205 protein-coding genes, 1 tRNA gene and 1 pseudogene (1 of these 207 cut by a window edge) are annotated in these 224,884 nt (G+C 71.3%); 102 read left to right on the forward strand and 105 right to left on the reverse strand.

Annotated elements, in window-relative coordinates; genetic code table 11:
* Positions 1-206: 206 nt before the first annotated feature.
* From VO99_RS14665 to VO99_RS14675, 3 genes are all read left to right on the forward strand, one after another.
* Complete coding sequence (locus VO99_RS14665; protein ID WP_052736343.1) at positions 207-959, forward strand: class I SAM-dependent methyltransferase; 753 nt, start codon at positions 207-209, stop codon at positions 957-959.
* 69 nt (positions 960-1,028) lie between these two features.
* A complete protein-coding gene (locus VO99_RS14670) occupies positions 1,029-2,291 on the forward strand; it encodes a phospholipase D-like domain-containing protein (protein WP_052736344.1) in 1,263 nt (420 codons plus the stop codon).
* A gap of 37 nt (positions 2,292-2,328) precedes the next feature.
* Positions 2,329-4,416, forward strand: a complete 2,088-nt coding sequence (locus VO99_RS14675; protein ID WP_046113645.1) for a hybrid sensor histidine kinase/response regulator — start codon at positions 2,329-2,331, stop codon at positions 4,414-4,416.
* A gap of 10 nt (positions 4,417-4,426) precedes the next feature.
* Here the strand turns inward: VO99_RS14675 and VO99_RS14680 are convergent, their stop codons facing one another.
* Genes VO99_RS14680 through kdpF form a run of 6 tightly spaced genes read right to left on the reverse strand, consistent with a single transcriptional unit; the run spans position 4,427 to position 12,463 of the window.
* Positions 4,427-5,131, reverse strand: a complete 705-nt coding sequence (locus tag VO99_RS14680; RefSeq protein WP_046113646.1) for a response regulator — start codon at positions 5,129-5,131, stop codon at positions 4,427-4,429.
* Positions 5,128-7,878 carry a DUF4118 domain-containing protein gene (locus VO99_RS14685; RefSeq protein WP_046113647.1) on the reverse strand — a complete coding sequence of 917 codons (2,751 nt, stop codon included), beginning with the start codon at positions 7,876-7,878 and terminating at the stop codon, positions 5,128-5,130. The genes VO99_RS14680 and VO99_RS14685 overlap by 4 nt, the downstream gene beginning before the upstream one ends.
* 58 nt (positions 7,879-7,936) lie before the next feature.
* Positions 7,937-8,536 (reverse strand): potassium-transporting ATPase subunit KdpC, encoded by a 600-nt coding sequence (gene kdpC, locus VO99_RS14690; RefSeq protein ID WP_046113648.1) that lies wholly within the window; start codon positions 8,534-8,536, stop codon positions 7,937-7,939.
* Positions 8,537-8,556: 20 nt separating this feature from the next.
* Complete coding sequence (gene kdpB / locus VO99_RS14695) at positions 8,557-10,647, reverse strand: potassium-transporting ATPase subunit KdpB (RefSeq protein WP_046113802.1); 2,091 nt, start codon at positions 10,645-10,647, stop codon at positions 8,557-8,559.
* An 11-nt stretch (positions 10,648-10,658) separates the two neighbouring features.
* Positions 10,659-12,371 (reverse strand): potassium-transporting ATPase subunit KdpA, encoded by a 1,713-nt coding sequence (gene kdpA / locus VO99_RS14700; protein WP_046113649.1) that lies wholly within the window; start codon positions 12,369-12,371, stop codon positions 10,659-10,661.
* Positions 12,368-12,463 carry a K(+)-transporting ATPase subunit F gene (gene kdpF, locus VO99_RS14705; protein ID WP_083440609.1) on the reverse strand — a complete coding sequence of 32 codons (96 nt, stop codon included), beginning with the start codon at positions 12,461-12,463 and terminating at the stop codon, positions 12,368-12,370. Before kdpF ends, kdpA begins: the two co-directional genes overlap by 4 nt.
* Before the next feature lie 491 nt (positions 12,464-12,954).
* On the opposite strand from kdpF, the gene VO99_RS14710 reads away from it, so the two are divergent.
* The gene (locus VO99_RS14710; protein ID WP_046113803.1) at positions 12,955-13,962 is read left to right on the forward strand and encodes an LLM class flavin-dependent oxidoreductase; all 1,008 of its coding nucleotides are present in this window, start codon (positions 12,955-12,957) and stop codon (positions 13,960-13,962) included.
* A 19-nt stretch (positions 13,963-13,981) separates the two neighbouring features.
* Here VO99_RS14710 and VO99_RS14715 read toward each other — a convergent pair whose 3' ends face one another.
* A complete protein-coding gene (locus tag VO99_RS14715) occupies positions 13,982-14,914 on the reverse strand; it encodes a sigma-70 family RNA polymerase sigma factor (protein ID WP_046113651.1) in 933 nt (310 codons plus the stop codon).
* Between the two features lie 129 nt (positions 14,915-15,043).
* Here VO99_RS14715 and VO99_RS14720 point away from each other — a divergent pair, with 129 nt between their 5' ends.
* Positions 15,044-15,907, forward strand: coding sequence for a hypothetical protein (locus VO99_RS14720; RefSeq protein ID WP_046113652.1), 864 nt, complete (start codon positions 15,044-15,046; stop codon positions 15,905-15,907).
* Here VO99_RS14720 and VO99_RS14725 read toward each other — a convergent pair.
* On the reverse strand, positions 15,904-16,473 hold the full coding sequence (locus VO99_RS14725; RefSeq protein WP_046113653.1) for an NADPH-dependent FMN reductase: 570 nt from the start codon (positions 16,471-16,473) through the stop codon (positions 15,904-15,906). The genes VO99_RS14720 and VO99_RS14725 overlap by 4 nt on opposite strands.
* Positions 16,470-17,366: an intradiol ring-cleavage dioxygenase gene (locus VO99_RS14730; RefSeq protein ID WP_046113654.1), complete on the reverse strand. Its 897-nt coding sequence runs from the start codon at positions 17,364-17,366 to the stop codon at positions 16,470-16,472. Before VO99_RS14730 ends, VO99_RS14725 begins: the two co-directional genes overlap by 4 nt.
* A 112-nt stretch (positions 17,367-17,478) precedes the next feature.
* On the opposite strand from VO99_RS14730, the gene VO99_RS14735 reads away from it, so the two are divergent.
* From VO99_RS14735 to arsH, 10 genes are all read left to right on the forward strand, one after another.
* Positions 17,479-18,381 carry a LysR substrate-binding domain-containing protein gene (locus VO99_RS14735; RefSeq protein ID WP_046113655.1) on the forward strand — a complete coding sequence of 301 codons (903 nt, stop codon included), beginning with the start codon at positions 17,479-17,481 and terminating at the stop codon, positions 18,379-18,381.
* Between the two features lie 82 nt (positions 18,382-18,463).
* Complete coding sequence (locus tag VO99_RS14740; RefSeq protein ID WP_046113656.1) at positions 18,464-19,273, forward strand: citryl-CoA lyase; 810 nt, start codon at positions 18,464-18,466, stop codon at positions 19,271-19,273.
* Between the two features lie 34 nt (positions 19,274-19,307).
* On the forward strand, positions 19,308-20,297 hold the full coding sequence (locus VO99_RS14745; RefSeq protein WP_046113657.1) for a Bug family tripartite tricarboxylate transporter substrate binding protein: 990 nt from the start codon (positions 19,308-19,310) through the stop codon (positions 20,295-20,297).
* Complete coding sequence (locus VO99_RS14750; protein WP_046113658.1) at positions 20,297-21,265, forward strand: Bug family tripartite tricarboxylate transporter substrate binding protein; 969 nt, start codon at positions 20,297-20,299, stop codon at positions 21,263-21,265. The genes VO99_RS14745 and VO99_RS14750 overlap by 1 nt, the downstream gene beginning before the upstream one ends.
* A gap of 17 nt (positions 21,266-21,282) precedes the next feature.
* Complete coding sequence (locus tag VO99_RS14755) at positions 21,283-22,434, forward strand: CaiB/BaiF CoA transferase family protein (protein WP_046113659.1); 1,152 nt, start codon at positions 21,283-21,285, stop codon at positions 22,432-22,434.
* Between the two features lie 33 nt (positions 22,435-22,467).
* On the forward strand, positions 22,468-23,553 hold the full coding sequence (locus VO99_RS14760) for an ArsO family NAD(P)H-dependent flavin-containing monooxygenase (RefSeq protein ID WP_046113660.1): 1,086 nt from the start codon (positions 22,468-22,470) through the stop codon (positions 23,551-23,553).
* 38 nt (positions 23,554-23,591) lie between these two features.
* Positions 23,592-24,089 (forward strand): arsenate reductase ArsC, encoded by a 498-nt coding sequence (locus tag VO99_RS14765; protein ID WP_157039587.1) that lies wholly within the window; start codon positions 23,592-23,594, stop codon positions 24,087-24,089.
* A 23-nt stretch (positions 24,090-24,112) separates the two neighbouring features.
* Complete coding sequence (locus VO99_RS14770) at positions 24,113-24,601, forward strand: arsenate reductase ArsC (RefSeq protein ID WP_046113661.1); 489 nt, start codon at positions 24,113-24,115, stop codon at positions 24,599-24,601.
* A gap of 1 nt (position 24,602) precedes the next feature.
* Positions 24,603-25,682, forward strand: coding sequence for an ACR3 family arsenite efflux transporter (arsB, locus tag VO99_RS14775; RefSeq protein ID WP_046113662.1), 1,080 nt, complete (start codon positions 24,603-24,605; stop codon positions 25,680-25,682).
* Complete coding sequence (gene arsH / locus VO99_RS14780) at positions 25,679-26,395, forward strand: arsenical resistance protein ArsH (RefSeq protein WP_046113663.1); 717 nt, start codon at positions 25,679-25,681, stop codon at positions 26,393-26,395. Before arsB ends, arsH begins: the two co-directional genes overlap by 4 nt.
* Positions 26,396-26,405: 10 nt before the next feature.
* On the opposite strand, the gene VO99_RS14785 is transcribed toward arsH, so the two are convergent.
* Complete coding sequence (locus VO99_RS14785; RefSeq protein WP_046113664.1) at positions 26,406-27,644, reverse strand: NAD(P)/FAD-dependent oxidoreductase; 1,239 nt, start codon at positions 27,642-27,644, stop codon at positions 26,406-26,408.
* 159 nt (positions 27,645-27,803) lie between these two features.
* Positions 27,804-28,793: a LysR family transcriptional regulator gene (locus VO99_RS14790; RefSeq protein ID WP_083440610.1), complete on the reverse strand. Its 990-nt coding sequence runs from the start codon at positions 28,791-28,793 to the stop codon at positions 27,804-27,806.
* Positions 28,794-28,912: 119 nt separating this feature from the next.
* Here VO99_RS14790 and VO99_RS14795 point away from each other — a divergent pair, with 119 nt between their 5' ends.
* Both VO99_RS14795 and VO99_RS14800 read left to right on the forward strand, forming a co-directional pair.
* On the forward strand, positions 28,913-29,929 hold the full coding sequence (locus tag VO99_RS14795) for a Bug family tripartite tricarboxylate transporter substrate binding protein (RefSeq protein WP_046113665.1): 1,017 nt from the start codon (positions 28,913-28,915) through the stop codon (positions 29,927-29,929).
* 15 nt (positions 29,930-29,944) lie between these two features.
* Positions 29,945-31,501 carry an amidase gene (locus tag VO99_RS14800; protein WP_046113666.1) on the forward strand — a complete coding sequence of 519 codons (1,557 nt, stop codon included), beginning with the start codon at positions 29,945-29,947 and terminating at the stop codon, positions 31,499-31,501.
* A gap of 16 nt (positions 31,502-31,517) precedes the next feature.
* On the opposite strand, the gene VO99_RS14805 is transcribed toward VO99_RS14800, so the two are convergent.
* A complete protein-coding gene (locus VO99_RS14805) occupies positions 31,518-33,992 on the reverse strand; it encodes a penicillin acylase family protein (RefSeq protein WP_052736345.1) in 2,475 nt (824 codons plus the stop codon).
* A 190-nt stretch (positions 33,993-34,182) separates the two neighbouring features.
* On the opposite strand from VO99_RS14805, the gene VO99_RS28850 reads away from it, so the two are divergent.
* Positions 34,183-36,198, forward strand: a complete 2,016-nt coding sequence (locus VO99_RS28850; RefSeq protein ID WP_198156951.1) for an ATP-binding protein — start codon at positions 34,183-34,185, stop codon at positions 36,196-36,198.
* Here VO99_RS28850 and VO99_RS14815 read toward each other — a convergent pair.
* Positions 36,195-36,413, reverse strand: coding sequence for a hypothetical protein (locus tag VO99_RS14815; RefSeq protein ID WP_046113667.1), 219 nt, complete (start codon positions 36,411-36,413; stop codon positions 36,195-36,197). The genes VO99_RS28850 and VO99_RS14815 overlap by 4 nt on opposite strands.
* 418 nt (positions 36,414-36,831) lie before the next feature.
* Between VO99_RS14815 and VO99_RS14820 the strand changes: the two genes are divergently transcribed.
* Together VO99_RS14820 and VO99_RS14825 are read left to right on the forward strand one after the other, a co-directional pair.
* On the forward strand, positions 36,832-37,815 hold the full coding sequence (locus VO99_RS14820) for a tripartite tricarboxylate transporter substrate binding protein (protein ID WP_046113668.1): 984 nt from the start codon (positions 36,832-36,834) through the stop codon (positions 37,813-37,815).
* Positions 37,812-38,711 carry an HpcH/HpaI aldolase/citrate lyase family protein gene (locus tag VO99_RS14825; protein WP_046113669.1) on the forward strand — a complete coding sequence of 300 codons (900 nt, stop codon included), beginning with the start codon at positions 37,812-37,814 and terminating at the stop codon, positions 38,709-38,711. Before VO99_RS14820 ends, VO99_RS14825 begins: the two co-directional genes overlap by 4 nt.
* Here the strand turns inward: VO99_RS14825 and VO99_RS14830 are convergent.
* On the reverse strand, positions 38,683-39,453 hold the full coding sequence (locus VO99_RS14830; RefSeq protein WP_046113670.1) for an IclR family transcriptional regulator: 771 nt from the start codon (positions 39,451-39,453) through the stop codon (positions 38,683-38,685). The two genes, VO99_RS14825 and VO99_RS14830, sit on opposite strands and share 29 nt — an antisense overlap.
* A gap of 122 nt (positions 39,454-39,575) precedes the next feature.
* Here VO99_RS14830 and VO99_RS14835 point away from each other — a divergent pair, with 122 nt between their 5' ends.
* Genes VO99_RS14835 through VO99_RS14845 form a run of 3 tightly spaced genes read left to right on the forward strand, consistent with a single transcriptional unit; the run spans position 39,576 to position 42,810 of the window.
* Complete coding sequence (locus VO99_RS14835; RefSeq protein ID WP_046113671.1) at positions 39,576-40,844, forward strand: CaiB/BaiF CoA transferase family protein; 1,269 nt, start codon at positions 39,576-39,578, stop codon at positions 40,842-40,844.
* 26 nt (positions 40,845-40,870) lie between these two features.
* Entirely contained in the window at positions 40,871-41,956 is a 1,086-nt protein-coding gene (locus VO99_RS14840) for a TauD/TfdA family dioxygenase (RefSeq protein ID WP_046113672.1), read from the forward strand.
* Positions 41,953-42,810 carry an alpha/beta fold hydrolase gene (locus VO99_RS14845; RefSeq protein WP_046113673.1) on the forward strand — a complete coding sequence of 286 codons (858 nt, stop codon included), beginning with the start codon at positions 41,953-41,955 and terminating at the stop codon, positions 42,808-42,810. Before VO99_RS14840 ends, VO99_RS14845 begins: the two co-directional genes overlap by 4 nt.
* Before the next feature lie 16 nt (positions 42,811-42,826).
* Here VO99_RS14845 and VO99_RS14850 read toward each other — a convergent pair whose 3' ends face one another.
* The 5 genes from VO99_RS14850 to VO99_RS14870 all read right to left on the reverse strand — a co-directional run bounded on the left by VO99_RS14850 (position 42,827) and on the right by VO99_RS14870 (position 48,252).
* Positions 42,827-44,470 carry an MFS transporter gene (locus tag VO99_RS14850; RefSeq protein ID WP_046113674.1) on the reverse strand — a complete coding sequence of 548 codons (1,644 nt, stop codon included), beginning with the start codon at positions 44,468-44,470 and terminating at the stop codon, positions 42,827-42,829.
* A complete protein-coding gene (locus tag VO99_RS14855; RefSeq protein WP_046113675.1) occupies positions 44,460-44,879 on the reverse strand; it encodes a DoxX family protein in 420 nt (139 codons plus the stop codon). Before VO99_RS14855 ends, VO99_RS14850 begins: the two co-directional genes overlap by 11 nt.
* On the reverse strand, positions 44,879-46,783 hold the full coding sequence (locus VO99_RS14860; protein WP_046113676.1) for an amidohydrolase: 1,905 nt from the start codon (positions 46,781-46,783) through the stop codon (positions 44,879-44,881). Before VO99_RS14860 ends, VO99_RS14855 begins: the two co-directional genes overlap by 1 nt.
* A 42-nt stretch (positions 46,784-46,825) precedes the next feature.
* Positions 46,826-47,479, reverse strand: coding sequence for an isochorismatase family protein (locus VO99_RS14865; protein ID WP_046113677.1), 654 nt, complete (start codon positions 47,477-47,479; stop codon positions 46,826-46,828).
* A gap of 71 nt (positions 47,480-47,550) precedes the next feature.
* Positions 47,551-48,252 (reverse strand): pirin family protein, encoded by a 702-nt coding sequence (locus tag VO99_RS14870; protein ID WP_046113678.1) that lies wholly within the window; start codon positions 48,250-48,252, stop codon positions 47,551-47,553.
* A 46-nt stretch (positions 48,253-48,298) separates the two neighbouring features.
* Between VO99_RS14870 and VO99_RS31975 the strand changes: the two are divergent.
* The 3 genes and pseudogenes from VO99_RS31975 to VO99_RS14880 all read left to right on the forward strand — a co-directional run.
* A pseudogene (locus VO99_RS31975) lies at positions 48,299-48,370 on the forward strand (hypothetical protein); the annotation flags it as partial.
* Positions 48,354-49,313 (forward strand): LysR family transcriptional regulator, encoded by a 960-nt coding sequence (locus VO99_RS14875; RefSeq protein WP_046113679.1) that lies wholly within the window; start codon positions 48,354-48,356, stop codon positions 49,311-49,313. The pseudogene VO99_RS31975 and the gene VO99_RS14875, both read left to right, overlap by 17 nt.
* A gap of 126 nt (positions 49,314-49,439) precedes the next feature.
* Positions 49,440-51,479 (forward strand): 3-hydroxybutyrate oligomer hydrolase family protein, encoded by a 2,040-nt coding sequence (locus VO99_RS14880; RefSeq protein WP_083440612.1) that lies wholly within the window; start codon positions 49,440-49,442, stop codon positions 51,477-51,479.
* Here VO99_RS14880 and VO99_RS14885 read toward each other — a convergent pair.
* From VO99_RS14885 to VO99_RS14895, 3 genes are all read right to left on the reverse strand, one after another.
* Complete coding sequence (locus VO99_RS14885; RefSeq protein ID WP_046113680.1) at positions 51,442-52,446, reverse strand: helix-turn-helix transcriptional regulator; 1,005 nt, start codon at positions 52,444-52,446, stop codon at positions 51,442-51,444. The genes VO99_RS14880 and VO99_RS14885 overlap by 38 nt on opposite strands.
* Positions 52,447-52,526: 80 nt before the next feature.
* A complete protein-coding gene (locus VO99_RS14890; RefSeq protein ID WP_046113681.1) occupies positions 52,527-54,098 on the reverse strand; it encodes a cation:proton antiporter in 1,572 nt (523 codons plus the stop codon).
* Between the two features lie 50 nt (positions 54,099-54,148).
* A complete protein-coding gene (locus tag VO99_RS14895; protein ID WP_083440613.1) occupies positions 54,149-54,676 on the reverse strand; it encodes a GAF domain-containing protein in 528 nt (175 codons plus the stop codon).
* A gap of 110 nt (positions 54,677-54,786) precedes the next feature.
* Here VO99_RS14895 and VO99_RS14900 point away from each other — a divergent pair, with 110 nt between their 5' ends.
* Entirely contained in the window at positions 54,787-55,530 is a 744-nt protein-coding gene (locus VO99_RS14900; RefSeq protein WP_198156952.1) for a DUF6683 family protein, read from the forward strand.
* Between the two features lie 26 nt (positions 55,531-55,556).
* Here VO99_RS14900 and VO99_RS14905 read toward each other — a convergent pair whose 3' ends face one another.
* Entirely contained in the window at positions 55,557-55,802 is a 246-nt protein-coding gene (locus VO99_RS14905) for a hypothetical protein (RefSeq protein ID WP_046113684.1), read from the reverse strand.
* A gap of 76 nt (positions 55,803-55,878) precedes the next feature.
* Positions 55,879-56,748 carry a helix-turn-helix transcriptional regulator gene (locus tag VO99_RS14910; RefSeq protein ID WP_046113685.1) on the reverse strand — a complete coding sequence of 290 codons (870 nt, stop codon included), beginning with the start codon at positions 56,746-56,748 and terminating at the stop codon, positions 55,879-55,881.
* 137 nt (positions 56,749-56,885) lie between these two features.
* On the opposite strand from VO99_RS14910, the gene VO99_RS14915 reads away from it, so the two are divergent.
* From VO99_RS14915 to VO99_RS14930, 4 genes are all read left to right on the forward strand, one after another.
* Positions 56,886-57,431, forward strand: a complete 546-nt coding sequence (locus VO99_RS14915) for a carboxymuconolactone decarboxylase family protein (protein WP_046113686.1) — start codon at positions 56,886-56,888, stop codon at positions 57,429-57,431.
* A 151-nt stretch (positions 57,432-57,582) separates the two neighbouring features.
* Entirely contained in the window at positions 57,583-59,169 is a 1,587-nt protein-coding gene (locus VO99_RS14920) for a methyl-accepting chemotaxis protein (RefSeq protein ID WP_157039577.1), read from the forward strand.
* Between the two features lie 56 nt (positions 59,170-59,225).
* A complete protein-coding gene (locus VO99_RS14925; protein WP_046113688.1) occupies positions 59,226-59,834 on the forward strand; it encodes a response regulator in 609 nt (202 codons plus the stop codon).
* A 126-nt stretch (positions 59,835-59,960) separates the two neighbouring features.
* Positions 59,961-60,836, forward strand: a complete 876-nt coding sequence (locus VO99_RS14930; RefSeq protein WP_052736348.1) for a sensor histidine kinase — start codon at positions 59,961-59,963, stop codon at positions 60,834-60,836.
* Positions 60,837-60,851: 15 nt separating this feature from the next.
* Here VO99_RS14930 and VO99_RS14935 read toward each other — a convergent pair whose 3' ends face one another.
* Both VO99_RS14935 and VO99_RS14940 read right to left on the reverse strand, forming a co-directional pair.
* A complete protein-coding gene (locus VO99_RS14935) occupies positions 60,852-61,271 on the reverse strand; it encodes a BLUF domain-containing protein (protein WP_198156953.1) in 420 nt (139 codons plus the stop codon).
* A gap of 30 nt (positions 61,272-61,301) precedes the next feature.
* Positions 61,302-62,198: an AraC-like ligand-binding domain-containing protein gene (locus VO99_RS14940; RefSeq protein WP_198156954.1), complete on the reverse strand. Its 897-nt coding sequence runs from the start codon at positions 62,196-62,198 to the stop codon at positions 61,302-61,304.
* Positions 62,199-62,491: 293 nt separating this feature from the next.
* On the opposite strand from VO99_RS14940, the gene VO99_RS28855 reads away from it, so the two are divergent.
* Together VO99_RS28855 and wrbA are read left to right on the forward strand one after the other, a co-directional pair.
* Positions 62,492-63,226, forward strand: a complete 735-nt coding sequence (locus tag VO99_RS28855; protein ID WP_083440616.1) for a response regulator transcription factor — start codon at positions 62,492-62,494, stop codon at positions 63,224-63,226.
* A 65-nt stretch (positions 63,227-63,291) separates the two neighbouring features.
* Complete coding sequence (gene wrbA / locus VO99_RS14950; protein ID WP_046113690.1) at positions 63,292-63,894, forward strand: NAD(P)H:quinone oxidoreductase; 603 nt, start codon at positions 63,292-63,294, stop codon at positions 63,892-63,894.
* Positions 63,895-63,919: 25 nt separating this feature from the next.
* Here wrbA and VO99_RS14955 read toward each other — a convergent pair whose 3' ends face one another.
* The 8 genes from VO99_RS14955 to VO99_RS14990 all read right to left on the reverse strand — a co-directional run bounded on the left by VO99_RS14955 (position 63,920) and on the right by VO99_RS14990 (position 70,474).
* Complete coding sequence (locus VO99_RS14955; RefSeq protein ID WP_310733658.1) at positions 63,920-64,438, reverse strand: flavin reductase family protein; 519 nt, start codon at positions 64,436-64,438, stop codon at positions 63,920-63,922.
* A 58-nt stretch (positions 64,439-64,496) separates the two neighbouring features.
* The gene (budC, locus tag VO99_RS14960; protein ID WP_046113692.1) at positions 64,497-65,264 is read right to left on the reverse strand and encodes a meso-2,3-butanediol dehydrogenase; all 768 of its coding nucleotides are present in this window, start codon (positions 65,262-65,264) and stop codon (positions 64,497-64,499) included.
* Positions 65,265-65,298: 34 nt separating this feature from the next.
* Entirely contained in the window at positions 65,299-66,132 is an 834-nt protein-coding gene (locus VO99_RS14965; protein WP_046113693.1) for an oxidoreductase, read from the reverse strand.
* Positions 66,129-66,452 (reverse strand): putative quinol monooxygenase, encoded by a 324-nt coding sequence (locus VO99_RS14970; protein WP_046113694.1) that lies wholly within the window; start codon positions 66,450-66,452, stop codon positions 66,129-66,131. Before VO99_RS14970 ends, VO99_RS14965 begins: the two co-directional genes overlap by 4 nt.
* Before the next feature lie 34 nt (positions 66,453-66,486).
* Positions 66,487-67,233: an SDR family oxidoreductase gene (locus VO99_RS14975; protein WP_046113695.1), complete on the reverse strand. Its 747-nt coding sequence runs from the start codon at positions 67,231-67,233 to the stop codon at positions 66,487-66,489.
* Between the two features lie 157 nt (positions 67,234-67,390).
* A complete protein-coding gene (locus VO99_RS14980) occupies positions 67,391-68,296 on the reverse strand; it encodes an AraC family transcriptional regulator (protein WP_046113696.1) in 906 nt (301 codons plus the stop codon).
* A 141-nt stretch (positions 68,297-68,437) separates the two neighbouring features.
* Positions 68,438-69,394, reverse strand: coding sequence for an AraC family transcriptional regulator (locus VO99_RS14985; RefSeq protein ID WP_083440617.1), 957 nt, complete (start codon positions 69,392-69,394; stop codon positions 68,438-68,440).
* A 105-nt stretch (positions 69,395-69,499) separates the two neighbouring features.
* Complete coding sequence (locus VO99_RS14990; protein WP_083440618.1) at positions 69,500-70,474, reverse strand: AraC family transcriptional regulator; 975 nt, start codon at positions 70,472-70,474, stop codon at positions 69,500-69,502.
* Between the two features lie 347 nt (positions 70,475-70,821).
* On the opposite strand from VO99_RS14990, the gene VO99_RS14995 reads away from it, so the two are divergent.
* Entirely contained in the window at positions 70,822-71,115 is a 294-nt protein-coding gene (locus VO99_RS14995; RefSeq protein WP_046113697.1) for an Atu4866 domain-containing protein, read from the forward strand.
* A gap of 260 nt (positions 71,116-71,375) precedes the next feature.
* The gene (locus VO99_RS15000; RefSeq protein ID WP_046113698.1) at positions 71,376-71,813 is read left to right on the forward strand and encodes a nuclear transport factor 2 family protein; all 438 of its coding nucleotides are present in this window, start codon (positions 71,376-71,378) and stop codon (positions 71,811-71,813) included.
* A gap of 89 nt (positions 71,814-71,902) precedes the next feature.
* Here VO99_RS15000 and VO99_RS15005 read toward each other — a convergent pair whose 3' ends face one another.
* A complete protein-coding gene (locus tag VO99_RS15005; protein WP_232315369.1) occupies positions 71,903-72,646 on the reverse strand; it encodes a pirin family protein in 744 nt (247 codons plus the stop codon).
* A gap of 383 nt (positions 72,647-73,029) precedes the next feature.
* Here VO99_RS15005 and VO99_RS15010 point away from each other — a divergent pair, with 383 nt between their 5' ends.
* The 4 genes from VO99_RS15010 to VO99_RS15025 are packed head-to-tail and all read left to right on the forward strand — an operon-like array spanning position 73,030 to position 76,023.
* The gene (locus VO99_RS15010) at positions 73,030-73,779 is read left to right on the forward strand and encodes an SDR family NAD(P)-dependent oxidoreductase (RefSeq protein WP_198156955.1); all 750 of its coding nucleotides are present in this window, start codon (positions 73,030-73,032) and stop codon (positions 73,777-73,779) included.
* 25 nt (positions 73,780-73,804) lie between these two features.
* Positions 73,805-74,236 carry an ester cyclase gene (locus VO99_RS15015; protein WP_046113701.1) on the forward strand — a complete coding sequence of 144 codons (432 nt, stop codon included), beginning with the start codon at positions 73,805-73,807 and terminating at the stop codon, positions 74,234-74,236.
* A gap of 17 nt (positions 74,237-74,253) precedes the next feature.
* Entirely contained in the window at positions 74,254-75,027 is a 774-nt protein-coding gene (locus VO99_RS15020; protein ID WP_046113702.1) for an SDR family NAD(P)-dependent oxidoreductase, read from the forward strand.
* 39 nt (positions 75,028-75,066) lie between these two features.
* Positions 75,067-76,023, forward strand: coding sequence for a quinone oxidoreductase family protein (locus VO99_RS15025; protein WP_046113703.1), 957 nt, complete (start codon positions 75,067-75,069; stop codon positions 76,021-76,023).
* Positions 76,024-76,055: 32 nt separating this feature from the next.
* Here the strand turns inward: VO99_RS15025 and VO99_RS15030 are convergent, their stop codons facing one another.
* On the reverse strand, positions 76,056-76,694 hold the full coding sequence (locus VO99_RS15030) for a TetR/AcrR family transcriptional regulator (protein WP_083440619.1): 639 nt from the start codon (positions 76,692-76,694) through the stop codon (positions 76,056-76,058).
* Positions 76,695-76,708: 14 nt separating this feature from the next.
* On the opposite strand from VO99_RS15030, the gene VO99_RS15035 reads away from it, so the two are divergent.
* Positions 76,709-77,005 (forward strand): DUF1330 domain-containing protein, encoded by a 297-nt coding sequence (locus VO99_RS15035; protein ID WP_046113705.1) that lies wholly within the window; start codon positions 76,709-76,711, stop codon positions 77,003-77,005.
* 45 nt (positions 77,006-77,050) lie between these two features.
* On the opposite strand, the gene VO99_RS15040 is transcribed toward VO99_RS15035, so the two are convergent.
* Positions 77,051-77,962, reverse strand: a complete 912-nt coding sequence (locus tag VO99_RS15040) for a YicC/YloC family endoribonuclease (RefSeq protein WP_083440620.1) — start codon at positions 77,960-77,962, stop codon at positions 77,051-77,053.
* 27 nt (positions 77,963-77,989) lie between these two features.
* On the opposite strand from VO99_RS15040, the gene VO99_RS15045 reads away from it, so the two are divergent.
* The 5 genes from VO99_RS15045 to hemW are packed head-to-tail and all read left to right on the forward strand — an operon-like array spanning position 77,990 to position 82,493.
* On the forward strand, positions 77,990-78,958 hold the full coding sequence (locus tag VO99_RS15045) for a serine/threonine protein kinase (RefSeq protein WP_046113707.1): 969 nt from the start codon (positions 77,990-77,992) through the stop codon (positions 78,956-78,958).
* 10 nt (positions 78,959-78,968) lie between these two features.
* A complete protein-coding gene (locus VO99_RS15050) occupies positions 78,969-79,880 on the forward strand; it encodes a PP2C family protein-serine/threonine phosphatase (RefSeq protein WP_046113708.1) in 912 nt (303 codons plus the stop codon).
* A gap of 10 nt (positions 79,881-79,890) precedes the next feature.
* Entirely contained in the window at positions 79,891-80,634 is a 744-nt protein-coding gene (gene rph, locus VO99_RS15055) for a ribonuclease PH (protein WP_046113709.1), read from the forward strand.
* Between the two features lie 2 nt (positions 80,635-80,636).
* Complete coding sequence (locus VO99_RS15060) at positions 80,637-81,275, forward strand: non-canonical purine NTP pyrophosphatase (RefSeq protein WP_046113813.1); 639 nt, start codon at positions 80,637-80,639, stop codon at positions 81,273-81,275.
* A gap of 15 nt (positions 81,276-81,290) precedes the next feature.
* Positions 81,291-82,493, forward strand: a complete 1,203-nt coding sequence (gene hemW, locus VO99_RS15065; RefSeq protein WP_046113710.1) for a radical SAM family heme chaperone HemW — start codon at positions 81,291-81,293, stop codon at positions 82,491-82,493.
* On the opposite strand, the gene VO99_RS15070 is transcribed toward hemW, so the two are convergent.
* Complete coding sequence (locus VO99_RS15070) at positions 82,462-83,364, reverse strand: LysR substrate-binding domain-containing protein (protein WP_046113711.1); 903 nt, start codon at positions 83,362-83,364, stop codon at positions 82,462-82,464. The two genes, hemW and VO99_RS15070, sit on opposite strands and share 32 nt — an antisense overlap.
* 117 nt (positions 83,365-83,481) lie before the next feature.
* Between VO99_RS15070 and VO99_RS15075 the strand changes: the two genes are divergently transcribed.
* On the forward strand, positions 83,482-83,793 hold the full coding sequence (locus VO99_RS15075; protein ID WP_232315370.1) for a hypothetical protein: 312 nt from the start codon (positions 83,482-83,484) through the stop codon (positions 83,791-83,793).
* Positions 83,794-83,821: 28 nt separating this feature from the next.
* On the opposite strand, the gene VO99_RS15080 is transcribed toward VO99_RS15075, so the two are convergent.
* The 3 genes from VO99_RS15080 to VO99_RS15090 are packed head-to-tail and all read right to left on the reverse strand — an operon-like array spanning position 83,822 to position 86,594.
* Positions 83,822-84,943, reverse strand: coding sequence for a protein-glutamate methylesterase/protein-glutamine glutaminase (locus VO99_RS15080; protein ID WP_046113814.1), 1,122 nt, complete (start codon positions 84,941-84,943; stop codon positions 83,822-83,824).
* A 36-nt stretch (positions 84,944-84,979) separates the two neighbouring features.
* Positions 84,980-85,711, reverse strand: coding sequence for a chemoreceptor glutamine deamidase CheD (gene cheD, locus VO99_RS15085; protein ID WP_083440621.1), 732 nt, complete (start codon positions 85,709-85,711; stop codon positions 84,980-84,982).
* A gap of 13 nt (positions 85,712-85,724) precedes the next feature.
* Entirely contained in the window at positions 85,725-86,594 is an 870-nt protein-coding gene (locus VO99_RS15090; RefSeq protein WP_046113713.1) for a CheR family methyltransferase, read from the reverse strand.
* A gap of 134 nt (positions 86,595-86,728) precedes the next feature.
* On the opposite strand from VO99_RS15090, the gene VO99_RS15095 reads away from it, so the two are divergent.
* From VO99_RS15095 to VO99_RS15105, 3 genes are read left to right on the forward strand one after another with little or no spacing between them, the layout of a single operon-like run.
* On the forward strand, positions 86,729-87,511 hold the full coding sequence (locus VO99_RS15095) for a GGDEF domain-containing protein (protein WP_232315371.1): 783 nt from the start codon (positions 86,729-86,731) through the stop codon (positions 87,509-87,511).
* Between the two features lie 6 nt (positions 87,512-87,517).
* The gene (locus VO99_RS15100; protein WP_046113715.1) at positions 87,518-88,288 is read left to right on the forward strand and encodes a MinD/ParA family protein; all 771 of its coding nucleotides are present in this window, start codon (positions 87,518-87,520) and stop codon (positions 88,286-88,288) included.
* Positions 88,288-88,689, forward strand: a complete 402-nt coding sequence (locus VO99_RS15105) for a group II truncated hemoglobin (protein ID WP_083440622.1) — start codon at positions 88,288-88,290, stop codon at positions 88,687-88,689. Before VO99_RS15100 ends, VO99_RS15105 begins: the two co-directional genes overlap by 1 nt.
* A gap of 93 nt (positions 88,690-88,782) precedes the next feature.
* Here VO99_RS15105 and VO99_RS15110 read toward each other — a convergent pair whose 3' ends face one another.
* Positions 88,783-89,412 carry a Smr/MutS family protein gene (locus VO99_RS15110; protein ID WP_046113716.1) on the reverse strand — a complete coding sequence of 210 codons (630 nt, stop codon included), beginning with the start codon at positions 89,410-89,412 and terminating at the stop codon, positions 88,783-88,785.
* Positions 89,409-90,086: a RadC family protein gene (gene radC / locus VO99_RS15115; protein ID WP_046113717.1), complete on the reverse strand. Its 678-nt coding sequence runs from the start codon at positions 90,084-90,086 to the stop codon at positions 89,409-89,411. Before radC ends, VO99_RS15110 begins: the two co-directional genes overlap by 4 nt.
* 56 nt (positions 90,087-90,142) lie before the next feature.
* Between radC and VO99_RS15120 the strand changes: the two genes are divergently transcribed.
* The 8 genes from VO99_RS15120 (at position 90,143) to VO99_RS15155 (ending at position 97,373) form a co-directional block, all read left to right on the forward strand.
* Positions 90,143-90,586, forward strand: a complete 444-nt coding sequence (locus tag VO99_RS15120) for an FKBP-type peptidyl-prolyl cis-trans isomerase (RefSeq protein ID WP_046113718.1) — start codon at positions 90,143-90,145, stop codon at positions 90,584-90,586.
* Positions 90,586-91,560: a 4-hydroxy-3-methylbut-2-enyl diphosphate reductase gene (gene ispH / locus VO99_RS15125; RefSeq protein ID WP_046113719.1), complete on the forward strand. Its 975-nt coding sequence runs from the start codon at positions 90,586-90,588 to the stop codon at positions 91,558-91,560. Before VO99_RS15120 ends, ispH begins: the two co-directional genes overlap by 1 nt.
* A gap of 106 nt (positions 91,561-91,666) precedes the next feature.
* A complete protein-coding gene (serS, locus tag VO99_RS15130) occupies positions 91,667-92,962 on the forward strand; it encodes a serine--tRNA ligase (RefSeq protein ID WP_046113720.1) in 1,296 nt (431 codons plus the stop codon).
* A gap of 57 nt (positions 92,963-93,019) precedes the next feature.
* Positions 93,020-93,110: transfer RNA gene (locus tag VO99_RS15135), tRNA-Ser, on the forward strand.
* 116 nt (positions 93,111-93,226) lie between these two features.
* Positions 93,227-94,183, forward strand: coding sequence for a CvpA family protein (locus tag VO99_RS15140; protein WP_046113721.1), 957 nt, complete (start codon positions 93,227-93,229; stop codon positions 94,181-94,183).
* Positions 94,184-94,288: 105 nt separating this feature from the next.
* Entirely contained in the window at positions 94,289-95,788 is a 1,500-nt protein-coding gene (locus tag VO99_RS15145) for a PAS domain-containing sensor histidine kinase (protein ID WP_046113722.1), read from the forward strand.
* Positions 95,788-96,567, forward strand: coding sequence for a response regulator (locus VO99_RS30835; RefSeq protein ID WP_198156956.1), 780 nt, complete (start codon positions 95,788-95,790; stop codon positions 96,565-96,567). Before VO99_RS15145 ends, VO99_RS30835 begins: the two co-directional genes overlap by 1 nt.
* Positions 96,567-97,373 carry an enoyl-CoA hydratase/isomerase family protein gene (locus VO99_RS15155; RefSeq protein ID WP_046113723.1) on the forward strand — a complete coding sequence of 269 codons (807 nt, stop codon included), beginning with the start codon at positions 96,567-96,569 and terminating at the stop codon, positions 97,371-97,373. Before VO99_RS30835 ends, VO99_RS15155 begins: the two co-directional genes overlap by 1 nt.
* On the opposite strand, the gene VO99_RS15160 is transcribed toward VO99_RS15155, so the two are convergent.
* From VO99_RS15160 to VO99_RS15185, 6 genes are all read right to left on the reverse strand, one after another.
* On the reverse strand, positions 97,360-98,562 hold the full coding sequence (locus VO99_RS15160) for a tetratricopeptide repeat protein (RefSeq protein WP_052736352.1): 1,203 nt from the start codon (positions 98,560-98,562) through the stop codon (positions 97,360-97,362). The genes VO99_RS15155 and VO99_RS15160 overlap by 14 nt on opposite strands.
* Positions 98,563-98,666: 104 nt before the next feature.
* Positions 98,667-99,584 (reverse strand): hydroxymethylglutaryl-CoA lyase, encoded by a 918-nt coding sequence (locus tag VO99_RS15165; RefSeq protein ID WP_046113724.1) that lies wholly within the window; start codon positions 99,582-99,584, stop codon positions 98,667-98,669.
* Entirely contained in the window at positions 99,581-101,584 is a 2,004-nt protein-coding gene (locus VO99_RS15170) for an acetyl/propionyl/methylcrotonyl-CoA carboxylase subunit alpha (protein WP_046113725.1), read from the reverse strand. Before VO99_RS15170 ends, VO99_RS15165 begins: the two co-directional genes overlap by 4 nt.
* 22 nt (positions 101,585-101,606) lie before the next feature.
* On the reverse strand, positions 101,607-102,401 hold the full coding sequence (locus VO99_RS15175) for an enoyl-CoA hydratase/isomerase family protein (protein WP_046113726.1): 795 nt from the start codon (positions 102,399-102,401) through the stop codon (positions 101,607-101,609).
* A 17-nt stretch (positions 102,402-102,418) separates the two neighbouring features.
* On the reverse strand, positions 102,419-104,026 hold the full coding sequence (locus tag VO99_RS15180) for a carboxyl transferase domain-containing protein (protein ID WP_046113727.1): 1,608 nt from the start codon (positions 104,024-104,026) through the stop codon (positions 102,419-102,421).
* Between the two features lie 3 nt (positions 104,027-104,029).
* A complete protein-coding gene (locus VO99_RS15185) occupies positions 104,030-105,205 on the reverse strand; it encodes an isovaleryl-CoA dehydrogenase (RefSeq protein WP_046113728.1) in 1,176 nt (391 codons plus the stop codon).
* Between the two features lie 63 nt (positions 105,206-105,268).
* Between VO99_RS15185 and VO99_RS15190 the strand changes: the two genes are divergently transcribed.
* Positions 105,269-106,318, forward strand: a complete 1,050-nt coding sequence (locus VO99_RS15190) for an AraC family transcriptional regulator (protein WP_046113729.1) — start codon at positions 105,269-105,271, stop codon at positions 106,316-106,318.
* Positions 106,319-106,612: 294 nt separating this feature from the next.
* Here VO99_RS15190 and VO99_RS28860 read toward each other — a convergent pair whose 3' ends face one another.
* Entirely contained in the window at positions 106,613-111,391 is a 4,779-nt protein-coding gene (locus VO99_RS28860) for a PAS domain S-box protein (protein WP_052736353.1), read from the reverse strand.
* A gap of 58 nt (positions 111,392-111,449) precedes the next feature.
* On the opposite strand from VO99_RS28860, the gene VO99_RS15200 reads away from it, so the two are divergent.
* The 4 genes from VO99_RS15200 (at position 111,450) to VO99_RS15215 (ending at position 115,382) form a co-directional block, all read left to right on the forward strand.
* Positions 111,450-112,364 (forward strand): hypothetical protein, encoded by a 915-nt coding sequence (locus VO99_RS15200; protein ID WP_052736354.1) that lies wholly within the window; start codon positions 111,450-111,452, stop codon positions 112,362-112,364.
* Positions 112,365-112,475: 111 nt separating this feature from the next.
* Positions 112,476-113,051 (forward strand): Spy/CpxP family protein refolding chaperone, encoded by a 576-nt coding sequence (locus VO99_RS15205; RefSeq protein WP_052736355.1) that lies wholly within the window; start codon positions 112,476-112,478, stop codon positions 113,049-113,051.
* Between the two features lie 137 nt (positions 113,052-113,188).
* Positions 113,189-113,899: a winged helix-turn-helix domain-containing protein gene (locus VO99_RS15210; RefSeq protein WP_046113821.1), complete on the forward strand. Its 711-nt coding sequence runs from the start codon at positions 113,189-113,191 to the stop codon at positions 113,897-113,899.
* 52 nt (positions 113,900-113,951) lie between these two features.
* Positions 113,952-115,382, forward strand: coding sequence for a sensor histidine kinase (locus tag VO99_RS15215; protein WP_046113731.1), 1,431 nt, complete (start codon positions 113,952-113,954; stop codon positions 115,380-115,382).
* Between the two features lie 15 nt (positions 115,383-115,397).
* Here VO99_RS15215 and VO99_RS15220 read toward each other — a convergent pair whose 3' ends face one another.
* Genes VO99_RS15220 through VO99_RS15230 form a run of 3 tightly spaced genes read right to left on the reverse strand, consistent with a single transcriptional unit; the run spans position 115,398 to position 118,549 of the window.
* On the reverse strand, positions 115,398-116,789 hold the full coding sequence (locus tag VO99_RS15220; RefSeq protein ID WP_232315373.1) for an MATE family efflux transporter: 1,392 nt from the start codon (positions 116,787-116,789) through the stop codon (positions 115,398-115,400).
* On the reverse strand, positions 116,776-117,225 hold the full coding sequence (locus VO99_RS15225) for a DUF3717 domain-containing protein (protein ID WP_046113732.1): 450 nt from the start codon (positions 117,223-117,225) through the stop codon (positions 116,776-116,778). Before VO99_RS15225 ends, VO99_RS15220 begins: the two co-directional genes overlap by 14 nt.
* A gap of 13 nt (positions 117,226-117,238) precedes the next feature.
* Positions 117,239-118,549 carry a tryptophan--tRNA ligase gene (locus VO99_RS15230; protein WP_046113733.1) on the reverse strand — a complete coding sequence of 437 codons (1,311 nt, stop codon included), beginning with the start codon at positions 118,547-118,549 and terminating at the stop codon, positions 117,239-117,241.
* 73 nt (positions 118,550-118,622) lie between these two features.
* On the opposite strand from VO99_RS15230, the gene purN reads away from it, so the two are divergent.
* On the forward strand, positions 118,623-119,195 hold the full coding sequence (purN, locus tag VO99_RS15235) for a phosphoribosylglycinamide formyltransferase (protein ID WP_046113734.1): 573 nt from the start codon (positions 118,623-118,625) through the stop codon (positions 119,193-119,195).
* Here the strand turns inward: purN and VO99_RS15240 are convergent.
* Positions 119,192-119,890: a DUF1345 domain-containing protein gene (locus VO99_RS15240; protein ID WP_046113735.1), complete on the reverse strand. Its 699-nt coding sequence runs from the start codon at positions 119,888-119,890 to the stop codon at positions 119,192-119,194. The genes purN and VO99_RS15240 overlap by 4 nt on opposite strands.
* Between VO99_RS15240 and VO99_RS15245 the strand changes: the two genes are divergently transcribed.
* Together VO99_RS15245 and VO99_RS15250 are read left to right on the forward strand one after the other, a co-directional pair.
* On the forward strand, positions 119,885-121,147 hold the full coding sequence (locus tag VO99_RS15245; protein ID WP_046113736.1) for an RsmB/NOP family class I SAM-dependent RNA methyltransferase: 1,263 nt from the start codon (positions 119,885-119,887) through the stop codon (positions 121,145-121,147). The genes VO99_RS15240 and VO99_RS15245 overlap by 6 nt on opposite strands.
* A 169-nt stretch (positions 121,148-121,316) precedes the next feature.
* Complete coding sequence (locus VO99_RS15250) at positions 121,317-122,540, forward strand: DesA family fatty acid desaturase (RefSeq protein WP_046113737.1); 1,224 nt, start codon at positions 121,317-121,319, stop codon at positions 122,538-122,540.
* Positions 122,541-122,760: 220 nt separating this feature from the next.
* Here VO99_RS15250 and rpmG read toward each other — a convergent pair whose 3' ends face one another.
* From rpmG to trxB, 3 genes are all read right to left on the reverse strand, one after another.
* A complete protein-coding gene (gene rpmG / locus VO99_RS15255; RefSeq protein WP_046113738.1) occupies positions 122,761-122,931 on the reverse strand; it encodes a 50S ribosomal protein L33 in 171 nt (56 codons plus the stop codon).
* 23 nt (positions 122,932-122,954) lie between these two features.
* Complete coding sequence (gene rpmB, locus VO99_RS15260; protein ID WP_046113739.1) at positions 122,955-123,188, reverse strand: 50S ribosomal protein L28; 234 nt, start codon at positions 123,186-123,188, stop codon at positions 122,955-122,957.
* A 66-nt stretch (positions 123,189-123,254) separates the two neighbouring features.
* Complete coding sequence (gene trxB, locus VO99_RS15265) at positions 123,255-124,214, reverse strand: thioredoxin-disulfide reductase (RefSeq protein ID WP_046113740.1); 960 nt, start codon at positions 124,212-124,214, stop codon at positions 123,255-123,257.
* Positions 124,215-124,389: 175 nt separating this feature from the next.
* Between trxB and VO99_RS15270 the strand changes: the two genes are divergently transcribed.
* The 3 genes from VO99_RS15270 to lolA are packed head-to-tail and all read left to right on the forward strand — an operon-like array spanning position 124,390 to position 128,109.
* A complete protein-coding gene (locus tag VO99_RS15270) occupies positions 124,390-125,058 on the forward strand; it encodes a Crp/Fnr family transcriptional regulator (protein ID WP_046113741.1) in 669 nt (222 codons plus the stop codon).
* Positions 125,059-125,104: 46 nt separating this feature from the next.
* Positions 125,105-127,474 carry a DNA translocase FtsK gene (locus VO99_RS15275; protein WP_083440624.1) on the forward strand — a complete coding sequence of 790 codons (2,370 nt, stop codon included), beginning with the start codon at positions 125,105-125,107 and terminating at the stop codon, positions 127,472-127,474.
* Positions 127,471-128,109, forward strand: coding sequence for an outer membrane lipoprotein periplasmic chaperone LolA (gene lolA / locus VO99_RS15280; protein ID WP_232315375.1), 639 nt, complete (start codon positions 127,471-127,473; stop codon positions 128,107-128,109). Before VO99_RS15275 ends, lolA begins: the two co-directional genes overlap by 4 nt.
* 6 nt (positions 128,110-128,115) lie before the next feature.
* Here lolA and VO99_RS15285 read toward each other — a convergent pair whose 3' ends face one another.
* Positions 128,116-128,628 carry a chemotaxis protein CheW gene (locus tag VO99_RS15285; protein WP_046113743.1) on the reverse strand — a complete coding sequence of 171 codons (513 nt, stop codon included), beginning with the start codon at positions 128,626-128,628 and terminating at the stop codon, positions 128,116-128,118.
* Positions 128,629-128,725: 97 nt separating this feature from the next.
* On the opposite strand from VO99_RS15285, the gene VO99_RS15290 reads away from it, so the two are divergent.
* The 5 genes from VO99_RS15290 to VO99_RS15310 all read left to right on the forward strand — a co-directional run bounded on the left by VO99_RS15290 (position 128,726) and on the right by VO99_RS15310 (position 133,887).
* Positions 128,726-130,093 (forward strand): replication-associated recombination protein A, encoded by a 1,368-nt coding sequence (locus VO99_RS15290; RefSeq protein WP_083440625.1) that lies wholly within the window; start codon positions 128,726-128,728, stop codon positions 130,091-130,093.
* 243 nt (positions 130,094-130,336) lie between these two features.
* Positions 130,337-131,260, forward strand: a complete 924-nt coding sequence (locus tag VO99_RS15295) for a branched-chain amino acid ABC transporter permease (protein ID WP_046113744.1) — start codon at positions 130,337-130,339, stop codon at positions 131,258-131,260.
* Positions 131,261-131,275: 15 nt separating this feature from the next.
* Complete coding sequence (locus VO99_RS15300; RefSeq protein WP_046113745.1) at positions 131,276-132,358, forward strand: ABC transporter permease subunit; 1,083 nt, start codon at positions 131,276-131,278, stop codon at positions 132,356-132,358.
* A gap of 20 nt (positions 132,359-132,378) precedes the next feature.
* On the forward strand, positions 132,379-133,155 hold the full coding sequence (locus VO99_RS15305; protein ID WP_046113746.1) for an ABC transporter ATP-binding protein: 777 nt from the start codon (positions 132,379-132,381) through the stop codon (positions 133,153-133,155).
* Positions 133,156-133,170: 15 nt separating this feature from the next.
* Complete coding sequence (locus tag VO99_RS15310) at positions 133,171-133,887, forward strand: ABC transporter ATP-binding protein (protein ID WP_046113747.1); 717 nt, start codon at positions 133,171-133,173, stop codon at positions 133,885-133,887.
* A gap of 38 nt (positions 133,888-133,925) precedes the next feature.
* Here the strand turns inward: VO99_RS15310 and VO99_RS15315 are convergent, their stop codons facing one another.
* Positions 133,926-134,930 (reverse strand): Bug family tripartite tricarboxylate transporter substrate binding protein, encoded by a 1,005-nt coding sequence (locus VO99_RS15315; protein WP_046113748.1) that lies wholly within the window; start codon positions 134,928-134,930, stop codon positions 133,926-133,928.
* Positions 134,931-135,072: 142 nt separating this feature from the next.
* On the opposite strand from VO99_RS15315, the gene VO99_RS15320 reads away from it, so the two are divergent.
* Positions 135,073-136,029 carry a CsgG/HfaB family protein gene (locus VO99_RS15320; RefSeq protein WP_232315376.1) on the forward strand — a complete coding sequence of 319 codons (957 nt, stop codon included), beginning with the start codon at positions 135,073-135,075 and terminating at the stop codon, positions 136,027-136,029.
* Positions 136,030-136,050: 21 nt separating this feature from the next.
* On the opposite strand, the gene VO99_RS15325 is transcribed toward VO99_RS15320, so the two are convergent.
* Entirely contained in the window at positions 136,051-137,112 is a 1,062-nt protein-coding gene (locus VO99_RS15325) for a CDP-6-deoxy-delta-3,4-glucoseen reductase (RefSeq protein ID WP_046113749.1), read from the reverse strand.
* A gap of 137 nt (positions 137,113-137,249) precedes the next feature.
* Between VO99_RS15325 and VO99_RS15330 the strand changes: the two genes are divergently transcribed.
* Complete coding sequence (locus VO99_RS15330) at positions 137,250-138,125, forward strand: SDR family oxidoreductase (RefSeq protein ID WP_157039579.1); 876 nt, start codon at positions 137,250-137,252, stop codon at positions 138,123-138,125.
* A 9-nt stretch (positions 138,126-138,134) separates the two neighbouring features.
* Here the strand turns inward: VO99_RS15330 and VO99_RS15335 are convergent, their stop codons facing one another.
* A complete protein-coding gene (locus VO99_RS15335; protein WP_046113751.1) occupies positions 138,135-138,653 on the reverse strand; it encodes a 3'-5' exonuclease in 519 nt (172 codons plus the stop codon).
* Between the two features lie 114 nt (positions 138,654-138,767).
* On the opposite strand from VO99_RS15335, the gene VO99_RS15340 reads away from it, so the two are divergent.
* Positions 138,768-140,480, forward strand: coding sequence for a long-chain fatty acid--CoA ligase (locus tag VO99_RS15340; protein WP_046113752.1), 1,713 nt, complete (start codon positions 138,768-138,770; stop codon positions 140,478-140,480).
* Here the strand turns inward: VO99_RS15340 and VO99_RS15345 are convergent.
* Positions 140,477-140,764 (reverse strand): GNAT family N-acetyltransferase, encoded by a 288-nt coding sequence (locus tag VO99_RS15345; RefSeq protein WP_046113753.1) that lies wholly within the window; start codon positions 140,762-140,764, stop codon positions 140,477-140,479. The two genes, VO99_RS15340 and VO99_RS15345, sit on opposite strands and share 4 nt — an antisense overlap.
* Entirely contained in the window at positions 140,761-142,899 is a 2,139-nt protein-coding gene (locus VO99_RS15350; protein ID WP_046113826.1) for a prolyl oligopeptidase family serine peptidase, read from the reverse strand. Before VO99_RS15350 ends, VO99_RS15345 begins: the two co-directional genes overlap by 4 nt.
* A 187-nt stretch (positions 142,900-143,086) precedes the next feature.
* Between VO99_RS15350 and VO99_RS15355 the strand changes: the two genes are divergently transcribed.
* Entirely contained in the window at positions 143,087-145,219 is a 2,133-nt protein-coding gene (locus VO99_RS15355) for a putative bifunctional diguanylate cyclase/phosphodiesterase (protein ID WP_198156957.1), read from the forward strand.
* A 31-nt stretch (positions 145,220-145,250) separates the two neighbouring features.
* Positions 145,251-145,676 carry a VOC family protein gene (locus VO99_RS15360; RefSeq protein WP_046113754.1) on the forward strand — a complete coding sequence of 142 codons (426 nt, stop codon included), beginning with the start codon at positions 145,251-145,253 and terminating at the stop codon, positions 145,674-145,676.
* 5 nt (positions 145,677-145,681) lie between these two features.
* Here the strand turns inward: VO99_RS15360 and VO99_RS15365 are convergent, their stop codons facing one another.
* A complete protein-coding gene (locus VO99_RS15365; protein ID WP_046113755.1) occupies positions 145,682-146,242 on the reverse strand; it encodes a YaeQ family protein in 561 nt (186 codons plus the stop codon).
* Between the two features lie 157 nt (positions 146,243-146,399).
* On the opposite strand from VO99_RS15365, the gene VO99_RS15370 reads away from it, so the two are divergent.
* Genes VO99_RS15370 through VO99_RS15380 form a run of 3 tightly spaced genes read left to right on the forward strand, consistent with a single transcriptional unit; the run spans position 146,400 to position 149,259 of the window.
* On the forward strand, positions 146,400-147,434 hold the full coding sequence (locus VO99_RS15370; RefSeq protein WP_052736359.1) for a TRAP transporter substrate-binding protein: 1,035 nt from the start codon (positions 146,400-146,402) through the stop codon (positions 147,432-147,434).
* A gap of 11 nt (positions 147,435-147,445) precedes the next feature.
* Positions 147,446-147,940: a TRAP transporter small permease gene (locus VO99_RS15375; RefSeq protein ID WP_046113756.1), complete on the forward strand. Its 495-nt coding sequence runs from the start codon at positions 147,446-147,448 to the stop codon at positions 147,938-147,940.
* On the forward strand, positions 147,937-149,259 hold the full coding sequence (locus VO99_RS15380) for a TRAP transporter large permease (protein ID WP_046113757.1): 1,323 nt from the start codon (positions 147,937-147,939) through the stop codon (positions 149,257-149,259). Before VO99_RS15375 ends, VO99_RS15380 begins: the two co-directional genes overlap by 4 nt.
* Here VO99_RS15380 and VO99_RS15385 read toward each other — a convergent pair.
* The 4 genes from VO99_RS15385 to hutC are packed head-to-tail and all read right to left on the reverse strand — an operon-like array spanning position 149,256 to position 152,802.
* Positions 149,256-150,656: a formimidoylglutamate deiminase gene (locus VO99_RS15385; protein ID WP_052736360.1), complete on the reverse strand. Its 1,401-nt coding sequence runs from the start codon at positions 150,654-150,656 to the stop codon at positions 149,256-149,258. The genes VO99_RS15380 and VO99_RS15385 overlap by 4 nt on opposite strands.
* A complete protein-coding gene (hutG, locus tag VO99_RS15390) occupies positions 150,653-151,453 on the reverse strand; it encodes an N-formylglutamate deformylase (RefSeq protein WP_046113758.1) in 801 nt (266 codons plus the stop codon). Before hutG ends, VO99_RS15385 begins: the two co-directional genes overlap by 4 nt.
* Positions 151,454-151,478: 25 nt before the next feature.
* A complete protein-coding gene (locus tag VO99_RS28865) occupies positions 151,479-152,054 on the reverse strand; it encodes a HutD/Ves family protein (RefSeq protein WP_052736361.1) in 576 nt (191 codons plus the stop codon).
* 22 nt (positions 152,055-152,076) lie between these two features.
* Complete coding sequence (hutC, locus tag VO99_RS15400) at positions 152,077-152,802, reverse strand: histidine utilization transcriptional repressor HutC (RefSeq protein WP_046113759.1); 726 nt, start codon at positions 152,800-152,802, stop codon at positions 152,077-152,079.
* Between the two features lie 49 nt (positions 152,803-152,851).
* On the opposite strand from hutC, the gene hutH reads away from it, so the two are divergent.
* Genes hutH through VO99_RS15425 form a run of 5 tightly spaced genes read left to right on the forward strand, consistent with a single transcriptional unit; the run spans position 152,852 to position 158,237 of the window.
* On the forward strand, positions 152,852-154,399 hold the full coding sequence (gene hutH / locus VO99_RS15405) for a histidine ammonia-lyase (RefSeq protein WP_046113760.1): 1,548 nt from the start codon (positions 152,852-152,854) through the stop codon (positions 154,397-154,399).
* 23 nt (positions 154,400-154,422) lie between these two features.
* Entirely contained in the window at positions 154,423-155,385 is a 963-nt protein-coding gene (locus VO99_RS15410; RefSeq protein WP_375136396.1) for an ABC transporter substrate-binding protein, read from the forward strand.
* A gap of 3 nt (positions 155,386-155,388) precedes the next feature.
* Positions 155,389-156,168 carry an ABC transporter permease gene (locus VO99_RS15415; RefSeq protein ID WP_046113761.1) on the forward strand — a complete coding sequence of 260 codons (780 nt, stop codon included), beginning with the start codon at positions 155,389-155,391 and terminating at the stop codon, positions 156,166-156,168.
* A 14-nt stretch (positions 156,169-156,182) separates the two neighbouring features.
* Positions 156,183-156,968, forward strand: coding sequence for an ABC transporter ATP-binding protein (locus VO99_RS15420; protein WP_046113762.1), 786 nt, complete (start codon positions 156,183-156,185; stop codon positions 156,966-156,968).
* 54 nt (positions 156,969-157,022) lie between these two features.
* Complete coding sequence (locus tag VO99_RS15425) at positions 157,023-158,237, forward strand: GGDEF domain-containing protein (protein ID WP_046113763.1); 1,215 nt, start codon at positions 157,023-157,025, stop codon at positions 158,235-158,237.
* Here VO99_RS15425 and VO99_RS15430 read toward each other — a convergent pair.
* Positions 158,228-159,292, reverse strand: coding sequence for an asparaginase (locus VO99_RS15430; protein WP_046113764.1), 1,065 nt, complete (start codon positions 159,290-159,292; stop codon positions 158,228-158,230). The two genes, VO99_RS15425 and VO99_RS15430, sit on opposite strands and share 10 nt — an antisense overlap.
* Before the next feature lie 136 nt (positions 159,293-159,428).
* Here VO99_RS15430 and VO99_RS30285 point away from each other — a divergent pair, with 136 nt between their 5' ends.
* The 6 genes from VO99_RS30285 (at position 159,429) to VO99_RS15455 (ending at position 166,037) form a co-directional block, all read left to right on the forward strand.
* Positions 159,429-159,566, forward strand: a complete 138-nt coding sequence (locus VO99_RS30285; RefSeq protein WP_157039581.1) for a hypothetical protein — start codon at positions 159,429-159,431, stop codon at positions 159,564-159,566.
* A gap of 200 nt (positions 159,567-159,766) precedes the next feature.
* Positions 159,767-160,669 (forward strand): DUF429 domain-containing protein, encoded by a 903-nt coding sequence (locus VO99_RS15435; RefSeq protein WP_046113832.1) that lies wholly within the window; start codon positions 159,767-159,769, stop codon positions 160,667-160,669.
* Between the two features lie 8 nt (positions 160,670-160,677).
* Positions 160,678-163,260: a ligase-associated DNA damage response DEXH box helicase gene (locus tag VO99_RS15440; protein ID WP_046113765.1), complete on the forward strand. Its 2,583-nt coding sequence runs from the start codon at positions 160,678-160,680 to the stop codon at positions 163,258-163,260.
* A gap of 251 nt (positions 163,261-163,511) precedes the next feature.
* Positions 163,512-163,904, forward strand: a complete 393-nt coding sequence (locus VO99_RS15445) for a RidA family protein (RefSeq protein WP_232315378.1) — start codon at positions 163,512-163,514, stop codon at positions 163,902-163,904.
* A gap of 121 nt (positions 163,905-164,025) precedes the next feature.
* Complete coding sequence (locus VO99_RS15450; protein ID WP_046113767.1) at positions 164,026-165,441, forward strand: aminotransferase class V-fold PLP-dependent enzyme; 1,416 nt, start codon at positions 164,026-164,028, stop codon at positions 165,439-165,441.
* A 44-nt stretch (positions 165,442-165,485) separates the two neighbouring features.
* Complete coding sequence (locus VO99_RS15455) at positions 165,486-166,037, forward strand: PEP-CTERM sorting domain-containing protein (RefSeq protein ID WP_052736362.1); 552 nt, start codon at positions 165,486-165,488, stop codon at positions 166,035-166,037.
* A gap of 45 nt (positions 166,038-166,082) precedes the next feature.
* Here VO99_RS15455 and VO99_RS15460 read toward each other — a convergent pair whose 3' ends face one another.
* Positions 166,083-166,799, reverse strand: a complete 717-nt coding sequence (locus tag VO99_RS15460; protein ID WP_157039582.1) for a hypothetical protein — start codon at positions 166,797-166,799, stop codon at positions 166,083-166,085.
* Positions 166,800-166,971: 172 nt separating this feature from the next.
* Between VO99_RS15460 and VO99_RS15465 the strand changes: the two genes are divergently transcribed.
* Positions 166,972-169,143 (forward strand): FUSC family protein, encoded by a 2,172-nt coding sequence (locus VO99_RS15465; protein ID WP_046113769.1) that lies wholly within the window; start codon positions 166,972-166,974, stop codon positions 169,141-169,143.
* A 24-nt stretch (positions 169,144-169,167) separates the two neighbouring features.
* Here the strand turns inward: VO99_RS15465 and VO99_RS15470 are convergent, their stop codons facing one another.
* Both VO99_RS15470 and VO99_RS15475 read right to left on the reverse strand, forming a co-directional pair.
* On the reverse strand, positions 169,168-169,827 hold the full coding sequence (locus tag VO99_RS15470) for a Crp/Fnr family transcriptional regulator (protein WP_052736363.1): 660 nt from the start codon (positions 169,825-169,827) through the stop codon (positions 169,168-169,170).
* Between the two features lie 64 nt (positions 169,828-169,891).
* Positions 169,892-170,638: a helix-turn-helix transcriptional regulator gene (locus VO99_RS15475; protein ID WP_052736364.1), complete on the reverse strand. Its 747-nt coding sequence runs from the start codon at positions 170,636-170,638 to the stop codon at positions 169,892-169,894.
* 266 nt (positions 170,639-170,904) lie between these two features.
* Here VO99_RS15475 and VO99_RS15480 point away from each other — a divergent pair, with 266 nt between their 5' ends.
* Positions 170,905-171,276, forward strand: coding sequence for a DUF4148 domain-containing protein (locus VO99_RS15480; RefSeq protein WP_046113770.1), 372 nt, complete (start codon positions 170,905-170,907; stop codon positions 171,274-171,276).
* Positions 171,273-171,566, forward strand: coding sequence for a hypothetical protein (locus VO99_RS15485; protein WP_198156958.1), 294 nt, complete (start codon positions 171,273-171,275; stop codon positions 171,564-171,566). Before VO99_RS15480 ends, VO99_RS15485 begins: the two co-directional genes overlap by 4 nt.
* Positions 171,567-171,654: 88 nt before the next feature.
* On the opposite strand, the gene VO99_RS15490 is transcribed toward VO99_RS15485, so the two are convergent.
* The 5 genes from VO99_RS15490 to VO99_RS15510 form a co-directional block, all read right to left on the reverse strand.
* On the reverse strand, positions 171,655-173,268 hold the full coding sequence (locus tag VO99_RS15490) for a gamma-glutamyltransferase family protein (protein ID WP_046113772.1): 1,614 nt from the start codon (positions 173,266-173,268) through the stop codon (positions 171,655-171,657).
* A gap of 3 nt (positions 173,269-173,271) precedes the next feature.
* Positions 173,272-174,267, reverse strand: a complete 996-nt coding sequence (locus VO99_RS15495; protein WP_046113836.1) for a Bug family tripartite tricarboxylate transporter substrate binding protein — start codon at positions 174,265-174,267, stop codon at positions 173,272-173,274.
* Between the two features lie 117 nt (positions 174,268-174,384).
* Entirely contained in the window at positions 174,385-175,296 is a 912-nt protein-coding gene (locus VO99_RS15500) for a LysR family transcriptional regulator (RefSeq protein ID WP_046113773.1), read from the reverse strand.
* 25 nt (positions 175,297-175,321) lie between these two features.
* Positions 175,322-176,236: an arginase gene (gene rocF, locus VO99_RS15505; RefSeq protein WP_046113774.1), complete on the reverse strand. Its 915-nt coding sequence runs from the start codon at positions 176,234-176,236 to the stop codon at positions 175,322-175,324.
* Between the two features lie 37 nt (positions 176,237-176,273).
* Positions 176,274-177,191 carry an LOG family protein gene (locus VO99_RS15510; RefSeq protein WP_046113775.1) on the reverse strand — a complete coding sequence of 306 codons (918 nt, stop codon included), beginning with the start codon at positions 177,189-177,191 and terminating at the stop codon, positions 176,274-176,276.
* A 103-nt stretch (positions 177,192-177,294) separates the two neighbouring features.
* On the opposite strand from VO99_RS15510, the gene VO99_RS15515 reads away from it, so the two are divergent.
* Positions 177,295-178,308 (forward strand): Ldh family oxidoreductase, encoded by a 1,014-nt coding sequence (locus VO99_RS15515; protein WP_046113776.1) that lies wholly within the window; start codon positions 177,295-177,297, stop codon positions 178,306-178,308.
* Positions 178,309-178,313: 5 nt separating this feature from the next.
* On the opposite strand, the gene VO99_RS15520 is transcribed toward VO99_RS15515, so the two are convergent.
* The 3 genes from VO99_RS15520 to VO99_RS15530 all read right to left on the reverse strand — a co-directional run bounded on the left by VO99_RS15520 (position 178,314) and on the right by VO99_RS15530 (position 181,795).
* A complete protein-coding gene (locus tag VO99_RS15520) occupies positions 178,314-179,072 on the reverse strand; it encodes a HesA/MoeB/ThiF family protein (protein ID WP_046113777.1) in 759 nt (252 codons plus the stop codon).
* Between the two features lie 77 nt (positions 179,073-179,149).
* Positions 179,150-180,586, reverse strand: coding sequence for a S41 family peptidase (locus VO99_RS15525; protein WP_046113778.1), 1,437 nt, complete (start codon positions 180,584-180,586; stop codon positions 179,150-179,152).
* 72 nt (positions 180,587-180,658) lie between these two features.
* Positions 180,659-181,795 carry an ABC transporter ATP-binding protein gene (locus tag VO99_RS15530; RefSeq protein WP_046113779.1) on the reverse strand — a complete coding sequence of 379 codons (1,137 nt, stop codon included), beginning with the start codon at positions 181,793-181,795 and terminating at the stop codon, positions 180,659-180,661.
* 79 nt (positions 181,796-181,874) lie between these two features.
* On the opposite strand from VO99_RS15530, the gene VO99_RS15535 reads away from it, so the two are divergent.
* Complete coding sequence (locus tag VO99_RS15535) at positions 181,875-183,500, forward strand: ABC transporter permease (RefSeq protein WP_046113837.1); 1,626 nt, start codon at positions 181,875-181,877, stop codon at positions 183,498-183,500.
* Here the strand turns inward: VO99_RS15535 and VO99_RS29550 are convergent.
* A complete protein-coding gene (locus VO99_RS29550) occupies positions 183,386-184,540 on the reverse strand; it encodes a GGDEF domain-containing protein (RefSeq protein ID WP_083440631.1) in 1,155 nt (384 codons plus the stop codon). The two genes, VO99_RS15535 and VO99_RS29550, sit on opposite strands and share 115 nt — an antisense overlap.
* Before the next feature lie 60 nt (positions 184,541-184,600).
* Positions 184,601-186,613, reverse strand: coding sequence for a sensor domain-containing diguanylate cyclase (locus VO99_RS15540; protein WP_046113780.1), 2,013 nt, complete (start codon positions 186,611-186,613; stop codon positions 184,601-184,603).
* 154 nt (positions 186,614-186,767) lie between these two features.
* Here VO99_RS15540 and VO99_RS15545 point away from each other — a divergent pair, with 154 nt between their 5' ends.
* Entirely contained in the window at positions 186,768-187,031 is a 264-nt protein-coding gene (locus VO99_RS15545; protein ID WP_046113781.1) for a hypothetical protein, read from the forward strand.
* A gap of 25 nt (positions 187,032-187,056) precedes the next feature.
* On the opposite strand, the gene VO99_RS15550 is transcribed toward VO99_RS15545, so the two are convergent.
* Genes VO99_RS15550 through VO99_RS15560 form a run of 3 tightly spaced genes read right to left on the reverse strand, consistent with a single transcriptional unit; the run spans position 187,057 to position 190,568 of the window.
* On the reverse strand, positions 187,057-188,811 hold the full coding sequence (locus tag VO99_RS15550; RefSeq protein ID WP_046113838.1) for a putative bifunctional diguanylate cyclase/phosphodiesterase: 1,755 nt from the start codon (positions 188,809-188,811) through the stop codon (positions 187,057-187,059).
* Between the two features lie 19 nt (positions 188,812-188,830).
* A complete protein-coding gene (locus tag VO99_RS15555) occupies positions 188,831-190,174 on the reverse strand; it encodes a sensor domain-containing diguanylate cyclase (protein WP_046113782.1) in 1,344 nt (447 codons plus the stop codon).
* Between the two features lies 1 nt (position 190,175).
* Positions 190,176-190,568 (reverse strand): PAS domain-containing protein, encoded by a 393-nt coding sequence (locus tag VO99_RS15560; protein ID WP_046113783.1) that lies wholly within the window; start codon positions 190,566-190,568, stop codon positions 190,176-190,178.
* Positions 190,569-190,707: 139 nt separating this feature from the next.
* On the opposite strand from VO99_RS15560, the gene VO99_RS15565 reads away from it, so the two are divergent.
* Both VO99_RS15565 and VO99_RS15570 read left to right on the forward strand, forming a co-directional pair.
* On the forward strand, positions 190,708-191,463 hold the full coding sequence (locus VO99_RS15565) for a DUF6321 domain-containing protein (RefSeq protein ID WP_046113839.1): 756 nt from the start codon (positions 190,708-190,710) through the stop codon (positions 191,461-191,463).
* 73 nt (positions 191,464-191,536) lie between these two features.
* Positions 191,537-191,785: a hypothetical protein gene (locus VO99_RS15570; RefSeq protein WP_157039583.1), complete on the forward strand. Its 249-nt coding sequence runs from the start codon at positions 191,537-191,539 to the stop codon at positions 191,783-191,785.
* Positions 191,786-191,803: 18 nt separating this feature from the next.
* On the opposite strand, the gene VO99_RS15575 is transcribed toward VO99_RS15570, so the two are convergent.
* Together VO99_RS15575 and VO99_RS28870 are read right to left on the reverse strand one after the other, a co-directional pair.
* Positions 191,804-192,490: a response regulator transcription factor gene (locus VO99_RS15575; RefSeq protein ID WP_046113785.1), complete on the reverse strand. Its 687-nt coding sequence runs from the start codon at positions 192,488-192,490 to the stop codon at positions 191,804-191,806.
* Positions 192,491-192,547: 57 nt separating this feature from the next.
* On the reverse strand, positions 192,548-195,076 hold the full coding sequence (locus VO99_RS28870; protein WP_198156959.1) for an ATP-binding protein: 2,529 nt from the start codon (positions 195,074-195,076) through the stop codon (positions 192,548-192,550).
* Between the two features lie 75 nt (positions 195,077-195,151).
* Here VO99_RS28870 and VO99_RS15585 point away from each other — a divergent pair, with 75 nt between their 5' ends.
* On the forward strand, positions 195,152-195,754 hold the full coding sequence (locus VO99_RS15585; RefSeq protein ID WP_375136397.1) for a helix-turn-helix domain-containing protein: 603 nt from the start codon (positions 195,152-195,154) through the stop codon (positions 195,752-195,754).
* A complete protein-coding gene (locus VO99_RS15590) occupies positions 195,754-196,305 on the forward strand; it encodes a GNAT family N-acetyltransferase (protein WP_046113786.1) in 552 nt (183 codons plus the stop codon). Before VO99_RS15585 ends, VO99_RS15590 begins: the two co-directional genes overlap by 1 nt.
* Here the strand turns inward: VO99_RS15590 and VO99_RS15595 are convergent.
* The 18 genes from VO99_RS15595 to VO99_RS15680 form a co-directional block, all read right to left on the reverse strand.
* Positions 196,277-197,272 carry a DUF72 domain-containing protein gene (locus VO99_RS15595; RefSeq protein ID WP_046113787.1) on the reverse strand — a complete coding sequence of 332 codons (996 nt, stop codon included), beginning with the start codon at positions 197,270-197,272 and terminating at the stop codon, positions 196,277-196,279. The two genes, VO99_RS15590 and VO99_RS15595, sit on opposite strands and share 29 nt — an antisense overlap.
* Positions 197,273-197,363: 91 nt before the next feature.
* A complete protein-coding gene (locus VO99_RS28875; protein WP_083440633.1) occupies positions 197,364-197,861 on the reverse strand; it encodes an FxDxF family PEP-CTERM protein in 498 nt (165 codons plus the stop codon).
* A gap of 196 nt (positions 197,862-198,057) precedes the next feature.
* The gene (locus VO99_RS28880; RefSeq protein WP_052736367.1) at positions 198,058-198,558 is read right to left on the reverse strand and encodes an FxDxF family PEP-CTERM protein; all 501 of its coding nucleotides are present in this window, start codon (positions 198,556-198,558) and stop codon (positions 198,058-198,060) included.
* A 162-nt stretch (positions 198,559-198,720) separates the two neighbouring features.
* A complete protein-coding gene (locus VO99_RS28885) occupies positions 198,721-202,401 on the reverse strand; it encodes an Ig-like domain-containing protein (protein WP_052736368.1) in 3,681 nt (1,226 codons plus the stop codon).
* Positions 202,402-202,419: 18 nt separating this feature from the next.
* Positions 202,420-204,627 carry a hypothetical protein gene (locus VO99_RS15615; protein ID WP_046113788.1) on the reverse strand — a complete coding sequence of 736 codons (2,208 nt, stop codon included), beginning with the start codon at positions 204,625-204,627 and terminating at the stop codon, positions 202,420-202,422.
* Positions 204,627-207,410: a putative baseplate assembly protein gene (locus tag VO99_RS15620; protein ID WP_046113789.1), complete on the reverse strand. Its 2,784-nt coding sequence runs from the start codon at positions 207,408-207,410 to the stop codon at positions 204,627-204,629. Before VO99_RS15620 ends, VO99_RS15615 begins: the two co-directional genes overlap by 1 nt.
* 210 nt (positions 207,411-207,620) lie before the next feature.
* Positions 207,621-210,026: a baseplate J/gp47 family protein gene (locus VO99_RS15625; protein ID WP_052736369.1), complete on the reverse strand. Its 2,406-nt coding sequence runs from the start codon at positions 210,024-210,026 to the stop codon at positions 207,621-207,623.
* Positions 210,023-210,382, reverse strand: a complete 360-nt coding sequence (locus VO99_RS15630) for a GPW/gp25 family protein (protein ID WP_046113790.1) — start codon at positions 210,380-210,382, stop codon at positions 210,023-210,025. Before VO99_RS15630 ends, VO99_RS15625 begins: the two co-directional genes overlap by 4 nt.
* Positions 210,379-210,723 (reverse strand): PAAR domain-containing protein, encoded by a 345-nt coding sequence (locus tag VO99_RS15635; RefSeq protein WP_046113791.1) that lies wholly within the window; start codon positions 210,721-210,723, stop codon positions 210,379-210,381. The genes VO99_RS15630 and VO99_RS15635 overlap by 4 nt, the downstream gene beginning before the upstream one ends.
* Positions 210,724-210,735: 12 nt before the next feature.
* The gene (locus VO99_RS15640) at positions 210,736-211,257 is read right to left on the reverse strand and encodes a phage baseplate assembly protein V (protein WP_046113792.1); all 522 of its coding nucleotides are present in this window, start codon (positions 211,255-211,257) and stop codon (positions 210,736-210,738) included.
* A gap of 10 nt (positions 211,258-211,267) precedes the next feature.
* On the reverse strand, positions 211,268-212,419 hold the full coding sequence (locus VO99_RS15645) for a hypothetical protein (RefSeq protein WP_046113793.1): 1,152 nt from the start codon (positions 212,417-212,419) through the stop codon (positions 211,268-211,270).
* Positions 212,412-212,699 (reverse strand): hypothetical protein, encoded by a 288-nt coding sequence (locus VO99_RS15650; protein ID WP_046113794.1) that lies wholly within the window; start codon positions 212,697-212,699, stop codon positions 212,412-212,414. Before VO99_RS15650 ends, VO99_RS15645 begins: the two co-directional genes overlap by 8 nt.
* A complete protein-coding gene (locus tag VO99_RS15655) occupies positions 212,699-213,352 on the reverse strand; it encodes a hypothetical protein (RefSeq protein ID WP_046113795.1) in 654 nt (217 codons plus the stop codon). The genes VO99_RS15650 and VO99_RS15655 overlap by 1 nt, the downstream gene beginning before the upstream one ends.
* 22 nt (positions 213,353-213,374) lie before the next feature.
* Entirely contained in the window at positions 213,375-214,676 is a 1,302-nt protein-coding gene (locus VO99_RS28890; RefSeq protein ID WP_052736370.1) for an eCIS core domain-containing protein, read from the reverse strand.
* Between the two features lie 71 nt (positions 214,677-214,747).
* Complete coding sequence (locus tag VO99_RS15665) at positions 214,748-222,061, reverse strand: eCIS core domain-containing protein (RefSeq protein WP_083440634.1); 7,314 nt, start codon at positions 222,059-222,061, stop codon at positions 214,748-214,750.
* Positions 222,058-222,312, reverse strand: a complete 255-nt coding sequence (locus VO99_RS15670; protein ID WP_046113797.1) for a hypothetical protein — start codon at positions 222,310-222,312, stop codon at positions 222,058-222,060. The genes VO99_RS15665 and VO99_RS15670 overlap by 4 nt, the downstream gene beginning before the upstream one ends.
* Positions 222,312-224,321, reverse strand: coding sequence for an ATP-binding protein (locus VO99_RS15675; protein ID WP_083440635.1), 2,010 nt, complete (start codon positions 224,319-224,321; stop codon positions 222,312-222,314). The genes VO99_RS15670 and VO99_RS15675 overlap by 1 nt, the downstream gene beginning before the upstream one ends.
* An 18-nt stretch (positions 224,322-224,339) precedes the next feature.
* A protein-coding gene (locus tag VO99_RS15680) for a Pvc16 family protein (RefSeq protein WP_046113798.1) crosses the window boundary here: on the reverse strand, positions 224,340-224,884 show its end. 766 nt of this gene lie beyond the right edge of the window; 545 of the gene's 1,311 nt are visible here — the last part of the coding sequence; the start codon falls outside the window, past its right edge; it ends in the stop codon at positions 224,340-224,342.

A 224,884-nucleotide genomic window follows, 5' to 3' on the forward strand; every position in this document is an offset into this window, starting at 1 on the left:
CCTGCGCGGCAGCGCCGGCGCAGGCCAGGGCGCCGGCCAGCAGGCAGGCCGCCAGGCGCGCGGTGGGAAGAGCTTGCGGCATCGGTCAGTCTCCGTCGTGGTGCTGTGGGAGGCCAACCTAACCAAGCGCTGCAGCCTGCAACAGGGAAAATTTCCCGGGAATGCGGCTTGCAACCGCGCTGCCCACACCCCTGGGAGCCGTGCCGATGACATCACCCGGCGACAACCGCCTGCACGAGCCCGCTGCCCCGCCTGCGCCTGCCGCCGCGCGGCTCGACCCGCCCGCGGCAACCGGGGTGGAGCGCACCTACGACCGCATGGCCGGCCTGTACGACCTGATGTTCGGCCAGGTGCTGGCGCCCGGCCGCCGCGCGATGTGCAGCGCCGCCGCGGCGCTGCAGCCCGCGCGGCTGCTGGAGGTGGGCGTGGGCACCGGCCTGACGCTGGCCCACTATCCCGCGGCGACGCAGGTGGTGGGCATCGACGTGTCGGCCGACATGCTGGCCCGCGCCCGCCAGCGGGCCGCCGCGCTGCCCGGCCGCCAGGTGGAGCTGCACCGCATCGACGCCGAGCACATGCCGTTCGACGATGCCAGCTTCGACTGCGTCACCGTGCCCTACGTGCTGTCGGTCACGCCCGATCCGGCGCGGCTGGTGCGCGAGATCCGCCGCGTGTGCAAGCCCGACGGCACGGTGCTGGTGGTCAACCATTTCAGCGGCAGCCGCTTCTGGTGGCTGATGGAGCGGGCCGTGCGGTCGCTGGCCGACCACGTGGGCTTCCGCTCCGATTTCCGCTACGACGAGCACATCCTGGCGCATGACTGGCAGGTGCTGTCCGTCAAGCCGGTGAACCTGTTCGGCCTGTCGCGCCTGGTGGTGCTGCGCAATGCCGCGCCCGGGCCCGCGGGTGCCAGGGTGCTGCCGTTCCCTGGCGGCGGACGCGCCGGCCGCGCCCCGTAACAAGGGGCCCCTCCGCGGCGCGGGCTCGCCAGTTGCAAGCCGGGTGGCAAACAACCGGCGGAGGCGGGCATGGGTGGTGCGTTCTGGGGTGGTCTGCTGGCCGCCATGGTGGTGGTGCAGCTGCTGGTGATCTGGTCGATACGCCGCCACCGCGATCCTTCGCTGAAGATCGAATGCGACAGCCCCATCGACGAGTTGATGCCCACGCTGGCCGGCCTGACGCTGGGCACCGCGCTGCCCGGCAACCGCGTGGAGGTGCATGAGAACGGCGCCTTCTTCGACGTGCTGCTGGCGCGCATCGCCGCGGCGCAGAAGTCGGTGCACTTCGAGACCTTCCTATGGAAGGACGGCGTGCTCGGCCGGCGCCTGGCCGCCGCGCTGGCCGAGCGGGCCCGCGCCGGCCTGAAGGTGCGGGTGCTGCTGGATGCGCAGGGCTCCAAGAACGCCGGCAAGGAGGTGGTGGACGCCATGCGCGAGGCGGGCTGCCGCGTCACCTTCTTCCACAAGCGGGCGCTGCGCAACATCGGCGTGTTCAACGACCGCGACCACCGCAAGATCGTCATCCTCGACGGCCGCGAGGCCTTCGTGGGCGGCCACTGCATCGTGGACGACTGGCTGGGCGACGCGGAGGACGGCCAGCACTTCGCCGACGTGAGCCTGCACCTGCACGGCCCCATCGTGCACAGCCTGCAGGGCGCCTTCAGCGAGAACTGGGCCGGCGAGACCGGTGAGCTCTTCGTGGGCGAGGCGGTGTTCCCGCCCCTGCAGCCGGCCGGCGACCTCACCATCCATGCGGTGTACGCCAAGCCGGAGAACTCGTCGCCCGCGGTGAAGATCCTGCATCACACCGCCATCTGCCTGGCGCGCAAGCGGCTGTGGATCCAGAACCCCTACTTCATCCCGGAGCCGGAAGCCATCGACGCCTTCGGCTCGGCCGTCAAGCGCGGCGTGGACGTGCGGGTGCTGATGCCTTCGACCAGCGGCTCCGACAACCCCATGGTGCAGCATGCCGGCCACCGCAACTTCGAGAAGCTGCTGCGCTGCGGCGTGCGGCTGTTCGAGTACCCGCACACGCTGCTGCACCAGAAGATCATGACGGTGGACGGCGCATGGTGCGCCATCGGCTCCAGCAACTTCGACGACCGCAGCTTCGAGATCAACGACGAGATCAGCCTGTCCATCGCCGACCGCGCGCTGGCCGAGCGGCTGGACGCCATCTTCGAGCGCTATGCGCAGCGCGCCGTCGAGATCGACCTCGAGACCTGGACCCGCCGCGGCACCTGGCACAAGCTGAAGGACAACACCTTCTACCTGCTCAACGAGCTGCTGTGAGCCGCGCGCCGGGCCGGGCCGGGCAGAATCGGCCCGCATGAGCCCGCCGTCCCGCCCCGACCCCTCGATCTTCCTGAGCGACGGCGGCGAAGTGGGCAGGCTGATGCGCGGCATGGACTGGGCCGCCCATCCGCTGGGCCCGGTGGCCGGCTGGCCGCCGGCGCTGCGCAGCATGGTGGCCGCCTGCCTCAACTCGCCGATGCTGGGCACGGTGCTGTGGGGGCCGGAGCTGCGCATGCTCTACAACGACGCCTACATCCCGTCGATGGGCGAGCGCCATCCCTGGGCCCTGGGCCGCCCGGTGGCGCAGGTGTGGGGCAGCGCCTGGGAGGCGGTGTCGCCCGCCTTCTTCGAGGTGCTGCGCACCGGCCGCGGCATGCAGCAGCAGCGGGTGCCGCTGCCCATCGAGCGCCATGGCCGCCGGGTGGACACCTGGTGGGATTTCACCGCCACGCCCATCCGCGACGAGAGCGGCGCCATCGTCGGTCTGCTGAACCAGGGCAGCGAGATCACCGACCGCGTGCTGGCCGAGCAGCGGCGCGACGCGGCCGAGGCCGACCTGCGGGCCCTCACGCGGGAGCTGGCGGCGCGGGTGGAGGAGCGCACCCGCGACCGCAATGCGCTGTGGACGCTGTCCTCCGACCTGATGCTGCGCTGCCGCTTCGACGGCGAGATGGTGGCGGTGAACCCGGCCTGGACCGACCTGCTGGGCTGGACGCCGGAGCAGCTCGTCGGCCACTCGGTGTTCGAGCTGATCCACCCCGACGACGTGGCCCCGACGCGCGAAGGGGCGCAGGCCGCCTCGCAGGGGCGGCCGCTGGTCGCGCTGCGCAACCGCTACCGCCACCGCGACGGCAGCTACCGCCACATCGAATGGAACACCCGCTCCGCCGACGGGCTGATCAATGCCGTGGGCCGCAACGTGACCGAGGTGGAGGCCCAGGCGGCCGCGCTGGCGGCTTCGCAGGAGCAGCTGCGCCAGTCGCAGAAGCTGGAGGCCATCGGCCAGCTCACCGGCGGCGTGGCGCACGACTTCAACAACCTGCTGGCCGGCATCACCGGCAGTTTGGAGCTGCTGCGCCGCCGCGTGGCCGAGGGCCGGCTGCAGGACATCGACCGCCTGGTGATCATGGGCCTGGGCGCGGCCCGCCGCGCCGCCGCGCTCACCCACCGCCTGCTGGCCTTCGCACGGCGGCAGACGCTGGCGCCCAAGGCGCTGTCGGTGAACCGGCTGGTGGTGGGCATGGAGGAGCTGGTGCGCCGCGCGCTGGGCCCCGGCATCACGCTGCGGGTGGTGCTGGGCCCCGAGCTGTGGACCACGCTGGCCGACCCGCACCAGGTGGAGAACGCGCTGCTCAACCTGTGCATCAACGCGCGCGACGCGATGCCCGGCGGCGGCACGCTGACCATCACCACGGCCAACCGCCACGTGCTGCCGGGCGAGCCGTCGGGCGCCGACGTGGCACCGGGCGCCTATGTGTGCCTGAGCGTGGCGGACGACGGCATGGGCATGCCGCCGGACGTGGTGGCCCGTGCCTTCGAGCCCTTCTTCACCACCAAGCCGATGGGCATGGGCACCGGCCTGGGCCTGTCGATGATCTACGGCTTCGCCAAGCAGTCGGGCGGCGGCGTGGAGATCCGCTCCAGCGTGGGCCAGGGCACCCGCGTGTGCCTGTACCTGCCGCGGCACGAGGGCCTGGCCGCCGAAGATCCGGCGCCCGCCGAGGCGCAGCCGATGCCGCGCGCCCGCGGCAGCCGCACGGTGCTGGTGGTGGACGATGACGCCCCGGTGCGCGGCCTGGTGGCCGAGGTGGTGGAGGAGATGGGCTACCACGTGCTGCAGGCGCCCGAGGCCGCCGCCGCCCTGCAGCTGCTGCGTTCCGACGCCGCCATCCACCTGATGGTGACCGACGTGGGCCTGCCCGGCGGCATGAACGGCCGCGAGCTGGCCGATGCCGCGCAGGCGCTGCGGCCGGCATTGAAGGTGCTGTTCATCACCGGTTATGCCGAGAACGCGGTGTTCGGCGGCCTGCAGCCGCAGCCGGGCCTGCAGGTGCTGACCAAGCCCTTCGAGCTGGCGGCGCTGGCCGCGCAGGTGGACGGCCTGATAGCCGGCGCCAGCTGAGGCCGCGGCCTCAGGGCAGGAAGCGGTAGCCGATGCCGGCCTCAGTGACGAGGTGGGCCGGCATCGACGGATCGGCCTCCACCTTCTTGCGCAGGTTGGCCATGTGCACCCGGACATAGTGGGTGTCCTGCGCATGGCCGGGGCCCCACACGGCCTTGAGCAGCTGCTGGTGCGTCAGCACGCGGTCGGGCTGGGTGGCCAGCAGCGTCAGCAGCTTGTATTCGATGGGCGTGAGGTGCAGCGCCTGGCCCTCTCGCTGCACCGTGCGGCGCGCCAGGTCGATGCTCACCGCGCCGAAGGCGATGGTGGTGGCGCCCTCGGCCGTCTGCCGGTAGTGGCGGCGCAGCTGGGCCCGCACGCGCGCCAGCAGTTCGCCCGCGCCGAAGGGCTTGGCCAGGTAGTCGTCGGCGCCGGCATCCAGCGCGGCGATCTTGTCGGCCTCGGCGCTGCGGGCCGACAGCACGATGATGGGCAGCGCCGACCAGCCGCGCAGCGCCTGGATCAGCGCCACGCCGTCGCCATCGGGCAGGCCCAGGTCCAGCACCAGCAGGTCGGGCCGCCGGGTGGCGGCCTCGATGCGGCCGCGCTCGATGGTGTCGGCCTCGAACACCTCGTGGCCTTCGCCTTCCAGCACCAGGCGCACCACGCGGCGGATCTCGGCCTCGTCCTCCACGACCAGGATGCGGGGGCGGGGCGCTTGTTCGGCGGTGGTCATGGCGTGGTGGTGTCGGAGGGGGAGGCCAGCGCGGCATCGCGGCCGTCGTCCTGCGGCGGCTGGCCCAGCGGCAGGCGGATGGTGAAGCGGGCGCCCCGGGCGTCCGGCCCGGTGCCGGGCCGGGCACCGGCGTGGATGCTGCCGCCATGCGCCTGCACGATGGCACGGCACAGCGCCAGGCCCAGGCCCACGCCGGGGGTGGCGCTTTCCTTGCTGCCACGCTCGAACTTCTCGAACAGCTGTTCCTCGCGGCCGGCGGGCAGGCCGGGGCCGTGGTCGTCCACGGTGATCTCCAGCCGGCCGTCGGCCAGCCGGGCGCCGATCTCGATGGCGCTGCCGGCGGGCGTGTACTTGGCCGCGTTCTCCAGCAGGTTGGCCAGCACGCGCTCGAACAGCACCGCATCCAGCAGCACCAGCGGCAGCCCCTCGGCCAGCTTCACGGCCAGGGGCCGGCCGGCCAGCAGCGGCGCGCAGCCGGCCAGCGCCGCGCCCACCACTTCCTCCAGCGGCTGCCAGGCGCGATTGAGCTGCACCGCGCCGGCCTGCAGCCGGGCCATGTCCAGCAGGTTGTTGACCAGCGCGCCCATGCGCAGCGCCGACTGGCGGATGGCCTGGGTGATCTCCGCCTGCACCGAGGGCGGCTGCGGCGGCTGCAGCGCCAGCGCATCGGCCAGGCCCACCAGGGCCGACAGCGGCGTGCGCAGGTCGTGCGAGATGGCCGACAGCAACGAGTTGCGCAGCCGCTCCGATTCGATCTGCACCGTGCTGGCCTGCGCCACGTCGATGTAGTGGATGCGCTCCAGCGAGATGGCCAGCAGCGAGGCGCAGGTCTCCAGCAGCCGGCGCTGCTCCGGCCCCGGCGGATGCGGGCTGGGCGTGTGCACCGCCAGCACGCCGCGCACGCGCATCGGCGCCTTCAGCGGCAGCACCAGGCAGGCGCTGGCGGGCAGGGTGTCGGTGCCGCGGCCGGCCGGGCTGGCGCGGTCGAAGGCCCATTGCGCCACGCCCGCATCCACCTGCGCGGTGGCGCCGGGCAGCACCACCAGGCGGTCGTCGGCATCGGCGGCCAGCACCGCCGAGCCGGCATCGAACTCGGCCTTCAGGAAGCGCGCCCCGATCTCGGCCACCTGCTCCGGCAGCAGCGCGGCGGAGAGGTCGCGCGCCATCTCGTACAGGCCGCGCACCCGGTGCTCGCGCTGGCGGGCCGCCTCGGCCTGCGCCTTCAGCCCGGCGGTGAGCTGCCCGATCACCAGCGCCACCACCAGCATCACCCCGAAGGTGACCAGGTACTGCACGTCGCTCACCGCGAAGGAGAAGCGCGGCGAGACGAACAGCAGGTCGAACAGGCCCACGCCCACCACCGCGGCCACCACCGCCGGCCCGCGGCCCCAGCGCAGCGCCACGCCCACCACCACCAGCAGGAACAGCATCACGATGTTGCTCAGTTCCAGCCGGCCCAGCAGCGGCGTGGCCAGCAGCGCGGTGAGGGCGCAGGCCGCCACCGCGGCCGCATGGCCGCGCCAGCGCAGCGGTGCCGCCGGTGCGGCGCCCCAGGGGCTGGACGGCATCGCGGCCGGGGCGGGCAGTGCGGGCCCGGCCACCTGCAGCAGCTCCAGTTCCTGGCCCAGCGCGGCCAGGCGGGCGGCCAGCGGCGGCTGCCAGGGCCAGTGCCGCCGCGCCGGCCGGCCCAGCACCAGGCGCACCAAGTTGTGCTCCCGGGCATGACGCACCAGCGCGGGCGCGGCCTCGGGTGCGGTGAGGGTCGTGGTGCTGGCCGCGCCCAACTCGTCGGCCAGCCGCAGCACGCGCAGCACCTGCTGGCGGCGGGCTTCCGGCAGCGCCTGCACCGCGGGCGTTTCCACGTGCACCGCATGCCAGGGCACATCCATCTGCGCGGCCTGGCGGGCACAGCTGCGCACCACGGCCTCGGCCTGCGGGCCGGTGCCCACGCAGGCCAGCAGCGCCGGGCGGTTGGGCCACACGGCAGGGCCCGCCTCGCTGCGGCGCCAGGCCTGCATCTGGCCGTCCACGCGGTCGGCGGCGCGGCGCAACGTCAGCTCGCGCAGCGCCAGCAGGTTGCCCTTGCGGAAGAAGTGGGCGGCCGCGCGCTCGGCCTGGGGCGGCAGGTACACCTTGCCGGCCTTCAGGCGCGCCAGCAGCTCGTCGGGCGGCAGGTCGACCACCACCACTTCGTCCGCCTGGTCGAACAGGCGGTCGGGCACCGTCTCGCGCACCCGCACGCCGGTGATGCCGCCGACGATGTCGTTCAGGCTTTCCAGGTGCTGCACGTTCATCGTGGTCCACACGTGCACGCCGGCGGCCAGCAGCTCCTCCACGTCCTGCCAGCGCTTGGGATGGCGGGCACCGGGCGCATTGCTGTGGGCCAGCTCGTCCAGCAGCAGCAGCGCGCCCGGATGCCGGGCGGCGAAGGCCAATGCCGCATCGAGGTCGAACTCGGCCAGCGTGCGGCCGCGGTGGGCCACGGCCTGCAGCGGCAGGCGCGGCAGGCCCTGCAGCAGCGCCTCGGTCTCGGCGCGGCCATGGGTCTCGGCCAGGCCCACCTGCAGCGGCATGCCTTGCGCCAGCGCGGCGTGGGCGGCCTGCAGCATGGCGCAGGTCTTGCCGACGCCTGCCGAGGCGCCGAAGAAGATCTTCAGCCGGCCGCGGCGGGCGCCGGCCTCCTCGCGCTGCACCCGGGCCAGCAGGGCATCGGGATCGGGGCGCTGCGGGTCACCGGCACGGCTCATCGGGCGGTGGTGTTGCGCATGCTCATGGCGCCATGTTCCCACGCACGGGCCGCCCGCCTCAGCGGCGCGCCAGTTCGTCCAGCGCCAGGTTCAGCGCCAGCACGTTCACCCGCGGCTCGCCCAGGAAGCCGAGCACCCGGCCCTGGGTGTGGGCCTGCACCAGGGCCTGCACCTGCGCCAGCGGCACGCCGCGCAGCCGCGCCACGCGCGGCGCCTGGTAACCGGCCGCGGCGGGGCTGATGTGCGGGTCCAGCCCGCTGGCGGAGGCGGTCACCAGGTCCACCGGCACCGGCTGCGTGTTGCCGGGATCGGCCGCGCGCAGCGCTGCGATGCGAGCCTGCACCGCCTCGCGCAGCGCCGGGTTCAGCGGGCCCAGGTTGGAGCCGCCGGATGCGCCGCCGTTGTAGGGCTGCGGCGCGGTGGCCGATGGCCGGCCCCAGAACTGCGCCGGACTGGCGAAGTGCTGCCCGACCAGCGCCGCGCCGACGACGCGGCCATCGCGCTGCACCAGGCTGCCTGCGGCCTGCGCCGGAAAGGCCGCCTGTGCCACGCCGGTGACGGCCAGCGGATAGACGATGCCGGTGACGAGCGACAGCACGAGGAACAGCACCAGCGCAGGCCGCAGCAGGCCGGGGGTGGAGAGGGAAGTCTGGTTCATGGCAAGAGGAGGTGAGGGGTTCAGGCCAGGCCGGCGGCTGCGATCAGCAGGTCGATGGCCTTGATGCCGATGAAGGGCACGACGACGCCGCCCAGGCCGTAGATGGCCAGGTTGCGCCGCAGCAGCGCGGCCGCGCCCACCGCCCGGTAGGCCACGCCGCGCAGCGCCAGCGGAATCAGCACCACGATCACCAGCGCGTTGAACACCACCGCCGACAGGATGGCCGACGACGGGCTGGCCAGCTGCATCACGTTGAGTGCCGACAGCTGCGGCCAGGTGCCCACGAAGGCGGCCGGCACGATGGCGAAGTACTTGGCCAGGTCGTTGGCGATGCTGAAGGTGGTGAGCGCGCCGCGGGTCATCAGCATCTGCTTGCCCGTCTCCACGATCTCGATCAGCTTGGTGGGATTGCTGTCCAGGTCCACCATGTTGCCGGCCTCCTTGGCGGCCTGGGTGCCGGTGTTCATCGCCACCGCCACGTCGGCCTGGGCCAGGGCCGGCGCATCGTTGGTGCCGTCGCCGGTCATGGCCACCAGCCGACCGGCGGCCTGGTGCTCGCGGATCAGCGCCAGCTTGGCCTCGGGCGTGGCCTCGGCCAGGAAGTCGTCCACGCCGGCCTCGGCCGCGATGGCGGCGGCGGTCAGGCGGTTGTCGCCGGTCACCATCACGGTCTGGATGCCCATGCGGCGCAGCTCGGCAAAGCGCTCCTTGATGCCGCCCTTGACCACGTCCTTCAGCTCCACCAGGCCCAGCACGCGGGCGCCCTCGGCCACCACCAGCGGCGTGCTGCCGCGGCGCGAGACCTCGTCCACCGCGGCCTGCAGCGCCGGCGGAAAGCTGCCGCCCAGCGATTCGACATGGCGGCGCACCGCGTCGGCCGCGCCCTTGCGCAAGCTGCGTGGCGCCAGGCCGGCGCCCGCGGGCAGGTCCACGCCGCTCATGCGGGTCTGCGCGGTGAAGTGCACGAAGCTGGCGCCCTGCGCCGCGCCGTCGTGCTCGCGCAGGCCGTGCTGCTGCCGGGCCAGCACCACGATGCTGCGGCCCTCGGGCGTCTCGTCGGCCAGCGAGGCCAGCTGCGCCGCCTCGGCCAGCGCAGCCACCGTGACGCCCGTTGAGGGAATGAACTGGTGCGCCTGGCGGTTGCCCAGCGTGATGGTGCCGGTCTTGTCCAGCAGCAGCACGTCCACGTCGCCGGCGGCCTCGACCGCGCGGCCGGAAGTGGCGATGACGTTGGCCTGCAGCATGCGGCTCATGCCGGCCACGCCGATGGCGCCGAGCAGGCCCGCGATGGTGGTGGGGATCAGGCACACCAGCAGCGCCACCAGCACCACCAGGCCCACCGGCTGGCCGCCGCCGCCCGACACCGCCACGCCGAAGAGCGAGAACGGCAGCAGCGTGGCCACCACGCCCAGGAACACCAGCGTCAGCGCCACCAGCAGGATGGTGAGCGCGATCTCGTTGGGCGTCTTCTGCCGGCTGGCGTTCTCCACCATCGCGATCATGCGGTCGACGAAGGTCTCGCCCGGGTTGACCGTGACGCGCACCACCACCCAGTCGGACAGCACCCGCGTGCCGCCGGTGACGGCGCTGAAGTCGCCGCCCGACTCGCGGATCACCGGGGCCGATTCGCCGGTGATGGCGCTCTCGTCCACCGAGGCCACGCCGTCGATCACCTCGCCGTCGGCGGGCACCGTCTCGCCGGCTTCCACCAGCACCACGTCGCCCTGGCGCAGCTGGTCGGCCTCCAGCGGATGCCACTGCATCGCCTCGCGCGGCGTGGTGCTGCGCCGCCAGTCGCCCTGCAGGCGCTTGGCCCAGGTGGTCTTCTTCAGCCCGCGCAGGCTGGCGGCCTGGGCCTTGCTGCGGCCTTCGGCCAGCGCCTCCGCGAAGTTGGCGAACAGCACGGTGAACCACAGCCACAGCGCCACCGCGGCGGTGAAGGCCGCGGGCTCGGCGATGGCCAGCGCGGTGGTGAAGGCGCTGCCCACGTACACCACGAACATGACGGGGTTGCGCCACTGCACGCGCGGGTCCAGCTTGCGCAGCGCCTCCAGCAGGGCCGGCCGCAGCAGCACCGGATCGAACAGGGTGGGTTGGGTCTTGCGACTCATCGACAGGTCCTTCACCGTGCCGGCAGCAGCAGCTGCTCGGCCACCGGGCCGAGTGCCAGTGCCGGCACGTAGTTGAGCAGCCCGACCAGCAGCACCGTGCCGATCAGCAGCACGACGAACAGCGGGCCATGCGTGGGCAGCGTGCCCTCGCCGGCAGCGATGCGCTTCTTGGCCGCCAGCGCGCCGGCCATGGCCAGCACCGGCAGCAGCACGCCGAAGCGGCCCAGCCACATGGCCACGGCCAGCAGCACGTTGTAGAAGGGCGTGTTGGCCGACAGGCCGGCGAAGGCGCTGCCGTTGTTGTTGGCGGCCGAGCTCAGCGCGTACAGCACCTCGGTGAAGCCGTGCGGGCCGGGATTGAGCACGCCGGCGCGGCCGGCGTCGGTGAGCACGGCCAGCGCGGTGCCGGCCAGCACCAGCAGCGGCGGCACCAGGATGGCGATGGAGACCATCTTCATCTCGTGCGCCTCGATCTTCTTGCCCAGGTATTCCGGCGTGCGGCCGATCATCAGGCCGGCAATGAACACCGCCATCACCGCGAACAGCAGCATGCCGTACAGGCCCGAGCCCACGCCGCCGAACACCACCTCGCCCAGCTGCATCAGCAGCAGCGGCACCGCGCCGCCCAGCGGCGTGAAGCTGTCGTGCATGGCATTGACCGCACCGCAGCTGGCCGCGGTGGTGATGGCTGCGAACAGCGTGGAGGCCTGGATGCCGAAGCGCAGCTCCTTGCCTTCCATGTTGCCGCCGGCCTGGGTGGTGCTGGCGGCATCGTCCACGCCCAGGCCGGCCAGCACCGGGTTGCCCTGCTGCTCGAAGGCGGTGGTGGCCACCACCGCCAGCACCAGCAGCAGGGTCATCGCGGCCAGCACCGCCCAGCCCTGGCGCAGGTCGCCCACCATGCGGCCGAACACGAAGCACAACGCCGCCGGGATGGCCAGGATGGCCAGCATCTGCACGAAGTTGGTCAGCGCGTCCGGGTTCTCGTAGGGATGGGCCGAGTTGGCATTGAAGAAGCCGCCGCCATTGGTGCCCAGCATCTTGATGGCGAGCTGGGAGGCCACCGGCCCGCCCGCCAGCACCTGCGGCGGCCCGCCGGCCAGCGGCTGCTGCACCACGGCATCGGCCGCCAGGTGCTGCACCACGCCCTGGCCGGCCATGAACAGCGCCAGCACGAACGACAGCGGCAGCAGCACCCACAGCGTGGCGCGGGTGAGGTCCACCCACACGTTGCCGATGCCGCCGGCACCATGGCGCGCAAAGCCGCGCACCAGCGCCACCACCACCACGATGCCGGTGGCCGCGGACAGGAAGTTCTGCACCGCCAGGCCGGCCATCTGGGTGAGGTGGCTCATCGTGGTCTCGCCACCGTAGCCCTGCCAGTTGGTGTTGGTGACGAAGCTGATGGCGGTGTTGAAGGCCGAGTCGGGCGACACCGCCGACAGGCCTTGCGGATTGAACGGCAGCCCGCCTTGCAGGCGCTGCAGCGCATACACCGCCAGCACGCCCAGGCCGTTGAACACCAGCAGGCCGGTGGCGTAGGGCAGCCAGCCGGTTTCCTGCCCGGGCTGCACGCCGGCCAGGCGGAACAGCGGGGCCTCCAGCCGCCGGCCCATGGCAAAGCGGCCGGCCATCACCGCATCGATCATGCGGCCCAGCGGCCAGGCCACGGCCAGCAGGGCGGCGAGGAAGGCGGCCAGTTGCAACCAGGCGGCGCCGCTCATGAGAATTTCTCCGGCCGCAGCAGGGCGGCCACCAGCACGACCAGCAGGCCGGCCGCCAGCGCGGCGGCCACCCAATACCACAGCATGTTCATGGCCGCTGCACCTGCGGCGGCTGCAGCGCCTGGCAGCCATGCGCCAGGGCCAGCATGGCCAGCCAGAGGGCGGCGGCCAGTGCGAGATAGACAAGGTCCATGAGGTCCTCCTTAGAGGAAGACGATGCTAGGCAGCAGGGTGTCAAGACGGTGGCAAGAAGCGGGGGGTGGGTGTCAAGAACGCATCAAGAGGGTGGTGCCTGCTTGTCTAGACAGGTTCTGGCCTGGTTCGCCGTGTGGTGGCTTGCTGCGGGCGGCTTGCGCAGGGCCGTGCGGGCAGGCCCGGGGGCTTAGCTTCCGCGGTCCGTGCTGCGCACGGACTGCCCCGCGCGGCGGCCGAACAAGAACAGCACCGACAGCCGCGGCACAAGCATCCGCCTGACCTAGAGCGCACCGTCCAGCACAAGGCAGCCGAACAAGACACTTCCGACGGCTTACCCGGCAGGAAGGTCAACACTTGCCATTCCCACCCGAGACCCCAAGTGCACCAGATGTCTACCGTCCTGTCCGTCCTCGACCTCGCCCCCATCACCGAAGGCAGCGACGCCGCTGCCTCCTTCCGCCACTCGCTCGCGCTGGCCCAGCATGCCGAAGGGCTGGGCTATCGGCGCTACTGGCTGGCCGAGCACCACGGCATGCCCGGCATCGCCAGCGCGGCCACGGCCGTGCTCATCGGGCACATCGCCGGGGGCACCCAGCGCATCCGGGTGGGGGCGGGCGGCATCATGTTGCCCAACCATTCGCCGCTGGTCATCGCTGAACAGTTCGGCACGCTGGAGGCGCTGTATCCGGGCCGCATCGACCTGGGCCTGGGCCGCGCGCCGGGATCGGACCAGGCCACCTCGCGGGCGCTGCGCCGCGACCTGGCGACCGATCCCGATGCGTTCCCGCAGGATGTGCTGGAACTGATCGACCTGATGTCCGACGAGCCGCAGCAGACCGTGCGCGCCGTGCCCGGGCGGGGCAGCAAGGTGCCGGTGTGGATCCTCGGCTCCAGCCTGTTCGGCGCGCGGCTGGCCGCGATGCTGGGGCTGCCGTATGCGTTCGCCTCGCACTTCGCGCCGGCGCAGATGATGCAGGCCATCGAGGTGTACCGCAGCGGCTTCCGGCCGTCGGAGCACCTGGACAAGCCGCATGTGATGCTCGGCTTCAATGTGTTCGCCGCCGACACCGACGAGCAGGCCCAGCTGCTGGCCACCTCCATGCAGCAGGCCTTCGTCAACCTGCGCACCGGCCGTGCGGGCCGGCTGCAGCCGCCGGTGCCGGGCTACCTGGAATCGCTGCCGCCGCCGCTGCGCGCCATGCTGGACGACGTGCTGTCGTGCAGCGCCATCGGCTCGCCGCAGACGGTGCAGCGCCAGCTGCAGGCCTTCATCCAGCGCACCCAGGCCGACGAGCTGATGGTCACCTGCCAGATGTTCGACCCGGCCGCGCGCCTGCATTCGTACACGCTGGCCATGCAGGCCATGCAGGCCATGCAGCCGATGCAGGCCGCCTGAGCCGGCGGCGGCGGGCCGGCTACCAGCGCGTGCCCGGTCCCACCACGATGCGGTCGGGGTCGTCGCTGCGGCTGCTGAACACCGCCTCGCCGCCCAGCGCGTTCTGCAGCAGCGCGCCCCAGTTGCCATGGGCTTGCTGACGCTCCAGCGCGGCTTCGCGGGCCTGCACCAGCTGCTGGAACCCGCGCGAATCGTCGCCGCCCACGCGGTCGGTGGCACGGGCCGGTGCGGTGCCCATGTGCACCGCGATGCGCCGGCAGATGGCGCCGTACATCTGGGCGATGCGTGACGGCGTGAGCTGCCGCGAGGCGGCCAGCTGGCCGGGCGTCATGCCCACGCCCAGGTAGGCGTCGATCACCTGGCGGTCGCCCTCCGGCAGCGCCGCGAAGATCGCCTCCAGCCGCTGCATCAGCAGCCCGGTGTCCACCCGCGCCTCCACTTCCTCCTGCGGCGTGGCCGGTTCGCGGTGGGTGCGCATGGGGGCGTCGTCGCCGGGGTCGGTGGGCGTCAGGCTCTCGGTGCGGGCCATGGCGGCCGACTGGTCGAGCTGCGCCACCTCTTCCACCGTCAACCCGCAGGTCTCGCCCACCTCGGCCATCGTGGCCGGGCGGCCATGCAGCGCCAGCCAGCGTTCACGCGCGATGTCCACCGCCTTGATCTTGCGACGCTCGGCCCGCGGCAGCACGTCCATCGCACGCAGCTCGTCGATCATCGCGCCGCGCACGCGGGAGCGGGCATAGCGCACGAAGGCCTCCCGCGCTTCCTCCGTCTCGTGGCTGCCGCCGAACTCGAAGGACAGTGCGGCCTGCGCCACCGCAATCAAGCCGGCCTGGATCAGGTCGGCCCGTTCCACGTTCGAGGGCAGCTTGCGCGCCAGCGTGGCCGCTTCCTGGCGCACCCACGAGGTGTTGCGGGCGATCAGGGAGGACGGCACGCCGTGCATCGAGATCATGGTGGTCCTTGCGACATGCCTTCTGTTGGCAATCGCCGTTCCGGCATGTGGCGGCATGCAGGACGCTGCCGACAGCCCTCCACGGCCGCCGCCGATGGCCCGCGCCCACCGCCTGGGCAGACTGGCGTCATGAGAACGAGCAGTCTTGCAGCCGCCGCCCTGCTGGCCCTGGCGGCCGCGGCCGGCGCGGCCACGCCAGCGCCGCTGGCACAGCGCCACGAGGCGCTGCGCGCCGAGCTGGAACGCAGCCCCTTCGGCCGGCCGCTGCTGCTGCAGGCCAGCGCCCGCGATGACGCACCCAGCGGCGAGGTGCTGGCGGTGCTGCAGCAGCCTTTCGCGCGCGTGGCGCGCACGCTGGGCCAGCCCGAAGGCTGGTGCGCCCTCATGCTGCTGCAGACCAACGTGAAGGCCTGCAGCGTGCAGGGCGAGGCGCCGCGCCGGCAGCTGGTGGTGGCGGTGGCGCGCCGCCATACCGACAGCGTGGACCAGGCCGAGCGCATCACCTTCGAGCACCGCACCGAGGCCGCCGACGGCCAGCGCCTGGCCATGGCGCTGGTGGCCGACCAGGGGCCGGTGGGCACCGCCGACTATGCGCTGCGCTTCGAGGCCGTGCCGCTGCCCGACGACCGCACCGTGGTGCAGCTCACCTATGCCTACCGCCCGGGCCTGATGGCCCGCATGGCCACCTCCGCCTACCTGTCGACCGCCGGTCGCAACAAGGTGGGCTTCACCGTCACCGGCCAGGACGAGCAGGGCCGGCCGCAGCGGGTGGGCGGCATCCAGGGCATCGCCGAGCGCAACACCATGCGCTACTTCCTGGCGATGGAAGCCGTGCTGCGCACCGCCGACCTGCCGCCCGACCAGCGGCTGGAACGCCGGCTGCAGGGCTTCCATGCGGCGCTGGAGCGCCATCCGCAGCAGTTGCATGAGCTGACGCTGCAGGAGTACCTGGCGCTCAAGCGCCGGGAGCTGGGTGAAGGCGCAGCCTCCTAGGCAGCCAACCTGAGCTCCGGCAGCACCCGCGCCCAGCGCTCCAGCTCGGCCAGCATGCCGTGGCATGCGGTGGCCGCATCGGCACTCGCGGCCAGCTCGCCGTCCTTCAGCTGCTGCGCGATGCCGGGAAAGGCGACCGCCTCCAGCATCGGCACCATCTTGAAGGTGGTGAGCACCTGCCGCGCCAGCTGCACCGCGCGCACGCCGCCACCGGCGCCGCCGTAGCTGACGAAGCCGGCCGGCTTGTACTGCCACTCGTTGACCAGGAAGGTCATCGCATTCAGCCAGGCCGAGGGCGGCGCGTAGTTGTACTCGGGCATCACGAACACGAAGGCATCGGCCGCGGCCACGCTGCGGCTCCAGCGCCGGGTGTGCTCATGCTGGTAGCGGCCGGTGCGCGGATGCTCCGGCTCGTCGAACACCGGCAGGCCGAAGTCGGCCAGCTCCAGCAGCTGCGCATCGAAGCCGCCGTGCGCCTGGGCCACGCCGTGCGCCCAGCGGCCCACCGCGCTGCCCACGCGGCCCGGCCGGGTGCTGCACACGATGGTCTGCAGCACCGGCTTCATGCGGACGGCCCCGGTGCCAGCCGGAAGTCGTAGTGCGCCGACCAGTACGGTTTGCGCATCGGCCGGCCGTCCACCGCGGTGCCGGGCTCATGCTGCTCGAAGGGCACGATCAGGCTGTCACGCACGCCAAACACCACGTCGGTGTCGATGTAGGGGCTGTCGGCCACGAAGAGGTGGGTGGTCACCGGCACATGGCCTTCGGCCGACACCATCATGTGGATGTGGCCCGGCCGGTTGGGGTCGCGGCCCATGCGCTCGATCATGCGGCCCACCGGGCCGTCCATCGGGATCGGGTAGTAGCTCGGCCGGATCGACCAGAACCAGAAGCGGCCCTGGTCGTCGGTGCGGAAGCGGCCGCGTGCGCGCATCTCGGTGTTGTCGGCCATCTGCATGTCGTAGTTGCCTTCGCCGTCGCCGGACCATACGTCCAGCAGCGCGCCGGCCAGCGGCCGGCCGTCGGTGTCGGTCACGCGGCCGGTGTACAGCGCGGGCTCGCCGGGCACGCCTTCGCCGATGTCGAAGCCCAGCGGCCGGTCGGGCGCACCCTCCCAGTAGTAGGGGCCCTGCACCGTGGCCTCCGTGGCCGGCGTGGCGCCCTGGGCGCCGCCGCTGGCGCGGGCCTGCGCCAGCGCCACCACCAGCATCGACAGGCCCAGCGTGTCCGACAGCAGGATGAATTCCTGCCGCTTGTCGGTGCACTGCTGGCCGGCGGCGGTGAGGAACTGGATGGCCTGCATCCATTCCTCGCCCGTCAGGTCCACCTCGCGCGCGAAGTCGTGCAGATGGGTCACCAGTGCGGTCATCAACTGCTTGAAGCGGGCATCGGTGCAGCCGGCCAGGCGGCCCAGCACCTCGTCGGTCAGGCTGTGGACGGCATCGGATGCGTCGGCCATGGCATGTCTCCTGGAGTTGTGGGACGCACCATATCCATTGACCTCCCCGCGCAGAAGTGAAGTTTTTCGATAAATTGCATTCACCGCATCGATTGCCCGACGGGCGCCCGCCATGGAACTGCGACACCTGCGCTACTTCACCGCGCTGGCCGAGTGCCTGAACTTCACCCGTGCCGCCGAGCGGGTGCACGTCACCCAGTCCACGCTGTCGCACCAGATCAAGCAGCTGGAGGACGAGCTGGGCCACGAGCTGTTCGACCGCATCGGACGCCGCGTGCTGCTGACGGAGGCGGGCGAGACCTTCCTCGGCTATGCCTCCAAGGCGCTGCGCGAGGTGGACCAGGGCCTGGGCGAGCTCAAGCGCTCGGCCGGCGCGCTGTCGGGCGAGGTGCGCATCGGCGCCACGCACACCTTCAACCTGGGCTTCGTGCCGGAATGCCTGGCCGCCTTCCTGGCCCGCCATCCCACGGTGAAGATCAGCGTGGACGAGCTGTCGGCCGATGCCATCGCGCAGCGGCTCCTGGAAGGCACGCTGGACGTCGGCATCGCCTACCAGCCCACCGACGCCGGCCTGCTGTGGTTCGAGCCGCTCTACAACGAGGAGATGGTGCTGGTGGTGGGCGCCGCCCATGCGCTGGCCGGCCGCCGCCGCGTGCGCATGGTGGAGCTGCACAAGCAGCCGCTGGTGATGCTGCCGCGGGTGTTCACCACCCGCGTGATGCTGGATGCCTGCCTGGCCAGCTGCGGCGCCGAGCCGCTGGTGGCCGCCGAGATGAACACCATCGCGCCGATGATCGACCTGGTGGCGCGCACCGGGCTGGCGGCCATCGTCTCGCGCCACGCCGTGCCGGCGCGGGCCGACATCCGCACCGTGCCGCTGGAAAGCCCCACGCCGATGCGCACGCCCGGCCTGCTGTGGAAGCGGGAGGTGCGCCAGAGCGCGGCGGTGAAGAGCTTCGCGCGCGAGATCCGCAAGGCGGCCTTGGGCCGCAGCCTGCAGCCATCGATGCCGTAGATCAACCGCATCGAAATTCTTCACTTCCTGCCTGCGCAGTCAATCCTTAACGTCCGCCTCCATCCGACGTGAAAGGAACGACATGAAGATCGGCAAGGAGACACTGCCGCGCACCGCCATCTGCACCTCCGACGAACACAGCATCACCGTGCGCGGCATGGACCTGTGCAGCGAGCTGATCGGCAAGGTGGGCTTCACCGACTACTTCCACCTGCTGGTCACCGGCCGGCGCCCCACGCCGGCCGCCACCGCGGTGCTGGACGCCACGCTGGTGGCCATTGCCGAGCATGGCCTGGTGCCCAGCGTGCAGGCCAGCCGCATGACGCTGGCGGCCGCGCCCGATGCGCTGCAGGGCGCGGTGGCCGCGGGCATCCTGGGCTGCGGCTCGGTGATCCTGGGCGCATCGGAAACCGCCGGCCGGCTGTTCCACGAGATCGACCAGCGCGCCGCGGGTGCGGAGGATGCGGCGCTGGACGAAGTGGCGCTGGCGGTGGTGACGGAGTACCGCCAGGCCGGCAGGCAGATTCCCGGCTATGGCCATCCGCTGCACAAGGCGCGTGACCCGCGGGTGGATGCGCTGTTCCGCGTGGCGAAGGAGGCCGGCGCCGGCCTGCGCTTCGTGCACATTGCCGAGAGCGTGGAACGGGTGCTGCCGCAGGCGGTGGGCAAGGCGCTCAAGCTCAACGTGTCGGCGGCCATTCCGGCGGTGCTGCTGGGGATCGGCTTCCCGCTGCCAGCGCTCAAGGGCGTGCCCATCCTGGCGCGCACCGCGGGCCTGATCGCCCACCTGAACGAGGAGCTGGAGCGCTCCATCGGCTTCGCCCTCTCGTACCAGGCCACGCGCGAGCTGCAGTACGACGGCCCGCCGCCCCCCGCGCGCGCCGCGGCATAGATCGACCACACCCATAACGACCGGAGACAACACCATGAGCAGTACCCGCCGGCGCGTCATCGCGTCCGCCCTCGGCCTGGCCGCCTCGGGCCTGGCCGGCCTGGCCCCGCAGGCCGTTGCGCAGACAGGCGCCGACTTTCCCAACCGCCCGCTGAAGATCGTGGTCGGCTTTGCCGCCGGCACGCCGCCCGACGTGTTCGCCCGCATCTACGGCGAATACGCCTCGCGCAAGCTGGGCGTGCCGGTGATCGTGGACAACAAGCCCGGCTCGGCCGGCAACCTCGCCACCGATGCGGTGGCCAAGTCGCCGGCCGATGGCTACACGGTGCTCTACAACGTCTCCACCGCCTTCACCATCAACCCGTTCATCTACGGCAAGCTGCCCTTCGATGCCGAGAAGGACCTGGTGCCGGTGGCGCCCACCATGCGCCAGGGCCTGGTGCTGATCGCCAGCCCCAAGATGGAAGCCGGCACGCTGAAGGAGGTGCTGGCCCAGGCCAAGGCCAGGCCCGACCAGCTCTCGCACGCCTCCTACGGCGCGGGCAGCCCGTCGCACCTCATCATGGAGTGGCTGAAGGACGAGACCAAGGTGCAGATGCTGCACGTGCCCTACCGCGCCACGCCGATCAACGAGCTGATCGGCGGCCAGATCGACATGGTGCTGGAGCCGATGGCCACGGCCTATCCGCTCATCAGCAGCGGCAAGGTGAAGGCGCTGGCGTACTCCGACACGCAGCGCCATCCGGCCATGCCGCAGGTGCCCACCTTCGCCGAGACGGCGCCGGGCCTGTCGATGATGTCGTGGCACGGCATCTGGGCGCCCGCGGCCACGCCGGCGCCGGTGATGGACAAGCTTTACGGCGTGCTGCATGCCGCCAGCCTGGATGCCGACGTGCAGCGCCGCATCAAGGAGCTGAACTGCGAGCCGTTGTCGCTGGACCGGGCCGAGATGGCGCAGTGGGTCAAGCGCGATGCGGGCATCTACAGCCGCATCGTCAAGGCCAAGAACATCCGGGTGGACTGATGGACCGCCGCAACCTCCTGCTGCAGGCGGCGGTGCTGGCCGCCACGCTGGGCGGCGGCCTGCCGGCCGCCGCCCAGGACGGCGCCGCGCCCGTCAAGCTGGTGGTGCCGTTCGCCGCCGGCACCAGCACCGACATCGTGGCCCGCGTGTTCGGCAACGCCCTGGCCGGCACGCTGCGCCAGCAGGTGCTGGTCGACAACCGGCCCGGCGCCGGCGGCACCACCGCCACCGAGCAGGTGGCCCGCGCCCAGCCCGATGGCAGCACGCTGGTGATGGGCACGGTGGGCACCCATGCGATCAACGCGACGCTGTTCCGCAACCTGCGCTATGACCCGCGCCAGCAGTTCGTGCCGGTGGCCTTTGCCGGCTACACGCCGCTGATGCTGGTGGTGCCGGCCGCCTCGCCGGCCAAGGTGCCGCGCGACCTGGCCGCGCTGTCGCGCCGGGCCGAGGGCGCCACCTTCGCCTCGGCCGGCAACGGCACCTCCGGCCACCTGGCCGGCGAGCTGATGAACGAGCTGGGCGGCCGCATGATCCACGTGCCCTACAAGGACGGCTCGCAGGCGCTCACCGACCTGATGGCCGGCAACGTGGACTTCATGTTCTACCACCCCACCGCGGTGATGCAGCACGTGCGCAGCGGCAAGCTGCGGGTGCTGGGCCTGACCAGCGCGGCCCGCAGCGCCCAGGCGCCCGACGTGCCCACGCTGGCCGAGCAGGGCCTGCCGGGCGTGGACCTGGTCGCCTGGTTCATGGTGTATGCACCCGCCGGCCTGCCGCCGGCCACGTTGGAGCGGCTGCGCACCGCGGCGGATGCGGCGCTGGCCCAGCCCGAGGTGCGCACCAGGCTGGCCGCGCAGGGCGTGGAACTGAAGCCGATGCAAGGCGAGGCGCTGGCGCGCTTCACCGGCAGCGAGATCACGAAATGGGCCGAGCTGGTCAAGCGCTCCGGCGCGCAGGTGGACTGAAGGAAGGGCGACAAGCAATGTTCAAGGTTCTCGAAGGCATCACCGTGCTGGAGCAAGGCACCTTCATCACCGGCCCGGCCGCCGGCATGCTGCTGGCCGACCTGGGCGCGCGGGTGATCAAGATCGAGCAGCCCGGCAGCGGCGACCCGTTCCGGGCCTTCCGCGGCGGCCTGTACAGCCCGCACTTCCAGACCTACAACCGCAACAAGCAGAGCATCACGCTCAACACCAAGCTGCCGGAGGACGCCGCTGCCTTCGACGAGCTGGTGCGCGAGGCCGACGTCTACATCCAGAACTTCCGCCCCGGTGCGGCCGAGCGCCTGGGCGCGGGCTGGCAGCGGCTGCACGAGCTCAATCCGCGGCTGGTGTACTGCGCCATCAGCGGCTTCGGGCAGGACGGCCCGGCCGCCGGCCGCCCGGCCTACGACACCGTGGCCCAGGCCGCCAGCGGCTACCTCAACCTGCTGATCAACCCGGCCAATCCGCGGGTGGTGGGTCCGGCATTGGCCGACGCGATGACCGGCTTCTATGCCGCCTATGGCGTGATGGGCGCGCTGATCGAACGCGGCCGCACCGGCGTCGGCCGGCGGGTGGAGGTGTCGATGCTGGAGGCGATGTGCCACTTCAACCTCGATGCCTTCACCCACTACTTCGCCGAGGGCGAGGTGATGGGCCCCTTCAGCCGGCCCAGCGTGTCCCAGTCCTATGTGCTGGCCTGTGCCGACGGCAAGTGGCTGGCGCTGCACATGTCGTCGCCCGAGAAGTTCTGGCAGGGCCTGGCCGATGCCATCGAGCGGCCGGAGATCTTCAAGGACGAGCGCTTTGCCACGCGTGAAGGCCGCATCGCCCACCAGGAGCAGCTGATCGAGCTGCTGGGCGAACGCTTCAAGACCCGCACCCGCGCCGACTGGTGCGACCGGCTGCAGGCGCGCGACGTGCCGCATGCGCCGATGTACGACACCAGCGAGGCGCTGGAAGACCCGCAGGCGCGCCACCTGCAGCTGGCCATCGACACGCCGCACCCGGTCACCGGCACCTGGCGCACCGTGCGCTCGCCGGTCAGCTTCGACGGCCAGCGGTCGCTGGAGGTCACCGCGCCGCCGCTGCTGGGCCAGCACGACGAGGAGGTGCTGGGCCCCATCCGCGAACGGCTGCGCCAGCGCGGCTGACTACCATCGGCCTCCTCGCGAAGGAGGTGGCCGGTGGACAGCACAGCAGCATCGACGGAGGTGGACGTCGCCGTGATCGGCGGCGGGCAGGCCGGCCTGTCGGTGGGCTACTTCCTGCGGCGCACCCGGCGTTCCTTCTGCATCCTGGATGCGGAGCCCGCTCCCGGCGGCGCCTGGCGGCATGCCTGGCCTTCGCTGCGGCTGTTCTCGCCGGCCTCGTCCAGCTCGCTGGCCGGCTGGATGATGCCGGCCACTGCACAGGCCGAGCCGCAGCGCGACGAGGTGATCGACTACCTGGCCCGCTACGAGGCGCGTTACGCCCTGCCGGTGCGGCGGCCCTGGCAGGTGCGGGCCGTGACCGACGAGGGCAGCCACCTGCAGCTGCAGGCCGAGGCTGCCGACGGCAGCCGGCACGGCTGGCGCGCCCGCGCGGTGGTGAGCGCCACCGGCACCTGGCGCGAGCCATACCGGCCGCAGTACCCGGGCCAGGCGCTGTACCGGGGGCGGCAGCTGCATTCGGCCGACTATGCCGGCCCCGACGGCCTGGCCGGCCAGCGGGTGCTGGTGGTGGGCGGCGGCAATTCCGGCGCGCAGATCCTGGCCGAGCTGTCGCAGGCCGCGCAGGCCGTGTGGTGCACCGCGGCGCCGCCGCGCTTCCTGCCCGACGAAGTGGACGGCCGGGTGCTGTTCGAGCGGGCCACGCAACGCTGGCGCGCGCTGCAGCAGGGGCTGGTGCCCGACGACCCGCCCGGCGGGCTGGGCGACATCGTGATGGTGGCCTCGGTGCGGGAAGCGCGCGCACGCGGCGTGCTGGTGGCGCGGCCGATGTTCGAGCGCTTCACCGCCACCGGCGTGCGCTGGCCGGATGGCGTGCAGCAGGACTTCGACGCGGTGGTCTGGTGCACCGGCTTCCGGCCGGCGCTGCGCCACCTGCAGCCGCTGGGCGTGGTGGATGCACAGGCCCGCGTGGCGGTGCAGGGCACCCGCAGCAGCCTGCAGCCGCGGCTGTGGCTGGTGGGCTATGGCGAATGGACCGGCATGGCCTCGGCCACGCTGATCGGCGTGATGCGCACCGCCCGCAGCACCGCGCAGGAAGTGGAGGGCTTCCTCGCGCTATGATCCGTCCACATTTCGAGAAAACTGGAAGTGTGGAGATCATCATGAATCCCAAGACCTGGCAGGTGCTGTTCGTGTGCACCGGCAATTCCGCCCGCTCCATCCTGGCCGAAGGCCTGATGAACCACCTGGGCGGCGGCCGCTTCGTGGCGCATTCGGCGGGCAGCAGCCCGCGCGGCACGGTGCATCCGCAGGCGCTGGCCACGCTGCGCGCACTGGGCATTGCCGATACCGGCTACCGCAGCAAGAGCTGGGGCGAGTTCGCGTCGGCCGATGCGCCGCGGCTGGACTTCGTGTTCACCGTGTGCGACAGCGCGGCCGGCGAAGCCTGCCCGGTGTGGCCCGGCCAGCCGATGACGGCGCACTGGGGCATGCCCGATCCGGCGCAGTTCCAGGGCAGCGAGGAGGAGACGGCCCGGGTGTTCATGGACGCCGCCGTCACCCTGAAGCGCCGCATCGAGCTGATGATGGCCCTGCCGCTGGAAAGCCTGCAGCGGCTGGCCATCCAGCAGGACATCGACGCCATCGGCAAGGCCTGAATCTCCGCGCGGCGCCCCACCCCATGACCACCAACGTCCTCATCCTCTGCACCCACAACTCCGCACGCAGCGTGCTGAGCGAAGGCATGCTCAACCACTGGGCACAACGTCTGGGCCGCGACGTGCGGGCCTACAGCGCCGGCAGCGCCCCCAGCGGCCGCATCAACCCGCATGCCACGCAGGCCCTGGCCGCCGCGGGCGTGGACACCCGCGGCCACCGCTCCAAGAGCTGGGACGAGTTCACCGGGCCCGAGGCGCCGAACATGCGCATCGTCATCACCGTGTGCGACAGCGCCGCCGCCGAGACCTGCCCCTGGTGGCCGGGCAGCCCGGTGAAGGCGCACTGGGGCTACCCCGATCCGTCCAACGCGCCCGAGGCCGACAGGCCGCAGGCCTTCGAGCTGACGCGCCAGGCCATCGGCTACCGCATGCTGCAGCTGCTGGCGCTGCCGCTGGAGACGATGGGCGACGCCGAGCTGCAGCAGGCGCTGGACCGCATCGCGGTGGCCTGACATGAGCACTTCCCCGCTCCAACGCACGCTGGGCACGCCAGCCACGCAGCCGGCCATCGGCTTCTTCGAGCGCTACCTCACGGTGTGGGTGGCCCTGTGCATCGTGGCCGGCATCGCGCTGGGCCAGTGGCTGCCCGGCTTCTTCCGCGCCGTGGCCGCGATGGAGGTGTCGCAGGTCAACCTGCCGGTGGGCGTGCTCATCTGGGTGATGATCATCCCGATGCTGCTGAAGATCGATTTCGGCGCATTGGGCCAGGTGAAGTCGCATGTGCGCGGCATCGGCGTCACGCTGTTCATCAACTGGGCGGTCAAGCCGTTCTCGATGGCGCTGCTGGGCTGGATCTTCATCCGCCAGGTGTTCGCGCCCTGGCTGCCGGCCGACCAGCTGGACAGCTACGTGGCCGGCCTCATCCTGCTGGCGGCCGCGCCGTGCACGGCGATGGTGTTCGTGTGGAGCCAGCTGTGCAAGGGCGATCCGTACTTCACCCTGTCGCAGGTGGCGCTCAACGACGCCATCATGGTGGTGGCCTTCGCGCCCATCGTGGCGCTGCTGCTGGGGCTGTCGTCCATCACCGTGCCGTGGGACACGCTGCTCACCTCCGTGGGCCTGTACATCGTGGTGCCGGTGGTCATCGCGCAGGTGTGGCGGCGTGCGCTGCTGCGCCGGGGCACGGCGCACTTCTCGGCGGTGGCCTCGCGGCTGGGGCCGTGGTCCATCGCGGCGCTGCTGCTCACGCTGGTGCTGCTGTTCGCCTTCCAGGGCGAGGCCATCCTGCGGCAGCCGCTGGTCATCGCGCTGCTGGCGGTGCCCATCCTGATCCAGGTGGTGCTCAATTCCGGCCTGGCCTACTGGCTGAACCGCCGGCTGGGCGTGGCGCATTGCGTGGCCGGACCTTCGGCCCTCATCGGCGCCAGCAATTTCTTCGAGCTGGCGGTGGCCGCGGCCATCAGCCTGTTCGGCTTCCAGTCCGGGGCCGCGCTGGCCACCGTGGTGGGCGTGCTGATCGAGGTGCCGGTGATGCTGGCGGTGGTGGCGGTGGTCAACCGCAGCCAGGGCTGGTACGAGAATCGGGCCGCATGAACCTCAGCACCGACCTGCCCGCGCTGGACGCCACGCTCTTCCACCCGCCCAGCGCCGAGGCGCTGCGGCCCGCACCTTCCACCCATGCGCCGCGCATCCTGATGCTGTACGGCTCGCTGCGCGAGCGCTCCTACAGCCGGCTGCTCACCTTCGAGGCGGCGCGGCTGCTGCAGGCGCTGGGGGCGGAGGTGCGCATCTTCGACCCGGCCGGCCTGCCGCTGCCCGACGGCGCGCCCGACAGCCATCCCAAGGTGGTGGAGCTGCGCACGCTGGCCGCGTGGAGCGAAGGCATGGTGTGGACCTCGCCCGAACGCCATGGCGCGATGACCGGCATCATGAAGTCGCAGATCGACTGGATCCCGCTGGCCGTGGGCGCGGTGCGGCCCACCCAGGGCAAGACGCTGGCGGTGATGGAGGTGTCGGGCGGCTCGCAGTCCTTCAATGCGGTGAACCAGATGCGGGTGCTGGGCCGCTGGATGCGCATGATCACCATCCCCAACCAGTCGTCGGTGGCCAAGGCCTTCAACGAGTTCACCGAGGACGGCCGCATGAAGCCCTCCGCCTACTACGACCGCGTGGTGGACGTGATGGAGGAACTGGTGAAGTTCACGCTGCTCACACGCGACGTGGCGCCTTACCTGGTGGACCGCTACAGCGAGCGAAAAGAGTCGGCCGAGCAGCTGTCGCGCCGGGTGAACCAGCCGGCCATCTGAAGCCGCGCTGTCAGCCGAAGCGCGTGGGCGCGTAGGGCGCGGGGTCGACCACCGGCGTGCGGCCGTCCACCAGCTCGGCCAGCAGCCGGCCGCTCACCGGCCCGAGCGTGAAGCCCTGGTGTGCATGGCCCAGGTTGAGCCACAGGCCGCGGTGGCGCGGCGCCGCGCCGATCAGCGGCAGCATGTCGGCGGTGCAGGGGCGGGCACCCATCCAGGGCTCGGGTTCGGCCGGCGGGCCCAGGTCCACCAGCTCCCGCGCCAGCGCTTCGGCGCGCTGCATCTGCACCGGCGTCGGCGCGGCATCGAGTGCCGCGAACTCGGCGCCGGTGGTCACCCGCACGCCCTGGCGCATCGGCCCCATCACCAGGCCGGCCTCCAGGTCGTACAGCGACACCTGCGGCGGCGTGGCGCTGCGGTAGTGCCGGTGGTAGCCGCGCTTGACGAACAGCGGGTAGCGGTAGCCCAGCCGCTGCAGCAACGCATCCGACCAGGGGCCCAGGGCGATGACGGCCTGCCCGGCCTGCACCTCGCCTTCGTCGGTGCGCACCTTCCAGCCGCTGCCGGCGGCAGCCAGGCTGGTGGCATCGCCGCGCAGCAACCGGCCGCCGTGCTGCACCAGCGCCTGCGCATAGCGCGCCACCAGCTCGCCGGGATCGGCCACGGTCCATGGGTCGAGCCAGTGCACGCCGCCAGCCACCGGCCGGCGCAGCGCCGGCTCGGCGCGGGCCATGCCGGCGGCATCCAGCAGCTCGATGCGCAGGCCATGCGCCTCGGCCAGCCGGCAAGCCTGTGCGCTGGCCGCGTCCAGCGCCGCCGGGCTGCGGAACACCCAGCGGTAGCCCTGCCGGCGCACCAGCGCCCCGGCATCCGCCAGCGTGATGAGCTGCTGGTGCTCGGTGGTGGCGTGGGCGATGAGCGCCGCATGGTCGCGCGCGATGCGGGCATGCCGCTGCGGCTGCGAGGCCGCCCAGTAGCGCGCCAGCGGCGCGGCCAGGCGGGGCAGGGCGGCCAGGTGGTAGTTCACGTCGGCGCCCTGCTTCAGCGCCACGCGCAGCAGCTTGCCAACCTGCCGCGGGAAGGCATAGGGCTCCACCGCTTCGCGCTGGATGATGCCGGCATTTCCGTAGGACGTTTCGCGGCCGGGCTCGCGGCGGTCCACCAGCGTGACCGCATGGCCGCGCAGCGCCAGGTGCAGCGCGGTGCAGCTGCCCACCATGCCGGCGCCCAGCACCAGGATGTGGCTTGTCATGGCTGCGGCATGGCGTGCGGCGCCAGCGGAGGGAGGCGCAGGCGCGCCGGCATGCGGTACGTCGGGCAGGTCATGCGGCGGATTATTCCGCGCAGCGGCACCGGTTCGCGCCCCGCCGGGCTTGAAAGCTGCGTTGCGCTGGCCGCAAGGCTGGTGGCTTCAGCCGCGGGCCTGCTCCAGCTGCTGGCGCAGGTGGTCGATGAAGGCGCGTGCACTGTCGGGCAGGTGGCGGCCGGCCAGCGTCTGCACCTCGAAGTGGCGCTCGGTCATCTCGCGGTCGCGCAATGGCACCGCCACCACCGAGCCGTGCCGCAGGTGCTGGCGCAATGCCAGCTCGCCGCAGAAGGTGACGGCCTGCGTCTCGGCCACGTAGGCCACCAGCGGAAACAGGTGGTCGCTGCTGAAGCGGGTGTCGTAGGCCAGGCCCTGGCGGCTGAAGCCCACGTCCAGCAGCCGCCGCAGCGTGGAGGAGGCCGAGGGCATGGCCAGCGGATAGGCCACCACTTGCGCCAGCGACACCTGCCGCCGCCCCGCCAGCGGATGGCCCGCGGCCACCACCGCCAGCACCGGCGAGGGATGCCGCAGCTCCACGTTCAGGTCGCGTTCCGACGTGAGGTTGACGGTGACGCCGATGTCCGCCTCGCCCTCGCGCACGCGGCGCACCACCTCGGCCTGCACGCACATCTGCAGCAGGAAGCTCACATGCGGATTGCGCGACTGGTACTGCGCCACCAGGCTGGGCAGGAACTCGTAGGCGAAGCCCTCGGTGGCGGCCACGCGCACCTGGTCCTTGCGCAGGCCGCGCAGGGCCAGGATGTCCTCGGCCACGCGCTCGATGTCCAGCCAGGCGCGGCGGGCATGCGCGGCGAGCATCTCGCCGGCCGAATTGAGCACCACGCCGCGGGCTCGGCGCTCGAACAGCAGCGTGTCCAGCTCCCGCTCCAGCCGCGCCACCTGGCGGCTGACGGCCGAAGGCGCCACGCCCAGCCGCGCCGCGGCCTGCGTGATGGAGCCGGCGTGCGCCACCTCGAGGAAGTGCTGCAGCGCCACTTCCTGCAGCACCCGCGGATTGAGCGACCGCTGCCGCGCCGCGGCGCGCCGGGGGCGCGGCGGCGTGGCAGCGGCAGGCGGCGGCGGGATGCGGGGCATGGCGGAGAGCCTAGCCCAGCGTTGCGTTTGCGGCAACGCTCGATTCGCACCATCGCGATTGCTGCAGCCCCCTTCGCTTCCTACGATGGACCCACACACCCCACTGCCGGAGCCACCCCATGACCCACCCCTCCCTTGCCGCCGGCCCGCGCCGCCTCATCGCGTGGGTGCTGTGCGGCGCGCTGGCCGGCCTGCTGGCCCTGGCCGTGCTGCCGGCGCGGGCCCAGGCCGCCGGCGCCTGGCCGCAGCGGCCCATCACGCTGGTGGTGCCGTTTCCGCCGGGCGGCAGTGCCGACGTGGTGGGCCGGCTGATCGGCAAGCACCTGGGCGAGCGGCTGGGCCAGCCGGTGGTGATCGACAACCGCGCCGGAGCCGGCACCATCCTGGGCGCGAGCCTGGTGGCCAAGGCACCGGCCGATGGCTACACCCTGCTCATCAGCTCCGGCTCCACCTTCACCGTGAACCCGGCGCTGCGGCCCAACCTGCCCTACGACCCGGTCAAGAGCTTCGACCCGCTGGGCATCGTGGCGCGCATCCCGCTCATCCTGCTGGCCAACAAGTCGGTGCCGGTGAACGACGTGAAGGGCTTCGTGCAGGCCATCAAGGCGCGGCCCGAGCAGTACGCCTATGCCTCCTTCGGCAGCGGCACCACCTCCCAGTTCACCGCGGAGATCGTGCTGCATGCGGTGGGCGCCAAGCTGCTGCATGTGCCCTACAAGGGCAGTGCACCGGCCATGACCGACCTGATCGGCGGCCAGGTGCCGTTCTCGGTGGACACGGTGACCGCGGCGCTGCCGCAGCTCAAGGCGGGCAAGGTGAAGGCGATCGCGGTGACCACCGCCCGCCGCGCCTCGCAGCTGCCGGACGTGCCCACCTTCGCCGAGGCCGGCTACCCCGAGGTGGACGCCGACACCTGGATCATGCTGGTGGCGCCCAAGGGCACGCCGGCACCGGTGCGGGCCACGCTGGAACGCACGCTGGCCGAGATCCTGGCCACGCCGCAGGCCCGCGAGGCGCTGCTGGCCCAGGGCGCGGAGCCGCGCTTTGCCGGTGCAGCCGAATCAGTGGCGCAGATCGACAAGGAACTGCCGCTGATGCGCGCCGTGGCCCGCCGCGCCAACATCCAGCCCGACTGAGCCCGGCCCGTGAGCATGAACCCATCTCCTTCCACCCCGCGCGATGCCGATGCGCTGGTCGCCCTGCCCGCGGTGGAGCTGCGCCGCCTGATCGGCACCCGCGCGCTGTCGCCGGTGGAACTGCTGGAAGCCTGCATCCAGCGCATCGAGCGGCTGAACCCGTTTGTCAATGCCGTCACCGCCACCTGCTTCGAGCGGGCGCGCCGGGAGGCCCGCGAGGCCGAGCAGGCGGTGATGCAAGGCCGCGCGCTGGGCCTGCTGCACGGCCTGCCGCTGGGCGTGAAGGACCTGGAGGCCACCGAAGGCCTGCTCACCACCCAGGGCACGCCCAGCCTGCGCAACCATGTGCCCACGGCCGACGTGGAGCTGGTGGCCCGGCTGCGCCGCGCCGGCGCGGTGGTGGCCGGCAAGACCAACGTGCCCGAGCTGGGCGCCGGTGCCAACACGCGCAACCCGGTGTGGGGCGCCACCGGCAATCCGTTCGATCCGCGGCTGAACGCGGGCGGCTCCTCCGGTGGCTCGGCCGCGGCGCTGGCGCTGGACCTGCTGCCGCTGTGCACCGGCTCCGACACCGGCGGTTCTTTGCGCATCCCGGCGGCCAAGTGCGGCGTGGTGGGCCTGCGGCCTTCCCCCGGCGTGGTGCCCAGCGTGCGCAAGAGCCTGGGCTGGTCGCCCATCTCGGTGGTGGGCCCCATGGGCCGCACCGTGGCCGATGCCTGCCTGCAACTGGCCGCCAGCGCCGGCCCGCATGCCGGCGACCCGCTGAGCCATCCGCTGCAGCCGATGGACTTCCTGCAGCCGCCGATGCCCGACCTCTCGCGCCTGCGCGTGGCCTGGACGGAGGACTTCGGCACCTGCGACGTCGATCCGCTGGTGCGCCGCGCGATGCGCGCCAAGGTGGACGCCATGCGCCACCACTTCGCGGCCTGCAACAAGGTGGGCTTCGAGCTGGGCGAGGTGCACCGCTGCTTCGACGTGCTGCGCGCCGAGGCCTTCGTGGCCGGCATGCATGCGCTGTACGAGCGCAACCCCGACAGCCTGGGCCCCGCGCCGCGCGCCAACTACGAGATGGGCGCGCGCATGAGCCTGCTGGACGCGGCCTGGGCGCAGGCCGAGCACACCCGCATCATCCAGCGCTTCCAGCAGGTGTTCGAGGACCACGACCTGCTGCTGGCGCCCACCACGCCGGTGTCGCCCTTCCCCTGGACGCAGCCGCATGCGGCCGAGATCGACGGTCGACCGCAGGACACCTACTACCGCTGGCTGGCACTGACCTATGTGGTCACGCTGGCCACCCACCCCGCGCTGAGCCTGCCCTGTGGCGTGGACGAGCGTGGCATGCCCTTCGGCCTGCAGGTGGTGGGCCGCTTCCGTGGCGACCGCGCGCTGCTGGGGGCTGCGCTGGCGATGGAGCAGGCCTTCGCCGGCAGCCCCGTGCTGCGCCGCCCGCGCCCGGATGCCGGCCGGCTGGGCCCGGTGTCGCCCAGCCTCACGTCCATCGTCACCGCGCCGCCCGACGCACCCGGCAGCCGTCCCGCCGCCCCGCCGGACGGCGGGCTGTCGGTGGTGTGAGCGCAGCCCTGGCGGCTCAGCGCGCCGGCCGCAGCGTCAGGCTGTCGGCCCGCAGGCTGTCCACCTTGGCGCGGCTGAAGGCCATCGGGAAGTACTCGCCCTTGGCCCAGGCCTCGATCAGGTTCTTGTAGTACGGGCTGGCAGGGTCGGCCGACTGCCCCGGCACGTTGATGGCCAGCGAGTTGTCCCAGTCGGCCAGGTCGATCACCTGCCGGTACGACGCGCCGCTGGTCACGCGGAAGTCCGACGTGCGGTAGGAGGCACGGTGCAGCGTGTCGTTGTCGCCGCCCACCGGGAAGCGCGGCGTCTGCAGCGGCGCGGCCTGCGCCTCGGTGAGGAAGGGCGTCAGCTCATGCTCGAACTGGATGTGGTGCAGCTGGCCCCACTGCCAGGCGGACTTGTCCCAGCCGCGCAGCGTCTTCAGCTCTTCCAGCGTGGCCTTCAGCGTGTCGAGCAGCAGGGCATCGCGGCCGGCCACCGGATCGGCACCGAACACCGCATCGGGGGCCGCCAGCTTGGCCAGCACCACCGGGCGCGACAGGCTGCCGAAGAGCGCGCGCCCGGCCGCCGGCACCATGCGCTGCGACACCTGCGCCACCAGCCGCGGCATCCACAGCTCATGGATGGTGGCGGCCACCGAATCGGTGCTGACCACATGGTTCCAGCCGCGCAGCAGCAGCAGCGCCTCGTTCAGCTCCGGGTCGGTGGAACCCAGGCCGGTGAGCAGCGGCCCCAGCGTGCGCGCGGGAATGGACAGCTCGTCGATCTGCAGCCGCGCCGAGTCGGCCACCGTGTGACCGCTGCTGGCGGCCAGCACCTCGCTGGCGCGCTGGAAGCGGTAGGGCTCGGCCCAGGCGGTGGCCGACATGCTGCGGTAGGCATAGTCGGCCGGCACGTTGAACTCGTTGGCGGTGGCATAGAAGCCCTGCGGCGGATTCAGCACCCTGGGCAGCAAGGAGCCGGGCAGGTAGCCCGCCCATTCATAGCGGCCGTCGCCGGGCACCGGCAGCATGCCGGACCAGTCCTGCCGCGGGCGGATCGGCGCCAGCGCACCGCCGAACCAGCCGATGTTGCCGTCCACGTCGGCGTACACCATGTTCTCGCCCGGCGTGAAGTGGCGGGCCATGCCTTCGGTGAACTCGGTCCAGTTGGTGGCCTGGTTCAGCCGCAGGCTGGCCAGGTAGGCGGCGGTGCCGGGAAATTCCAGGTAGGCCGCGCGCACCGCATAGGCCTTGCCGCGGGCGGTGTCCTCATGCACCACCGGGCCGTGGCGGGTGAAGCGCAACTCGGTCTCGGTGGTGCCGGGCTGGCCGCGCACCGTCACCGGCTCCTTCACCACCCGCATGGTTTCCCAGGCGCCGTTGTAGCGGTACTGCAGCGGGTTGGCGGGGTTGATGTCGTAGACGTACAGGTCTTCCTCGTCGCCGAAGGCGAAGATGGTCAGGCCGAAGGCGATGCGTTCGTTGTGGCCCATCGACACGCCCGGCAGCGCCGGCTCGCCGGCACCGATCACGTTCCAGCCCGGCGCATGCAGGTGCACCATGTAGCGCAGCGAGGGCATCTCGATCGCCCGGTGCGGATCGCCCGCCAGGATGGGCTTGCCGCTGGCGGTGCGCGACCCGTGCACCGTCCAGTTGTTGCTCTCGGAGCGCAGCACGGCCAGCTGTTCCTCCGTGGGTGCCGCGGCGCCCGCCCGCGCGCCGGACAGCGCCTTGGCCAGGGCCTCGCGCTGGCTCAGCGCCAGCGGGCTCCTGGGAAAGTCGCCGGCCTCGAAGGCCAGGCCGTTGCGGGCCAGGCTGTAGGGCGCCAGCATGCTGTTGTTGAAGCTGGCCACATCGATGTCTTCGGGCACCTGGATGGCGGTGGGCGGCTCGGTCACCGTCAGCGCCTGGGTGGTGGCCAGGCCCACGGCCGAGATGCGCCGGGCCAGCGAGATCTCGCTGCCCACGTTGCGGGTGATGCCGTAGATGCGGATCAGCGACGAGGTGGGCGACCAGTAGCCCGGCTCGGTGCCCGTCAGCCGGAACTCGATGGGCAGCTTGTCGGCGCTGGCCTTGGCCTCGTCGATGTAGGCATTGATGCCTTCGGAGAAGGCGGTGAGGATCTCCCGCGCCCGCGGGTGGTAACTGGCGAATTCCTCGTCCAGGTTGCCGCGGAACAGGAACAGCCGCGCCGCGCGGTCATGCTCCAGGAAGCGGGGGCCGAACTGCTCGGCCATCTTGCCTTCGCCGCGGCGGCGCCACTGGTCCAGCTGCCACAGCCGGTCGCGCGCGGCGTTGTAGCCCTGCGCGAAGAACAGGTCGCGCTCGTTGGCGGCGTAGATGTGGGAAACGCCGTTCCTGTCGCGCACGATCTCCACCGGCTGCTGCACGCCGGGCACCTCGATGCCAGGGCCGCCGTCATCGTCGTCGTCGCTGCCGCCGCAGGCGCCCAGCCACAGGGCCGCGGCCAGCGGCCAGATGCCCCACCTCAGGTTCGTTCGTGCCGCCATAGCGCCTCCTGTTGGTGCCCTGAGCTTAGGAGCGGGTCACCGCCAGGGCCTGCTAGTAATCCCTGAAATGGTGCGTAACCAGGCTTGTCAGCAGGCCAGGCCGCAGCGGCTGCGCGGCCTGCAAGGGCCGCGGCGCTGGACCACAATGCCCCGCGGCCAGGGCCGCGTCTCCCTTCGCAGGGTTCCGTTCATGACCGCAATTCCAATTCCTCCGCCGGTGGCACTGGTGGACAGCTTCATCGTCTGGAAGACCTCGGCGCAAGGCCTGCTGGAGGGTGACAACCCGGGATGGGCCCGCTTCACCGGCCAGACCCGCGAGCAGTACGCCGGCGACGGCTGGCTGCAGGCGTTGCACCCCGACGACCGCGCCGAGGCCGCGGAGCGCTGGCGCGCGGCGGTGCAGGCCGGCGCGCCGTACGAGGGCCGTTACCGCCTGCGCCGCCATGACGGCAGCTACCGCCATGTGGCCTGCCTGGCCGGTCCGCTGTTCGAGGGCGGCCGCATCACCGCCTGGGCCGGCGTGTGCAACGACATCACCCACAGCCTGCAGGCCGACGCCAAGCGCCATGCCATCGAGGAGCGGTTGTCTTTCCTGGACGAGCTGGGCGAGGCCACCCGCCACCTCAGCGACCCCGAGACCGTGATGTCCACCGTGGCCCGGCTGCTGGGCGAGCACCTGCGCGCCACCCGCTGCGCCTATGCCGACGTGGAACCTGACGGCAACCGCTTCACCATCCGCAACGACTGGTCGGCCGCCGGCGTGGACAGCAGCGCCGGCGTGTACGAGCTGGAGCGCTTCGGCCCGCAGGCCACCTTCAACCTGCGCCGCGGCCAGCACCTGGTGGTGCACGACGTGGATGCGGAGCTGGGCGACGAGGCCGGCGGCCGCATGTTCAATGCCATTGGCATCCAGGCCATCATCTGCGCCGGCCTGGTCAAGGGCCAGCGGCTGGTGGCGATGATGGCGGTGCACCAGTCCACGCCGCGCCACTGGACGGACGACGACATCGCGCTGGTGGCCGAGGTGGTGGAGCGCTGCTGGACCCACATCGAGCGGGTGCGCGACAGCGCCAAGCTGCGCGAGCAGGACCGCCGCAAGGACGAGTTCCTGGCCACGCTGGCCCATGAGCTGCGCAATCCGCTGGCGCCCATCCGCTATGCGCTGGCGCTGCTGCGCCGCGGCGGCGATGCCCTGCGCCAGCAACAGGCGCTGGACGTGGTGGACCGGCAGTCGGCCCATCTCACGCGGCTGGTGGACGACCTGCTGGAGGTCTCGCGCATCAACCGCGGCCTGATCCATCTGCAGCGCACCCGCATCGCGCTGGCCGCGGTGCTGGAGCAGGCCGCCGAGACCGTGGCGCCGCAGCTGCAGGCCGCCGGCCACCGGCTGACGCTGTCACTGCCCGCGCCGGACGTGCTGGTGGAGGCCGATGCCACCCGCATGGTGCAGGTGGTGGCCAACCTGCTGCACAACGCCATCAAGTACACGCCCGACGCCGGCCAGATCCAGCTCGCCGGCGCGGTTTCGCAGGACCAGGCCGTCATCGAGGTGGCCGACAGCGGCGTGGGCATTCCGCCGGAAGACCAGGAACGGCTGTTCGACCTCTTCACCCAGCTGCCGCACACCGCCGGCCGGGCACAGGGCGGGCTGGGCATCGGGCTGTCGCTGGTCAAGAGCCTGGTGGACCTGCATGGCGGCCAGGTGCGGGTGCACAGCAAGGGCCTGGGCCATGGCAGCCGCTTCATCGTGCACCTGCCGCTGGCGCCGGGCGCGCAGGGGGCGTCGCCTGGCCCCGAGGCCGGTGCCGAGGCCACGCAGGCCGGCGATGCCGGCCACATCCTGGTGGTGGAGGACAACGAGGACGGCCGCGAGCTGCTGGTGGCGCTGCTGGAGGAGTTCGGCCATGCGGTGCGTGCGGCCGCCGACGGGCCGCAGGCCCTCGCCCTGGCGCGCCAGGCCGCCCCCTGGCTGGTGCTGCTGGACATCGGGCTGCCCGGCATGGACGGCTACGAGGTGGCGCGCCGCCTGCGCCAGGAGGCGGGGCTGGCGCACACCACCATCGTGGCGGTGACCGGCTGGGGCGCGCCGCAGGACCGCGAACGCACCGCGGCGGCGGGCTTCGACGCGCACTTCACCAAGCCCTTCGACCCGGACGCGCTGGAGCACTTCGTGCAGCAGGTCGCGCGCCAGCGCCCGGCCGCCTAGCGCCCGCGCGCCTTGTCGATGGCGGCCGCGGTGACGGCGGCCACCTGCTGGCGCAGCGCTGGCTGGCTCTCGTGCGCCAGCTCGTCCAGCGCCATGGCCAGCAGCTCGAGCTGGGAGCTCATCTGCAGCAGCGCCTCCGACGTGGCCAGTGCCGCCCGCAGTGCGGCGGGGCTGGGCGAGGGCGGGGCGGGCAGGGCGGGTTCGGGGTGTTGCATGGCGGCCTTTCCGGGAGCCCGGGCAAGCATCCGGGCGATGCATCGATGCTAGGAAGGATTCACGCCGCCGGGGCCCCCGCCAACTTGTTCACGGGGGCCACCGATCCGGGGGCTGGCGCGGCCGCGCAAAAGCGCTCTTGCAGCGAGTGCTGTATGCCTATACAGTGGTCCGCAAGGAGATACGCATGACCACTGCCGCCTACCGCCAGCTCTACAGCCCCCGCCCGCACCGCTTCCATCCGCCCGCCTGGCTGCGCCGCGTTTGGGCCTGGCTGTGACCTGACCACGCCAGGTTCACCCTGCCGTCCGGCGGGTAGGCGTTTGCCCTTGGTAGCCCTGCCAGGGCACCGGCCCCTATACTTTGACCAGGAACAGACATCATGTCTATTTCTGTGGGCCGGTCAGTCAAGGAGACGTCATGCAGCGGTGGTCCTGGAACGTGATGGCGCGTGGCGCCCTGGTGGCCGCAGGCCTGGCCTGGCTCGCGGCGGGGCCGGCGGCCGCGCAGGGCGAGCTGCCGAAGACGGTCAGGATCGTCGTGCCCTTCAGCGCCGGCGGCAGCAACGACCTGTTCGCCCGGGCCATCGGCCAGCGCATCGCCAGCAAGTTCAACGTCACCGTGGTGGTGGACAACAAGCCCGGCGCGGGCGGCTCCATCGGCAGCGACATGGTGGCGCGGGCCGAGCCCGACGGCGGCACGCTGCTGCTCACGTCGGTGAGCTTCAGCACCAATGCCGCGGTGCAGCCCAAGCTGCCGTACGACCCGCTGAAGTCCTTCGCGCCGGTGGCGCTGGTCTCGCGCGGGCCCATGCTGCTGGTGGTCAGCAGCCAGACGCCGTTCAAGACCACGGCGCAGCTGCTGGCCGCCGCCAAGGACAGCAAGGGCCGCATGAACTATGGCTCCGCGGGCATCGGCTCGGTGGGTCAGATGGGCTCGGAGCTGCTGAACGCGATGGCCGGCACCCAGGTGCAGCATGTGCCGTACAAGGGCATCTCCAATGCGGTGTCCGACATGATCGGCGGCAACGTCGAGATGATGGTCACCACCGCCGCTTCGGTGAACGGTCCGCTGAAGGCCGGGTCCATCCGGCCGATCGCGGTCACCTCGGCCCAGCGCTCGAAGTTCGCGCCCGACCTGCCTACCGTGGCCGAATCGCTGCCAGGGTATGCGGTGGAAGCCTGGTGGGGCGTTTTCGCGCCCGCCAAGACGCCCAAGGCCCTGGTGGACAAGCTCAATGCGGAGATCCGCGCCGCCGGCCAGACCGACGAGCTGCGCGAGCTGTATGCCCGCGAGAGCACCGAGGCCGGCACCATGACCGCCGACCAGTTCGCCAGCTTCGTGGCCACCGAGGTGGGCAAGTGGAGCAAGCTGGCCAAGGACCGCAACATCACCGCCGAATGAGCCGCGTCCTGCCTGCCTGGCGTTCGGTGCTGTACGTGCCGGCGCATGCGCCGCGCTTCATCGCCAGCGCCCACCGCCGCGGGGCCGACGCGGTGCAGCTGGACCTGGAGGACAGCGTGCCACCGGCCGAGAAGGCCGCCGCGCGCGACGGCCTGCGCCAGGCGGCCGCCACCGTGGCGCAGGCCGGAGCCGACGTGCTGGTGCGCATCAACCGGCCGCTGTCGCTGGCCGTGCGCGACATCGAGGCCGCGGTGTGCCCGCAGCTCAAGGCGCTGACCATCACCAAGGTGGACGGCGCTTCGCATGTGCGGCTGTTCGACGAACTGGTGACCGAATGCGAGGCGCGTGAAGGCCTGCCCGCCGGGCAGGTGGGCTTCGTGCTGCTGGTGGAGACGGTGTCGGCCTTCCTCGCCATGCGCGAGCTGGCCGAGGCCTCGCCACGGGTGGTGGCCCTGGCCCTGGGCAGCGAGGACTTCGCGCTGGACGCCGGCATGGAGGCCGGCGACGACACCCTGCTGGCGCCGAAACAGCAGATGGTGCTGGCCGCGCGCGCGGCCGGCGTGCTGCCCATGGGCTTCATCGGCAGCGTGGCCTCGCTCGACGACGAGGAGGGCTTCCGCGCGATGGTGAGGCGTTCACGGCGCTTCGGCTTCGAGGTCGCCACCTGCATCCATCCGCGGCAGGTGGCCATCGTCAACGAGGAGTACGGCGCGCAGCCCGAGGCGCTGGACTGGGCGCGTCGCGTGGTCGCCGAGAACGAGCGGCGGGCGGCCCAGGGCCAGGGCGCCTTCCGGCTGGACGGGCGCATGGTCGACAGGCCCATCGTGGAGCGCGCGCAGCGGCTGCTGGCGCGCCAGGCGCAGTGGCTCAGCCGGCCGGCACCTTCAGCCCCTTGAGCGGCACGGCGGGTGCATCGAAGAAGGCCGGGTCGCCACCCAGGTCGGAGGTGAGCCGGCGGCCCGCGGCCATCACCAGCGGCAGGCATTCGGCGTACTTCGACTTGTTGAAGCGGTACAGCGGGATGCCCAGCGAGAGCGCACCCACCAGCTGCTGCCGGCCGGCGAACACCGGGCAGGCGATGGCCGCGCTTTCCGAATCGCGCTCGGCCTGCGAGACCGCATGGCGTGCCGCCCGGATGTCGTCGTAGGCCTTGCCGGGCTCGTCGGCAAAGGCCAGCAGCACCTTGCCGGCCGCGCCGCGCTGCAGCTCCACCCGGTCGCCTTCCGGCACGTTCATGCGCACCCGGCGCGGCAGCTCCACGCGGTGCAGGCACACCCGTGCATCGCCGTCGCGCACGTACAGCGCCGAGGTCTCGTGCGTGGCCTTGGTCAGCTCGCGCAGCACCGGCAGCACGTAGTCCTGCAGCCGGAACTGCGCCTGGTAGATCATGCCCAGGTAGAACGGCGTGGAGCCCAGCATGTAGCGGCCGTCGTCCAGCCGCTTGAGGTAGCGGTAATGCTCCAGCGATTCGCACAGCCGCAGGATGGTGCTGTGGTACAGGCCGGTGGCCTTCATCAGGTCGGTCAGCGTCATGCCGTCCACGCTGTGCTCGAAGGCCTGCAGGATGGTCAGCGCACGGTTGACGGCGGCCACGCCGGGTTCGGCGGCTTCCTTCTCGGTCAGGGGTTCGGCAGGCATGGGCTCCTCGTGTGGGCCGTGATGCTAAGCCCATTGCGCCTTCACGGCCGGCCGTTGACAAGCCGGCCACCGTCGTTAGACTTCTGAAATAGACACGTTGTCTATTTCAGAAGAAACCACCGATGACCGGCCTGCACAAGCAATGTTTCGATCCCGCCCGGCGCGGCCCGCTGCACGGCCTGCGGGTGATCGACCTGTCGCGCCTGGTGGCCGGCAACATGATGACGCTGCAGCTGGCCGACTTCGGCGCGCAGGTGGTCAAGATCGAGCCGCCCGCCGGCGACACGCTGCGCAACTTCCGCGCCGAAGGCTTCGACACCTGGTGGAAGACCTACGGCCGCAACAAGCAGAGCGTGGGGCTGGACCTGCGCCGTCCCGAGGGCATCGCGCTGGTGAACGCGCTGGCCGCCACCGCCGACGTGCTGGTGGAGAGCTTCCGCCCCGGCGTGCTGGAGCAGATGGGCCTGGCGCCGGACGTGCTGCTGGCGCTCAACCCCAGGCTGGTGATCACGCGGCTGTCGGGCTGGGGCCAGACCGGGCCCTACCGCGAGCGCCCCGGCTTCGGCACCCTGGTGGAAGGCTATTCGGGCTTCGCGGCGATGAACGGCTTCGCCGACCGCGAGCCGGTGCTGCCGCCGATGTTCCTCGGCGACATGACCACCGGCCTGTACGGCGCCAGCGCCACGATGATGGCGCTGTGGGAGGTGCGGGCCAATGGCGGCCAGGGCCAGGTGATCGACCTCTCGCTGTTCGAGCCGATGCTGTCCATCCTCGGCCCGCAGGCAGCCAACCACCGCTTCACCGGGCAGGTGAAGCCGCGCACCGGCAGCCGCTCCAGCACCACGGCGCCACGCAACGCCTACCCCACCCGAGACGGCCAGTGGGTGTGCCTGTCCACCTCCACCGAGACCATGGCCGCGCGCCTGTTCCAGGCCATCGGCCGGCCCGACATCACGCAGGACCCGCGCACCGCCACCGCCCGCGGCCGGCTGGCGCACGTGGAGGAGATCGACGCCATCGTCGGCGGCTTCATCCGCGGCAGGACGCTGCAGGAGAACCTGGCCTTCTTCGAGCAGGCGCAGGTGACCATCGGCCCGATCTTCGATGCCGCCCAGCTGGCGCAGGACCGCTTCGTGATCGAGCGCGAAAGCCTGGTCGACGTGGAGGACGCGGACCTGGGCTTCGTGCCCATGCACAACGTGACGCCGCGCATGAGCGCCACGCCCGGCGGCTTCCGTCGCCCGGCGCCGCACATCGGCGAGCACAACCGCGAGCTGCTGCTGCCGCTGCTGGGCACGGCCGAGTACGAGCGGCTGCTGAATGCCGGCGCCATCGTCGAGAAGCCGGCCCGGCCGCAGCCCGCGGCGCAGGCGACATCCCCCACGGCCTGAAGCGGCCGCGCAACCTGAGGACTGACATGAACCGCATCGGACATCCCATCGTCGCCCCCGGCGCCTGGAAGGGCCCGGAGATCGACTGGACGCAGCAGGGCCTGCATGTGCTGAGCCCCGAGGAAGTGCAGGAGATCGACGCCGCGCTGGCACACCTGCTGTCCCTCGGCGACGTGGACTTCCCCGACATCACGCCCGAGAACTTCCCGCTGGACAAGGTGGCCACGCTGATGCGCTCGCTGCCCGAGCGGCTGCGCAACGGCTGCGGCTTCCTGATGCTGCGCGGCCTGCCGCGCGAGCGCTACTCCGACGACGACATGGCGCGGGTGTACTTCGGCCTGAGCTGCTACGTGGGCCGGCCGATGACCCAGTCGTACCTCGGCGACCTGATCGGCCACGTGGTGGACGTGAGCGACCTGGAGCCCAAGTCCCGCGGCTACCGCAAGGGCGGCGGCCAGCTCATGCACACCGACTCGTGCGACATCATCGGCCTGATGTGCCTGCGCACCGCCATCTCGGGCGGCGAGAGCCGCATCTCCAGCGCGCTGACGGTGCACAACTGGATGCTGGAGCACCGGCCCGACCTGCTGAAGGTGCTGGCCGAGGGCCTGTACCTCAAGCGCACCGACGAGGACGGCCGCCGCGCCACGCGCACCTACAGCGAACGCAAGGTGCCCTTCTTCCACGGCGACAATGGCGAGGTGACCTGCTACCTGCCCACCGGTTATGCACGCCTGGCCGAAAAGAGCGGCCAGCGCCCGTTCACACCCGAGGAATCGGAAGCGCTGTACGTGGTGCGCAAGGCCTCGGCCTCGCCCGAGCATTACCTCGACATGGGCTTCAAGGACGGCGACATCCAGTTCCTGAACAACCGCATCATGGTCCACGGCCGCACCGACTACGAGGACCACAAGGAGCTGCCCAAGCGCCGGCACCTGCTGCGCATGTGGCTGCGCATCGACGCGTGGCCGAAGATGCCGGCCGAGCAGGTGTTCCATACCGACGAGGACATGGCGCTGTGGAGCCGCGGCCGCCGCCGCCTGATGGAGCTGCCCTCGCACCACGACCGCGACCTGCTCGATCCGAACGTCGAGAAGGGCATGGTGGAGTGACACCGACGCCCCCGCCCGTGCATGGGCTGCAGGCGCTGCATGCGCTCGAGGCCGCGGCCCGCGTGGCGCACACGCCCTGCGGCGAGGGCCACGTGGTGTGGCACCTGTGGGGCGACGCCGGGCCGGTGGTGGTGCTGCTGCATGGCGGCGCGGGCAGCTGGACCCACTGGCTGCGCAACATCGGTGCGCTGCGTGCGGCCGGCTGGCGCGTGGTGGCGCCGGACATGCCCGGCTTCGGCGATTCCGCCGCGCCGCCCGACGGCCACGATGCCGACGTGCTGCCGCACTGGCTGGCCGAAGGCCTGCAGCGCCTGCTGCCGGGCGAGCCGCTGTGGCTGGTGGGCTTCTCGTTCGGCGGCCTGGTGGCCGGGCTGATGGCCGCCGCCGGCCTGCCGGGGCTGCAGCGGCTGGTGCTGGTGGGCGCGCCCGCATTGAGCCCGCAGCCGATGGCGCCGCTGCCGCTGCGGGCCTGGGATGCCCAGCCGCCCGGCCCCCGGCGCGATGCGGTGCACCGCCACAACCTGGCCACGCTGATGCTGCACGACGCCGCCGCCATCGACGACACGGCGGTTCGGCTGCATGCGGCCAACATCGAGCGCGACCGCCTGCGCCGCCGCCGCCTGATGCGCGGCGACCTGCTGCTGCGCACCCTGCCGGCGGTGGCTTGCCCGGTGAACGGCATCTGGGGCGAGCACGACGTGCTCTACCGCGGCCGCACCGCGGTCATCGGCCATGCGCTGGCGCAGGCGCCGCGGGCCGGCTCGCTGGTGTTCATTCCCGGCGCCGGGCACTGGGTGCAGTACGAATGCGCCGAGGCCTTCAACGCCGCGCTGGCGCAGGCCCTGGCGCCCTGAGACGGGCGGCGCCGCCTCAGGCCCGGCCGTCCTTCAGGTCGAGCGCCAGGAAGTGATGCACCGCGGGCTTCTCCGGCCCGATGTGGAAGCGCAGCGCCTGGGCCTGCATGTCGGCATCGGCCTTGGACACCCGCTGGTGCTGGCGCAGGTGCTCGGCCCAGGACTCCACCATGAACCATTCGATCACCCGCTCCGGCTCGCCGGTGTGCTCGGCCACGCCCCAGGCATAGGCGCCGTCGCGCCGCCGCTCCTGCGCCACCTGCTTCATCGCCTGCAGGAAGGCGGGCAGGTCGTGCTTGCGGATGCGGTATTCGACCTGCACCACCACCGGCCCGCGGTCGTGGGCCACCGGCTCGGCCAGCATCGGCTCGGGCCAGTGGTTGGAGGCCTGCAGGTCGGCTTCGCCGGTGGGCAGCTTCACGCGATGGAACACCAGCGCGATGACGACCAGCGCCGCACCGGCGCCCAGCAGCGTGGTCGCCAGGCCGGCTTCCTGCGCCACCAGGCCCCAGGCCAGGCTGCCGCCGGCCATCGCGCCGTTGAACACCATCAGGTAGATGGCCAGCCCGCGGCCGCGCACCCAGTTAGGCAGCACCGACTGGGCCACGCCGTTCAAGGTGGTGAGGGCGGTGATCCAGCCCATGCCCAGCAGCAGCATCAGCCCGATGGCCACCGCCTGCGGCGGCGCGAAGGACAGCGCCGCCATCACGCCCGCGCTCAGCAGCGAGGCCGCCAGCACCAGGCCGTCGGCATCCAGGCGCTGGCGCAGCCGGGGCAGCAGCAGCGCACCCACGATGGCGCCCGCGCCCACCGCGCCCAGCATCACGCCGTAGAAGCCCGCGGTGCCGCCCAGCATCTTGCGGGCCACCAGGGGCAGCAGCGCCCACACCGAGCTGGCGAACAGGAAGAACACGGCGGCGCGCAGCAGCACCACATGCAGCTCGCGGCTGGCGCGCGCATAGCGCAGGCCGGCCCGGAAGGCGCCGAGGAACTGCTCCGACAGCCCGCTGTCCACCGGCGCCGGGCGCTTCCACCACAGCAGCGCGGCGATGACGACCAGGTAGCTCAGCACGTCGGCGCCATAGGCCGCCGCGGCACCGAAGCTGGCCAGCAGCAGGCCGCCGGCCGCCGGGCCCAGTGCCCGCGCCACGTTGATGCCCAGGGAGTTGAGCGCGACGGCGTTCTTCAGGTCGCTGCGCGGCACCAGCTCGGGCACGATCGATTGCCAGGTCGGGCCCATCAGCGCCGCGCCGATGCCGCCGACGAAGGTGAGCGCGACCAGGTACTCCACGGTGAGCGTGTCCGTCCGCGCCAGCAGCAGCAGGCAGCCGCTGACCAGCGCCAGCAGGACCTGCACGCCGATCAGGAAGCGGCGGCGGTCGAGGATGTCCGACAGCACGCCGGCCGGAATGGCCAGCAGGAAGATGGGCAGCGTCGCCGCGGTCTGGATCAGCGCCACGGCGGCCGGGCTGGCCGACAGCTCGGTGACCATCCAGGAACTGGCCACGTCGCGCATGAAGCTGCCGATGTTGCCCAGCACGGTGGCCGTCCACAGCACGGCGAAGACCGGCTGGCGCAGCGGCGCGAAGCTGCCGCCGGGCGCTGCCGTCGGTGCAGGCGCGGGCGCTGCCGCGTGATGATGTTCGTGCTCAGACGCCAAGATGGCCTCCCAGGTCGAGCCAGGCGACGAGCATGAACCCGCCCGCCAGGCCCCAGTGTTCGAAGAATGCGTTGGCCATCGGCAGGCGCTGCGCCGCCGTGGCCACCCAGAAGCGGTCGGCCAGGAAGCTGGCCACCACCGTGAAGCCGCCGAGCAGCAGCGCGCCCAGCCAGCGGTGCCAGCCGGTGAGCACCAGTGCCGAGGCGCCGATTTCCAGCCCGATGGTGGCCACCGCCCATGGCGCCGCCGGTGCCAGCCCGAAGTGGCGCATCTCGGCGATGGCCCCTTCGAAGTGGCGCAGCTTGTGCACGGCGCCCTGCAGGTAGGCGCCGCACAGCAGCAGCAGTGCCAGCCAGTGCACTGCCGGCGACACGAAGCCGTGGCGCAAGGCTTCCAGCGCCGGGCCCATCACACCGCCCAGCAGGCGCAGCCGAGCGCGCCCCAGAAGCCCTTGAGGTCCGCGATGGGCAGCCGGCTGCTCCAGGCGGTGGCGTGCGCGTGGCCGTGCAGCTTGCAGTCGTTGACGCAGGCGCAGGCCGCCGCGGCATGGCGCAGCACCGACCGCTGCAGGCCCGCCTGCAGCGGTGCGCCGTCCTGCTCGCCCCAGTGGCCATAGCCGCCGAAGCGCCGCACCGGCGACCAGTCGGGCATCGCCGGCGGCGGCGCGCTGTCGTCGTGGGCGGCGAACTCGCCCGCGCCGTACACCACCTTGCCGCCGACCACGGTCAGCAGCGCGCTGGTGTCGGCGATCTCCGATTCGGCGCAGGCAAAGAAGTCGCGGTCGGGCACCATCAGGTCGGCGAACTGGCCCACCTCGATGCGGCCCTTCTTGCCCACCTCGTTGCTGAACCAGGTCACGTGCTCGGTCCACATGCGCAGCGCGGTCTCGCGGTCCAGGCAGTTGCGCTGCGGATAGAGCTGCATCCCGCCCACCGTCCTGCCGGTGATGAGCCACGACAGCGACACCCACGGGTTGTACGAGGCCACGCGGGTGGCATCGGTGCCGGCGGACACCTTGGCGCCCATCTCCAGCATCCTTTTCACCGGCGGCGTGGCCTCGGCCGCACCGGGGCCGTAGCGCTCGACGAAGTACTCGCCCTGGTAGGCCATGCGGTGCTGCACCGCCACGCCGCCGCCCAGCGCGGCGATGCGGTCGATCGACCGTTCGGAAATGGTCTCGCAGTGGTCGAAGAACCAGTTCAGGCCCTGCAGCGGCACGTCCTGGTCCACGCGCTCGAACACGTCCAGCGCGCGGCTGATGGTCTCGTCGTAGGTGGCATGCATGCGCCAGGGCCAGCGGTTCTGCGCCAGGATGCGCACCACCTCTTCCAGGTCGCCTTCCATCCCGGGCGCCATGTCGGGCCGCGGCTGGCGGAAGTCCTCGAAGTCGGCGGCCGAGAACACCAGCATCTCGCCCGCGCCGTTGTGGCGGAAGTAGTCGGTGCCCTGCTTGTAGCGCGAGGTGGCCGTCCAGTTCAGGAAGTCTTCCTTTTCCTGCTTCGGCTTCTGGGTGAACAGGTTGTAGGCCAGGCGGATGGTGAGCTGCCCGGCATCGGCCAGCTGCTGGATCACCTGATAGTCCTCGGGATAGTTCTGGAAGCCGCCGCCCGCGTCGATGGCGCCGGTGACGCCCAGGCGGTTCAGCTCGCGCATGAAGTGGCGCGTGGAGTTCAGCTGGTACGCCGGCGGCAGCTTCGGGCCCTTGGCCAGTGTGGCGTAGAGGATGGACGCATTGGGCTTGGCCAGCAGCAGCCCGGTGGGGTTGCCGGCGCCGTCGCGCATGATCTCGCCGCCGGGCGGGGCCGGCGTGTCGCGGTCGTAGCCCACGGCGCGCAGCGCGGCGCCGTTGAGCAGCGCGCGGTCGTACAGGTGCAGGATGAAGACGGGCGTGTCGGGCGCCACCGCATTCAGCTCGTCGAGGGTGGGCAGGCGCTTCTCCTCGAACTGGTGCTCGGTGAAGCCGCCCACCACCCGCACCCACTGCGGCGCCGGCGTGACGGCCACCTGCTGCCGCAGCATGCGCATCGCGTCGGCCAGGCTCTTCACGCCGTCCCAGCGCAGCTCCAGGTTGTAGTTGAGCCCGCCGCGGATGATGTGCAGGTGGTTGTCGATCAGCCCGGGCAGCACCCGCCTGCCGCGCAGGTCGATCACCCGGGTGTTCGGGCCGGCCAGGGCCATCACCTCGGCGTCGCTGCCCACGCGCACGAACAGGCCGTCCTGGATGGCGACGGCGCTGGCCGTGGGCTTGGCGCGGTCCAGCGTCGTGAAGAGGCCGCGGTGGAGGATGAGGTCGGGGTGCTTGCTGTCGGCCATCGCGGCGTCTCCTGGGTGCGGTGGTGGTCGGGGTCGTCGGGCTCAGCCTTCGTGTGCGCCGAACATCGTCTTGGCGTAGGTGATGCCGATGCCGTAGCCGCCGCCGAACTTCTTCGCAATGCCGGTGGTCATGTCGTAGGTGTCGGTGCGGGCCCAGTCGCGCTGCATCTCCAGCAGGTACTGCAGCGCGGTGATCGGCTGCGCACCGGCCTGGACCATGCGGTCCATCGCACGGTTGTGCGCTTCGGTGGAGATGTCGCCGCAGGCATCGGCGATCACGTAGACCTCGAAGCCCTGGTCCAGCGCCGACAGCGCCGGGCCCACGATGCACACGCTGGTCCACAGGCCCGCCAGCACGATGCGCGACTTGCCGATCTCGTTGATGCGGGCGATGACGGCGGCGTCCTCCCAGGTGTTCATCGAGGTGCGGTCCAGCAGCGGCTGGCCGGGGAAGGGCGCGGTGACCTCCTCGAACATCGGGCCGGAGAAGCTCTTCTCGGCCACCGTGGTGAGGATGGTGGAGGCGCCGAAGCCCGCGGCGGCGCTGGCCACCAGGCCGGCGTTGGAGCGCAGCTGAACCGGGTCGATCGAATGCGTGGCGAAGGCCATCTGCGACTGGAAGTCGATCATCACCAGCGTGTGGTCGTGCGGGGTCAGCAGCTTGGCGCCGGGGGTGGGGGTGGCGGTGAGGCTCATCGGGGTACTCCTTGGGTCAGTGGTGGCGGGAACGGGAATGCAGGGACCGGGCCCGGCCGGGCCCGGCGGGATCAGGGTGCGGAATCGACCAGCACCAGCTCGGCATCGGCCAGCGCGGTGACGCGGATGGTGTCGACGTCGCTGATGGCCGCGCCGTCGCGGGCCTTCAGCGTCACGCCGTCCACCTCCACCTCGCCGCTGGCGGGCACCAGGTAGCCGCGGCGGTCCTTGCCCAGGCGGTACTCGGTGCTCTCGCCGGCCTTCAGCGTGGCGCCCAGCACCCGGGCGTTGGTGCGGATCGGCAGCGCGTCGGCGTCGCCCGGCAGGCCGCTGGCCAGCGCCACGAAGCTGCCCGAGCGCTCGCCCTTCGGGAAGGGCTTGGCGCCCCAGGACGGCGGCTCGCCCCGGCCGTCGGGCAGGATCCAGATCTGGAAGATCTTGGTCACGCCCGGCTCCATGTTGTATTCGGCGTGGCGGATGCCGGTGCCGGCGCTCATCACCTGCACGTCGCCTGCCTCGGTGCGGCCCTTGTTGCCCAGGTTGTCCTGGTGCGTGATGGCGCCTTCGCGGACGTAGGTGATGATCTCCATGTTGGCGTGGGCATGCGGCGGGAAGCCGGTGCCCGGGGCGATGGTGTCGTCGTTCCACACCCGCAGCGCGCCCCAGCCCATGCGGGCGGGGTCGTGGTAGTCGGCGAACGAGAAATGGTGCTTGGCATCGAGCCAGCCATGGTTGGCGCCGCCGAGGGCATCGAAGGGTCTGCGGTCGATCATGGTGTTTCTCCGGGCGGTTCGTGTTGCGATGGAGAGACTTTAGGAGTCGGTGATCAATAAGAGAATAGAAAAGATGGAAAACCATCGATTCCGAAAGTTGCATGAGCAAGCTGCCTGACCTGGAAGCCTGGGCCATCTTTGCCAAGGTGGCGGAGACGGGCTCCTTCGCCAAGGCGGCGGCCGACCTGGCGATCTCGCAGCCCACCGTCTCCAAGGCCATCACGCGGCTGGAGGCGCGGCTGAAGACCACGCTGTTCCACCGCACCTCGCGGCGCATGTCGCTCACCGCCAGCGGCGAGGCGTCGCTCGATCGCGCCTCGCGCATCCTGGCCGAGGGCGAGGCGGTGGAGGCGGAGGTGACCGAGCAGTCCGAGCACCTGCGCGGCACCATCCGCATCGCCGCGCCGATGTCCTTCGGCATCAGCCACCTGGGGCCGGCGCTGCCGGCCTTCATGGCGCAGCACCCGGAGGTGATGCTGGACCTGCACTTCAGCGACGAGCTCATCGACGTGGTGGCGCAGGGCTTCGACGTGGCCCTGCGCATCTCGGCGCTGCCGGATTCCAGCCTGCTGGCGCGGCGGCTGTGCGCGGTGCGCATCCTGCTGGTGGGCGCGCCCGCCTACTTCGAGCAGCACGGAAGGCCCGGTCATCCGCGCGAGCTGGCCACGCACCGCGCGCTGCGCTACGTGCACACGCGCCTGGGCGAGGCCTGGCGCTTCCGGCATGCCCGGCGCGGCGAGTTCTCGCAGGTGGTGCCCACGGCGCTGCGCGTCAACAACGCGGAGGCGCTGGCGCCCGCGCTGCGGGCCGGCCTGGGCCTGGCGCTGCAGCCGGAGTTCCTGGCCTGGGAAGACCTGCGCTCGGGCTTGCTGGAGGAGGCGATGCCGGAGTGGCAGGTGCCGCCCATCGCGCTGCACATCGTCACCCCGCCCGGCCGCGGCCGGCCGGCGCGGGTGCAGGTGCTGATCGACTACCTGGCCGCGCACTTCGCGCGGGCGCCCTGGGCGGTCGATCCCAGCCCGATGCCGGCTGCGGCCGCCGCCTCCGCCGCGCGGCGCTGAAGCCGGGCCGGTCCGCGGGTGGCGGCAACCGGCCGCCTAGTGCATTTGCGCTATGGCGCCGCGCGGGCACGGCACCTAGCCTGTGCAGCAGCAGGGCCGCCCGGCCCCGGTGCCACGGAGGTTCCCTTGAGAAAGACATTGCTCGCCGGCCTGGTGCCGGTGGTGCTGCTGCCGGCTTGCGGCGGCAGCGACGATGCGCCGTCCAACGCCTACGCGCAGCGGCCGGCCTTCCTCGCCGCCGAGCCGCAGCGCATCGACTTCGACGGCCGCACCGCGGGCCTGGTCACCGGCAATGCGGCCGACCTGCCGGCGCTGCTGGCCTATGCCGCCCCGGCCGGCGAGCCCACCGCAGCCACGCTGCGCACGCTGCAGATCCAGGCCTCGTACGCCGGCCTCGACGACCTCAGCGCCGGCGGCGGCTTCGGCGTGTACTTCGGCGTACTGGACCCGCGGGCCAACCAGGGCAGCGAGTACATCGCGGTGTCCGACGACGGCAGCGGCCGCCAGAACGTGACCATGGCGGTGCAGGTGCCCAGCCACTTCGATCCGGCCCGGCCGTGCATCGTCACCGCCACCTCGAGCGGCTCGCGCGGCATCTATGCCGAGGTGCCGACGGTGGGCGAATGGGCGCTCGGCAAGGGCTGCGCGGTGGCCTACACCGACAAGGGCACCGGCGTGGGCGTGCACGACCTGGACCGCGACCGTGCCTACGCGACGGATGGCAGCCTGGTGGCCGCCGGCCAGCGCCAGGACCTGGTGTTCAACGCCAACCTGCTCGGCGACGACCTCGCCGCCTACCGCGCCGCTTTCCCGAACCGGTTTGCGGTCAAGCAGCTGCACTCGCGGCAGAACCCCGAGAAGGACTGGGGCGCCTACACGCTGCAGTCGATCAAGGTGGCGCTCTACGTGCTCAACCAGCGCTTCCCGCAGGCCGGCTTCACGCCGAAGAACACGCTGGTCATCGCCTCCAGCATCTCCAACGGCGGTGGCGCCGCGCTGCGTGCGGCCGAGCAGGACACCGAAGGCCTGATCGGCGGCGTGGCGGTGTCCGAGCCGCAGGTGAACCTGCCGGACGACGCCGGCCTGACCGTCCGCCGCGGCGACGTGGTGGTGCCGGTGGCGGGCCGGCCGCTGTTCGACTACTTCACCTTCGCCAACCTCTACCAGCCCTGCGCCACGCAGGCGCCGGCCATCCGCGACGGCACCGCCTTCGTCGCCGCGCCGCTGGCGACGGCCCGCTGTGCGGCGCTGGCGCAGCATGGGCTGGTGGTCGGCGCCACGCTGGATGCGCAGGCCACCGATGCGCTGGCGCGGCTGCGGGCTTACGGCTGGGAGCCGGAATCCGACCGGCTGCACGACAGCCACTACGGCTTCGAGTTCACCAACCTGGTGGCGATGTCCTATGCCAGCGCCTATGCGCGGGCCGCGGTCACGGAGCCGCTGTGCGGCTACAGCGTGGGCGGCGTGGGCGCCACCACGCCCGGCACACCGGCCGAAGCGGCCCTGAAGTCCTTCTGGGGCACCGGCTCGGGGCTGCCGGCCGGCCCGATCACCATCGTCAACGACCAGGCGGTGGGCGGCCCGGCCAAGGACACGGTGTCGGTCAGCGCCAGCACCGGCCGCGCCGACTACAACGTCGACGGCGCGCTGTGCCTGCGCCGGCTGATGACCGGCGCGGCCGTGGGCCGCACGCCGATCTCCGCGGCCGAGCAGGCGGTGGCGGCCCGCGTGCGCACCGGCCTGGCGGAGGTGCGGGTCACCGGCAACCTGCGCGGCAAGCCGGCCATCATCGTGCAGGGCCGTGCCGACACGCTGCTGCCGGTGAACCATGCGGCACGCCCCTATGCGGCGCTGAACCGCCGCGCCGATGCGGCGTCCGACCTGCGCTACTACGAGGTGACCGATGCCAACCATTTCGATGCGCTGGTCACCTTCTATCCCCGCGTGATGGTGCCGCTGCTGGTGTATGGCCGGCGGTCGCTGGAGCTGATGCACAGCCGGCTCACCACCGGCGCTGCGCTGCCGCCCTCGCAGGTGGTGCGGGCGACGGCTCGCGCCTCGGCCGCCGCCACCCTGTCGGACGCCCAGCTGCCGCCCATCGCGGCCACGCCGGCGGCCGCCGACACCATCAGCGTGGGGCCGGGGACGATCGCGGTACCTGACTAGACAAGCTGGCGTCCTCGCCCTGTGCGGCCAGGCAGCGCACCAGCGCCGTCTTGTCCTGGATGCCCAGCTTGCGATAGACCTGGGCGAGCTGCGCACGCACGGTATGCGGCGAGGTGTGCAGCGCCTTGGCCACTTCCTTGTGCGTGCGCCCGCTGGCGAACAGGCCCGCCACGGCCTGCTCCCGCGGCGACAGCGCTGCGCCGCTGCGGCGCGCCTGCGCCTCGCACAGCCATTGCACGCCGAGCCGTCGAGACGACAGCGTGATCGCCTGGCCGTGAAACGGCATGCCGCCCGCCATGGCCGCCTTGGCCACCGCAGGCAGGTGCAGGTGGCCGGCCTGCGGCCATTCGCGGGCCATCAGCTCGTGGAACAGCGGATCGGCGACGTGGTAGCTGCCGCCCGCATCCACCAGCGCCAGTGCGCGCACCGGTTCCGGCAGCGCGGGGCGCCGGTTCCAGCGCGCCCGCTGGAGGTCGAGCGCGCAGCTCACATGCGCCCAGGCGGCGCCGATGCGGGCCATGGCCTGCCGGTCGAAACCCTCGCGCGTGCCGCGGTACAGCACGATCCACCGCATCGGCGCGTCGCCTTGCGGTGCATCGCCGCACAGCAGCAGGTGGCGCAGGTCATGGCGCCGCGCAAAGCGCGCCATCACGCCGTGCTGCGGGCCGGCGTAGGTCGTGCCCGCATCCACGGCGATGGGACGACCCGGGCGGCCCAGGAAGGCGGCCGTCACCGGGTCTTCGTGGGAGACGGCCGCGTACTCCTGCAGGATGGCCTCGTCGCGCCCGTGCACCGTGGCGGTGGCGATGCGCAGCGTGTCGTCCGCCGGCATGCCGGTGCCCAGCACCGCGCCGTCGAAGCCGATCCAGCGGCGCAGGTGCCCGATCAGCTCTGCCGGAAAGTCCTGGGCGGCGGTGGTGGCGGCCAGGCGGTGCAGATCCGCCAGCTCGCCAGCAAAGGAGCGCATGGTCACGACCGGTGTTGTCACCCCGGCGATTGAAGGCGGCCCGGCGGCCGCAGGCAAGAGGGCTTGCCAGGGAGCGATTGCTAGCCGGTGGCGTCGGCATTGGCCGCCCGCAGCGGATCCGATACCTCCATCCAGTCCAGGTCGTTCTCCAGCGCGTGGAAGGCGTCGTCGCCGATGTCGCCGAACTTGCGCATGGCCAGCAACGTCTGGCGGGCGGCGGCCACGGCGGCGAAGTAGTGGCGGTCATAGTCGACGCCGAAGGCGGTGAACGGGCTGCTGCCGTCATGCAGCGGCCGGCCGAGCTGCATCTTCAGGTTCTTGCGCACCAGCTCGATGGCCGGCGACGGGGCCGCGGGCAGCGTGGCGAAGGCCGCCTGCAGCATGCGCTCGCGGCCGCGGGCTTCCTCGACGGCCACCGGGTCGGTGTCGCGCAGCTTCAGTGCGCGCAGCAGCGGCTTGAGCGTGAAGCCCTGGATCATCAGGGTGCCGAAGACAACCAGGAACGCGGTCAGCACGATGAGGTCGCGCGACGGAAAGTCGGCTGGCAGCGCCAGCGCCGCCGCCAGCGTGACCACGCCGCGCATGCCGGCCCAGGAGATGACGAGCCCGCTGCCCACCGTCGGGCGCAGCATCGGCCGCGGCGGGCTGAAGCCCCGGCGCCGGTTGTGCCAGCGCACCGCCGCATTGAAGGTCATGTGCCAGGCGATGCGCACGCCGATCACCGTCGCCAGCACCGCGGCGGCCACCGTGAGGTACTGCTGCAGCGGGGCGCGGGCCATGTCCATCCAGATCGGCCGCATCTGCAGGCCGATGAAGATGAAGGCGAAGATGTTGAGCGCGAACACCACCGTGGCCCAGACCGCATTGGTCGGGATGCGGATGCGCGCGGGAATAGTGGCCGGCGCGAGCTGCGCCATCGTCATCGCGAAGCACACGGTGGTGAGCACGCCCGACAGGCCCGCATGCTCGGCCAGCTGCCACACGCCCACGGTCCAGACGAACTGCAGGATGATGGCCGTGGGGATGTGCCGCACCCGCACCAGCACCTGCTGGGCCAGCCAGCCCAGTGCCGGCCCGGCGATCAGGCTGCCCACCACCGCCAGCAGGAAGGTAGGCGCCACCGCCTGGATCGAGAAGCCGCCGGCGGCCACCGCGCCGACGGCCAGCCGGTAGATCAGCAGCGCACTGGCATCGTTGAGCAGGCTCTCGCCTTCCAGGATGGCCAGGATGCGGTGCGGCGGCCGCAGCGGTCTGAGCACCGCGGTGGCCGCCACGGCGTCGGGTGGCGCCACGATGGCCCCCAGCGCGACGGCGGCCGCCCAGGGCAGCGTGGGCATCAGCGTGTGCGCCACCACCGCCACCGCCGCCGTGGTCAGCACCACCGCCACCAGCACCAGGCCCACCAGCGGCGCCCAGTTGTCGCGCAGGTCGCGCAGCGAGGCGTCGTAGCCGGCGTCCACCAGGATGGGCGCGACGAACAGCGCCAGCACCAGCTCGGGCGGCAGGTGCAGGCTGGGCGCACCGGGCACGAAGGCCAGCAGCGCGCCGCCGATGGCCAGGAACACCGGGTACGGCGCCCCGGCGCGCCGCGCGGCCGCTGCCAGCACCACCGCTGCGAGGAAGAGGACCAGGATCTGCTCGATCTCGTGCATCGAGCCAGTATCGGTGCGTTGTCGGCACTCAGGGCGCTGCTGCGGCGGCCTCAGCCGATGACTTCGGCCGCGGCGGCGGCCGGCGGGCACCGGCTTTCCAGCAGGGTGACCACTGCCTGGGCCAGCCGTTCGAGGCACGCCTGCTGGGCCGGCGTGATGCCGGGCCGCACCTGGGTGTCGAGCACGCAGATCATGCCGACCGCCACGCCGCAGCGCGACATCAGCGGCGCGCCCGCATAGAAGCGGATGCCCGGCTCGCCGATCACCAGCGGATTGCCGCAGACGCGAGGGTCGTGCTCGGCATTGGGCACCACGAACACGCCCTCGTGCTCGATGGCCTTGACGCAGATGCTCTTGTCCAGCCCGGTCTCGCGCGTGCCGAAGCCGTACTCGGCCTTGAACCACTGGCGCTTGTCGTCGACGAAGCTCACCAGCGCCATCGGCGCATCCAGTTCGCGTGCGGCGATGCGGACCACCTGATCGAACACATCCTCGCGGTCGGTGTCGAGGATGGCGTACCGCGCCAGCGCCTGCTGGCGTTCCGTCTGTTCCACCTGTTTTGTCATCGTCTTCGGCATGGATGCCTGAGCAGTGGTGGACCCTTGTAGCGGGCCGCTTCGGCGCGGACAACCCCTGGAAGCGGGGCACACTTGGCGGCTTGGCACGTGTACCCCGTCAGGAGATGTTGTTGAAGTCCTCTCGCCGACACCATGCCTGGGCAGCGCTGTGGCTGGCCGCCACCCTGGCGCTGCCGGCCGCGGCCCAGAACATGGGCTGGAGCACCATCACGCCCTCCATCACCGGCACCGACACGCTGGGCCTGGTGCTGCGTGAACAGATGCAACAACGCGCGCCGGTGGCCGCGCAGGGCGGGGCGGCCGGCCCTTCCGGCGCGGGCGAGCAAGCGTCTGCCGCCTTGCGCTTCGCACCGTCCAAGGCACGGCGGCAGCAGAACCTGGCGGCCTTCGTGGAGAAGACCCGGCGCGTGGACCCGGAGAACGCCAGCGGGCTGGAACGGCTGTTCGCGTCCGGGGACGTCATCGAGAAGGTGGCGCCGATGATCCGGCCCATCGGGCTGCGCATCGATGACCTGGCCGACACCTATGCGCTGTGGTGGATCTCCGCCTGGAATGCTACCCAGGGCATCAATCCGACACCCAGCCGCGCCACGGCCAGCGCCGTGCGCCAGCAGGCGGCGCGGGCATTGATGGCCACGCCGGGCATCGCGGGGGCGAGCGACGCGGCCAAGCAGGAGTTCGCCGAGGCGCTGCTGGTCCAGGTGATGTTCATCGACGCCGCGGTCGACCACCACCAGGGGTCCGCCAGCCAGCTTCGTGCACTGGCCCGGGCGGTGCACCAAGGCGCCGGCCGCATGGGCCTGGACCTGGCGGCGATGCGGCTGACCGAGGCAGGCTTCGTGCCCTCCCGTTGACGGGCCAGGCCGGCGGCCGGCCCGGCTCAGGAGGAGCGCGACAGGTTGGTCTTGCGGCCTGAGCCGCCGAGCGGGCCGGAAGGCACCTTGCGCCGCGCATCGAACTTCTTGTTGCCGCCGGCAAGCTTGTTGACGGTGGCCCAGGCACGCGTCTCGGCCTTGGGGCGTGCGGCGCCCTTCGGCGCGGCGCCTTCCTCCGGGGTCTGGGCCGCCGGCTCCTGAAGGTCGGCGTCCTTGTCCAGTTTCGACATGTCGGGCTCCTGCTGATCCATCCCGCTGCGCGTCGGCGCCGGGAAGGACAGGTTAGGGCATTTCGGCCCCGCCCCGAGAGAGCTGGCCCGCCGCCGCTCAAGCCTGCCGGCCCTGCAGCCATGCCCGGGGCGACACACCCACCGCCTGCATGAAGGCGCGGGAGAACGATGCCGGGCTGGCATAGCCCAGCTCGTCGCTGGCCCGCTTGATCGAGCTTCCCGCCAGCAGCATCGATTGCGCCAGCGACACCCGCCACCGGAGCAGGTAGTCGGCCGGCGTGATGCCGACCTGCTGCTTGAACGCCGCGGCGAAGGCGCTGCGCGACATGCCTGCCGCCTGCGCCATGGACTCCAGCGCCCAGTCCGCGCCGGGCTTGTCGTGCAGGGCCGTCAGCGCGCGGGCCAGCTTGGGATGGCCCAGGCCGTGGAGCGTGCCCTCGGTGATGCCGGCTTCGGCCGGATGATCCAGCAGCCATCGCAGCAACTGCAGCAGCAGCACCTCGAACAGGCGATCGGCCAGCAGCCGGTGACCGCAGCGCACCTGCTCGGTCTCGGCGAACAGCAGGGCCAGCGTCTGTTCCAACCCGTCCACGGCATGCAGGGGCAGCACGACCACCGGCGGCAGGGCCGCCACCACCGGATGCCGCACACCGCCTTCGAAATCCACGGTGGCGCAGACGAAATCGGAGCCTTCCGTGGGCGCGTTGTGGAACTGGTGCTCCAGCGGGCGCGGGTAGAGCAGCAGGGTCGGCTCCGTGACCTGGATGCGGCGGGGCGCGCCGCTGCGCGGCCGGTGCGTCACCACCATCTCGCCCCGGCGCAGCACATGCAGGAAGCCACGCCCCTCCTGGGCGTCGAAGTGGGTCACGCCGCACAGGGGGCCCGCGTGGAACAGGTGCGCATGCACCCGGAAGCGTTCCAGCAGGCCGGACAACCGGTCCACCGGCTGCGTTGATGTGGATGCCATGGCGTGCGCAGACTGGACGGAATGGATGCTTTACTGGACGGAATGCATCGAATCATACAGGTGCGGGCAAGACACTGTGGTCCAGCGCAGCACCACATCGGCGCCGCGCCCAGCCACCTGAACTTCAAGGAACCGTCATGAACCGCATTCCCCTCGTCGACCGCCAGGCCACCACCGCCGACCGCAAGGCCTTGCTCGACGCCATCCACGGCACCTTCGGCGCCACGCCCAACATGTTCCGTGCGGTGGCCAATTCACCGGCCGCGCTCCAGAGCATGTGGTCGGCCTTCGGTGCCCTGGGCGGCGGCGTGCTGCCGGCCAAGCTCGGCGAGCAGATCGCCGTGGCCGTGGCCGACCGCAATGCCTGCGAGTACTGCCTGGCCGCCCACACCGCCCTCGGGCGCAAGGCCGGCGCCAGCGCGGAGGAGATGCAGCAGGCGCAGGCCGGCAAGTCCGCCGATGCGCGGACGCAGGCCGCGCTGCGCTTTGCGCTCAAGCTCGTCAACGACCGCGGCCAGGTCGCGGATGCCGACGTGCAGGCCGTGCGGGCGCAGGGCTTCAGCGACGAGGAGATCGTCGAGATCCTGGCCCACGTCGCGCTCAACCTGTTCACCAACTACGTGAACGTCGCCTTCGCCGTACCGGTCGATTTCCCGGCCGTCAAGCTGCGCCGCTCCGCCTGATTCAGGAGCGTCACCCGATCGCTACCTGCCTGGCGCGACATCGCGCCCGGCTTCCAAAACACCCAAATCGATTATTTGTCTTCAGTTGGATGTTTTGGATGCCGAAGTCCTGCCAGCGGCCGTGCCCTGCGGCCCCAATGGAGAAGTACTCGTGTTCAAGAATCTTCGTCTCGGCGCCCGCCTGATGCTGGCCTTCACGGTCCTGGTGCTCATGGGTGCCCTGGTGGCGGCCTTCGGCATCTATGGCCTGCAGCGGCTCAATGGCGTCAACGGCACGCTGTACGACCAGGAGCTGCTCGGCATCTCGCACGTGAAGGAAGCCAACATCAACCTGATCTATGCCGCGCGGGCGCGCGGCCAGTTCTCGCTGGCCACCACCGATGCGGAACGGGCCGGCGCCCGCGCCACCTTCAAGGCGTCGGTGGACACCATGCAGGCGTGGCTGGAGAAGGCGCGCCCGCTGTTCACCACGGCCCAGGGCCAGCAGGAATTCGACCGGCTGGACGGCATGATCAAGCTCTACGTGCCGGCGGCCGAGGCCTTCATGGCGGCCAGCACCGGCAAGGCGCTGCTGGCGCCCGACGCCGAGCTGGCCAAGCTGGACCTGGCCACCAAGCAGGCCAACAAGCAGGTGGACGACCAGCTCACCGCCCTGACCAAGCTGAAGGAGGCGAACGGCGCCCGCACCGCGCAGGACGCAACGCAGCTGTACGAGACGGTCAGCCTGGTGATGGGCCTGCTGACGGTGGCCAGCGCACTGTGCGGCGCGGTGGTGGGCGCGCTCATCACCCGCGGCATCACGCGTGCACTGGGCGGCGAGCCGGCGGACGTGGCCCGCGTGGCGAATGCGGTGGCTTCCGGCGACCTCACCACCCGCATCGACACCTCGCGTGCCACCGACGGCAGCGTGGTCACGGCGATGGCCCACATGCAGCAATCGCTGATCCGCGTGGTGAGCCAGGTGCGCGCCAGCAGCGACAGCATCGCGACCGGCTCTTCGCAGATCGCCACCGGCAATGCCGACCTCAGCCAGCGCACCGAGGAACAGGCCAGCAACCTGCAGCAGACCGCGGCCTCGATGGAGCAGTTGACCGCCACCGTGAAGACCAATGCCGACACCGCCCAGCAGGCCACGCAACTGGCCACCGCGGCCACCGTGGCGGCAGGCCAGGGTGGCGAGGCGGTGAGCGCGGTCGTGCGCACGATGGAGGGCATCACCGCCTCCAGCCGCAAGATCGCGGACATCATCAGCGTGATCGACGGCATCGCTTTCCAGACCAACATCCTGGCCTTGAATGCCGCGGTGGAAGCCGCGCGGGCCGGCGAGCAGGGCCGCGGCTTCGCGGTGGTGGCTTCCGAGGTGCGCACGCTGGCCCAGCGTTCGGCCGGCGCGGCCAAGGAGATCAAGTCGCTGATCACCGAGAGCGTGGAGAAGGTGGAGGCAGGCAGCCAGCAGGTGGACGAGGCCGGCCGCACGATGGATGACATCGTGTCGCAGGTACGCCGTGTGAGCGACCTGATCGCCGACATCGGCAGCGCCACGCAGGAACAGACGCAAGGCATCGGCCAGATCGGTGATGCGGTCAGCCAGCTCGACCAGGTAACGCAGCAGAACGCCGCGCTGGTGGAGGAAAGCGCGGCCGCGGCCGACAGCCTGAGCCAGCAGGCGGCGCGCCTGGTGGAGGCGGTGGGCGTGTTCACGCTGCAGCCCGGCGAAGCCGCGCACGCTGCCGGCTGAAGCGCTGCCGGGGCGCAGCCACGCTGCACTGCAGCAGGGGCCCCTAAGATCCCGCCATGAACGAAGCAGCGCGCTCCTACTCGACGGTCGACGTCGCCAGGCGGCTGGGCGTCTCGTTGCAGACGGTGCAGCGCTGGGTCGATTCGGGCCGGCTGAAGGCCTGGAAGACACCCGGCGGCCACCGCCGCATCGACGGCCGCAGCGCCGAGCTGCTGTTCGAGCAGCATGAGCAGACGATGGGCGCTTCGGCGGCGGCGGCGGATGCCGCGGTCGGCATGCCGGCCCGCGCTGCCGCGCCCCGGCCGCTGCGGGTGGTGATCGTGGACGACGATCCGCTGGACCGGGAGCTGATCGCGATGCTGGTGCAGGTGGCGCTGCCCGGCGCGCAGCTGCAGGTGGCCGGCAACGGCTTCCAGGGCCTGGTCATGATCGCCCGCCATGCGCCCGACATCGTCATCACCGACGTGCACATGCCGCACATGGACGGCTTCGAGCTGATCCGCAACGTGCTGGCCGATGCGGCCACACGGCCCCGCCTCCTGGTCGCGGTGTCGGCCAAGTCGCCGAAGGAACTGGCGGAGTATGGGCAGTTGCCGACGGAGGTCACGCTCATCCACAAGCCGTTCGAGCGAGAGGCGTTCGTCGCCGCGCTGCGGCAGCGCTGATCTGCGCACCAACTTCGGGCACCTCGATTGCCGCGAGCCGGCATGTCTGCCAGTGAGAGTGCTCCTCCCCGCAAGCGCCGCCGGCGGAAGATCGCAGCAAGGCTGCGGCGCGCGCCGCCACGGCCAGTGACCGTTCATCAGGCGGCCGCCCGCGCTGCCGCGCTGGCGCAGGCGCGCGAGACGGCCAGGGCCCTGCAGGTCGAGAACCAGCGCATCCGGCAGGAGGTCCAGGCGCGCAACGTCTTCCTGGCCACGCTGTCGCATGAGCTGCGCGCGCCGCTGAACGCGGTGATCGGCTTTGCCGACCTGCTGGCGGCCGGCGTGGTGCCGGCGGACTCGCCTCGGCGCACCCATTACCTGGGTCACATCCGCGACCGCGGGCTGCAGTTGCTGCATCTGATCAACGACGTGCTCGACCTGTCGCGCGTGGAGGCGGGCGCCTGCGTGCTGGCGCCCGAGCGGGTGGACCTGCGGGCGCTGATTGCCGGCGTGGTGGACGTGCTGCACACCCGCATCGCACGCAAGCGCCTAGTGGTCTTGGTGGACGTGCCGCCCGGGCTGCCGCCGGTGGTGCTCGATGCACCGCGGCTGAAGCAGGCGCTGGCCGGTGTGTTGGACCATGCGCTGCAGGCGTCGCCCGTTGCAGGCCACGTCGAGGTCCGCGTGCGGCTGCAGGGCGGCGAGCGCTTCCAGCTGGCGGTGCAGGACAGCGGGCCCGCCATCGCGCCCGAACGATGGCCCGGCGTGTTCGAGGCGTTTGCCGAGGACAGCGCGGGCCACCGGGTCGAAGGTACCGGCCTGGGCCTGGCGCTGGCGCGGCGGCTGGTGCAGGCGCAGGGCGGCTCGGTGAGCGTGCACGGCGCGCCGGGGCGGGGCAGCATCTTGTCGATGGAACTGCCGCTCGTGCCGGCCGGCTACCGGATGGAGGACGATGCCGCGCACCACGCCGACGGGTCGCCGGCGCTCACCTCGCCAACGGACGACGCCGAAGCGCCGGAATGACCTGGCCGCGACAGCTCAGTCGGGCGGTGGCCGGCGTCTCCAGAAGCTGCGCAGCATCGCCAGGCCCACCGGCGCATGCGCAACGCTGAGGCTGTTGCGCAGCACCCAGTCCGCGGTGGCCAGGGCCAGCGGTTCCGAGCGGGCGGGCTGCGCCAGCGCCATCTGCCAGTCCGGGAAGGCCCGGGCGGCGATCGGCTCGTTCAGCATCTCCGTGACCCGGGTGTGCTGACGGCTGCCCCGGATGCGCGCATAGGTCTCGGCCATGGCAAGGGGCTCGCCTTCGAAGTACTGCATGAAGGTTCCCGCGCTGTAGATCAGTGCACCGGTCACGCCGCTTTCCAGGTTGAGGCGCCGAGCTTCCAGCAGGAGGGTCTCCAGCATGAAGTCCGTCATCGGTTGGACGCTGACGCTGGTGTAGACGATGGCTTGCAGCATGGAAGGCGACGGCATTGGCCAATGCAGCGCTCAGGTGCCCGGGCGCAGCTTGCGCAGTGCACTGGGCGTGTGGCCGAAACGGGCGCTGCAGACGCGGGAAAAGTGCGAGGCGTCGGAAAACCCGGCGCGCTGGCCGATCTCCTCCAGCGAGAGCCGGTCGAAGCCCGGCGCCTCCAGCATGCGGCGGGCGACGTCGGCACGTGCGTCGATGAGCAGGCGGCCGAAGGTCAGGGCGCCGGCGCTCAGCACACGGTGCAGCGTCCGCACGGACACGCCGACCTGCCGTGCGATGTCCAGGGCCTCCAGGGCAGGCTCGCTGCAACGCTCGCGGATCGCATCGACGATGCGTGCCTGGAGCTCGGGATAGGTGCGCGCAGGCGCCGAAGCCGCCGGGGCGACTTCGGTGGCCGCCAGCGACAGCAGGGCGCCGATCTGGTCTGCCAGCATCTGGTTGGACAGCGGCAGCGGCTTGTCCGCGAGCTGCGGCGCCAGCTGCGCCACGTACTGGGCCAGCAATCGGCCCCACGGGGCGCTGCCGTCCATGCGCTGGCACACAAGCTTGCGCGGCTCGGGCACCCAGGCTGCCAGCCACTCGAACGGGATCTTGACGTTGTGCGCCGTGCAGCCGCTGGGCCAGTGGGCCGACTGCTCGAACCGCGAATCGATCAGCACCAGGTCGCCGGCGGTCAGCAGCAGTTCCTCGCTGGGCCGGCGCAGCCGCCATGGGCCGTGGCCGATGACGAGGTGGTAACTCTGGTCGGTGCTGCGTGCGATGTCACGCACGGTGCGGAAGGCGTCCTGGCTTGAGCCGCCCATGTAGGCGACGGACAGGGGCCCCAGCTGGCGCACCGCCAGCTCGGAGTGGAAGTCCACCACCTCCCGGGACGACGTGGTGACATGGATGAACCGCTCACAGATGTTGCCCACGTAGGCGTCCAGCCGCTGGGATGGTGGCAGCTGGTCCGTCGACCACCTGAAGACCGGTTCGGTGCCTTGTTCCTTCTGCGCTTCCATCCCCGACCCCCTGCCCATCGCATGCGGCTATCCGCGTTTTCCCTGACTTTACCCAGCGTGCGTCCCGGCCTGCACAGGTGGCGCGCAGCGGCCAGTCGCTGGCACGCAGAAGCAAGGTTCTTGCGCGGTCGCCATCTAGCATTCCGATACACCCACTGCGCTGGTGCGAGGGCCGGCAGTTCAATGCGCATTCCCAGGAGTCGGACATGTCAACCACTGCAAGGCGACTCAGCGTAGGTGTGCTTCATGAGTCCGTCGTCATACAGCAAGGCCTGGCCGCCCTCGTCGGCCGCAGCGGCAACCTTCAGCTTGTCGCCACGGCCGGCATCGGCAGCCCGACCGTGGCGGCGGACCTGCTGCCGGCGCATGTGCTGCTCGCAAGCCACGGCTTTGCGCTCGAGCTGCTCGACGGCCCGGAAGGACCCCGGCATGCCGCCGTGATCGCGGTCGCGCCGCACTTCGGTGACGAAGCCGCGCGCGCCTTGATCCGCCGAGGCGCCCGCGGTCTGTTGCTTCTGTCCATGACGGCGGACGAGCTCGAGCAGGCGGTCCTGCGCGTGGGCGCAGGGCTGCGGCACATCACGCCGTCGGTGGCCGCGGTGATGGCAGAGCATCTTGGTGCTCCCGGGCTCACCTGCCGCGAGGTGGCCTTGCTCGAGCTGCTGTCATGCGGCATGACGAACAAGGCCATCGCCAGGACGCTGCAGATCTCGGACGGGACCGTGAAGACCCACGCACGCTCCATCTTCTCCAAGCTCGGCGCCAACAACCGGACCCAGGCCGTGGCCGTGGCCAGGAGGCGTGGCATCCTGAGGCACGGCGCGGACCTTCCCGCCGGCTGCCTGGAAGAAGCCCCGGCCGGACGGGCTGCAGCCAGCCGATCCGCAGGCAGCACGACCTTGGGCTTGCAGCTCGCCCGCTCCATGTCCGTGCCCGCTTAGTCGGGCGCGCGATCCCATCCGTCTTTTTCAACGTGGCTGACCAGCCACCATCCAAGGAGTGCCGCATGGCCAAGGTTCTAGTTCTCTACTATTCGTCTTACGGTCACGTCGAACAGCTGGCCCAGGCGGTCGCCGAAGGTGCGCTGGCTGGCGGTGCTTCCGTCGTGGACGTCAAGCGTGTCCCGGAGACCGTGCCGGAGCAGGTGGCCAAGGGTGCACATTTCAAGCTGGACCAGGCCGCCCCGGTGGCCACGGTGGCCGAGCTGGAGCAGTACGACGCCATCATCGTGGGCACGCCGACACGCTATGGCCGCATGGCGTCGCAGATGGCGGCATTCCTCGATCAGACGGGCGGCCTGTGGGCGCGCGGGGCGCTGAACGGCAAGGTCGGCGCTGCCTTCACGTCCACCGCCACCCAGCATGGCGGCCAGGAGCAGACGCTGTTCTCCGTCATCACCAACCTGCTGCACTTCGGCATGGTCATCGTGGGTCTGCCCTACAGCCACGCAGGCCAGATGAGCGTCACCGAGATCGTGGGCGGCTCTCCTTATGGGGCTTCGACGGTGGCGGCGGGCGACGGTTCGCGGCAGCCGACGCAGATCGACCTGGCCGGCGCCCGCCACCAGGGTGAGCTGGTCGGCAAGACCGCGGTCAAGCTGTTCGGCTGATCGTCCCGGCAGGCCGGCTTCGGCCTCACAGGTTCTGTGGCTTGAAGCGATGCCGGCAGTTGACGATCTTGCCGGCCACCATGAACTCGCCGCGGCCGAGGTAGTGCAGCGTTTCCGGATGCGCCGGCTCGGCCGCAACGCGCGCCCTCACGATTTCCCAGATGAAGAGGTTGTAGCTTCCCACCTTGCTGCCGTCATGCAACCTGCACTCGAAGTTGGCGTAGGCCTCGCCGATGAGCGGCACATCGACGTGTTCGGCATCCTCTGCCGTGAGGCCAAAGTGCTCGAACTTGTCGAAGTCCTTGCCGGTGGTGTTGCCGATGCCCACCACCTGGTCCAGCAAGGCACGGGTCGGCACGTTGATGACGCATTGCTTGCTCTTGCGGATCAGCTCGTGGCTGTGGTTGCCTGGCCAGATGTAGCACCCGAAGAGCGCCGGCGTGAAGCCCAGCATCATGTGCCAGCCCATCGTCATGATGTTGCGCTCACCCTTGTGCTGCGAGGTGACGAGGACGACCGGCCCCGGTTCGAGAATGCGCCGCACCTCACCGAGGTCGAAGTCGGTCTTTGTCGTGGGTTTCATGATGGCGTCTTGGCGAGGGTCACTTGCCCCACTCGGGCCCACCGTCGGTGCACGTCTGGCCGCCGTCGACGGCCAGGGTGATGCCGGTGATGAAGGCGGCCTCGTCGCTGGCCAGGTAGGCCACGGCAGAGGCGATCTCCTCGGGCTGGCCTGCGCGTCGCAGCGGAATGCGCTCCCAGGCCTTCTCCAGGAGGGCCTGGTCGTCCATGATCCCGTCCACCATCCCCGTGATGGTCAAGCCAGGGCAGACGGTGTTGGCGCGAACGCCGAAACGACCGTTGTCGCAGGCGATGGAGCGGGTCAGGTTGGCGACGCCCGCCTTGGCGGCGCAGTACGCGGCATGGCTCCAGCCTCCGCCGAGCGAGGACACCGAACCCACGTTCACGATGGAGCCCCGCGTCTTGCGCAGGTGCACCAGCGCCGCTCGGGCGATGTAGAAGATGCTGTCCAGGTCCGAGCCCATGCATTGACGCCAGCTCTCGTCGCTCGTGTCACTGACGGAGCCGACCAGGTTCATCCCGGCTGCATTCACCACCGTGTCCAGGCGGCCGAAGCGGGCAACGGCCTCTGCAACCAGTCGGTCGCATTGCTCCCGCGACGAGACGTCGGTGGCCACCGCCAGGACCTTGTCCTCGGGCATGCCCGCCACGGCGTCCTTGAGCCGCTTTTCGCTGCGGCCGGCCACCACGACGCTGGCGCCTTCGCTCAGGAATCTCTTGACGGTCGCCAGCCCGATGCCGGAGCCGCCGCCGGTGACGAGCACCACCTTGCCTTCGAATCGATTCATCTTGAAGCTCCCTTGTGCCTTTGTGTGCGCATGTTCATGCGGGGAAATCGGCGTCGATCGCGGACTGTTTCCACCGGAGGAATTCAGACCGCATGTCCTCCACCTTCTTCATGGCGGCGTCGTGCGCGTCCTTGCCCAACAGGAGGAACCGGGGCGGCGAGGCCGACTCCACCGCGTCGGCGATCACCTTCGCCGCGCGTGCAGGGTCGCCGGCCTGCTTGCCCACGGACTCGTGGTATGCACGCCTGGCGGCGCCGGCCGTCGGGTCGTAGTCCGCGATCGGCGACGGGGTCTCGTTCGAGGCGCCCGCCCACTCGGTGCGGAATGCGCTGGGCTCGATGGTCATCACATGGATGCCCAGCGGCGACAGTTCCGCACGCAGCGTGTCCGAGAGACCTTCGACCGCGAACTTCGAGGCGCAGTAGTGCCCCACCGCTGGAAAGCCGCAGAGGCCGCCGATGGAGGTGAGGTTCGCGATGACGCCGGAGCGCTGCTCGCGCATCAGGGGCAAGGTCGCACGGATCATGTTCGACGTGCCGAAGTAGTTCACGTCGAACAGGCGGTGCGCCTGTTCGGCAGGCGTTTCCTCCACGGCGGCGAAGTAGCCGATGCCGGCGTTGTTCACCAGCACGTCGAGTCGACCGAACCGCTCCTTCACCTGCCTGATGGCAGCGTCGCACTGCCCGGCCGAAGTGACGTCCAGCTGGACCAGCAGGGCTCCAGGATGTTCACCCAGGTCGGCGACTGCCTTGAGGTTCCTGGCCGTGACCACGACCTGACGACCTCGCTCGAGCAGGTGCTCGGCGATGTGACGGCCGAAGCCACTCGAGCAGCCTGTGATCAACCAGACCTTCTTGTCGTCATTCATGCATGCTCCTTTCCACGCACGTCAGTGCTCGATCGCTTGATGAAGGTGCGGATCTCGGGTGTCCCGCCGCAAAGCAGGGGCACCCGGTCCATGAAGGCCCTGACGTAGGGCGTGTCCATGTGGAAGTCGAAGGCGTCCGAAGAGGCCCAGTCCTCGACCACCACCCACTGCCTCGGGTCGTCTGCGTTCTGGAGAATCTCGTAGCGACGGCTGCCGGATTCCCTGCGACTCGGCTCGACGAGGGCCAGCAGGCAGTCGCCCAGCTCACCCTCCTTGCCTGCAACGGACTCGAAGAACGCAATCTTGGATACGGGATTCATACGGACGGTCCTTTCGATTGCAGACGGTGACCGATCACCAGGGTTGGTCGGTCGGCAGCACGAACAGCTCGGCCACGTCGACGTGGGCCGGCGCCTGCAGCGCGAACAGCACCGTGTCGGCGATGTTGTCGCTGCTGAGGAAGGACATCTGCTCGCGCAGGCCTTCCATCTGGTCACGGTAGCCCTGGTCGGTGATGTGGGTGAACAGCTCGGTGTCCACGGCGCCCGGCTGGATGCTGGTGACGCGGATGTGGTGCTTCTTGCCCACTTCCAGCCGCAGCGCTTCGGTGAAGGCGGAGACGGCGTGCTTGGTCGCGCAGTACACGGCCAGTCCCGGGAACACCTTGCGGCCGGCGATGGACGAGGTGTTGACGAAGTGGCCCGAGCCGCGCTTGATGAGATGCGGCAGCGTCGCGGCCGTGCTGTTCATCAGGCCCTTGACGTTGACGTCGACCATGCGATGCCATTCGTCGACCTTCAGCGAGGCCACGTCGGAGATGGGCATCAGGCCGGCGTTGTTGAAGACGATGTCCAGGCCGCCGTAGGCCTGCACCAGCTTCTCGACGCCTGCTTCCACGGACGCGCGGTCCACCACGTCCATCGGGATGGCGATGGCTTCGCCACCAGCGGTCTTGATCTGGTCGACCAGCTTGTTCAGCCGGTCGATGCGGCGGGCGGCCAGGCCGACCTTGGCGCCGGCAGCTGCCAGCTTCAGGGCGGTGGCGGCGCCGATGCCACTCGAAGCACCAGTGACCAGGGCAATCTTTCCATTGAGCGACATGACAGTTCCTTTCGGCAATTGGGTTGGAGGTCGTGCCAACTGCGAACGGGTTGCTGTATCGCAGCTGGCACGGTTCCCATGGTGCCGACGGACGTCTGCTCGGTCGCTCGTGGATTTGCTCTCGATATCGAGGTTTTGCTGCCGCTGTCCAGCTGGCTCAGCGCACGCTTCGATAGTCGCTCGGAAGTACGCCTACCTCCTTGCGGAACACCTGTGCGAAGTGGCTCGGGCTGGCGTATCCCACCTCCAGGCCCACTTCGACGATCGGCATCTCCGTCTCCCGCAACAGGCGGCGTGCCCGTTCCATGCGCAGCCTGGTGAGGTACTGCGACGGTGAGAAGCCCGTGCTCTTCTTGAAGCAGCGGGAGAAGTGCGAATCACTGAGCTGGACCTCACGCGCAAGCCGGCTGAGGTCGAGCTCCTGGTCCAGGCGCTCCTGCATCGCCTGCAGGACCCGGTGCATCTTGAATGCAGGCAGCCCGCCGTGGGGTGCGGCCGATGCCGGCGCTTCGCTCGCATAGGAGCGGACCAGGTGAACCGCCAGGCTGCTCGCCAGGCCCTGGACCAGCATGGAGCTCGGGGTCCTCCGGTCCACCAGCTCGTCGCGAAGAATGCCCAGCTGGTGGGTGATGACGGTGTCCGTGCCCCCGGAAATCTCTCGCAGCTGGACGTTCGCGGCTTCCGGTCCGTAGACGTCGATGACGGCCCGACGGATCAGCGGCAGGCCCAGGTAGACATGCATCACCCGAAACGGCTCATGCGTCAGCGTGCGCCAGCGGAGCTCACACGGCAGGGGCGATGTCTGGAGGAAGAAGTCGCCCTCCCTGACCTCATTGCCCATCCATTCGCCTTCCAGCGGTCGTTCCTCCACCAGGGCCGCCCCTGACACCACCCACACGATGAGTGGTTCCGGCACTGCGGGAATGAGCAGGCTGTCCTGCACGGGCCGGCGGGTGAACATCTGCACGAACAGGTCGCGCCATGGCGTGCCCTTGCTGGTGGCTATCAGTTCGCCCGGTACACGCTCATCGAGCGCCTCGGCGGTGCTGGTTGCGAAGTCCATGGCTTCTTGTACCCAAGTTTGCATCCATGGTGCACGCGGCGCGCCCGGCGCGGCGTCAGCGGGGACCTCGGCTTGGCCACCCATCCGGACTACGGCAAAGGTGGTAGCCACCGACACCCACGGGGTGCCGGCCGGACATGCTCATGGCCGCCGCAGCGCCACGTCCTTCGACGGAGGAAGGCCGAACAGCCGGCTGTACTCGCGGCTGAACTGCGATGCGCTCTCGTAGCCGACCGTGTAGCCAGCGCGCGAGACCTCGATGCCATCGCTCAGCAGCAGGCGCCGTGCTTCCTGCAGGCGCAGCTGCTTCTGGTACTGCAGCGGACTCATCGATGTCACCGCGCGGAAGTGGTGGTGCAGCGACGACGTGCTCATGCAGCACTCGCGCGCCAGGTCATCCACCTTCAGCGGCTCTGCAAAGTGGGTCTTCAGCCAGGTCACCGCACGCATCACGCGGCTGGCGTGACTGTCGGCCCTCGCGATCTGGGCCAGTCGCTCGCCCTGCTCGCTGCGCAGCAGCCGGTACACCAGCTCGCGGGCCGCCAGTGGCGCCAGCATGGCGGCGTCCTCCGGCGAATCGAGCAGCCGCATGATGCGGATGGCCGCGTCCAGCATCCCGTCGGTGACGTTGCTGAGGAACAGGCCGCGCGATGTCCGCGCCCTGGGCGCTGCCGGCGGGCCCAGCTGCAGCACGAGTTCCGACACCTCCGCGGGATCCAGGTCCAGCCGGAAGCACAGATACGGCTCATGGAAGCTGGCGTGCGTGACCTGCGCGCTGACTGGCAGATCGGTGGAGAAGACGAGGAACCTCGACGCGTCGTAGCTGTAGATCTCATCGCGCAGCATCACGCGCTTGGCACCCTGCGCGATGATGCAGACGGCGGGCTGGTGCAGCGCGTGCACAAGCTCTTCGCCGGGTGCGGACAGCTTGATGGCGGACAGCCGTGGAATGGACGTCGGGCAGATGCCATCCCGTGGCGCATGCCGCGCCACCAACCCGGCCAGCTCGTGGATGCGGCCGCCGTCGGGCGGAGCAGGGTGGGGTACTGCGGAAAGGCGAGGCGCCGCAACAGGTAAAGCAATGTCTTGGGTGGCCATGGCTTGAACGTTACCTCAGGGAAAGGCCTTCAGCGGCAATGACAGGGTGAGCCAGAAGGCTTGCCCGGCTCGGCAAGCCCCACGTTGACATGACGGCCAGCGATCTCACTCTCCCAAATGGGGTAGGGCCCCGTGCAAGCCCTGGCGACAGCGCGCTGCGTCCTTCGCCGGCGCGGCACCGAACATCCGGGCGTAGTCGCGGCTGAACCGGGACGCGCTGGCATAGCCAACCTGGCGGCCGGCGCTGGCCGGGTCGAGTCGCCCGGTGACCAGGAGGCGGCGCGCTGCCTGCAGTCGCAGGTGCTGCTGGTACTGGAGCGGGCTCATCGCCGTGGTGGACTTGAAGTGGGTGCGAAGCGCGGACAGGCCCAGGTGGGCCGCCTCCGCCATCCGGTCCAGTGCCAGCGGCTCCCTGTAGTGGTCGCGAAGCCAGTCGATGGCTCTGGAGACGCGATGGCTCGCGCTGTCCGCCAGCGCTCCTTGCGCGAGTCGGTGCCCACAGGGGCCGGTGAGCAGCCGGTAGAGGATCTCGCGGATGGTCGGCGGTGCCAACGGCTCGATGTCCTGCGGCGAATCCAGCAGCCTGACCAGGCGCAGCACCGCATCGAGCAGCGGCGCAGTGACGTCGGCGGTCATCACCCCACGGTAGGCGCCTTGCACGATGGACGGTCCCTGCCTTCCCATGCCGGACAGCAGCGAAGCCAGTTCCTGGGTGTCGTATTGCAGCCGGATGGCGAGATACGGCAGCTCGGGCGTCGCGTTCATCACCTGACCGGAGACCGGCAGGGGCTGCGAGACGACGAGGTAGGTGGCCGGGTCGTAGACGTAGGCCTCCCCGCCCAGCAGCACCCGCTTGCTGCCCTGGGCCAGCAGGCACAGGGCGGGTTCATGGACGGCGTGAACCGGATGATCCATCCGGTGGACCCGTATCAGCGAGAGACGCGGAATGGGCGTGGAGAACACGCCCTCGCGAGGCGCATGGCGTTCGATGCAGGCGGCAAGTTCGGCACGCCGCAGCACGGCTTCCACGGCCGTGTCCCGGCGCTGCAGGCAAGGCCGCGTGACGTTGTTGCTGGACATGCGCCGAGCTTAGGCCGCGGTCGGCCGCCTGGCGAGCGTGCGGAGCGATCGAGGCCGGTATGGGCAAGCATCCGCGACGAATGGGCAAGTGAGCGTCGGGTGGGTGACCCCGGGTGGCAGGCTTTGCAGGAACAGGCAAGTCAGCCGGCGGATCGAGCCAATGCCGGAGGCAGTCGCTTCCTAGAGTCTCTTCCATCGCAACCGACCCGCCCTGGAGAGATGAGATGAAGCGACACACCTCCGTCTATGGAATCACGGTCCTGCTCGCCGTTGCTTCGGCGGCGATGTGGGTTGTGCCGGTGGCCGCCTGGGCCAACAGTCCTGAACCCCTGTCCAAAGGAGCAACCATGAGCACGACAGCCACGCAACGTTCTTCCGCCAAGACCGCAAGCACCGCCAGCCACCCCTACGTGGGCATGTGGGTGACCGCCGACGGCTACATCCGCCATGAGCTGCTGCCGAACGGTCGTTACGACGAGGCCCGCGGCAAGAAGCAGAGCGCCTATCAAGGCCGCTACCGCATCACCGGCAACCACATCGACTACGTGGACGACACCGGCTTCACGGCCGACGGCGAGTTCCGCGACGGCATCCTGTACCACGCGGGCATGGTGCTGTATCGCGAGGCCAGGCAGCCGTAGTACTCGCAATTGCCGCGCAATTGCCGCGCAACGTCGGGCGCTTCCAGCTTGCTGGAGCGCCCGACGTCGTTCTTGGACGCTTGTTCGGCGGGATGCCGCGTGGACGACCGACGTCCGAGGCCCTCGCCAAATGCGGCCCGCACGGACCACTGGTTTGCAGAATCCGGCAAGTCGATACGGCGTTTTGGGCAGGCACGAAGCGGGTCCGGTTCCTAGACTTTCTTCACCTCACCAACGAGGCCCAACCGAAAGGAACCACCATGAACACGCGACAGAACGTAGACCGCATCCGCGCCCTGTACGAGGCCGTGAACACCAAGGACCTGGAGACCATTGCCGGTTTCGGTGCCGCCGAAAGTGAATGGCTGGACGTGCCGTTCAACTACCTGGCCACCGGCGTCAACGCCATCATCGACCCGTGGAAGAGCTGGTTCAACATCTTCCCGGACGCGACCTGCGAGGTGCGCAGCCTGACCGCCCTGGGTGACCATGTGGTGGCCCAAGGCATCGGCCGGGGCACGCACAAGGGCGTCTTCCATTCGCCGGCCGGCACCATCGAGCCGACGGGCCGCAAGATGCAGGTCAACTTCTGCGACGTCTACCAGCTCAAGGATGGCAAGATCGTCCGCGCCGACAGCTACTTCGACTTCTACGGGCTGCACAAGCAGCTGGTCCAGGAAGCCACTGCCGCCGCCTGACCAGGCGCGGCAGTGAACGCCGCCGAACGCGATGGACTGCAGCACGCCGCCCGGCATGATGGGGCTCCTGGACGAGGCGTTGAGGTGACTCAGACGGCCCGGCCGCTTGCGCGGATTTGCTCGCCAAGCCGGGCAATCTCATGTTCGCCATGCCGAAGCGCGGCATGGGACGTGTGCACCGAGTAGGCGCCCAGCACCAGGTCGTGCGGATGCTTGCGCGCGGTGCCGAAGACGAAGTCGGCGGCCTGCCCGGCCGTCAGCCGAATCGGCAGGTCGCCTTCTTCGAAGACCACCAGTTCGTCGGCCATGCGGTCATCGCCACTGGACAGGGCGCCCTGGCCGACATGCAGCCAGGCCACGTCGTGGCCGGCAGGCGGGTTCAGTTCGATGCGTTCGCCGGCCTTCAGGGAGACATGCAGGTACTGGATGCCTTCGGGTGCGTTGACCTTGCTGTGCACGCCCTGGTACTGGCCCAGGATCACGCGCACGTTGCCCACCTGCGGCACGTCGGCCGGCTGGAGGTACTGGCTCTGGGCGGGCGCCAGTTCGAGCGATTCGGGCAGGGCGACCCAAAGTTGGTAGCCGCGCAGGCGTTGACCGGCCAGCGGCACGCCGTCATGCCACACGCCCTTGCCGGCACGCATCCATTCGACCGAGCCGGCCTCCAGCACCCCGCTGGCGCCCGTGGTGTCCTCATAGCGCATGCCGCCCTCCAGCAGGACCGTCGTGGTGGCGATGCCTGAATGCGGATGCATCGGGAACATCGTCCTGCCGGCCGACTGGAAGTCGAAGTAGTCCAGGAAGACAAAAGGCTTCAGGGCGCTGCCCGCCATGCGGGGGCTGACCAGGCGCGTCACGGGCCCGTGAATGCGACCGCTGGTGCGGGTGGCGATGCCGCGACGGGTTGCCCGTTCCGGGGTACGGATTCCATACGGCGTTTGGTAGATGACTGTCATGTGTGCGCTCCGTCTAATGCGATGGAACGAAGCTTAGAAACCGGATCGACAGCCGGGAAGCCAGGATGTGTCGATGGGATCCATCTTCAGATGCGATAGAGGCGGGGCGCCGGGATGCGGCCATCGTAAGGAACGATGCTTTCCATCGAAGCAAAGAGGCTACCGGTACTCCATGGCCGTCCCTACTCTGCGAACCATGCAGCAACGAGCTGCACCACTTCAAGGAGTAGTCAATGGCATTCAAGGACTTCGAGAACAAGGTGGCCCTGGTCACCGGCGCTGGTTCCGGAATCGGTCGCGAGGCCGCGCGGGCCTTCGCAAGCCGCGGCGCGTTCGTCGTTGCGGCCGACCGGGATGAAGGCGGCCTGGCCGCCACCCGCGATCTCATCGCCGAGCTGGGCGGCCGCGTGCTGACGGCGACGGTCGATGTCTCGCACGAGGTGCAGGTGCGTGAGCTCATCGCCCGCATCGACAAGGAGCTGGGCCGGCTGGATGTGGCGTTCAACAACGCCGGCATCACCGGCCAGGCGCACCGCATCGAGGACTACCCCACGGAAGACTTCGACCGGGTCATCGCGGTCAACCTCAAGAGCGTCTTCCTGGGCATGAAGCACCAGATTCCGCTGCTGCGGCGCACCGGCGGTGGTGCCATCGTCAATACCGCGTCGGTGGCGGCGCTGACCGGCCCGGGTGGCATGAGCGCCTATGCCGCGTCCAAGCATGGCGTCCATGGCCTGACGCGGGTTGCCGCCATGGAGAACGCCGCCCACGGCCTGCGCATCAACGCACTGGCGCCCGGCTGGACCGAAACACCCATGGTCAAGCAAGCCAGCGCGCAGAACCCCGGCTTCGCCGAACTCGCCACCTCGGCCATTCCGGCCAGGCGCGGCGCCCGTCCCGCGGAGATCGCGGCCGCAGCCGTGTGGTTGGCCTCGGAGGCTTCCTCCTACGTCATGGGCCAGATGCTGGTCGTCGACGGCGGCATGACCATCGGCGGCTTCGAGATCTGAACCCCCTTCCATCGAAAGAACCATCATGAGCGACATCACCAACATCAGCGAGGCCGCCAAGGCCGTCATTCGTCGCAACACGGCCGAAGTGCAGGGCGGCGGCAATTGGGACCTGTTCGACGAGCTGTTCTCCGACGACTTCCTGGACCACACGCCGCAGCCCCATTGCACGCCCGACAAGGCCGGCGCCCTGGGCTTGTACAAGAAGCTGCGCGAAGCATTTCCGGATTTCCATGCCGTCATCCACTGGCAGCGCGCCGAAGGCGATGTGGTGACGACCTACAAGACCTATCACGGCACCCACCAGGGCGACTTCCTGGGCATTCCGGCCACCGGCAAGCCGATCCAGTTCGAGACCGTGGACGCCATGCGCGTGCAGGCCGGAAAGATCACCGAGCACTGGGGCGTTGCCAACCTGTACTCGGTCCTGAAGCAGCTCGATGCGCTGCCGCAATGAGCGAATCAGGGAACAACATGAACACCAACATCCTTCAGAACAAGGTGGTCGTCGTCACCGGTGCGTCCAGTGGCATCGGCCGCGCCATCGCCATCAACGCGGCCAGGCACGGCGCCCGCGCCGTCGTGGTGTCCGACATCAGCCCGGACCCGCGCGAGGGTGGCGGGCCCACGACGGACGAGATCAAGGCACTCGGTGTCGCGACGACCTTCGTCAAGGCCGACGTGAGCAAGAAGGAGGAGGTCGACGCGCTCGTCGAGGCGGCTGCTCGATACGGCGGCGTGGACGTGATGGTGGCCAACGCCGGCATCAGCCTGAAGGCCGACGGTCCTGAGGTGTCCGCTGACGACTTCCGCAAGCTGCTGTCGGTGAACCTGGACGGCACGCTCTTCAGCGCGCAGGCTGCGGCGCGTCAGATGAAGGCCAACGGCAAGCAGGGCAGCATCGTGCTCATGGCCAGCATGGGCGGCCTGTCCGGCGCGGGCATCACCGTGGCTTATTCAACCAGCAAGGGCGGCGTGGTCCTGATGGCCAAGTCCCTGGCCGATGCCTTGGGGCCGGATGGCATCCGCGTGAACGCGGTGGCACCGGGCACCATCGATACCCACCTGCTGCGCACTGCGCCCGGCATTGCGGAAGCCGCCGAAGGCTTCCGTCAACGCACGCCGCTGCGCCGACTGGGCCAGCCTTCGGAGATCGGCGACGCCGTCGCCTTCCTGGGCTCGGACCTGTCGAGCTATGTGACCGGCACCGCGCTGCTGGTCGACGGCGGCCTGCTGGCCGTCATCTGAAGCCGGCAACACATCACGGCAGTACCAAGGCATTCCATCGTGAACACCACCATCCGTTTCCATTCCTACGGCGGCCCTGAAGTCCTGGAGGTCGAAGACCAGCCTGACATCGGCTTGCCCGGCCCCGGCCAGGTCCGCCTGCGCCACCTGGCCATCGGCGTGAACTTCATCGACACCCTGTTCCGCCAGGGCGTGTTTCCCGTGCCCGTGCCCTCGACCCCCGGCGTCGAAGGCGTCGGCCTCATCGAGGCGGTGGGTGCAGGCGTCACCCACCATCGGCCCGGCCAGCGGGTGGCGTACTACCTGGCGCCGGGCAGCTACACGCAGACGCGGCATGTGGAGGCCGGCGCGCTGGTGGCCGTGCCGGATGAGCTGGGCGCGGAGCAGATCGCCGCGGTGCTCACCAAGGGCCTCACGGCCTGGGCGGGCCTCAACGGTTATCACCCGCTGCAGGCCGGTGAAACGGTGCTGGTGCAGGGCGCTTCCAGCGGCGTGGGCAGCCTGCTGGCCCGCTGGGCCAAGGCAAGGGGCGCGACGGTCATCGGCACCGCAGGCAGCGAATCGAAGCGCGCGGCGCTCGCCGGTGTCATCGACCATGTCCTGGCATCGGACGCCGCGGACCTGGGCGCGCAGGTGCGCAAGCGGGTGCCGGCCGGGGTGGATGTGGTCTACGAGTTCGTGGGCAAGGCGACGTTCGATGCGACGTTGGCGGCGGTCAGGGACGGCGGCACCATCGCTTCCATCGGTGCCGCGTCCGGCGCCCCGATCGTGGATCAGGCCACGGTGACCAGGCGCGGCCTGAGGATGGTGGGCGGACCGATGGCCACCTACCTGGCGGGCCGCGTCGAGCAGGCGACCGCCGAGGTCTTCGCCGCCTACGAGGCCGGCGTGTTCGGCGAGGTTCCGATCACCACCTACGCATTGCGCGACGCGGCGAGGGCGCACCAAGACATCGCCTCCCGCGCCAAGGCGGGCTCGCTGGTCCTGCTGCCGTAACCTGTCCGCCAGCTCGCCACGGCTCGTCCGAGCTAGACGGCCCGCTTGCCGAGAATGGCATTGACGAAGGCCGGAAGCGATGCGGCCAGCGCCTGGCGGTCCATGGTCTGGGCGACCGTCTGTACGCCTTCGAACAGGGCATGCAGCAGCACCCCCTTGGCGGGTGCATCCGACACGCCGAGGCCCGCGCACAGCCGCTGCAGCCGCTCGATCTGCTTTGCCTTGTATGCGGTGATCACGTCCCGGCCAGGGTGACCCGGGTCGGGCAGCTCCACCAGGCTGTTGGAGAGGGGGCAGCCGCGATGGTCGGGGTCGGAAAGTCCCGCGGCCACCTGGGCCACCAGTCCGCCCAGCAGCTTGGCTGCCGTCTCGCCGTGGGTGGCTTCCAGGGCCCGCCAGCTGCCGTCGTATGCACGGGCCACTTCACCGAGCCAGTGCACGACCAGCTCATCCTTCGAGTGGAAATGCCGGTAGAGCGACATCTTGGTCGTGGCGGCCTCGGCAGCGATGCGCTCCACGCCCACGCCGCGGATGCCTTCTTCATAGAAGAGCCTGGCCGCTGCCGCGATGACGCGTTCACGCGGAGGAAGGTCGTGGAGATCAGGGTTCATGCGTTGACGAGCGATACCGATCGGTATTATAGTGACGATACCGAACGGTATCAAACTCATGCAAGGAGTAAAGCATGTCCGCGCTGGTCCTGATCGACCTTGACATCCGGAATGAACAAGACATGGCCAAGTATGAAGACGCCGCCATTGCCTTGCTGGCCCAGCATGGCGCGAGACCCATCGTCCGCGACTTGAAGCCGGTGCCTTACGAGGGCGAGTGGACGCCCAACTTCCTGGTGGTGCTCGAGTTCCCCAGCAAGGAAGCGGTCAGACGCTTCTACGACTCACCCGAGTACGAGCCCTTGAAGCAGATGCGCTTCAAGGCCGCGAAATCCAACGGCATCGTGGTGGTGGATACGCTTTCCGGGTGAGCGCATGCCGGGGCTTGCAGTCGTGCGGGACGCGCTGGAGCGGTGTTACTCCAGGTTTTGCACCTGCTCCCGCATCTGCTCCACCGCCACCTTCATCTCCACCGAGATCCCGGTGAGCTCCAGCGCAGCGGACTTGGAGCCCATGGTGTTGGCTTCGCGGTGCAGCTCCTGGATCAGGAAGTCCAGCCGCTTGCCCAGCTCGCCGCCGGCCTTCAGCAGCCGCTCGATCTCGTCGAGGTGGGCCGTCAGGCGGGCCAGTTCCTCGGCCACGTCGATGCGGATGGCGAAGGAGGCTGCCTCGTTCAGCGCGCGGTCGCGCTGGGCGTCCTCGCTCACCGCCTGGCCGGCCCCGGCCACCTGAAGCGCCTCGTTCCAGCGCTCCAGGAAGCGCTGCTGCTGCCGCTGCACCACCGCGGGCACCAGCGGCTTGGCCTGCTCGGCCAGCTCGCGCAGCCGGCCGATGCGCTCCATCAGCACCTTCACCAACCGGTCGCCTTCGCGGGCCCGGGCCTCCTGCAGCGCCTTGACCGCCTGGCGGGTGGCCTCCAGCGCCACCTCGTCCAGCCGCTCGGCCGGCGTGGCATTGCGGCACCAGTTCAGCGCCTCGTGCACCGACAGCGGCTGCGCCTTGGGCAGCCACGTCTGCACGTTGCTTTCCAGCTGAGCCAGGCGCATCAGCTGCTCGGGTGCGGGATGCGGCCAGCCACTGTCGGCGTCGCGCTGGCCGGCCAGGCGCAGCTCGATCTTGCCGCGGCGGAAGGCGCTGCCCACGGCCTCGCGCAGCGCCGGCTCCAGGCCGCGCAACTCGTCGGGCAGGCGAAACGCCAGGTCGAGGAAACGGCTGTTCACCGAACGCAATTCCACCGTCACGCCAACGCCGGAATTGGCCGGGTTTTCGGGGTTTGCAGCAGCGCTCGCCGTGGCGCTGCCATAACCGGTCATGCTGTAGACTGCCATTGAACCCCTGTATCAAAAAATTCGATTATGTCAAAGCCCAAACCTGCCCCGCTGCCTGCTGGCACCGTGGTGGGCGGCTACCAGATCGTCAAGAAGCTGGCAGCGGGCGGTTTCGGCGTGGTTTATCTCGCCGAAGACGACCAGGGCCATCTCGTCGCGCTGAAGGAATACCTGCCGTCATCGCTGGCCGAGCGTTCTCCCGGTGAACTCACCCCGCGGGTGAAGCCGGAAAAGCAGCCGCTGTACCGCCTGGGCCTGAAGAGTTTCTTCGAAGAAGGCCGCTCCCTCGCGCAGATCAGCCACCAGAGTGTGGTCTCCGTGCTGAATTTCTTTCGCGAGAACGAAACCGTCTACATGGTCATGAATTACCTGCAAGGAGATACCTTGCAGGATTTCATCGTGACCGCGCGCGAACTCAAGCGTGACAAGGTGTTTCGGGAATCGACGATACGTTCGCTGTTCGACGAGATCCTGCGGGGTTTGCGCATCGTGCACCAGCACAAGATGCTGCACCTGGACATCAAGCCGGCCAACATCTTCATCACCAACGACAACAAGGCGGTGTTGCTGGATTTCGGTGCCGCGCGCGAGGTGCTGAGCAAGGAAGGCAATTTCATCCGGCCGATGTACACGCCGGGTTTTGCCGCGCCCGAGATGTACCGCCGCGATGGCACGCTGGGCCCGTGGACCGACATCTACGCCATCGGCGCCTGCATCTATGCCTGCATGCAGGGCTATCCGCCGAACGACGCGCCGCAACGCATCGAGAAGGACCGGCTGGCGCTGAGCCTGTCGCGGCTGCGGAACGTGTACTCCGACAACCTGATCGAAGTCACCGAATGGTGCATGTCGCTCGATCCGCTGTCGCGCCCGCAGAGCGTGTTCGCGCTGCAGAAGGAACTGGCGCGTGAATCGGAGCGGCGCTACACCAAGCTCAGCTTCAGCGAGCGCCTGAAGCTGCAGCTCGAGAACCTGAAGAGCGGCGCCAAGTCATGAAGGGCCAGCGATGAGGTTCGGCGTGTACCAGGTCAGCCGCAAGGGCGGCCGCGAGAAGAACGAAGACCGCATGGGCTATTGCTACACGCGGGATTCGGGGCTGTTCGCGCTGGCCGACGGCATGGGCGGCCATCCGGAGGGCGAGGTGGCCGCGCAGCTGGCGTTGCAGACGCTGGCCGCGCGCTTCCAGCGCGATGCCAAGCCGCGCTTGTCCGATCCGCTGCGCTTCCTGCACGACGGGCTGATCGCCGGCCACCAGCAGCTGCTGCGCTATGCCACCGAGAAATCGTTGATCGACACGCCGCGTACCACGCTGGTGGCCTGCGTGCTGCAGGGCGACGCGGCCTACTGGGCGCACTGCGGCGATTCGCGGCTGTACCTGGTGCGCGGCGGCAAGCTGGTGGCGCGCACCCGCGACCACAGCTACTCCGAGCTGCAGGAGACGCTGAGCCAGGTGGTCCCCATGCGCGAGCGCTTCAACCGCAACGTGCTGTTCACCTGCCTGGGCAGCCCGGGCAAGCCGGTGGTCGACACCTCCGGCCCGCTGCTCTTGCAGCCGGGCGACCGGGTGCTGCTGTGCTCCGACGGCCTCTGGGGCCCGGTGAGCGATACCGAGATCACCGACCGGCTGGGCCAGCAACCCATCCACGAAGCCGTGCCCGAACTGGTGGAGACCGCGCTGCGCAACGGCGGCCCCAAGTGCGACAACGTGACCGCATTGGCCATGGAATGGGAGTCGTCGGAAGACCGGCGGCAGCAGGGGGCGGTGAGCACCCGCGCCCTGGGCGACGAGGTGTTTGCCTCTACCATCCAGGCCAGCGTGATCGGCGAGGCCCGCGACGATCTCGACGAAGCCGAGATCGAACGTTCGATCAAAGAGATCAACGAAGCGATCCGCCGCTCCTCCCAGAAAAAGACCTGAAGGTTCCCCGATGACCGATTACCTGCGCGCGGGTGCCCGCGCCGCGGACGCCATGCGCGCCGTCTCCATCACCCGTGGCTATACCAAGCATGCCGAAGGCTCGGTGCTGGTGGCCTTCGGCGACACCAAGGTGCTGTGCACCGCCTCGGTCGAGGAGCGCGTGCCGCCGCACAAGCGTGGCAGCGGCGAAGGCTGGGTCACCGCCGAATACGGCATGCTGCCCCGCGCCACCCACACCCGCGGCGACCGCGAGGCCGCCCGCGGCAAGCAGAGCGGCCGCACGCAGGAGATCCAGCGGCTGATCGGCCGCTCGCTGCGCTGCGTGTTCGACCTGCCCAAGCTGGGCGAGCGCACCATCAGCCTCGATTGCGACGTGCTGCAGGCCGACGGCGGCACCCGCACCGCGGCCATCACCGGCGCCTTCGTGGCGGCACACGATGCCGTCAGCTGGCTGATCGCGCGTGGCCTGCTGGTGGAAAGCCCGATCCGCGACTTCGTGGCCGCGGTGTCGGTGGGCATCGTCGACGGCACGCCGCTGCTCGACCTGGAATACACCGAGGACTCGGCCTGCGACACCGACATGAACGTGGTGATGACCGGCGCCGGCGGCTTCGTGGAAGTGCAGGGCACGGCCGAAGGCGCCAGCTTCTCGCGCGCCGAGATGGACGCGCTGCTGGCCCTGGCCGGCAAGGGCATCGGCGAGCTGGTGGCCGCGCAGAAGGCCGCCTTGGCGGCGCCGCTGGGCGGGGCGTGATGCTGCGGCTGGTGCTGGCCTCCAACAACGCCAAGAAGCTCAAGGAGCTGCAGGCGCTGTTCGCTGCGCTGCCCATCGAGCTGGTGACGCAGGGCTCGCTGGGCGTGACGGAGGCCGAGGAACCCTTCCACACCTTCGTGGAGAACGGCTTGGCCAAGGCGCGGCATGCCTCGGTGGCCACCGGCCTGCCGGCCATCGCCGACGATTCCGGCCTGTGCGTGGACGCGCTGGGCGGGCAGCCGGGCGTGGCCTCGGCGCACTTCGCGCCGCTGCCCGAGGCGGCCGCCGGCCACTCGGACCGCGAAGCGCTGCGCCGGCTCCAGGACGAGGCCAACAACAGCTTGCTGCTGCAGCGCCTGGCTGGCGCGGCCGACCGGCGCGCGCGCTTCGTCAGCACGCTGGTGGCGGTGCGATCGGCCGCCGACCCCGAGCCGCTGATCGCCTTTGGCCGCTGGGAGGGCACGGTGCTGGCGCAGCCCGTGGGCAGTGGCGGCTTCGGCTACGACCCGCTGCTGCACATTCCGGCGTTGGGCCGGGCGGTGGCCGAGCTGCCGGCCGAGCTGAAGAACCAGCACAGCCACCGCGCGCTGGCCGCCCGCCAGCTGGCGGCGCTGATGCGCGGCGCCTGGCGGCTGGGCTGAACGGGCGCAAGCGGCATGGCTGAATCGGTGATCCGCCTGCATCGCCCGGGCAGCGTGAGCCTGGCGGCGCTGCCGCCGTTGTCGCTGTACGTGCATCTTCCCTGGTGCCTGAAGAAGTGCCCGTACTGCGACTTCAATTCTCATCAAGCCACGCTGTCCGCCGCTGGCAAAAGCGAGCTGCCCGAAGCCGCCTACCTCGACGCCGTCATCGCCGACCTGGAGCAATCGCTGCCGCTGGTGTGGGGCCGGCGGGTGCACAGCATCTTCATCGGCGGCGGCACGCCCAGCTTGTTTTCTCCCGCAGCCATCGACCGGCTGCTGGGCGACATCCGTGCGCGGTTGCCGCTGGAGCCGGGCTGCGAGATCACGCTGGAGGCCAACCCCGGCACCTTCGAGCGCGACCGCTTCCGTGCCTTCCATGCGGCTGGCGTCACCCGTTTGTCCATCGGCGTGCAGAGCTTCGATGACGAGGCGCTGAAGGCCATCGGCCGCGTGCACGACGGCGCGCAGGCCCGCGCCGCGGTGGAAGAGGCGCGCGAGGTGTTCGACACCTTCAACATCGACCTGATGTACGCGCTGCCCGGCCAGACGCTGACCGCGCTGCAGGCCGACCTGGATGCCGCGCTGGCCTACCAGCCGCCGCACCTGTCGATCTACCACCTGACGCTGGAGCCGAACACCTTCTTCGCCACGCATCCGCCGCCGCTGCCCGACGACGACCTGGCGTCCGACATGCTGGACCTGATCGTCGAACGCACCGCGGCCACCGGCCTGCAGCGGTACGAGGTGTCGGCCTTCGCCCGCGGCGACCACCGCTGCTGGCACAACCTGAACTACTGGCAGTTCGGCGACTACCTGGGCATCGGCGCCGGCGCGCACGGCAAGCTGTCGTTCCCCCACCGCATCCTGCGGCAGGTGAAGTGGCGCGAGCCCGCGGCCTACATGGCCAAGGCGATGGGCGGCCAGGCGGTGTCCAACGAACACGATGTGGCGCGCGACCAGCTGCCCTTCGAGTTCATGCTGAACGCACTGCGGCTGAAGGAAGGCTTCACGCTGCAGCAGTTCTCCGACCGCACCGGCCTGCCCGCCTCGGCCATCGCCGGGCCGCTGCAGCAGGCGCAGGCCCGGGGCCTGGTCACCGCCGATGCGGCCCGGGTGCAGCCCACCGCCCGCGGCTTCGATTTCCTCAGCGACCTGCAGGCCCTGTTCCTGCCCTGAGCTCCTCGCGCAGCCACTGCAGCAGCGCCTGGATCGGCGGCCATTCGGCCAGCGCGGGCGGGTAGGCCAGGTAGTAGCTGTCGCTGCCGTCGTGCTCGATGCCCAGCGGATGCAGCCGCATCAGGCGGCCATCGGCCAGCGCATCGACGGCCAGCACCTCGCGCACGATGGCCAGCCCGAGGTTCTGCTCCGCGGCCTGCAACATCAGCCCGGCATCGTTGAAGGTGGCCACCGGGTTGATGCGCTGGCGCGCCAGGCCGGCCTGCTCGAACCAGTGCTCCCACACGCCGGGATTGCCCAGCAGCGCCTCGTGAGCGATGGCCGCCGCGCCCTGGCCCAGCAGCCGCCGCGCCGCCGCCGGGCTGCCCACCACCACCAGCGGGCTGTCCACCAGCCGCTGCGCCACCAGCGGCGGCCAGTGGCCCGAGCCCTGCCGCAGCGCGGCGTGGTAGCCCTCGCGCTGCACATCCACCAGCTGCTGCGAAGCATCGATCTCCAGCGCGATGCGCGGATGCGCCGCGTGCCAGCGGCCCATGCGTGGCAGCAGCCAGCGCTGCGCGAAGGAGGGCAGCACCGTCAGCCGCACCCGCTGCTCGCTGCCGGCGGCGGCCGCAGCGGCGGCCTGCATGCCCTCGTCCAGCATCGCCAGCGCCGGCCCGGCACTGCGCAGCAGTGCACGGCCGGCGGCATTGAGGGCGATGCGGCGGCCGCGGCGGTCGAACACCTGGAAGCCCAGCTGCTCTTCCAGCAGCTTGATCTGCTGGCTGACGGCGGAATGCGTGAGGTGCAGTTCATCCGCCGCCGCGCGCAGGTTGGCCAGCCGCGCGACGGTGCAGAAGGTGGGCAGGACGTGCAGCGGCAAGCGGCTCATGCTGGTAAGCGTTGCTTTCCAAACTGGCCAGGATTCTTCGATTCCCAGCCGGCGGGTGGGCAGCTATGGTAACCACCATCGCGGCAACCGGCCGTGCCGTACCAGGAGCCGAAGATGATGTCCCCGAGTGTTTGCTGCCTGCCCCTCAGCCCCCGCCTGCGACGCGGCAGCCCTTGGCCGCTGCGTTGGTGGCATGCCTTGCGCGCCGGCTGGCAGGCCGCGCGCTGCGTGCTGGCGCAGCAGGCGCCCGTGCTGGCGCCGCAGGCGCTGCAGTCGCTGGCCGGCATGGACGAACGCACTGCCGCCGACATCGGCCTGCCGCCCGACGCCCGTGCCTGGCTGGCGCATGAGCGCGTGCGCCAGGCCGACGGCCTGTGGGTGGCCAGCCGCGGTGCGGTGGCGCCCAGCGTGGAACGTTCGTTCTACTGAACCGCGGGCCGGGCGGCCCGCCGTCGGGTCAGACGCGGTTGGTCGACAGGCCGGCCGTGCTGCGCAGCCGCTCGACCAGGTGGCCGGCGATGCGGCCCAGTGGCAGCACCTCGTTGGCCGCGCCGTGGGCGATGGCCTCGCGCGGCATGCCGAACACCACGCAGCTGGCCTCGTCCTGGCACACGTTGTAGGCGCCGGCGTCACGCATCTGCTTCATCGCGCGGGCGCCGTCGCCCCCCATGCCGGTGAGCATCAGGCCCAGCGCATTCGGTCCCACCACGCGGGCGGCCGATTCGAACAGCACTTCCACCGAAGGCTTGTGGCGGTTCACCGGATCGCCGTCGCGCACCCGCGCGATGTAGTTGGCGCCCGAGCGTTCCACCGACAGGTGCATGCCGCCGGGGGCCAGGTAGGCATGGCCGGGCAGCACCCGCTCGCCGTCGGTGGCTTCCTTCACGCGGATGCGGGCCAGGCCGTCCAGCCGCTTGGCGTAGCTGGTGGTGAAGCCGGGCGGCATGTGCTGCGTGATCATCACCGCCGGGAAGTCCGGCGGCAGGTTGGTGAGCACGTCCTTGGTGGCCTCGGTGCCGCCCGTGGAGGCGCCGATGAACAGGATCTTCTCGGTGGACAGCCGGCCCAGCGGCGACACGCCCGCGGCCGCCGGCCGCGCCGGCGCCGCACCGCTGGCGGCCTGGCCGGCCGCGGCCGCGCCGGCCGTGGCGGTGGCCGGCACCAGGCTGCGGCGGATGCGCGCCTTGGAAGCCATGCGGACCTTGTCGGTGATCTCCTCGGCCAGGTGCTTGATGCCGTCGGCCAGGCCGATCTTGGGCTTGGCGACGAAGTCGATGGCGCCGAGTTCCAGCGCGCGCAGCGTCACCTCGGCGCCGCGCTCGGTCAGCGTGGACACCATCACCACCGGCATCGGCCGCAGGCGCATCAGCTTGGACAGGAAGTCCAGCCCGTCCATGCGCGGCATCTCCACGTCCAGGGTGATGACGTCGGGATTGAGGTTGCGGATGGTCTCGCGGGCCACAAACGGATCGCTGGCCACGCCGACACATTCCATGTCCGGCTGTCGATTGATGATCTCGGAGAGCAGGCTGCGCACCAGCGCCGAGTCGTCCACCACCACCACGCGGGTCTTGGGCATGTTGTCCACTGCTTTCTTGTTGGAAGGCCGCCGTCGTCAGAACAGGTCGACCGAGCCCCCGCCGCTGTTGACCGGCAGGGTCTTCTGCGCGGCACCACGTTCCTGGGCGATCAGCGCATCGGGGTTGGTCAGGGCCATGCGCTTGACCATCGCCTTGCCGCTGGCCGGCAGCAGCACCACCTTGCGCGGAAACACGTCCATCACGTCCTTGCTGACGACGGGAATGCGCTCGGTCTTCAGGTAGTCCAGCACGAAGGCGGTATTGCGCTCGCCCACGTTGATGCTGTTGATGCCGCTGACCACCGCGCCGCCGCCGAAGACCTTGGCCTCCATCGACATCCGGTTGGCGCCGCGCTTCATCATCTCGTTGATCAGCAGCTCCATCGCGAAGGAGCCGTAGCGGCCGCTGTCGTTGGCACCGCCGCCGTCGGGCAGCATGAAGTGGTTCATGCCGCCGATGCGGCGCTCGCGGTCCCACAGGCAGGCGGCGATGCACGAGCCCAGCGTGGTCATGATGAGGATGTCCTCGTCGTACACGAAGTACTCGCCGGGCAGCACCTTCACCGCCACGTTCTTGAAGTGCGATTCGTAGAAGAAGAACGAGGCCTCGCCCGGCTTGCGCGGCTGGGCCTTGAGCTTGGCCAGCTGCGCGCCGGCCACGGTGGACACGCCGGGCGCCAGCCCTGCGTTGGGCTGGATGCCGGGTGTCACGGGCGGCTTGCGCAGCGCCAGGGATGGCGCGCCCGCGGTGGAGTGGGGCAATGACATGGGACGTCGTTCCTCAGAGCCGTTCGTAGATCGTCTTGCCACGCAGGCGGAACAGGTCGCGCGACTCGGAGAAGTTTTCCGAATGGCCCACGTACAGCAGGCTGCCGGGGCGCATCACCGCATGGGTGCGTTCCAGCACGCGGCGCTGGGTGGGGGCATCGAAATAGATCATCACGTTGCGGCAGAAGACGAGGTCGAAAGGCTCGCCGAACTGCCATGAGATCGACATCAGGTTGAAAGTCTTGAACTCGATCATGCGGGCCAGCTCGGGCTTGACCCGCATCAGCCCGGCGTTCTGGCCGGTGCCGCGCATGAAGTGGCGCTTCAGCCGCTCGGGCGTCAGGCCGCGGGCATTGGCGTCGTAGACGCCGCGGCGCGCGGTATCCAGCACCTTGGTGTCGATGTCGGTGGCGGTGATCTTCACGTTGGGGCTGCTGCCCAGCGTCTCGGCCACCGTCATGGCGATGGTGTAGGGCTCCTCGCCGGTGGAAGCCGCGTTGCACCAGATGCGCAGCGGCCGGCCGGCGCGCTCGCGCAGGTCCAGCGCCAGCGCATCGAAGTGATGCGACTCGCGGAAGAAAGAGGTCAGGTTGGTGGTCAGGCAGTTCACGAACTCCTGCCACTCGCTCTCGGCGGCCGCGCCGGTGTGCTGCTCCAGCCATTGCAGGTAGCCGCTGAAGGACGGATGGCCGGTCTCGCGCAGGCGGCGGCACAGCCGGCTGTACACCATGGCCTGCTTGCCCTCGTGCAGGCTGATGCCGGCGCGCTGGTAGATCAGCTGGCGCACGCGCTCGAAGTCGGCCTTCTCGAACGGGAATTCCTGGTCGGCGCGGCCGGTGGCGAAGGCCTCGGCCTGGCGTGAGGGGAGTGCGACGGTGTTCATGAGTGTGTAAGGCGCGAAAAGGCGCCCGCGGGCCCGGAGCAGCTGCGGTGCGCGCCAGTCTCGGAGGCTGCCGGGCGCTGCGGAGGCCGGAACAGGGGCGGGTTTGTAGTGCTTATCGGCAGGAAATCGACAAAGTGAGCACTAGACTTCGCCACCTGAAGATGACCGTGACCGCCTTGATACCGCGCCAGCCCCAGAGCCCGCCGTCCCTGCTCGATGCCGGACTGCAGCTGGACGCCGCCCTGTCGCTGCTGCGGCAGGCCGGGCGCGACGACCTGCCGGGTGAGCCGGGCAGCACCGAATGGCTGCAGTCGGTGATCGACGCGCTGTGCGACCTGTCGGTGCGCGACGCCCTCACCGGCCTGGCCAACCGCCGCCACTTCGAGATGGCGCTCGGCCGCGAGGTGGACCGCGTGGCCCGCTCCGGCGAGCCGGCGCTGCTGCTGGTGCTGGACATCGACCACTTCAAGCAGGTCAACGACACCTTCGGCCATGCCGCGGGCGACGTGGTGCTGAAGTGGGTGGCCGAGGTGCTGGGCGAATGCGTGCGCCCGATGGACACCGTGGCCCGCGTGGGCGGCGAGGAGTTCGCGATCATCCTGCCCAATTGCCCGCCCGCCTTCGGACCCACCGTGGCCGAGCGCGTGCGCCGCCGCATCGAGCGCGACCCCGTGGCCATCCGCGCCGAAGCCGGCTCGGTGCACCGGCTGCCCATCACCGTGAGCGTGGGCGGTGCCTTCGCGCCGCAATGGGTGCGCTCCACCGCGCTGCTGTGGATGGAGCGAGCCGACGTGCAGCTCTACCGTGCCAAGGCCGAGGGGCGCAACCGCTTCTGCCTCGAGCCCGTGGCGGTGTCCCTCGTCAGCCCCGAAGAAAAAGGGATGCTGTTCGGCGGCTCCCAGTTCCAGGACCTGTAAGCGCGCATGACCACACCCACTGCCAAGCAGGCGCGCATCACGGCCGTTACCAGCGGCAAGGGCGGCGTCGGCAAGACCTTCGTCTCGGCCAACCTGGCCGCCGCTTGCGCGCAGCGCGGCGAGAAGGTGCTGGTGCTCGATGCCGACCTCGGCCTGGCCAACCTGGACGTGGTGCTGAACCTCGTCCCCAAGATCACGCTGCACCACGTGTTCACCGGCGAACACACGCTGGCCGAGGCCACGCTGCCCGCGCCGGGCGGCTTCTCGGTGCTGCTGGCCGGCTCGGGCATGGTGGAGTATTCGCGGCTCACGCCCGAGGTGCGCGACAAGCTCATCGAGGTGGTGGACACCGTCAAGCCGCTGTACGACCGGGTGATCCTGGACACCGGCGCCGGCATCTCCGACGTGGTGCTCTACACCGTCTCGCTGGCCGACGAGGTGCTGGTGGTGGCCACGCCCGAGCCCACTTCGCTGACCGACGCCTACGCCACCATCAAGGTGCTGGCCACCACGCAGGGCCGGCGCCACATCCGGCTGCTGGCCAACCAGGCCGGCCGGCCCGGCGAGGGCCGCGGCATCTGCAAGCAGCTGCAGCTGGTGGTGGACCGCTACGTGAGCCCGGGGCTGGATGCCGCACTGCAGCTGGAGTTCATGGGCGAGGTGCCCAGCGATGCCAGCGTGCGCGATGCGGTGCTGCGGCGCGAGCTGCTGCTCGAAGCCTTCCCGGGTTCGGCCGCGGCCCAGGCCATCGTCGCGCTGGCGGCGAAAATGGCCTGATGGACATCGAAGAACCCGACGCACCCACGGCTTTCACCCTGCTCGGCGGCGAGCCCGGCGTGCGCGCCCTGGTCGACCGCTTCTACGACCTGATGGACCTGGAGCCGGCCTACGCCGGCCTGCGCAGCCTGCATCCCACCACGACGGAAGGCTCGCGCGACAAGCTCTTCTGGTTCCTGTGCGGCTGGCTGGGCGGCCCCAACCACTTCATCGACCGTTTCGGCCACCCGATGCTGCGCGCCCGGCACCTGCCGTTCGCCATCGGCATCAAGGAGCGCGACCAGTGGATGGCCTGCATGGTGCAGGCGATGGAAGAGCTGGCCATCGAGCCGGCGATGGCCGAGCGGCTGGGCAAGGCGCTGGCGGGTACGGCGGACTGGATGCGCAACAAAGGCGGGTGAATGTCAGCACCCGGCGTCACGGGGGCGTGACGCCACCTCCGGGAGGGTGCCGAGGCCGCTTGGGAGCGGCCCGGCGCGGCCTCGGCGGGGCTCTCAGGTCGACTTCGGCGCCAGCAGCACCACCAGCGCCCCATGCCCACCTTCACTCGCGCGGGCCGAGACGAAGGCCTGCACCAGCTGGTTCTGCACCAGCCAGCCGCGCACCTTGCCCTTGAGCACCGGCGTGCGGCCCGGGCTGCCCAGGCCCTTGCCGTGCACCACGCGCACGCAGCGAAAGCCCGCGGCCTGCGCCTCGTGCAGGAAGTCGCCCAGCTGCTCCCGCGCCTCGTCGCGGCGCAGGCCGTGCAGGTCGATCTGCGCCTGGATGGCCCACTGGCCGCGGCGCAGCCGGCGCGGCACGTCGGCGCCCACGTGGTGGCGGCGGTAGCTCAGGCCCTCGTCGGTTTCCAGCAGCGACTCGACGTCGAACTCGTCCGACAGCGCCTGCCGCAGCGCGGCGGCCTCGTCCAGCTCGCGCTGGCGCGGGTGCGGCTGCGGCCGCGGCGGCAGCACGGTCACGCGGCCGCTGTCGCGCAGCGGCACCACGCCGGCCACGCTGCGCTGGAACAGGTTGCGCTCGCGCGCCAGCCGCGCTTCCTCGGCGCGGCGCTCGGCGGCCTCGCGCTCGGCCTGCTGCAGCGCGGCCTTCAGCGGACCTAGGGCCTTGAGGTCGGTGAGCTTCACAGCAGCCCCCGTTCGGCGAACGAGACCACATGGTCACGCGCCACCACCAGGTGGTCGAGCACCCGCACGTCCACCAGCCGCAGCGCGCTGCTCAGGTTTTGCGTCAGCAGCTCGTCGGCGCGCGAGGGCTCGGCCAGACCGGAGGGATGGTTGTGCACCAGCACCACCGCCGCCGCATTCACCGCCAGCGCGCGCTTGACCACCTCGCGTGGGTACACGGTGGCCTGGCTCAGCGTGCCGCGGAACATCTCTTCCAGGCCGATCAGGTGGTGGCGGGCGTCGAGGAACATCAGCGCGAATACTTCATGGGGCAGGCCGCCCAGCTGCAGCCTGACATAGTCCTTCACCGCGGCCGGGCTCTCGAACAACGGCCGCTCGGCCAGCCGTTGCGCCATCGATCGGCGGGCGATCTCGAGCACCGCGGCCAGTTCCGCCCGCTTGGCGTCGCCGCCCAGGCCCTTGACCGTCTTCAGTTCGGCCAGCGTGGCCTGCATCAGCCCGGGCAGGCCGCCAAAGCGCTGCAACAAGGCCTGCGCCATGGCCAGCACGCCCTGCCCGGCAGTGCCGGTGCGCAGCAGCAAGGCCAGCAGTTCGGCATCGGCCAGCGACGCCGGGCCACGGGCCAGCAGCTTCTCGCGCGGGCGCAATTCGGCGGGCAAGTCCTTGAGTGACATGGGCAAGAGGGCGCGGCCCGTAAAATCGCGGCCCAGTCTATCGCCCGTGAGTCGCCGTGACCGCCATCGCAGAAGGGTCGTTCCTGACCTTGCACTACCGCCTCGCCGGCCCCGACGGCGCGGACATCGTCAACACCTTCGCCGAGAAGCCCGCCACCCTGTCGCTGGGCACCGGCGAGCTGTCGCCCGCGATGGAAGCGCGCCTGATCGGCCTGGAAGAGGGCACCCGCCAGACCTTCGAGCTGGCCCCGGGCGAAGCCTTCGGCGAGCGCAACCCCGAGATGCTGCAGCGGGTCAAGCGCTCGCTGCTGCGCGAGCTGGGCGACCCCGACGCGGTGTACCGCCGCGGCGACGTGGTGCAGTTCCCCACGCCCGACGGCCAGGGCGCCTATGCCGGCGTCATCCGCGAGGAGGGCGACGACTGGCTGCTGTTCGACTTCAACCATCCGCTGGCCGGCCTGCCCGTCACCTTCGAGGTGTCGGTGATCGGGGTGCTGTGATGAGCGAGCCGCAACAGCATGACGTGCTGCTGGCCGAGCCGCGCGGCTTCTGCGCCGGCGTGGACCGCGCCATCGAGATCGTCGAGCGCGCGCTGCTGAAGTTCGGCGCGCCCATCTACGTTCGCCACGAGATCGTGCACAACACCTACGTGGTGAACGACCTCAAGGCCAAGGGCGCCATCTTCATCGAGGACCTGGCCGACGTGCCGCCCGGCGCCACGCTGGTGTTCAGCGCGCACGGTGTGTCGCAGGCGGTCCGCCAGGAGGCGCACGAGCGCGGCTTCAGCATCTTCGACGCCACCTGCCCGCTGGTGACCAAGGTGCACGTGGAGGTGGCCAAGCTGCACAAGGAAGGCTACCAGTTCATCATGATCGGCCACAAGGGGCACCCCGAGGTGGAAGGCACGATGGGCCAGCTCAGCGAAGGCATTTTCCTGGTGGAAGACGTGGGGGACGTGGACCGCGCGCCCGTCACCCGGCCGGACAAGCTGGCCGTGGTGACGCAGACCACCCTGAGCGTGGACGACGCCGCCGAGATCCTGGCCGCGGTGAAGCGCCGCTTCCCGCTGGTGAAGGAGCCCAAGCAGCAGGACATCTGCTACGCCACCCAGAACCGCCAGGACGCGGTCAAGGTGCTGAGCCCGCAGGTGGACGTGGTGATCGTGGTGGGCAGCCCCACCAGCAGCAACAGCAACCGCCTGCGCGAACTGGCCGAGCGCCTGGGCACGCCGGCCCACATGGTCGATGCCGCCAGCGACTTGCAGCCCGAATGGTTCGAAGGCCGCACCCGCGTAGGCCTGACCGCCGGCGCCTCGGCGCCCGACATCCTGGTGCAGCAGGTCATCGCCCGCCTGCGCGAGATGGGTGCGGTGGCCGTGCGCAAGATGGACGGCGTGCAGGAGACCATCCGCTTCCCGCTGCCGATGGGCCTGGGCGACAAGTCGATGGCCGAGGTGGCCGCCTCCCGATCTTGAGCGGCGTGGCCGCCTGTGCGCGGCCGGACCGCTCGCCGCCGCGGCCCTGCCGCGGTGCCGGCCGCGCTGCAGCGGCCTGAAAGCCATCAGTCCCAAGGATTTCGTCATGCTCGACATCAACCAGCTTCGCCGCGACCTCGACGGCACCATCGCCCGGCTCGAGGCCCGCAAGAACCCGCAGCCCTTCCTCGACGTGGAGCGCTTCTCGTCGCTGGAAGGCGAACGCAAGCGCCTGCAGACGCGCACCGAGGAGCTGCAGGCCAAGCGCAACAGCTTCAGCAAGCAGATCGGCCAGGCCAAGGGCCGCGGCGAGGACACCGCGCCGCTGATGGCCGAGGTGGCCGCCATCGCCGACGAGCTGAAGGCCTCGGCCGACCGGCTGGAAGTGATCCAGGCCGAGCTGCAGTCGATGCTCATGGGCGTGCCCAACGTGCCGCACGAAAGCGTGCCTGTGGGCGCCGACGAGACCGGCAATGTGGAGGTGCGCCGCTGGGGCACGCCGCGCGAGTTTGGCTTCGCGGTGAAGGACCACGTCGACATCGGCGCGCCGCTGGGGCTGGACTTCGAGACCGGCAGCAGCCTGTCGGGCTCGCGCTTCAGCTTCCTGCGCGGGCCGATCGCGCGGCTGCACCGGGCGCTCGCGCAGTTCATGCTGGACCTGCAGACGACCGAGCACGGCTATACCGAGTGCTACACGCCCTACATCGTCAACCGCGAGATCCTGGAAGGCACCGGCCAGCTGCCGAAGTTCAAGGAAGACATGTTCTGGGTGCTGCGCGGCGGCGACGAGGAGCAGGCCGAGCAGTACCTGATCAGCACCTCGGAGATCTCGCTGACCAACACCGTGCGTGGCCAGATCCTGGACGCCGCGCAGCTGCCCATCAAGCTCACCGCGCACAGCCCGTGCTTCCGCAGCGAAGCCGGCAGCGCCGGCCGAGACACGCGCGGCATGATCCGCCAGCACCAGTTCGACAAGGTGGAGATGGTGCAGATCACCACGCCCGAGCAGAGCTACGCCGCGCTGGAGCAGATGGTCACCCATGCCGAGGCCGTGCTGCAGAAGCTGGGCCTGCCGTACCGGGTGCTCACGCTGTGCACCGGCGACATGGGCTTCAGCGCCGCCAAGACCTACGACCTGGAGGTGTGGGTGCCGGCGCAGGGCACTTACCGCGAGATCAGCTCGTGCTCGAACTGCGAGGCCTTCCAGTCGCGCCGCATGCAGGCCCGCTTCCGCAATGCCCAGGGCAAGCCCGAGCTGGTGCACACGCTCAACGGCTCGGGCCTGGCGGTGGGCCGCGCGCTGGTGGCGGTGCTCGAGAACTACCAGCAGGAAGATGGCTCGGTGGAGGTGCCCGAGGTGCTGCGGCCCTACATGAACGGCCTGGCGGTGTTGCGCGCCTGACGCGGTGCGGTATACTGCGCGGCTTCGCTGACCACAGCGAGACCACACAAGATACCCGGAAAGGTGGCAGAGTGGTCGAATGCGCCGGACTCGAAATCCGGTGTACGGTTATGCCGTACCGTGGGTTCGAATCCCACCCTTTCCGCCAAAACAAACGTTGAACGACGTTGATCTTCCAAGAGCCGCCCCTCATCGGGCGGCTTTTTTTTGCCCGCGCCGGCCGTGGCGGCCGCGGCCGGGTACTGCAGTTGCCGCGCAGGGCGCATGAACCTCGCCGATGCCCTGATCTGCCTCGTGGTGCTGGCCAGCGTCTTCGTGGGCTGGCGGCGCGGCTTCGTGCTGTCGGCGGTGGAACTGCTGTGCCTGGTGGCCGCGGTGCTGGTGGCCTTCGTGGGTTACGCGCCGCTGGCGGCCTGGCTGGGTGCGCAGCAGGCCGCGCTGGGCGTGTGGGCGGCGCCGGCGAGCTTCCTCGGGCTGTACATCGTCGCGCGCATCCTGCTGGGCGCGGTGGCGCAGGCGGTGCTGCGGCGGGTGCCGGCGCCGGTGCATGGCCATGGCGCCAACCGGGCGCTGGGCATGCTGCCTGGCACGGCCAACGGGCTGATCAACGCCACCGTCGTGGCGATGCTGCTGCTGGTGATGCCGTTCTCCGACCGCGTGAGCACCGCGATGCGCGACAGCCTGCTGGCCGAGCGGCTGGCAGCCCCGGCGGAATGGGTGGAGGCCCGGCTCGGGCCGATCTTCGACCCGGCGGTGCAGCAGACGCTGAACAAGCTGACGGTGCGCCCGGGCTCGCGCGACACGGTCAAGCTGCCCTTCGCCGTGACCGATCCCCGCCCGCGGCCGGACCTGGAAGCGCAGATGCTGGTGCTGGTGAACCAGGCGCGCCAGCGGCAGGGCCTGAAGCCGCTGGCCGCCGATCCGGCCGCCACCGAGGTGGCCCGCGCCCATTCGCGCGACATGTTCGCGCGCAGCTACTTCTCGCACATCACGCCCGAGGGCCGCGATCCCTTCGACCGCATGCGCGCCGGCCAGCTGCGCTACCTGGCCGCGGGCGAGAACCTGGCGCTGGCGCGCACGCTGGGCATGGCTCACCAGGGCCTGATGGACTCGCCGGGCCACCGCGCCAACATCCTGCGGCCGGCCTTCGGCCGCGTGGGCATCGGCGTGCTGGACGGCGGCCGCCACGGGCTGATGGTGACGCAGAACTTCCGCAACTGAGCGCTGCGGCGGCACGGTGCGCCAGGCGGGGATGGCCCCTGCCCACTGGCCACTGGGGCTGTTAACCTGCACCGGCGCACCCAGCGCTGCTGTCAAGGAGTACGCATGCAGCGAGACCTGCCTGCAGGCCAGAGCTATGAGCGTCTGTGGCGAGAGGAATCGCCCGATGCGCTGGTGGTGCTCTCCGTCCAGGGCGAGGTGATGCTGTGGAACCGCATGGCCGAGGTGATCTTCGGCTACACGCCCGCGCAGGCCGAGGGCCGGCTGCTGACGGACCTCATCGTGCCGGCCGACCGCATCGACGAGGAACTGGCCGCCCGCCGGGACGCCGAGGCGCAGGACGTGCTGCTGCGCGCCGCCCTGCGCTGCCACCGGGACGGCCGCCTGCTGTACGTGGACATCGGCCTGCGCAGCCTGGCCTCCCAGGCCGGCCCCGGCGGCTTCGTGATGAGCTGCAAGGACGTCACCACCTTCAAGGTGGCGCGCGATGCGCGGCAGGTGGAGCAGCGCTACCGCGACCTGCTGGAGTCGGTGCCCGACGCCATCATCATCGTCAACCAGGGCGGGCGCATCGTGCTGTTCAACGGCCAGGCCGAGCGCATCTTCGGCTGGAGCCGCACCGAGATGGTGGGCGCCTCGATGGAGATGCTGCTGCCGCAGCGCTACCGCAGCGCGCATTTCGGCCACCGCATGCGCTACCACCGCGCGCCGCAGCTGCGCAACATGGGCGCCGGGCTGAAGCTGTACGGCCTGCGGCGCGACGGGCAGGAGTTCCCGGTGGAGATCAGCCTGAGCCCGCTCACCAGCGAGGACGACGACCTGGTGATGAGCGCCATCCGCGACATCAGCGAGCGCAAGCAGACCGAGACCGCGCTGCAGAAGATGAATGCCGAGCTGCGCGTGGCCAACCAGGCCAAGGACCGCTTCCTGGCCACCATGAGCCATGAGCTGCGCACGCCGCTGAACGCCATCCTCGGCTTCACCGGCATCCTGCTGATGCGGCTGCCGGGCGAGATCAATCCCGAGCAGGAGCACCAGCTCGGCATCGTCAAGAGCAGTGCCGAGCACCTGCTGTCGCTGATCAACGACCTGCTGGACCTGGCGAAGATCCAGGCCGGCATGTACCGCCTGTCGCCGGAGCTGGTGGACGTGGGCGCGCTGCTGCAGGAGGTGCATGCGCAGCTGCAGCCGCTGGCCCAGGCCAAGACGCTGGCGCTGGAGGTGAGCGTGCCGCGCGAGCCGCTGCTGCAGCAGGCCGACCGCCGCGCGCTGCGGCAGATCGTCATCAACTTCGTCAACAACGCCATCAAGTTCACCGACCGCGGCAGTGTGCGCATGGCCGCCGGCGCGGCGGAGCCCGCGGACGCCGCCGGCCCCGCCTGGCGGGTGGACGTGGTGGACGACGGCATCGGCATCAGTGCCGAGGACCAGGCCCGGCTGTTCGCCGCCTTCACCCAGGTGGGCGACCCGCGGCGGCGGCCCGACGGCACCGGCATGGGCCTGCATGTGTGCGCCACCCTGGCCACGCTGATGGGCGGGCGCATCGAGGTGGAGAGCCAGCCGGGGGCGGGCAGCCGCTTCTCGCTGGTGATGGAGCGCTGCTGATGGCACGCATCCTGGTCATCGAGGACCATGCGGTGAACCTGGCATTGATGACCTACCTGCTCAAGGCCTACCAGCACGAGGTGATCGGCGCCATCGACGGCGAGCAGGGGCTGGCGCTGGCGCGCGAGTCGGTGCCCGACCTGGTGCTGCTGGACGTGGAGCTGCCGGGCATGAGCGGCATCGACGTGGCGCGTGCGCTGCGGGCCGACGTGCGCACCGCGCATGTGCCGCTGCTGGCGGTGACGGCCAGCGCCATGCGCGGCGACCGCGAGCGGCTGATGTCGATGGGCTTCGACGGCTATGCCTCCAAGCCCATCGATCCCAAGACCTTCAATGGCTGGATCGAAGGCTTCCTGCGGCCTGCCGCCGCGCCCGGCGATGCCGGCCAGCCGCTGTTGCTGGTGGTGGACGACGTGCCGGCCAACCTGCTGCTCAAGCGCAGCTGCCTGGTGCCGCTGGGCTTCCGCGTGCTCACCGCCCACCGGCCCGACGAGGCCCTGGCCATGGCGCGCTACAACCCGCCGGACCTGATCCTGTCCGACGTGGGCATGCCCGAGGGTGGCGGCTTCGACTTCATCCAGCAGGTCAAGCAGGTGCCCGCGCTGCGCGACGTGCCCTTCATCTTCATCACCTCCACCCACCACGATTCGGTGATGGAGCAGCAGGCCCTGGCCCTGGGCGCCACCCGCTACCTGATGCGGCCGCTGTCACCGGAGCAGCTGGTGGCCGAGGTGCGTGCCTGCCTGCGCCGGCCGCCCGCGCCGGCCCAGAATGGCTGATGGACGATGAACCCAAACACCCGCCGGAAGCCGGCCCGCCGCAGCTGCGGATCGACAAGCCCTCGCACATTGCCACGCTGAGCCTGCGCCGGCCGGCACAGCGCAACAGCCTGACCGACGACGACCTGCATGCACTGCTGGACGCCATCGCACAAGTGGATGCCGAGCCAGCGGTGCGCGTGCTGGTGCTGCGGGCCGACACCACCGGCCAGCCGCGGCCGGTGTTCAGCGCCGGCTACCACGTGGGCGGCTTCGACCAGGGCGACCACGGTCCGCAGCTGTTCGAGCGGGTGCCCGAGGCGCTGGAACGTGCCCGCCCGCTGACGCTGTGCGCGATGAACGGCAGCGTGTACGGCGGCGCCACCGACCTGGTGCTGGCCTGCGACCTGCGCCTGGCGCTGGCCGGTACCGAGCTGCGCATGCCCGCCTGCATGCTGGGCCTGCACTACTACCCCAGCGGCCTGCGCCGCTACGCCAACCGGCTGGGGCTCAACCTGGCCAAGCGCGCCTTCCTCACCGGCCAGGCGCTGCCGGTGCAGCGGCTGGCCGATGCCGCGCAGCTCTTCGAGCAGGTGGTCGATGCGGCGCATTTCGACGCCGCGGTGCAGCAGCTGGCCACGCGGCTGGCCGGCCTGGCGCCGCTGGCCGCGCAGGCCACCAAGCAGTCGCTCAACGAGATCGCGGCCGGCCGCTACGACGAAGCGCTGCTGCGCCGGCGCGAGGCGGCCAGCATGGCCAGCGCCGATTTCGCCGAGGGCCGCGCGGCCTTCGCGGCGCGGCGGCCGCCGCGGTTCAGCGGGCGTTGAAGCGTTCCAGCTTGGCGGCGTAGATCGCACGCTGCTGGCTGTTGCCGCTGGCGTCCCGCGCGGCCTGCAGCGCGCGCTGCGCCTGCGGCGGGTTGCCCAGGCCCAGCCAGGCGATGGCCAGCCCGTGGTGGCAGGGCGCGCCGCAGCCGCCGCGGTCGATCTCCCGCTGGAAGAGGCTGCGCGCGGCGCCGAAGTCCTGCTGGCGCAGGGCGGCCATCGCCCGGTCGTAGGAGCGCAAGGGTGGCTCGGGCTCGATCGCGGCCAGCCGTGCGGCCACCGCGGCCGCCTCGTCGCTGCGGCCCTGGGCCTGCAGCGCCATGCGCAGGTTGTCCAGCGCGTCGCGGTGCTCGGGCGCGCGGGCCAGCACCGTGCGCAACAGCGCCTCGGCCTCGGCCGGCAGGCCGCCGCGCAGGTACACCACCGCCAGCGTGTTGCGCGCCGGCTCGAAGCCTGGCGAATGCCGCAGCGCCTCGCGTGCATGCGCATGCGCCTCGGGCAGGCGGCCCTGCGCCAGGGCCTCGGCGGCGCGGTTGTTCATGAACATGGCCAGCACCATGGCTTCGGAGATGGGCTGGCGCTTCTGGCCCAGCAGGTCTTCGCCCGGCAGGAAGTCCACCGTCAGGAAGGCCTGCAGGTCGTAGCGGCTGCCGGCGTCGCGCAGCGGCCGGCCCAGCGTCAGGTTGACATGGCCGCTGGTGAACAGCAGGCCGCCTTCGCGGGTGTAGGCGGGCTCCGCCTGCACCAGGTTGTAGGTGACGGCCAGGCCCTGCGCCCTGGCCAGCGCCGCCGTCATGATGACCAGAGACAGGCAGTTGCCGGCCCGTGCCTCGAAGGCCTGCGCCGCGGTGCGGGTGATGGTGGCGTCGTACTCCAGCCGCAGGTCGCCGCGGGTGTTCAGCGCCTGCACCAGCGCCGCGGGTTGCCGTTGCTGCGCCGGGCGCGGCAGGCTTCCGGCCAGGTACTGCCGCATTGCCGGGCTGAGGGCGAACACCTCCTCCGCGCTGATGGGCATGCTGGCCGGGGTGAAGCGGGCATCGGCAGGCGGCACCGGGGGCAGGGCGCCGGGCGGCGTGCTGGCGCAGCCGGCCAGCGCAGCCACGCTGGCCGCCAGCCAGCACAGCGGCCGCAGCCGCCGCCAGCCCGGCAGCGGCAGCAGGTTCCACGGGGCAGGGCGCGCGGTGGCTGGCATGGCAGCTCCGGAGTGGCAGACGACCCGGCCACGCTACGCCTGCGCGGCAGGCGCGGCAAGCGTGCCACCCCTGAACCGGGCCGCCGCGGTGTGCCGCGGGGCCGTCAGCCCGCGCGCTTGGCCAGCAGCGCGCGCGCCACGCGGGACTGGCTGGCGCGGCCCAGCACCTCGCTGATCCACGCGCCGGCATCCACCAGCGCATCCAGGTCGATGCCGGTGTGCGCGCCCAGGCCGTGCAGCAGGTACACCACGTCCTCGGTGGCCACGTTGCCGGTGGCGCCCTTGGCATAGGGGCAGCCGCCCAGGCCGGCGATCGAGCTGTCGAAGCTGCGCAGCCCGAACTGGTACGAGGCGAACACGTTGGCCACGCCCATGCCGTAGGTGTCGTGGTAGTGGCCGGCCAGCTGCGCCACCGGGATGTTTGCGGCGACCGCTTCCAGCATGCGCTGCACCGTGGCCGGCGTGCCGGTGCCGATGGTGTCGCCCAGCGAGACCTCGTAGCTGCCCAGCTCGAACAGCCGGCGCGCCACTTCGGCCACCTGCTGCGGCGCCACTGGCCCTTCATACGGGCAGGCGATCACGCAGGACAAGTAGCCGCGCACCCGCACGCCGTCGCGCCGCGCGGCTTCGAACACCGGCTCGAAGCGAGCGATGGATTCGGCGATGGAGCAGTTGATGTTCTTCTGCGAGAAGGCTTCCGACGCGGCGGCGAACACCGCCACCTCCTTCGCGCCCGCGGCCACCGCGGCCTCGTAGCCCTTCATGTTGGGCGCCAGCACCGGGTAGTTCACCGGCTGCGGCGTGGCCGGCAGGTCGTGCAGGCCGGCCATGATGGCGGCATGGTCGGCCATCTGCGGCACCCACTTCGGCGAGACGAAGGAGGTGGCCTCGATGTCGCGCAGGCCGGCCAGGGCCAGCTTGCCGATGAGCTCGAGCTTGGTGGCCGTGGTCACCACCTGCTTCTCGTTCTGCAGGCCGTCGCGCGGGCCCACTTCCACGATGCGGACCTGGTTCGTCGTCATGGCGCCACCTCGAATTCCACCAGCTCCACGCCGTCGGCCACCTGCTCGCCGGGGGCGCAGCGGTAGGCCTTCACCGTGCCGTTGGCCGGTGCGGTCAGGGTGTGTTCCATCTTCATCGCCTCCATCACCAGCAGCGGCGTGCCCTTGTCGACGGTGCTGCCGGCCGGTGCCAGCAGCGCGATCACCTTGCCGGGCATGGGCGCGCGCAGGCCGCCGTGGGCGTCGTCGCCCTGGCCGCCGGTGTGCAGCGTGTCCACCCGCACCAGCGCATGGGTGTGCCCGTCGAGGAACACATGCCGGCGTTCACCGGCGATCACCACCGCCGCATGCAGCCGGCGCTCGCCGAGCTGCGCATGCAGCTTGCCGCTCTTGCCGCCGTCACGGCCCAGCTCGCCGCGGGCCAGCACCGGCGCGCCGCCGTCCAGCGTGAGCTGCCAGCCGCCCGGCACGCTCACCACGCCGACGCTGCGCTGCAGCTCGCCGCGGCGCAGCCGCAGCTCGCGCGCGCCCTGGCCGTTGAGGCGCCAGCCGTCCAGCGCGTCCCACGGCGATGCGGTGGCCGCCCGCCGCGCCTGGGCCGCGGCCTCGTGCAGCAGCTCGGCCAGCGCGGCCAGCAGCCAGGCCTCGTCGGGCGGGTCGGTGGCTTCCGGGAACAGGAAGGCGGCCTCGCGTTCGATCAGCCCGGTGTCGAGGTCGGCCTGGCTGAAGGCCGGGCAGGCGGCCAGCCGCGCCAGGAACTCGATGTTGTTGGCCACGCCCACCACGCGGTACTGGGCCAGCGCGGTGCGCAGGCGGGCCAGCGCCAGGTCGCGGTCCTGGTCCCACACGATGAGCTTGGCGATCATCGGGTCGTAATGCGGCGTGATCTCGTCGCCCTGCTCCACGCCGGTGTCGATGCGCACATGCTCGCCCTCGGCCGGCGGCGCCAGGTGGATCAGGTGGCCGGTGGAAGGCAGGAAGCCCTTGTCCGGGTCTTCGGCGTAGATGCGGGCCTCGATGGCATGGCCATCGATCTGCAGCTGCTCCTGCGTCAGCGGCAGCGGCTGGCCGGCGGCCACGCGCAGCTGCCACTCCACCAGGTCCAGCCCGGTGATCATCTCGGTGACCGGATGCTCAACCTGCAGCCGGGTGTTCATCTCCATGAAGTAGAAGCTGCCGTCCTGGTTGGCGATGAACTCCACCGTGCCGGCGCCCACGTAGCCCACGGCCCTGGCGGCTTCCACCGCGGCGCGGCCCATGGCGGCGCGGCGCTCCGGCGTCATGCCGGGCGCGGGCGCTTCCTCCAGCACCTTCTGGTGGCGGCGCTGCACCGAGCAGTCACGCTCGAACAGGTACACCACGTTGCCCTGGGTGTCGCCGAACACCTGGATCTCGATGTGCCGCGGCTTGAGCACGTACTTCTCCACCAGCACGTTGGCGTTGCCGAAGGCATTGGTGGCCTCGCGCTGGCAGCTGGCCAGCGCGGCGATGAAGTCCTCCGGCTTGTCGACCCGGCGCATGCCCTTGCCGCCGCCGCCGGCGCTGGCCTTGATCAGCACCGGGTAGCCGATGCGGCCGGCCTGCTCGGCCAGGAATTGCGGGTCCTGGTTGCTGCCGTGGTAGCCGGGCGTCAGCGGCACGCCGGCCTTTTCCATCAGCGCCTTGGCGGCCGACTTCAAGCCCATGGCGCGGATGGCCGAGGCCGGTGGGCCGATGAAGGTGATGCCGGCGGCGGCACAGGCTTCGGCGAATTCCTCGTTCTCCGACAGGAAGCCGTAGCCCGGGTGCACCGCCTGCGCGCCGGTGTCCTTGGCCACCTGCAGGATGCGGTCGGCCACCAGGTAGCTCTCGCGCGCGGCGGCCGGGCCGATCAGCACCGCCTCGTCGGCCAGGCGCACATGGCGCGCATTGGCATCGGCCTCGGAGTACACCGCCACGGTGGCGATGCCCATGCGGCGCGCGGTCTTGATGACGCGGCAGGCGATCTCCCCGCGGTTGGCGATCAGGATCTTGGTGAACATGGGCTTGAAGCTCCTGATGGCTTTATTCGGCTGCGGCCGGCTTCCAGGCCGGCGCGCGTTTGTCGAGGAAGGCACCCAGGCCCTCCTTCGCTTCGGGCGTGGCGCGCAACTCGGCGATGCGCCGGGCGGTGTCCTCGATCAGCGCCGCATCCACCGGCCGGTGGGCCACCGCGCGGATCAGCGCCTTGGAAGCCGCCTGCGCCTTCGGGCCGCCGGCCAGGAGCGCGTCCACCACGGCCTGCACCGCGGCGTCGAGCTGCTCGGGCTCGGCCACCTCGTGCACCAGCCCCAGCTCGCGGGCGCGGGCGGCGCTGATGCGCTCGGCGGTCTGGAAATAGCGGTAGGCCTGGCGCTCGCCGATGGCGCGCACCACGTACGGGCTGATCACGCCGGGCAGGATGCCCAGCCGAACTTCCGACGTGGCAAACGACGCGGCGGTGCTGGCTACGCAGATGTCGCAGGCCGCGGCCAGGCCCATGCCGCCGCCCATCGCGGCGCCCTGCACCCGGGCGATGGTGGGCGTGCGGCATTCGGCCAGCACGCGGAACAGCTCGGCCAGCCGGCGGGCATCGACCAGGTTGTCCTCGGTGCTGGCGGCGCCCTGGCGCTTCATCCAGTTCAGGTCGGCGCCGGCCGAGAAGCTCTTGCCGCGGCCGGCCAGCACGATCACGCGTACCGCCTCGTCGGCGTCCAGCGCCTGCAGCGCGCCGGTCAGTTCGGCGATCAGGCTTTCGTCGAAGGCGTTGTGAACTTCGGCGCGGCTCATCCACAGCCACGCCACCGGGCCCTGGTGGGAGATGTCTATGCAAGTGGGCATCGTCGTCACTCCCGCCATCACATGCGGAACAGGCCGAAGCGCGTGGGCGCGATCGGCGCATTCAGCGCGGCGGCCAATGACAGGCCCAGCGTGCGCCGCGCCTGGGCGGGGTCGATCACGCCGTCGTCCCACAGCCGCGCGGTGGCGTAGTAGGGGTGGCCCTGGTCCTCGTACTGCTGGCGGATCGGGGCCTTGAAGCGCTCTTCCTCTTCCGCGGCCCACTGGCCGCCCTTGGCCTCGATGCCGTCGCGCTTGACGGTGGCCAGCACGCTGGCCGCCTGCTCGCCGCCCATCACGCTGATGCGCGCGTTGGGCCACATCCACAGGAAGCGCGGGCCGAAGGCGCGGCCGCACATGCCGTAGTTGCCGGCGCCAAAGCTGCCGCCGATCACCATCGTCAGCTTGGGCACCTGCGCGGTGGCCACGGCGGTGACCATCTTGGCGCCGTCCTTGGCGATGCCGGCGTTTTCGTACTTGCGGCCCACCATGAAGCCGGTGATGTTCTGCAGGAACACCAGCGGCACGCCGCGTTGGGCGCACAGCTCGATGAAATGCGCGCCCTTCTGCGCCGATTCACCGAACAGGATGCCGTTGTTGGCCACGATGCCCACCGGCATGCCATACAGGCGCGCGAAGCCGGTGATCAGCGTGGCGCCGTAGCGGGCCTTGAACTCGTCGAAGCGCGAGCCGTCGACCAGCCGCGCGATCACCTCGCGCACGTCGTAGGGCTTGCGGGTGTCGGCGGGGATCACGCCGTACAGCTCGGCGGGGTCGTACAGCGGCTCTTCGCTCGGCTCCAGCGTCACCGTGTCGGGCTTGCGGCGGTTGAAGCTGGCCACGATGCGGCGCGCCAGGTACAGCGCATGGCCGTCGTTCTCGGCCAGGTGATCGGCCACGCCCGACACGCGCGTGTGCACGTCGCCGCCGCCCAGGTCCTCGGCGCTCACCACTTCGCCGGTGGCGGCCTTCACCAACGGCGGGCCGCCCAGGAAGATGGTGCCCTGGTTCTTCACGATGATGGCTTCGTCGCTCATCGCCGGCACGTAGGCGCCGCCGGCGGTGCAGGAGCCCATCACGATGGCCAGCTGCGGAATGCCCTGGGCCGACATGTTGGCCTGGTTGAAGAAGATGCGGCCGAAGTGGTCGCGGTCGGGGAACACCTCGTCTTGATTGGGCAAGTTGGCACCGCCCGAGTCCACCAGGTAGATGCAGGGCAGGTGGTTGGCCTCGGCGATCTCCTGCGCCCGCAGGTGCTTCTTCACCGTCATCGGGTAGTAGGTGCCGCCCTTCACCGTGGCGTCGTTGGCCACGATCATGCATTCCTGCCCCTGCACGCGGCCGATGCCGGTGATGATGCCGGCCGCCGGCGCAGCACCGTCGTACATGCCGTGCGCGGCCATCTGGCCGATCTCCAAAAAGGGCGTGCCGGGGTCGAGCAGCTGCTGCACGCGGTCGCGTGGCAGCAGCTTGCCGCGGGCCAGGTGCTTCTGGCGCGCGGCCTCGTCGCCGCCCAGTGCGGTGCGGGCCACCTGCGCGCGCAGGTCTTCCACCACCTCGCGCATGCGCTGCGCGTTGGCCTTGAACTCGTCGCTGCGGGTGCTGATCTGCGATTGAAGGGCTTGCATGGCTTACATCGTCTCGGCAAACAGCTCGCGGCCGATCAGCATGCGGCGGATCTCGCTGGTGCCGGCGCCGATCTCGTACAGCTTGGCGTCGCGCCACAGGCGGCCGGTGGGGTACTCGTTGGTGTAGCCCACGCCGCCCAGCGTCTGGATGGCTTCGCCGGCCATCCAGGTGGCCTTCTCGGCGGTGTAGAGGATGACGCCGGCCGCGTCCTTGCGCAGCGTGCGGCTGTGATCTTCGCGGTCGCAGGCCTGGCCCACCGCATAGGCATAGGCGCGGCAGGCCTGCCAGGTGGTGTACATGTCGGCCAGCTTGCCCTGCATCAGCTGGAACTCGCCGATGCTCTGGCCGAACTGCTTGCGCTCGTGCACGTAGGGCGTCACCACGTCCATGCAGGCGGCCATGATGCCCAGCGGCCCGCCGCTGAGCACCGCGCGCTCGTAGTCCAGGCCGCTCATCAGCACCTTCACGCCGCCGCCTTCGGCGCCCAGCACGTTCTCGGCCGGCACCTCGCAGTTGTCGAAGAACACGGGCCAGGTGTTGCTGCCGCGCATGCCCAGCTTGTCCAGCTTCTGGCCGAAGCCCAGGCCCTTGAAGCCCTTCTCGATGATGAAGGCCGTCATGCCCTTGGCGCCGGCCTCGGGCTCGGTCTTGGCGTACACCACCAGGGTGTCGGCATCGCCCCCGTTGGTGATCCACATCTTGCTGCCGTTGAGCACATAGCGGTCGCCGCGGCGCTCGGCGCGCAGCTTCATGCTCACCACGTCGGAGCCGGCATTGGGCTCGCTCATCGCCAGCGCGCCCACGTGCTCGCCGCTCACCAGCTTGGGCAGGTACTTCTGCTTCTGCTGCGCGGTGCCGTTGCGGTGGATCTGGTTCACGCACAGGTTGCTGTGCGCGCCGTAGCTCAGGCCCACCGAGGCGGAGGCCCGCGACACCTCCTCCATCGCCACCATGTGCGCCAGGTAACCCAGGCCGGTGCCGCCGTATTCCTCGCTCACCGTCATGCCGTGCAGGCCCAGGTCGCCGAGCTTCTTCCACAGGTCGGCGGGGAACTGGTTCTCGCGGTCGATGTCCGCGGCGCGCGGCGCGATCTCGCTGGCGGCGAAGGATTGCACCGTGTCGCGCAGCATGTCGATGGTTTCGCCGAGCGCGAAGTTGAGTCCGGGCAGCAGGTTCATGGGCAAGGTCTCCGAGGGTTCTGCCGGCAGGATAGGCCAGGCGCGGGCCGCCTATCGGCCACAATGGTTGCAAAACATGCCACCCGCACCCCCGTGAAATCCCGCGCTGTCACGCCCATCGCCTTCGTGCAGGCGCTGCTGTTGGCTTATGAACGCTACGGGGCAGACCCGTACGACGTGCTACGCAAGGCGCAAATCACGCCAGCGATGCTGCGCCGCAGCGACAGCCGCATCAGCGCCGAGCAGATGGAGCAGGTGAGCGAAGCCGCCATGCGCGAGCTGGACGACGAGGCGCTGGGCTGGTGGCAGCGCCGCCTGCCCTGGGGCAGCTACGGCCTGCTGGCCCGCGCCAGCCTGACCGCGCCCGACCTGCGGGTGGCGCTCAAGCGCTGGTGCCGCCACCACCGGCTGGTGTGTGACGACGTGGCGCTGGCCCTGGAGGCCGACCGCCAGCAGGCCACCATCACGCTGGCCGAGCACAGGCCGCCGTGGCCCGGCACCCGGGAGCTGTGCCTGGTGACCACGCTGCGCAACATCCACGGCTATGCCAGCTGGCTGGTGGACTCGCGCATACCGCTTCGCAGCGTGCAGTTCCCGTTCGCGCGGCCGGCGCATGCCGATGCCTATCCGTGGATGTTCGGCTGCGAGCCGGTGTTCGATGCGCCGGTGGCTGCCTTCACCTTCGATGCGCAATACCTGGCACTGCCGGTCAAGCGCGACGAACGCGCCGCGCGGCTGATGCTGCAACGCGCGCTGCCGCTGACGGTGCGCCTGTACCGGCGCGACCGGCTGCTGGTGCAGCGGGTGCGCGAGCTGCTGGCGCGCGAGCCGGCGGCGATGGTGAATGCCGACGCGCTGGCGGCGGCGCTGAACGTCTCGGTGCGCACGCTGCACCGGCAGCTGCAGGGCGAGGGCGCCTCGCTGCAAGCGCTGAAGGACGAGGCCCGGCGGGCACATGCGCTGGACCTGCTGGCCCGCACGCAACGGCCAATCAAGCAGATCGCGCAGGCGGTGGGCTTCGACAGCGAGAAGAGCTTTGCGCGGGCGTTTCGCGGCTGGGTGGGGCAGTCGCCGAGCGAGTGGCGGCGGGCGGGACCTTCCGGGCGGGGCTGAAAGGGCTTGCCTTGCTGGCCGGGCTGCCTGTGCTTGTGCGCAAGGCCGGCGGGGTACTTACCTCCGGGACTGTCCCCCGCGCTTGGCCTGCCGGCCAAGCGCTCCTCCTTTATGTCCCTGCGGCAAGCACCCCGCCGGCCTTGGGCCCGGGCACTGGCCCGCGCTGATATGCCTGTGGAATGCAGGGCGCGTGTAGAACGTGGCTTCTGCGCCGGGTGTGCGGCCGAGGCAGCAGCCAGTACCCCGCCCTCCCGCGGCGTGAAAGCACATGCAGCACGGGCAACAAGAACACAACTACCCCCCAGGCCTCAGCATCTCCCGCAACCTCGCACTCATCACCTCCATGGAGAACGGCTTGGTGATCATCTGCATGCCCGGCTCCAGGAAGCCGTTGGCCACGGCGGCGTTCTCGGCATAGCCGGTCATGAACAGCACCTTCAGGTCGGGCCGGTGCACCCGGGCCGCATCGGCCATCTGGCGGCCGTTGAGGCCGGGCAGGCCGATGTCGGTCACCAGCAGGTCGATGGGCTGCGGGCCCTGCAGCATCGCCAGGCCGGCCACGCCGTCGGCGGCTTCCAGCGCGCGGTAGCCCAGCTCCTGCAGCACGTCCACCACCAGCGCGCGCACCACGGCCTCGTCTTCCACCACCAGCACCACCTGGCCGCCGTCGCTCAGGTGGTCGATGTCGGCGGGGCGGCTGGGCTCGATGTCGTCGGCCTGGCCGAGGTGGCGGGGCAGGTAGAGCTTGACGGTGGTGCCGTGGCCAGGCTCGCTGTAGATCTTGACGTAGCCCTCCGACTGCCGCGCGAAACCGTAGATCATCGACAGCCCCAGCCCGGTGCCCTGGCCGATGGGCTTGGTGGTGAAGAAGGGCTCGAAGGCACGGGCCAGCACATCGGGCGTCATGCCGGTGCCGGTGTCGCTGACGCCGATGCACACGTACTGCCCGGGCGCGATGTCGCGGATGCGCACCGCATAACTGGCGTCCAGGCTGGTGTTGGCAGTCTCGATGGTCAACCGGCCGCCGCCCGGCATGGCGTCGCGCGCGTTGATGCACAGGTTGAGGATGGCGCTTTCCAGCTGGTTGGCATCGCACATCGTCAGCCACAGCTCGGGCGCCAGCATCAGCTCCAGCGTCACCGCCTCGCCCAGCGTGCGGCGCAGCAGGTCTTCCATCGACGCCACCAGCGGATTGGCCGCCACCGGCCGCGGGTCCAGCGGCTGCCGGCGCGAGAAGGCCAGCAGCCGGTGCGTCAGCGCCGCCGCGCGCTGGGCCGAGGCCATCGCGCCGTTGATGAAGCGGTCCAGGTCGCTGCTGCGGCCCTGCAGCAGCCGGCGCTTGATGAGGTCGAGCGAGCCGGTGATGCCCTGCAGCAGGTTGTTGAAATCGTGCGCGATGCCACCGGTGAGCTGGCCCACGGCTTCCATCTTCTGCGACTGGCGCAGCGCCTCCTGCGCCTCCTCCAGCTGGGCCTGGCGCTGGCGTTCGGCGGTGACGTCGCGGCCGGTGGCCACGAAGCGGCCGGTGCCGGGCTCGGGCGACAGCGTCCAGGCCATCACCCGCCAATCGCCCTCGATGGTGGCCACGCGGTTCTCCAGCCGCACCGGCTGGCCGCTCTCGCGCATGCGGGCCAGGGCCTCGTGCATGGCGGGCAGGTCGTCGCGGTGCACCAGCGCGCTCAGAGGCTGCAGCATCAGCTGCGCATGGGCATGGCCCAGCTGCCGCGTCCACGAGGCGGACACCCGCTGCAGCTGCCCCTGCGCATCGGCAATGGCCAGCAGGTCCTCGGTCAGCGCCCACACCTGGTCGCGCTCGCGGGTGCGCTCCTCCACGCGGGCTTCCAGCGTCTCGTTGTCGCGCTGGGTGGCGCGGAACAGGCGGGCGTTGTCGATGGCGATGGCCGCCTGCGCGGCCAGGCCGCAGGCCAGGCGCTCGGCACGTTCGGTGAACACGTCGGCGTCCGGGTGGCCGAACATCAGGCAGCCCAGCACGTCGCCGGAGCGGGCCACCACCGGCACCGCCAGGTAGCTGCGCACCGGCAGATGGCGCTCGGGCATGCCGGCATGCGGCCAGTTGCGGCCGTAGCGTGGGTCTTGGGTGATGTCGGCCGAGCGGATGACGCCATCGCCGCGGAAGGTGGGCGCGAACACCTCGGTGGGCCGCGGCATGCCGAACTGCTCGAAGTCGCTGCGCTTGGCGCCCGACAGCGCATACAGCATGAAGCGCTCGTTCTGCTCGTCGCGCATGGTGTAGAAAAAGGCGCCGTAGCGCGCGGCGGTGAGCGCGGTGCCGGCGTCCACCACGCGCTGGACCAGGGTGTCGATGTCGAAGTCTTGCGCCAGCAGCGCGGCGGTGCGGTTCAGCGTTTCCAGCGCATGGGTCTCGTCGCGCAGCGCCTGCTCGGCGCGGGCGCGCTCCACCGCGTCCCAGATGCGGGCGGCCACGTCCTCGATCAGCGCCACTTCCTCGGGCGTCCAGTGCCGCGCCTCGTGCTGGGCCACGTAGAAGATGGCGCGCAGCTCGCCGTCGCCGCGCAGCGGCACCGCCACCAGGCTGTCCACGCCGAAGCGTTCCAGCACCGGCTGCATGCCTTCGGCGGTGATGTCCTCGCACACGCTGGTGCGGCCCTCGCGCCAGTGCGCCACCGGCGCGTCGCCGAAGGTGTCCAGCGGCCAGGTGCGGTGGTCGGCGGTGCGGCCGTCGGTCTGCTCGGCGTCCACCACGATGCACTCGGCCTGCAGCCGGCCCAGGCCGGCGCGGTGCGCACCGAGGAAGCCGCGCAGCATCTGCAGCGCATCGGCCAGCAGCGACTGCGGCTCGCCGGAGGGCCGCAGCCGGTCCGCCAGGTCCAGCAGCAGGGCCTGCCGCGCCTCGGCATGCTTGCGCGCGGTGATGTCGATGGCGGTGCCGATGGCGCGCACGCAGCGGCCGCCTTCGTCGAACAGGCCCTTGCCCTTGGCGGCCACCCAGCGCAGCACGCCGTCGTCGATGCCGACGGTGCGGTACTCCACGTCGTAGCTGCTGCGCTGGGCCGGGTCCATCGCGGCGGCAAAGGCGGCCATGGTGGCCGCGCGGTCGTCGGGATGCAGGCCGCTCTCGAACACCGCCAGCGAGGCCGGCTTGCCCGGCGCCAGCCCGAACATCGCCGCGGTGCGCGGCGACCACACCAGCTCGCGCGTCTCGGTGTCCAGGTCCCAGGTGCCGATCTCGGCGGCATCGGTGGCCAGCAGCAGCGATTGCCGGCTGGCCTCCAGCTGCTCGCTGGCCTGGCGCCGCTCGGTGATGTCGTAGCACACGCCCAGGTAGCGCAACTGGCCGGTGGGCGGATCGGCCACCACCTCGCCGCGACGCGCCAGCCAGCGCATGCGGCCGTCGTCGGCGCGGCGTATGCGGTATTCCACATAGGCCAGCCGCTGCGGCGTGGGGTCCGGGTCCACCGCCAGCAGCGGCACGTCGTCGGGATGCACCAGCGCCACCAGCTGCGCCACCGTCACCCGCGGCGTCTCGGGCAGGCCCCACAGCGCGCAGAAGGAGGCCGACACCGCCACCTCGCCGCGGTGGGGGTACAGCTCGAAGCTGCCGATGCTGCCGGCGCGCTGGGCGATGTGCAGCCGCTCCTCGCTGATGCGCAGCGCATCCCGCGCGCGGGCGCGCTCGGCGGCCAGCCGCAGGCGCTCGCTCACCTCGCGCAGCAGCACCACGTCGTCGCTGGTCCACTGGCGCGGGCTGCTGTCGGTGACGAACACCACCGTGCCTTCGGCGCCCTGCGGCATCGGCGAGACGGGCGACACCGGCACCAGCATCAGCGCGCCCACCTGCCAGTGCGCATGGCGGGCCGCGCCGCCGGCGGTGCGCGGGTCGGCCCGCACGTCGTTCACCACCACCGGCGTGCCGGCGCGCACCGCGGCATCCAGGCCTTCGCCGTAGTCGGCCAGCGCATGCAGGCCCACGGCGGAGGCCACGCTGCCGTCGGTCCAGTCGTGGTCGATGTGCAGCTGCCAGTGTTCGTCCAGGTGGCCGAAGCCCACGCGGCTCACGTCCAGCAGCTCGCCCAGCCGGGCCGCGACGGTGCGCGACACCGCGGCCACGGCGCCCGCCTCGTGCAGGCTCTCGCTCAGCTCGAACAAGAAGTTCTGCCGCAACTCGGCCGCGCGTTGCTGCGTGCGGTTGCGCAGCACCTTCACGAAGCCCAGCGCCTGCCCGCCGTCGCCGCGCAGCAGCGTCATCTGGCCCGAAGCCCAGATGCGGCTGCCGTCGCTGCGCACGCGCCAGCCTTCCTCCACCGACGGGTGGCCGGCCAGTGCCGAGGCCATCTCGCGCTCGATGCGGCCCACCGCCAGGTCCTTGGGCGTGAAGCAGCGGTGCAGGGTGTGGCCCAGCATGTCTTCCTCGCGCCAGCCCAGCATGCGGCGCGCGCCTTCGTTCCAGCGGGTGACGCGGCCCTGCGCGTCCAGCGCGACGATGGCGTAGTCGGTGGCGCTGTCCACGATCTGGCGGTGCCGGGCCTCGGCCTCGCGCAGCTGCTGCTCGGAGGCATGGCGCTCCAGCACCATGGCGGCCGTCTGCGCGGCCAGGGCGAAGGCATCCAGCTCGTCGGGCTGCGGGTCGTGCGCCTGGCGGAAGAAGCCGACCAGCATGCCCAGGGGCCGGCCGTCCGCCGCGAGGATGGGCTGGGCGCACCAATGCAGCAGGCCGTAGCGCCGGGCGGCATGCTGGGCATCGGGCCACAGCGGCTGTTGCTGGCTGTCGCCGCGAGCCAGGCGCGGCGCCTCGGCCAGCAGGCCGGCCAGGGTGCTGCCCGGGGCCAGCGCTGCAGGGGCCGACAGTGCCTCGCGCACCGCCGGCGGCAGGCTGGGCGCGGCCCCGACCCGCAGCAGCCCCCCCGCAACCACCAGCACGCAGGCCTTGGTGGGCACCGGCGCGCCGGCCTCCAGCTCGCAGGCCAGGGCTTCCAGCACCTGGGGCAGCGGCACGCCGGCGGCAATCTGCGCCAGCACCCGGCGTTCTCCGTCCAGCAGCGCCAGGGTGGTGCTGCGGGGTCCGGTGGGTACGACTTCAGGCGAGGCGGACATGGCCGGCGCATTCTGACCGACGGCCGGCGCTCGGTGCATGCCACGGCACAATCAGCCGATGCTCGCTTTCCGCCTTGCTGCCGCCGGCGCCGGCTTCCTGATGCTGCTGGCCGGTTGTGCCACCCGGTCGGGCGACGTCAAGCCCCTGCCCTCCGACCCCGCCGCCTTCGCCAACCTGTCGTGCCAGGCGCTGTACACCGAGGCCGAGCAGGTGCAGCGCCGGGCCGCCGACGTGGCCTACACCATGGACGAGCGCGTGGGCAACAACGTCATCGCGCTGGGCGTGGGCGCCACCGTGTTCTGGCCGGCGCTGCTGGCCATGCGGCCCGACGGCCCCGATGCCGCCGAGCTGGGCCGCCTGCGTGGCCGGTATGACGCGCTGCAGCTGGCGCTGGTGCAGCGCCCCTGCCCGCCGCAGCCCGACACCCTGAGCGCCGAGCAGATGGCCACCATGCCGCTGCAGCCCGGCGAGCGCCTGGTGTACGAGGAACGCCAGGGCCGCGGCCCGGCGCGTGAGCTGAGCCTGCGCCTGAAGACGGTGCGGCGCGAGCAGCTGGAATTCCAGGCCCAGCTGCCGGGCGAGCGCGCGCCGGTGCGCTGGCTGCAGGACGCCGCCGGCAACATCGCGCCACCGCCGGGCGGCGAGGCGGTGCTGTACTGGACGCGCCTGCTGCGCCCCGGCATGCAGCTGGGCGACGTGCTGGCAGGGGAGCTTCGCAGCACCACCGGCGACCAGGGCCGGCTGCGCGGCCAGGTGATCGCCACCGGCGTGCAGACCGGCTTCGGCCGCCCCTTCGACGCCGCCGTGATCGAGCTCTATGGCGACGTGCCGTTCCGTCGCCACACCGCGCGGCTGGACGGCGTGATGGTCGTGGACCGCAAGAGCGGCGTGCTGCTGCGGCTGGAGCTGCGCAGCGGCAATGCCGACTTCGAGCTGCGCCGGCGCCTGCTGCGCGTGGAAGCAGCGGACTGAAGACCCTGCGCCGCACGCGCAAGCCGCTTCACACTTCTTCACCGCGGGCGCGGCGGCCGGTTTACCGCCTGCGGTGATGCTGTGCGCTTCCAGGATTCCCGAAAGAACCGCTTGAAGACCAGCGCTTCCCATGCCCCCGCACGCTGGCTGGCCGCCAGCCTGCTGCTGGCCGGCGCCGCCCTGGCTGCCGTGCCCACCGCCTCCCGTGCCGACAACCGCGCCGAAGGCCCGCCGCGCCCGCAGGCCGGCCACGCCATGCCCGGCGCTCCCGGCCTGCCCGGTCTGCCGATGCAGGGCCCCGGCATGCAGCGCATGCTGCAGGAGGTGCAGGCCACGCCCGAGCAGCGGGAGCAGATCCGCCGCATCACCGACGCCGCCGCAGCCGACATGCGCAGCCAGCACGAGGCCGCGCGCGGCCTGCAGCAGCAGGTGGGCAGCCTGCTCACCGGCCCCACGGTGGATGCCGCGGCCGCCGAAAGCCTGCGCCAGCAGATGATGGCCCAGCACGACCAGGCCTCGCGCCGCATGATGCAGGTGATGCTGGACATCGCCAACGTGCTCACCCCCGAGCAGCGCCAGCAGCTGGCCGAGCGCATGGCGCGCCGCGCCGAGGCCGGCCCGCGTGGCGAGCCCGGTGGCCGGCCGCAGCACGGCGGCCCGCGCGGTGAACGCACCCCGGCGAGCTGAGCATGCGCGTCGCCCACATGTTCGGCCGTTCCAAGGCCGCCGGCGCAGTGCCGGTGGCCGCCGCCCCCAGCCCCGCCGCCCCGGCCGCGGCGCAGTCTGCTGCTGCACGCGCGCCGTCGCAGCCCTACCATCCGGCCATGACAGCGCAACGTTTGCTTTTGATCGACGACGATGCCCGGCTGACGACCATGGTGGGCGACTACCTGCGCAACGCCGGCTACGAGATCGACGTGGCCGGCTCGCTGGCCGCCGGGCGCGACCGCCTGCGCCTGGGCCAGTACGACGCGCTGGTGCTCGACCTGATGCTGCCCGACGGCGACGGCCTGGACCTCACCCGCGAGCTGCGCGGCGATGCCCGCACCCGCCGGCTGCCGCTGCTGATGCTTACCGCCCGGGGCGAGCCGATGGACCGCATCGTCGGCCTGGAGATCGGCGCCGACGACTACCTGCCCAAGCCCTTCGAGCCGCGTGAGCTGCTGGCGCGCATCAAGGCGCTGCTGCGCCGTGCATCGCCCGAGCCGGCGGCCGACGAGGTGCTGCGCTTCGGCCGGCTGGAGATCGACCTCGGCGCCCGCCAGGCCTACCTGGGCGGCCAGGCCTGCGACCTCACCAGCCACCAGTTCGACCTGCTGGTGGTGCTGGCGCAAAGCCCGGGGCGCGTGCTGTCGCGCGACCAGATCATGGATGCGCTCAAGGGCCATCCGCTGGAGGCCTTCGACCGCTCGATCGACGTGCACATCTCGCGCATCCGCGCGTTGATCGAGGACGACCCGAAGAACCCCAAGCGCGTGCTCACCGTGCGCGGCGTGGGCTATCTCTTCGCGCGCAAGCAGGACGGCGAATCCTGATGCGCCCGGGCCGCCCGCCGGTGGCCCGCCGGCGGGTCGGTGGAGTCCAGGCATGAAATCGCTCTACCTGCGGGTGTGGCTCACGGTGGTGGCGGTGCTCGCGCTGTTCGCGCTGGGCTCCGGCTGGCTGGTGCAGCGCCACATGGAACGCGAGCGCGGCCGCGCCGATGCGCTGGCCGCCGAACGCGTGGCCGCCTGGGCCGACCTCATCCAGCGCAGCCTGCCGGGTGCCGAGGCGCCGCCGGAGGAGCAGGCCGAGGCCGTGCTCGACTGGTCGCAGCGCCTGCGCATGCCGCTGGCGCTGGACGACGCGCGTGGCCGGCGCATCGTGGCCACCGTCACCTTCGAGCGGCGGCTGAACAACCCCGATTCGCCCCCGCCGCGCATCTTTCCCATCCGCTTTGCCGACGGCCGTACCCTGTGGGTGATGCGGCCGGTGCTGCTGCGCCTGCCGCACGGCGGCGAAGGCCTGCGCGTGGAAGGCCCGCGGCCCGACGGCCTGCATCCGGGCCGGCTGCAGCTGGAGGCGCTGCGCTTCCGCGGCCTGGGGCTGGAGGACGAATTCCCGCTGCCGCCGTGGTTCCCGTTCGCGCCCCCCGGCTGGGGCCGCGGCGTGGGCATGGTGGCGGTGCTGGCGCTGCTGTTCGCGGCCATCGCCATCGGCGCGTTCCCGGTGGTGCGCCGGCTGACGCGCCGGCTCGAAGCGCTCAAGCAGGGAGTGGAGCGCTTTGGCGCCGGCGCGCTGCACCACCGCGTGGACGAGGGCGGCCGCGACGAAGTGGCCGCCGTGGCCGCCAGCTTCAACCGCGCCGCCGAGCGCGTGGAAGGCCTGGTGCGTGCCAACCAGAGCCTGCTGGCCAATGCCAGCCACGAGCTGCGCTCGCCCCTGGCGCGGCTGAAGATGGCCGTGGCCATGATGGACGACGACAGCGGCTGCCAGCCCAGCCGCCGCGATCAGCTGCGCCGCGAGATCCACACCAACATCGGCGAGCTGGACGCGCTGGTGGAAGAAGTGCTGATGGCCAGCCGTCTGGAATCGCAGTCCGCCGCGCCCGAACGCGAGCCGGTGGAGCTGGTGGCCGTGGGTGCCGAGGAAGCCGCCCGCCTGGAGGCGGACCTGCATGCGCCCGATGGCCCGCTCACCGTGCTGGGCGACGAGCGCCTGCTGCGCCGCGCGCTGCGCAACCTGCTGGAAAACGCCCGCCGCTACGGTGGCGACCAGGTGGAGCTGGTGCTGCAGCGTGGCGCCAGCGGCCGCGTGCAGCTGCGCGTGTGCGACCGCGGCCCCGGCGTGCCGCCGGACATGCGCGAGCGCATCTTCGAGCCCTTCTTCCGCCTGCCCGGCCATGCCGAACATGCCGGCGGCGTCGGCCTGGGCTTGAGCCTCGTGCGGCAGATCGCCGAGCGCCACGGCGGCGGCGTGCGCTGCGAAGCCCGCGAGGGCGGCGGCAGCTGTTTCGTCATCGACCTGCCGGCGGCCTGAGGCGGCGCAGGCCCGCTAGTGCAGCCGCTTGCGCTGCACCCAGGCCAGCAGCAGGCACAGGCCGGTGGCCGCGGTGACCAGCCCTACCGTGGCCGCGGCCCAGAAGCCGCGCGCGCCGTACAGCGCCTCCGGCGCCCAGGCTGGCCGGCCGAAGGCCAGCCAGTAGCCGCCGCCCAGGCCCACGCCCCAGATGGCGCTGGCATAGATCACCAGCGGCACTGTGGCGATGCGGTAGGCCCGCAGGATGAAGGACGCCAGGCACTGCGCCGCATCGCCGATGTGGAACACGGCCAGCCAGCTCAGCAGCGGCAGGGCGGCGGCGATGATGGCGGCGTCCCCGGTGTAGACGCGCACCACCGTGCCGCGCGTGGCCAGCACCAGCAGGCCGATGGCCACCGCCAGCCCCAGGCCGATGCCCAGCCCGTGCCAGCCCAGGCGGCGCGCCTGCCGCATCGCACCCGCGCCGATGGACTGCGCCACCAGGGTGCTGGTGGCATTGGCCAGCGCCAGCGGCAGCATGTACATCAGCGCCACCAGGTTGGCCGCGATCTGGTGCCCGGCCACCGCGGTGGGCGACAGCCGCGAGATGAAGAACGCCATGAAGGTGAACCCCGTCACCTCGATGCCGATGGACAGCCCCATCGGCACGCCGAGCTTGAGCTGCGCCAGCAGCGCCGGCCGGCTGGGCGGCAGCAGACCGCGGCCCAGGATGCGGAAGGGTGCGTAGAACGGATCGCGCCGCAGCAGCACGAAGGCCGCGATGAGCTGCGCCCACATCGCGATGCAGGTGGCCAGGCCACAGCCGGCCACGCCCATCGGCGCCAGCGGCCCGGCGCCGAAGACGAAGGCGAACGACAGCGGCACCTTCAGCGCCAGCCCGCCGATCTGCAGCGCGGTGACGGCCTTGGGCCGCGAGACCGCGGTGTTGAAGCCGCGGTAGGCGGTGAACAGCAGCGCCGCCGGCAGCGAGGCGGCCAGCGCCAGCGTGTAGCTGCGCACCTTGTCGGCCACCTCGGGCTCCGCCCGCGACAGCCACAGGAAGGGCTGCGGAAACGCCAGCAGCGTGCTGCCCAGCACCGACAGGCCCAGCGCCAGCCACACCGCCTGGTGCAGCTGCGCGCCCGCCGCTTCCAGCTTGCGGGCGCCGTAGAGCTGGCCGACGATGGGCCCCAGCGCCAGCACCACGCCCATCAGCCCGATGAACACGGTGATGTAGGCCGCGCCGCCCACCGCCAGCGCAGCCAGGTCGGCTGCCGCGAAGCGGGCCACCAGCATGGTGTCCACGGTGCCGAAGGCCAGCACCGCCAGCTGCCCGATCAGCAGCGGCCAGGCGAGCCGGGCGATGTGCCTTGCATTGGCGGCCAGGCCTTGCGGCGCCGGGCCGTTGGCGGCGTCAACGATCGGCAAGGGCGTCGGGCGGCGGATGGTCGGCACCGGTGGCATGGCGCGCCCGCTCCGCATACTTGTTGAAGCGCCAGGCCGTGCCTTCGCGCGTGATGCGGCGCCAGACGATGCGCTTCTCGGCCGGCGTCATGCGCGGCCAGTGCTGCACTTCACCCTCGGTGCGGCCGCAGCCCTTGCACACCGGGTCGCCCTGCGCGGTGGAGCAGATGGCGATGCACGGCGCGTCCGGCGTGCTGGCATACCAGCCCAGCCAGGCGTCGCGCGCCTTGGCCGGCATGGTGGCCTCGTCGCATTCGGTCTCGTGGTAGTACACCAGCAGCGCATACACCTCGGCCAGCGCACGCACTTCCGGGCAGGCGGTGATGCCGTCGGGCGAGGGCGACTTCTCGCGCCACCAGTTGATGGCGGCTTCGATGTCGAGGATGTGGATGCCGGCCATGCGCAGCGTGCCTTCAGTCCTGCGCCGCGGCCAGCGCCGCCAGCGCGGCTTCGGCCGCCGCGCGCTCGCCGCTGGCGGCCCAGTCGATCGGCGCGTCGGCCAGCGCGGCCGCCGCCTCGGTCTTCAGGCGCTTGACCCAGCCGCCGGCCTCGCGGCCATCGGCCAGGCCCACGCTCTGCAGCAGCGTGTGGCCGTGCGTGTCCACCAGCTTGAAGAAGAAGCGGCCATCGGCCTCGCGGTACTGCTTGAACAGCGGCAGCGCGGCCTTGTCGGCCTGCGCGGCTGCAGCGGGCGCGGCCCGGGGCACCGCCAGCATGGGGCGCAGGCCCACCGCCGCGCGCAGCTCGGCCAGGAAGGGCGTGGCGACGCGGCGGGCCTTGGCGGCGCCGTGCTGCAGGACCTCCTCGATGCGCTCGGGGTGCGCCATCAGCTCCACGTAGCGCTCGCGCATTGGCGCGATCTGGCCTTCCAGCAGGTTCACCAGCCGCTGCTTGGCCTCGCCCCAGCCCAGGCCGGCCTGCAGGTCGGCATGGAAGGCGGCGCGCTCGGCCGGGCTGGCGAAGGCGTCGTGCACCGTCACCAGCGCGGCGTCGGTGGTGTCCTTCGGCTCGCCGGGCAGGCGCGAATCAGTCACGATGCGAGCCACCGCGTCCTTCAGGCCCTTGGCGCCGCCCTCGAACAGCGGGATCGTGTTGTCGTAGCTCTTGGACATCTTGCGGCCGTCCAGGCCGGGCAGCGTCGCCACTTCTTCCTCGATCTCGGCGCGCGGCAGCACGAACAGCTCGCGGCCCTGGCCGAACAGATGGTTGAAGCGCTGGCCCATGTCGCGCGCCATCTCGATGTGCTGCACCTGGTCGCGGCCCACCGGCACCCGGTGCGCGTTGAACAGCAGGATGTCGGCCGCCATCAGGATGGGGTAGCTGAACAGGCCCATCGTCACGCCGGCGTCCACGTCCTCGCCAGCGGCGGTGTTCGCGTCGGTCGCGGCCTTGTAGGCATGGGCGCGGTTCATCAGGCCCTTAGGGCAGACGCAGGTCAGCAGCCAGGTCAGCTCGGGCGTCTCGGGGATGTCGCTCTGGCGGTAGAAGGTGACGCGCTCGGTATCCAGGCCCGCGGCCAGCCAGGTGGCGGCGATCTCCAGCCGGCTGCGCTCGATGCGCGCCGGGTCGTCGCACTTGATCAGCGCGTGGTAGTCGGCCAGGAAGAAGAAGCTTTCCACGCCGGGCTCGCGGCTGGCGGCGATGGCCGGGCGGATGGCGCCCACGTAGTTGCCCAGGTGGGGCGTGCCCGTGGTGGTGATGCCGGTGAGAACGCGTTCGGTCATGGCTGGGGGCTGCGGCGGGGGAGGGGGATTCTAGGGTCGGGCCTGAAGCCCCGTCGTTACACTGCCGCGCCTCATGAAACGCATCGTGATCCTGATTTCCGGCCGCGGCTCCAACATGGAAGCCATCGTCGAGGCCTGCGCCGCCGAAGCCTGGCCGGCCCAGGTGGCCGCCGTCATCAGCAATCGGCCGGAGGCGGCCGGGCTGGTGTTCGCGCAGTCGCGCGGCATTGCCACCGCCGCGGTGGACCACAAGGCCTTCGCCAGCCGGGATGACTTCGATGCCGCGCTGGCCGAGGCCATCGACCGCTTCGAGCCGCACCTGCTGGTGCTGGCGGGCTTCATGCGCATCCTGGGCGCGGCCTTCGTGCAGCGCTACGAGGGTCGCATGCTCAACATCCATCCTTCGCTGCTGCCGGCCTTTCCCGGGCTGCACACCCACCGCCGCGCCATCGAGGCCGGCTGCACCGAGGCCGGCTGCACGGTGCACTACGTCACCGCCGAGCTGGACCACGGCCCTGTCGTGGCCCAGGCGGCGGTGCCCATCCTGCCCGGTGACGACGAGCACAGCCTGGCCGCCCGCGTGCTGGTGGAAGAGCACCGCCTGTATCCGCAGGCCGTTCGCGCGGTGATCGACAGCCTGGGCTAGAACAGCCCCGCCGCGGTGTTGATGGCCAGCGCCAGCAGCACCGTGTTGAACATGAAGGCCAGCACGCCCTGCGCCAGCACCCAGCGGCGGATCTCCCGGTCCACCACCGTCACGTCCGAGGTCTGCGACGTGGCGGCGATGGTGAACGAGAAATAGAGGAAGTCGCCATAGTGCGGCGGGTCGTCGTCCGCCTCCCCCGGAAAGCCCAGGCCCTGCCCGGGCTGGTGCCGTTCGCGGTAGAACAGGCTGGCGTAGGCGAGCGCGAACAGCGTGCCCAGCAGCAGCCAGGAACCGAACAAGGTGGCCAGCGTCAGCGCCACCCGCGGTGCGGCCGAGCCGCCCGCCGCATGAAAACCGGCCAGTTCCAGCGCGATGGCCGCCAGCGTCACCACCACGGCCACCACCGCGGTGCACATCACCGCCATGGCGCCCTCGGCATGGGCGGCGGCGATGTCGCGCATGCGTTCATGCGAGGCGCGCCACATCATCTGCCAGGTGCTGAACAGGTAGAGCCAGACGCCGGTGTTCCAGCCGATGAGCAGCGGGGTGGTCCAGGTCCAGCGGGCGGGTGCGGCGGCTTCGGCCAGCAGGCCGGCCGCGGTGCCCACGGCCATGCCCAGCAGCAGGCGGGGGCGGGTGCGGAAGTGGCGCAGCACGTGGGTGCCGGGGTCGGCAGGGATAATCCGGGGATGCATCCTAATGCCCTCGTGGAAATGACGACCGAGCTGCTCGGTGACGTCCTGAAGTTTGAAATCCCGGCCGACGCGGTGGTGTCGTCCTTTTTCCGCCGCCACCGCACGCTGGGCCCGCGCGAGCGGCACACCCTGGCCGAGACGGTGTATGCCGTGGTGCGCCAGCGCCTGCTGTTCCAGCACCTGGCGCAAAGCGGCAGCGGCCCGCTGGAGCGACGGCTGGTGCTGCTGGCCTGGCAGGGCAACGAGGGCTTCCTGCGCGGCGCGCTCAATCCGCAGGAGCAGGGCTGGCTGGCCGAAGTGCAGAAGATCGACCGCGGCAGCCTGCCGCGCAAGCTGCGCCACAGCACGCCGGACTGGATCTCGCAGCCGCTGGAGCAGTCGCTCGGCGCCGACGAGTTCCTGGCACTGGCCGAAAGCCTGAACCAGCCCGCGCCGCTGGACCTGCGTGTCAACACGCTCAAGGCCAAGCGCCCGGAGGTCAAGCAGATCCTGGCCGACGCCGGCATCGACAGCACCGAGACGCCGTTTTCGCCCTGGGGCCTGCGCATTCCCGGCAAGCCCGCGCTGAACAAGCTGGATGTCTTCACCGGTGGCGGCGTGGAAGTGCAGGACGAAGGCAGCCAGCTGCTGGCGCTCATCACCGACGCCAAGCGCGGCGAAATGGTGGTGGATTTCTGCGCCGGCGCGGGCGGCAAGACGCTGGCCCTGGGCGCGGCGATGCGCAACACCGGCCGGCTCTACGCCTTCGACGTGTCCGGCCACCGGCTGGAATCGCTGAAGCCGCGCCTGGCGCGCAGCGGGCTGTCCAACGTGTACCCGGCGCAGATCGCGCATGAGCGCGACGACCGCATCAAGCGGCTGGCCGGCAAGATCGACCGCGTGCTGGTGGACGCGCCGTGCTCGGGCCTGGGTACGCTGCGCCGCAACCCGGACCTGAAATGGCGCCAGTCGCCCGCCACGCTGGCTGCCTTGCGCACCCAGCAGGCCGCCATCCTGCGCGGCGCCGCCCGACTGGTGAAGTCCGGCGGCCGGCTGGTCTACGCCACCTGCAGCCTGATGGCCTCGGAAAACGAGGACATCGCCGCGGCCTTCAGCCAGGAGTTCGAGCGCGAATGGGCGCCGCTCGACATGCTGGAGCTGCTGACGGCCGCCAAGGTCGAGGGCGCCGAGAGCCTGGTGAACGGCTCCTACCTGCGCCTGTGGCCGCACCGCCATGCCACCGACGGCTTTTTCGCCGCGGCATGGGAACGACGCTGAGGAAAACGGGTCTTACCCGGGTCGTGCGTTGATCTGCAGCAATCCTGCGTCGATCTGACGCGAACATGGTGTGGCGTGCGCGCCTAATGGGCTGTGGAACCTATGTAGTTTCACGGTGCTCCAGGCAGGTGCACCACCTACAATCTGCAGGTTCTCCGAAAGGCTCTCAATGAATGGTTTGATGACGGTGTGGAGCGCGGTCGTCGACTGGCTCGCACATGGCGCTTTGCACGCCACCTGGTGGCAAGTGCTGGTCTACGCGCTGGTTGTTACGCATATCACGATCGCAGCTGTCACGATCTTCCTGCATCGCAGCCAGGCGCACCGCTCGCTGGATCTTGGCCCGATCCCCCAGCATTTCTTCCGCATGTGGCTGTGGCTGACGACCGGCATGGTCACCAAGGAGTGGGTGGCGATCCACCGCAAGCACCACGCCAAGTGCGAGACCGAGGACGATCCGCACAGCCCGCAGACCCGCGGCATCAAGAAGGTGCTTCTGGAAGGCGCCGAGCTGTACCGCGCTGAGGCGAAGAACGACGAGACCATCGACAAGTACGGCCGCGGCACGCCGGACGACTGGATCGAGCGCAACCTCTACACCCGCTATTCGTGGCAGGGTGTGGGCCTGATGCTGCTGATCAACCTGTTCCTGTTCGGTGCGCTGGGCCTGACGGTCTGGGCCGTGCAGATGCTGTGGATCCCCATCAACGCCGCCGGCATCATCAACGGGATCGGCCACTACTGGGGCTACCGCAACTTCGAGGCGGTGGACGCGTCGACCAACGTGTCGCCCTGGGGCATCATCATCGGCGGCGAAGAGCTGCACAACAACCACCACACCTACCCCACCTCGGCCAAGTTCTCGGTCAAGAAGTACGAGTTCGACATCGGCTGGGGCTACATCCGCGCGATGGAGATGATTGGCTGGGCCAAGGTGCGGAAGACGGCGCCGCAGCTCAAGCTGGGCCAGGTCAAGCCGGTGGCCGACGACAAGACGCTGGAGGCGGTGATCAACAACCGATACGAAGTCATGGCGTCGTATGCCAAGGAGCTGCGCCGCGCCTGTGCCTTGGAGCTGGAGCACCTCAAGCAGCAGGGCGCCAAGAATTCCGCCCGCTGGACGGAAATGCGCCTGGCCAAGCGCTGGCTGCACCGGGACGACGACAAGATCCCGCACGGTGTGAAGGCGCATGTGGCCGGCGCCATGGCGCAAAGCGCCTCGCTCACCAAGCTGGTGACGATGCGCGAAGAGCTGCGCCAGATCTGGACGCGCACCAACGTATCGGCCGAGCAACTGGTCGCCGACCTGCAGGCGTGGTGCAAGCGTGCGGAAGAGAGCGGCATCACCGCGCTGCACGACTTCTCGACCAAGCTGCGCGCCGCACGGGCCTGACGACCGAACCAGCCGACCGCGGCACCTGCTCACGCAGCGGCCGCCCGGCAGATCAGACCAAGGGAGCTTCGGCTCCCTTTTTCATGCCCGGTTCATCCCTGTCTGGCCATTGGAAGGTGGTGTGTCGCCCATGCAAAAGGGCCGCTTGCGCGGCCCTTCAGACGATTCAGGCAAAACAAAAGGCCGCTTGCGCGGCCTTTGGCAACTCAGCGGAAGTGGATCACTTCAGCTTGGTTTCCTTGTACAGCACGTGCTTGCGTGCCTTCGGGTCGAACTTCAGGAATTCCAGCTTTTCAGGCGTGGTCTTCTTGTTCTTGTTCGTGGTGTAGAAGTGACCGGTGCCGGCAGTCGACTCCAGCTTGATCTTTTCGCGTCCGCCTTTGGTGGCCATGAGCTGCTCCTAGCGTGCGGGGGTTACAGCGCGCCCTTGGCGCGCAGATCGGCGACGACCTGGTCGATGCCGACCTTGTCGATCAACCGCAGGGCAGCGTTGGAAATGCGCAGGCGCACCCAACGGTTCTCGGTCTCGAGCCAGAAGCGGCGGTACTGCAGGTTCGGCAGCCAGCGGCGCTTGGTTTTGTTGTTGGCGTGGGAAACATTGTTTCCCGTCATCGGGCCCTTGCCCGTTACTTGACAGACGCGTGCCATGACGACGCTTCTCCGTTAAATGTTCGGTTCAGCCGAGGATCCGGCAAAGACCGCGAGTATAGCATGTCACGCGGACTGCTCCAAGAACCGCTGAGCGTCAAGCGCTGCCATGCAGCCGGTGCCCGCGCTGGTGATGGCCTGGCGGTAGATGTGGTCCTGCACGTCGCCCGCGGCAAACACGCCCGGCACGGTGGTCATCGTGGCAAAACCTTCCAGGCCGGACTTGGTGACGATGTACCCGTCCTTCATCTCGATCTGCCCCTTGAACATGTCGGTGTTGGGCTGGTGGCCGATGGCGATGAAGCAGCCCTTGACCGCCAGGTCGCGGGTGCTGCCGTCCTGCGTGCTGCGCAGCCGCACGCCGGTCACGCCGGTGGCATCGCCCAGCACTTCGTCGAGTTGCTGGAACGTGTGCAGTTCCATCTTGCCGGCCGCCACCTTGTCCATCAGCTTGTCGACCAGGATGGCTTCGGCGCGGAACTTGTCCCGGCGGTGGATCAGGTGCACCTTGGTGGCGATGTTGGACAGGTAGAGCGCTTCCTCCACCGCGGTGTTGCCGCCGCCCACCACGCACACTTCCTGGCCACGGTAGAAGAAGCCGTCACACGTCGCGCAGCCGCTGACGCCGCGGCCCATGAAGGCCTGCTCGCTGGGCAGGCCCAGGTACTTCGCGCTGGCACCGGTGGCGATGATGAGCGCGTCGCAGGTGTAGGTGCCGCTGTCGCCCTTGAGCGTGAACGGGCGCCTGGACAGGTCGACCTCGTTGATGTGATCGAACACCATCTGTGTGTTGAACCGCTCCGCATGCTGCTGGAAGCGCTGCATCAGGTCCGGCCCCATCACGCCCGCGACGTCGGCCGGCCAGTTGTCCACCTCGGTGGTGGTCATCAGCTGGCCGCCCTGCGCCATGCCGGTGACCAGCATCGGCTTGAGGTTGGCGCGTGCGGCGTAGATGGCCGCGGTGTAGCCGGCGGGGCCGGAGCCCAGGATCAGCACCTGGGCGTGTTGGGAGCTTGCAGCAGTCATTGAAGAGTTTCCGTGTGACGCAGAGGCCGCAATGCGGCGCGCCGAGAAGTGTGTCATGGGGGTGCCCGGCCATCGCGCAAGGATGTCAATGGGCACAATAGTGAAATTGTAGGCAGCCCCTCAACCCAATAGCGTTGGACGCCGATATCGAAGGCTACTGATGCAGGAGTGACCCATGTCGATGCTCTCCAATCTCGACCTGATCCGCCGCGTTCCGCTGTTCTCGCTGCTGACCAATGAACAAGCCCAGGCGATCGCGGACAGCGTCGTGAAGCGTCGCTTCCGCCGCGGGGAACTGGTGGTGGAGCAGGGCCGCAAGAGCAACGCGCTGTTCATCCTGCTCAACGGCCGTGCGCGCGTGCTCACCGCCGACCAGCGCGGCCGCGAGGTGATCCTGGCGGTGCTGGAATCCGGCGACTACGTGGGCGAGATGAGCCTGATCGACAACGAGCCGCATTCGGCCACCGTGCGCGCCGAGATCCAGACCGACATGCTGATCCTCGGCCGCACCGAATTCGCGCGCTGCCTGCCCGAGAACTCCAGCCTGGCCTACGCCATCATGCGAGGGCTGGTGCAGCGCCTGCGCAGTGCCGACCGGCAGATCGAATCCCTGGCGCTGCTGGACGTGTACGGCCGGGTGGCCCGCACGCTGCTGGAGATGGCCGAGGACGTGAACGGCGTGCAGCTGATCCGCAACAAGGTTTCGCGCCAGGACATGGCCAAGGTAGTGGGCGCCTCGCGCGAGATGGTCAGCCGGGTCATGAAGGACCTGGAGGAACGCGGCGTGATCGAGACCCAGGACAACGGCTCGGTCATCATCAAGGAAGCCGCCAAGCAGGAGTGACGCCGGCCGGCTGTCCCGCAGGCGCGATGCGCCACAATCCCGGCCCATGACGTTTCCGTTAGGGTCCTTGCGCGCCGAACCCGGTTCGGCTCCCACCCGCCCGGCCCGTGGTGCCGCGGCCGCTTCCTCTCAGGCTGCGCCTGCAGCCGATGCCGCGGGCAACCGCGAGGTGAGCCTTCGCCTGCGGCTGCAACTCATGCTGATCATCGGCGGCGTGCTGTGGCTGCTGGGCGTGCTGGCGCTGCTGACGCACCATCCGGCCGATCCGGGCTTCTCCACCTCCGGCAGCGGCGGGCCGCTGCACAACAAGGCCGGCCTGCTGGGCGCCTGGGGGTCCGATTGCGCGATGTACCTGTTCGGCCATTCGGTGTGGTGGCTGCCGGTGGTGGCGGCGCGTACCTGGCTGGCGGCGCTGCTGCGCGGCCTGCGGGGCGACGTGGATCCGCCGCAGGGTGTCGGTCGCTTCTGGATCGGCCTGGTGCTGCTGATGGCCGCCAGCACCGCGCTGGAGTGGACGCGCCTGTACCGCTTCGAGGATTCGCTGCCCGGCCCGGCCGGCGGCGTGATCGGCTTCCTGCTGGGGCCGGTGTCGATGAAGTGGCTGGGCTTCGCCGGCTCGGGCGTGCTGTGGATCGCCGCGCTGGTGGGCGGCATGTCGCTGGCGCTGCGCTTTTCGTGGCTGCGCGTGGCCGACCGGCTGGGCGAGGCCATCGACAGCCTGCGCACCCGGCGCCAGGAGCGCCGCGAGCGCGCCGAGGACCAGCGCATCGGCGAGCAGGCCCAGCGCGAGCGCGACGAGACGGTGGAGGTGGAACGCCAGGTGGTTGAAGACCACGCGCCCATCGTCATCGAGCCCACGATGGTGGAAGTGCCCAAGAGCACCCGCGTGGCCAAGGAACGCCAGAAGCCCCTGTTCCGCGAGCTGAGCGACACCCGGCTGCCCCAGGTCGATCTGCTGGACGCCGCGCCCGCCGGCCGCACCGAGACGGTGACGCCCGAGACGCTGGAGATGACCAGCCGCATGATCGAGAAGAAGTTGAAGGACTTCGGCGTCGAGGTGCGGGTGGTGGCGGCGTCGCCCGGCCCGGTGGTCACGCGCTACGAGATCGAGCCGGCCACGGGCGTCAAGGGCTCGCAGGTGGTGAACCTGGCCAAGGACCTGGCGCGCTCGCTCAGCCTGGTGAGCATCCGCGTGGTGGAAACCATCCCGGGCAAGAACTACATGGCGCTGGAGCTGCCCAACGCCAAGCGGCAGACCATCCGGCTGGCCGAAATCCTCGGCTCGCAGGTGTATGCCGACGCCGCTTCGCAGCTGACGATGGGCCTGGGCAAGGACATCATCGGCGCGCCGGTGGTGGCCGACCTGGCCAAGATGCCGCACTGCCTGGTGGCCGGCACCACCGGCTCGGGCAAGTCGGTGGGCATCAACGCGATGATCCTCAGCCTGCTGTACAAGGCCGAGGCGCGGGACGTGCGGCTGATCCTGATCGACCCGAAGATGCTCGAGATGAGCGTGTACGAGGGCATTCCGCACCTGCTGTGCCCGGTGGTGACGGACATGAAGCAGGCCAGCAATGCGCTGAACTGGTGCGTGGCCGAGATGGAGCGCCGCTACAAGCTGATGAGCAAGCTGGGCGTGCGCAACCTGGCCGGCTACAACAAGAAGATCGACGAGGCCACCGCCGCCGGCGAAAAGATCGGCAACCCCTTCAGCCTGACACCGGAAGAGCCCGAGCCGCTGGAGCGCCTGCCGTTCATCGTGGTGGTGATCGACGAGCTGGCCGACCTGATGATGGTGGTGGGCAAGAAGATCGAGGAACTGATCGCCCGCCTGGCGCAGAAGGCGCGCGCCGCGGGCGTGCACCTGATCCTGGCCACGCAGCGGCCTTCGGTGGACGTGATCACCGGCCTGATCAAGGCCAACATCCCGACGCGGCTTTCCTTCCAGGTGAGCAGCAAGATCGACAGCCGCACCATCCTCGACCAGATGGGCGCCGAAGCGCTGCTGGGCATGGGCGACATGCTCTACATGCCCAGCGGCACCGGCCTGCCGATCCGCGTGCACGGCGCCTTCGTCAGCGACGACGAGGTGCACCGCGTGGTGGAGTACCTCAAGAGCCAGGGCGAGCCCAACTACATCGAGGGCCTGCTGGAGGGCGGCACGCTGGAAGGTGGCGAGGACGGCGAGCCGCCGGCCCCCGGCGAGGCCAATGGCGAGGCCGACCCGATGTACGACCAGGCCGTGGCCATCGTGCTGCAGCACAAGCGTGCTTCCATCTCACTGGTGCAGCGGCACCTGCGCATCGGTTACAACCGCGCGGCCCGGCTGCTGGAACAAATGGAGAAGTCGGGCCTCGTATCCAGCATGGCCACCAATGGCAACCGGGACCTGCTGGTTCCGCGCCGCGACGAATGATGCCGATGCACCTGTCTAGACAACTCCTGGCGCCCGTCGCCGCCCTGGTGCTGGCGCTGGCCGCCAGCGCGGCGCGGGCCGATGCGGTGGACACGCTGCGCGAGTTCGTGCGCGACGTGAAGAGCGGCCGCGCCGCCTTCACCCAGACGGTGACCTCGCCCGATGGCGCGAAGAAGAAGACCTCCAGCGGCCGCTTCGAGTTCTCGCGGCCCGACCGCTTCCGCTTCGCCTATGCCAAGCCGTTCGAGCAGCTGATCGTGGGCGACGGCAAGCAGGTGTGGCTGCACGACGTGGACCTGAATCAGGTCAGCGTGCGGCCGATGAGCGCCGCGCTGGGCGCCACGCCAGCCGCGCTGCTGGCCGGCAAGTCGCTGGACACGGACTTCGAGCTGAGCAACCAGCCGAGTGTCAACGGCCTGGATTGGGCGCTGGCCCAGCCCAAGCAGAAGGACGGCGCCTTCCAGTCGCTGCGCGTGGGCTTCCGCGGCAAGACGCTGGCGGCGGTGGAGATCGTCGACGGCTTCGGCCAGCGCTCGGTGCTGCAGTTCGACGGCTTCGAGACCAATGCCGCGCTGCCGGAAGACACCTTCCGCTTCGTGGCGCCCAAGGGCGCCGAGGTGCTGCGCCAGCCCTGAAGCGCGCTAGTCGAACAGGCCCATGTCGGGGCTGCTCATCAGCCGCTCGATGTCCATCACGATCAGCATGCGGTCGGTGTCGCCCATGGTGACGCTGCCCAGGCCGTGGATATAGCTGGCGTCGATCATCGAGTTGAAGTCGGGTGCGGGCTGGATGCGCTCGGGCGGCATCTCCAGCACGTCGCTCACCGCGTCCACCACGATGCCCACGGTGCGGCCAGCGATGTTGAGGATGATGACGACGGTGAACTCGTTGATCTCGACGTTGTCCAGGCCGAAGCGTGCGCGCAGGTCGATGATCGGCACGATCACCCCGCGCAGGTTCACCACGCCCTTGAAGAACTGCGGCGCATGCGCAATGCGGGTCGGCGGCTCGTAGCCGCGGATCTCCTGCACCTTCAGGATATCGATGCCATATTCCTCGGCACCCAGCTTGAACGAGAGCACCTCGCGCGGCGCGCCTGCGGTGCTGTCGATGGCGCTCACGGCAATGGCTTCTTCGGCGGTGGTAACGCTCATCTCGAACCTCGTTTCAGGGTGACGCGGCCCAGTGTCGCCCGCGCGCCCCCGCGCCAACCCACGAATAACGCGGGGAAAGGCCGCCACAATCCGACGCATGACCGAGTCGCTGTTCGACGATCTGCCCCCCGCGCCGCAGCCTGCGGCCGGCGGCGGCAAGCCGCGCAAGGCGGCCGATGCCGCCACGGCCGGGCCGGTGCCCCTGGCCGAACGCCTGCGCCCGCGTACGCTGGACGAGGTGATCGGCCAGCGCCATCTGCTGGGCCCGGGCAAGCCGCTGCGCACCGCCTTCGAGACTGGCCGCCTGCATTCGATGATCCTGTGGGGCCCGCCCGGCGTCGGCAAGACCACGCTGGCGCGGCTGATGGCCGGCGCGTTCGATGCGCAGTTCATCGTGCTGTCGGCCGTGCTGGGCGGCGTGAAGGACATCCGCGAGGCGGTGGAGCGCGCCCAGGTGGCGCGTGCGCAGGGCCGCGCCAGCGTGGTCTTCGTCGACGAGGTGCACCGCTTCAACAAGGGCCAGCAGGATGCCTTCCTGCCGCATGTGGAGGCGGGCCTGTTTACCTTCATCGGCGCCACGACCGAGAACCCCAGCTTCGAGGTGAACTCGGCGCTGCTGTCGCGGGCCACGGTGCATGTGCTCAAGGCACTGGACGAAGAGGACATGGCCGCGCTGATCGAACGCGCCCGGGCCGAGCTGCAGGCCCCGCCGCTGAGCGAGGCCGCACGCGACCGCCTGATCGGCTATGCGGACGGCGACGCCCGCCGCCTGCTCAATGCCTACGACAACCTGGTGAGCCTGGCCGGCCCGCTGGCCGAACTGGACGAGGCGGCGCTGGAGAAGTCGCTCGGCGAGCAGCTGCGCCGCTACGACAAGGGCGGCGAGCAGTTCTACGACACCATCTCCGCGCTGCACAAGTCGGTGCGCGGCTCCGACCCCGATGCCGCGCTGTACTGGCTGGCCCGCATGCTCGACGGCGGGGTGGACCCGCGCTACGTCATCCGCCGCGTGGTGCGCATGGCCAGCGAGGACATCGGCCTGGCCGACCCGCGCGCGCTGCGCCTGGCGCTGGACGCCGCCGAGACCTACGAGCGGCTGGGGTCGCCGGAAGGTGAGCTGACCATCGCGCAGTGCATCGTCTACCTGGCGATGGCGCCCAAGTCCAATGCCGTCTACGGCGCGTGGAACGCTGCGCGCGCCTTCGTCAAGCGCGACGGCACGCGGCCGGTGCCGCTGCACCTGCGCAATGCGCCCACGCAGCTGATGAAGGAGCTGGACTACGGCCGCGACTACCGCTATGCGCACGACGAGGCCGGCGGCTTCGCGGCCGGCGAAAGCTACCTGCCCGAGGGCATGGCCCCGCCCGGCTTCTACCAGCCGGTGCCGCGCGGGCTGGAGCTGCGCATCGGCGAGCGGCTGGCCGAGCTGCGGCGGCTGAACCTGGAAGCCAGCCGCACGGGCTGACGCGCGGCGCAAGCCCTGTTGCCGCCTCGGCATGGACCCATGCCGTGCACTGCGGGCCCTGACGGGTTAGTACTCGCGGAACTGCGCAAAACCCGCCCCTACAATCCGCGCCGCCAGCGTGACAGACGATTGGTGCAAGGGGTAGTACGGCACACACGGCCGGTTTCTTGCTACCACCTGGACAAGAGCAATGCCTTCCCATGAGGAGGCATGGCGCGGGACCTACCGGAGGCTACTTTCCCAATGGATATCTTCTTTCAACAGATCATCAACGGTCTGGTGCTCGGCAGCATGTATGCGCTGGTGGCACTGGGCTACACGATGGTCTACGGCATCATCAACCTGATCAATTTCGCGCACGGGGAAGTGCTGATGGTGGGTGCGCTCACCAGCTGGACGGTGGTCACCTTCCTCGCCGACAGCGGCCTGCCCGGTTGGGCGCTGCTGCTGATCGCGCTGCCTTGCGCCATCTTCGTGTGCTCGGCACTCAACTTCACCATCGAGAAGCTCGCCTACCGCCCGCTGCGCAATGCGCCGCGCCTGGCTCCGCTGATCACCGCCATGGGCATGAGCCTGCTGCTGCAGACGCTGGCCATGATCCTGTGGAAGCCCAATCCCAAGCCCTTCCCGCTGCTGCTGCCCACCGATCCGATCGACCTCGGCGGCGCGGTCATCAGCGTCACGCAGCTGCTGATCCTGGTCACCACCGGCGTCATCCTGGCCGCGCTGCTGTGGCTGGTGAACAAGACCAAGCTCGGCCGCGCGATGCGCGCCACCGCCGAGAACCCGCGCGTGGCCTCGCTGATGGGCGTGCGGCCCGACATGGTCATCTCGGCCACCTTCATCATCGGCGCGGCGCTGGCCGCCATCGCCGGCATGATGTGGGCGCTCAACTACGGCACGGTGCAGCACTCCATGGGCTTCCTGCCCGGGCTGAAGGCCTTCACCGCCGCGGTGATGGGCGGCATCGGCAACCTCACCGGCGCCATGGTGGGTGGCATCCTGCTGGGCCTGATCGAGGCCATCGGCGCGGGCTACCTCGGCGAGCTGACCGGCGGCGTGCTGGGCAGCCACTACGCGGACATCTTCGCGTTCATCGCACTGATCCTCGTGCTGACCCTGCGCCCCTCGGGCCTGCTGGGCGAGCGCGTGGCCGACCGTGCCTGACGCGGGGGCAGCAACATGAAGAACAAGTTCGTCCTCTTTCTCATCGCGGCCGCGTTCCTGATCGCGCTGCCGATCTTCGCCGGCCAGTTCGGCGCGGGCTGGGTGCGCATCATGTCGTCGGCGCTGCTGTACGTGCTGCTGGCGCTGGGCCTGAACATCGTGGTCGGCTACGCCGGCCTGCTGGACCTGGGCTTCGTCGCGTTCTACGCGGTGGGCGCCTACATGTTCGCGCTGCTGGCCTCGCCGCACCTGTCGGAGACCTTCGAGGGCTTCAAGGCGATGTTTCCGAACGGCCTGCACACGCCCATCTGGCTGGTGGTGCCGCTTGCGGCGTTGCTCGCGGCGATGGCGGGCGTGCTGCTGGGCACGCCGGTGCTCAAGCTGCGCGGCGACTACCTGGCCATCGTCACGCTGGGCTTCGGCGAGATCATCCGCGTGTTCATGAACAACATGGAGCACCCGGTCAACATCACCAACGGCCCGCGGGGCCTCGATCGCATCGACTCGATGCGCATCTTCGGACTGGACTTCGGCAAGTCGCTGCAGATCGGCGACTTCACCATCCCGTCGGTGACGATGTACTACTACCTGTTCCTGCTGCTGGTGGTGGTCAGCGTGGTGATCTGCCACCGGCTCGAGACCTCCCGCATCGGCCGCGCCTGGATGGCCATCCGCGAGGATGAGATCGCCGCCAAGGCCATGGGCATCAACACCCGCAACATGAAGCTCCTGGCCTTCGGCATGGGCGCCAGTTTCGGTGGCGTGTCGGGCTCGATGTTCGCGGCTTTCCAGGGCTTCGTCTCGCCCGAATCGTTCAGCCTGATGGAAAGCGTGATGATCGTGGCCATGATCGTGCTGGGTGGCCTGGGCCACCTGCCGGGCGTGATCCTGGGCGCGGTGATGCTGGCCGCGCTGCCCGAGGTGCTGCGCTACGTGGCCGGCCCGCTGCAGCAGATGACCGGCGGCCGGCTGGACGCCGCCATCCTGCGCCAGCTGCTGATCGCCTCCGCGATGATCATCATCATGCTGGTCCGTCCCCGCGGCCTGTGGCCCTCGCCCGAACACGGCAAGGCAGCCCCGACCCCCGTCAAGGCTTGAGGAACCAGGACGACACGAACATGAGCAATCCCGTACTCGAAGTCAGCGGTGTGTCCAAGCGGTTCGGCGGCCTGCAGGCCCTGTCGGACGTGGGCATCACCATCCAGCCCGGCCAGGTCTATGGCCTGATCGGCCCCAACGGCGCCGGCAAGACCACCTTCTTCAACGTGCTCACCGGGCTGTACACGCCCGACTCCGGCACCTTCAAGCTCGGCGGCGCGACCTACCAGCCCACCGCGGTGCATGAGGTGGCCAAGGCCGGCATCGCCCGCACCTTCCAGAACATCCGCCTGTTCGCCGAGATGACGGCGCTGGAGAACGTGATGGTGGGCCGCCATGTGCGCACCAAGTCCGGCCTGGGCGGCGCTGTGTTCCGCACCGGCCGCTTCAAGCAGGAGGAGCGCGAGATCACCGAGCGTGCCCGTGAGCTGCTGGACTATGTCGGCGTGGGCCGCTACGCCGACTACAAGGCGCGCACGCTGAGCTACGGCGACCAGCGCCGGCTGGAGATTGCCCGCGCGCTGGCCACCGACCCCAAGCTCATCGCGCTGGACGAACCCGCGGCTGGCATGAACGCCACCGAGAAGGTGACGCTGCGCGAGCTGATCAACCGCATCCGCGAGGACGGCCGCACCATCCTGCTGATCGAGCACGACGTGAAGCTGGTGATGGGCCTGTGCGACCGGCTGACCGTGCTGGACTACGGCAAGCAGATCGCCGAAGGCACGCCGGCCGAGGTGCAGAAGAACGAGAAGGTGATCGAGGCCTACCTCGGCGCCGGACACGCCACCCACTGATCGCCGGAGCACACGATGACGAAGAACACGCTGCTCCAGATCACGGGGCTCAAGGTGGCCTATGGCGGCATCCAGGCCGTCAAGGGCATCAATTTCGAGGTGCGCGAAGGCGAACTGGTGAGCCTGATCGGCGCCAACGGCGCCGGCAAGACCACCACGCTGAAGGCAGTCACCGGCATCCAGCCGGTGGGCGCGGGCGACATCCTCTACCTGGGCAAGTCCATCAAGGGCCAGGGCCCTTGGGACCTGGTCAAGCAGGGGCTGGTGATGGTGCCGGAGGGTCGCGGCACCTTCACCCGCATGACCATCACCGAGAACCTGCAGATGGGCGCCTTCATCCGCAACGACCGCGAGATCGAGGCCGACATCGACAAGGTGTTCGGCATCTTTCCGCGGCTGAAGGAGCGCCGCAACCAGCTGGCGGGCACCATGTCCGGCGGCGAGCAGCAGATGCTGGCCATGGGCCGCGCGCTGATGGCCAAGCCCAAGGTGCTGCTGCTGGACGAGCCTTCGATGGGCCTGTCGCCCATCATGGTCGACAAGATCTTCGAGGTGGTGGACACCATCCACAAGCAGGGCGTCACCATCCTGCTGGTGGAGCAGAACGCCAGCCGCGCGCTGTCGCTGGCCAATCGCGGCTACGTGATGGACAGCGGCGAGATCACGATGACCGGCGAGGCGAAGATGCTGCTCAACGATCCGAAGGTGCGGGCGGCCTACCTGGGCGAGTGAACTGGAGCCCCCCAGGCCCGCTGGGCTTGCCGCCGCGGTCAGTCCACCGTGGCGCCTGAAGCCTTCACCACCTTCTCGTACTTGGCCAGCTCGGCCTTCACGAAGGCCGCGAACTGCGGCGGCGTGGTGGGCGAGGCTTCGGCCATCAGCGAGGCCAGGCGGGCCTTGACGTCGGGCTGGCCCATCGCGTCGATGAAGGCGCGGTTCATGCGTTGCACCGTCTCGGCCGGCAGGCCGGCGGGGCCGAACAGGCCGAACCAGGTGTTGATGTCAAAGCTGGCCAGCCCCAGCGCGCGGCCTTCCTCGGCCACCGTGGGCACTTCCGGCATGGCGCTGGCCCGCCTGGCGGTGGTCACCGCCAGGGCCTTGAGCTTGCCGGCCTTGATGTTGGTGGAGGCGGTGGCCAGGTTGTCGAAGTTGAGGTCCACCTCGCCCGACAGCAGCGCCAGCTGCGCCGGGTTGCCGCCCGCGTACGGGATGTGCACCATGAACACGCCGGCCTGCGACTTGAACATCTCGCCGGCCAGGTGCCCCGCGCTGCCGTTGCCGCCCGAGCCGTAGTTGAGCTTGCCCGGGTTGCGCTTGGCATAGCCGATCAGGTCGCGCAGGTTCTCGATCTTCAGCCGCGCGGCCGTCTCGGCATTCATCACCAGCACGTTGGGCACCTGGGCCACCAGCGTGATGGGCGAGAAGTCGCGGATCGGGTCGTAGGGAATGCGGCGGAACAGCCACGGGTTGATGGCATGCGTGGCCACCGCGCCGATGCCGATGGTGCGGCCATCGGGCGCGGCCTTGGCCACCAGGTCGGCACCGAGGTTGCCGCCGGCGCCGGCGCGGTTCTCGACGATCACCGTGCCCAGCGTGCCCTGCACCGCCTGCGCCAGCGCGCGGGCGATGACGTCCAGCGGACCGCCCGGCGGATAGGGCACCACCAGCCGGATCACGTTGGAGGAGGCGGGCTGTGCGAACACGGCCGCGGGGCCGGCCAGGCCGGCGGTGCCCGTGAGGGCGCTGAGGAGCTTGAGTGAGGTGCGGCGTTTCATGTCGGCCGCGAGCCTAACGCACTCGGCGGCTTGTCAACCCCCTCCTATTCGTGAAAGGCGGCGCGACTTAGTACCGCAATACTCGGGATTGGATTGGTCGGCTGTTACAACGACAATGCCTTTTGAGAGCAGGAGAAACTTGATGAACACATCCATGCAGAAGCGTCCGACCCTGAACCCCTTGCTGCGTACGCTGCTGCTGGCCGGCGGCACCGTGGCCTTGTTGGCGGGTTGCGTGTCCACCCAACCCGAAGTGGGCGGTGGCTCCAAGTCGGCCGTGACCGGCGCCGCGGGCGGCGCCACCACCGAAAACGCCAACAGTGCGCTGGAGAAGTGCGACCAGTCGCTGGGCACCCTGGCGGTGGTGGAAGACCAGAACGCCACCTGGTACCAGTACCTGCGCAACTACAAGCTGGGCTCCACCGTGCCGGTGATCCGCATGATGATCCAGCAGAGCAACTGCTTCGTCATCGTGGAACGCGGCGCCGCGATGAACAACATGAACACCGAGCGCGCGCTGCGCGACACCGGCGAGATGCGCGGCAACAGCAACTTCGGCAAGGGCCAGATGGTGGCGGCCGACTACACGATGAGCCCCAGCATCCAGTTCAGCCAGAACACCGGCGGCATGGGTGGTGCGCTGGGCGGCTTCAGTGGCGGCCTGGGCCTGCTGGGCGCGGTGGCCGGCGGCCTGAAGACCAACGAGGCGGCCACCACGCTGATCATGATCGACAACCGCTCCGGCGTGCAGCTGGCGGCGGCCGAAGGCACGGCCAAGAACACCGACTTCAACCTGATGGGCGGCCTGTTCGGTGGCGCATTGGGCGGCGGTGCGGGTGGCTACTCGAACTCGCCCGAGGGCAAGATCATCATCGCGGCCTTCGCCGACTCGTACAACCAGCTGGTGAAGGCGGTGCGCAACTACAAGGCGCAGACCGTCAAGGGCGGCCTGGGCACCGGTGGTGCGCTGGGCGTGCAGGGCGGCAGCACCGCCGCTGCGCAGGAGATGGAACAGCAGCCCGCCAAGCCGGCGCCGGCCAGCACCCGCAAGCCTGCACCGGCGAAGAAGCCGGCCACCGCCACCACGGCGCCGAAGTGATCGGCGCGCAGCGCGGCGGCTTCAGCCGCCGTGCTTGTCGGCCTCGCTGGTGAAGGCGTCGGCGTAGAACTCCTCTTCCGGCAGGCCGCAGCGCGACACCAGGTCGCGCTGCGCCGACTCCACCATCACCGGCGCGCCGCAGGCATACACCTGCCAGCCCGAGAGGTCGGGCAGGTCGGCCATCACCGCGTGATGCACGAAGCCGGTGCGGCCGGACCAGTCGTCCTCGGGCTTGGCGTCGCTCAGCACCGGGATGTATTCCAGCCGGGGCAGCGTCGCGGCGGCCTCCAGCGCCCAGTCATGCAGGTACAGGTCGGCCTTGCTGCGGCAACCCCAGTACAGCTTGACGGTCCGCTCGATGCCCTTGGCGCGCATCAGTTCGATGATGGCCTTGATGGGTGCGAAGCCGGTGCCCGAGGCCAGCAGCACCATCGGCTTGTCGCTGTCCTCGCGCAGGAAGAAGCTGCCGAACGGGCCCTCCACGCGCAGGATCTCGCGTTCCTTCATCGCACCGAACACATGGTCGGTGAACTTGCCGCCGGGCAGGTGGCGCAGGTGCAGCTCGATGCTGCCGGCCGGCGGCGGTGCATCGCCGGTGGTGGGTGGCGGCGTCAGCGGCGCATTGGCCATGCTGTAGCTGCGGCGCGAGCCGTCGCGCAGGATGAACTCGACGAACTGGCCCGCGTGGTACTGGAAGGCCACGTTGGCCGGCAGCTGCAGGCGCATCAGCATCACGTCCGGCGCCACCTTCTGCAGGCTGCTGACGCGGGCCGGCATCTTCAGCACCGGGTATTCGCCGGCGCCGGGCACGGTGCGGGCCTCGATCACGCAATCGGTCTGCGGCGTGGCACAGCAGGTGAGGATGAGGCCTTCCTCCTCCTCGGCTGCCGACAAGGCCTTGCTCTGGTGCGCCCCGTGGATCACGCGGCCCTCCACCAGCCGGCTCTTGCAGGAGCCGCAGGCGCCGTCCTTGCAGCCGTAGGGCAGGCCGATGCCGGCGCCGATGGCGGCGGCCAGGATGGTGTCGTCACGCGGCACGTCGAAGGACACGCCGGCCGGCTGCACGGTGATGGAAAAAGTCATGATGGAATGAAGAAGCGGATAAGGCGCGACCCGGGCAGGTGCGCCTCCCGATTGTGCCCCTGCCGTTTTGGGGCGCCGCGCCGCCGCCCTTCTCCGTGCCGCCCTGCCTCCCCGTTGCCGCCATGCCCCGCCACGCCATGCCCTGTGCCCGCCCGGAACTCCTGATCGTCGGTTGCGGCGATGTGGGGCTGCGGGTGCTGCGGCTGCTGGCCGGGCGCTGGGGCGTGGTGGCGCTTACCTCCAGTCCCGACCGGTGCGATGCGTTGAGGGCGGCGGGCGCCGTGCCAGTGGTCGGCAACCTGGACGATGCGGGCAGCCTGCAGCGCATCGCCAGCCTGGCGCCCCGGGTGCTGCACCTGGCGCCGCCGGCCGCGCAGGGCGAGCATGACCTGCGCACTGCCCACCTGCTGCAAGCGCTGGCGCGCGGCGGCGGCACGCGGCGACTGGTCTACATGAGCACCAGCGGCGTGTATGGCGATGCCGGCGGCGCCCGCTTCGACGAAACCCGCGCGCCGCGGCCCGCCACCGCCCGCGGCCGACGGCGGGTGGACGCGGAGCGGCGCGTGCGGGCGTTCGGGCTGATGACCGGCGCGGCGGTCAGCGTGCTGCGGGTGCCGGGCATCTATGCGCTGGACCGCGAGGGCGGCGATCCGCGCGAGCGGGTGCGGCGCGGCACGCCGGTGCTGGCCGAGGCCGACGACGTGTACACCAACCACATCCATGCCGACGACCTGGCCCGGGCCTGCGTGGCCGCGCTGCTGCGCGGCGCGCCGCAGCGCATCTACCACGCCAGCGACGACACCGAGCTGAAGATGGGCGACTACTTCGATGCCGTGGCCGACCTGCATGGCCTGCCGCGGCCGCCGCGCCGCTCACGGGCCGAGGCGATGGCCGAGCTGTCGCCGATGCAGATGAGCTTCCTGTCCGAGTCGCGCCGGCTGGACAACCGGCGCCTCAAGCAGGAGCTGCGCTTGCGACTCCACCATCCGACGGTGCTGGACGGCCTGCGATGAGCCGGCGGGTCAATGCGCGCCCGCCTGCTGGCGCAGGCGCATGACGGCCAGCTGCAGCGTGCGCGCATCGTTGCTGGCGCGGTGCCGCGTGACATGCAGCTCCTCGCTCACCACGCGCAGGGCTTCGTCGAAGGAGGACGTCTGCTCCTCGTCCAGCAGCATGCGCACATGCTCCAGCTTGAAGGCCGGGCGCAGGCCGGCGGCCTCGAACAGCGTGGCCAGCCAGGCGTAGTCGTGCGCCCAGGCATCGGTGTAGACGGTGCGGCCGGCCAGCTCGCGGTTGAGCAGCTCGGCCACCGCGCGGGCGCTGCGGCCGTGCAGCAGCGCCGTCTCGCGCGAGATGCCGTGCAGGTCCTGGGCACTGTCGTCCCAGTGCGTCCATTCGGGCTGAGGACGGATCAGCGTGCACAGCGCGCGGCCATCGGGCAGGGCCACGCCCACTTCCACCGGGTAGCTGTTGCGGCCGAAGCCGGAGGCTTCCATGTCCAGCACGCAAGGGGCTTCGGCGGGGGCTTCGGTGGCGTTCATGCCCGAGCATAGGGCGGTGTAACCAGCGCGACAAGGCATCCAGGGAAAGAGCCGATGCCCCGCCCGCGGCACTGCGGTACACCCGTGGGCCCGCCCATCCAAGGAGCCTGCCCGATGACCCAGACCGCCGCCGTCCGACCGCACCACGCCATCTGGCCGCGCCGCCTGCCGCGTGAACTGGCCGTGCCGCGCACGTCGCTGTGGTTCAACGTGGAGGTGGCCGCGCGCCGCTTTCCCGACAAGCCGGCGTACCTGTTCCTTGGCCAGCCGATGAGCTTCGCGCAGCTGCAGCAGCGCGCCGAAGCCCTGGCCGGCTGGCTGCAGAGCCGCGGCGTGGGCAAGGGCGACCGGGTGCTGCTGTACATGCAGAACTGTCCGCAGTTCGTCGTGGCCTTCTATGCCATCGTGCGGGCCAACGCGGTGGTGGTGCCGGTCAACCCGATGAACCGCGCCGACGAGTTCGGCCACTACATCACCGATCCGGATGCGCGCGTGGTGATCACCACCGCCGACCTGGCCGGCATCGTGGCCCAGGCCAACGAGGCCCTGCCGGAGGCGCAGCGCCTGCGCCATGTGCTGGTCACGCGCTTTGCCGAAGCCATGCCCGAAGCCGGCATCCCCGCCGAGGAAGCGCCTTCACCGGCGCTGCAGCAGTGGCTGATGGCCGAGCATGCGCCGCTGCCGGGGCATGAGCGCTGGCCGGATGCGCTGGCCGAAGGCCATGTGCCGGGCCCGCACACCGCCGAGCCCGACGACCTGGTGCTGCTGCCCTACACCTCGGGCACCACCGGCCTGCCCAAGGGCTGCCTGCATACCCACATGACGTTGATGCCCAACATCGTGGGCGGCTCGGTGTGGGGCTATGCCAGCCCCGAGACGGTGAGCCTGGGCGTGGTGCCCTTCTTCCACATCACCGGCATGCTGTACGGCGTGCTGAGCCCCATCTACACCGCCAGCACCGTGGTGATCATGCCGCGCTGGGACCGCGAGCTGGCCGGCCGACTCATCTCGCGCCATCGGGTGACGCACTGGACCTGCATCCCCACGATGATCATCGACCTGTTCGGCAGCCCCAACTACCGCAGCTTCGACCTCACCAGCCTGTTCTACCTGTCGGGTGGCGGTGCGGCGATGCCGGCAGCGGTGGCCGAGCGGCTGAAGACCGAGTTCGGCCTCACGTTCGCCGAAGGCTACGGGCTGACGGAGACGGCCGCGCCCACGCATGCCAATCCGCCCGAGCGGGCCAAGCTGCAATGCCTGGGCATCCCGCTGTTCGGCACCGACAGCCGCGTGATCGACCCCGACACGCTGGCCGAAGTGCCGGTGGGCGAAGTGGGCGAGATCGTGACCCACGGCCCGATGGTGTTCAAGGGCTACTGGAAGCATCCCGACGCCACCGCACGCGCCTTCATCGAGATCGACGGCAAGCCCTTCTTCCGCACCGGCGACCTGGGCCGCATGGACGAGGAAGGCTACTTCTTCATCACCGACCGCCTGAAGCGGATGATCAACGCCAGCGGCTTCAAGGTGTGGCCCAGCGAGGTGGAGCTGCTGCTGTTCAAGTGCCCGGCGGTGCAGGAGGCCTGCGTCATCAGCACCAAGGACGCCTACCGCGGCGAAAGCGTCAAGGCCGTGGTGGTGCTCAAGGCCGAGGCCCGCGGCCACACGTCGGAGCAGGACATCATCGACTGGGCCCGTGAGCACATGGCGGCCTACAAGGTGCCGCGCGTGGTGGAGTTCGTCGAGGCGCTGCCCAAGAGCGGCTCGGGCAAGGTGATGTGGCGGCTGCTGCAGGACCAGGAGCCGGCCAAGGCACCGTCGCCCTAGGCCAGCAGGTCCTGGGTCTCCGGATGGCGGCGCATGTAGGCCGCCATGAAGCTGCAGCTGGGCTGCACCCGCCAGCCGGCCTCGCGTGCATGCTGCAGCGCCACCCGGGCCATGCGGCTGGCGATGCCGCGGCCTTCCAGGGCGCGCGGCACCACGGTGTGGTGCATCACCGCCACGTCGCCCTGCAGCACATAGTCCAGCTCGCAGCGCTGGCCGTCCACCACCGCCTGGAAGCGGCCTGCGGCCGCGTCATGGGTCACCTTCACGTCGTCGTCGCTGCTCATGGTTGCACCTTGGGTAGGGCGGCCTGTGCATCGCCCAGGCGCTGCCAGAGGAACACATAACCCAGGGCCATCATGTCGGCACGCTGGGCGTTGTCGGCGGCGCCGCCGTGGCCGCCCTCGATGTTTTCGTAGTACAGCGGGGAGTAGCCCTGCGCTTCCATCTGCGCCGCCATCTTGCGGGCATGGCCGGGATGCACCCGGTCGTCGCGGGTGGAGGTGGTGAACAGCACCGGCGGCAGGGCGGTGCCCTTGGGCAGGCGCTGCAGCACCTGGTAGGGGCTGTAGCGCGAGATCACGGCCCAGTCGGCCGGGTCGTCGGGGTTGCCGTATTCGCCCATCCAGCTGGCACCGGCCAGCAGCAGGTGGAAGCGCTGCATGTCCAGCAGCGGCACCTGGCAGAGCACCGCATTGAACAGGTCGGGCCGCTGCAGCATCACCGCGCCCACCAGCAGGCCGCCGTTGCTGCCACCCTGGATGCCCAGGCGCCGTGGCCGCGTCACCTTGCGGGCCACCAGGTCCTCGGCCACGGCGATGAAGTCGTCGTAGCTCTTCTGCTTGTCCGCCTTGATGGCGGCCTGGTGCCAGGCCGGCCCGAACTCGCCGCCGCCGCGGATGTTGGCCACCACGAACACGCCGCCATGCCCGCCCCACACATTGCCGCTGGCCGCGGCATACCAGGGCTGCAGCGGCACCTCGAAGCCGCCGTAGCCGTACAGCAGCGTGGGGTTGTCGCCGTCCTCCTTGGCGCCGGGTGGCCACACGATGAAGTAGGGCACGCGCGCGCCGTCCTTCGACGTGGCGAAGCGCTGCTCCACCCGCATGCCGGCGGCGTCGAAGAAGCGCGGCGAGGCCTTGAGCACCTCGCGCTCGTCGGTGCCGGTGCGGCCCAGCGACAAGGTCTCGGGCGAGAGGAAGTCCACCGCCGTCAGCAGGTAGTGCTCGGCCAGCGGGTCGTCCTTGAGCAGCGGGTCGTGCAGCGTGCTCACGCCCAGGGTGCCCGGGAAGGGCGCGTCGATCGGCCGCCGCTGCCAGCTGCCGTCGGCCCCGGGGGTCAGCTCCTCCAGCCGGCTGGCCACGTTGTCGCTGAGGGTCAGCAGCAGGCGCTGCGCGCTCACGGTGTAGCCGGCCAGCGAGCGCGTGGGCGAGGGCAGGAACAGCGGCACGTAGCGGCGTTCGGCCGGTGGGCGCCGCAGCATGTCGTCGGCGAAGGTGGCCAGCAGCGCACCGCGTGGCCAGGTGGTGTCGCCCACCTTCAGGTCGGTGCGCAGCTCCAGCACGGCACGCTCCCGCCAGAAGCCCAGGCTGGCGTCGGTGGGCTTGTCGATGGGCAGCAGCCTGTCGGCGCCGGCTTCACGCACCAGCAGGAATTCCAGCGCGTTGTAGAAGTCGGTGGCGCGGCTGAACACCGTGCGCTCGAAGCCGGGCGTGCGGTCCACCGACACGCCCACCGAGACATCGGCCTTCTCGCCTTCGAACACCGTCACCGCGGCCGCCAGGGGCTGGCCGCGCTGCCAGCGCTTGATCACGCGCGGGTAGCCGGAATCGGTGAGCGAGCCGGGACCGAAGTCGCTGGCCACGTACAGCGTGTTCTCGTCGGCCCACTCCAGGCGGGACTTGGCTTCGGGCAGATGGAAGCCGCCCTCGATGAACTGCTTGGTCACGCTGTCGAACTCGCGCACCACGGTGGCATCGGCGCCGCCGCGCGACAGGCTGAGCAGGCAGCGGCGGTAGTCGGGGCCCAGGCAGGTGGCGCCTGCCCACACCCAGTTCTCCTTCTCGGCCGCGGCCAGTGCGTCCAGGTCGAGCACGGTTTCCCAGGCGGGCTCCGGCTTGCGGTACTCGGCCAGCGTGGTGCGCCGCCACAGGCCGCGCGGGTGCGTCTCGTCGCGCCAGAAGTTGTAGAGCGCATCGCCGCGGCGGGCGATGGCGGGAATGCGCGCCTTGCTGTCGAGGATCTCGCGCAACTTGTCGCGCATCGGCGCGAAGCGCGGGTCGCCGGCCAGCTGTTCCCGGGTGGCGGCGTTGCGGGCGCGCACCCAGTCCAGGGCGGCATCGGACTGCACCTCTTCCAGCCAGCCGAAGGCATCGGCGGCAGGCGCGGGCGGGGCGGCGGGGGCGGGGCTGTGGAGGGTCATGCAGGCGAGCAGGGCGGCAAACCAGCGGCGCATCGTTGGCGGCGGGCCAGCGGCCCTGACAGTGGGTGGGAAAAAACCATCATAGGGGCGCACGGCCAGCGGCGTGCCCGCCCGGTCCAATCGCGTCAATCCGGTCAAAGCCGCATCTTTGACACAAGTTCGCTGCGAGCCTGCCGATATGCGAGCCATGAGTGATCGTGTTGCGTCAGTGGCCCGCCCCCGTTTTGCCGACCGCATCGGTGTACGCCTGGTGTTCGCCTTCGCGGTGCTGCTGATGCTGCTGCTGGGCCTGGCGGGCTTTGCACTCAACCGCATGCAGAACGCCTCCGCCGCGCTGGAGCGCCTGGCGCGCGAGCAGCTGCGCCTGGTGAGCCTGACCGGCGACATCGGCCGCGAGGCCGATGCCTCCACCCGCCAGCTGCTGCACCTGCTGAGCGATGTGCCGCAGAACCCGCACCAGGTGCGCATGGGCATCGCGGCGGCCAATGCCCGGCTGCGCGCGGCGGTAGAAACGCTGGAAGTGCTGCTGCCCGCAGGCCCGCGCCGCGAGTCCTTCGAGGCGGTGCGCGCGCGCATGACCGAATACCTGCGCGCCTCGCGCGACACGCTGGACTTCTACGAGGCCGGGGACGTGGCCAGCGCCCGCACCACCTTGGCGCTGGACACCCAGGACACGCTGGCCCTGCTGGCCGATGCGCGCGACGGCTTCAATCGCGCGGAGCAGCGGGCCGCCGCGGCCGAGGCACGCCAGACCCAGCAGCGGCTGCGCCGGGACCGCATGGTGGTGCTGCTGCTGTGCCTGGCCGCGCTGGCGGCCGGTGCCGCCTTTGCGCTGCGGGTCACCCAGGGCATCGCGCGGCCGCTGCAGCGGGCGGAGGCCGCGGCCGGGCGCATCGCGCGGGGCGACTATCGCGGCCGCGTCGAGGTGAGCACCCAGGACGAGGTGGGCCGGGTGGCCGCCGCCCTCAACACCCTGGCCGAGGCGGTGAGCGAGCGGGAGCTGCGCATCCATCGCCTGGTGAACACCGACGGCCTGACCGGCCTGGCCCAGCGCCCGCGCTTCGTGGCCGAGGGCCAGCGGGTGCTGGCCGCGGCCGACGCCAGCCGTGGCCAGGCCGCGCTGCTGTGCTTCGACATCGACCGGCTGAAGACCATCAACGGCATCCTCGGCTTCGATGCCGGCGATGCCGTGATCCGCGATGCGGCCGAGCGGCTGCGTGCGGTCATCGGCGACGAAGGCCGGCTGGCGCGCGTGGCCGGCGGCACCTTCGCCGCCCTGGTACCCACCGCCGACACCGCCAGCGCGCGCGACATGGCGCTGGCGATGAAGCGCGAGGTGGAGCACCAGGTGCGTTGGGAAGGCGAATCGCTGGACCTGTCCATCACCACCGGCGTGGCCATGTTCCCGGCGCATGGCGTGGCGGTGGAGCAGCTGCTGCGGCATGCGGAGCAGGCGCTGTTCGAGGCCAAGCGGCTGCGGGTGGGCTGCGCGGTGTATGCGCCGTCGCTGGAGGCGTCGCGCCAGTCGCAGCTGAGCCTGCTGTCGGCGCTCACCGAGGCCATCGAGCAGGGCCAGCTGCACCAGTACCTGCAGCCCAAGCTGTCGCCGGCCGGCGTGCTCAGCGGCGCGGAGGCGCTGGTGCGCTGGCGCCATCCCGAGCGCGGCTGGGTGCCGCCCGGGGAGTTCGTGCCCTTCGCCGAACGCACCGGCCGCATCGGCCAGGTGACCGACTGGATGATGCGCGAGGCGGTGCGCACCCTGGCGCGCTGGCAGCAGGACCAGCAGGCGCTGACCATCGCCGTCAACATCTCCACGCATGACCTGCAGGACCTGTCGCTGCCGCAACGGGTGTCGCGCCTGCTGGCCGAGCATGGCGTGCAGCCCTGGCGGCTGCAGCTGGAGCTGACCGAGACCGGCCTGATGGACAGCGGGCAGGACCCCATCACCGTGCTGCATGCGCTGGCCGACACCGGCGTGGGCCTGGCCATCGACGACTTCGGCACCGGCCATTCGTCGCTGGCCTACCTGCAGCGGCTGCCGATGCACGAGCTGAAGATCGACCGCAGCTTCGTCACCGAGGTGCATGCCGACGCCCGCCGCTGCGAGCTGCTGCATTCCATCGTGCAGCTGGGCCATGGCCTGGGCCTGAAGGTGACCGGCGAGGGCGTGGAGACCGCGGCCGAGCTGCAGGTGCTGCGCCAGGCCGGCTGCGACCTGGTGCAGGGCTACCACACCGGCCGGCCGATGGACCTGGCCGCCTTCGAGGCGTGGCGCCTGCAGCGCCTGCAGCCGCTGCCGGGGCTTTGCGAAGCGGGTTAACGTCGTGCTTCCGTTCCACAGGAAGCATTCCATGACCGCCCCCCAACCGCTGTTCCACCTCGCGTTTCCGGTGCGTGACCTGGCCGAGGCCCGCGCCTTCTATGGCGGGCTGCTCGGCTGCCCCGAAGGCCGCAGCTCCGACGCCTGGGTGGACTTCGACTTCCACGGCCACCAGATCGTGGCCCACCTGGCGCCCGAGGAATGCGGCCACCGCGAGCACAGCCCGGTGGATGGGCACGACGTGCCAGTGCGGCACTTCGGCGCCATTCTCACGCTGCCCGAATGGCATGCGCTGGCCGACCGGCTGAAGGCCGCGGGCACCCGCTTCGTGATCGAGCCCTACGTGCGCTTCAAGGGCGAGCCCGGCGAGCAGGCCACGATGTTCTTCCTCGACCCTTCGGGCAACGCGCTGGAGTTCAAGGCCTTCGCCGACCGCAGCCAGGTCTTCGCCAAGTAGGCGGTTCAGGCGGTCGCGGCCTTCAACACCTGCGGCTCCACCTCGATGGACTGCTGGCCGTCGCTCACCCACACGGTGCCGTCCTGCACCGTGACCTGCAGCTGCATCGTGCGCTGCGCCAGCGTGGCCAGGGCCTGGCTCTGCTCGGCCGGCACCTGCCACACCGCCAGCCGCGCCGCGCGGGCCACCTTGTTCTGCAGGCCGGCCCACCAGATCGGCGTGCTGGCCGCATAGGCCATCACCGTCACCCGCTGCGCGCGGCCGGCGGCCTTGATCATGCGGCGGTCGTCGGGCTGGCCCACCTCCACCCAGTGCAGCAGCTGGCCGCTCAGGTCGTGCTGCCAAAGGTCGGGCTCGTCGGTGTCGGAGATGCCCTTGGCCAGCTCCAGCCGGCCCTGGTCGTCGTTGGCGGGCACGTTGAGGGCGAAGGCCAGCACGCGCATCAGCATGCGCTCGTCGGTCTCCGAAGGGTGGCGCGCGATGGTCAGCGCATGGTCGGCATAGACGCCGCGGTCCATGTCGGCGATCTGCAGCTGCGCCTTGAAGATGGTGGACTTGATGGCCATGAGGGGCGCCACTGTGCCACAGCGCCGGCACCTGTCGGTGGTGCCTGCGGTGTGCGCTGATCGCACGCGGCCCGGGTAATCCCGTTCCGGGGCGGGCGGGGTGGTGTCGGACACTGCGCCGTTTTCTTCTCCACCCGCCACTGCAAGGAGTACACCGATGAGCCTCTTCAAGCAACGCCTGGCCCTGGCCGCATGTGCCGTGCTGGCTGCCATCGGCGGCGCGCAGGCCCAGGAGGTCACGCTCAAGGTGCACCACTTCTGGCCGCCGGCCGCCATGCCGCCGACGAAGATCCTGCAGCCCTTCTGCGACCAGATCGCCGCCGACTCCAACAACCGCCTGAAGTGCCAGGTGTTCCCGGCGATGCAGCTCGGCGGCACGCCGGCGCAGCTGATCGACCAGGTGCGCGACGGCGTGGTGGACATCGCCTTCACGCTGCCCGGCTACACCGCCGGCCGCTTCCCGATCATGGAGGTGTTCGAGCTGCCCTTCATGAACAACTCGGCCTCGGCCGGCGCCAGGGCGTCCTGGGACTTCTACCAGAAGTACGCCACCAAGGAGTTTCCGGGCGTCAAGCCGCTGATGTTCAGCGTGCACGACGAAGGCTACCTGCACACCCGCGACAAGCAGATCAAGAGCCTGGCCGACCTGAAGGGCCTGAAGCTGCGCGCGCCCACCCGCCAGACCAACAAGCTGCTGGCCTCCCTCGGCGCCACGCCGGTGGGCATGCCGCTGCCCGCGGTGGCCGATGCGGTGAGCAAGGGCACCATCGACGGCTTCGCGCTGCCCTGGGAGGTGATCCCGTCGGTCAAGCTGCACGAGATGGTGAAGTACCACACCGAGACCGATCCGTCGCGCCCGGCGCTGTACTCGGCCGGCTTCATCCTGGCGATGAACCAGGCGAAGTACGACGGCCTGCCCGCCGACCTGAAGGCCATCATCGACAAGCGCAGCGGCGCCGTGCTGTCGGCCTTCGCCGGCAAGGTGTGGGACGAAAGCCAGGCCGTGGGCCGCAAGCCCGCGGTGGACCGCGGCAACACCTTCTACACGCTGCCGCCGGCCGAGGTGGACCAGTGGATCAAGGCCAGCGCGCCGCTGTATGAGGAGTGGGTGGCCGACATGAACAAGCGCGGCCTGCCGGGCGCTCAGATGCTGCAGGACGCCCGCGACCTGCTGGTCAAGTACAAGAACTGAGCCGCGCCGTGATGCAGAGCGTGTTGCGCCGCCTGGCGGCGCTGTTCGCGTGCGCCGGCGGCCTGGTGGCCTGCGGCGTGGCGCTGATGGTGGTGGGCAGCATCAGCGGCCGTGCCGCCTTGTCCAGCCCGGTGCCGGGCGACGTGGAGCTGACCCAGCTCGGCATCGGCCTGGCCATCGCGCTGTGCCTGCCGTGGGCGCAGCTGCGCGGGGCCAACATCATCGTGGACTTCTTCACCCAGCGGGCCTCGGCCCGCACGCTGCGGCGGCTGGACGGCCTGGGCAGCCTGCTGCTGGCGGTGATGGCCGGGCTGCTGGCCTGGCGCAGCGCGGTGGGCGCGGTGTCGGTGGCGCAGGCGCAGGAGCAGACCATGATCCTGGGCCTGCCGATGTGGTGGAGCTACGCCATCCTCGCGCCGGGCCTGGCGCTCACCGGCGTGATCGCGCTGTGGCAGGCCGCCCGCCACTGGCGCGGCCAGCCGGCCTTCGTGGGCGCCGCCGAATGAGCGCTGCGACCGTGGGTTTGACGATGTTCGGCGCCATGCTGGTGCTGATGGCCATCCGCACGCCGATCGCGGTGGCGATGTTCGTGCCCGGGGCGATCGGCTACTGGGCCATGACCAACGAGCTGGCGCTGCTGAACATGCTCAAGGGCAGCGCGGTGGCGCGGCTGACGGTGTACGACCTGAGCGTGATCCCGCTGTTCCTGCTGATGGGGCAGTTCGCCACCCAGGGCGGCCTGAGCCGCGACCTGTTCAAGGCGGCGGCGGCCTTCGTCGGCCACATCCGCGGCGGGCTGGCGATGGCGGCCATCCTCAGCGCCGCGGCCTTTGGCGCGGTGTGCGGCTCGTCGGTGGCCACCTCGGCCACCATCACGCAGGTGGCCTACCCGCAGATGCGCAGGCACGGCTATGCGGGCCGGCTGTCCACCGCTTCGCTGGCCGTGGGCGGCACGCTGGGCATCCTGATTCCGCCTTCGGTGCCGCTGGTGGTGTATGCCATCCTCACCGAGCAGAACATCGCCAAGCTGTTCGCCGCGGCCATGGTGCCGGGGCTCATCGCCACGCTGGGCTACATCGTGGTGATCGGCGTGTATTGCCGGCTGCGGCCCGCGCTGGCCACGCCCAGCGAGCCCACCACCTGGCCGGCGCGCTGGCAGGCACTGCTGGGCATCTGGCCCATCGTGGCCATCTTCCTGGTGGTGTTCGGCGGCATCTATGGCGGGCTGTTCTCGCCCACCGAAGGTGCGGCCGTGGGCGCGCTGGGCACCTTCGTGGTGGGCGCGCTGCGCGGCGAACTGGGCTGGGGCGCGCTCAAGCGCAGCTTCCTGGGCACGGCCGAGACCTCGGCCATGGTGTTCATGATCTTCCTGGGCGCCGACATGATGAATGCCGCGCTGGCGCTGACGCAGATGCCCGCGCAGCTGGCCGACTGGGTGGGCCACCTGCAGGTGCCGCCGCTGGCCATCGTGGGCGCCATCCTGTTCAGCTACGTGCTGCTGGGCTGCGTGATGGACGAGCTGTCGATGCTGCTGCTGACCATCCCGGTGATTTTTCCCACCGTGATGGCGCTGGACCTGTGGGGCCTGGCGCCCGAGGCCAAGGCCATCTGGTTCGGCATCCTGGTGCTGATGACGGTGGGCATCGGCCTGGTGGCGCCGCCGGTGGGGCTGAACGTGTACGTGGTCAACAGCATCGCCAAGGACGTGCCGATGAGCGAGACCTACAAGGGCGTGCTGCCCTTCCTGGCCAGCGACGTGCTGCGGGTGCTGGCGCTGCTGATGTTCCCGGTGCTGAGCCTGGGATTGGTGCAGGCCTTCTTCTAGGCGGCGGCCTGCCCCCACAGCTGCACCATCACCTCCTCGAAGCGCTGCGCCACCGCCTCGGCCTGCGCATGCCGGCCGGCCTGCAGCACCCAGCGTCCGGCCACCATCACGTCGCGCCAGGCGGTGGTGGGGCTGGAGAACACCAGGGCGTCCAGCAGGTGCGTGGGCGGTAGGCCGCGCAGTGCGTCGTCGGCCTCGTCGATAACCAGCAGGTCGGCGCGGGCGCCGGGCTGCAGGCCCCAGTGGCTGAAGCCAGCGGCCGCGCCGCTGCCGGCCTGCATGCGCTGCCACAGCCGCTCGGCGGTGGCGGGCTGGCCTTGCGTGGGTGCGGCGCTCACGTTGCGCTGGCGGCGTGCCAAACGCTGGCCGTATTCCAGCAGCCGCAGCTCCTCGCGCCAGTCGCGGGTCACATGGCTGTCGGAGCCCAGCGTGAGCTTCACGCCGGCGGCCAGCCAGCCGGGCAGGTCGGCCAGGCCGTCGCCCAGGTTGGCCTCGGTGCTGGGGCAGATCACCGCGCCGGCACCGCTGGCGGCCACCGCGTCGATCTCCGCCGGCACCGTGTGGGTGGCATGCACCAGCTGCCAGCGCCCGTCCAGCAGGTCTTGCGCGGCCAGCCATTCGATGGGCCGTTGGCCGGTGGCGGCCAGGCAGTCGTCCACCTCCGCCGTCTGCTCCGCCACATGGATGTGCAGCGGGCCGCTGAAGTCGGCCGCCAGCGCACGCAGGCGGTGGATGGACTCGGGCGCGGCCGCCCGCAGCGAATGCAGCGCCAGGCCCGCGTCGACCAGCGGCCGGCCGGCGGCGGCGATGCGCTGGCAGGCCTGCCACACGCTCTCCGCCGTGGTGGCGAAGCGGCGCTGGTCGGGGCGCAGCGAAGGCTGGGCGAAGCCGGCCCGCTCGTACAGCACCGGCAGCACCGTCAGGCCGATGCCCGCGCTGCCGGCCCCCTCCGCCAGCGCCCAGCTCATGGCCAGCGGGTCGTCGGCATAGGGCCGGCCCTGCTCGTCGTGCTGCAGGTAGTGGAAGTCGCACACCTGCGTGTAGCCGCCGCGCAGCAGCTCGATGTAGAGCTGCGCGGCGATGGCCTGCAACTGCGCCGGCGTGATGCGCAGCGCCACCTGGTACATGCGGTCGCGCCAGCCCCAGAAGTCGTCGGCCTGCTGTTCGCGCCGCTCGGCCAGGCCGGCGAAGGCGCGCTGGAAGGCATGGCTGTGCGCATCCACCAGGCCGGGCAGCACCGGGCCGGCCAGGCGCTGCGCCCCGGGCGGCGGCGTGGCCACGCCGGGCGTGATGGCCGACCAATGGCCGCTGGCATCGGCCTGCAGCAGCACGCGGTCAGCCCAGCCGCCGGGCAGCCAGGCGCGTGGCGCCCACCAGGTCGGGCCGGTCGCGTTCAAGCCGGCTTCCAGTCGAGCATGGTGTCCACCAGCTTGCGCAGCAGCGGCGTGATCTCGCCCGCGCGCAGCGCATGCCATTCGGCCGGCGTGCTTTCCTCGATGTAGCAGCGCCAGCACATCTCCAGCTGCACCGCATGCACGCCCTGCGCCGGCTGGCCGTAGCGGCGGGTGATGTGGCCGCCCTTGAAGCGGCCGTCGGTCACATGGCTGTGCACCTGCTGCGAGGCCATCACCGCGGTGAGGGCGTCCCGCAGCGAAGGTGCGCAGGCGGTGCCGTCGGCGGTGCCCAGGTTGAGCGCGGGCAGGGTGCCTTCGAACAGCCAGGGCAGCTCGCTCTTGATGCTGTGGGCATCGAACAGCACCACGTGCCCATGCTCGGTGCGCAGCCGCTGCAGCTCGCCGGCCAGCGCATCGTGGTACGGCCGCCAGTAGCGGCCCACGCGCAGCTGCACTTCCTCGGGCGTCGGCGCCTGGCCTTCGCGGTACAGCGGCTCGCCGGTGAAGAAGCGGGTGGGGCACAGCTCGGTGTTGTTCACGCCCGGGTACATCGGCGTGTTGTCGGGCGGCCGGTTGAGGTCGACCACGTAGCGGCTGTAGCGCGGCACCAGCAGGCTGGCGCCCAGCTCGCGCACGAAGTCGTACAGGCGGTCCAGGTGCCAGTCGGTGTCCTCCACATGGAGGGCGCGCGGCACGTAGCGGTCGGCCAGCGTGGGCGGAATCTCGCGGCCGGCATGCGGCACGCTGACCAGCAGCGGCCGGCTGCCGCGGTGCAGGGTGAAGGAGGTGTCGTCGGTCATGGCAGGTTGTGTGATGCGGCGGCTGTCAGCGGGCGGCATGCCCGATCCACCAGCCGCAGGGCAGGCCGGGACCGGGGGCGGCCACGGGCTCGAAGCGGCAGGGCATGGCGGCGTCCGACCACAGCAGGGTGAAGGGTGCCACCACCACCGCATCGCCCTGCCGCGGGTGCCACAGGCCGCCGCTGACCGTGAAGAGCCCGCGGGCATCGAAGGGTTCCGCCCATTCCACGCCGGGCTGTACCGTGCACAGCGTGCCGCGGCCGCGCTGCACCATCAGGTTCAGGTCGCGCGTGGGGCCGTCGATGAGCCGGCAGCCGGGTGCGGCCGCGCCATCGAAGGCCAGCGGCGGGCTGCCGGTGCGCAGCGTGTGCTCGGCCCCGGGCAACTGCAGCACCACGCCCGCGCCCTCTAGCACCACGAACCAGCGCTGCACCCCGGGAAAGGCGGAGAAGTCGCCGTCGCGGTCGATGTCGGCCACGCTGATGCGCAGCGCCCAGTCGGTGCCCGCGGCCGGTCGGCGCAGCAGCTCGCGGGTGCGGCCGCCGCCATTGCGCCAGGGCTCGGGCGCCTGGCGGAAGAGGTCGATCAGCTGGACGGACATGGCGGGCGGGGCGGGCAGGCGTTCAGGGCTTGAAATGGCCTTCGATCAGGTAGCGGCTGCCCGGATGCACCAGCCGCGCCAGCGTGATGCCCACGCCGCGGCTCTCGGTGCGGCGCACGATCATCAGGCAGCTCTCGTCGCGGCGGATGCCCAGCAGCCGGGCTTCCTCGGCGGTGGGGGCGCTGGCCTCGATGGCGTAGTGCGCCTCCCAGGTGGGGGCCACGTCCAGCAGGTAGTGCGTGGGCGTGATCTGGCTGAAGTCGGCGTCCAGGTAGCCCGGCGCGCAGGCGGGGTTGACGTAGCGGTCCTCGCACTGCAGCGGCACGCCGTTGTCGTGGTGCACGATGAGGGTGTGGAACACCGGCGAGCCTGCCGGAATGCCCAGCTGCTGCGCCAGCGCGGGGGTGGCGGTTTCCTCGCGCTTGAGGTGCACCTCGGCCCGGTGCTCGTGGCCGCGCGCCTGGATATCCTCCTGCAGGTCGCGTATCGTCAGGGTGGACGACACCCGGTGCAGCTGCGCCGCATAGGTGCCCGAGCCCTGCACGCGGTTCACCAGCCCCTCGGCCTGCAGCTCGCGCAGCGCGCGGTTGACGGTCATGCGGCTGACGCTGAAGCGCTGCACCAGCTCCGCCTCCGAGGGCATCAGCGTGCCCGGCGTCCAGCGGCCCTTGGCCAGCTCGCGCTTGAGGTAGTGCTTGACCCGTGCATAGGGCGCGGGCGCGGTGGAGGGGGTGGTCTTGGTCGCCATGCGCAGATCCTACTTGCCGGAAGTTGTATAGACAAGTAGAGTCTGCAGGATGACTGCGATCGAACTCGACCCTGGGCGCCTCACGCTCGAAATCCTGCAGGCAGTACACGCAGGTCATGTCAGCCTCGCCGTGGCGCCGCATGCGGCGGCCGCGGTGCAGGCCAGCGCCGCGGTGGTGCAGGCTGCCGCTGCCGGCAGCGCGCCGGTGTATGGCGTGAACACCGGCTTCGGCAAGCTGGCCAACCAGCGCATCAGCGAAGCCGACCTCGACACGCTGCAGCTCAACCTCATCCGCTCGCACAGCGTGGGCGTGGGCGCGCCGCTGCAGCCGCCGGTGGTGCGGCTGATGCTGGCCACCAAGGCCGCCAGCCTGGCGCGCGGGCATTCCGGCGTGCGGCCGGTGGTCATCGACATGCTGCTGGCCGTGCTCAATGCTGGCCTGGTGCCCTATGTGCCCAGCCAGGGTTCGGTGGGTGCCTCGGGCGACCTGGCGCCGCTGGCCCACATGACGCTGGCCTTGATGGGCGAAGGCGAGATGCTGGTCGATGGCCAGCGCCGCCCCGCGCTGCCGGTGCTGCAGGAAGCGGGCATCGCGCCGCTGAAGCTGGCCGCCAAGGAAGGGCTGGCGCTCATCAACGGCACGCAGACCTCCACCGCGCTGGCGCTGCATGCGCTGCTGGCCTTCGAGCCGGTGCTGGAGTCGGCGCTGGTGGTGGGCGCGCTCACCATCGACGCCGCCCGCGGCAGCGACGGCCCGTTCGATCCGCGCATCCATGCGCTGCGCGGCCAGCCGGGCCAGATCGACGTCGCCCAGTACTACCGCGCGCTGCTGCAGGGCAGTGCCATCCGCGCGTCGCATGCCGAGGGCGACGACCGGGTGCAGGATCCCTATTGCCTGCGCTGCCAGCCCCAGGTGGTGGGCGCTTGTCTGGACCAGTTGCGCCATGCGGCGCTGGTGCTGGTGCGGGAAGCCAATGCGGTGACGGACAACCCGTTGGTGTTCGCGGAAGACGGGGCCATGATTTCGGGTGGCAACTTCCATGCAGAGCCGGTGGCGCTGGCGGCCGACGGCATGGCCCTGGCCATCGCCGAAGTCGGCGCCATCGCCGAGCGCCGCATCGCGATGCTGATCGACAGCGGCGTGTCGCGGCTGCCGCCCTTCCTCACCGCCAATGCGGGCCTGAACAGCGGCTTCATGATCGCCCACGTGACGGCGGCTTCGCTGGCCAGCGAGAACAAGTCGCTGGCCCACCCGGCCAGCGTGGACAGCCTGCCCACCTCGGCCAACCAGGAAGACCATGTGTCGATGGCCACCTTCGCGGCGCGGCGGCTGCAGGCCATGATCAGCAACACCGCGCACATCCTGGGCATCGAGCTGCTGGCCGCCGCGCAGGGCATCGACTTCCTGCGGCCGCTGCAAAGCTCCGCCGCGCTGGAGGAAGTGCATGCGCTGCTGCGCAGCCAGTGCCCCAGCGTGGCGGTGGACCGCTACCTGGCGCCGGACATCGAACGCGCCACCGCACTGGTGACCAGCGGCGCACTGGCGCGCATCTTGCGAACGCTGCCGGCGCTGCCGGCCCTGTGGATCCCGGCCTGAACCTTCATCCTTCAAGAGCACCCATGATGTCCAAAGCCTCCGCCTTCCGTACCGTCGCCCTCCTGGCCTGCGCGGCCGCCGCCAGCCTGGCCCAGGCGCAGGAAACCAAGGTGGCCATCGGCATCTCCGGCTGGACGGGCTTCGCCCCGCTCACGCTGGCCAAGGAGGCGGGCCTGTTCAAGAAGCACGGGCTGGACGTCACCATCAAGAAGATCCCGCAGAAGGACCGCCACCTGGCCCTGGCCTCGGGCGACATCCAGTGCGCCGCCACCACGGTGGAGACCTGGATCGTCTGGAACACCAACGGCGTGCCGGGCACGCAGATCTTCCAGATGGACAAGAGCTACGGCGCCGACGGCATGGTGGTCAAGCCCGGCATCGAGAAGATCAGCGACCTGAAGGGCAAGACGCTGGCGGCCAGCGCGCCGGGCACCGCGCCGTACTTCGGTGCGGCCTGGATGCTGAAGAAGAACGGCATGTCCATCAAGGACGTGAAGGTGCTCACGCTGGAGCCGCAGCCGGTGGCCAATGCCTTCCTGGCCGGCACCGGCGGCATCGACGCCGGCATGACCTACGAGCCCTACCTGAGCAGCGTTCGCGCCAAGCCCGAGGCCGGCAAGATCATCGCCACCACGCTGGACTACCCGATGGTGATGGACACCTTCGGCTGCACGCCCAAGTTCCTGGCCGACAACGCCAAGGCCGCTCAGGGCTTCGCCAATGCCTACTTCGATGCGCTGGACATGATCAAGGCCGACCCGAAGAAGGCCTTCGAGATCATGGGCGCCGACGTCAAGCAGACGGCCGAGGCCTTCGAGAACTCGCAGAAGTTCCTGCGCTGGCAGGACCGCGCGGCCAACCAGAAGTTCTTCGCCGGCGAGCACCAGCAGTTCAGCAAGGAAGCGGCCGACCTGCTGCTGGAGGTGGGCATCATCAAGCAGATCCCCGATCTGGCGAAGCTGGCCGACACCCAGTTCATCAAGTAATCCGTGAGGCCGCTGCAACCCGTCGGCCCCGGCGCGCGCATCGCGCTGGGCGCCAGCTTCTTCGTGCTGTTCTTCGCCGCCTGGGCCTTCGCCACCTTCGGCGGCCACGTCAGCAAGACCTTCCTGGCCGACCCGGTGACCATGCTGCGCAGCGGCTGGACGCTGCTCACCGAGATGGGCTTCGCGCTCGACATCGGCATGACCGTGTGGCGGGTGCTGGGCGGCTTCCTCATCGCGGCCGTGCTGGCGCTGCCGCTGGGCGTGCTGATGGGCGCCTACAAGCCCATCGAGGCCTTCTTCGAGCCCTTCATCAGCTTCGCCCGCTACCTGCCGGCCAGCGCCTTCATCCCGCTGCTGATCCTGTGGGCCGGGCTGGGCGAGGCGCAGAAGCTCTCGGTCATCTTCATCGGCAGCTTCTTCAACCTGGTGCTGATGATCGCGGTGGCCGTGGGCAACACCCGGCGCGACCTGGTGGAGGCCGCCTACACCCTGGGCTGCGGCGACCGCGGCGTGGTGCGCCGGGTCTTGATTCCCGGCGCGGCGCCGGAGATCGCGGAGATCCTGCGCATGGTGCTGGGCTGGGCCTGGACCTACGTGATCGTGGCCGAGCTGATCGGCGCGTCCAGCGGCATCGGCCACATGATCACCGACAGCCAGGCGCTGCTGGCCACCGACCAGATCATCTTCGGCATCATCGTCATCGGCCTCATCGGGCTGCTGAGCGACCTGCTCTTCAAGTTTGCCAATCGGCGGTTGTTCCGCTGGGCGGCCCTCGGACGCTGAACCCGACGCTGACCATGGCCGACATCCTCACCGTGCGTGGCGTCGAGCGCCGCTTCCAGTCCAGCCACGGCAGCACGCTGGCCCTGTCGGCCACCGACCTGCAGGTGGCCGAGAACGACTTCATCACCATCCTGGGCCCGTCGGGCTGCGGCAAGAGCACGCTGCTGCGCATCGTGGCCGGGCTCGACCAGCCCACCGCCGGCGAGGTGCTGCTGGACGGCCGCCGCATCACCGGCCCGGGGGCCGACCGCGGCATGGTGTTCCAGAGCTACACGCTGTTCCCATGGCTCACGGTGCGCGACAACGTGTGCTTCGGCCTGCGCGAGCGCGGCCTGCCGCGGGCGCAGCAGATCGAGGTCGCGCAGGCCTTCATCCAGAAGGTGGGGCTGGGCGGTTTCGAACACCACTACCCCAAGCAGCTGTCCGGCGGCATGCAGCAGCGCACCGCGCTGGCCCGTGCGCTGGCCAACGGCCCGCGCATGCTGCTGATGGACGAACCCTTCGGCGCCCTCGACCACCAGACCCGCGAGCTGATGCAGGAGCTGCTGCTGGGCATCTGGGAGGCCGAGCGCACCACGGTGCTGTTCGTCACCCACGACATCGACGAGGCGGTGTTCATGGGCAGCCGCGTGATGGTGATGAGCGCGCGGCCCGGCCGCATCAAGCTCGACCGGCCGGTGCCGCTGCCGCATCCGCGGCACTACGCGGTCAAGACCACGCCGGCGTTCTCCGCGCTGAAGGCCGAGCTGACGGAGCAGGTGCGCACCGAGGTGCTGGCCGCGCAGGCCGCCGCGGCCTGAGTCGGTTCTGAGCGAGGCTCGCAGATAATGCGCGCCAAAGCAGGACCCTGGCCGATGTACAAGAAGAATGCGCGCCAACCAGACACCCTCGACCACCATGCGCACGCGCCCACCACGCGCGAGGCCTTCGGTCATTGGCGCCAGGCGAATGACATCCTGAAGCGCACCCGCCTGGGCGGCAGCTTCTACCTGCTGGCCTGGGGCCTGTGCTGGTTCTTCAGCAACCGGCCCGGCGCGCAGGGCCTGGCCGGCGTGGGCGTCACGCTGCTGTTCGCGGGCCTGCTGGCGGCGCGGCTGCTGCACCGGCTGCCTTCCCAGGCCAGCACCACCCGGCTGCGTCGCTGGCTGTTCGTGCACTGGAACATCGTGCTGGCCACCGCGGGCAGCTGGGGCGCGGTGAGCAGCTGGGTGCTGTGGTCGCCCGACTTCGCCTCGTCGCGGCTGATCGCCGTCGTCTCCACCATCGCCTTCGGCACCGCCATGGCCTTCACCTTCGCGATGAACCCGCGCAAGGCGCTGGCGGGGGTGGGCCTGCTGTGCCTGCCGGCCATCGCCACACTGGCGCTGCAGGGGCGCGAGCAGCTGCCGGTGGTGCTCACGCTGGGCGTGTACCTGCTGTTCCTGCTGCTGGCGCTGCAGCGCGGCCATGCGGAGTACCACGCGCACACCGAGATGGCCTTCGAGCTGCTCGACCAGCGCGAGCGCTTCCGCGTGCTCAGCCGCACCGATGGCCTGACGCAGCTGGGCAACCGCTTCCACTTCAATTCCGTGCTGCCGGTGCTGGCGGCCACGGCGCGGCGCAACCGCACGCAGCTGTCGCTGGCGATGTTCGACATCGACTGGTTCAAGCGCATCAACGACACCCACGGCCATGCCGCCGGCGACGCCTGCCTGGCTGCCTTCGCCGACTGGATGCGTCACACCTTCCGTCGCGACGGCGACGTGATCGTACGGCTGGGCGGCGAGGAGTTCGGCGTGCTGATGCCCGACACGCCGGCCGCGCAGGGCTGGCACCGTGCCGAGGCCTTCCGCCGCCAGGTGGCGCAGACGCCGGTGGCCTGGCGCGACCAGCAGATCGCCCTCAGCACCAGCGGCGGCGTGGGCGTGTACAGCCCGGCGCTGGACCCCACGCACGATCACCTGGTGCAGCGCGTGGACCGGGCGCTCTATGCCGCCAAGGCCCGCGGCCGCAACCAGGTGACGGTGGCCGAAAGCACTGTGCTGGCGCCGATGGTCGAGCCGCTGCGCTACCCGGCCGGTCAGGGCTGAAGCGGGGCGGCCGGCAGGGCGTCGGCCAGCGCTGCGGCGGGCTGCAGGCGGCCCACCTCGGTGCCGTTCCAGTTGCGCAGCCGTGGCGTGCACAGGCTGTCGACCAGGGCGGCCTGCGGGCCCTGCAGCGGCAGCAGCGCGCGGATCACCGCGGCCATCACCACCTCGGCCGCGCGGGCGTTGTTGCCGTCGTCCATCTTCAGTGCCACGCCCAGGCCCAGCTCGGGCAGGGCTGCGCCATAGACGCCCTCGGCGCCCACCTTGCAGAACAGGCGCTCGCCCAGGCTTTCCATCACCCGGGTATCGAAGCGGCCGCTGCCGGCCACCATGAACGGCGCGGCCGCCACCGCGCGCCGCAGCCGGGCCGCGGCCGCCGCATGCGCGGGCGACAGGCCCACGCCGGTGCCGATGCGCGCGAAGCCCAGCGCCATGGCCTGCAGCGGCAACCCGAAGGTGGGAATGGCGCAGCCGTCGGTGCCCATCGGCGCCCGCGCCAGGTCGCAGCCGGTGGCCGCCTGCAGCGCGGCGGTCACCTCGCGCATTAGCGGATGGTCGGGCTGCACATAGCCCTGCAGGAAGGCGCGGGGGTCCTGCCCGCGGTCGGCGGCCATCAGGCAGCCCACGCAGACGAAGCCGGCATGCTTGCCGGAACAGTTGTTGTGCAGCGCACTGGGCTGGGCGCCGGCGGCGGCCAGCGCGCGGCCGGCCACGTCCAGCATCGGCCAGTGCGCGCCGCAGCCCAGCACGCTGTCGTCCAGGCCGGCCTTGGCCAGCACGGCGGCGGCGGTGGCCGCATGTGCCGCCTCGCCGTTGTGGGAGGCGCAGGCCAGCGCCAGCTCCGCATCCACCAGGCCGAAGCGGTCGGCCGCGCCGCTGGCCACCAGGGGCAGCGCCTGCATCACCTTCACTGCGGAGCGGGGGAACACCGGGCGCGCCATGTCGCCCAGCAGGGTGTGCGGCGTGCCTTCGGCATCCACGATGGCCAGCGCGCCGCGGTGGAAGGATTCGATGCTGCTGCCGCGCAGCACCTCGACGAGAACCGGATGGGAAGTCATGGGCGGGCACTGTATCGCCCGCGGATGCCGCGCCCGGCCGGCTCAAGTTGCAACCGATTACACCGAAAAGCCAGCGGCCCCTTCGTTGAGCAGTACGGGGCACCCATTCCCGAACTGTTCAAGCAAGGAGCACTGCATGAAGCGTCGCGACTTCGCGAAGGCGCTGGTATTTCCGCTGGCCGCCATCGCGCTCACCGCCCCCTGGACCCGCGTCAAGGCCGAGCGCCTGCGCCCCGTGCCGGCCTGCGCCGCAGGAAGAAAGGCGGCCCGATGACGCGCAAGTGATCCTGGCAGTGCCTGCGGATCCGCACCCGGCTGATCGGCAACAGCAACACGCATGTGGAGCATGGCATCGCGCTGGTGAACGAGGCGGTCGCCGCCGGCGAGCCGGCTTGCCGAGGCCGTGGCCGCCTTCCGGCGGGCCGCCGATCCCGCCTGACCCTGCGCCGGCGGCGGCATGCGGCCGCCGCGACAATGCCGGCGATGGACATCTACGGCATCGACTTCAGCAGCGCACCCACGGCGCGCAAGCCCGTGGTGGTGGCGCATGGCCGGCTGGAAGGCGCCCGCGCCACGCTGCTGCGCATCGACAGCCTGCCCACCCTGGACGCCTTCGGCCAATGGCTGCACACGCCGGGGCCGTGGGTCGGCGGCTTCGACCTGCCCTTCGGCCTGCCGCGCGAGCTGGTGGAGGCGCTGGACTGGCCGCGCGAATGGGCGCCGCTGATGCAGCACTACGCCACCCTGAGTCGCGCGCAGATCCGCGAGACCTTCGCCGCCTTCTGCAATGCCCGCCCGGTGGGCGGCAAGTTCGCGCACCGCGCGGTGGACCGCCCGGCCGGCTCGTCGCCCAGCATGAAGTGGGTGAACCCGCCGGTGGCCTACATGCTGCATGCCGGCGTGCCGCTGCTGCTGCAGGCCGGCGTGCACCTGCCCGGCCACCAGGTGGCGGCCGCCGATGCGCAGGCCGCCCCGCGCGTGGCACTGGAGGCCTATCCCGGCCTGCTGGCACGTGAGCTGATCGGCAGCCGCTCCTACAAGAGCGACGAGCGCGCCAAGCACACGCCCGAGCGCCTGATCGCGCGCAAGGACATCGTGGAAGCGCTGGAGCAGGGTCGCAGCCGCCTCGGGCTGCGGCTGAAGCTCAGCCATGCGCAGCGCGATGCGCTGGCCGCCGACGGCAGCGGCGACCGGCTGGATGCGGTGCTGTGCATGCTGCAGGCCGCCTGGGCCAGCCGCCAGCCGGACTGGGGCCTGCCGGCCGACTTCGATCCGGTGGAAGGCTGGATCGTCTCGGTGCCGCCGGCGCCGTCGCAGGCCGTGGCGGCGCCGGCGCCCAGTCCGCGGCGCACCCGGGCCGCGCTGGCCAAGGCCTGAGCGCCGGGATGGCAGGCCCGCGCGGCGGCTTCAAGCCCGGCGACTGGTTCCAGCAGCATGGCTGGAAGCCCTTTCCCTTCCAGCGCGATGTGTGGTCCGCGATGGTGGCGGGCCGCAGCGGCCTGCTGCATGCCACCACCGGCGCAGGCAAGACCTATGCGGTGTGGTTCGGCGCGCTGGCCCGCGCGGCCGCGCTGGGCGCGCCGCTGCCTGGCCGCAGCGCGCCACCGCTGGGTGTGTTGTGGCTCACGCCCATGCGCGCGCTGGCCGCCGACACCACCCGCGCGTTGCAGCTGCCGCTGCCCGAGGTGGCCCCGGCCTGGAGCATCGGCCAGCGCACCGGCGACACCGCCTCGGCCGAGCGGGCCCGCCAGGACCGCAAGCTGCCCACCGCGCTGGTCACCACGCCCGAGTCGCTGACCCTGATGCTCACCCGCGCCAGTGCGCGCGAGGACCTGGCGGGCGTGCACACCGTCATCGTCGACGAGTGGCACGAGCTGGTGGGCAACAAGCGCGGCGTGCAGGTGCAGCTGGCCATCGCACGGCTGCGGCAATGGAACCCGCGGCTGGTGGTGTGGGGCCTGTCGGCCACGCTGGGCAATTCGGCCGAGGCCATGGCCACGCTGGTGGGCCACGAGGCGGGCGAGCTGGTGCTGGGCCGGGTGCCCAAGGACCTGGCCATCGATACGCTGCTGCCGGCCGACGTTGGCCACTTCTCGTGGGGCGGGCACCTGGGCGCGCAGATGCAGATGCCGGTGGTGGAGGAGATCGAGCGCTCCGGCACCACGCTGGTCTTCACCAACGTGCGCTCGCAGGCCGAGGCCTGGTACCAGCTGCTGCTGGCCGCGCGGCCCGACTGGGCGGGCGTGGTGGCGCTGCACCACGGATCGCTGGACAAGAGCGTGCGCGAATGGGTGGAGCTGGGCCTGAAGGAAGGCCGGCTGCGCGCGGTGGTGGCCACCTCCAGCCTGGACCTGGGCGTGGACTTCCTGCCGGTGGAGCGGGTGCTGCAGATTGGCAGCGCCAAGGGCGTGGCACGGCTGCTGCAGCGTGCCGGCCGCAGCGGCCACGCACCCGGCCGGCCCAGCCGGGTGACGCTGGTGCCCACGCAGGCGCTGGAGCTGGTGGAAGGCGCCGCCGCCCGCCGCGCCGCGCAGGCCGGCCAGGTGGAAGGCCGCCGCACGCCGGCCAAGCCGCTGGACGTGCTGGTGCAGCACCTGGTGACCGTGGCGCTGGGCGGCGGCTTCACCGCCGATGCGTTGTATGAGGAAGTGCGCGGCGCACCTGCCTATACAAGTTTGACGCGCGAGGAGTTCGACTGGGCGCTGTCCTTCGTGGAGCGCGGCGGCAGCAGTCTGGGCGCGTATCCCGAGTACCACCGCGTGGTGCCCGACGAGCACGGCGTGTACTGCGTGCCCGACGCGGCCATCGCGCGCCGCCACCGCATGGGCGTGGGCACCATCGTCAGCGACTCCACCATGCCCATCCAGTGGGTGGGTGGCGGCGTGCTGGGGCACATGGAGGAGAGCTTCATCGCGCGGCTGAACCCCGGCGACTGCTTCGTCTTCGGCGGCCGCGCGCTGGAATACGTGCGCACCCGCGACATGACGGCCTATGTCAAGAAGGCCAGCGGCCGCAGCGGCAAGCTCGCCTCGTGGAACGGCGCCAAGATGCCGCTGTCCAGCGAGCTGGCCGATGCGTTGCAGGCCCTGCTGCACCAGGCCGCGCAGGAGGTGGCCGACACCTTCCCCGCCGGTCCGCCGGCGGCCGATGCACCGCCGCCGCCGGGGCGCAAGGGCGCCGCCTTCGGCGAGCCGGAGCTGCGGGCCGCCTGGCCGATGCTGCAGGTGCAGGTGCGGTTGTCGCACCTGCCGCAAGCCGGCCGGCTGCTGGTGGAGCAGTACCGCTCGCGCGAAGGTCATCACCTCTTCGTCTATGCCTTCGGCGGCCGCAACGTGCACCTGGGCATTGCGCAGCTGCTGGCCTGGCGCTTCGCGCGCACGCAACCCAACACCTTCTCCATCTCGATCAACGACTACGGCTTCGAGCTGCTGAGCATCAATCCGGTGGACGTGGCGCCGCTGCTGGACGGCAGCGTGCTGGCCGAGCAGGACCTGCTGCACGACATGCTGGCCAGCCTCAACAGCAGCGCCCTGGCGCGCAAGCGCTTCCGCGAGATCGCGCGGGTGGCCGGCCTGATCTTCAGCGGCTTTCCCGGCGCGCCCAAGAGCACGCGGCAGCTGCAGGCGTCGTCCAGCCTGTTCTACGAGGTGTTCCGCAAGTACGACGCGGGCAACCGCCTGCTCAGCCAGGCCGAGCACGAGGTGCTGGCCCAGGAACTGGAGCTGGGCCGGCTGGGCAGCGTGCTGGCGCGCATGCGCTCGCTGCACATCGACCTGGTGTCGCTGCAGGTGCCCACGCCCTTCAGCCTGCCGCTGATGGTGGAGCGCTTCCGCGAGCAGCTCAGCACCGAGAAGCTGGCCGACCGGCTGGCCCGCATCGTGGCCGATGCGGAGAGGGTGCTGGCCCATCCACCGCTGCCTGGCAGGCCCCGCCTGCCCAAGGCCCGGGTGGTGCGCCGCAGGGCCTGAGCCGGGGCCACGCGCCTTCATCCGGCGAGCCTGGCGCGCTGCACCGCGGCAGGGCAAACAGCGGGCCTCCCTGCAGCTTTCTTCGTGCGGGTTTACACGTTCTTTGCATTGAGTTGGTGCGCCGTTAGAGTGAATTTGCACCACATCGAGTGCATACAACCACGTCAGGAGACAGTCTCATGGTCCCTTGTCTGAGGGCCGGCCGCATTGGGCTGGCGGGCGTCGCTCCCTTGTTGCTGGTGGCGTGTGCCATGCCCCCCATGGCGGGCAAGCAGGTGGTGTCCAGTCCCGATGCGCCCGCGGCCATCGGGCCTTATTCGCAAGCCATCAAGCATGGCAACACCTTGTACCTGGCGGGTCAGATTCCCATCGACCCCAAGACCAACCAGCTCAACACCGGCTCGATCGAGGAGCAGACCCGCCTGGTGCTGGACAACCTCAAGGCCGTGCTTGCCGCCAATGGCATGACGCTGGACGACGTGGTGCTGACCCACGTGTTCATGAAGGACCTGAACGACTTCGCGAAGATGAATGCCGTCTACGCGACCTACTTCAAGGACAAGCCGCCTGCCCGTGCCACGGTGCAGGTCGCGCGGCTGCCACGCGACGTGGCGGTCGAGATCTCGGCGGTCGCGGCCCGCTAGCACGCGCCGGGCCAGGCGGCCCGGCCTTTTCCGCCCTTCGGCCTTCATCCACCGAGCGTACAAGACGCGCCGGGTGCCGCATTGCGCCCATCCACTTCACTGCAGTACGGAAGGAAGTTCCATGTCCGAGCATCAACATCCGGTGTCCTCGCAGCCTGAGGCCCAGCCCCAGCGCCGCAACTTCTTCAAGCTGATGGGCGCCGGTGCCGGCGCGCTGGCCGCGGGCACGCTGCCGCTGGTGAGCAAGGAGGCCTTCGCGGCCACCAACCACGTGATGGGCGAGCCGCATCCGGCCTTCGTGCTGGACCCGTCCATCCTCTACATGAACATCGGCACCACCGGCAGCACGCCGGCGCACCTGCTGCGCGCCTTCGACGACTACAACCGCGAGGTGGCGCGCAACCCGCGCGAGACCCTGGGAGGCACCACGCCGATGCGCGCGGCCATTGCCCCCGGCTTTGGTTGCGAGACCGAAGAGATCGTGATGACCTACAACACCACCGACGGGATGAACAAGATCCTGGCCGGGGTGGAGCTGAATGCCGGCGACGAGATCATCACCACCAACCATGAGCACCCGGGCGGCAATGGCCCGATGAACCTGCTGGCCTGGCGCAAGGGCGTGGTCATCAAGCGGGTGGAGCTGCCGGTGGGCAACAACCAGACCGCGCAGGACTACGTGAACCTGTTTGCCGCGGCCATCACCGCCAAGACCAAGGCCTTCGTGTTCTCGGCGCCCACGTACCTGACGGGCACCATGCTGCCGTACAAGCGCCTGGCGCAGCTGGCGCAGCAGAACAACATCATGACCATCGTGGACGGCGCGCATGCCACCGGCATGTTCAACCTCAAGTTCCACGAGACCGGCATCGACTTCTGGGGCTGCTCCGGCCACAAGTGGCAATGCGGCCCCGGCGGCACCGGCATCCTGTACATCCGCAACCGGGTGAGCCAGTACAACCCGCGCCCGCTGTTCAACTTCTGGCCGACCAACACCAACAACACCGCGCTCACCGGACCGCGCACCAACGACAACGCGGCCAGCTACCAGATCGGCACGCGGGTGCAGAGCATCGGCAACCCGAACTATCCGATGCTCAAGGTGTTCAGCGAATGCTGCACCTACTGGGACGAGATCGGCCGCGCCGCCATCGAGGCGCACGACCTGGCGCTGTCGGCCTACCTCAAGCAGAAGATCGCGCAGGCCTGGGGCACCTCGCGGCTGTATTCGCCGATGGGCGACCCGGAGCTGGTGTCGGCGCTGACCTCGTTCAACCCGTTCCACGGGCCGTCGCTCTCGCTGGCCGCCGGCAGCACCGCGGCCGCGGCCGAGACGGCGCAGTCCGGCACCTTCGTCGAGCGCATGCGCACCGAGTACGGCATCGTCATCCGCAACACCGCCGTGCCGGTGCCGGGCTCCACCGCATCGCACCATCCGCTGCGCATCTCCACCCACCTGTTCCATTCGGCGCAGGACGTGGACCGGCTGGTGGCCTCCATGCGGGAGCTGACCAAGCGCATGCTGGCCGGCCGTTGATGCCGCCGCCCGTCCACTTGACTAGACAAGCCAGGAGTACCTCCATGATCCGCAAGCACACCCCGCTGGCGCTGGCCGCCGCGCTGCTGTTCATCGCCCACGGCGCATCGGCCGCCACCTTCGAATTCACCGGCACTACCGCGGGCGGGCCCACGTTCAGCAGGCCGGTTGAAACGCTGGACTTCATCCCCACGATCGACCCGGTCGCCTACAGCGCGTTCGAGTTCACCGTCAGCAGCACCGGCTTCTACAACTTTCTGAGCGTGGCCAACGGCGGCTGGGACAACTTCACCCTGCTGTACGGCCCGGGCTTCAACCCGGCCTTCCCGCTGACCAACGCCATCGTGGCCAACGACGACCGCAACTTCACCGCCGGCGAGTCGGCCTTCTCGGCCAACCTGTCGGCCGGTGTCCGCTACACCTACGTCACCACCGGCCTTGAATCGATGGCGTTCGGCGCCTTCAACAACAGCATCGAAGGCATGGGCACCGTCACCGCGGTGCCCGAGCCGTCCACCTACCTGATGCTGGCGCTGGGCCTGGCGGCCCTGGGCTGCAAGCGGCTCTCAGCCCGCCGGGCCGCCCCAAGGGGCTGACGCCCCCTCGGGGGGCCGCGAGCGCAGCGAGCTTGGGGGCTGGCCTCAGTTCTCGGCGTCGAGGATGAAGCGGGCGTTGTCGATCAGCACCTCCAGCCGCACCCGGGCGCGGCTGCCCAGCCGGCCTTCGGTGCCGGCGGCCTCGAAGCATTCGATCTCGAGGTCGCCGGTGCCGTAGCGCTGCGTCAGGCAGTAGTACGGCCGGCCGCGGTTCATCTCCACCGACCAGCGCATCTCCGACGTGCCCGCCACTCTGGTGCCGCTGCAGTCGGCATATTCGGTGGAGCGCAGGAAGGGGCCGCTGTCGCCCACGCGCGCCGCGGTGGGCAGGTTGCCGGTCAGCGTGGACAGGCTGCACTCGGTGCCGTCGTAGCGGGTGCCGGCCACGGCGCCGGTGGCCGCGTTGTGGAAGATCTCCTGCGAGACGGTGTCGGTGCTGGCATTGCCCTGCGACAGCGTGGCCGACTGCGTGGCCCGGTCGTACACCTGGTTGTCCAGCGGAAAGATGCCCGGCACGCCGGGCGCATAGCTCAGCCGAAGCTGGTAGTCCAGGTTGTCGTTGCCGCGGCCGGCCACCGTCCAGCTGCCACCCACCGTGAGCAGCTGGTGCATGCCGGCACGCACGTTGAAGGTGGTGTTGGACGGCAGGCCGTCGTCATCGTCGCTGCCGCCGCCGCAGGCGGCCAGCAGGGTGGTGGCGGCCGCCAGGGCCAGCACCAGGGCGCCCGACAGCGGGCGCGAATACTTCGCGGGCGTGAACATCATTGCCTCGTTGATTGCCGTGCGTGTCACTTTAACTGCGGCCGGCGGATGCCGCCGAAGGCCACGGGCGGCAGAATGCGCCGCGCACCCCCGCCCGCTCCGCGGCCCCTGGCGGCCGCCCTGATCGCCCGATGTCGTCCACCCCTCGCGCCGCCGCCGCGCCCACCGCGGCATGACCCGCCTGTCGATCCCCCGCCGCTGGACCTGGCATGTGCCGGCCCATGGCATCAACGGCATCAGCGTGGCGCTGGGCGTGCTGCTGGTGCAGCTGGTGGGCGGCCTGCTGGGCGGCCATGCGGCGGCGCTGGTGGCCTCGGGCGGCGCCATCTTCGCCAGCCTGGCCGACACCCCGAACCCGCCGCGCCGCACGCTGCGCCGGGTGGCCACCGCGGCCATCGTGGGCTTCGTGGCCACGGTGCTGGTCACGGCGCTGCGCTCGCATGAGCTGGCGCTGGGCGGGCTCATCACGCTGATCGCCTTCGTGTCCAGCCTGATGCTGGCCTGGGGCGTGCGGGCCGGGCCCATCTCCTTCGTGCCCATCCTGGCGATCGTGTTCACCATGGCCGCGCCGCCGCTGCAGGGCTGGCAGTCGCAGGCCGCGCATGCGGGCTGGACGGCGCTGGGTGGCTGCCTGTACCTGGTGTGGTCGGTGCTGTCGTCGCGGCTGCTGCAGCCGCGCTACCGCGCGCTGGCGCTGGCGGCCGCGCTGGAGGCCACGGCCGCGCTGCTGCGCTCGCGCGCGGCGCTGCTGCTGCAGGACCGCATGCGGCCCGAAGGTGCGCCGCCGCTGCAGGATTGGATGGACCGCCAGGTGAGCCTGGACGAGCGGCTGCAGGCCGCACGCGACCTGCTGTTCGAAGCCGCCCACCGCACCGGCGCCAAGGCGGCCGACGTGCCACGTGGCATCGCGGTGCTGCTGCTGGCCATCGACCTGCGCGACACGTTGCTGGGCAGCGAGCTGGACCTGGACCTGCTGGGCCACGACGCGCCGGCCGAGCGCCTGCGCGGCCAGCTCGCCGCCACCATCGACACCACCGCCGCCGCGCTGGACCGCATGGCGCTGGCGCTGCAGCTGGGCCTGCCGGGCGATGCGCCCAGCTCGCGCCACCAGCCGGCGCTGGCCGATGCGGTGGAGGCCTTCGGCGCCAATCCTTCGCGCAGTGCGCTGGCCACCGCGCTGCTGGACCGCTCGCGCCACATCGCCGACGACCTGGCCCGCATGCAGGCGGCGCTGGCGGGCATCGAGCTGCCGCGGCCACTGGGCGCGGACGAGCTGCGCTTCTTCGTCTCGCCCGAAGGCTGGCCGCTGGCGGCGCTGCGGCCGCACCTGCGCCTGGGCTCGCCGATCTTCCGCCATGCGCTGCGCAGCGCGGTGGCGCTGGGCACGGCCTACTTCCTGGCGCTGGCGCTGCCCTGGGCCTCGCATCCGCACTGGCTGGTGCTGAGCGTGGGCGTGGTGCTGCGCGGCAACCTGGACCAGACGCTGTCGCGGCGCGATGCACGGGTGGCCGGCACGGTGCTGGGCTGCCTGCTGGTGCTGGTGTTCGCGCAGGTGCATTCGCCGCTGCTGTCCAGCCTGGTGTTCCTGGTGGCGGCTGGTACCTCGCATGCATTCGTCAACGTGCGCTACCTGGTCACCGCCACCGCGGCCACGGTGATGGCGCTGGTGCAGGCCCACCTGGCCGATCCGGCCGGCGGCTTCGGCGTGGGCGAGCGGCTGGCCGACACGGTGCTGGGCGCGTTGCTGGCCTGGGGCTTCAGCTACGTGCTGCCGGCCTGGGAGCGGCGCGGCGTGGGCCGCCTGGTGGAGCGGGTGCAGCGCAGCCTGCGCACCCTGGTGCAGGAGGCGCTGCGGTGGCCCGAGCCGGGCGCCCGCGACGTGGCGCTGCGCTTGGCGCGGCGAGAGGTGTACGAGGCCATCGGCGGCATCGCCGCGAGCGCGCAGCGCACCCGTGCGGAGCCCCAGCGGGTGCAGGTGCCGCTGTACGCCATGGCCACGCTGCTCACGCAGTGCCATGTGCTGCTGGCCCAGCTGGCGGCGGTGCGCACCATGCTCACCCGCCGGGCCGACCGGCTGGACCGTGAAGCCTCCGAGCACGCGCTGCGCGAGGCGGCGGCGGAGATCGATGCGGTGCTGGCGGCCATCGGCGATGCGCAGCGGCCGCCGGAGGCCGGGCCGCCGCGCCTGCCGCCGCAGAGCACCGGCGACCTGCGGCTGCCGCCGCTGGGCCACAACGAGCCGCTGCTGCCCTGGCTGCAGCGCCGGCTGGGGCTGGCGGTGCTGGGCGCGCGGCGGGTGGCCGCGGCCGCGGCGGCGGTGGCGCAGGCACGCCGGCAGGGCTGAGGCTGCCGCGGCGCGGACGGTGCGCTACCAGCGGTCGGGCAGCTGCAGCGCCAGCACCAGCAGGCCGCCTTCCTTGACCAGGTAGCCGCCGCGCTCCAGATCCTTCATCAGCCGGCTGATCATCTCGCGCGAGCAGCCCACCCGGTGCGCCAGCGCCTGGTGCGTCAGCCGCTCGGAGATGACGCGGCGCCCGGTGGCATCGGGCTGCGCCAGCGCATTCAGCAGGTGGGCCAGGCGGCCGTAGACGTCGTTCAGCGCGATCTGCCGCGCCGACAGCGTGGCCGCCCGGGCGCGCCGGATCAGCCGCGACAGCAGCACGAAGGCGAATTCCGGATGCTCGGCCAAATAGGCGGTGAGGGCCTGCCTGCCCACCATCGCGCATTCGGTGGGCTCCAGCGTCACCACGCTGGCGGAACGGCGCTCGCCGTCCAGGCTCATCTCGCCCACGTAGTCGCCGGGTCCGTAGAGGCCATAGGTCACCTCGCGGCCGTTGCGGTCGGCCGAGAACACCCGCACCCGGCCCGACAGGATGATGAAGATCGCGTCGCCGGCATCGCCTTCCTCGATCAGCAGGGCGCCGCGGGGGCAGCGCATGCGGCTGCCGCGGGCGGCCAGCTCGGCCAGGTGCGCGGGCAGCGGCGGGGGCGGTTCGGGCGGCGAAGGCGGCGGCGGGGCCAGGGGCATCGCCCGATGCTATCGGGCGGCGGCCGTGCCGCGCATCCCGACGATCACCGGCGCGGCGTGCCCGCTACATCGGCATCGTGCCGCCGGCCGACCACAGGCTGCGGCGCAGCGAGCCCATCAGCGGCGGCAGCACCGCCACCGTGCGCACCAGCTCGTCCAGGTTGCGCGCGCCCAGCTTGGTGCGGATGCTGCTGATGTGGGTGCGCGTGGTGGACACCTTGACGCCATTGCGCCGTGCGGCCTCGGCCGGCGAATCGCCGTTGCACAGGCACAGCAGCACGCGGGTCTCGGCGGCGGTCAGGCCATGGGTCTTGCCGAAGGAGACGGCGGTGAGCTCCTCGCACACCCGGCGCTTGCCCAGGACCACCAGCACGCTGCCGGACGCGGTGTCGGCGGTGGCGGCCAGCGGGATCACCGCCACCGTGCTGCGCTGGCCCTGCGGGCCCGCCAGCGCCACCATCGTGCGCAGTCCGCGGTGGCGGGCCGCTTCCAGCGCGGCCTGCAGCGCACCGGCCTCGCGCGGGCGCACGGCGCGCAGCCGGCGGCCGGCCTGCAGCTGCAGCGGATGCCATTCATCCAGCTGCGACAGCGCCGCATGGTTGGCATGGACTAGCTGGTCGTGCGCGTCCAGCACGAGCAGCCCGTAGTCGATCTCCTCCAGCACCTGCGCCAGCGCCAGCGCCTGCGGCACGCCGCCGGGCGGCGGTGGCGCGGGGCGCGACGGCTCGGGCATGCGGCCCTCGCTGCGCAGGCCCACGGCGGACATTGCCGCCTGGGAAGAGGACATGGCTTCCATCATCTGCATCGACATCTTCGGCTCCTGGCACAACAGTCATCGCTGCTGCTTGGAAGCGAGACTAGAGGTAACAAAGCTGCGCAGGGTGCAACTCTGACCGGGGCCTTTGTGCGGTTTTCACCTTCCGTGCACGGTCCTCCTCCAGCGGTAGGAGGCGGTGGCGCCGCCTCCGCCGTCCGGTGGAGGGCCCGCGGCGCCGCGGCGCCTACCTTGGAGCCATGCCGGCACACCTCGGGTGCTCGATGGCCGGCACATCGCGGCGAGCGCCCATCGAGGTCCCTATGAAGCAAGTCCTGCGTTCCATCGTTCCGGCCGTGCTGGCCGGCCTGCTGTGCACCGCGTCCGCCCTGGCCCAGCAGGCGGCCGCCGATGCCGGCCCCACCCGTGCCCAGGTGCAGGCCGAGATGCGCGCGGCCGAGGCCAGCGGCGAGACCCGTGCCCTCACCGGCGAGGACAGCGGCTCCGCCTGGCTGCAGGCGCGCCCGGCGCCGGCGGCACTCAGCCGCGCCGAGGTGCGCCGCCAGGTGCTGGAAGCCCGGCGCAGCGGCGAACTGGGTGCGCTGAGCACCGAGGACAGCGGCTCCTTCTACCTCGCCCGCCAGGGCGGTGCCATGCCGCGCCCGGCCACCGGCCTGGCCGCCGCGCCACGTTGAGCGCCACGGCGCAGGGGCAGTACGCGATGAACCACGACTTCCACTTCCTGAGCCCGCTGGAGCGCCGCTGCCTGCTGGTGGCCGGCATGGCGGCCGGCACGGCGGCGCTGGCCGCGGCGCTGATGCTGTTCGACGACGACGGCCGCACGCCCTGGTTCGCCCCGGGCAGCCCGATGGCCAGCGCCGCCGAGCACTGCGAGCGGCCTTCAGCCCCCGAGGCCCGGCATGCCTGCCTGCGGCGCATCGCCGCGGCGAGTGCCGCCGATGCGGTGGCGCTGGCCGGGCGATGAGACCGCAGTCCAGGCTGCGGCGCTTCGAGCGGGTGCCGAGGATGGCCCGGGGCTGCGCGAGGTCGACCTGGCAGGCGACTGCAGACGCCTAGAACGCCACGGCCTGGCCGTCCTTGCGCGGGTCGGAGCCGGCCACGTAGACGTCGCCATGCTTCAGCACCAGTTGCGCGCCGCCGAAGGCGAACACGCCGCTGCCGGTCTCGATCGTCACCTCGTGGCCGCGGCGCTGCAACTCGGCCACCACCTCGGGACTGAAGCCGGGCTCCAGCGCCACGCCACGGCCGCCGGTGACGCGCCAGCGCGGCGCGTCGGCGGCGGCCTGCGGGTTCTGGCCGTAGTGCAGCACCCGCAGCGCCATCTGCACGTGGCCCTGGCTCTGCATCGGTCCGCCCATCACGCCGAAGCTCATCTGCGGGCTGCCGTCGGCATGCATCGCGAACGCCGGCACGATGGTGTGCGAAGGCCGCTTGCGCGGGCCCACCTGGTTGGCATGCCCGGCTTCCAGCACGAAGCCGTGGCCGCGGTTCTGCAGGCTGATGCCGGTGCCCGGCACCACCACGCCCGAGCCGAAGCCCATGTAGTTGCTCTGGATGAACGAGACCATCATGCCGCTGGCGTCGGCGCAGCTCAGGTACACCGTGCCGCCCTTCTTCGGCGTGCCGTGGCCGGGATCGGCGGCGCGCTGCCGGTCCACCAGCCTGGCGCGCTCGGCCAGGTAGGCCGGGTCGAGCAGCGACTGCGGCGTGACCTGCATGTGGTCGATGTCGGCGTTGTGGCGGTGCAGGTCGGCCAGGGCCAGCTTCATCGCCTCGATCTGCAGGTGTACCGTGTCCACATGGTCCAGCGGCGCATCCCCCACGCCCAGCGCCTGCAGCATGCCCAGCGCCATCAGCGCCGCGATGCCCTGGCCGTTGGGCGGGATCTCGTGCACCACCGAATCGCCGAAGGGCTGCGACAGCGTGCCGCACCAGTCGGCCCGGTGTTCAGCCAGGTCGGCCTCGGTCATCACGCCGCCGTGGGCCTTGGCGAAGGCGGCGATCCTGGCGGCCAGCGGGCCGCGGTAGAAGGCCTCGCCCTGCGTGTCGGCGATGGCTTCCAGCGTGCTGGCGTGGCCTTCGCTGCGGAAGATCTCGCCGGCCACCGGCGCGCGGCCGCCAGGCAGGAAGCACTCGGCAAAGCCGGGCTGGCGGCCCAGCCGCTGGCCACCCATGGCCCACAGCCTGGCGATGATGGGCGAGACGGGAAAGCCCTCGCGCGCATAGCCGATGGCCGGTGCGGCCACCTGCGCCAGCGGCAGCTTGCCGAAGCGCCGCGACAGCTCCACCCAGGCCGAGACGGCACCGGGCACCGTCACCGCGTCCCAGCCGGCATCGGGCATGGTGGCGTGGGCGGCATAGCGGTCGGCCGTCCAGGCGGCGGGCGAGCGGCCGGAGGCATTCAGGCCGTGCAGCTCGCGCCCGTCCCACAGGATGGCGAAGGCATCGCTGCCGATGCCGCAGCCGGTGGGCTCCACCACCGTCAGCGTCATCGCCGCCGCCACCGCCGCGTCCACCGCATTGCCGCCGGCCAGCAACATGCGCAGGCCGGCCTGTGCCGCCAGCGGATGCGAGGTGCTGACCACGTTGCGCCCCAGCACCGCGGAGCGGGCGGAGGCATAGGGCTGCGCCCAGTCGAGCGACTTGTCTAGATGAGTGGTGTTCATGGCCTAATCGATCGTTATTTTCCGGTCGCGGATGAGCTGACCCCAGCGCTGGCTGTCCTTGGCCACCATGGCGGCGAAGGCGTCGGGCGAGCCGGCAGCGGCGGGCTCGGCGCCCAGCTGGGCCAGCTTGGCGCCCACCTCGGGCGCGCGCATGGCCTTGTTGAAGGCGGCGTTGATCTGCCGCACCAGCTCCGGCGACAGCTTGGCCGGGCCATACAGCCCGAACCAGGTGACCGACGAGAAGCCGGGCAGGCCGGCTTCGGCCACGGTGGGCAGCTCGGGCATCAGCGGCGAGCGCTTCTCGCCGGTGACGGCCAGCGCCTTCAGCCGGCCGCTGCGCACATGCGGCAGGCCGGTGGGGATGGAGTCGAACAGCACCTGCACATTGCCCGCGGCCAGGTCGGTCAGCGCCGGGCCGGTGCCCTTGTACGGCACATGCTGCATCTGCAGCCCGGCCTGCGAGCGGAAGGCCTCGGTCGTCAGGTGCACGATGGTGCCGTTGCCGCTGCTGGCGTAGTTCAGCTCGCCGGGGTGGGCCTTGGCATGGGCGATGAGCTCGGCCACCGTCTTCACCGGCATCGTGGGCGGCACCAGCAGCACGCTGGCGGCGTCGGCCACATGGGCGATGGGGGTGAAGTCCTTCACCGGGTCGTACGGCGGCCTGGCCATCAGGTGCGGCGAGATGGCGTGGGTGCTGCTGGTGGTGAACACCAGCGTGTAGCCATCGGGCGCGGCGCGCATGCCTTCCGAAGCGCCCAGCGTGCCGCCGGCACCGGCCTTGTTCTCGACGATGAACTGCTGGCCCACCTCGGACGAGACCTGCTGTGCCACCACGCGGGCCACGGTGTCGGTGGCGCCGCCGGCCGGGAAGGGCACCACCAGCCGCACCGGCTTGGCCGGCCAGGCCTGGGCATGTGCCGGCAGCTGGGCGGCCAGGGCGCAGGCGGCCAGGCAGGCAGCGGCCAGGCTGCGCAAGAGGGCGGGGCGGGCAAGTGGCATGGTGGTGAGCTGGGGCAATCGAGGTGCCTCGATGCTAGGAAGCGTTGCCGAGCCGATCAAACATGGAATGGGCAATGCAGGCTTGCCGCCAGCGCAAAGCGGGGCGGCGATGCGGCTTCAGCCGCCTTCGGGCAGGTGCTGCTTCAGCAGGTCCAGGAAGGCCTGCACCGCCCGCGGCAGCGTGCGGCCGGCCAGGGTCTGCACCTCGATGGTCCGCAGGTCCAGGCCGGCATCGGTCACCGGCACGGCAGCGATGCGGCCTTCGGCGCGCAGCTGCCGCACCGCCACGCTGCCGGAGACGGACAGGCCGCCGCCCGCCATCGCGAACGCATGCAGCGTGCTCATGTTGTTGCTCACCAGCGCGGGCTGCAGCCGCATCTGCTGGCGGCTGCAGGCGGCGTCGATCATCTGCCGCAGCGTGGTCTGCGGGCCGGGCAGGGCCAGCGGATGCTCGCCCATCTGGCGCAGTCCCAGGCCGCTGGCAGGGGCCAGTGCATGGCCGGGATGCATCAATGCCAGCACCGGCGCGGGCTGGCTGAACTGCACCTCGATGTCGGGCTCGGGCGCCTGGCTGAAGCGCAGGCCGATGTCGGCATCGCCGGCGCGCACCAGCGCGCTCACCACCGCCGGCGGCTGCGCATCCAGCTCGAACACGATGCCCGGATGCGACTGCCGGAAGCGCACGATCAGCTGCGGCAGGAAGACATTGGCGAAGGCCTCGGAGGCCACCACCCGCACCAGCCCCATGCGCATGCCCTGCAGCGCCTGGATCTCCTCCAGCGCGCGGTCTTCCTCCAGGCTGGCGCGGCGGGCGTAGGCGGCCAGGATCTCGCCGGCCTGCGTGGGCACCATGCCGCGCGGATGGCGCTCGAACAGCGTGGTGCCCAGCGTGCGCTCCAGCGCCGCGATCTGGCGGCTGACGGCGGAGGCCGCCACATGCAGCCGCTCCGAGGCCACCGTGGCCGAACCGCTGCGCACCACTTCCAGGAAGTAGCGCAGCGCGGTGTCCTGCAGCAGCGGCCTGCGCATCGTCCCGGTACGGCGGCGTGCGGCTTCAGCGCCGCATCAGCGTGCTCTTGCCGAACAGGCTCTCGATCATGTCCACCGCGATCAGCGCGGTGCGGTTGCGCACGTCCAGCGCGGGGTTGATCTCCATCACGTCCAGCGAGCCCAGCCGGCCGGTGTCGGCGATCATCTCCATGCACAGCTGCGCCTCGCGGTAGGTGGGGCCGCCGGGCACGGTGGTGCCCACGCCGGGCGCGATGTCGGCATCGAGGAAGTCGACGTCGAAGCTCACGTGCAGGTGGGTGTTGTCGTCCAGCGTGGCCAGCGCCAGCTCCATCGTGTGGCGCATGCCCATCTCGTCGATGTAGCGCATGTCGAACACTTCCAGGCCCACCTGGTGCACGAAGCGCTTCTCGCCCGCGTCCACGCTGCGGATGCCGATCTGCCGGATCCACTTGGGGTTGACCGCCGGCACTTGGCCGCCGATCTCGATCAGCTCCTTCGGGCCATAGCCGCACAGGCAGGCCACCGGCATGCCGTGGATGTTGCCGCTGGGCGTGAGCTCGTTGGTGTTGAAGTCGGCATGTGCATCCAGCCACAGCACCCGCAGCTTCTTGCCCGCCTCGCGGCAATGCCGGGCCACGGCGCTGATGGAGCCCAGGCCCAGGCAATGGTCGCCGCCCATCAGGATGGGCATGCGGCCGATGCGCAGCTCGGCCAGCACCGCGTCGTGCACCAGCTGGTTCCAGGCGGCCACTTCGTGCAGGTGTCGGTAGCCTTCGTCGGGCGGCAGCCAGGGGTTGGATGGGCCGATCAGGTTGCCGCGGTCCTCCACCTGCAGGCCATGGCTTTCCAGCGCAGCGGCGAAGTCGGCCACGCGCAGGGCTTCGGGGCCCATGCGTGCGCCCTTGGCGCCGGCGCCGATGTCGGTGGGTGCGCCGATGAGGCTGACGAGGTGGGTCATGTGCGCGGGCTCCAGCGGTAGTGGCGGGGCAGGTGGTTCAGAAGTCCTGGACGTGCGGGCCCTTGCCGCTGCCGTCGTCCTCGGCGTCCAGGCCGTATTCGGCGGCCAGGATGTCGTAGGCCTCCTCGGCCGATTCGACGAAGCGGAACAGCTCCACGTCCTCGGGCGAGATCATGCCGGTCTCGATCAGCAGCTCGAAGTTGATCAGGCGTGTCCAGAAGTCGCGGCCGAACAGCAGCACCGGGCGGCGGCGGCTCTTCTTGGTCTGGATGAGGGTGAGCGCCTCGAACATCTCGTCCAGCGTGCCGAAGCCCCCGGGGAAGGCCACGATGGCCACGCTGCGCATCAGGAAGTGCATCTTGCGCAGGCCGAAGTAGTGGAACTGGAAGCACAGCTCCGGCGTGATGTAGGGGTTGGGCGCCTGCTCGTGCGGCAGCACGATGTTCAGCCCCAGGCTGCGGCCGCCCACCTCGAAGGCGCCGCGGTTGCCGGCTTCCATGATGCCGGGGCCGCCGCCGGTGGACACGTAGATCGGCGTGTGCATGCGGCGCGCCCGCTGGGTGATGATCTCCGCGAAGCGACGGGCCTCGTCGTAGTAGCGGCTCATCGTCACGGCCATCTCGGCGCGCTTGAGCGTGGGCGCGTCGGCATCCGGCGACGCACGCACCGCCTCCAGCCGGCGCTGCGCTTCATCCGAAGGCAGGATGCGGGCGCTGCCGAAGATGACGATGGTCGATTCGATGCCCTGTTCCTGCTGGATCAGCTCGGGCTTGAGCAGCTCCAGCTGCATGCGCACCGGGCGCAGTTCCTCGCGCAGCAGGAAGTCGGTGTCGGTGAAGGCCAGGCGGTAGGCGCTTTCGGGGCCGGTGTATCGGTGCGGTGGTTCGGCGATCTGCGCGTCTTCTTCGGCGCTGGGAAAGTTGCGGGCCGTCAGGTCCTGGCGCTTGGTATCCATGCGTGGCGTCTTCAAAGTCGATGCGGGAGCTTAACGCCCGCGGCAAGGCGCGCTCCCGGCTTATGCTGCGCGCCTTCTTCCAGGCAGTACAGGACGCGGTTCGATGGCAAGGATGACGATGGCGCAGGCGGTGAAGCTGGGCGCCGATGCATTGCAGCGGGCCGGTGCCAGCCCGGCGATGGCCGAGGCCACCGCGCAGGCGCTGGTGGTGGCCGATGCGCAGGGGCTGGCTTCGCACGGGCTGTCGCGCGTGCCGCAGTACGCCGGCCACCTGCGCACCGGCCGGGTGGAAGGCGGCGCCCGCCCCACGGTGCACAGCGTGCGGCCCGCCGCGGTGGTGGTGGATGCGCACGACGGCCTGGCCTTCGAGGCCTGCACGCTGGCCGTGCAGCAGGCCGTGGAGCGTGCCGCAGCGCATGGCGTGGCCTGCGCCGGCGTCATCAACAGCCACCATGGCGGCGTGATGGTGGACCACCTGCGCGCAGTGGCCGCCGCCGGCATGGTGGGCCTGGCCTTCGCCAATGCACCCGCGGCCATGCCGGCGGCGGGCGGGCGTCATCCGGTGTTCGGCACCAACCCGATCGCGGCCATCTTCCCGCGCCGCCCGGGCGCGGGCGATGCGCTGATGATCGACCTGAGCCTCAGCGAGGTGGCCCGCGGCAAGCTGATGATGGCGGCCAAGGAAGGCCGCAGCATCCCGCTGGGCTGGGCGCTGGACGTGGACGGCCAACCCACCACCGACCCGGCGCGCGGCATGGAGGGCTCCATGCTGCCGCTGGGCGCGGCCAGCAGCCCCAAGGGCGCGATGCTGGCGTTGATGATCGAGCTGCTGAGCAGCGCGGTGATCGGCGCGCACTTCAGCTTCGAGGCCGACACCTTCTTCGTCGACGAAGGCAACAAGCCGCGCATCGGCCAGGCCTTCATCGTGATCGACCCCGGCGCGCTGGCCGGCAGCGGCAGCTACCTGGAGCGGGTGGAGGTGCTGGTGGCCGAGATGCTGCGCGACGAGGGCGTGCGCCTGCCCGGTGGCCGGCGCGAGGACCTGCGGCGCGCCGCCGAGCAGGGCGGCATCGAGGTGCCGGATGCGCTGCTGGCCGCGCTGCAGGCCATCCGCTGACCTGACTAGACAAGTGGCCGGCTGCCGCACACCGGGCAGCCGGGGGTGCGGCCGATGCGGATCTCGCTCCATTCCATGCGCCGCGCATCCAGCATCTGCAGCCGGCCGGCCAGGCTGCTGCCCACGCCTGCCAGCAGCTTCAGCGCCTCGGCCGCCTGCATGCTGCCGATGATGCCCACCAGCGGCGCGAACACGCCCATGGTGGCGCAGCGCACTTCTTCCGGCGGGGCATCGGCCGGGAACACGCAGGCATAACAGGGCGCCTCGGGCCGCCGCGGATCGACCACCGTCAGCTGGCCGTCAAAGCCGACGGCCGCGCCGGCCACCAGCGGCTTGCCGGCCCGCACGCAGGCCGCATTCACCGCCTGGCGGGTGGCGAAGTTGTCGCTGCAGTCCAGCACCACGTCGGCCGCCGCCACCAGCTCGGCCAGCTGACGGGCATCGGCGCGCTGCACCAGCGGCTGCATGCGCACCTCGGGGTTGATGCGGCCCACCGCCGTGGCGGCGGACTCGGCTTTCGGCCGGCCCACGCGCGACAGGTCGTGCACGATCTGCCGCTGCAGGTTGGTGAGGTCCACGGTGTCGTCGTCCATCACCGTGATGCGGCCCACGCCCGCGGTGGCCAGGTACAGCAGCACCGGCGAGCCCAGGCCGCCGGCACCGATCACCAGCGCATGCGCATCCAGCAGCCGCTGCTGTCCTTCGATGCCGATGTCGTCTAGCAGGATGTGCCGCGAGTACCGCAGCAGCTGGTCGTCGTTCATGCGGGCAGCATAGCGGCGGGAAGCAAAAAGCCCGCCGAAGGGGCGGGCTTTTGGGCGAGCGAATCGGCGCCGCGAACTCAGTTGTTGGTGGTCTCGGCCGCCTCGGCCTTGCGCTCGACCACGCTCTTGCTGACGATCACCGACTTGCCCTTGAGCTGGTTCAGTGCCTGCTCCAGCGGGAAGTCCTCGGCCGAACCGAACTCGGGCAGCGGCTTGGGCGCTTCCTTGCTCTTGGCCAGCTGCTCTTCCAGCTTCTTGCGGGCGTCCTCGCGGGCCTTCTCGCGGGCTTCGTCCTTCTTCTCTTCCGAGCCGCTGAGGTGCTTGTCGAGGTCGGCCTCGCGCATGCGCAGCGCGGCGAACACGTTGCCTTCGGCGGTTTCGTCCAGCCAGATGTCGGGCACGATGCCGCGTGCCTGGATCGACTTGCCGCTGGGCGTGTAGTAGCGCGCGGTGGTGATCTTCAGCGCGGTGTCCGCAGTGAGCGGGCGCACCGTCTGCACCGAGCCCTTGCCGAAGGTCTGCGCGCCCATCACGGTGGCGCGCTTGTGGTCCTGCAGCGCGCCGGCCACGATCTCGCTGGCCGAGGCCGAGCCTTCGTTGACCAGCACCACCAGCGGCACCTTCTTCACCGCGTCGGGCAGGCGGCGCAGCGGATCGGTGCCGCCGCGGCGCATGTAGAAGTCGGGCGAGGCCTTGAAGGTGCTCTTCGACTCAGGCAGCTGGCCATTGGTGCTCACCACCACCGCGTCGTTGGGCAGGAAGGCGGCCGACACCGCCACCGCGCCCTCCAGCAGGCCGCCGGGGTCGTTGCGCAGGTCAAGCACCAGGCCCTTGAGGTTGGGATCCTGCTTGTAGATGTCTTCCAGCTTCTTGGCGAAGTCCTCGACCGTGCGGTCCTGGAACTGGCTCACGCGCAGCCAGGCGTAGCCCGGCTCCACCATCTTGGAGCGCACGCTCTGCACGCGAATTTCCTCGCGCGTGATGCTGACCGGGAAGGTGCGGCCCTCGGCCTTGCGGAACACCGTCAACACCACCTTGGTGCTGGGCTCGCCGCGCATCTTCTTGACCGCCTGGTCCATCGTCAGGCCCTTGACGGCGGTGTCGTCGATCTTGGTGACCAGGTCGCCGGCCTTCAGGCCCGCGCGGAAGGCGGGCGAGCCCTCGATGGGCGACACCACCTTGACCAGGCCGTCTTCCATGCCGATCTCGATGCCGACGCCGACAAACTTGCCGCTGGTGCCTTCACGGAATTCCTTGAAGGTCTTCTTGTCAAAATACTGGCTGTGCGGGTCCAGCCCCGAGACCATGCCCGAGATGGCATTGCCGATCAGCTTCTTCTCGTCCACCGGCTCGACGTAGTCGCTCTTGACCATGCCGAAGACGGCAGCCAGCTGCTGCAGCTCTTCGAGCGGAAGCGGCGTGTTGCGGGCAAACGCCTGCAACTGCATTGTGGTCAACGCCCCGGCGACGGCGCCTACGGCGACCAGACCGGCAACTTTGAGTTTCGACCCCATGAACGGCACCCCGCAGCGAGAAAAAAGCCCCGAATCCAGTATACGGCTGGCACTTTCGGGGGATTGCGTGAACTAGGGCAAAGTTGCCTGTTCACTCCGGGCATTGGATACAGGCACCGTGCCGGAGTTCGCACCGGGTGTGCGTTCGAATGTGACGATGTGGTCCACCTGCGCCCGGATGCCGATCCACTCGCCCACCGCATGGTCGTGGTGGCTGGGCACGTGGGCCAGCACCTGCTCGCCGGTGGGCAGCCGCAGCGTGTAGAGGAATTCCGAGCCGCGGAAGGCCTTGCGCTCGATGCAGGCCCGGGTGGGCGCATGGTCGTCGTGCACGATGTCGTCGGCCCGCAGCAGCACGTCGCATTCGCCGCCGGGATAGGCGTCGGGCAGCGGGCAGCCGCCGATGTCGGTCAGCTCGCCCAGCGGCGTGCGCACGAACGGCCCGCGCGGCGCCGGCACGATGCGCCCGGGCACGAACACGCCGTGGCCGATGAAATCGGCGACGAAGCGCGTGGCCGGGCGGTGATAGAGGGTGTACGCGTCGTCCCACTGCTCCAGCCGGCCGCCCTGCATCACGCCGATCACGTCGCCCAGCGCGAAGGCTTCCATCTGGTCGTGCGTGACGAACAGCGCGGTGGTGCGGGTGCGCTGCAGGATGGCGCGCACGTCCTGGGCCAGCCGGCCGCGCAGGTCCACGTCCAGGCTGGAGAAGGGTTCGTCCAGCAGCAGCAGCCGCGGATGCGGCGCCAGCGCCCGCGCCAGCGCGATGCGCTGCTGCTGCCCGCCCGACAGCTGGTGCGGCGCGCGGTCGGCCACGTGGGACAGGCCCACCAGCTCCAGCATCTCCGCCACGCGGGCGTCGCGCTCGGCGCGCGGCAACTCGCGGATGCCGAAGGCCACGTTCCTGGCGATGCTCAGGTGCGGGAACAGCGCATAGTCCTGGAACACCATGCCGATGCGGCGCCGCTCCGGCGCCACGTGGGTGCCGTCGCCGGTGGACAGCAGGTCACGGTCCATCACGATGCGGCCGCCGGACAGCGGCTCCAGCCCGGCCACGGCCCGCAGCGCGGAGGTCTTGCCGCAGCCGGAAGGCCCGATAAGCACGCCGATCTGCCCCGGCCGCAGGCCCAGCGACACCCTGTCCACCGCCGGCCGCTGCGCAGCGGCGCCGGGATAGCGCACGCTGATCTGGTCGAGTTGCAGAAACATGCACCTATGATATCGGCTTCATGAGAATGACAAGCGTTCGCAACGAGCGCGCTCGGGTAATGAAGAGGGTGGTGTGCTGATGCGTCGTGCGCTCGCGCTGCTGTGCGCGCTGCTGGCCTTGCCGGTGCTGGGCGTGCTGGGGTCGTGGTTCTCGTTCGACCCCGCCGCGCTGGCCATCCTGAAGCACCAGGCGCAGACGGTGCTGCCGGGTTACGCCGGCCAGTCGCTGGTGCTGGCGGCCAGCGTAGCGGCCGGCGTGGCGGTGGTGGGCGCGGCCACCGCGGCGGCCATCTGCCTGTTCGAGTTTCCGGGCCGGCGCTTCTTCGAATGGGCGCTGCTGCTGCCGCTGGCCATGCCGGCCTACGTGCTGGCCTATGCGTACACCGATTTCCTGCAGTTCAGCGGCCCGCTGCAGATGTTCCTGCGCGAGCTGACGGGCGCCGAGGGCGCGCTGTGGCCCGACGTGCGCAGCCTGTGGGGCGCGGTGATCCTGTTCGTGCTGTGCCTGTATCCCTACGTGTACCTGCTGGTGCGCACCGCGCTGGGCGAGCGCGGCGTGCACATGATGGAAGCGGCCCGGCTGCTGGGCGCGGGGCTGCGCCGGCGGGTGCTGGAAGTGGCCATCCCGCTGGCGCGCCCGGCCATCGCGGCCGGCGTGGCGCTGGCGGTGATGGAGGTGCTGGCGGACTTCGGCGTCGGCTCGTACTTCGGCCTCACCACCCTGTCCACCGGCATCTACAAGGCCTGGCTGGTGATGTTCGACCGCGTGGCCGCCGCGCAACTGGCGTCCATCCTGCTGCTGCTGGTGGCGCTGCTGCTGTGGTTCGAACGGCGGGCGCAGCAGCGACTGCGTTTTACCGCCTCGCGCGGCGGCGCAGTGCATGGCGCCGATGCGCGGCCGGTGCAGTTGCAGGGCCGCCGCGCCGCGCTGGCCATCGCGGTGTGCGCACTGCCGGTGCTGCTGGGCTTCGTGCTGCCGGTGGCGGTGCTGGTGGGGCTGCTGTGGCGCGAGGCCACCACCTCGGAGTTCGGCCTGCCCCTGGCGCGATTTGCACAATGGAGCTTCACCAGCTTCAAGCTGGCGACGATCGCGGCGCTGTGCGCGGCCGCGCTGGCGCTGGCGCTGGGCTTCGTGCTGCGGCTGCATTCGGCCCGTGCGGCGCGTGGCCGGCGCGATGGCCTGGCCCTGGGCGCGCGGGTGGTGTCACTGGGCTATGCGATGCCCGGCGCGGTGGTGGCGGTGGGCATCCTCCTGCCGGTGAGCTGGGCGCAGGCGCAGTGGCCGGGCTCGGGCATCGGCGCGCTGTTCACCGGCACCGCGCTGGGCCTCATCTATGCGTACCTGGTGCGCTTCTCGGCGGTGGCGCTGCAGTCGGTGGAAGCGGGTTATGCCCGCGTGCCGGTCTCCATCGACGACAGCGCGCGCATGCTGGGCGCCGGCCGCGGCCGGCTGTTCGCCGAGCTGCACCTGCCGCTGCTGCGGCGTTCCGCGCTGGCGGCGGCGCTGCTGGTGTTCGTGGACGTGATGAAGGAGCTGCCGGCCACGCTGGTGCTGCGGCCCTTCAACAGCGACACCCTGGCCGTGGTGGCCTACAACTTCGCGCGTGACGAAAGGCTGGCCGAAGCGGCGCTGCCCTCGCTGGCCATCGTGCTGGTGGGCCTGGTGCCGGTGGTGATGCTCTCGCACGCCCTGCGCCGGCGCTGACGCGCCAGCGCCTCGGCCAGCCCGTCGGCGTCGGACCGGTGAGGGGGCTGCAGCGCTTCGCTGGCGCGCTGCAGCAGCTTGTCGGCGGTGAGCGCATCCAGCGGATACACCGCCATGCCGATGCGCGGGCCCACCTGCACCCGCGGCGCGCCCGGCCCGCGGCCGCGGCCCAGCCGCAGCGGCTCGGCCAGCGCTTCGCGCACGCGGTCGCACACCGCCTGCGCGGCGGCGGCCGATTCCGGCGCCTCCAGCACCACCACGAAGCGGCCGGGCTCGCCCGGGCCGCCGGGCAGGTGGGCCACCACGTCCATCTCGCGCACATGGGCGTGGATGCGGTGCGCGCACACGCGCAGCAGCTCGTCGCCCGCCTCCGGGCCGTGTTCGGCGGCCACGGCGTCGGTGCCGTCCAGCGCCACCGCCAGCACCGCGATGGGCCGGCCGGCACGGTCGGCGGCGCGCAGCATGCGGGGCAGCGTGAAGTCCAGCGCCCGGCGGTTGAGCAACTGCGTCAGGGGGTCGCGCAGCAGCAGCCCGCGGGCCGCGGCCTCGGCCGCCAGGCCGGTGGCCAGCAGCACGCCGTGGCGGTGCCAGCCCAGCACGGCGCCGGCGGCCACCGCCAGCAGCAGGCTGCCCAGCAGCGCCTGCTGCAGCGCCAGGTCGCTGCGCTGCGCGGCCAGCCGGTGCAGCAGGCGGTCGAGCTGGGCGGCCGTCGCGGCGCTGCCCGCCACGGGCGGCCGCAGCGGCGGGCACAGCTCCATCGGTGCATCGCAGGGCAGGGCGCGCAGCGGCGCGGCGCGGTCCATCGCCAGCCAGTGGGCGGACAGCGTGGTGAGCGAGGCCGTCAGGCTGCCGTCGGCCTCGCGCTGGCGCTGCAGGCCACCGGTGGATCGCCACAGCTCGGCCATGCCGGCCGCGGCCAGCAGCAGGCAGGCCGCAAGCACCCAGGGCGAGAGGCGGCGGTGGCGACGGGCGGCCAGCTCGAAGGGGCGTCCCGGGGCTTCGGTGAACTCGGGGGCGGAGGGGAGACGATGCGACCGCATGGCCGCCAGTGTGGCGGGCCATGCGGTTTCATTTCGATCAAAAAGGCGGGTTTGCCCGGTTCACATGATCGTGTCCATGCCGTGCACCGCCACCCGGTTGCGGCCGGCGCGCTTGGCGTCGTAGCAGGCGGCGTCGGCCGCGGCCATCACCGTCTTCAGGTCGGGCAGGTCGCCGGTGAGCTTCACGATGCCGATGCTGGCGCCCACCTGCAGCCAGCGGTCCTGCCAGCGCAGCCGGTAAGCCTCGATGGCCGCGCGCATGTTCTCGGCGATGCGCAGCGCATCTGCGCGGCTGCAGGCCGACAGCAGCACGGCGAATTCGTCGCCGCCCAGGCGGGCCACGGTGTCGGTGGTGCGCACCTGTTCCTGCAGCCGCTGGGCGACGTCGGTGAGCACGCGGTCGCCGGCGGCATGGCCGGCGGTATCGTTCACCGTCTTGAAATGGTCCAGGTCGATGAACAGCGCGCACGAAGGCTCGGGCCCGGGCCGGGCCAGCCGTTCGGCCAGCAGCCGCTCGAACTCGCGCCGGTTCACCAGTTCGGTCAGCGCGTCGTGGGTGGACACCCAGGACAGCGCCTCGCGCTGGCCGCGGGCCACGCTCACGTCCTCCAGCGTCCACACGGTGCTGGAGTCGTTCTCGCCCCAGTGCACCGGCGCGCCGAACAGCCGGCCCCAGAACTGGCTGCCGTCGCGGCGCACCATCAGCACCTCCTCGTCGAAGGGCAGGCCGGCGCGGAAGCTGGTCACGATGCGCAGGCTCAGCGCCTCCGCGTCGGCCACCGACGGATACAGCACGGTGGCGCTGCGGCCCTGCAACTCGCCCGGGCCGTAGCCCAGCAGCCGCTCGAAGGCGCCGTTGACCACATCCAGCCGCCGCGCCTGCGAGAAGGCGATGCCCAGCGGTGCATGCGCCATCAGCGCAGTGAGCTTGGACAGCAGCTCCCGGTTGGCCGCCGCGGCGGTGGACCGTTCGCGCAGCGTCTGCCGCAGCACGCGGGAGAGCTGGCCGATCTCGCCCACCGCCCGCGGCCAGCCCTGGCCGTCGGCCAGGTCGCCGTCGCGCATGCGCAGCGCGCGCTGCTGCAGCCGGCGCAGCGGCGCCAGCAGGTAGTGGGTGACCAGCAGCAGCACCAGGCCGCCGCCCAGGGCCACCGCGCTGCCGATGACGAGCGCACGGCGCTGGCCGGCGCGCTGCCCGCCCAGCACCAGGTCGGCCGGCGCGCTGCGCACCACCATCCATTCGGCGTCGGGCACGCCGGCCATCGAGACGATGCGCCCGCCCGCCTGCAGGCTGAAGCCCGCCGGTTCCACCGGCCGGCCGGAACGCACCCAGTGCGCCATGCCGGGCGCCAGCGCGGGGTCCTCGGCGGCATCGCGCATCAGCCAGCGGCGGTCCTCGTGGGACAGCACGCGGCCCAGCGTGTCGGTGATCACCAGCACGCCGGCGTCGTCCGGGTCGGCCGCCGTCACGTCGGGCATCAGGCCGTTGGACCACAGCCGGATGGAGCCGCCCAGCAGCCCCACCACGCGGCCCTGCGCATCGCGCACCGGCATCGTCACCACCATGATGGGCTCGTCCGACATGCGGCCCTGCATCGGCTGCGACACCACCGGCCGGCCCTGCTCCAGCGTCTGGCGGAAGTAGTCGCGGTCGCGGATGTTCAGCTCCGGCGTGCGGGTGCCGCGGCTGTCACGCCAGGCCTGCACGCGGCCCTGGGCGTCGGTCACCATCAGCGTGTCCAGCATGCTGCCCATCACCGACTGGTGCTCCAGCCACTCCCGCATGTCAGCAGGCTCGCCGATGCGGTCGGCGGGCAGGGTGCCGGCGGCCGCACGCAGCGTGAGCTGCAGGCCCACCAGGCGCGAGCCGATCATCTTGGCCAGCTTGCGCGTCTGCGCCAGCGACAGGTCCAGCGCCACCTCCTCGGTGCGGCTGCCCACCTCCTGCAGCACCAGGTGCACGGTGGTGGCCACGCTGAGCGCGATCAGCAGCACGCCGGTGAGCGACAGGCGGAACTTGACCGAGCCGAAGCGGCGGCACGCGTAGGAAAGCAGGGAACGGAAGGTGGGCACGGCGGGCCCGCAGACAAATGGGCGGGGCCTGAGTGGCATCGGCCTGCCAGGGGGGTGGCGCGAGTGCGCACTTCGTGAACTGGATCACGCGCCGCACGGGCGTCGCGCGGCACATGGTTTGCCGCCCCGGCAGCACCTCCATGAAAGGCGAGCCATGACCACCGACCCCAGCCAGCAGGCCCAGACCGATGCACAGCAGCCCGGCGCCAGCGACCAGCCGGCCGGCGCCGCGCCCGGCAGCAGCCCCTCCACCGCGCAGCGCCAGATGGCCCCGGGCGACGAAGCGCCCCCCGGCACCCCGGGCACCGGCGAGGACGTGTGCCCGCAGTGCGGCGGCACCGGCCAGGTGGCGGAGCAGGGCCGCTGCCCCAACTGCCAGGGCACCGGCAAGGTGACGGTGGGCATCGGCGGCGCCTGATGCGCGCCGCGGGTCCGCCAGGCCGTCAGGCCAGGCAGGGCTGCGGCGCGCGCGCGCAGAACCAGCGGGCCGCCTCGTCGGAGGGCATCGGCCGGGCGTAGAAGTAGCCCTGGCCCTTGTCGCATTGCAGGGCCTGCAGGATGCCGGCCTGGCCCGCGGTCTCGATGCCTTCGGCCACGGTGCGCATGCCCAGGCTGGCCGCCACCCGCAGCGTGGCCTCGATCAGCACCCGGTGGTGCGCGCTGCTCTCGGCCTGGCTGACGAAGGACCGGTCGATCTTCACCACGTCCACCGGCAGCTGGTGCAGGCTGGCCAGCGATGAATAGCCGGTGCCGAAGTCGTCCAGCGCCAGGCTCAGGCCCAGGGCCTTGAGCTCATGCAGCCGGGCCTGGATGCGGTCGTCCTGCGCGGCCAGGCTTTCGGTCACCTCCAGCTGCAGCTGGTCCGGCGGCAGGCCGCTGACCCGCAGCGCGGTGGCCACCTGCTCGGCGATGCCGCCTTCGAACAGCTGCGCCCGCGACAGGTTGACCGACAGCAGCAGCGGCGCGCACTCGCCCAGCTCGTCGGCCCAGGCCATGAACTGGCGGCACGACTCGCGCAGCACGAACTCGCCCAGGCGGCCGATGAGGCCGGTCTCCTCGGCGATCTCGATGAACTCGATCGGCGGCACGATGCCGCGTTCCGGATGGCGCCAGCGCACCAGCGCCTCGGCGCCCACCGGGCGGCCGCTGCGCAGGTCGACGATGGGCTGGTACACCACGAACAGCTGGCCTTCGGTGAGCGCGCGCCGCAGCTCGCCCTCGATGCTGCCGCGGCGCCAGGCTTGTTCCTTCATCAGCGGCTCGAAGACGCAGTAGCGCGCGCCATGGGCGCGCTTGGCCTCGCGCATGGCCAGGCTCGCGTCCTGCAGCACCGAATCGGCGCTGGCCGCGGTCTCCGGGCACACCACCACGCCCATGCTGGCGGTCAGGTGCACCGGACGGTCGCCCACGGTGTATGGCTTGCACAGCACCTCGGTCAGGCGCTGGGCCACGATGCGGGCGTCGTCGGCGATGCGCAGGCCTTCCAGCACCACCACGAACTCGTCGCCGCCCAGCCGCGCTGCGGTTTGCACCGGGCCGGTGGCACGGGCCACCGCATCGCCCAGCCGCACCGTGCCGTTGATGCGCGCGGCCACCATGCGCAGCAGCTCGTCGCCGGCGGCGGTGCCCAGCGTGAGGTTGATGCGCTCGAAGCGGTCGCAGTTGATGAACAGCACCGCGAACTGGCGCTGCGCATCCGCGGCGGCCGCGGCCAGCGCACCCTGGATGCGTTCCAGCGCCACCATGCGGTTGGGCATGGCGGTCAGGCTGTCGATGCGGGTCACGTCGCGCAGCTGCTTGGCCAGCCGCTGCTGCTCCTGCAGCACCATGTAGGACACGTCGCTCAGGCTGGCCATCAGCGTGCCGGCGTCCAGCCGCAGCAGGCGCAGCGCCAGCGTCTGCGGCGCGCCCTGCTGCACCGCAGGCAGCGTCAGTCGCAGCGATTCGCAGATGACGCCGCCGGGCGGCACCTCCGGCGCGCCGCCGCCGGACCAGCCGCGCAGCTGCGGCGCCACCGCATGCAGCACGTCGAACAGGTTGCTCAGGTTGCCGTCAGGCACCAGCGGCATCAGCAGCTGCGCGGCCATCGGGTTGATCATCGTGATCTCGCCGTCCAGCGAGGTCTGCACCAGGCCGATGGGCACCTGGTACAGGAACTGGATGAGCGCCTCGTAGGCGGTGGGTGCTGCTTCGGACATGCCAGCGTGCGGGGCCGCGTCAGGCCTGTTGCGCGGCCGCGGCGCGGTGCTGGGCCAGCCCGGCATGCCAGCGCACCACGCGGTTGCGGCCGCTGTGTTTGGCGGCGTACATCGCCGCGTCGGCGCGCTTGACCAGCGCGTCCACGTCGTCCACGCCCGCATCCATCGTGGCCACCCCGGCGCTCACCGTGTAGCGGATGTCCACGCCTTCCACCTCCACCGTGCGCGCCGCGATGTCGCGGCACACGCGGCGCGCCAGGCCCTCGGCGGCCTCCACGCCGGCGCCGGGCAGCAGCACCACGAATTCCTCGCCGCCCAGCCGGGCCACCACGTCGATCTCCCGGAACGAGGCCGCCAGGCCGGCGGCCAGGTGGCGCAGCACCGCGTCGCCGGCGGCATGGCCGTGGGCATCGTTGATGCGCTTGAAGTGGTCGGCGTCGATCAGCACCAGCGACATGGCCCGCGGCGCACGCTTGCAGCGCTGCAGCTCGGCCTCGGCGGCATCGAAGAAGGCGCGGCGGTTGGCCACGCCGGTGAGGTGGTCGGTCAGCACCGAGCGGCGCAGCGCCTCGCTGGCCTCGCGCTGGTCGGACACGTCGCGGATGATGAGGCTGTAGGCGCGCTCGGCGCTGTCGGCCTCCTCCGGCGGGTGCAGCGGCGCCACCAGGCAGCTGCCCCAGAAACGGCTGCCGTCGGCCCGCAGGCGCCAGCCTTCGTCCAGGCTCCAGCCGGTGCGCTCGGCATCGTCGATGCGGTCCTGCAGCCGCTGGGGCGGCATGGTGTCCGCCGGATAGAAGAGCGAGTAGGGCTGGCCCACCGCCGACTCGCCATGGCCGGTCACGCGCTGAACGCTGGGGTTCCAGCAGCGCACCCGGCCCTGCGCGTCGAGCGACATCAGCGCATAGTCGGTCAGGCCGGTCACCAGGGTGTGGATCCAGGCCTCGTTCTGCCGCAGCTCGCGGTCGCGGCGCACCTGCTGGGTCACGTCTGCCAGCACGGCCATCAGCCGCTCGGCATCCAGCTTCAGCAGCGTGAGCGAGAGCACCGCCGCCGCCTGGCGGCCGCCGTCGCGCGGCCGCACCTGCAGCTGCATCGCATCGCAGATCACGCCATGCGGCTGCTCGAAGCCACGGGCGCGGTGCGCCAGATCGGGGGCCAGCTCGCCGAGCGCGGTGAACAGGTTGCACAGCTCGCCGTCGGGCGACAGCGGCATCAGCAGCTGTGCGCACAGCGGATTGACCATGAGGATCTCGCCGTCGAGCCGCGCCTGCACCAGCCCGATGGGGGCCATGTACAGGAACTGCGTCAACGCCTCGAACTCCTCCTCCAGCCCGGGGGCGGGTGCGGCTGCGGCGGCGGACATGTCAGCCGCGTTGCACCAGCACGTAGCGCATGGCGTGCGCGGGCGCGGCCAGCAGGCGCAGCTTGACCTTCACCGGGCGCATGCGCAGGGTGAGCACGTAGTCGATGCTGGCGTCCAGCGTGGTGGCCTCGGCGGCGGCATCCTCGAAGCGCTGGGCCACCATGAAGTTGTTCATGCAGGGCGCCACCACGGTGAACAGCGCGCTGCCCAGCACGCGCTGGGGCGACAGGCCGGCGGCCTTGGATTCGAAGGCGTTGTAGCGCCGGACGACGCCTTCGCCGTCGAAGCCGATGACGCCGAAGTCCAGGCCGTCGATCTCGTCCTGGCTGGACTGCTCCAGCAGGGCATGCAGGGCCGTCTGGTCGAACGGGACGGCGAGGGCGGTGGTGTTCATGGGTACTGCTTTCGGAACGGCATTCACTGCGTTGCGGTGGACTTCGGCGCAGGCCGCCGCAACTTGAGCGGGCCGCCCGCCGGGCATGGGGCTTGCCGGACGGCGGCTCCGGCCCCCGTGCCGCTTGCACCGCATGCACATGGCAACCAAGAAGACCGCAGCCAAGAATGCGCCCTGGGACAAGGGCAATCCGAAGGCCAGGGATGGCCGGCCCACCCAGCACCTGACACCCGAGCAGAAGGCCGCCGCCAAGCGCAGCGCCAAGAAGGCCGGGCGACCCTATCCCAACCTGGTGGACAACATGCACGCCGCGGCCGACGGCAAGGCACCGGCCAAGAAGGCCGCCGCGAAGAAGGCCGCAGCCAAGAAGACGGCCGCCAAGAAGGCCCCGGCCAAGAAGGCAGTCGCCAGGAAGGCACCGGCCAAGAAGGCACCGGCGAAGAAGGCCACGGCCAGCAAGACCGCCGCCAAGAAGGCCCCTGCCAAGAAGACGGCCGCCAGGAAGGCACCGGCGAAGAAGGCCGCGGCCAAGAAGGCTGCGTCCAAGAAGCCCCCCGCCGGCCGGGCGCTCACGCGAGATCCCGCGGGCGGCCTCACTGCCGCCGGCCGGGCCGAGTTCGCGCGCACCCAGGGTGCGCACCTGCGACCCGGCGTGACCAAGCCGGAGAGCGAGATGTCGCCCGAGGACATGAAGCGCAAGGGCAGCTGGGCCGTGCGCTTCTACGGCCGCGACCCGCTGCCGCCACTGCTGGACAAGCAGGGCCGGCCCACGCGGCTGGCGCTGTCCGCCCATGCCTGGGGCGAGAACGTGCCGTCCACCGAGGCACAGGCGCGCCGCATCGCCGACAAGGGCCGCCGGCTGCTGGCGCGTTACAAGCGGCTGCAAGGCGGCTGAGCGATGGGCGCGCCGCTTGCCGCACCTGGCGTGGCGCCGGCGCTGGGCCGGCAAGCCCCTGAAGGAGACAGACATGAGCCGCAAGAACCTCTTCGCCGCCGCGCTGCTGCTGTGCGCCACCGGCCTGGCCAGCGCGCAGACGCCAGCCACCCCTGCCACGCCGGCCAAGCCCGCCGCCTCCGGCGCGATGGGCGACAAGGCCGCCAAGCCGCCGGTGGCCGACGAGGCCGCCAAGTCCGGCGTGGCCACCAAGAAGCCGGCCAAGGCCGGTGCGCAGTCGGGTCCGGCCTCCGGCCCCGCCGGCGGCACCGGCAGCAAGTGAGGCCCCGGGCCTGAAGCCTCAGGCCACGGCCAGCGTGCCGCGGAACACGTAGCCCACCCGGGACTGCGACTGCAGCGGCACCACCATCGGCGTGGCCCGCTCGATGCGGCGGCGCAGCCGATAGATGGTGGCGTGCAGCAGGTTGTCGGGATGGTCGGGCGAGTCGCGGCCCAGGCGCTGGCGCAGCGTCTCGCGGGTCACCGCCTCGCCGCCGGCTTCCAGGAAGCACTCCATCACCGCCAGGTCGGTGGCGCTGAGCGACACCTTGGCGCCATCGGGCGCGATCAACTCGCTGCCGCGGCGGTCCAGGCGCCAACTCTGCACCTGCTCGCGTGCGGCCACGGCGCGGCGCTGCACCGCGCGCACCGCCAGCGCCACCTGGTCGAAGCCCACCGGCTTGGCCAGGTACATGTCGGCCCCGGCGGTGATCACCGCCTCGAACACGTCCGGCGCCAGGCGCCCGGACACCACCAGCACACCCGCCGGCGTGCGCCGGCGCAGGATGCGGATGAGCTCGACGCCATCGACGCCGGGCAGGGATAGATCGAGCACGTAGAAGTCGAAGCGGAAGCCATCGGGGTCGGCCAGCAGGTCGCTGCTGTCGCCATACACCTTCACATCGATGCCCCGGCTGCGCATGTCCAGCGCCAGGAACTCCGAGAACTCCACATCGTCGTCAACCAGCGCCAGTGTTTGCGGGAGCATTGCGCGTCCTGGTCTAGAGGATGAAAACAGCGCAGAGGGTAACGCACCGCACCGGCTTCATGCACCCGACTCCTGCGCCACCACCAGGCGCATCGTCAGGCCGCGGCCGTCGCCGCCATGGTCGACCAGCGCCACATGGCCGCCGTGCAGTTCCATCACGCGGCGCACGATGTACAGGCCCAGGCCCAGCCCGGCCGGGCCGGCGGGATGCTCGCCGCGGCTGCCGCGCTCGAACAGCCGCTGCGCCAGCGCGGGCGGCACGCCGGGGCCCTGGTCGATGACGTCGATCAGCAGCGCCAGCGGCTCGTCCGAGTCGGACAGCCGCACCGTCACCGAGGCGCCGGCCGGGCTGTACTTCAGCGCGTTGGACAGCAGGTTGCGCAGTGCCAGCCGCATCAGGCTCATGTCCATCGACGCGGTGCGCGTGGTGGTCACGCGGTCCACCACGATGCGCGGGCGCTCGGCCGGCGGCATGTCGCCGATGCACACCGCCACCAGCGTGTCGATGTCGGTGTCCGAGCGCTCGATGGGCCCGGCGCGCGCCAGCAGCGACGCCACCGCCAGCGTGTTGTCGATGCTGGCCAGCACATGGCCCAGCACCGTCTGCGCGCGGGCCAGGCGCTGCGTGGCGACGGTGTCGCCGGCGGCGGCCAGCGCGGTGGCCGCGCCTTGCAGCGCGGCCGAGGCATTGTTCAGCGGCTGGCGCACCTCGTGGGCCATCACGTCCAGCATGCCGCTGCGCTCGCGCAGCAGCGCATCCAGCTCGGCCGCACGGCGTTCCAGCTCCGCACGCAGCGCCTGTTCGCGGGCCAGCTCGGTGCGGCGCTGCTCGCTCTCGGTGATGTCCTGCAGCGCGCCCACCAGCCGCACGGTGCTGCCGCCTTCGGTCTCGGCCTCGCCCACCGCGCGCACCCAGGCCTTGCGGCCATCGGCGGTGGTCAGGCCCAGCTGCAGGTCCCAGGGCGTGCCTTCCTTCAGCGCGTTGTCGATGGCGGCCACGATGTGCGGGCGGTGCGCCGCATCGACGAAGTCCATCGCCTGCTGCAGCGTGGGCGTGCTGCCCGGCGGCACGCCGTGGATGCGGCAGGTCTCGTCGGTCCAGGTGAGCTGGCCGCTGCGCAGGTCCAGCTCCCAGCCACCCACGCGGGCCACGCGGCCGGTGCGGTCCAGCAGCGCGCGGCTGGCACGCAGCGCCCGTTCCGCCTGGCTGCGGGCGGTGACGTCGCGGGCCGCGCAGTACAGCAGGTCCTGGCCGTCGATGTGCACGCCCACGCCCACCACCTCGGCGTCGATCAGGCTGCCATCGCGCTTGCGGTGCTGCGTCACGACCTTGAAGCGCTCGCCGACGCGGAAGTGCCGCATCGTGCGCATCACGGCGCCCTGGCTGAAGCGCACATCCCAGGCGCTGACGTGCATGCCCTGCATCGCCTCGCGCGGATGGCCCAGCATCTGCGCGAAGGAGTCGCTCAGCTCCACCACGCAGCCCTGGCGGTCCAGCACATGGATGCCGTCGCTGGCGGTGAGCATGAGCGCCCGCTGGCGGTGGGCCTCGCGCTGGGCGCGGCCGGCGCTTTCGGCCGCCCGCCGCCAGGCGCGCCACACGAAGAGCGAGGCGGTGCCCAGCGTCAGCACCACCAGCGAGGCCAGCAGCCCCACCAGGGCCACCTCGCGCTGCCAGCCGAGCAGGAAGTCGTCGGTGGCCACGCCCACGATCACCATCAGCGGATAGGGCGTCACCCGCCGGTAGGCATTGATGCGCTCGATGCGGTCCAGCGCGGTGGCGGCCACGTAGCTGCCGCCTTCGGGCGCGGCCTGCAGCGCCTCCAGCAGCTCCGGCGACACGTTGCGCGAGCCGATGGCCGCGGGTGGCTGCGGCGAGCCGGTGCGCCGCGCCACCAGCGCCAGGCGGGCGGTGCGCAGCGTGACGGCATCGCGCGGGCCCAGCGCCACCGTGCCGAGGATGCGTTCGAAGTGGCGCATGTCCAGCCGCGCATGCACCATGCCGTCGAAGCGGCCGTCGCCGCTGCGCAGCCGGCGCGCCACCACCACCGTCCAGCGGCCGTCGGGGCCCTGCTGCTCCGGCTCCGACACCACCACCTCGTCGCCGGTGGCATCGCGCACCTGCACGAAGTAGGGCCGCTCGGCCAGGCTGGCGGGCTCGGGCGCTTGCGGCCCGGGGCGCTGGCGCAGCAGGCCGTCGGCACCGGCCACCTGCAGGCTGTCCAGCTCGGGCACCAGGCGCTGCTGCTCCTCCAGCAGGCGGGCCATGGCCTCGTCGTCCAGCGGGCCCTGCGTGGTGGCCCGCGCATGGGCCAGCACGAAGGAGCGCAGCGCGGTGTCGACGCGGTCCAGGTCGGCGGCCAGCGCATGCTGCATGCCGCCGGCCAGGTTCTGCACCGCGTCCACCGCGCGGCTTTGGTAGGCATTGCGGCTGCTGCGCAGCGCCACCAGCGACAGCGTGGATACCAGCACGCTGGTCATCGCGATCACCAGCACCAGCCAGCGCCAGGCTGCGCGCCGCGGGGGCGGAGACCCGCTGGCCGTAACGGGGCCGCGGTCGGCAGGGGAAGGCAGGGCGGCGGACATCGGCCCGGATTGTGGCCCGCCGGGCCGCAGGCCGCCGGCAGAATGATGGACGACATCATCCAGTAAACTGGAAGCATGAGCGACATCGACATCCATGCCCTGATCGCCCGCCGCGTGCATGCGCTGCGCAGCGCCCGCGGCTACTCGCTGGAGGCGCTGGCCGAGCGCAGCGGCGTGAGCCGCTCCAACATCTCGCTGATCGAGCGGGGCCAGAGCAGCCCCACCGCCGCCGTGCTGGACAAGCTGGCCACCGGCCTGGGCGTCACGCTGGCCTCGCTGTTCGAGCCGGATGCGGCCACCGCGGCGGCCGAGCCGCCTTCCCCGCTGGCCCGCGTGGCCGAGCAGCCGCTGTGGACCGATCCGGCCTCCGGCTACCTGCGGCGCCAGGTGTCGCCCGCGCTGCCCTCGCCGCTGCAGCTGGTGGATGTGGTGTTCCCGGCCGGCCAGCGCGTGGCCTACGAGACCGCAGAGCGCGAGCAGGAGGTGCACCAGCAGGTCTGGATGATCGACGGCCAGATGCAGCTGACGGTGGGCGGCGTGGCCTGGCGGCTGGACAGCGGCGACTGCCTGGCCATGCGGCTGAACCAGCCCATCGTCTACCACAACCCCACGCGCCGGCCGGCGCGCTACCTGGTGGCGCTGGCCACCCTGCCTTTCCACGTTCCCAGGAGAAGTTGATGGATGAACAGGTGACGGTGCGCCGCGTGCAGCCGGCGGACATCGCGGCCTGCGGCGCGGCGCTGGCCGCGCAGCTGGCCGAGGTGCTGATGGACTGCGTGGCCGGTGGCGCCTCGGTGAGCTTCATATCGCCGCTGCCGACCGAACGGGCCCTGGCCTTCTGGCACGGTGTGCTGGAAGGCGCGGCCAGCGGCCGGCGCGCGCTGCTGGTGGCCGAGCGCGCCGGTCGCATCGTGGGCACGGTGCAGCTGGTGCTGGACCTGCCCGACAACCAGCCGCACCGCGCCGATGTGGCGAAGATGCTGGTGCACCGCGGCGCGCGCCGCCAGGGCGTCGCGCAGCGCCTGATGGAAGCGCTGGAGCAGCAGGCGCTGGCCGAGGGCCGCGACGTGCTGGTGCTGGACACGGTGACCGGCGGCGATGCGGAGCGGCTGTACCGGCGCGCCGGCTGGCAGGCCGTGGGCAGCGTGCCGCGTTATGCGCTGATGCCCGACGGCACGCCCTGCGGCACCACCTTCTACTTCAAGCACCTGGCCGCGGCGCGCGGCTGAAGGCCGGCCCGCGCCGACGCGGCCCGGCCAGCCCGGGCGGCGGCACGAACTGCTGCTGGTCCGGCCCCATGCCGGTGGCCACGCCCAGCCGCGCGGCCAGGTGGGCGGCGTCGTAGGGCGCATGCACCTTCACGTCGTTGTCGAAGTAGCAGAACACGTCGCGCCGGGCGCGCCGCGCGGCGGCCCGGGGCGATGCGGTGCGTGCATCCGCCACCTGGGTGCCGTGCCGCCAGGCGTCGATGCGGCGGGCCCAGTCGTCCAGCGCGGCATCGCCGTAGCCGCTGGCATACAGCTCCTGGTCGCCGTGCAGCCGCACATAGACGAAGTCGGCCGTCAGGTCTTCCATCAGGGGCCAGCGGCCGGCGGTGTCGGCCACCACCAGCGCGATGCGGTGCTTGCGCAGCAGCGCCACGAACTCGGCGCAGGCGAAGCTCTCATGCCGGATCTCCACCGCATGGCGCAGCTGCCGGCGCACCGGTGCCTGCAGCAGGCTGCGGCCCTCCAGCCGCTCGTCGTGCTCCTGCGCCAGCAGCGCGGCCTCGTCTGTGCTGCGCGGCAGCAGCTCGAAGAAGGCCTCGAAGCGCTCGGGCTTGAAGATCATCTGCGGCGGAAACTGCCACAGCAACGGCCCCAGCTTGCGACCCAGCGCCAGCACGCCCGAGGCGAAGAAGTTCGCCAGCGGCACCCGCACCTCCTTCAGCCGGCGCATGTGCGTGATGTAGCGCGGACCCTTGACCGAGAACACGAAGTCCTCCGGTGTCTCGTCATGCCATTCCTGGTACGACTCGGGATGCTGCAGCGAGTAGAACGAGCCGTTCAGCTCGATGGTGGGCAGCATGCGCGAGGCGAAGGCCAGCTCCTGCCGCTGCGGCAGCTTGGGCGGATAGAACAGGCCGCGCCAGGGCTCGTAGCGCCAGCCGGAGATGCCGATGAGTGCCTGGCCCGCGGGGGCGGTGGAGGTGGCCATGGTGACCGGTCGGCAATCGGGGTGCCGGCGCGTGCGCCAAAGAAAAAGCGGGCCAGTGGCCCGCTCCGCTGAAGGCGATACCTGCGCGCTCCTAGTGCTGGCGGCGGCGTGCCAACACGCCCACGGCGGCCAGGCCCGCCAGCGCCATGGCCCAGGTGCCGGGCTCGGGCACCGCGGCCACGGCCGACAGCTCACCCACGTAGGCCGTGCCGGCCACGGCGGAGGTGCCGGCCAGGAACAGGTGGTACGTGGTGCCGGCCGACAGCGCGGCATTGCTCAGCGTCCACTGCTCCGAGCCGGTGGCATCGGTGGAGGTCTGCACGAAGTTGTACAGGGTGGTGCTGCCGTTGGTGACGTAGATCGACGAGAAGTCGATGTCCCGGCTGCCGTTGAGGCTGGTGGTGAAGCTGCCGCTGAAGCCGGATTGCGCGAACGGCACCTCGAAGGTGTATTCGTCGACGAAGCTGCCGGCGGCGGGCTTGCTGAACAGCCAGGCCGTGTTGTCGGCGTCGAAGGCCAGTGCGGTGGGGGCCGCCAGGGCGGCGGCGCCGCTGAAGGCCAACAGGGCCGCGATCAAGGTTTTTTTCATGAGGTTCCTCGAGATGGATGGGACATGCCGACAAGCCGGAACGGCGCCTGGCGGCACGCGGCGGATTCTGGGCAGTGGCCGCCGCAACAGCGCCCCCCCGACGAGGGGAGGGCACTGCCATGTGACCCATCTCACGAGGCAACCTGGGCGTGGCGGCGAATATTTGCCGTCAAGTCGGCATGCCCGCCACAGCCCCTCAGCCTGCGCGGCGGCGGCTCAGCCAGCCGATGGCGCCCAGGCCGGCCAGGGCCAGGGCCCAGGTACCGGGTTCCGGCACCGACGACACCACCGACAGCTCGCCGGTGTAGAGCGTGCCGCGCAGCGCGGAGCTGCCTTCCAGGAACAGGTGGTAGCCCACGCCCGAGGTCAGGGTGGCGTTGTTCAGCGTCCATTGCTCCGAGCCGGTGGCGTCGGTGGAGGTCTGCACGAAGTCGAACAGCTTGGCCGCGCCGTCGGTGATGTAGATGCGGCTGAAGTCGATGTCCTTGTTGCCCAGCAGGCTGGTGGTGAAGCTGCCGCTGAAGCCGGTGTGGGCGTAGGGCACTTCGAACACGTACTCGTCGACGAAGCTGCCGGCGGCAGGCTTGTTCCACAGCACGGCGGCGCCGTCGGAATCGAAGGCCAGCGAGATGGGCGCGGCGGTGGCGGCGAAGGTGGCGCCCAGGGCGAGGGCGGCGGCGATCAGGGTCTTCTTCATGGCGGCGTGACTTCCGTGGCGTGCCGCACGACCCGGACATCGGGGTTGGCGGCGAAGGCGCGATGGTGGGACCGCCTCCCTCTTCGGTGGGCCACCGGAAGAGGGGGTGGCCCCCGCCGCACGGCGCCGCGGTGTGACACCGGTCACGCCCGCGGCGCTTGCCTACGGAAAGTTGCGCACCGCGATTGGTGTGGCCGCAACAAAGGCCGGGTCGCTGCTCACCAGCACCGGCGTGGCTTCGCTGGCGCGCTCGGCGGTGTTGCCCGCGAAGGTGAACCACTCGCAGAACACCTGGGCCAGCGCGCGGCGGCCGCGCGGCCGAATGCGGAAGAAGTTGTTGCTGAACTGCGTGGCCGCCGCGCTCACCGAATGGCCCAGCCCGTCGCCGTGCGAGCCGAACCAGTTGCCTTCGATCACTGCATGGCTGAAGGCCTGCCGCTGCGCGCGCGGGTCGGCGCCGTAGTCGGGCACCAGGCACCACAGCCGTTCGATGGCGTTGCCACGGCACTGCAGCCGGCCACCCGTGCCGCCCGGTGCCAGGCTCTGCTTCTGGAACTGGGTGTCGGGATCGACGCCGGTGCGCTCGGACGTGGCACCGCTGCCGGGCAGCGCCAGCCCGCCCAGCATCACCACGTCGCCCAGGATCTGGTTGTCGCCCAGCGTCACGTCGGTCTGCGTCGAGTGGACCGCCAGCGCAATGTCGGCGCGGATGCGCAGCAGCACGGGCAGCAGGCCCGCGTGCAGCGCCTCGGCCAGCGCGGCACGCGGTGGGGTGTCCTGCTGCTGCAGCAGCTCCTCGAGCGGCGGGCCGCCGCGGCCCAGCCGGGGCGTCGGCAGCACCCCCACGCGGGCCGAAGACCGCAGGCCGGCCAGCGCGGACGGCGCGTCTGCCGGCGCAGCGGTGGAAGGCGCGGCGGCGGAGGGCGCGGCGGTGGAGGGCGTTTCCGCCGGCTGCCGCCGGCGGCGCTCGGCCGGGCTGCGCGGGGGCGGCCGGTCCGCGTCGGCTTCGGCGGCCTTCAGCACCTGCTGCAGCCCGGATGCGGCCTGGCGGCGTTCTTCCACCTTCAAGGCCTGCAGCCGGTCCAGCAGCCGCTCCAGCTCCCGCGGGGCGTCGTCCGGCCCGTCCGGCTTGGCGGCCGCGGCCAGCCAGCCCTGCATCTGGCGGCCCAGCGCGGCATCGCCCAGCAGTGCCGGATCGGCCAGCAGCTCGATGGCCGGCGAACGCTGCAGCCACCAGGCCTGCAAGGTGCTGCCGCTGCAGGCGAGCCGCGCCAGCGGCGCCTCGTCGGTGCCGGCCAGCAGCAGCGGCAGCGGCTGCGGCGCCTGCCCGCCGGTGCGGTTGACCTCGCAACCGCTGGCGCTGGCCTGGCCACCGGCCAACTGCAGCTGGCCCGCGCCCAGCACCTGCACGCCGACGTCCTTCAGCACCAGCTGGTCGGCGGCCAGCAGCAGCACCACGTCGTCCAGCACCCAGCGGCTGCGCGACGGGCCGGCGCCGTGCAGTCGCAGGCTGCGCTTGCCTTTCAGGCCCAGCGGCTTGCGGAAGCGATGTTCACCCGGCAGCAGGCACAGCGCCAGGTCGGTCTCGGCCTCGTCGGCCGCGAAGCGTTCCAGCCGGTCGGGCAGCTCGCCGGGGCCGATGACTTCCTCGCAGCGCAGCCGGCACAGCAGGTCCAGCGCCTGCTGCACCGTGGTGGCGCCCAGCGCCTGCAGCGGGCTGCACTGCGAGGGCTCGTACGCCACCTCGGCCGCCACCGACAGCCCCGCGTTGAAGCGCACCGGCAGCTGCACCGGCTGGCTGGCCGCATCCAGCAGCCGCGCTTCCACCACCTGGGGCCCGGCCATGCCCGAGAGTGCCCAGCGGCACGAGGCCACGCCGTCCGCGCCGGTGGGCACCGTGACCGTGGGGCCGGTGCTGTCGAGCTGGCCGCCACCGGCGATGACGCTGAAGCGCACCCGCGCGTCGGCCACCGGCGTGGGCCCGCGGGCCACGCCCACCCGCAGCGGCTGCGGCAGCAGGGCCAGGCCGCCGGGCGAAGGCATCACCTCCTGCCCGTCGCCGCTGAGGTAGAAGAAGCTGGCCAGCGCGCACAGCGCATCCAGCGCTTCCTGCACGTTTTTCGCGCCGCTGAGGTGGTCGCAGCCGCCGGGCTCGTAGGCCACCGCGCGGGCGCGGCTGAGGCTGGCGCTGAAGGTCACCGGCAAATGCATGGGCTGGCCGCCGGCATCCAGCAGCGTGGCTGCCACCTGCTGGCTCTGCACCGGTGCGGCGGCGGCCCAGCCCAGCTCCCAGGGCAGGGTGGCGACGCCGGCGGCATCGGTGAGCACCGTCAGGCTGGCGGCGGCGCCATTGAGCCGGCCGCCGCCCGACAGCACCGAAAAGCGCACCGGCGCGCCCGCCACCGGCGTGCTGCCGTTGGCCGCGCCCACCTTCAGCGGCTGCAGCAGCGGCACGAAGGCAGCGGCCTGCGCCGGGTCGGCCGGTGCGGCCTCCTGGCCGTCGCCGCTGAGGTAGTAGAAGCTGGTCAGCCGCGTGAGCGGTGGAAAGAGGCGCCGGCAATCGTCGATGCGCGTCCAGGCGGCGCCGTCGAAGTGCATCACCGCCAGCCGCGCATGGCGGTGCTCGATGCCCTGCGGCGGGCGCTCCTGAGGCACGCCGCCGGGGCGCGGCCAGTCGATGTCGGCGGTGGCGACGCGGGCCGGGATCAGCCAGTGGTCGCCGGTGCGGTAGCTGCCGGCGGTCAGGCGCATCTGCACGCCGTCCTCCAGGTCCAGCCACTGGTCGTTGGTGGGCAGCAGCATGCCGTTGCCGTCCCAGCGGCGCACACGCGGCCGGCTGCCGAAGGCCGCCAGCGTGGTGGGCTCGCCATTGGCGGTGGGCAGGTCCAGCGTGAGGCGCAGGCCGTCCACCGCGGCCAGGCGCACCAGGGTGCCGGGCTCGGCGCGCAGCTCGCGTGCATCGTCGATCAGCTCCACCCACTGGCCGGGCGCAAAGGCCAGCATGCGGTCGCGGCCCTCGCTGGCCACCGTGATGTCCGGGCCGGCCTGGGCCACCCAGGCACTGGCCACCGCGCCGTTGTCGCGCGACCACTTGAAGGTGGCGGTGCCCCGGTTGCCGCTGCGGTGCACCTCCACCCGGTAGAGCTGGTTCTCCAGCCGGCGGTAGCCGGCATCGGCCGGCACCACGCAGGGCGAATCGGCGCTGGTGCCGGGCTCGGCGCGCGCGGCCAGCCGGCCGGTGGGCGGTGCGATGGCGGCGATCCAGGCGGCCGGCGTGCTGCTGCAGTCCATCGCCGCGCCGCTGTCGGCCACGCGCAGCAGCCGCAGCTGCCACACCGTGCGCAGCCGGGTGGTGGTGTCGGGCCCGCCCAGGGCCACTTCGCGCAGGGCCGGCGCCTCCAGCGCGGTGATGTGGCGCTGCCAGACGTCCAGCCAGGCGATGTAGATGCCGGCACTGGCGGGCAGCGGCGCGCCGGGCAGGTCGGGCTGGTCGGCGTAACGCACGATGCGTTCGTTCTCAACCAGCCAGCCGCCCACGTAGCCGCGGCCGGCGGTGATGAGGAAATCGCCTGCCGTGGCCAGGGCCGGCGGCGAGGCATTGCCGGGCCGGCCCGCCTCGGCCGCGGTGAGCGCGGCGGCCGCGGCCACCGGCCGGAAGCCGTCGTGGTCCATCGGCATGCCGGCCATGCCCACGGTGTCGATGCACTCGGTCTCGGTGCGGTAGGCCTGCAGGTCGGCCTGCTCGTTCCAGTCGGCATCCAGCTGCACACGGCCCTGCTGCATGCGCACGCTGCTGTAGTGCTGGCGACGGTCGAAGGTCAAGCGGGTGAAGTCGCCCTTCATGGCATCAAGTCCTGGTTGTCAGCTGGCATGGGTGAGGCCGGCTTCCATGCCGAAGCGCAGGTACTGCCCGACCTGCCCCAGGGCATTGGCCGCGCGGTGCGCCTGCAGCAGGAAGTGCCAGGCCCCCATCTCGTTGCCGTCGTCGGCGCCGGTGGTGATCTCGGCCGCGCACTGCGCCGAGAGCTGCGCATGGGCGGCGTCGCCCCAGCGCAGCGTGGTGAAGGTGGGCCGCAGCCGGGCCTCGATGGCGGCCGGGTCGGCGGTGGGGTCGATGGCCACCGCGGCCTCGATGGCCAGCGCCGGCTGGCAGCGGTAGGGCCGCGGCACACTGGAATCGCGGCTGACGAAGCTATAGCGCACGCAGCCCTCCTGCAGCCGGGCGGTGTGCACGGTGGCGGAGAACAGGGTGTTCTCGGCGCACAGCCGGTCCAGCATGCAGCGGCCGACGATGGTGCAGGCGCTGGCCTCCAGCGGCGCGGCGTCGACGCGGACGGCCTCGGGCTCGGCCTGCACGATGCTGTCGGCCAACCCCACGCCATCGGCCGCGGCCGTCACCTCGATGCGGCCGAGCAGGCAGCGCTGGGCCTGCAGCCGCAGGTGGCGGTTGTCGCCGCCGGCCATCAGCGCGGTGCCGGCAGCGGGCATCACCGTGCAATGCGACAGCTGCAGCCGCGCCAGGTTGCCGTCGGCGACCGTGATGCTGCCTTCGATCAGCAGGCCGTCCAGCCACAGCTCGCCGGCCGCGGGCTCGTCGGCCGCGGCGGTGCCGGTGACGGTGAAGTGGCCGCGCAGCGCCGCCCGCCGCAGGCCGCCGTCGATGCGGCCGGGCCGGCGCTCCAGCTGCCCCGGCAGGCCACCGGCCACCGGCAGCGCCGGCCAGTCGGCCGCGGCGATGGTGAGCCGGCTGCCGGCGGGCAGGCGCGGTGCGTGCGCGGCACTCCAGTCCTCTTCCCAAAGGGCGTTGTCCATCAGCGTGATCAGGCCCACGGTGCCGGCGGGCTGCAGGTTCCAGGCGTCGATGGCCTCGGCCAGCGTGGCCACCAGCTCGCCGCCGATGGCCGCCTGCTGGCGCGACACGCCCAGCTGCCAGCCGACCGGCCGGGCCAGCGCCTCGTCCAGCGTGCGGCGGCGGTCGTAGGGGCCGCCGCCCAGGTCGCCGGGAAAGCCGAAGTTCCAGTCCACCTGCACCGCGGCGCCGGCCCGCGCAGGCGCCAGCACCAGCCGGCCCAGCTGCGGATCGAAGGCCGCGGCGATGGGCCAGGCCACCGGCGTGACGGCGCCGCCCGGCCCGCTGAGCGCTACGTCCACGCTGTCGGGCGGCGCCTGCCAGCTGCCCAGGTGGCACACGCAGAGCTGGTCGGGCGGCACGGCCACGCCGTCCAGCCGCAGCACCAGGGGCGGCTGGCCGGTGGCCTCGTCGAACCAGGCCGGCTGCAGCGGCCGGCCGTTGACCAGCGCCAGCCGGCGCGCCTGCAGCTCGGCATGCAGCGCCAGGCGCGACAAGGGCATCGGCAGATCGGCCTCGGTGGTGGCGTGCTCCACCGCGGCCTCGGTGCGCGGCGGGTTGAACATCGGCAGGTCGCGGCCGGCGGCGTCCAGCCAGTAGCTGCCGGGCTGCGGGCCGGGCCGCGGCTCGGCGCGCAGCAGGCGGTAGCTGCGCAGCCGCCAGGCGAACAGCGCGACGTTGGGCAGGTTCCAGCGCCCGCGCTGCAGCGCGATGCGGCGCACGTCCACGCCGTGCGGCGCCGGGTCGAAGGCGCCGCCCAGGCCTTCCAGCCGCAGCGCGCTGCGCACGTCCAGCGTGCCCGGCGCCTGCAGCCGCACATGGTTCAGGTGCTGCGTGGTGGCCAGCTGCAGGAAGGCTTCGGCGGCCTTGGTCGGCCAGCCGGCGCTGTCGAGCACCAGCTGCTCCAGCACCGGCACCGTGCCCTTGCGGCGGCGGTAGGCCAGCACGTTGGCCACCAGCGCGCGGCGGCTGTAGGGCAGCTCGCTGCCCAGCTCGCGCAGGCCGCGCACGCCCACCAGCTCGCCGATGTAGGGCACCACCCATTCGGCGCAGGTCTCGATGAAGTGGTCGTCATGCAGCTGCTCGATGTCTTCCTGCACCAGCGCGCCCTGCGCGGCCATCACCTCCAGCAGCGCCCGCAGCGCGCCGCCGCCACGCTCGTCGCGCAGGCGGTGGATGGCGGGCAGCAGCTGCCACAGGCTGTCGGTGTCCAGGGCCATCACGGCATCTCCGTCAGTTGCAAGGCTGCCTCGTCGATCAGCAGCAGCTGCGCCGGCAGCACCGCCGCGCCGGCGGCATTCCAGCGGGCGGGCAGGGCATCCAGGCGCGGCGCGGCCAGCGGATCGCGGCCGTCCAGCCGGCGCAGGGCCACGCCCACCACGCCGGGCACCGCATGCAGCAGCGCGACCAGCTCGGCCACATGGGTTCCCTGCGCGAAGGGCCGCTGCGCGAAGCCGAAGGCCGCCAACAGCGCGGCCCGGCAGGCGGCCAGCACGGTGGCGGCCAGGTGCTCGGGCGCCACCTGCACCGCCGCCTCCAGCGAGAAGCGGCGCAGCTCGTAGCCGCCCACGGCGATCTGCTGGGCGGCCGGCCGCGCGGCATCGATGGCGCTGCGCAGCGCCTGCGCAGTGGGACCGGCCGCATCCAGCGGCGTGCCGTCGGCGGCGGCCAGGCTGAGGTGGATCATGCGGCGCTGCCCGTTCCACAGTACCGCGGCGCGGGCCTTGCCGATGCCGGCATAGGTGCGGGCGAAGTCCTCCGCGTCCTGCACCGAGACCACGCGGTCCAGCGTCAACACCGTCAGCGGTGCGTTGGCACGGGCGCCGTCCAGCGTCTCGGGGTCCTGCGCGCCGGTGGCGGGCAGCGGATTGACGGCGGCCTTCAGGCCCAGGGGTCGGCTCATCAGCAGCGTGAGCTGGCCGGCGCGCACCTGGCCGGCCAGGCCGGTGCCCACGCGGTAGCCGGCGGTGACGTTGTCGCGCCCGGTGGGCAGGCGGGCGCCGTGCACGCCATCGCCGAACTGCACCACCGCCGTGCCGTCGTCGGCATGGCGCAGGCTGTACACCCGCGCGTCGGGCGGCTGGCCGTACAGCGTGGGCACCGGCTGCCACAGCAGGCCGTCCACCCGCACCGCCACCGTGCTGCGGGCGCCGCCGGGCGCGGTGGGGTCGCTCACATACGTGACCGGCTTCTGCTGCAGCGCAAAGGCCTGCATCGGCACCGCGTGCTGCCCGCTGCCCAGCGGCTCCGCGCCACCTGCACCCAGCGCCACGCTGCCCGGCACTACCACGGTGGCGCCATGGGTGGCGGGGACCACATTGGCCTGCACGACGAAGCCGCCGCGCTGGTACACACCCGCCATCGGCGCGTGCAGCACCAGCACGGTGGCGCCGTCGGGCGTGGTCTCGGTGCGCAGCAGCTCGGCGGCTTCGGCGGCCAGGGCCAGCGGGTCCGGCGGGCTGAAGCCTTCGGGCGGCGGATCTTCCAGCGGCAGCAGTTCGTCGGCGGCCACGTCCAGGCTGCCGGCAAAACCGTCGGCCTCATCCACAAGCGGCCAGCGGGCGCGGCCGTCGGGCAGCGGCTGCGGTGGGCCCGCCACGGCCAGCACCTGGCCCTCGACCAGCGTGCGGCGGGCGCCCGAGGCGGCCACCAGCACCAGCGGGCGCAGCGTCTGCAGGGTGCGGGTGCTGCCCGAGCGGCTGCGCCATTGCCGCGGCGCCACCTGCAGCTGGCGCAGCGGCCGGCCGCGCAGCAGCAGCTGGCGGCCGGGCATCAGGCCGTCCACCGGGCCTTGCAGCTCGATGCGGTCGCCCCACACCGCATCAGGCACCGGCGCCTCGGCGAGCGCCAGCGGCTGGCTGGCGGCATGCACTACGGTCTCGCGCAGGCCGAACCAGCCCAGGTGCTCGCGCGTGTCGACGAAGACCTGCGTGGTCTTGGCGGTGAGGGTGAAGTCGGTGCGGGCGCCGCTGCGCACGCGCACCACGCGGTACAGCTCCTCGTAGCTGGCCTTCTCGAGCCGCAGCCAGCTGCCTTCGAGGATGTCGGTGTAGGGCGCGTCGAGGTCGATGCGCTGCTCGGCCGTGGTGGTGATCTCGAAGCCCGGCCATTCGGTGGCAGCTTCAGGCACGCCGAAGCCGGCGCGTGTGGTCTCGGGCATGCCGCGCAGGTCGGGCGCGTTGTGGCCGAACAGCGCGGCGCGGCGGCGGAACACGAAGACCTCGGGCTGCGCCTCGGGATTCATTTCCGGCGCCGAATGGCCCAGCGCATCGGCCCACTGCACCTCGGTCACGCCCGCGGCGGCATGTTCGGTCACGGCCTGCAGGCGCCGCGCGTCCCAGCTTTCGCTGCCCGCGAAAGCCAGCCGCCGCGGGCCGACGAACAGCAGCACGTCGCCCGGCTGCAGGTGCAGCCTGGTGCCGGCCAGCCAGGCGCGGGTGCTGCGCCGGCTGAAGACCTGCGGCCGGCGGGTGCGGGCGGGCATGGCATTGAAGGCGATGCGGCCTTCCAGCGCCTCCACGGTCTCGAAGGTCTGCGGCAGCTCGCCGGGGCCGGGTGTGCTCTGCACCTTCAGGCCGGGTGCCAGCAGCACCGGCTCCTGCAGGCCGGGCGCGGCTTCCAGCGTGCAGGCCAGCAGCGTGCCGGCGGCCACGCCGGGCTGCAGCTCGTAGCCGATGGCGCGGGCCAGCTCCAGCACCGAGCGGCGCTCGTGCGCGGTGCCGAGGTAGGCCTCGTCGTTGATGCGCTCCTGGTAGAAGGTGATCACGTCCAGCGCGGCGGCCCAGGCGTCGATCAGCGCCACGGTGGCATCGGCATCGTCGCGCGCGGCCAGGGCGGCCAGTGCGGGTGTCTGGGCCAGCTGCTCCAGCATCGCCTGCTTGAAGCGGCCCTGGGTGCCGATGCGGCGCGAGAGCGCCTTCAGGCCCGGGCGGTTGTTGATGGGCCGGGGTGTGGGCTCGATGCGGATGCCGCACGGCGCGTCGTCATCGGTAAAGCAGCTCATGTCGGCCCCTCGCCCGGCGGGTACGCCGGTCGATCCCCCGGGGGGATGGCGGGCCGGCTTGGGGCGGCCCGGCGCTCGGCCCGCAGGCCCGGCGGCCCCTCGCCCGGCGGGTACGCCGGTCGATCCCCCGGGGGGATGGCGGGCCGGCTTGGGGCGGCCCGGCGCTCGGCCCGCGCTGGTTGGAGTGGCTGTCGGTTCATGTCGCGGCCCTCATGCCGGGAACTCGAAGTCGATGCGGCCGTTCTCGGGTCGGTTGGCATCGCTGTCGCAGCGCAGGATCTCGCTGGCGGCCACGCGCAGCAGGCCGGCCTGCAGCTCGCCCGCGGGCTGGCGGCCCCAGCGCTGCAGCCGCAGCACGGCCACCGAGCGCACGCCCTGCACCGCCATCGCCGCGGCCTGCAGCGCGCTCAGCCACAGCACCGCGCCGAAGCTGAAGGCATCGGGGTGGAAGAAGCCCGGCCGGCCGTCGGGCTGCAGGCCGGCGCTGAACACCTCGCGCAGCCGGCGGTGCACGTCGGCCGCGAAGTAGCCCGGCTGCAGGCACACCTGCAGCTCGATGCGCAGCGGCACGTAGCGCGGGTCGCGCAGCGCCACGTCGCCACCCATGGTGCGCAGGCCGTCGAGCAGCGCGGCCAGTGCATCGCGAAAGACCGGATCGGCATTCACCGGCCCGCCGCCGCGGCGGTCGACGGTGACGACGGCGGTGGTCCAGCTGCCGGTCCAGCGGAAGTCGCAGCGGGCGCGCTGCACCTCGGGGTGGCGCATCGCGGCGGCGGCGTAGTCGGCCTCGGTGACGGCACGCTGCTGCACCCGGAACGCCTGCGGCGCATAACGCCGGATGGCCTCGGCCGAATCGGGCTCGGCGGCGCCGGTGGCGGGCAGTGGGTTGCGCACGTCCAGCACCTCGTCCAGCGGCGTGACCAGCTGGCGCAGCACGTCGGCACCCACCTGGCCGGCCATGCCGTTGCCGGTGCGCAGCCGCACGCCGAAGCGGGTGCCGGCGGCCGGCCGGCGGCCCTGCACGGCGTCGCCGAAACGCAGGCGGGCCGTGCGGTCGTGCGCCATCTCCACCACGAACTCGGGCGCCAGCCGGTCGCTGGCCAGCAGGTCGGGGCGGGGCTGCCAGAGGATGTCGCCATCGTCCAGCCACACCGCGGGGCGGGCGGCGCGCGGGTCTTGCCGGCCGGCGGTGCTGGCCGGCGCGGCGCGGGCGGCGGCATCGTCATAGGGCTGCGCGAAGCTCAGGTCGCGGCGGCGCAGGCGCGGCCGGTAGCGGCCTTCTACAGGCACCGTGGGCGGCTGCAGCGCATCGGGCTCCACCCGCGTCTGGCCCAGGTCGGCCAGCAGCAGGTTGCCGCGGGCCACGGCGGTGCGGCGCAGCGCGGTGCTGCCGCCGGCCACCGGCACCATGGCTTCGAGCGGCAGCGCGAAGGGCAGTGCATCGGCCGCATGCCAGCGCACCTGCACCAGCGGCAGGCCGTCGAGCGGGTCGGCATGGCCGGTGTCGACCGACAGCAGCCGCACCACCCAGCGGCGGGCCGGGTCGCGCTCGGCATCGCCGTTGACGGCGTCCAGCGTCTGCTCCAGCAGCAGCGCATCACCCGGCTGCAGGCCCAGCGGCTGCGGCGCCTGCAGCATGGCGGCGGTGCAGCCGCGCGGCAGGCAGGTGAGGGCATGGCTCCATGTGTGCAGCGTGATCTCGTTCTGCGCCGCATGCAGCGCCTGCGCATGCAGGGTCTCGAACACGGTGGCGCCTTGCTGCACGGCCTCGGCCATGCCATCGGCATCCAGCCGGCGCGGCACGGCGCCGGTGAGCACCGGGGTGTGCGCCGGCAGCGGCGCCACGCCGTCCAGCGTGCTGCCGGGCTGCACCGCCACGTGCAGCCAGGTGCGGGCGTTGTTGCCCTGGTGGATGCGGTAGTCCAGCAGCCGCGCATGCCGCTGCAGCGAGGCGCGGTGCCGGGCGGTGCCCAGGTAGGCCTCGGTGGCCACCGCGTCCTGCTGGTAGCTGAGCTGGTCGGCGGCGGTGGCCAGCAGCTCCACCAGCATCACCTGCTGGTCGACCGGGCTGCGCTCGGTCCAGCCGGGCGTGGTGGCGGCCAGGCGGTCGAGCATCAGGCCGCGCAGGCCGGCATAGTCGCGCGCCAGGTAGTCGATGGGCGCGTCGGCCGGCGCGGGCTCGGCGGGGCCGCCATCGGCCTTGCAGTCGAAGGGGTTGGGGCAGCCGACCTTGAAGCTGAAGTCGATGCCCGCCAGCGCGGGGTCGAAGCCGGCGGGTGGCGCCTCGCTGCTGGCCGAGGCCACCAGCCGCAGCCGGTAGGTGCTGAAGTCGCCGGCCGTGGCCACGGTGACCGTCAGGCGCGTACCCGCTGCCGACACCGCCAGCACGGCCGGCGACAGCACCCGCACGCCGCCGTCGATGCGCAGCTGCTCGGCGGTGAGCGGCGGGCCGACGGGCAGGCCACCCGGCTGGCCGGGCAGCGGCGCCACGAACTCCACCGCCAGCGTGCGCTGGTCGGCCGACACCACCTCCAGCCAGGCGATGCCGTTCAAGCCGCCATGCGCGGCCACGGCCTTGATCCGCTCGTCGCGGCCTTGCAGCACCACTTCCGTCATGGGAGCGCCCTCTCGAACGCCTCGACGCGGCTTTCGCCGGTCAGCAGCAGCCGGTAGCGCACCTCCACCCGCAGCGTGGCTTCGTCGGCCACGGCGGTCACGTCGTCCACCGTCAGCCGGTCGCCCAGCCACTGCTGCAGCGCCGCCTGGGTGCTGGCGCGCAGCGTGGAGGCGAGTGCATCGCTGGCCGGCGCGAAGACCATCTGCAGCAGGCCGCTGCCCAGCGTGGGCCGCATCACCCGCTCGCCGGGCGCGGTGAACAGCAGCTGCTCGATCAGGTCGCGCACATGGCGGGCGTCGTCAGCGGCGGCGGTGCGGCCGCGGGCGTCGAACTGCAGCGGATAGGCGATGTTCATGTGGCGATCACCCGGGCCTGGTTGACGGTGATGGTGGGCGCGCCCTGCGGTATCTGCTCGGCCGACAGGCACAGGCCGGTGCTGGTCTGCAGCAGCGCGGGCTGGCCGCCCACCAGCACCCGCGTGGCCGGCACCAGCCAGCGCACCGTCATGCAGGGCTGCGGCTTGGTGCCCGGGCCCACCGGGATCTGGAAAGGGCAGCCGGCGATGGTGCTCATGTCGCTGAGCACGGCCACCGGCTGGCCGCTGACCAGCACCCGTGCATTGGCCGACACGGTGCTGACCTGCCCGCCGTGCATGCAGATGCCGGTGGCGCCGACGTGGTACAGGGGGCCGGGCATGGCGGGCGGCCCTCAGGTGACGGCGAGCGCGCCGCCGTTGACGGTGACGGTGGGCCCCGTCATCACGATGGTGGCGCCCTGGCCGTTGCTGATGGTGATGCCGGTGGCGTTGATGCTGATCATCGCGCCGGTGGCCGTCTTCAGCAGGATGCCGCCGGTGGGGCCGGGCACGTCGCTGAGCATCAACGTCTGCTGGCCCTGCGTCTGCAGCAGCACGCTGGGCGAGGCCGGCAGGCCGGTGAGCGCCAGCGCCGGCACCTCCGACGCATTGCCGTACCAGCAGCCCGTCCAGATCGGGAAGTCGGGGTCGCCCTGCTCGAACTCCACCCACACGCCGGCACCGATCTGCGGCAGCGCCCAGAAGCCCATCTGCCGGCCGGTGAAGGGCAGGCAGGGCAGGGCCCAGTTCAGGCTGTTGAGGCCCAGCACGTCGGGCACCTGCACCTGCAGCCGGCCCTGCTGCATCGGGTCGATGTTGTTGATCACCATGCCGCGGAACTTGCCGAGGTAGCGGCGGGTTTCGCCCTCGCTCATGGATGCCTCCTCATACCGGCAGCGCCTGCGTGAACGACTGCAGCGCATTGCGCGTGAGCCGGAAGTTCTGGGTGTAGTCGCCCGGCTTGATGCTGTGGGTCACGCTCTTGACGAAGTACAGGCCGTCATGCGTGAGGCCGGCACCGCGCACGCCCACCAGCTTGCGGGCGCGCAGCACGCGGCCGTAGCGTGTGACGCGCAGGCTGCCCGAGCCGCTGATCACGTCGGCCTTCTGCGATGCCCGCGCCAGCCCGCGCATCGCGGCGGTGACGGCATCGAGCCGGGCGGTGGAATCGTCCTCGCCTTCGGGCGAGGCCATGTCCAGCTTGGTGTACGACAGCGGCACCGGCATGCGCGGGCCCAGCGGCGGGTTCAGCGGGCCGATGTCGGGCACCGGGATGGGGATGGGCACGCGGCTGTCGGGCTGCTGGATGAAGAACACGAACAGCGTCTTCTGGATGCCGTCGAAGCCCAGCGTCAGCGCATCGACGTTGCTGTGCTGGTCCATGTTGACGGTGAGCGCGGGCTGCACCTCGCCCACCTTGATCTCCGGCCCCCAGTACGCCAGCGACATGCCCACCTCGGGCCCCGGCGTGACGTGGAAGGTGTAGCCCACCTCCGAGGCCAGGCGCTTGATGTAGGCCAGGTCGGTGCCGCGCTGGCCGTTGATGCGCTCCAGCGGGTTGGGCACCGCCACCAGCACGCTGGGCACCACCAGCGGCACGATGCCGTACATCGCGTACTTGGCGATCATCAGCGCCACCCGGCCTTCCACCGTGAGTGCCGGCCACGGAAAGCCGCTGAAATCGATCAGGTCCATCATCTGGCTGACGTCCAGCCCGGTGACGGTGAGCTGGGTCTTGCCCGGCTCGTTGGAGGCGGTGAGTTCATGGCGCGTGATCACGCCGTCGATCAGGATCTCCCGCTCGCCGTTCAGCGTCACCGCCACGATCACCCGGCGCGGCGCATCGAAGAAGCCCGCCGGCAGCAGCTCGCGCATCAGTGCCCCGCTGCCGGCGGCGGTGAACACCAGCTGGAAGCCGCTCTGGCTGCCAGTGGCCTCGGTCACCTGCACCGACACCAGCGCCTCGATCAGCGCCCGCGGCGCGGGTTCGGCGATCACCGCGCCCATGTAGAGCTGCAGCTGCAGGCCCTCAACCACGGTTGCCTCCCGGCAGGGCGATGGCGATGCGGCGGCCCACCTCGTCGACCAGCTCCTGCGGATGCATCACGCCGTTGGCATCGGCGATCTGCCAGCCGGCCTCCGGGTCGGCCAGGTAGCGCGCGGCCAGGGTGTCGGGCCGGTCGCCCTGCACCACGAAGTGCAGCGCCAGCGGCTGCGGCAGCTCGCGCGGCAGGAAGCGGCGGCGCAGGTAGGGCACGGGCGTGCCGTCTTCTCGCCAATGGATGGCCTGCGGCAGGCCGGCGTAGCGGCTGGCCATCACAAGCCCTGCAGCCCGAGGGCGCCAAGTGCGGCCGAACCGGCGCGGCCGGCCAGCGCCTCCAGCCGCCGCTGGTGGGCCAGGTAGAGGCTGCCGCCGCGCGAGGCAAAGGGCAGGTCGTTGATGCTGAGCACCCGCAGCCCCAGCGACACCTTGGCCCGCATCGGGTTGAGCGCACTGTCGAAGGCTTCTTCGGTGATGGTGCATTCGGTGATGCGCACCGGCATCACCCGTGCGCCGCCCCACACGAAGAGCGTGAGCGGTGCGGCGGCCGGCAGGATCTCGATGCTGCCGCGGCCGGCCAGTGCGTCGTTGGCCAGCAGTTGGTCCGCGGTGGGGTACAGCATCTGCTCCAGCGCGGCCAGTTGTGCGGCCAGGCCCACTTCCACCGCCAGCGGATGGCTGTCAGGAAACTCCAGCTGGTCGGTGGCGTCGAGTTCGGCTTCCAGCCGCAGGGTTTCCACCGGCGGGCCCTTCAGGCGCAGGGCTTCCAGCCGGTCGCCGCCTTCGCTGCCGCCCTGCAGCTGCAGTGATCGCGTCAGCGTGTCGGGGTTGTACTGCAGCGCGATCACCCGCAGCGCCTGGCCGCTGTTGGCATCCATCAGCACGATGCCGCCCTTGAGGGTGCGGGGCGAGCGGGTCAGGCCGGTCATGGTGCGCGTCTCCGGTTGAAGTTCACTTGAACTGCTCGAACAGCCAGCGCATCACCGCATCGTTGAACACCGGCACGATGGTGGGCTCGGTGCCCATGCGGCGGTCCATCAGCTCCTGCTCGGTGAGTGCTTCCAGCGACAGCTGCGTGCGCACGGCCGATTCAGTGCCCTTCTGCGCCAGCCACTGCGCCAGGTCGGGCGACAGGCCCGAGCGCAGGTAGATGCCGAACCACAGCTCGTAATGCGCACCGAAGCCGCGGGCATCGCGGTCGGTGTAGGGCAGGCCGCGGGCGGCGAAGTCGGGCGCCACGGCGCCGACGTCGAAGCCGCCACCCGACAGCGGCGGCAGCGTGAACGTGGGCAGCACGCCCGGCCCGGGCTGCAGGCCGCGCAGCGAGGGCAGCAGGTCCGGATCCAGCCGCAGGTCGGGCACCGGCGGGGTGGCGGGCGTGCCGGGGCCGGCGGCATCCAGCGTGAGCGTGCCCAGGCCGAAGCTGAAGCCGCGGCCGGCGCGGCGCGAGAGGTCGAACTCGGCGCCTTCCAGTACATCCACGCCCACGCGCCGGTTCTGCGCGCCGGCGCCGAAGCCGCGGGTCTCGCCGTAGGCATAGGCGGTGATGCGCGAATCCGCCGGCAGCACGCTTTCCAGGTAGGCCTTGACGGCCACCGCGCGGTGGGCCGAGAGGTTCATGTTGTAGTCGTGGTCGCCTTCCGCGCTGGCGTAGCCGTGCACGTGCACGCGGGTGGCCTCGGTGCGGCCGGCCACCAGCTCGTCGAGCGCGGTGCGGCCGGCCGGCGTGAGCGTGGCCTCGTCGCGGCCGAACAGCAGGTGGGTGTCTTCCACCGCGGTGCCGCCGGCTTCGCCTGCGTCCATGCGGATGAAGTCGGCGGTGGGTGCGCTGCGGCCCAGGCCGCTGCCGGGCCGGGGGTCGCGCTGCGTGGTGGCCTGCGCGCCGGGTTGCTGCTGCTGCGCGGCATGGGTGGCTTCGTGCGCGATCAGGGCCTGGCCTTCGGGCCGGCCGGGCTGCCACTGGCCGGTGCCGAACACCATCGCGGCGCCGCTGGTGAAAGCGCGCGCGCTCTCGTCGGCGGCGGCCTGTGCGGCGGCGGCGTCGTGGTGCACCCGTACCTGCCGCAGGTCGGCGCCCAGCCGGGCCTGCAGTGCCAGGCGCAGGCCGGTGGGCAGCGGCTCGCCCAGGCCGGGCGCGGGGCGGGCCGGGGCGCCGGCTGCGCTGCTGCGGCCGGGCCGCAGGCTGCGGCCGGCGGCCACCTGGCGGGCCTCGGCTTCCAGCATGCCGTCGTGCAGCGTGCGTTCGCTGCGCAACGGGCGCGGCGGCGTTGTGCTGCTGCCGCCAACGCGGCTCCGAGGCGCCGCAGTTGAACGTGCGGTGGCGGTCATGGTGTCTCCGCCTCCACCGTGATGCCCGTCGCCCGTGCGGCGCCGATGCGGCCTTCCAGCGCGCCGGGCGTGAAGCCGCTGAAGTCCAGCGTGGAGTCGTGGATCTGCTCGATCACCAGCGACTCCACGCCGATGCGCTGGCCGGCCAGGCGCAGCGGCGCGGCCGGGTCGGTGGCGGCGTTGATGCGGTCCACCTCGATGGTCAGCCGCGAAGGCACGTTGCCGCGCACGCGGATGCCATCGATGGCATTGGGCCCGCCCGGCCCGCCCAGCAGCAGCCGGCCGCCGCCGGTGCCGGGCAGGGTGACGGCGGTGGGCAGCATCTGCAGGTCGGCGTGGATGTTCTGCAGCTGCACCCAGTCGGCCGGGTCGGTGGTGCTGGGCGTGGTGCTGGCCTCGCGCTTGCCGATCAGCGTGGACAGCCGGGCCTGGTCATCGTCGGCCAGCCGCAGCTCCTCGTCGCTGAGGTCGGTCCAGCGCTGGGCCTGGGCATTGAACTGCGGCACCAGCGCCGGCCAGGAGGGCACGACGTTGCCCCAGTCGATGTTGAGCACCAGGTGGCGGTCTTCCACGTCGAAATCGACCACCAGGTCGTTCCAGCCAGTCTGGTCTTCCAGCTCGTCGAGGTTGACCACGCCGTGGCGGATGTGCAGCGTCACTTCCTCCAGGTCGTCCCACCATTCGATGGCCACGACCATCGTGATCGTGCCGTCCAGCGCATCAAGGAAGCCGAGGTCGAAGGGTTCGGTGGACATGTCCGGCTCGGCCTCGCCGCTGCCCGCCAGCAGCGCACCCAGGTCGTCGAGCCGGAACCACGCATCGTCGATGGCCACCTCGGGCAGCGTGATCGGCGCGCCCCGGGCCATGTGGAAGCCGGCCGGCAGCCGCGCGCTGGCCAGCTCCACCGTGAGGCCCAGCTCGCTGTTGCGGTACACCAGGCCGGAGACGGACGCCGAGCGCAGCGATGCACTGCCGGTCGCGCTGTCGTAGTGCGCGCCTTCCAGCGCCAGGCCGGGCAGGGTGCCGGCGGGCAGGTGCGGCGGCACGCCGGTCAGCTCGATGTGGTGGGCGGCGGCATCCAGCACCAGTTGCGAAAGGTCGACGTGCTCGATGTCGAGCTCGAGCCCGCCCGCGCTCAGCAGGCCCAGCCGCAGCGATTCCACCCGCGCGTCGGTGCGGGCCGTCAGCAGGTTCTGCACCTCGATGCCCAGCTGCGCCGCGTCGATGCCGCCGATGCCCAGGCCGCCTTCAGTGAGGAACTCGGTCTCGCCATCGGCCTTCACGCGCGGCGTGATGACGAAGCCTTCGCCGCCCGGCTCGCGCGCGCCCACCCGCAGGCCGCTGACCTGCGTGGCCAGCGTCGGCGGGACGGTCAGGGTCACGTTGCGCGCGCTGCCCATCACGTTCAGGTGCTTGATGACGAAGGTCAGGCCGTTGGCATTGAGCTGCGGCACCTGCAGCTCATGGATGACCACGCGGCTCACGCTGGGTGTGCTGCCGGGCGGTGCACGGTGGATGGTGACGCTGGCGGTGCTGCCCATCAGCGTGGCCTGGCCGCCGGCTTCGGGGAGGGCCAGCCGGTAGTTGGCGCTGTCGAAGGCCAGGGCTTCGATGTCGATCCACGGCAGGCTGAGCGCGGGCAGCTCCACCCGGTCGTCGTAGAGGCGGATGGGGCCGGTGGCGGCATCGCTCACGGTCACGTGGCCGCTGATGCCGGCCGCGAAAGTGCCGCTCAATTCGGCCGATACGGCTTCGGCCGACAGGTCGACGCCATCGCGCCGGAAGCCCACCTGCAGGCTGCCGGCGTCCAGCAGCGCGCCCAGGTCCAGGTCGGCCTGCAGCGCCTGCAGCGCCGCATGCACGTTGCGGGCGCCGATGCTGCCGCCCTCGATGCCGGCCAACCCGCCGCCCCTTTGCGACCACTGCAGGTCGCGCACCTCGATGTCGGCGGCTTCCACCGGCGGGCGGGCAAAGGCCTCGGCACCGGCGCGTGCGCCGGGCCAGGGCGCCAGCGTCTGCATCTCCACCGTCAGCGGCGGGTCGACGTAGCGGAAGTGCGCGGCCTCCAGCCGGTCCACATGCAGCCGGGTGATGCGCAGCTGCAGGTCGGCCGGCCGGGCGGTGTCCACCACCGCATCCACGCGGATGCCGTGCAGCGTGCCCGGCGCCTCCATCGTGAAGCTGCGGGCGCCGGCCTGCCAGGTCAGGCGCTGCACCGTCAGCGCCTGCAGCGTCACGCCCTGCAGCCGCCATTCGCTGCCCTGGTGTTCGATGCGGCCGGCCAGCTCGCGCGCGGCGATGCGCACATGGCCGTCGGCGGTGCGCACCTCGCCCTGGTCGAGCGACAGGCTGCCGATGTCGATGCGCTCGCCTTCGCTGCCCAGGAAGGTGACGCTCAGCGCGCTGCCGTTGAGCCGGCCCCGGCCGAACTGCAGCGCATCTTCCACGTAACCGGTGACGGCCAGGTCGGTCAGGGTGCCGATGCCGGCCGCGCCGTGCAGGCTCATCGCGCCTTCGGCCGGCAGGTCCACTTCCAGGCCGCTGGCCCACACGCCGCCGATCACGCCCGACTCGACCTCGGCGATGGCCTGCAGGGTGGGGTGCCAGTAGCCCAGGTGGTCGCCCCGGATGGCATCGATGGACAGGCTGCCCAGCGACACATGGGCCAGCCGGTATTCGGTACCCGCCGGCCCGCCCGGGCCCTCCGGCTCGAACTGCAGGCTGCCGTCCACCTGCACACCTTCGATCACCGAGCTGCCATGCGACCACAGCTGGTGCCCCGCCGCCTGCACGAACAGGTCGGCCAGCGCCAGGCGTTGCAGCGCCACCGCCTGCAGCTGGATGCGGCGGTGGCTCCAGCTCACCCGGCCGCTGGCTTCTCCGGCATCGACCTGCGTGGCGCTGGCGGGGCCGAAGCGTGCATCGCTGACGTGCGCCGACGAGAACAGCCGGTCGGTTCGCTCGGTGGGCACGCCGTCCACCACCGGCATGCCCAGCGTGCTGCGGCCGGTGCCTTCGATGGTGATGCCGGCCTCCAGCGCGCGGTCGAGCGTGAAGCCGGGATCGGTGATGCGGCCCAGGCCCGCCACCCGCACCGACAGGTCATGCACCTCGGCCGAGCGCGCACCCAGGCTGCGCCGCCATTGCGCGAACAGCGCCATCTCGTCGTGCAGCGCGGCCTGCAGCCGCTCGCGTTCGCGGCCTTCGGCGGCGCCCGCCAGCTCGGTTTCGGTCTGCTCGATCAGCGCGACGAAGCCGAGGAAGGTGGCCAGCGTGGCCTCCACCTCGGCGATGTGGGCGCGCTCGCTGGCGCTGCGCCACTCCTCGGGTTTTTCCAGCAGGCCGGCCAGCTCGGCCCGCAGCGTGGCCTCGGTCATGTCGACCTGCAGGCCGTCGATGCGGGCGAGCACGGCTTGCGCATCGATGCGGCCAGCTCGGGGGTCCACCGCCAGGTCGAAGCCTTCCAGCTGCACGCCGGCCACGGTGGCTTCGCTGGCGCTGTCGCGCAGGCCGCTGGCCTGCAGCGTGGCACCCGACAGGCCAAAGCCGGCGAGCCGCTGCTGCAGCGGCTCGGGCGTGGCCTGCGGGTCGGTGGCCGCGGCCGGAGCCAGCAGGCCGCTGTCCAGCGTGACGCCGGCGCGCACGCCGGTGCCGTGCAGTTCGTCCACCGACAGCGTGCCGGCACGCAGCGCGACGCCGCCTTCGATCGGCCGGCCTGCGTCGTCGGTCGGCCGCAGCGCCGCCAGCCGCTCGGCCGCCAGGCCGAGGCGCCGGCCGCCATCGGCCAGCGTCAGCGTGGCGCCTTCGGCATGCAGGTGGTGGGCGGACAGCGCCTCGTGCGCGGTCAGCGCCTGGTGCAGCGCCATCAGCTCGGCCCGCTCGGTCTCGTTCAGGTAGCTGATGCCGATGGCGGCCAGCCGGTGGTAGTTGATGGCATCAAGCAATCGGCGGCCGCTGTCCTCGAAGGCGATGCGGGCGGCGCGGTCCCAGCGGCGGGCGACCCAGCGGGCGCGGGCGTCTTCATGCGCGCGCTCGGCTTCTTCCACCGTGGGCACGCTGCCGGCCACGCGCAGGCCGTGCAGGTCCAGCGTGCCGAGGTCGAGCGACAGCTCGGCGGTGTCGGGCTCGTCGTCCGCACGCCCGCCGCGTAGCACCGGCGGCCGGTAGGCCTCGCCGCGCAGCAGGCGCGGCAGGGTGTCCGACGAGGTGAGCGCACCCAGCAGCGCGGTGGCGCTGCTGCCGCTGCCGTGCACGTTGCGCAGCTCGACGGCGTCCAGGCTCACCGCGCCCTGCAGGCCGCTCAAGTGCAGCCGGCCCAGGTCGAGCACCGTGCCGCCGTGGTCGAAGCGCCGCAGCAGTGCTTCGTCGGCCTGCAGTGCTTCCTGCTCGGCCGCGGGCAGGCGGCCATCGGTGGCCTGGCGGCGGCGGGCCTCGGCCACGCGGGCTTCGGCGGCTTCGATCTGGTCGGCCAGCGCCTGCACCGCGGCGCGCTGGTGCTGCAGCCGGGTGACCTGCCCGGCCAGGGCTTGGCGTTGCTCGTCGGTGGCGTCGGCCGGCAGGGCCTGCAGCGCGGCCTGGGCTGCGGGCAGCCGTTCGTCGATCACCGCGGCGCTGCGGCGCAGCGCGGCCAGGTAGCCGGCGCGGTCACCGGCGATGTCCAGCGACAGGTTGTCCAGGCTCAGCCGCTCGGCATGCACACCGCCGCTGGTGGTCAGCCCTTCGATGGCGAAGCTGCCGATGGTGACCTGCAGCGCGGTGGCCGCAGCCGGCTCCAGCAGGCCGCTCGACATGTCGGTGCTGGCCGGGCCCACCAGCCGCAGCAGGTTGGGCAGCAGGATCACCGACCAGAAGTCGTAGCCCTCGCGCGGCGGCGCCTGCCGCTGGGCGATCGCGTCTTCGCCCAGGCGTGCGTCCAGCATGGTGACGGTGGCCGTGTTGACGGCGACCATGCTGTCCTCGAACACCAGCATCACGTCCTGCAGCACCAGCGAATCCATGTGCAGCGACAGCGATGCCGGCGGCCGGCCCACGTCGGTCGGGTAGGCCATGTGCAGCCGCAGCCCGCCCACGCGGCCCGCGCCGGCCTGGAACAGCAGGCTGCCCACCGGGTAACGGATGGCGGCGATGGCCAGGTCGGTCGCGTTCATCTCCAGCACGCCCTGGGCGGTGTCCCAGGCCACGTGGTCGATGAAGTTCACGCCCTGCTGCGCGGCCTGGGCGGCGCGGCCTTCCTCGCCCAGCGATTCGAAGTCCGCGAAGCGGATGCCCATGAAGCTGCCGCCGAAGATCTGCTGGAAGGCCACCGCATCCAGCCCCTCGCCGCCGATGGAGCGGCTGAGCACCGCCATGTCGCGGCTGGACGCCATGAAACCCGCGGCCTGCACCGCATAGCGGTTGACGTAGTAGAACGGGCCTTCGTCGTACCAGGGCACGCCTTCCAGCAGCTCGGGGTCGTACTGCCGCCGGTGCTCGGGGTGGTAGAGGCGGAAGGGCTCGACGATGCGCTGCACGAAGTCGGGCGCCAGGTAGTCGGCCGGGCGCGCGGTGTGCTGCAGCTCGGATTGCTGGAACACGAATTCATGCTGCCGCGCCGCGATGGCCATGCGCACCAGGCCGGCCAGCCGCCCCATCTGCGCCGGCTGCCACAGCGCGGGGTCGAGCAGCTGCCGCTGGATGGAGGCCAGGTCGCTGCCGCCTGCGCCGCCGCCATAGAAGTTGGCGCGCGACGATTCGCGCTGGCTCACGCTCAGGTTGTCGTTGATGGCGGCACCCAGGTCGGCCAGCAGGCGTTCACGCATCGCGCCCGGCAGCACGCCGATGAGCTGCATCGCCAGCCAGGCTTCTTCGTCGTTCACGATGTCGAGGAACCAGCTTTGCGTGGCCAGCTCCCGCGCGAAGCTGGCGTTGCGCCAGGGGTCGCGGTGGCCCAGCAACCGCAGCAGCACCGCCAGCCGGTGTTCACCCGCCACCCGCTGCGCGCCGCCGCCGCCGTACAGCCGGGCGACCGGAAAGCCCTGCAGCCAGGGCTCGAACAGGTCCTGCGCACGCTCGCCGTCGTTCTGCAGGCGCTGGGCCACGGCGCGCAACTTTTCGGGCTCGCGCATCCAGGGCGCCAGCCGGTCGAGCAGCAGCAGGCGCTCGGTGTCGCTGGGGCCGCGGCGCAGGCTGTCGCGCACTTCGACATACGCCTCGCGCAGGGCTTCGTCGCCGTCGAAGGCCTGCGTGGCGGCCTCGGCTTCGGCGGCGTCGCGCTGCAGGCGCTCGTTGGCGCGGCGGATGGCGGCGGCTTCGTCGAACTGCGCCGGGCCCAGGGCTTCCAGGCGGTCCAGCGCCTCGCGCCGGGCCGGTTCTTCGCGCAGCGCGGCCCAGGTGGCGGGGCTCAGCTGCTCGCGCACGCGCAGCAGCGCGAAGTGCTCGTCCGGGCCCAGGTGGTGGAAGTCCATGCCGCCGAAGATGTCGGCGTCGGCCCGGGCCAGCAGGTCGGCGTCCAGCACGCTGTAGAAGGCCAGCACCTGCGGCCGGTAGCGGGCGCGGTGGCCGTCCGACAGCTCGGCCAGCAGCTTCTCGCGGTCGGCGCGGGTGATGGCCGTGGCTTCGTCGTCGGCCGCAGGCTGCCCGGCCATCAGCGCCCGCACGGTGACGAATTCGAGCGACTGCAGGATGACGAGGATCTGCTCGACCATGCCATCGGTCACCCACAGGAAGCCCAGCCAGCCGCGCAGCAGCCGCTTGATGCGGGCCACATCGCGGGTATGGCGCTGTCGCACCGCGGCATCGAAGCCGGTGTCGGCCGCGGCCCGCGCATCGGGCAGCAGCAGGCGTGGCCGGGGCAGCTGGCGCAGCGCGGCGGCGGCCAGGCCGATGTCGTGGGCTTCCAGCTCGGCAGCGGCACGGCCGGCCATCACGCCGCCGGGCAGCAGCCGCAGGCCGCGGCGCTGCGCCACATGGGCCAGCTCATGCGCCAGCAGGTAGCGGCCCCGCGCGGTGCCGGCATCGAAGTCGCGCGGATGCAGCCACACGCGGCGGCCCTCGGTGAGGGCGGCGGCGCCGGGCAGCGCGGCAAGGCGGCGGGCATCGACCTGCACGGTGACGCCGGCCAGGCCGAGGTCGGCCTGCAGGCGGCGCAGCAGCGTGGGCGGCAAGGGCTCAGCCGCCGGTACGCCACCGCCACGCGCCGGCTGCAGCAGCGGCGTGCGGTGCGGGCTGGCCGGTGACGGCGCACGGCGGGTGCCGACAGCGGCCGCACGGTCGCGGTCACGACCAGCACGGGCCTGAGGCGCCGGCCGGGCGGGCTGCAGCAAGGCACTCATGACGCGTCCCCGCCGGCCAGCGACTGCAGCAGCGCCCGCGCCGCGTCGCGGCCGATGTCCGCCGGCGTGGCGCTGCGGCCGGGGCGGCCGGGCACGGTCAGCCGGCGCTGGTCGCTGGCGCTGCCGTCAACCGGCGCGCCGGCCTGCGCGGCCTCGGCCTGCAGCGTGCGCACGAAGGCCGCGCGCACCTGCGCCGCATCGGCGGCGCTGAAGCCGGTGAGCACCAGCCGCTCGATGTGGATCTGCCGCATCACAGCCAGCCCTCGGTTTCCACGGCATTCAGCGGCCGTTCGAGCTTGGCGTATTCGGTGCGCGTGGCGGCCAGCAGGTGCTGCATGCCCAGCGGTTCGCCGGCATCGGCAGCCAGCACCGCGGCATGCAGCGCGATGCTGCGGATGTGGCCGCCGGCCACGTTCAGCCGGGCCAGGCGGTCGCAATCCACCCGGCCGAGCGGCATGCGCGGCGGCAGGCTGCGGCGCCAGATGCGCGCCCGCTCGGCCGCGGCCGGGAACGGAAACTCCACCACGAAGCGGATGCGCCGCAGGAAGGAGGCATCCAGCGCGCTGCGCAGGTTGGTGGTCAGGATGGCCAGGCCGCGGTAGGCCTCCATGCGCTGCAGCAGGTAGCCCACCTCGATGTTGGCGTAGCGGTCGTGGCTGTCCCGCACCTCGCTGCGCTTGCCGAAGAGGGCATCGGCCTCGTCGAACAGCAGCACCGCGCCGCCCTGCTCGGCGGCGTCGAACACGCTGCGCAGGTTCTTCTCGGTCTCGCCGATGTACTTGCTGACGACGGCCGACAGGTCGATGCGCACGAGGTCCAGCCCCTGTTCATGCGCCAGCACCTCGGCGGCCAGCGTCTTGCCGGTGCCGCTGGGGCCGCTGAAGAGTGCGGTCAGCCCCAGGCCCCGGCTCTGGCGGTCGGCGAAGCCCCATTCCTGGTACACGCGGTGGCGCTGGCGCAGGTGGGCGCCGATCGCCCGCAGCGCAGCGGCCTCGCGCGGGGGCAGCACCAGGTCGTTCCAGTCGACCTGCGGCGTGAGGGTGTGCGCCAGCGCGCCCAGCCGCGGCCGCGCGGCGCCGCGGGCGGCCTGCCACAGCGCCTGGGCCGGCGGCAGGCCCCCTGCGGCCAGTTGCCGGGCCTGCTGGCCGGCCCGCTGCACCTGCGCGGCACCCAGGCGGAACTGCTGGCTGAGCTGGTCGTAGGTGGCATCCAGGCCGGTGGCCGCGGGCCAGGCGGTGGCGGCGCGCTGCCACATCCAGCGCTGCTCGGCGGCGGGCAGCGGCGCCAGCTCGACCTGCAGCCGCTCACGCGCGCCCAGCACCGGCACCGGGCCGTCGGCCAGCAGGAAGAGCGGGCCGCCGAGGTCGTCGGCCAGCGCGGCCAGCATCGCCGCGCGCGGGCCTTCGGCATCGGGGGCCACCACCGCCAGCGCACGCGGCGCCAGCAGGGCCTCGCGGCTCCACAGCCGGGCCAGGCTGCGGCGCTCGGCCACCGGCTCGGGCAGGTCGGCCAGCTGCAGGCGCAGCAGCTGCAGGCCGGCGGCGGCGGCGCTGGCGGCGGCCAGGGCCAGGCCGTCTTCCACATCGTGGCCGCCGATCTGCACGCAGGGTGCGGTGTGCGCATCGGCCAGCAGCGGCGCCAGCCGGCCGGCCTGTGCGCGGCGCGAGGGCGGCAGCCAAACCGGCGCGGCCACGGGGCGCAGGTGGGGCTGCAGCCGTTCGTCCAGTGGGTCCAGCCCCATCAGGTGGTGCAGCAGGCGTTCGTCGATGGCCAGCCGGGCCTGCAGCAGCTCGCCACCTTCGGCCACCTCCACCAGCCGCCAGCGGCGCAGCGGTGCATCGGGCGCCAGCGCGCTCCAGTGCGGCTCGGCCAGCGCGGCCAGCGCCAGCGCGAAGCTGGGCAGCGCGGCGCCACCCGCCCGCTGGCGGCAGGCGGCCTGCAGCGCCGGGTCGATCTCCACCCCGGCGCACAGCAGCAGCACGTGGCGCTCGAAGGGCGAGAGGCCGAGGCGCCCGGCCAGCCGGCGCAGCCGTGGCGGCTCGTGCTGCAGCGTCGCCGGGCCGGTGGCGGCGGGTTCGGCCAGCCGGGCGGCCAGCGCGGCCGCGGCAGCGACAAGGGCGCGGCGGTCGTCGTCGGGCACCGCGGCGTTGCCGGCGCCGTGCTCGCCGGCAGTGCCGGGCGGGGCATCGTCCGGCGCGGTGCGCCGTCCCGGCGGCTCGGGCCGTGCCTGCGGCGGGTCGGGCAGGGTGAGGTCGTCCATGGCGGCGGCGCGGCGCGTTCAGATGTCGACCACCGGGCCGCTGAAGCGGCCGGTGCCGGGGTCGGTGGCCAGCAGGCTGTCGGCGCCGTCCACCTGCGCCCGCAGCAGGTAGCGGCCGGTGGGCACGCGCCGCAGCGGCAGCTCGATCAGCAGCGCATCGGCCTGGCTGGCCGGCAGGCCGTTGCCGGCCGGGGCGCGCAGCCGCAGCGCCGCGCCGCCACCGGCCGGTGCGTCCAACTCGTTCAGCAGCGCCTGCACCTGCTGGTGGCGCGCCACCGGGGTGGTGAACTGCAGCGCCAGCGTGCCGCTGTGCAGCGTGCGGCCGTCGACCAGCTCCACGTCGGTGATGGTGGCGGTGGCCGACACCCGCGGCCGCAGCAGCACCGGCAGCAGGTTGGATTCGGCCGCCGCATGCAGCACCGGCGGGTCGCCCAGCGGCCGGCGGTGGATCACGCGCGCGCCGCTGGGGCCGGGGTACAGGCCGGCGGGCAGCGGCTCGGGCAGCACCAGGGTCAAGGCGTCGTCGGTGGTGGCGGTGACCAGCGCCGTCACGTCGATGCCGG

This window comes from Aquincola tertiaricarbonis, assembly GCF_000969605.1.
GTDB lineage: Bacteria > Pseudomonadota > Gammaproteobacteria > Burkholderiales > Burkholderiaceae_C > Aquincola > Aquincola tertiaricarbonis.

Bases quoted from the DNA above. Each gene is read 5' to 3' on its own strand.
- VO99_RS15590 (WP_046113786.1), top strand. From the start codon at position 195,754: ATGGATGAACAGGTGACGGTGCGCCGCGTGCAGCCGGCGGACATCGCG.
- wrbA (WP_046113690.1), top strand. From the start codon at position 63,292: ATGGCCAAGGTTCTAGTTCTCTACTATTCGTCTTACGGTCACGTCGAA.
- VO99_RS15345 (WP_046113753.1), bottom strand. From the start codon at position 140,764: ATGAGCAGCGACGACGACGTGAAGGTGACCCATGACGCGGCCGCAGGC.
- VO99_RS15480 (WP_046113770.1), top strand. From the start codon at position 170,905: ATGAAGCAAGTCCTGCGTTCCATCGTTCCGGCCGTGCTGGCCGGCCTG.
- VO99_RS15180 (WP_046113727.1), bottom strand. From the start codon at position 104,026: ATGCAAGCCCTTCAATCGCAGATCAGCACCCGCAGCGACGAGTTCAAG.
- VO99_RS15305 (WP_046113746.1), top strand. From the start codon at position 132,379: ATGAGCAATCCCGTACTCGAAGTCAGCGGTGTGTCCAAGCGGTTCGGC.
- VO99_RS14830 (WP_046113670.1), bottom strand. From the start codon at position 39,453: ATGCCTGCCGAACCCCTGACCGAGAAGGAAGCCGCCGAACCCGGCGTG.
- VO99_RS14795 (WP_046113665.1), top strand. From the start codon at position 28,913: ATGACCCACCCCTCCCTTGCCGCCGGCCCGCGCCGCCTCATCGCGTGG.
- VO99_RS14855 (WP_046113675.1), bottom strand. From the start codon at position 44,879: ATGGGCCCGGCGCTGGAAGCCTTGCGCCACGGCTTCGTGTCGCCGGCA.
- VO99_RS15545 (WP_046113781.1), top strand. From the start codon at position 186,768: ATGACCACCGACCCCAGCCAGCAGGCCCAGACCGATGCACAGCAGCCC.
- VO99_RS15200 (WP_052736354.1), top strand. From the start codon at position 111,450: ATGCTCGCTTTCCGCCTTGCTGCCGCCGGCGCCGGCTTCCTGATGCTG.
- hutG (WP_046113758.1), bottom strand. From the start codon at position 151,453: ATGACCGACGACACCTCCTTCACCCTGCACCGCGGCAGCCGGCCGCTG.
- VO99_RS29550 (WP_083440631.1), bottom strand. From the start codon at position 184,540: ATGCGGTCGCATCGTCTCCCCTCCGCCCCCGAGTTCACCGAAGCCCCG.
- VO99_RS15335 (WP_046113751.1), bottom strand. From the start codon at position 138,653: ATGAACGCCACCGAAGCCCCCGCCGAAGCCCCTTGCGTGCTGGACATG.
- VO99_RS15045 (WP_046113707.1), top strand. From the start codon at position 77,990: ATGTCAAAGCCCAAACCTGCCCCGCTGCCTGCTGGCACCGTGGTGGGC.
- VO99_RS28870 (WP_198156959.1), bottom strand. From the start codon at position 195,076: ATGTCCGCCGCCCTGCCTTCCCCTGCCGACCGCGGCCCCGTTACGGCC.
- VO99_RS15435 (WP_046113832.1), top strand. From the start codon at position 159,767: ATGCCGGCGATGGACATCTACGGCATCGACTTCAGCAGCGCACCCACG.
- VO99_RS15360 (WP_046113754.1), top strand. From the start codon at position 145,251: ATGACCGCCCCCCAACCGCTGTTCCACCTCGCGTTTCCGGTGCGTGAC.
- VO99_RS15510 (WP_046113775.1), bottom strand. From the start codon at position 177,191: ATGGATACCAAGCGCCAGGACCTGACGGCCCGCAACTTTCCCAGCGCC.
- VO99_RS15475 (WP_052736364.1), bottom strand. From the start codon at position 170,638: ATGTCGATGCAGATGATGGAAGCCATGTCCTCTTCCCAGGCGGCAATG.
- VO99_RS15190 (WP_046113729.1), top strand. From the start codon at position 105,269: ATGGTTGCAAAACATGCCACCCGCACCCCCGTGAAATCCCGCGCTGTC.
- VO99_RS14685 (WP_046113647.1), bottom strand. From the start codon at position 7,878: ATGAGCCGTGCCGGTGACCCGCAGCGCCCCGATCCCGATGCCCTGCTG.
- VO99_RS15210 (WP_046113821.1), top strand. From the start codon at position 113,189: ATGACAGCGCAACGTTTGCTTTTGATCGACGACGATGCCCGGCTGACG.
- VO99_RS15165 (WP_046113724.1), bottom strand. From the start codon at position 99,584: ATGACGACGAACCAGGTCCGCATCGTGGAAGTGGGCCCGCGCGACGGC.
- VO99_RS14835 (WP_046113671.1), top strand. From the start codon at position 39,576: ATGACCGGCCTGCACAAGCAATGTTTCGATCCCGCCCGGCGCGGCCCG.
- VO99_RS14890 (WP_046113681.1), bottom strand. From the start codon at position 54,098: ATGCACGAGATCGAGCAGATCCTGGTCCTCTTCCTCGCAGCGGTGGTG.
- VO99_RS15650 (WP_046113794.1), bottom strand. From the start codon at position 212,699: ATGGCCAGCCGCTACGCCGGCCTGCCGCAGGCCATCCATTGGCGAGAA.
- VO99_RS15300 (WP_046113745.1), top strand. From the start codon at position 131,276: ATGAAGAACAAGTTCGTCCTCTTTCTCATCGCGGCCGCGTTCCTGATC.
- VO99_RS15245 (WP_046113736.1), top strand. From the start codon at position 119,885: ATGCATCCTAATGCCCTCGTGGAAATGACGACCGAGCTGCTCGGTGAC.
- VO99_RS15470 (WP_052736363.1), bottom strand. From the start codon at position 169,827: ATGCCCCTGGCCCCGCCGCCGCCTTCGCCGCCCGAACCGCCCCCGCCG.
- VO99_RS14860 (WP_046113676.1), bottom strand. From the start codon at position 46,783: ATGGCCGACAGCAAGCACCCCGACCTCATCCTCCACCGCGGCCTCTTC.
- VO99_RS15520 (WP_046113777.1), bottom strand. From the start codon at position 179,072: ATGAACGACGACCAGCTGCTGCGGTACTCGCGGCACATCCTGCTAGAC.
- VO99_RS14825 (WP_046113669.1), top strand. From the start codon at position 37,812: ATGAGCCGCGTCCTGCCTGCCTGGCGTTCGGTGCTGTACGTGCCGGCG.
- VO99_RS15050 (WP_046113708.1), top strand. From the start codon at position 78,969: ATGAGGTTCGGCGTGTACCAGGTCAGCCGCAAGGGCGGCCGCGAGAAG.
- VO99_RS15490 (WP_046113772.1), bottom strand. From the start codon at position 173,268: ATGAACACCACTCATCTAGACAAGTCGCTCGACTGGGCGCAGCCCTAT.
- trxB (WP_046113740.1), bottom strand. From the start codon at position 124,214: ATGACTGCTGCAAGCTCCCAACACGCCCAGGTGCTGATCCTGGGCTCC.
- VO99_RS15275 (WP_083440624.1), top strand. From the start codon at position 125,105: ATGACGTTTCCGTTAGGGTCCTTGCGCGCCGAACCCGGTTCGGCTCCC.
- rpmG (WP_046113738.1), bottom strand. From the start codon at position 122,931: ATGGCCACCAAAGGCGGACGCGAAAAGATCAAGCTGGAGTCGACTGCC.
- VO99_RS15080 (WP_046113814.1), bottom strand. From the start codon at position 84,943: ATGCCCAAGACCCGCGTGGTGGTGGTGGACGACTCGGCGCTGGTGCGC.
- VO99_RS15445 (WP_232315378.1), top strand. From the start codon at position 163,512: ATGCCCCCCATGGCGGGCAAGCAGGTGGTGTCCAGTCCCGATGCGCCC.
- VO99_RS15670 (WP_046113797.1), bottom strand. From the start codon at position 222,312: ATGCGGCAGATCCACATCGAGCGGCTGGTGCTCACCGGCTTCAGCGCC.
- VO99_RS15015 (WP_046113701.1), top strand. From the start codon at position 73,805: ATGAGCGACATCACCAACATCAGCGAGGCCGCCAAGGCCGTCATTCGT.
- rocF (WP_046113774.1), bottom strand. From the start codon at position 176,236: ATGACCCACCTCGTCAGCCTCATCGGCGCACCCACCGACATCGGCGCC.
- VO99_RS15630 (WP_046113790.1), bottom strand. From the start codon at position 210,382: ATGAACATCGCCTATCCGCTGCAGTTCGACGCCCGCGGCCGCACCGCC.
- VO99_RS28855 (WP_083440616.1), top strand. From the start codon at position 62,492: ATGTCAACCACTGCAAGGCGACTCAGCGTAGGTGTGCTTCATGAGTCC.
- VO99_RS15380 (WP_046113757.1), top strand. From the start codon at position 147,937: ATGAGCGCTGCGACCGTGGGTTTGACGATGTTCGGCGCCATGCTGGTG.
- budC (WP_046113692.1), bottom strand. From the start codon at position 65,264: ATGAATCGATTCGAAGGCAAGGTGGTGCTCGTCACCGGCGGCGGCTCC.
- VO99_RS15575 (WP_046113785.1), bottom strand. From the start codon at position 192,490: ATGCTCCCGCAAACACTGGCGCTGGTTGACGACGATGTGGAGTTCTCG.
- VO99_RS14675 (WP_046113645.1), top strand. From the start codon at position 2,329: ATGAGCCCGCCGTCCCGCCCCGACCCCTCGATCTTCCTGAGCGACGGC.
- VO99_RS14735 (WP_046113655.1), top strand. From the start codon at position 17,479: ATGGAACTGCGACACCTGCGCTACTTCACCGCGCTGGCCGAGTGCCTG.
- VO99_RS15035 (WP_046113705.1), top strand. From the start codon at position 76,709: ATGTCCGCGCTGGTCCTGATCGACCTTGACATCCGGAATGAACAAGAC.
- VO99_RS28860 (WP_052736353.1), bottom strand. From the start codon at position 111,391: ATGTCCGCCTCGCCTGAAGTCGTACCCACCGGACCCCGCAGCACCACC.
- VO99_RS15155 (WP_046113723.1), top strand. From the start codon at position 96,567: ATGGACGATGAACCCAAACACCCGCCGGAAGCCGGCCCGCCGCAGCTG.
- VO99_RS15090 (WP_046113713.1), bottom strand. From the start codon at position 86,594: ATGAACACCGTCGCACTCCCCTCACGCCAGGCCGAGGCCTTCGCCACC.
- VO99_RS14805 (WP_052736345.1), bottom strand. From the start codon at position 33,992: ATGGCGGCACGAACGAACCTGAGGTGGGGCATCTGGCCGCTGGCCGCG.
- VO99_RS15440 (WP_046113765.1), top strand. From the start codon at position 160,678: ATGGCAGGCCCGCGCGGCGGCTTCAAGCCCGGCGACTGGTTCCAGCAG.
- VO99_RS15320 (WP_232315376.1), top strand. From the start codon at position 135,073: ATGAACACATCCATGCAGAAGCGTCCGACCCTGAACCCCTTGCTGCGT.
- VO99_RS14910 (WP_046113685.1), bottom strand. From the start codon at position 56,748: ATGGCATCCACATCAACGCAGCCGGTGGACCGGTTGTCCGGCCTGCTG.
- VO99_RS15075 (WP_232315370.1), top strand. From the start codon at position 83,482: ATGTCCCCGAGTGTTTGCTGCCTGCCCCTCAGCCCCCGCCTGCGACGC.
- VO99_RS28865 (WP_052736361.1), bottom strand. From the start codon at position 152,054: ATGTCCGTCCAGCTGATCGACCTCTTCCGCCAGGCGCCCGAGCCCTGG.
- VO99_RS15270 (WP_046113741.1), top strand. From the start codon at position 124,390: ATGTCGATGCTCTCCAATCTCGACCTGATCCGCCGCGTTCCGCTGTTC.
- VO99_RS15560 (WP_046113783.1), bottom strand. From the start codon at position 190,568: ATGAACACCACCGCCCTCGCCGTCCCGTTCGACCAGACGGCCCTGCAT.
- kdpB (WP_046113802.1), bottom strand. From the start codon at position 10,647: ATGAGTCGCAAGACCCAACCCACCCTGTTCGATCCGGTGCTGCTGCGG.
- VO99_RS15455 (WP_052736362.1), top strand. From the start codon at position 165,486: ATGATCCGCAAGCACACCCCGCTGGCGCTGGCCGCCGCGCTGCTGTTC.
- VO99_RS14965 (WP_046113693.1), bottom strand. From the start codon at position 66,132: ATGAATGACGACAAGAAGGTCTGGTTGATCACAGGCTGCTCGAGTGGC.
- VO99_RS15030 (WP_083440619.1), bottom strand. From the start codon at position 76,694: ATGAGTTTGATACCGTTCGGTATCGTCACTATAATACCGATCGGTATC.
- VO99_RS15555 (WP_046113782.1), bottom strand. From the start codon at position 190,174: ATGTCCGCCGCCGCAGCCGCACCCGCCCCCGGGCTGGAGGAGGAGTTC.
- VO99_RS14665 (WP_052736343.1), top strand. From the start codon at position 207: ATGACATCACCCGGCGACAACCGCCTGCACGAGCCCGCTGCCCCGCCT.
- VO99_RS15525 (WP_046113778.1), bottom strand. From the start codon at position 180,586: ATGGGGTCGAAACTCAAAGTTGCCGGTCTGGTCGCCGTAGGCGCCGTC.
- VO99_RS15535 (WP_046113837.1), top strand. From the start codon at position 181,875: ATGCGTCGTGCGCTCGCGCTGCTGTGCGCGCTGCTGGCCTTGCCGGTG.
- VO99_RS14865 (WP_046113677.1), bottom strand. From the start codon at position 47,479: ATGAGCCTCACCGCCACCCCCACCCCCGGCGCCAAGCTGCTGACCCCG.
- VO99_RS14875 (WP_046113679.1), top strand. From the start codon at position 48,354: ATGAGCAAGCTGCCTGACCTGGAAGCCTGGGCCATCTTTGCCAAGGTG.
- VO99_RS15310 (WP_046113747.1), top strand. From the start codon at position 133,171: ATGACGAAGAACACGCTGCTCCAGATCACGGGGCTCAAGGTGGCCTAT.
- VO99_RS14935 (WP_198156953.1), bottom strand. From the start codon at position 61,271: ATGCTGCAAGCCATCGTCTACACCAGCGTCAGCGTCCAACCGATGACG.
- VO99_RS14715 (WP_046113651.1), bottom strand. From the start codon at position 14,914: ATGATCTCGATGCACGGCGTGCCGTCCTCCCTGATCGCCCGCAACACC.
- kdpA (WP_046113649.1), bottom strand. From the start codon at position 12,371: ATGAGCGGCGCCGCCTGGTTGCAACTGGCCGCCTTCCTCGCCGCCCTG.
- VO99_RS15355 (WP_198156957.1), top strand. From the start codon at position 143,087: ATGAGTGATCGTGTTGCGTCAGTGGCCCGCCCCCGTTTTGCCGACCGC.
- VO99_RS14990 (WP_083440618.1), bottom strand. From the start codon at position 70,474: ATGTCCAGCAACAACGTCACGCGGCCTTGCCTGCAGCGCCGGGACACG.
- VO99_RS15160 (WP_052736352.1), bottom strand. From the start codon at position 98,562: ATGCCAGCCACCGCGCGCCCTGCCCCGTGGAACCTGCTGCCGCTGCCG.
- VO99_RS15325 (WP_046113749.1), bottom strand. From the start codon at position 137,112: ATGACTTTTTCCATCACCGTGCAGCCGGCCGGCGTGTCCTTCGACGTG.
- VO99_RS15635 (WP_046113791.1), bottom strand. From the start codon at position 210,723: ATGCCCGGCCCCCTGTACCACGTCGGCGCCACCGGCATCTGCATGCAC.
- VO99_RS15000 (WP_046113698.1), top strand. From the start codon at position 71,376: ATGAACACGCGACAGAACGTAGACCGCATCCGCGCCCTGTACGAGGCC.
- VO99_RS14870 (WP_046113678.1), bottom strand. From the start codon at position 48,252: ATGATCGACCGCAGACCCTTCGATGCCCTCGGCGGCGCCAACCATGGC.
- VO99_RS15100 (WP_046113715.1), top strand. From the start codon at position 87,518: ATGACCACACCCACTGCCAAGCAGGCGCGCATCACGGCCGTTACCAGC.
- VO99_RS15530 (WP_046113779.1), bottom strand. From the start codon at position 181,795: ATGTTTCTGCAACTCGACCAGATCAGCGTGCGCTATCCCGGCGCCGCT.
- VO99_RS15410 (WP_375136396.1), top strand. From the start codon at position 154,423: ATGATGTCCAAAGCCTCCGCCTTCCGTACCGTCGCCCTCCTGGCCTGC.
- VO99_RS14975 (WP_046113695.1), bottom strand. From the start codon at position 67,233: ATGTCGCTCAATGGAAAGATTGCCCTGGTCACTGGTGCTTCGAGTGGC.
- VO99_RS14750 (WP_046113658.1), top strand. From the start codon at position 20,297: ATGGACCGCCGCAACCTCCTGCTGCAGGCGGCGGTGCTGGCCGCCACG.
- VO99_RS14905 (WP_046113684.1), bottom strand. From the start codon at position 55,802: ATGGATCAGCAGGAGCCCGACATGTCGAAACTGGACAAGGACGCCGAC.
- ispH (WP_046113719.1), top strand. From the start codon at position 90,586: ATGAGCGAGCCGCAACAGCATGACGTGCTGCTGGCCGAGCCGCGCGGC.
- VO99_RS15495 (WP_046113836.1), bottom strand. From the start codon at position 174,267: ATGCCACTTGCCCGCCCCGCCCTCTTGCGCAGCCTGGCCGCTGCCTGC.
- VO99_RS15340 (WP_046113752.1), top strand. From the start codon at position 138,768: ATGACCCAGACCGCCGCCGTCCGACCGCACCACGCCATCTGGCCGCGC.
- hemW (WP_046113710.1), top strand. From the start codon at position 81,291: ATGGCTGAATCGGTGATCCGCCTGCATCGCCCGGGCAGCGTGAGCCTG.
- VO99_RS15465 (WP_046113769.1), top strand. From the start codon at position 166,972: ATGACCCGCCTGTCGATCCCCCGCCGCTGGACCTGGCATGTGCCGGCC.
- rph (WP_046113709.1), top strand. From the start codon at position 79,891: ATGACCGATTACCTGCGCGCGGGTGCCCGCGCCGCGGACGCCATGCGC.
- VO99_RS15295 (WP_046113744.1), top strand. From the start codon at position 130,337: ATGGATATCTTCTTTCAACAGATCATCAACGGTCTGGTGCTCGGCAGC.
- VO99_RS14785 (WP_046113664.1), bottom strand. From the start codon at position 27,644: ATGACAAGCCACATCCTGGTGCTGGGCGCCGGCATGGTGGGCAGCTGC.
- VO99_RS15500 (WP_046113773.1), bottom strand. From the start codon at position 175,296: ATGCGCAGGCCGCTGCTGCAGGACACCGCGCTGCGCTACTTCCTGGAA.
- VO99_RS15550 (WP_046113838.1), bottom strand. From the start codon at position 188,811: ATGTCCGAAGCAGCACCCACCGCCTACGAGGCGCTCATCCAGTTCCTG.
- VO99_RS15625 (WP_052736369.1), bottom strand. From the start codon at position 210,026: ATGACGGAAGTGGTGCTGCAAGGCCGCGACGAGCGGATCAAGGCCGTG.
- arsH (WP_046113663.1), top strand. From the start codon at position 25,679: ATGAACCTCAGCACCGACCTGCCCGCGCTGGACGCCACGCTCTTCCAC.
- VO99_RS15105 (WP_083440622.1), top strand. From the start codon at position 88,288: ATGGACATCGAAGAACCCGACGCACCCACGGCTTTCACCCTGCTCGGC.
- VO99_RS15365 (WP_046113755.1), bottom strand. From the start codon at position 146,242: ATGGCCATCAAGTCCACCATCTTCAAGGCGCAGCTGCAGATCGCCGAC.
- VO99_RS15570 (WP_157039583.1), top strand. From the start codon at position 191,537: ATGAGCCGCAAGAACCTCTTCGCCGCCGCGCTGCTGCTGTGCGCCACC.
- cheD (WP_083440621.1), bottom strand. From the start codon at position 85,711: ATGTCATTGCCCCACTCCACCGCGGGCGCGCCATCCCTGGCGCTGCGC.
- VO99_RS14895 (WP_083440613.1), bottom strand. From the start codon at position 54,676: ATGCCGAAGACGATGACAAAACAGGTGGAACAGACGGAACGCCAGCAG.
- VO99_RS14790 (WP_083440610.1), bottom strand. From the start codon at position 28,793: ATGCCCCGCATCCCGCCGCCGCCTGCCGCTGCCACGCCGCCGCGCCCC.
- VO99_RS14970 (WP_046113694.1), bottom strand. From the start codon at position 66,452: ATGAATCCCGTATCCAAGATTGCGTTCTTCGAGTCCGTTGCAGGCAAG.
- VO99_RS14720 (WP_046113652.1), top strand. From the start codon at position 15,044: ATGAGAACGAGCAGTCTTGCAGCCGCCGCCCTGCTGGCCCTGGCGGCC.
- hutH (WP_046113760.1), top strand. From the start codon at position 152,852: ATGACTGCGATCGAACTCGACCCTGGGCGCCTCACGCTCGAAATCCTG.
- VO99_RS28875 (WP_083440633.1), bottom strand. From the start codon at position 197,861: ATGAAAAAAACCTTGATCGCGGCCCTGTTGGCCTTCAGCGGCGCCGCC.
- VO99_RS15145 (WP_046113722.1), top strand. From the start codon at position 94,289: ATGCAGCGAGACCTGCCTGCAGGCCAGAGCTATGAGCGTCTGTGGCGA.
- VO99_RS15230 (WP_046113733.1), bottom strand. From the start codon at position 118,549: ATGACCGAACGCGTTCTCACCGGCATCACCACCACGGGCACGCCCCAC.
- VO99_RS15175 (WP_046113726.1), bottom strand. From the start codon at position 102,401: ATGCCCACTTGCATAGACATCTCCCACCAGGGCCCGGTGGCGTGGCTG.
- VO99_RS28885 (WP_052736368.1), bottom strand. From the start codon at position 202,401: ATGAAGGGCGACTTCACCCGCTTGACCTTCGACCGTCGCCAGCACTAC.
- VO99_RS15460 (WP_157039582.1), bottom strand. From the start codon at position 166,799: ATGTTCACGCCCGCGAAGTATTCGCGCCCGCTGTCGGGCGCCCTGGTG.
- VO99_RS14745 (WP_046113657.1), top strand. From the start codon at position 19,308: ATGAGCAGTACCCGCCGGCGCGTCATCGCGTCCGCCCTCGGCCTGGCC.
- serS (WP_046113720.1), top strand. From the start codon at position 91,667: ATGCTCGACATCAACCAGCTTCGCCGCGACCTCGACGGCACCATCGCC.
- VO99_RS30285 (WP_157039581.1), top strand. From the start codon at position 159,429: ATGAAGCGTCGCGACTTCGCGAAGGCGCTGGTATTTCCGCTGGCCGCC.
- VO99_RS15665 (WP_083440634.1), bottom strand. From the start codon at position 222,061: ATGAGTGCCTTGCTGCAGCCCGCCCGGCCGGCGCCTCAGGCCCGTGCT.
- VO99_RS15565 (WP_046113839.1), top strand. From the start codon at position 190,708: ATGGCAACCAAGAAGACCGCAGCCAAGAATGCGCCCTGGGACAAGGGC.
- VO99_RS15005 (WP_232315369.1), bottom strand. From the start codon at position 72,646: ATGGCGGGCAGCGCCCTGAAGCCTTTTGTCTTCCTGGACTACTTCGAC.
- hutC (WP_046113759.1), bottom strand. From the start codon at position 152,802: ATGGCGACCAAGACCACCCCCTCCACCGCGCCCGCGCCCTATGCACGG.
- VO99_RS14680 (WP_046113646.1), bottom strand. From the start codon at position 5,131: ATGACCACCGCCGAACAAGCGCCCCGCCCCCGCATCCTGGTCGTGGAG.
- VO99_RS15595 (WP_046113787.1), bottom strand. From the start codon at position 197,272: ATGGCCACCTCCACCGCCCCCGCGGGCCAGGCACTCATCGGCATCTCC.
- VO99_RS14815 (WP_046113667.1), bottom strand. From the start codon at position 36,413: ATGCAACACCCCGAACCCGCCCTGCCCGCCCCGCCCTCGCCCAGCCCC.
- VO99_RS14885 (WP_046113680.1), bottom strand. From the start codon at position 52,446: ATGCGCTCCTTTGCTGGCGAGCTGGCGGATCTGCACCGCCTGGCCGCC.
- VO99_RS15070 (WP_046113711.1), bottom strand. From the start codon at position 83,364: ATGAGCCGCTTGCCGCTGCACGTCCTGCCCACCTTCTGCACCGTCGCG.
- VO99_RS15655 (WP_046113795.1), bottom strand. From the start codon at position 213,352: ATGACCGGCCTGACCCGCTCGCCCCGCACCCTCAAGGGCGGCATCGTG.
- radC (WP_046113717.1), bottom strand. From the start codon at position 90,086: ATGTCACTCAAGGACTTGCCCGCCGAATTGCGCCCGCGCGAGAAGCTG.
- kdpC (WP_046113648.1), bottom strand. From the start codon at position 8,536: ATGAACCAGACTTCCCTCTCCACCCCCGGCCTGCTGCGGCCTGCGCTG.
- VO99_RS15285 (WP_046113743.1), bottom strand. From the start codon at position 128,628: ATGAGCGTTACCACCGCCGAAGAAGCCATTGCCGTGAGCGCCATCGAC.
- VO99_RS14985 (WP_083440617.1), bottom strand. From the start codon at position 69,394: ATGGCCACCCAAGACATTGCTTTACCTGTTGCGGCGCCTCGCCTTTCC.
- VO99_RS15585 (WP_375136397.1), top strand. From the start codon at position 195,152: ATGAGCGACATCGACATCCATGCCCTGATCGCCCGCCGCGTGCATGCG.
- purN (WP_046113734.1), top strand. From the start codon at position 118,623: ATGAAACGCATCGTGATCCTGATTTCCGGCCGCGGCTCCAACATGGAA.
- VO99_RS15620 (WP_046113789.1), bottom strand. From the start codon at position 207,410: ATGAGCTGCTTTACCGATGACGACGCGCCGTGCGGCATCCGCATCGAG.
- VO99_RS15375 (WP_046113756.1), top strand. From the start codon at position 147,446: ATGCAGAGCGTGTTGCGCCGCCTGGCGGCGCTGTTCGCGTGCGCCGGC.
- VO99_RS14770 (WP_046113661.1), top strand. From the start codon at position 24,113: ATGACCACCAACGTCCTCATCCTCTGCACCCACAACTCCGCACGCAGC.
- VO99_RS14740 (WP_046113656.1), top strand. From the start codon at position 18,464: ATGAAGATCGGCAAGGAGACACTGCCGCGCACCGCCATCTGCACCTCC.
- VO99_RS15675 (WP_083440635.1), bottom strand. From the start codon at position 224,321: ATGGACGACCTCACCCTGCCCGACCCGCCGCAGGCACGGCCCGAGCCG.
- VO99_RS15370 (WP_052736359.1), top strand. From the start codon at position 146,400: ATGAGCCTCTTCAAGCAACGCCTGGCCCTGGCCGCATGTGCCGTGCTG.
- VO99_RS15515 (WP_046113776.1), top strand. From the start codon at position 177,295: ATGGCAAGGATGACGATGGCGCAGGCGGTGAAGCTGGGCGCCGATGCA.
- VO99_RS30835 (WP_198156956.1), top strand. From the start codon at position 95,788: ATGGCACGCATCCTGGTCATCGAGGACCATGCGGTGAACCTGGCATTG.
- VO99_RS15040 (WP_083440620.1), bottom strand. From the start codon at position 77,962: ATGGCAGTCTACAGCATGACCGGTTATGGCAGCGCCACGGCGAGCGCT.
- VO99_RS15225 (WP_046113732.1), bottom strand. From the start codon at position 117,225: ATGGCCGGCATCCACATCCTCGACATCGAAGCCGCCATCAACTGGTGG.
- VO99_RS15420 (WP_046113762.1), top strand. From the start codon at position 156,183: ATGGCCGACATCCTCACCGTGCGTGGCGTCGAGCGCCGCTTCCAGTCC.
- VO99_RS15330 (WP_157039579.1), top strand. From the start codon at position 137,250: ATGCCCTGTGCCCGCCCGGAACTCCTGATCGTCGGTTGCGGCGATGTG.
- VO99_RS15430 (WP_046113764.1), bottom strand. From the start codon at position 159,292: ATGACTTCCCATCCGGTTCTCGTCGAGGTGCTGCGCGGCAGCAGCATC.
- VO99_RS14840 (WP_046113672.1), top strand. From the start codon at position 40,871: ATGAACCGCATCGGACATCCCATCGTCGCCCCCGGCGCCTGGAAGGGC.
- VO99_RS15240 (WP_046113735.1), bottom strand. From the start codon at position 119,890: ATGCATCCCCGGATTATCCCTGCCGACCCCGGCACCCACGTGCTGCGC.
- VO99_RS14915 (WP_046113686.1), top strand. From the start codon at position 56,886: ATGAACCGCATTCCCCTCGTCGACCGCCAGGCCACCACCGCCGACCGC.
- lolA (WP_232315375.1), top strand. From the start codon at position 127,471: ATGATGCCGATGCACCTGTCTAGACAACTCCTGGCGCCCGTCGCCGCC.
- rpmB (WP_046113739.1), bottom strand. From the start codon at position 123,188: ATGGCACGCGTCTGTCAAGTAACGGGCAAGGGCCCGATGACGGGAAAC.
- VO99_RS15425 (WP_046113763.1), top strand. From the start codon at position 157,023: ATGTACAAGAAGAATGCGCGCCAACCAGACACCCTCGACCACCATGCG.
- VO99_RS14710 (WP_046113803.1), top strand. From the start codon at position 12,955: ATGTCTACCGTCCTGTCCGTCCTCGACCTCGCCCCCATCACCGAAGGC.
- VO99_RS14820 (WP_046113668.1), top strand. From the start codon at position 36,832: ATGCAGCGGTGGTCCTGGAACGTGATGGCGCGTGGCGCCCTGGTGGCC.
- arsB (WP_046113662.1), top strand. From the start codon at position 24,603: ATGAGCACTTCCCCGCTCCAACGCACGCTGGGCACGCCAGCCACGCAG.
- VO99_RS15640 (WP_046113792.1), bottom strand. From the start codon at position 211,257: ATGAGCGAGGGCGAAACCCGCCGCTACCTCGGCAAGTTCCGCGGCATG.
- VO99_RS15350 (WP_046113826.1), bottom strand. From the start codon at position 142,899: ATGACCCTCCACAGCCCCGCCCCCGCCGCCCCGCCCGCGCCTGCCGCC.
- VO99_RS28850 (WP_198156951.1), top strand. From the start codon at position 34,183: ATGACCGCAATTCCAATTCCTCCGCCGGTGGCACTGGTGGACAGCTTC.
- VO99_RS14755 (WP_046113659.1), top strand. From the start codon at position 21,283: ATGTTCAAGGTTCTCGAAGGCATCACCGTGCTGGAGCAAGGCACCTTC.
- VO99_RS14980 (WP_046113696.1), bottom strand. From the start codon at position 68,296: ATGGACTTCGCAACCAGCACCGCCGAGGCGCTCGATGAGCGTGTACCG.
- VO99_RS15450 (WP_046113767.1), top strand. From the start codon at position 164,026: ATGTCCGAGCATCAACATCCGGTGTCCTCGCAGCCTGAGGCCCAGCCC.
- VO99_RS14730 (WP_046113654.1), bottom strand. From the start codon at position 17,366: ATGGCCGACGCATCCGATGCCGTCCACAGCCTGACCGACGAGGTGCTG.
- VO99_RS15140 (WP_046113721.1), top strand. From the start codon at position 93,227: ATGAACCTCGCCGATGCCCTGATCTGCCTCGTGGTGCTGGCCAGCGTC.
- kdpF (WP_083440609.1), bottom strand. From the start codon at position 12,463: ATGAACATGCTGTGGTATTGGGTGGCCGCCGCGCTGGCGGCCGGCCTG.
- VO99_RS15615 (WP_046113788.1), bottom strand. From the start codon at position 204,627: ATGGCCCTGGACACCGACAGCCTGTGGCAGCTGCTGCCCGCCATCCAC.
- VO99_RS14670 (WP_052736344.1), top strand. From the start codon at position 1,029: ATGGGTGGTGCGTTCTGGGGTGGTCTGCTGGCCGCCATGGTGGTGGTG.
- VO99_RS15315 (WP_046113748.1), bottom strand. From the start codon at position 134,930: ATGAAACGCCGCACCTCACTCAAGCTCCTCAGCGCCCTCACGGGCACC.
- VO99_RS15215 (WP_046113731.1), top strand. From the start codon at position 113,952: ATGAAATCGCTCTACCTGCGGGTGTGGCTCACGGTGGTGGCGGTGCTC.
- VO99_RS15250 (WP_046113737.1), top strand. From the start codon at position 121,317: ATGAATGGTTTGATGACGGTGTGGAGCGCGGTCGTCGACTGGCTCGCA.
- VO99_RS14995 (WP_046113697.1), top strand. From the start codon at position 70,822: ATGAGCACGACAGCCACGCAACGTTCTTCCGCCAAGACCGCAAGCACC.
- VO99_RS14725 (WP_046113653.1), bottom strand. From the start codon at position 16,473: ATGAAGCCGGTGCTGCAGACCATCGTGTGCAGCACCCGGCCGGGCCGC.
- VO99_RS15170 (WP_046113725.1), bottom strand. From the start codon at position 101,584: ATGTTCACCAAGATCCTGATCGCCAACCGCGGGGAGATCGCCTGCCGC.
- VO99_RS15020 (WP_046113702.1), top strand. From the start codon at position 74,254: ATGAACACCAACATCCTTCAGAACAAGGTGGTCGTCGTCACCGGTGCG.
- VO99_RS28880 (WP_052736367.1), bottom strand. From the start codon at position 198,558: ATGAAGAAGACCCTGATCGCCGCCGCCCTCGCCCTGGGCGCCACCTTC.
- VO99_RS15185 (WP_046113728.1), bottom strand. From the start codon at position 105,205: ATGAACCTGCTGCCCGGACTCAACTTCGCGCTCGGCGAAACCATCGAC.
- VO99_RS14925 (WP_046113688.1), top strand. From the start codon at position 59,226: ATGAACGAAGCAGCGCGCTCCTACTCGACGGTCGACGTCGCCAGGCGG.
- VO99_RS14800 (WP_046113666.1), top strand. From the start codon at position 29,945: ATGAACCCATCTCCTTCCACCCCGCGCGATGCCGATGCGCTGGTCGCC.
- VO99_RS15290 (WP_083440625.1), top strand. From the start codon at position 128,726: ATGACCGAGTCGCTGTTCGACGATCTGCCCCCCGCGCCGCAGCCTGCG.